Raw genomic sequence first — 224,110 nt, forward strand, 5'->3', positions numbered from 1 at the left:
CCGAGGACATCAACAATCTCAGTTATGCGCTGATGCTCAAGGAGGCTCGCGACCAGGTACTGCTGCCGCGGCTGGACGCGCTGATCGGACAGTTGCGCGCCCTGGCACATGCGCATGCCGCCCTGCCGATGATGTCGCGCACCCACGGCCAACCCGCCACGCCGACCACTCTGGGCAAGGAGATCGCCAATTTCACCTTCCGGCTGCGCGAGCAGCGCAACCGCTTTGGCGCGGTTGCCATCGCCGGCAAGATCAACGGTGCGGTGGGTAATTTCAATGCGCACCTGGTCGCCTATGCCCAGACCGACTGGCCGCATCTGGGGCGGTGTTTCGTGGAATCCCTGGATCTGCATTGGAATCCCTACACGACCCAGATCGAACCGCACGACTGGATGGCGGAATACTTCGATGCACTGGCGCGTATCAACACCGTGATGATCGATATGTGCCGCGATCTGTGGAGTTACATTTCCCTCGGCTATTTCCGCCAGCGCACGCTGGCCGGTGAAGTGGGCTCCTCGACGATGCCTCACAAGGTCAACCCTATCGACTTCGAGAACGGCGAAGGCAACCTCGGCCTGTCCAATGCACTGCTGCGCTTCCTGGCGGACAAGCTGCCGGTATCGCGCTGGCAGCGCGACCTGACCGATTCCACCGTGCTGCGTAACGTCGGCGTGGCCGTCAGCCACGCGCTGATCGCCTGGCGCTCCATCGAGCGCGGCCTGGAGCGGATCGATGTGGATGCAGCCTGCCTCGCCGCGGACCTCGAGGCCAACTGGGAACTGCTGGCCGAACCGATCCAGACGGTGATGCGCCGCTACGGAGTCGAAAATGCCTATGAACAGCTCAAAATCCTGACCCGCGGCCAGCGTGTCGATGCCGAGACTCTGCACGGTTTCATCGCCTCCCTGGCGATTCCCGAGCACGCCCGGCGGGATCTGCTTGAACTTTCACCGGCCCGGTACGTTGGGCTTGCAGAACGATTCGCCCGTGAAGTTTAAAGGTAAAAACCCGGGATGAAGTCACAACCCACTGTAAAAGCGGAAGTTATACTAATTGCATGAGTATCAGGCCCGAGCTGACCGTCGCCGCCGTCGTGGAACGCAACGGCCAATTCCTGCTGGTCGAAGAGCGTGTCGGCAATCGCATGGTCTTCAATCAGCCGGCCGGCCATGTGGAGCGGGGGGAAACCTTCCTGAACGCCGTGGTGCGCGAAACGCTCGAGGAAACCGCCTGGGAATTCCACCCCGAGGCGCTCATCGGTATCTACCTGTGGGAACAGCCGGAACGCCAGCGCAGCTTTCTGCGTGCCACGTTCTGCGGGCAGGTGAGCGGCCACGATCCCGCCCGGCCGCTGGATCGAGGCATCGAGCGGGCGGTATGGATGAGCCGCGCGCAGATCGTCCGCCAGGCCACGCGTCTGCGCAGCCCGATGGTGTTGCGCGGCATCGATGATTACCTCGAAGGTACGCGCTACCCCATGGAGATCCTGAAACAGGTGCTCCAGGACGCGCGCGTCCTGAGCACGCGCGAACTGCGCACCTGCGAGCACCCTGCGCTCAACCCGCTGCCCTGACGGGCGTCCTTACATGCCTGCCGCGCACTCATGACCGCTCCGTTGGTGATCGTCGGCATGTCCGGCGGCGTCGATTCCAGCGTCGCTGCCTGGCTATTGCAGCAACAGGGCTATGCGGTCCAGGGGTTGTTCATGAGCAACTGGGACGAGGACGAGGATGGTTACTGCACGGCCGCGCAGGACTTCCAGGATGCCCGCGAGGTATGCGAACGGCTGGGTATCGTGCTGCACAAGGTCAGCTTCGCGGGCGAATACCGCGAACGCGTCTTTGCGCATTTTCTCGCCGAATATCAGGCCGGTCGCACGCCTAATCCGGATGTCTTGTGCAACCGGGAGATCAAGTTCGGCGTGTGCTTCGAGTATGCTCGCCGCCTGGGTGCCGAGCGGGTCGCCACCGGGCATTACGCTCGCGTGGAGCACGTGCCGGCGGGTGTGCGTCTACTCAAGGGCATCGACACCGACAAGGACCAGAGCTATTTCTTGCACGGCATCGACGCCGCCGCGCTGGCGCATACGCTGTTCCCCCTGGGCGGCCTGCGCAAGCGCGAGGTTCGCCGTTTGGCGCTGGAACAGGCGCTGCCGGTCTTCGACAAAAAAGACAGCACCGGCATCTGTTTTATCGGTGAGCGGCCCTTCGCCGAGTTTCTGCAACGCTACCTGCCAGCCCAGCCAGGGGAAATCCGCACGCTTGACGGCCGCCGGCTCGGCGAGCATCGCGGCCTGATGTATTACACCCTCGGCCAGCGCCAGGGCCTGCGCATCGGGGGACGCCGCGATGCCGGGGAATTGCCTTGGTATGTCGCGGCCAAGGATGTGGCCGGCAACGTGCTGATCGTCGTACAGGGGCATGATCATCCCGCCTTGCTATGCAGCGAGGCGCGGGTCGCCCGGCTGACCTGGATCGCCGGGGCAGCGCCGGCCGAGCGTTTTCGCTGCGGCGTCAAGGTGCGCTACCGGCAGCCGGATCAGCCCTGCACGGTGGAAATCGCACCAAACGGCGGCGCATATATCGCTTTCGATATGCCGCAGCGCGCGGTAACTCCCGGACAATATGCGGTTTTTTATGATGCAGACGTATGTCTGGGGGGCGGCGTGATCGAATCTGCCGGCCCATGCGCCGGCCAAGGACCGGGGACGCGCCAGGGCCTGCCTGAGGGGGCTTTTGCATGCCACCCCTGAACTGAGCCGCCGAAGCCGCTATAATCCGCGCCGCTTTAGTACACTGGTTAGTACATTGGGCCCGCCGAAGGCAACCTGGCGCTGCGCCCCCTAATTTCCTCTCGGAGGACGCATGAAAGACTCGTTCAAGGCGCGCACGACGCTCGCTTGCGGCAGCGGCAACCTGGAAATCTTCAGTCTGACCGCATTGCAGGACCGCAATGTCGGCCGCCTGCCTTTTTCGCTGAAGATCCTGCTCGAGAACCTGCTGCGCTTCGAGGACGGCGTCAATGTTACACGCGCCGATATCGAGGCCCTGCTGAGCTGGGATCCCAAGGCGGCGCCCGCCTACGAAATTTCATTCTCTCCCAGCCGGGTGATCATGCAGGACTTCACCGGCGTGCCGGCCGTGGTCGACCTGGCCGCGATGCGCGAGGCCATGACCCGGCTCGGTGGTAATCCCGATGAAATCAATCCTCTGTCGCCCGCCGAACTGGTCATCGATCATTCAGTACAAGTCGACGTCTATGGCACACCGGACTCGCTGGCCAAAAACAACGCCATCGAATTCGAGCGCAATGCCGAGCGTTACTCCTTCCTGCGCTGGGGCCAGGGCGCTTTCAGCAATTTCAAGGTCGTTCCGCCGAACACGGGTATCGTGCACCAGGTCAATATCGAGCATCTGGCGCGGGTGGTGTTCGATGTCGATAAGAACGGCACCCGCCGGGCCTATCCCGATACCTTGGTCGGCACCGATTCGCACACCACGATGGTCAATGGCCTGGGCGTGCTGGGCTGGGGTGTGGGAGGCATCGAGGCCGAGGCAGTCATGCTGGGCCAGCCCATCACGATGCTCATTCCGCATGTGATCGGCGTCAAACTCACCGGCAGCCTGCCCGCCGGCACGACGGCGACCGACCTGGTGCTCACCGTGACCGAAATGCTGCGCAAGAAGGGTGTGGTCGACAAGTTCGTGGAATTCTTCGGCGACGGCTTGGCGAGCCTGCCTCTGGCCGATCGCGCCACGATCGCCAACATGTCGCCCGAATTCGGCAGTACCTGCGCCATTTTCCCGATCGACAACGAAACTCTGCGCTATCTGGAATTGACCGGCCGCGGCGCCGAGCACATCGCGCTGGTGAAGGCTTATGCGCAACATCAGGGCTTGTGGCGCGAGAATGGCCAGCCGCAGGCGGACTATACCGACGTGGTGGAGCTGAACCTGGATTCCGTCGAGTCTTCGCTGGCGGGTCCGAAGCGTCCGCAGGACCGCGTACCGCTGCGCACCGCAAAACCGATCTATCAGGCCGCACATGCGAAGATGGCCCAGGAGCGCAGCGCGAAGAACCCTGCCGCCACCGGCCAGGCCACCGTGAAAGGCGGACAGCCCTTCGAAGTGAAGGACGGCGCCGTACTGATCGCGGCGATCACAAGTTGTACAAACACGTCGAATCCGGCGGTGTTGGTCGCTGCCGGGCTGCTGGCGCGCAATGCACGCCGCCTGGGTCTGACGAGCAAGCCCTGGGTGAAAACCAGCATTGCGCCGGGATCGCGCGTAGTGACCGACTATCTGGAGAAGGCCGGCCTCACCGGGGATCTCGAGGCACTGGGCTTCTACACCGTCGGCTACGGCTGTACCACTTGCATCGGCAATTCCGGTCCGCTCAAGCCGGAGATCAGCGAGGCCGTGCGGACCGCCGACCTCATCGCCTGCTCTGTGCTCTCGGGCAACCGCAACTTCGAAGGCCGCGTGCATCCGGAAGTGAAAATGAACTTCCTGGCTTCCCCGCCCCTGGTCGTCGCCTACGCGCTCGCCGGAACCCTCGAGTTGGACCTGACTCGCGAGCCGCTGGGCACCGGCAAGGACGGCAAGCCGGTCTATCTCAAGGACATCTGGCCGACGCAGGCGGAAATCCAGGAGGTGATCGCCAAATCGCTCGATGCAGCCATGTTCAAGCGCGGCTATTCGAGCGTGTTCGCAGGTGACGAACACTGGAACTCGATCAAGGTGCCGGCTGGCAAGATTTACGCCTGGGATGAAGCCTCGACCTACGTCAAGAATCCACCCTACTTCGTCGGCATGACCATGAAACCCGACCCGGTAGCGGACATCCGCAATGCGCGGGCGCTGGCTCTCCTGGGCGATTCGGTCACGACCGACCACATCTCGCCGGCGGGCAATATCGCCAAGACCAGCCCGGCGGCGCAATACCTGATGTCCCTGGGCGTACAGCCCAAGGACTTCAATTCCTACGGCTCGCGCCGCGGCAATCACGAAGTCATGATGCGCGGTACTTTCGCGAATATTCGTCTGCGCAACGAACTGGCCCCGGGAACCGAAGGGGGTATCACGGTGCATGTGCCCAGCGGCGAGCAGATGAGCATCTATGACGCCGCCATGCGCTACCGGCAGGAAGGCACGCCGCTGGTGATCCTGGCCGGCAAGGAATATGGCACGGGCTCCTCGCGCGACTGGGCCGCCAAGGGCACGATGCTGCTGGGCGTGAAGGCCGTCATCGCCGAAAGCTTCGAACGCATCCATCGCTCCAATCTGATCGGCATGGGTGTACTGCCGCTGCAGTTCAAGGATGGCCAGAGTGCGCAATCGCTCGGCCTTACCGGCAAGGAAACCTTCGAGATCATCGGCCTCAACGCGGGTGCCGCGAAGAAGGTGACCGTGGTTGCAACGCCTGCATCGGGTGCTGCGATCAAATTCGAAGTGCTAGTGCGTATCGATACGCCCAAGGAACGCGAATACTTCCAGCACGGCGGCATTCTGCACTACGTGCTGCGCCAACTCGCCTCCTCCACCAAGGCCGCCTGAGCCGGCGGCGTGAGATCCGGCGTCGGCGGGAACGCCGCCGCCGGATTTTCGACTGTTCAGCGTCGGCGCCTTTTTTTGTTTCAGCATGACTCCAGCCCGGTAGTTCGCTGGACTGCGCCACAGCTCGATACAGCAGGTTTATCAATAGCTTACGCGCGTCCATCATATGCCGGTGCTTTCTGAAACTTGACCCGGTTTTCCCTCGCGCCGCTCCTATCTGGCTCTTGGAATCCGGGTCGTTCCAAGGAGTCATCATGGCAAAGATCAAGCTCACCAAGACCGCCGTGGAGTCGGCGCAACCCCAGGCCAAGGATGTCGAACTGCGGGATACCGTGGTGCCCGGCTTCCTGTGCAAGATTACCCCGACGGGCCGCCGGGTGTTCATGCTCCAGTACCGCACAAACTCCGGCCAACCCCGCAAGCCCTCGCTGGGGTTGTACGGGGAACTGACCGTCGAGCAGGCGCGTGTCAGGGCGCAGGACTGGCTGGCCGAGGTTCGCCGGGGCGGCGACCCCGGCGGCGCCAAGGCCGAGGCGCGCAAGGCGCCCACGATGGCCGAGTTGTGCAAGAAGTTCATGGAGGACTACTCCAAGAAGCGCAACAAGCCCAGCACGCAGGAAGGCTATCAGGGCGTCATCGACCGCAACATCATCCCGCTGCTGGGCCGCAAGAAGGTGCAGGACGTGAAGCGGCCCGACATTGCCGGGCTGATGGAGAAGCTGGCCTACAAGCCGACCGAGGCGAACAAGACCTTCGGTGTGCTACGCAAGATGTTCAACCTAGCCGAAGTGTGGGGCTTCCGCCCGGACGGCACGAATCCGTGCCGCCACGTCCCGATGTACCCGCCGGGCAAGGAAACTCGGCTCATCGTGGACGAGGAACTGGTGCGGATCTTCCGCCATCTGGAGAAGCTGGAGGCGGAAGGGCTGGAGAACTACGTCATTCCGCTGGCGATCCGGCTGCAATTCGAGTTTGCCGCCCGGCGCTCCGAAATCTGCCCGCTCGAATGGAGCTGGCTGGACTTCGAGAACCGGCGCGTGGTGTGGCCCGACAGCAAGGTCGGCGGCATTTCCAAGCCCATGAGCGAGGAAGCCTATCGGCTACTTTCGACGGCGCCACGCCGGGAGGGCTGCCCCTATGTCCTGCCGTCGCCGAACGACCCGGCAAAGCACCTGACCTTTGGCGAGCACTATGGCGGCTGGTGCCGGGCGCTCAAGGCCGCCGGCGTCCCGCACGTCGGCACGCACGGCATCCGCCATCGCTCGACCACCGACATTGCCAATTCCGGCGTGCCGACCAAAGTGGGCATGAAGCTGACGGGCCACAAGACCGTGGCGATGTTCATGCACTATGTTCACACCGAGGACAAGCCGGTGCGTGAAGCGGCCGAACTGGTAGCGAGCCGGCGGCAGGCCATCACGGGCGCGCGGCAACCCCAGGAGGCCGTGGCATGAACAGAAAGACGCTTACGGCGGCGGGGAAATCCCCCGCCGCCTTGCCGGCCGGCTATGCCGGCATTCACGGCGGCATCGTGGAAGTGCTCGATGCTGCGCGCCGCGCGACAGCACGCAGCGTCAATGCGCTGATGACGGCCAGCTATTGGGAGATTGGTCGGCGCATCGTGGAGGCCGAGCAGCAGGGAAAGCGGCGTGCGGGGTATGGCGAGCAGTTGATCGAACGGCTGTCTGCTGACCTGACTGCGCAGTTCGGGCGCGGGTTCAGCCGCCCGAACTTGCAGCAGATGCGATCGTTTTTCCTGACCTGGCCAATTCGCCAGACAGTGTCTAGCGAATCTTCCCCTGCGCCGATGCAAGGGCGCTCCCTGCTGGTGCCGGGGCGTCCTTGGCGGCTGGACGAACTGGCCCACGTCTTCCCGCTGCCGTGGTCGGCCTATGTGCGGCTGCTAATGGTCAAGGACGACCATGCCCGCCAGTTCTACGAGGCCGAAGCCCTGCGCGGCGGCTGGAGCGTGCGCCAACTCGACCGGCAGATCGGCAGCCAGTTCTACGAACGCACGGCGCTGTCGAAGAACAAGGCGGCGATGCTGGTCAAGGGCGCCGTGCCGACGCCGGCCGATGCCGTCACCGCCGATGACGCGATCAAAGACCCGTATGTGCTGGAGTTCCTCAACCTCAAGGACGAGTATTCCGAATCCGACCTCGAACAAGCCTTGATCCGGCGGCTCGAAGATTTCCTGCTGGAGCTGGGCGATGGCTTCACCTTCGTTGGGCGGCAGCGTCGCTTGCGCATCGACCAGACTTGGTATCGCGTCGATCTGCTGTTCTTCCATCGCAAGTTGCGTTGCCTGGTCATCATCGACTTGAAGCTCGGTGCGCTGACGCATGCCGATGTGGGCCAAATGCACTTGTATTGCAACTACGCGAAGGAGCATTGGACGTTTGCCGAGGAAAACCCGCCCGTGGGCCTGATCCTCTGCGCCGACAAGGGACATGCGCTGGCGCGGTACGCGCTGGAAGGCTTGCCTACGAAGGGCATGGCGGCGAACTACCGGATGGTGCTGCCGGATGCCGAAGTGCTGCAAAAGGAACTGGAGAACACGCGGCGGCTGATCGAGTCTCGCGTGACGGTGCTTCCCAAGAAGCGCAAGCGATAACCGGGCGTCCCGGCGTACCGCCGTCGGGTTCTCGGGCTGCGCCCCGCGCCTCGTACCGAGTCGCGGCCATCCGGCTTTGACCCCTGACGCCTCCGGCCCTGTCGGGCCTGCGCGCTCCGCTTGCCGCAAAAGCCGAGTGTGTGCAGTGGGCGGGTGTGGTCGGTCTTGCTGTTCCCTTCACCGTATCACGGCGTTCTCGCCGTCAAGGGCGGCGCGCGCCATGCGCGCTTGCGTCCTGGCGGCCGTCTTCGACCCCTGACTGCTTGCGCTGCGCCGTGCTGGCCACGGTTCCGGGCAATTCCGCCCGAGCAACCGGAGCACGATCATGTCGCAACTGTCCTTTTCCTCGTTCGATTCCTCGCTGATGGTGCGTGACGCACAGGGCCGCTACCTGTTGGCGACCACCGACCAGATTCTGGAGGCCGCTCGCCAGGCCATCGAGCACAAGATGCAGCGCAGTGCGTCGTTCAGTTCGCCGGCGGCGGTCAAGGAATACCTGCGCGCCAAGCTGGCCGGCTTCGAGCATGAGGTGTTCGCTGTGCTGTTCCTCGATACGCAGCATCGCCTGATCGAGTACGTCGAGATGTTCCGCGGCACGATCGACAGCGCATCGGTGTATCCGCGCGAAGTGGTCAAGCAGGCACTGCGGCTCAATGCGGCGGCAGTCATCATTTCGCACAACCACCCGAGCGGGAATCCGGAGCCGAGCAGAGCCGACAAGGTGCTGACCCAGCGGCTCAAGGAAGCACTGGCGCTGGTGGATGTCCGCACGCTGGATCACATCATCGTGGCGGGTAGCTCCACCACGTCGTTTGCCGAACGCGGCCTGATCTGACCGATGGGGCTTCGGCCCCCTTTTGCTGCGGCCGGTGGCGCAACTCCGGTCCTCGCGGGCCTGCGCGAGCTGCGCACTTGCCGAAAGCCGGGGTGCATGGAGGTGCGAGGGAGGCGGTCTTGCTGTTCCCTTCATCGTGCCACGGCGTTCTCGCCGTCAAGGGCAGCGCGTGCTTGCACGCTTGCGGCCTGCGGCCGTCGTTGACCCCTGACTGCTTGCGCGCGCCGTGCCCCGGAGGGGTCGGGCAATTCCGCCCGGCAACCTTTCAGGAGTTCACCATGAACAACGCACTCATCACCGACGAGCAGCGCGTCGTGCTGCTGGCCAACGGCCGCGAATCCTTGGAGAACCCGGACTTCGATCCGGCCCCCGTGGTCAAGCTGTTCACGCCGGACGCTGGCGCGACCTGGCTGCTGACCGAGATTGATCCCGATGACCACGACCACGCCTTTGGTCTTTGCGACCTGGGCCTGGGTGCGCCGGAAATCGGCTGGGTCAGCCTGGGCGAGCTGGCGACGGTGCGCGGCGGGCTGGGCCTGCCGGTCGAGCGCGACCTGTCGTTCCGCGCCGAGAAGCGGTTGAGTGCCTACGCGCGCGATGCGCGGCTGGCCAGGCGGATCGTTGTCTGACCCGGCCCTTGGAGCGCCGCAAGGCGCTCCTTGCGCTTTCTCAACCATCGAAGGAGATCAATGTCATGAGCAGCCATCACGACTACATCATCGAAATCACGGCGCAGCACGATGCACTCAAGCCGTTCGCGCCGGAGAACGGCCAGCCCTTGCGCTTCAAGATCAGCGACGCGGTGATCTTCACCAACGAATACGGCGCGCATTTCCGGTGCCGCGTCACCGGGCTCTACCGGCCCACCGGACTTTCTGGCATGTACGCCCGCGGTGCGCGCTACCTGCTGGACTCGTCATCGCCTTGGATGCCGGTTGCGGAATCCAGCCTGCGTCCTGACGACCCGGCGTGATGCCTACGCGCCCCTGATGGGGCGCTGCGCGCTTCGCTTGCCTCCAGGGGAAAGCCCTGCGGGCTATCCCGGCCGCGCGGTGCTTGGCGCCTCTGCAAAGCCTGCCGCCCCGACTGCGCCGGCGTGGCCCTCACGCAGCTCTGCTCGTGCGTCGATAGATGACACCCCAAGCCAGGCCCAGCACGGCCGCAACCAACGACCCCAGCAGCACGCCGAGTTTGGCTGCGCCCAGCATGGCTTCATCAGTGAAGGCAAGCATGGCGATGAAGATGGACATGGTGAAGCCGATTCCGGCCAGCAGGCCGATCAGGCAGATGCCGCCCCAGGAAACGCCGGGCGGCAGACGGCACCAACCCAGCCGAACCGCGATCCAGCTCACCCCTACCATGCCCAGCGGCTTGCCAGCCACCAGCGCCAACGCAACGCCACCCATGACCCACTGCGGACCTGCGGCGGACAGATCAATGCCACCCAGGTTGACTCCGGCGTTGGCCAGAGCGAACAGCGGCATGATCCCGAAGGCCACCCAAGGATGCAGCGCCATCTGCACCCGAACCACGGGCGGCAGCAACTCCCGCTGCGCCAGCCGAAGCTGCTTGAGTGGCACGGCCATGTGATGCGCGTCCCTGGCGGCGCTGTCGTCATGGTCACGCAGCTTCTCGGCTGCGCGCATCACCATGTCCAAAGGGCTTTCGCGCATGCGCAGCGGAATCACCGGAGTCATCATGCCGAGCACGACGCCCGCCAGCGTCGGGTGTGCGCCGGTCATCAGCAGGCCGATCCAGGTAATGGCGCTGGGAAGCACATAGGCATAGGCCGAACCAATGCCGAGCCGGTGGAACCCGAGCACCATCAGGATGCCGAGGCCCGCGACGATGAAGCCGTGGTAGTCGAGTCCGCCTGAATAGAACAGCGCAATGATGAGCACGGCGATGATGTCGTCGATGATCGCCACCGCCAACAGGAAAACGCGCACATTGGCAGGGATCGAGCGGCCTAGCAGCGCCAGCACGCCCACGGCAAAGGCAATGTCCGTGGCGGTTGGCACGGCCCAGCCGTGTTGACGCACCGGGTCAGTGTTCAAGCTCAAGTATATGAGCGCGGGCACGGCCACGCCGCCCACCGCGGCCATGATCGGCAGGCTCGCCTGCCTCATATCGCTCAACGCGCCTTCGTGTATTTCACGGCGGATTTCCATGCCGACGACCAAGAAAAAGATGGTCATCAAGGCATCGTTTATCCAGAAATGCAGGGATTGCGAAAACACGTAGCTGCCGATACCGATCGACAGCGGCGAATGCCAGAGCGCGTGATAGCTATGTGCGAGCGGTGAGTTGGCCCAGATCAGTGCAGTAGCTGCCGCAATCAGCAGCACGATGCCGCTGGCGGCCTCGATATGAAGGAAGCGTTCGAGGGTGGCGAAAGCGCGTTCGGCCAAGAGTTGGGCGCGCGGCAGATCCTGCCGCGAGGTGTGGCGGTGCATGGTCGTGGAAACTCCGCGTGGCGGCCCGACCAGCGCATGAACCTGTTCCGCTGCGATATGCAGCTAACACCTGCGCTCTATTTTACAGGATGAGATCGGGAAGATCGACCACATTGAAGTTCAGGGCGTCCCCGGCCAAGAAGCATGGCCGGTCGCGCTGTTGTGCTGCGCATCGAGCCTCGCTGCGCGAGTCTCGCCCCTGACGGGCTTCCATCGTTCCCTCGCTCCGCTCGGCTGACGCCTCCGGCCCGGATTTCTCGATCCGGGCCTGCGCGCTTCGCTTGCCGTGCGGTCGGCGCAAAGAGGCGGCCGTTGCCTTGTCCAGCCGTCTCCCCTGACTTCATCACCTTGTCCGCGACTGTAGCCCGCGCCCGTGTGCCGTCAAGGCGCGCAGGGCCGTGTCCTCGGCTGCGCCTGCGGGCCGCACCAACCCTGCGCTTGCCTCCTTGACGGCACCCGTCCGCGCGCTCCTGACCGTCGCGGGCGATGAACTCAGGAAAGACGGTGGCAACAGGGCCAACCGGGTTCCTCGTGCCGACCGCACCGAACAGCCGAAAGGCTGGGCTCCGAATCTAGGAATCCGGTGTGCGGTGTGAACAGCAAACCCTTTTTCCTTTGTCAGGAGAAATGCCATGCAACTCGCATCCCGCTTCGCTTCCCGTTCCCCGGTGCTGCGTTCGGAACGTCCCTTGTCCGATGACCAAATCCGGGCCGTGGCCCCGTCCATCTTCGCGGACGCCCCGCACGAAAGCCGCTCCGAGCGGTACAGCTACATCCCCACCGCTACGGTGTTGCAGGAACTGCGCGGGGAAGGCTTCGAGCCTTTCATGGTGACGCAAACCCGCGTGCGCCACGACGACCGCCGCGACTACACCAAGCACATGATCCGGCTGCGCCACGCCAGCCAGATCAACGGCCGCGAGGCCAACGAAATCATCCTGCTGAACTCCCATGACGGCACCAGCAGCTATCAGATGCTGGCCGGGATGTTCCGCTTCGTTTGCAGCAATGGCCTTGTCTGCGGCGACACCGTGGCGGACGTGCGCGTGCCCCACAAAGGCGACGTAGCCGCCCACGTCATCGAAGGCGCTTACGAAGTCCTGCACGGTTTCGACCGGGCGCAGGAATCCCGCGATGCCATGCGCGCAATCACGCTGGACGCCGGGGAATCGGAAGTGTTCGCCCGCGCTGCGCTCGCGTTGAAGTACGACGAAGACTGATCTTGCCTCGATTCGACGTACACCACCTATGCAGCCCTGAGACTGGATTCAGCAGCAGCCGGCGTCTGATAGCCGATCGATGAATGCATTCGTTGCAGATTGTAGAAGCCTTCTATCCAGTTGACGAGGTCGAGTCGAGCTTGGGCTCGCGTTTCGTAACGCAGTTGATAGACGCGCTCAACTTTCAACGTCTTGAAGAAACTTTCAATTGGGGAGTTGTCCCAGCAGTTCGCACGCCGACTCATCGACTGAACCATTCGGAAGTCCTTGATCATGTTGCGATATCGGTCGCTTGCGTACGGGCTGCCGCGATCGGTATGCATGATCAGATCCCCCGCCGGTTTGCGACGCCAATACGCCGAGCGCAGAGCGCTGCACACCAGGTCGGCATTGATGCGATCGCTCATTGAGCAGCCCACGATGCGCCGGCTGCTCAGATCCATCACCGCAGCCAAGTACAGCCAGCCCTCGCCGGTCGCAACGAACGTGATGTCGGCCACCCACGCCTGGTTGACCGACCAGCCATCGAATCGACGCTCCAGAACGTTGGCCGCGATCGGCTTGCGATGATTCGAGTCGGTCGTTACACGGTAGGCACGCTTGTAGACCGGCCGTAGACCCTGGCGGTGCAGGCTCTTGCGCACCCGTTCGTGGCCAACCGTGAGCCCCTGGCTGCGCAGGCCTTCTACGATCCGCGGACGCCCGTAGCTGCGTCCGCTAGCCGCATGCATCGCCGCCACTCGTGCGTCGAGCGCCGCATTGGCCAGTGTACGTTCGCTCGGCGGGCGGCCACGCCATTGGCAGTAGCCCGAGCGCGAGACGGCGAGCAGCCGGCACAATCGGCTCACACTGTACTGGTCGCGATGTGCTTCGATCCAGGCGTACCTCACCGCGATTCCCTTGCGAAATACGCCGCCGCTTTTTTTACGATCTCAAGATCTAACTTGGCGTTCGCCAGTTCGCGACGCAACCGGGTGTTCTCAATCTCCAACTCCGACACGGGCCGCTTTACCGGCGCTGCCCCAGGCTCGCCAAGCGTCCCCGCCTTGCTGCGGCGAACCCAGTTCGTTACCGTGGACTGCGGAATCCCTAAGCGCTTGGCTGCAGGATTACCTCCGATCGACGCCGCAAGTCGCACCGCTTCGATCTTGAACTCATCCGTATACTGCCGGTTCGACGTGTACTCTTTCTTGCCCATTTCGTTCTCCCGTTCATCAGAAAATACCAATAATCTGATGTACGTGAAACCGAGGCAGCGTCAGACAAGCCCGCGCCCATCACGGAATCGCAAATCCTGATGCCGCGCCGCCATGACGACGACCGCCGCGACTTGTGGAGTGTGTTCAACCGCACGCAGGAGAACTTGACCAAAGGCGGCCTGTCCGCCCGTGCCGCGAATGGCCGCCGCCAGACCACCCGGCCCGTGCAGGGCATCGACCAAAGCGTGCGCCTGAATCGCGCCCTGTGGCTGCTGGCCGATGGCCTGCGTCAGCTCAAAGCCTGATTCCCCACGCGGCAGGGGCAGGCAGCAGCCCTTGCCGCTTCTCTCGCTGCTGCATCCCAACCGCTAGGAGAAATCACCATGAACGCCGTACTCAAAACCGAAGCCGTCGCCATCGAAGCCGCCGCACCGCTGGAAGTGGCCGACCCGACCAAGAACCTGATCCTGGTTCCCCTCTCGCAGTTGCTGCCGCGCCGTTCCAAGCGCAACGTCCGCACGACCCCGCGCCAGTCCATCCCCGAACTGGCCGCGAGCATCGCCCGCATCGGCCTGCTGCAAAACCTGATCGTCATCCTCGCCGCCGATGGCGAGCAATACGAAGTCGTCGCAGGCGACCGCCGCCTGACCGCCTTGAAGCTGCTGGCGAAGAAGAAGCGCATCCCCGCCGACTACGAAGTGCCGTGCCTGCTGGTGCCCGATGCCTCGGCCCGCACCGTCAGCCTCGCGGAGAACGTGCAACGCGAGAACATGCACCCCGCCGACCAGTTCGCGGCCTTCGCCGCGCTGGTCAAGGAAGGCCGACCCATCGAGGACATTGCCGCCGACTTCGGCGTGTCCCCGCTGGTGGTGCAGCGCCGCTTGAAGCTGGCGAACGTCTCGCCGCGCCTGATGGCCGACTACCGGGCCGGTGGCGTGACGCTGGAACAGTTGATGGCCCTGACCATCACTGACGACCACGCCGCGCAGGAAGCCGCGTTCTATGGTGCGCCGGAATGGCAGCGCAGCCCGTCCAAGCTGCGCGAGCGCCTGACCGAACGCGAAATCGACGCCGCGCACGCGCTGGTGCGCTTCGTCGGACTGGACACCTACCGGCAGGCAGGCGGCGGTATCCGCCGCGACCTGTTCGCCGAAGGCGATGCCGGAACCTACCTCACCGATACCGGAGTGCTGGAAACGCTGGTGCGCGACAAGCTGGCAACGCTGGCCGAGGACGTGCGCGCCGAGGGATGGGCGTGGGTGGAGGCCGTGCCGCATTTGGCCTACGAGGAACGGCAGGCGTTCCAGAACGCCCCGCGCCACCGCCGCGAGCCGACCACCCGCGAGGCCCGCCGCATCGCCGCGCTGGAAACCCGCCTCGAAAAGATCGACGCCGAACTGGAAGAAGCCTGCGACGCCGAGGACGAGGCCAAGGCCGAGAAACTGGAACAGCGGCGCGATCAGGTGGTCGGGGAACTGCAAGACGCGGAGGACGCCTTGCAAGGCTATGCGCCAGAGGTGCGCGACGTGGCCGGCTCCATCGTCACCATCGACCGCAACGGCGAGGCCGTCATTCATCGCGGCCTGCTGCGCGAAGCCGAGGCCAAGGCGCTGCGCACGCTCGACAAGCTGCGACGCGGTTTCGGCAGCACCGAAGGCGAAGCCGCCAACGACGAGCACGAGGACGACGACGCGCCCAAGGCGGCAAGCCTGTCCGACCGACTGGCGCAGCGGTTGAGCGCCCACCGCACGGCGGCGCTGCAAATCGAAGTCGCCCGGCATCCGCACGTCGCGCTGGCCGCGCTGGTGCATGGCATGGTGCAAACCGTCTTGCAGCCCGACGCCTACGGCGATGGCCTGCCGCTGGGCGTGCGCCTCACGGTGCAAGACCGGCTGGAAGGCATGGCCCCGGACTGGCCGGAATCGCCTGCCACCGTGGCACTGCGCGAACTGCAACAGGTGGCAGGTGTTGCCTTGCCGGAGGACAGCGCCGAACTGTTCGCCGTGCTGCTGGCGAAGCCGCAAGACGAACTGGTGCGCCTGCTGGCGGTATGCGTGGCCGCAACGGTGGACGTGGTGACGCCCCGCGCCACGACGCACCAGCGCGGCGAGGAACTGGCGCAGGCCGTGGGCCTCGACATGGCCGCATGGTGGAAGCCAACCGCAGAGGGCTACTTCAAGCACGTTTCCAAGGCCGCGATTCTGGATGCCGTGGGCGCGTTTGCGCCGGAATCCGTCACCCGGCTGGCGAAGCTCAAGAAGGCCGACATTGCCAGCGAAGCCGAGCGGCTGGCGGATGGCACGGGCTGGATGCCCGCCATCTTCAAGGCCGCAGGCCCGCAGGAGGCCGCGCAGGAAGAAGGCCCGGAGCAGGACGCCCCGGAGGATGCCGACGCCGTGACGGATGAACCCGCCGAGGCGCTGGCCGCTTGACCCGCGCCGAAGGCAAGCGCCCCGGCCTCGACTGGGGCGCTTCGCTGGAAGGAGAGCAGCCCATGACCCGCACCACGACCAGCCGCCCACGCATGGCGGCGACCTACGCCCCCGGCACGGTACGCGCCCGCCGCTGGCACGGCGAAGGCGACGTGCGCGGCTATCGTCCGTCCTCGGGCTGGATGGCCTGCGCCGACCTCACCGACATTCACCCCATCACGGGCCGCGCCTTGCCGCGTGCCGTGTGGTGGCTTATCGAAACGAAGGAATAACCGCGATCGACACCGCGCCCAGGCCGTGCCGTCCTTGGCGCGGTGTACGCAAAAATCCGGGCGCGGCAGTGGCCGCGCCCGGTGTTCAAGCCCAACTGCGAAATCGGAACGCCCGCAGTACGCAGGAATGACCAGCAGTTTTCGGCCTGCCGCGTGCATGGCCCGCAGTTTGAGCAGCGCCCATTTCATCAGAGGCATATTCGCGCTCCCTGCTTGGAAATCTGGAACGGCCTGGGCGTGTCGGCGCGATGCGCCGCCGGGCATTCGGGCTGCGCCCCGTGCCGTCTTTGCCGTCACGGCCATTCGGCTTCAATCCCTCACGCCTTCGCGCCTGCGGCGCTGCGCGCTGCGCTTGCCTCCGGGGGAAAGCCCTGCGGGCTATCCCCGCCGCGCGATGCTTGGCACCCCTCGATGCGGCCGAACCGGCTGCGCCGGATCGGCCCGCCGCGATGGACGGGGCGCTGTGCTGCTGGCGCAGCACGTCACGCGCGCCTACGGCGCGTCGCGCTCCTCCAAGACGGCCTCCAGTTCCTGGCGCACTTGCGCCAGAAGTTGCTCGGTCTTGCGCGAGCTGTCACCGGCATAGGCCAGCGTCAGCAGCGTGAGCGGATGCACTTCCATGACCTCGCACAGCTCGGTCAGCTTGTGCATCGTCGGGCTTTTCAAGTCGCGTTCCAGCGAACTCATATAGGTGCGGCTGGACACGTCGGAGAATGCTTCCTGGCTCAAGCCGCGCGCTTTCCTGACCGTCCGTATTGCCGCCGCCAATGAGGGTTTCGCTGCCATCCGATGGTTTCCGTAAAAACCAAGATGACAGTCGATTGCGACCTATAGGGCTACAATCTATAGTGTTCATTCCGGCGAACCGACCCGCTTTCGTGCTTTTACGGAAACCAGCATTGGCGGATTCCGACAGAATCGGGGAACCGCATTCGTGTCTTTCCTGGCCCTCACAGTTCCGCTTCTGCGTTTCCGTGCATGTACGGATTCGACGGCTTGCGTATCCGTGCTTCCGGGCGAAAGCGTGGATGCGGCTTGGCGGTTCTGCGCTTTGACTGAAAAGCGTGTCCGTGCATCCTCGGATGTGTGGGGTCCCCGACTATGACTCAGCCACTGACCACTCCCGAGGAGCGCGCGCAACTGCTCGCCAACGGTGCGGCGCGCGCCGTTGGCCGAAGCATCGACCCTATGCCGGTGGTGCGGCTGTTCACACCGGACGCGCACGCGACCTGGCTGCTGGCCGCACTCGACCCGACCGATGGCGACACGGCCTGGGGGCTGATCGACCTCGGCATCGGTATGCCTGCGTTGGGAACGATCAAGCTGTCCGACCTGGCAAGCATCCTCGGGCCGCGGCGGCGCCCCGTTCTGCGCGACTTGCATTTTCGCGCCTCGCGGCCGCTATCGGAGTACGTCCAGCTCGCGCAGCGCGATGGTTCCATCCCCGACTGACCGGCGCATTGTGTCTTTTTCGGTCTGAACCAAGACGGTTGCGGTCTGAATAGTCACTCATGCACCGAGGGAGTGCGTCCCTGACCGAAAGGGACATGATGCTCGGCGCGGCTTGCGGCAGGGTGCGCAGTGCTGCGCACCATTTCCGGGCCGCGCGGCCGTCGCACTCGGACAATCCGCGCAAGGCTTCGGAGTCATTCCGTCTTGACACCGACCGTTGTGGCTTGAAATTAACCGCCCTCGATGACGCTTTGATGTCGTGATGCCATAGCCCTACTGCGTTCGATGCCCGTGGCGACGTTCCAACAGGGAAGGAGTCCACGTCATGGCTGACCGAAGCGCCGAGCATTGGTATCCCACAGCCGCATATCTGTATGTTCTGCATCTCGATGGGCCTGCTCTGGCCTGGGAATATCTCCGAAGAAATCCCGACTACCGGCGCGACTGGCTGCGCCGTCGCCGCCGTCCGGAAGCGGCACATGGCTGGGGCCTGCGCCTGCTGGAAGACCCGGCCTTGGATGCGCGCGATGCACATCCAGCTTGGTTCCCCGACCATGACGCCGTGCTCCAGCTCTACCCGGATGCCGACCCACCGCCGGATGCCCACGCCTTCGAGTTCTGGCGTGTCCCTGGCTGGAAACACCTGATCCATGACGGTAGGCGCTTGGCGCTGGTGGCGCGCTGGCCCGGCTGCTGCGCCCGGCTCGTACTGGCGCCGGGCCTGGCCGATGGCATGGCCTATCTCTACACCGTCCGCGCCTGCTCGGCACCCTGCGCACGCTACCGTGCATTCGCGGCAGAGCTAGACAAGCTGACGATGGCGGCCGTGGCCGCGCCGAGGGCGGCAGCGCGATCCCGGCCCACTCCCGCTGCATTGCTGGAACTGCACACCTTGCAGGCGCTCGACGCGACCCTCGCGGGCGCGTCCTTGCGCGAAACAGCCGTTGGGCTGTTTGGCACCGACGCCGTGGCCGACGGTTGGCACGCAGACGGCGGCTTGCGCTCGCGCGTGCGCCGCCTGGTGCAGCGTGGCCAATCGCTGATGCGCGGCGGCTACCGCCGCCTTGCACAGCTTGAATGAGCTGGGGAGGGTCGTATTGCCCGCCCTGCAAAACGACCCTCTGCACAACGCATCGCTATCTTGAGACTGCCTCCATCCGGCCGCGCTGGTGCTGCCGGCGTTCCTGTCCGATGGAGGTTCATCCGATGCGTCCCTCTCCTTTGCGGCCTGCTGCCGCTGCCGTTGCCACACCCTCGCAGCCCCAACGCTATTTGACCAATGACGAAGCCGCCGAGTATCTGCGGCTGTCACCGCGCACGCTGGAGAAACAGCGCGTGATCGGCGGCGGGCCGAAGTTCAGGAAATTCGGCCGGCGCGTCATGTACGCCGTGGCCGACCTCGATGCCTGGGCCGCCGACCGCAGCTTCGAGACGACTTCCGATCCCGAATACGCCGAGCACCACTCGGCCGACAGCCGTGCGCGCTGATCGGCGGCGCGCGGCAGGCCATCGCCATGTCCAGCACCGCGCTGCCGTCCCGGCAGCGGCCGTTGCAGGAGCGCGAACAGCTCGACCTGTTCCGCGCCTTGCCCGGCGACATGGCGCCGCGCGACAGCCAGGATTTGATGGCCTATCCATTCTTCTCGCTCGGCAAGTCCAAGCGGGTCAAGCCCATCGACTTCCGTGCGGGCAACATCACGATCCGCGTGGAAGGCACGAAGGAGCACGGCATCGCCACGATTTGGGATGCGGACGTGCTGATATGGGCGGCCTCGCAGATCGTGGAAGCGAAGGACGCGGGCCTGTGGCCGTCGCGGCTGATGCGCGCCACGCCCTACGAGATCCTGCGCTTCATCGGGCGCGGCAAGTCGCTGCGCGACTACCAGCGCCTCAAGGCCGCGCTCGACCGGCTGCAATCGACCACCGTGGCCACGTCCATCCGCGAGACGACCGGGCGACGCTTACACCGCTTCTCGTGGATCAACGAATGGAAGGAACTGGCCGATGCCAACGGCACGCCGCTGGGCATCGAGCTGATCCTGCCGGACTGGTTCTATGCCGGCGTGCTCGACGCCGCCCTGGTGCTGACCATCGACCCGGCGTATTTCCGGCTGACCGGCGGCATCGAGCGGTGGCTGTACCGCCTGGTGCGCAAGCACGGCGGCAAGCAGGAACACGGCTGGCAGTTCGACTTTCGCTACCTGCACCAGAAATCGGGCAGTACCGCGAAGCCCTACGACTTCGCCTGCGACCTGCGCGCGCTGGTCGCGCGGCAGTCGCTGCCCGGCTACGTCCTGGGCATCGAGCGGATGCCGGACAACGGCATGGAGCTGCTGACCTTCCGGCCCGTGCCGCATACGGCACGGGGATAACTCCGGGAGAGCCTGTGGATGGGGTCGTGCTATCAGGCGTGCGGGGTATCGTGCTATCAGGCGTGGGACTATCGTGCTATCAGGCGTGCCGATCGGCCGCAAACCCGCGCCAGCACTGGGTTTCCGCGTCCTCTAACTTCCCTAACTTCATTTCTCTAACTTTTAGTAGGGAAACGCCGCTGCGGTGGACAACCACCACGCGGCCACAAACGCAGCAGCCAAAGCCCGGCTTTCCAGCATGGAGGGCCAGGCCATGATCGTCGCTCTGCTCAACCAGAAAGGCGGCGTAGGCAAGACCACGCTCGCCACGCACATCGCCGGCGAGCTGGCGATGCGCGGCCAGCACGTCGTGCTGCTGGACGCCGACCCGCAGGGTTCATCGCTGGACTGGACACAGCGCAGAAGCCAGCAAGGCTTGCCACGGCTGTTCAGCGCCGTGGGCCTGGCTCGCGAAACGCTGCATCAGGAAGCGCCAGAACTCGCCAGGAGGGCCGATCACGTCGTCATCGACGGGCCGCCGCGCATCGCCGCCTTGGCGCGCTCCGCGCTGCTGGCGGCCGAGCGCGTGCTGATCCCGGTGCAGCCCAGCCCCTACGACCTGTGGGCCAGTGCCGAGATGGTGGCGCTGATCCGCGAGGCGCAAGTCTTTCGGCCTGCGCTGCGCGCGGCCTTCGTCGTCAACCGGCGCGTGAGCACTACCGTGATCGGGCGCGAAGCGCGCCAGGCGCTCGCCGACCAGCCGCTTCCTGCGCTGCGCGCGGAAGTGCATCAGCGCATCGTGTTCGCCGACAGCGTGGCCGCTGGGCGGCTGGCACGCGAGACGGCGCCGGACAGCGCGGCCGCCCGCGAAATCACCGCACTGGTGGACGAACTGCTGCGGTGGCCGACATGACAGCGAAGCCACCAGTACGCGTCAAGCGCGTCGGCATCGGCGCGCGTCCGCCCGAGAATCCGCACGCCGAGGCGTGGATTCGCCAGGGCGACGCCGAGGCGCTGGGCAAGGGCGACCTCTACACCGCTCGCCTGACCCTCGACGTGACGCCCGCGCTACGCGCTCGCATCAAGATCGCCGCCTTCGGTCAAGGCGTGACCGTGGCCGACCTGCTGCGCGGCCTGCTGGAGCGGGAGTTTCCTGAACACCGCAGGGAGAACACGCCATGACTGCATCCGCTTCGCCTGTCGCTGGCGCGGCCACGGCCGCGCTCGCAGCACCTTCCGGCCAGCCAGCCAGCGCACCGCTGACGCGCGTGGCGCTGGCCTACATCGAACCGCGCTTCAAGCTCTACCTGCGCTTCGGCGAACCCGCGCGCACGCTCCAGCTCGACCGCTGGCGGCGCTGCGCGGTGTTCATGCCGGGCGCCGTGTTCTGCCGCATCCGCTGGCAGTCCAACGACTACGGCACCGTGCGCTGGCAGCTCATGGTCATGCAGGCTTGCACGCCGCTCGATGCGGCGCAGCGCATCCCCGGCGTGCAGCCAGGCGCACGCCTGCTGCTGTACGCCGAGGGCGAGAACGCAGTGCGCGCCGTGCTGGAACGCATCGACGCCATCGAGGCGCTGGACATCGCGCCCGGCAGCGCCTCGCCCGCGTACTGGCGCACGCTCGCAAATCGGCTCGCCGCGCGCTTGCCGCTGCCCGAATACACCGCCGAGCAGCACGCCGCCTGGCTGACCGGGAGGGCGCTGCCATGACTGCCACTTGTGCCGCCAACACCGCGCCGCATCCCCGTTCGCGCCTGCGCGCTCGCATCGTACTTGCGGGCCTATCCGCCTGCGGCCTCGCTGCGCTGGCCTGGGCATCCTTCGTGCATCCGCTGCCGCGCCTGATCTACAACCCGTCCGACAGCGTGGCGGTCGGCTGGTATCGCGTCGATCCGCTGGGCCACGGTGCCGGCCCGCTGCCACGTCCATTGTCCGTGGGCAGCATCGTACTGACCACGCTGCCGCCAGACGCCGCCGCGCTGGCCGCGCAGCGCGGCTACCTGCCGGCGCGCGTGCCGCTGCTCAAGCGCGTGGGCGCCATCGCACCGCAGGAGGTGTGCATCTCTGGTCGCATCGTCCGCATCGACGGCGTGCCTTCGGCCGCCGTGCTGCCTGCTGATCGCTGGGGCCGGCCGCTGCCATCCTGGCAGCAATGCCGTCACCTCGAACCCGGCGAACTGTTCCTGCTCAGTACGACCAACCCGGCGTCGTTCGACAGCCGGTATTTCGGGCCGGTCAGCGTATCCGCCGTGATCGGTGTCGCGCATCCGGTCTGGCTGGAGTCCCGCCCATGATGGCCGCCGATTCGCTGCACGTTGCCGTGCATCTCATCGTGCCATCGGGCGTGCCGATCCGGTGGCTTTCCGCATGTCGTTGCGCGTGCAGTGCGAGCGCATCCGCGCTGCACTTCGCGCTGCCTTCCCATGTGCAGGCGTCTTGCCTCGAACGCGCCCGACCTGTGGCCGTCGCCGCGTTCGCCGGCGCGCTGGCTGCTCACGCAGCAGCGCCGCCGGGCCGCCGCTGCCCGGAGCGCCAGCGAGGGGCAAAGGCGGAAGGCAAGACAAAAGGACGCGGCACCGGGCCGCGTCGAAAGCCAGTCTGCACGTGGGGTTGGCGCGGCACGGAGCGGCTTCGCCGCCGTGCCGCGTGTGGCGCGAGGCCCGCGCCAATGCAGGCATGTCCGCGTGCTTCGCACGACAGGACACGCCCCAGCTTGCAGGGAGCGCAGCCATGAGCGACCGCCGCAACGACGACTTCCGCGTGCGCCCCAGCGCCCCGAAGAACCGGGGCAAGGGCCAGGGGCAGAGCTTTGTTTCCAAGGTGCTCAAGCAGGCGGGCAAGGCCAGCAGCGGCAAGTCCACGGTGCGCCGTCCGGCATCGGCGCGTGGCACCGGCCAACGCCCCGGCTCGCGCCTGGGGCGCGGCCACACGGCGGCGCGCTTCGCGGGCGCGAAGCTGACGCCCCTGTCGCGGCGCGTGACCATCAAGACGCTGCTGGTGAACCATCAGCGGGCCAGCCCGCAATCGCTCGCCAAGCACCTGCGCTACATCGAGCGCGACGGCGAGCCGGGTCAAGCCTACGGGCCTCAGACCGACGCCGCCGACCTCGACGCCTTCAAGGAACGCTGCGCCGACGATCGGCACCATTTCCGCTTCATCCTCTCGCCCGAAGATGGCGCGGAGCTGGAAGACCTGCGCACCTATACGCGGCACCTCATGGGGCGCATGGAGGCCGACCTTGGGACGGGCCTCGATTGGGTGGCCGTGAACCACTGGAACACCGACAACCCGCACACGCACATCGTCGTGCGCGGGCGCGACGACACGGGCAAAGACCTCATCATCGCGGGCGACTACATCGCCGACGGCTTCCGCCACCGGGCCGCCGAACTGACGACCGAATGGCTGGGGCCGCGCACCGAGCTGGAGATCCAGCAGACCTTGAGGCGCGAGGTGGAACAGGAGCGATGGACGAGCCTGGATCGCACCCTCAAACGTGAGATAGGCGAGGCTGGCAGCGATGGCCTGGTGCATGTCGAACGGCTCAACGAACCCCGCTTGCAACGCCAGCGCCTGCTGCTGATCGGCCGCCTGCAACGCTTGCAGCGGCTGGGCCTGGCCGACGAGACGCAGCCCGGCACCTGGGCCGTCCATGCCGATGCCGAGAAGACCCTGCGCGCCCTGGGCGAGCGCGGCGACATCATCCGCACCATGCAGCGGGCCATGCGCGGCGAGCCGCGCGAGCTGGCGGTGTTCGAGCCTGGCGACGACGGCCGAACCATTCTCGGCCGCGTGGCCGCAAAGGGGTTGGCCGACGAGCTGCGCGACCGAGGCTATCTGGTCATCGACGGCGTGGACGGCAAGGCGCACTACGTCGCGCTCAACGCCCGCGACGAGCTGGCGAATTATCCGACCGGAGCCGTGGTGGAAGTGAAGGGATCGGCCGACGTGCGCGCGGCTGACAGGAACATCGCTGCGCTGGCGAGCGATGGCCTGTACCGCACCGACCATCACCTGGCCGTGGCACAGGGCCAGGCCGCCCCCGCCCCCGGCCGCGACCCGCAGGAGGTCGTTGCCGCCCACGTCCGCCGGTTGGAGGCCCTGCGCCGAGCGGGCATCGTGGAGCGCGTGGCCGATGGGCTATGGAAGGTGCCGCGCGACCTGCCCGAGCAGGGCCGCCGCTACGACGCGCAGCGCCTGGGCGGCGTGGCCGTGGAGCTGAAATCGCACCTGCCCATCGAGCGGCAGGCGCGCATGATCGGTGCCACCTGGCTCGACCAGCAGTTGATCGGTGGCGGCTCGGGCCTGGGCGACCTGGGCTTTGGCAGCGAAGCCAGGCAGGCCATACAGCAGCGCGCCGACTTCCTGGCCGAACAGGGGCTGGCCGAGCGGCGCGGGCAGCGTGTGATCCTGGCGCGCAACCTGCTGGGCACGCTGCGCAACCGGGAACTGGCGCAGGCAGCGAAGGACATTGCCGCTGAAACCGGCCTGGAGCATCGGCCCGTGGCGGACGGGCAGCGTGTGTCCGGTATCTATCGGCGAAGCGTCATGCTCGCCAGCGGGCGCTACGCGATGCTGGACGACGGCATGGGATTCGCGCTGGTGCCGTGGAAACCCGTAATCGAGCAGCGGCTGGGACAGCAGCTCGCCGCGACCCTACACAGGGGATCGATCTCCTGGGAACTCGGAATTCGTCGAGGCATGTCGGTTGGGTAGAGGCTGGTCTTCGCCAGCAGGCGTAGCTATTCATCCCGCCCAACACTTGTCAGCGGCTTCCGTAGAATTTTTCCACGAACGAGTGTCGGAAACTCTGGTGGCAGGCTAGGCAGCTTTGCTGGGTTTTGGAGAAAGCTTCGATGACTGCGTGGCCGTCATTCCGCTGTGCAGCCTGGCCCATGGCGGTCGCGGCGTCATGCACCTGTCCGTCAAGGCCACGAAACTTGCCGGCATCCGAGCCGAGCCACGTAAGGATGCGCACCTTTTCCGACATGGGCGGTTCGGCATGCTTGGCGATCCTTGGTGCCAACTCGGCAACCATCGCCCAGTCTTCCTTGGAAATCGCACCAGTGACGGCTTGCATATCTTGGCCCAGTTTTTCCATCACAGTGCGAAGAGCCATTGGCTTTGCGATCTCTACGGACTGCGCACCAATTCCCGTGGCGGTGGTTGCCAAGGCTACGGAAAAGGCGATCGTGAAAAACGGACGAGGGTTCAAGAGGTAGCTCATGAGTTCCTCCATTGAGGTGATTGATAAAGGGTTCTGCCGACGAGCGCATGGTTGTGGGCACCCTCAAAACTCCAGGCTCAGCGCAATCGATCCGAATGCGTGGTGGCCTGTCTGCTGATCGAACTCGCGGGTTCTCCAGACGCGCATCACGGCAAGCCGCAGGCCACGCCCGGCAACAAGCCATTGGCTGCTGATGCCGATGGCCGCTTGCGCGACCCAGGGCCGCCGGCTGACGTGGTGGCTGTGCCGAAACATGTTTCCGTCGAGCGAAAAATCCCATGCGACGGCTTTGGCCTCCAGATTCAGGAAGACATGCGCCCCAGGTTTCGGCGCCTGAACCGATTGCGGCGTTGTTGTGCGCAAAGCGGCCACGCCTGAGGGCGGACGATTCTCCGCGCCAGGGCGAATCGGATAGCTGCCGAAATCGTTCGGTATGTTCCAGCCCGCGCGAAACTCCACACCGGTACTGGCGGCGGTTTCGATGTTTCCGACACGCAGGGCATAGCTGCCGATCACGTCGCCGCCCCACCCGGGACGGACGGCGCCTTCCGTATATGGCTTGTACTTGCGTTCCATGGCCATCTGAAACGCCGGCTCGTTGCGCAACTGGTTGTCCCAGCCGCGAAAGCGCTCGATGTCGCGTACCCGGTGCACAAGGTTCTGGGACCGCTCAGCCAGCGACCAGGGGCCGATCACGCCCAGGGTCAGCTCACGCACGTCAAGCATTTCGTAATTCGCGGCTTGTGGGTGGACACGGCGATTCCACGCCAGACCCAGGTAGAGCAAACCGGCATACGGCCGGTCGCCTGGTATCAGATCGCTACGCGCTTTGTCCTCGGGGGTGTACATGGACTGACCAAAGCGAACGACGACGTTTTGCGATGCCGACTGGGCGCCGGAGTCGCGCCAGAACTCGGGATCGACCCAGCCGATGAAACGGGCATACCAACCAATCGGCTGGGGCAGACATTCCGGGCGGAGTGCGCCTTGCAGATCGCGTGAAACCACGGTGAGCGCCACACCGTTGGTGTAATTGCGATCGGTGCCGGTGAACAAGTCGTTCTCCAGCCGCAGGGTGCCACCCCGCCAGCGCAGGGACTGTTCCGGCAAGCAGGAGGAGGAATCGACAGGAAGCGAGAAGTCGGAACCAAGAGCAGAAATCGGGCTGAACAATGCACCCGCAATCAACAAGGTGGCGCACTGTATCGGCTGCACCTTGGTGCCGCGCAGGCTCCAGTGATGCCGGTCGATGCACATCATGTTGACGCATCACCTGCCGCCCTGTTGACATAAAAGCGTTCGAGGGCACTGACGATTTCCTCGGCTTCATCCACGCAGGTGAACAAGTCGAGATCGGATGGGGAGACATAGCCTTCGTCGAGCAGAAGATCGAAATCAACCACGCGATGCCAGAACGCACGACCGACCAGAACCACCGGAATCCGTTGCATCTTTCCGGTCTGGATCAGCGTCAGCACCTCGAACAGCTCATCAAGCGTTCCATAGCCGCCGGGGAAGGCCACCAGCCCCTTGGCGCGCATCAGGAAGTACATCTTGCGCAGCGCGAAATAGTGGAAGCGGAACGCCAGTTCCGGACACATGTAGGGGTTGGGTGCCTGCTCGTGCGGCAGCGTGATGTTCAGTCCGATCGAGCGCGCGCCGACTTCGAAGGCCCCGCGATTGGCGGCCTCCATGATGCCGGGGCCACCCCCGGTGACGACGACGAAATCACGGCGGCTCTGCTGCTGAAAGCGGCTCGAAATCAGGCTCGCGAAGCGCTGCGCTTGCTCATAGTGACGTGCCTGTTCGACCCGGCGGCGGGCTCGGGCAAGCTCTTGCTTCAGCCCGGCTTTCTCTGGAGTGGCGAGCATCGCCTGTTCAAGCGCGCCAAGGCGGGCAGCTGCCGTTTCGGCATCGCTCACGCGTGCGCTGCCGAAGACCACTACCGTCGAGCGAATGCCTTGCTCGTGCAGGATACACTCGGGCTTGAGCAGTTCGAGTTGTAGTCGCAGCGGCCGCAGTTCGTCCTGGCCAAGCAGCTCGATGTCCTCGTAAGCGAGGCGGTACGTTGGCGACTCGCGGATGGCGCGCAGGCGTTCATCGAGATGTTCAGTGGGCTTCATCATTCGTGCGCCAGAAAGTCCGGCCAGCGCAGCGAATGACCATGGCCGGGCACCGTGACCTGCCAGCCGAGCTGCTGTTGCAAGAGTTCGGCGAACGCCAGCGCGGCGGACTCTTCCCCATGCACCACGAAGGTTTGGGCCGGGGGTTGAGCAAAACCCCGAGCCCAATCCAGCAGCGCCTTCTGGTCGGCGTGTGCCGAGAGGCCGTCCACGCTGTGTATCGCCGCGCGTACCGGGATGTCCTCGCCGAAGATGCGTACACGTTCGGCGCCCTCGATCAGGCGCCGGCCAAGCGTCCCCTGCGCCTGGAAACCGGGAAACAGGATGCTGCATTCACGGCGTGGCAAGTTGTGGCGCAGGTGGTGTCGGATACGTCCCGCATCACACATGCCGCTGGCAGAAATGATGATGGCCCCGGAACGAATCCGGTTCAGCGCCATGGACTCCTCGGCACTTTCCGTGAAGCGCAGATATGGGAGATTCTCGCCACGCGCGCGCCACCCGGCCAGACGCTTTGCCTGTTCATCGAACAGATCAAGATGCTCACGCGTGATGCGCGTGGCTTCCGTGGCCATCGGTGAATCCACGAACACAGTTGGTTGGCGCAGCCGCCCCTCGCAGGTGAGACGATGCAGGTGGTAGAGCACCTCCTGGGTTCGGCCGACCGCAAAGGCCGGCACGATGACGTTGCCGCCGCGCTCGAACAGGGTTTTCTCGACGATATCGATCATGTCCGCTTCGGTTGCCGAAAAATCCTTGTGCTGCCGATTTCCGTAGGTGGATTCGATGACGAGGATGTCTGCATCCTCGATCAGCGTCGGGTCGCGCAGGATGGGGCGCCCCGGCTGGCCAAGGTCGCCGCTGAACACGAGCTTCGTGGGGTAACCGTACTCGGTGACCCAGACCTCCACGATGGCTGATCCGAGGATGTGTCCGGCATCACGAAAGCGGGCACGCACCCCGACGCGGGGTGCGAACTCCCGGTCGTATTCGATGCCTCGTGCTCGCTGCAGGCATTCACGTGCATCCTGCAGGGTATACAGGGGTGGCAGCACGGTCTGCTTTTTGAGGCGCCTGGCAACCCGCTTCGCATCGCTTTCCTGGATGTGAGCACTGTCGGGCAGCATCACCCCGAGCAGATCGACCGTGGCTGGCGTGGCGTAGATGGGCCCCTTGAATCCTGCGCGCGTGAGTTTGGGCAATAGCCCACTGTGGTCGATATGGGCATGGGTCAGAAGTACGAAATCGATGGACGCCGGATCGAACGGGAACGGCTCGTGATTGCGTGCCGCCGCCGTTCGTCCGCCCTGAACCATGCCGCAATCCACCAGGAAGCGTACGTTGAGCGCTTCCACCAGGAAACACGACCCGGTGACTTCACGCGCTGCACCCAGAAAACTCAGCTTCATGGGACGTTCAATCCGGCTTTTTGTTTTGCACCGGGCAGGTGCTTTGGCCAAGCAGGCGATAGCCTGGGCAGCGACCAGACAAACCTGTGATGAGAGGCATGAATCCAATGAGTCCCAGCCAACGCCAGGATGAATCCAGCCACAGCGGGAGGCTGAGCAGAATCAGTCCGACGACGATGCGGACAATGCGATCGAGACTTCCGACGTTGATTTGCATGACGATCTCCTTGTGTTGAGTCAGCGGCTTGAGAACGCGACAGGGACGGCAGCGCCCCGCAGCGGATGCGTTGCGGTCGATGCAGTCGTGGATACGTCCCAGCCACCGCCAAGGGCCTTGTACAGCGCCACCAATTGCACAGCGGCGTTGGTATGTGCCCGCGCGGCTGCGATTTCGGCCTCGTGCAGGCTGCGCTGGGCAACCAGCAGTTCAACCAGTGCAATGTCGCCCGCCGCGTAGCGCGTCTTGGCGTGGCCGTGGCTTGTGCGCGCGGCATCCAGTGCCATGCCACGGCGTTCCAGTGTGTCCAGCCCACCGTGGTAGTCGCCCAGCGCACGCTCGGCATCGCCCAGCGCGGCCAGCACCGCCTGCTCATAGGCCAGCGCGGCCTGTTGCTCGGCCGCCTCGCGTGCCCGAATCTCGGCGCGCACACGGCCACCGTCGAACAGACGCCAGGAGATCAGCGGCAGGATGGAAAAACGTGAGCTGGATGCATCGAACCAATCGCCCGTACTGAGCGCCTGGAACCCGCCGCCGATACCGATGGAGAGTTTGGGAAACAACTCGGCCGTGGCCACGCCGATGTCCGCGGAACTCGCCGCCAGGCGACGTTCCGCAGCCAGCACATCAGGGCGGCGGCGCAGCATATCTGCGCGCTCGCCCACCGGCAGCGCCCGCAGCGTGCTCGTCGTCAAAGGACCATCAAGCAATGCCAGCTCTCGCTCCGGCGGTGCGCCCAGCAACACGCCCAGGCTGAGCACTGCGGCGCGCTGGCGCGTCTGGATATCCGGGATGAGCGCGTTGACCGCGGCCCATTGTGCGTAGGCTGCCTCCACGTCGGCGGCCGATGCATCGCCCAGCGCATGTCGCAGGCGCACCAGCTCCAGGGTCTGCTGCAATGTGGATAGCGTGGCTTCTTGCGCGTGCAGCTCGTCTCTCGCGCCGACGGCGGTGAACCAGGTGCGCGCGACCTCGGCCACGATGCGCATGCGCACGCCCTGTGCCTCGGCTTCGGTCGCTTGCAGGCGAGCGCTCGCACCTTCCAGGGCCCGTCGCCTGGCACCGAACAGATCGACTTCCCAGGCCGCATCGAAGCCTGTGTCGTAGATGGTCTGCGTGGCATCCAGGCCAGGGATTTTTCCGACGGGCAAGGGGCCGTTCTTGCTTTGGCCGCGCCGGTTGACGCTGGCGCCTACGCTCACTCCCGGCAAGGCCTCGCCGGCCACGCGGTCGCGCAGGGCACGCGCCTCGTCGATGCGCGCTGCGGCCTGGCGCAGATCCAGGTTCTGTGCCAACGCGGTGGCCATCAGACGATCGAGGACTGGATCGTCCAGTGCAGACCACCAGTGGCTCAGGTCGGCGACCTCGCCTGCGCTTGCCAGCGGCAGTGTCCAGCCGCTGTCGGCATCGACCGGTGCCGGTCCCCGATAGTCGGGGCCGACCGTGGCGCAGGCCGTGAGCAGACTCGCTGCGGACACCAATGCCAGCGGGCGCAGCCACGATGGCGGCAGGATAAATCCGCTGGTCCGAGGGCGATGGAAGTGTCGCATGACAAGACTCCTTGAAGCAGGCGAAGGGATGCGCTCGCTCAGCGCATCTGGAACAGCTCGTGGTGAAAGCGCCGCCGCACCGGGAAACCGTGCGCGGCGAAATCGCGCCGCAATGCATCGGCAAACCCGACGGGACCGCAGAACCAGATGCTCGCCTCGCGCCAGTCGGGCACCTCGTCGCGGATGCGCTGGCCGGTTAGACGCCCGTGCTGCGCGTCGATGAAGACATGCAGACGCACGTCGGCGGCGCTGGCGTCGGCGGCCAGGCGTGCCAGGGCGTCGTGATCTACGTCGGCGGTGCTGTGAAACAGGTCGATGCGCTGGCCCGGCGGCAGGCTTGGGTGTTCGCCCTCGGCCTGCTGCCTCATGTAGTCAAGGCGGCTGATGAAGGGGGTGATGCCGATGCCGGCCCCTACCCAGATCTGGCGCGCACCGCCGCCGTCGAAGGTGAAGCAGCCGTAAGGGCCTTCGACCTTCAGGGCCTGCCCAACATGCAGCCGCTCGCGCAGGCGGCGCGTGTGGTCGCCCAGACCCTTGATAACGGCCGTCAATTGCGGGCGCTCGGGGTTCCAGGCCGAGGCGATGGTGTAGGGGTGGGCGCCTTCGCTGCGGTCGGACGTGGCAAAGGCAAACTGGCCCGGCTTGTGTCCCGGCCAGTCCGGGATGTCGGCCGTGATTTCAAGCGCATCCACGCCTTCGTAGTAGCGCAGCGCGGCGATCTTCGCCATGATCTTCTGACCTGCGCCGACGCGGCGCAGCAGCACGATGACCGCCGCTGCCGTGCCTGCGGCAAGCAGGGCCGCCGTCAGCCAGCCGACGGGCTCGCTCCAATAGGCAAACTCCATCAGCACCACGCTGTGGAACACCAGCACCAGATAGACGATGGCCAGCAGACGGTGACTCTTGTAGAACCAGTGGTAAGGAAAGAAGCGGATCAGCGCCAACGCAATCAAGGCGACAGCGGCGTAAAACGCCCATTCGCCCATGCCTTCCGCCAGGTGGCGCTGCGTGCGCAACCACGCCTCCAGGGTCATGTCGAGCCCCGCCTGTCCTTGTCCGCCTTCTGTGCTCTTGCGCGCAGGCCGCTCCAGCAGTCCCCAGCCCACGGCCCATTTCGGTGCGTTGACCCACAACCAATGCAGGATGGAAAAGATCAGCGCATTGATGCCCAGCCATTTGTGCAGGCGGTACATCTTGTCCAGTCCGCCCAACCACCGCTCGGGCCAGCGCGGGCGCAGGGCCAACAGCATGGCCACGCTCATGCTGCCCATGGCGATCAGCCCGGTGTACTGGCGCATGGTGGCGCGCCACGCGAACACCGTGGTCGCTTCATAAAAATGGGGCTCGGCCGCCACCCACAACAAGGTCAGGACGATGAAGCCGGCCCAGAAAGTGCGCTGGATGTTTTGCGTGGGCGAACCCGGAAAGGTTTGGAATGGATGGCACGGAGCAAAGGCGCCGCTGCGCCGTGATGGCAGCGCCTGGAGCCTGATTGGCTTCATTGCAGCCGCCCCCGAACAAAGAACGTGGCCATCGTCAGCGTGGCGAGGGCAATGACCGCCAGCGGCCACAGGCTGGCGAGGATGTCGCTGGGAGGCATGGCCTTGAGAAAGCTGCCTTCGACGATGACGAGGAAGTGGGTCAGCGGAATGGCCTGGGCCAGCCATTGCAGAACGACGGGCATGTTTTCCACCGGCGTCGCAAAGCCGGACATCAGTACTGCCGGCACGCCAATGGCGAACGCACCCAGGATGGCCTGCTGCTGGGTCATGCTGACAGCGGAAATCATCAAACCGATGCCCACTACCGACAGGATGAACAGCACCAGGCTGGCGAGCAGAAGTGCGAACGAGCCAGCGAATGGAATGCCGAACAGGAACACGCCTGCGCCGATCATGAACAAGCCCAGCATCGTGCCGATCGCCAGCGCCGGCAGCGACTTGGAAATGATGATCTCCGGCGTCGAGGTGGGCGACACCAGTAACTGGTCGAAGGTGCCGAGTTCGCGTTCGCGTGCAATCGACAGGGAGGTGATGAGCAGCGCGCTGAACAGCGCGAGGATGCCGGTCAGGCCCGGCACGATGAACCAGCGGTAGACCAGGTTCGGGTTGAACCAGTGGCGCACGACCACGGGTGTTGGTGCCTGCGCGTCAGGCACGACTTCGGCGCCGACGTCAGCGGCGATGGTCGATAGGTACGCGACGGTGATCTGGCCCGAGTTGCTGCGCCTGCCATCGACCAGAACCTGGGCGCGGCCGCTGTCACCGGCTGCAATGGTGCGCGAGAAATCCACGGGAATGGAAAGCGCCGCGATTACCTCACCACGGTCGATCAGGTCGTGCAGCTTGCGTTGGCTGTCCACACGGCGCACATGGGTGATGAATTCGGCGCTGTCCAGGCGCTGCACCAGTTCGTGCGACCAACGGCCCGCGTCCTGGTTGTAGATGGCGATATCGACGTTGCGCACTTCGAGTGTCGCGGCAAAAGCGAACACGAGCAGTTGCAGGATGGGAGGCACGAACACCACCATGCGGCTGCGCGGGTCGCGCAGGACACTGAGGACTTCCTTGATGAACTGGGCGCGCAGGCGGCCGAACGAGAATGCGAAGCTCAACATGGCCTCACTCCAGGTTCTTGCGCGTGGAGCGCTTGGCGATCATGAAAAACAGCGCCCCGATCACCGCCATGGCCGCCAGGTTGGGCAGGAACACCGCCCAGATGTCACCCGCCAGGAACACCGTCTTCAGCGAGTCCACGAAGTAGCGCGCCGGAACCACCCAGGTGATGGCCCGAATCGGTGCGGGCATCGCGTCGATCTCGTACAGAAAGCCCGACAGCATGAAAGCCGGCAGGAATCCCGTGAACAGCGCGATCTGCGCTGCCAGAAACTGATTGCGCGCCAGTGACGAGATCAGCAAGCCCTGGCCCAGCGCCGGCACCATGAACACCGCTGACAAGATCAGCAGCGCCGCCAGAGAGCCACGCATCGGGACGCCGAACACAAATACGGCCAGCGCCGCCGCGCCCAGCGTGGACAGCATGCCCAGCACAAAATACGGCAGCAGCTTGCCGATCAGGATTTCGGCCACCGAGGCGGGTGTGGAAAGCACGGCCTCCATGGTGCCGCGCTCCCATTCGCGTGCCACCACCAGCGCGGTCAGCATAGTGCCGATGATGGTCATGACGATGGCGATGGCGCCGGGGATCAGTGCTCGACGGCTTTCCAGCTCGGGGTTGAACCAGTAGCGCGGCTCCAGAACGACGGCTTGTGCGGGTACGTCCAGTCCGGCGCGCCAGGACTGGACAACGCCGCGGGCATAGTTTTCGACGTAATTGGCGGTGTTGGGGTAAGAGCCATCAGTGATGATCTGCACCAGTGGTTCGTTGCCGCGCCGTGCCAGGCGTTGCTCGAAGTCCTGCGGAATCACCACATAGCCACGCAGCTCGCCTGACACCAGCTTGTCGGCCACCTCACGCCGGTCACGGACGAAGTGCGCATCCAGAAACCGTGTACCGGAAAAGGCCGCCGCAAGCTCTTGCGCCGCGGCACCGCGCGACTCCAGCACCACGCCGACACGAACCTCCTTGGCGTCCAGCGAGACCGCATAGGCGAACAACAGCAGCAACACCACCGGCAGCACGAACGCGATCAGCAGCGTCGAAGGGTCGCGCAGTGCTTGGTAACTTTCCTTGGTGACCAAAGCGGCCAGGCGCCGCAGGTCAAAGCGGCGCAAGCCAGTCTGCATCGGGCCATCAGCGTCCCTGTGCGGTGTAACGACATTCATGCGGCGGCCTCCATTTCTCGGTCGGCGGACTCGACCAGGTGAATGAAGGCGTCTTCCATCGTCGGGTCGGGGCGTTCCGGGCTGATGGCCATACGTTTGAGCGCATCAGGCGTATCCAGCGCGATCAGGCGAGCGCGCGAGAGCATGGCGACGCGATCGCAGTATTCGGCTTCATCCATGAAGTGGGTGGTGACCATGATGGTCACGCCCTTGCGCGCCAGGCCGTTGATGTGCGTCCAGAATTCGCGCCGGGTGATCGGGTCCACGCCTGAAGTGGGTTCATCCAGGAACAGCACGGGCGGGCGGTGCATGAGCGAGCAGGCCAGCACCAGACGCTGCTTGTGCCCCAGCGGCAAGGAATCGGGCGTGGCACCGAGCCAGTCGGCGAGATCGAAGGTTGCGATCATTTCCTCGATGCGCTCGTGCCGCGTGCTGCCTTCCAGCCCGTAGACGCCGGCGGAAAATTCCAGGTTTTGCCGTACCGAGAGCAGACCGTAGAGCGAGAACTTCTGCGCCATGTAGCCGAGCCGGCTCTTGGCCACGCCGGTGGCTCGGCGCAGATCGTGCCCCACTACGTGCGCTTCGCCCGCAGTCGGCTTGAGCAGGCCACACAGCATCTTGAAGGTGGTGGATTTGCCAGCGCCATTGGGGCCGAGCAGACCGAAGATTTCGCCCTTTTGCACCTCGAAGCTGACGTTGTCGGTGGCAGTGAACTCGCCAAAGCGCTTGGTGAGATTCCGGCAGGAAACGGCAACGTCGGAATCCAGCTCGACCGGTGGCAGGCGCTCGGCGAGTTGCGATGTCCCGCCAGGACCGCCGCCGAGCAGGTCGATGAAGGCGTCCTCGAATCGCGCGGGCACCGCTGCCAGCCGCACCCGTGCCTGATCGGCCAGCGCCTGAATGGGCTGCGCCTGTGCGCCCTCGCGCAGCACCACGCGCACCCCCGCGCCCTGAATCACGCCATCGCTCACGCTGGGCAGATCGAGCGCCTCGGTCAGGACCGCCCGACGCTCTGTGCCGACATCTTCGAGGCGAAAACTGCGACCTTCGAGCTGCGCGGTCAGTTCCTGCGGTGGGCCATCGAACAGGAGCTGTCCCTGGTTCAGCAGCAAGACACTCTCGCAGCGCTCGGCCTCGTCAAGATAGGCAGTGGACCAGACCACAGCCATGCCCTCATCGGTCAGCGCCTGCACCATGCGCCACAAATCCTGACGGCTGACCGGGTCCACACCCACGCCGGGTTCGTCCAGCAGCAGCACCTTGGGCCGGGCCATCAGCGCGCAGGCAAGACCCAGCTTCTGCTTCATGCCGCCGGAGAGCTTGCCGGCGAGGCGCTTGGTGAAGGGGCCGAGTCGTGTGAAGTCCAGCAGTTCGGCAAACAGAGCGGCGTTGCGGTCCGCGTCTATGCCACGCAACTGCGCATACAGGCGCATGTTCTCCATCACCGACAGGTCTTCGTACAGACCGAAGCGTTGCGGCATGTAGCCGCTGGCGACGTGAATGGCGTCGTTGTCCTTGACCACATCGAAGCCGGCCAGGGTGACGTGACCGGCGTTGGGAGCCAGCAGGCCGGTAAGGATGCGCATCAGCGTCGTCTTGCCGGCGCCGTCCGGACCGACCAGACCCGTCAGCCGCCCGTAGTGGATGTGCGCGCTCAGGTTCCGCAGAGCCTGTACCTTGTCGAAATGCTTGTCCACGCCTTCGATGGCGACGGCGACATCGGCGGTCATGCCGTTCGGCGTGGGGGCGATGCCGGCGTTCGCGGGCATCTCAGCGTTCCCCGGTGCGTCCGGTAGAGCCGGGTTGGGCATCGACCGCGATCGTCACCGGCATGCCCTGGCGCAGGGCACCGTCGCTGTCGGCTTCGTCGATGACGATGCGCAGCCGGTACACGAGGTCGGTGCGCAAGTCCGTCGTTTCCACGGTCTTGGGCGTGAACTCGGCGCGCGGCGAGATGAAACCCACCTGGCCGCGATAGATCTTTTCCCCGGAGTCACTTTCGACGCGAACCGCGGTGCCGGGTGCGATGCGGCCCAGATCCTGCTCGCCCACGTAGGCGCGCACGTACACAGGCTTGTCCAGGCTCAGGCTGTAGACCGCGCTCTGGCTCGCGACCATGCTGCCGGGTTCACGCACCCGCGCGATGATGGTTCCATCGCTGGGCGCCATCAGTTCGGTGTCTGCGAGGGACGTGGAGGCTTGTGATGCGGCTGCCTGGGCAGCCGCAAGGCGCGCCTCGGCCGCGGCAATGTCTTCCTTGCGGAAGCCTTCGGATGCTTGCGACAGAGCGGCCTTGGCTGATTCGACGCTCGCAGCGGCCTGATCCCTTGCGGTGCGGGCGGCATCGACCGTGCGCTGGCTGCTGGCACCCGATGCAAGCAGGCCGCTCTGGCGCTGAAAGTTGCGCTCGGCCTCGGTGGCGAGCGCCTGGGCCTGTCTGAGCGCCTCGCGCGCCTGGGTGATTTCCTGCGGCCGCAGGCCACGGCGCAACTTGTTCAACTCTGCCTGAGCCACTTGAGCCTGGGCCTGCGCTGCCGCGAGAGCTTCCCGATACGGCTGCGCGTCAAGCGTCGCCAGGAGCGCGCCGGCGCTGACGGCGTCACCCTCGTCGAACGCCATTTGCAGCACCCGGCCGGGCTGGCGGAAGGCCAGTTGCACCTCGCGAATGTCGACGTTTCCGTACAAGTACAGCGGACTGCCATCAACACTTGGACGCTGCATCCAGAAGTAGCCGAAGCCGCTGGCTATCGCGACGAACGCGGCAACGACAAGCGCACGCTTGGATTTGTTGGAAAGGCCGTTGAACTTCATTGCCCGGCCTCCAAGTCGCGGATACCACGAAGGTAAATGGCAAACACACCTGGTGCGTCGCGACGGATGCGCGCTACATCGCTGTCCAACAGCGACTGCATCACTAACCCCTGAATGGAGCCGATGAAGAGGACAGCGGCTGCATCCAGGTCCAGTTCGGCATCCAGTTCGCCCCGCGTCTTGCCGGCTTCGAGCAGGCGACGCAACCGCTCGCCATAGTGATGAATTAAGGTCTGCACCATTCGCTTGGGCAGGGTCTCTCCCGGCCGCTGCAATTCGCCGAAGAGCATCCTCGGCACACCCGGATGGTCGGACACGAAGTCGATGTGCGTCATGAAGACCGCCTCAAGGGCGGCGATCGGAGACGCCACGCCTTCTGCCGCCTTGTCCACCCGAGCCAGCAGACGTTCCGTGACCCAGGACATCACCGCCTGCAGGATGGCGTCCTTGGTCGGGAAGTGACGAAACAAAGCCCCTTGGGTCAGCCCCATGCGCTGGGCGATGGCCGTGGTCGTGATGTCGCTGGGGTTCTGCTCGGCTGCCAGATTGACCACTGCCTCGACTGTGGCCGCGCGCCGCTCATCGGCCGGCAGATGCTTGGGGTGTCCGCTCATTGCTTGCACTTCCGAAAGTAAGTAATCTATTACTATCTTATCATTGCACAGACTTGCCGCAAGAGGGGAAGTGCGAAAAGGAGACCGCGATGGACAACAGAACCGTTATCTCTGATGGCTGGCAACAGCCGACTTCGGGCGGACGCAAGCGTTGCCCTCCGCGCCTCATTGGCAGCAGGGAGCCGGCACACCCCAAGTGTGGCGGGATGTAAATGGAACTGCGCCATCTTCGGTGCTTCGTTGCTGTTGCCGAAGAACTCCACTTCGCGCGTGCCGCCGAGCGGCTGCATATCGAGCAGTCGCCCTTGTCGCGGGCCATCAAGGAGCTGGAAGAAGAACTGGGCGCGGTGCTATTTGTTCGTACCACGCGCAGTACGCGACTGACCCGCACCGGCACGCTGTTTTTGGAGCACGTGCGTCGTGTCTTTGCGGCCTTGGAACAGGCGCGCGAAAGTGTGAAAGCCGCAGCGAATGGCTTTCATGGGCAACTGCGCGTGGCCTTATCCGACGGTATCACCCCATCGCGTCTTCCTGCTTTGCTTGCCCTCTGCCGACAGGAAGAACCCGAGGTAGAAATCCGGTTCTTCGAGGTGCCACTATCGCAACAGATCAAGGGTCTGCATGACGATCTGTACGACGTGGGGTTTGCGCAATCCGAAGACGTGGGCGATGGCATCGTCACCATTCCCGCCTGGACCGATGCGCTCATGGTGGCGGTGCCCGCGCGACATACGTTGCTTGCCCAAAAGCGCATTTCCCTGGAAGAGCTTCTGCGCTATCCCTTGGTGTTGTGTGATCCACAAGTCTGCGAGGGCCATGCAAGACACGTGGAGCGCATCTTGCGTCGCGTGGACATGGAGCCATTGGTTATCGAACGCGTGGCTTCCTGCGACCTCATGATGGTCCTGGTGTCGGCTGGGTACGCACTCGGCCTGGCAGGTGCCGCGCACATTGCCTCCAGCCGAGAATCTGGCGTGGTGGCTCGTCCGTTGGCATCGCGTGTACCGCCACTGACGACCTACTTGTTGCGCCTCGATGGCAACCCATCCGATGAACTGGCGCGGTTCATTGAGCGAGTGCAGGCCATCGACTCACCTGAAACCCCCAAGCCGATGCGGGGCCGCAACTCTGATCCTCCGGAGGAACTGATGCCATGAAAAAGATCATCCTGTCCTTGCTCTTGGCCGCATTGACCGCATGTGGCCAATCCGAGGCACCTCAGAAGGCCACCGAATCGGAATCAAGCATTCCGACGGTGGAACAACTGGCAGCCAATCCCGAACGGCTCAAGGAACTGCGAAAGCAATGCAAGACCGACCGCTCCAAGCTGGGCGATGTGCTGTGCAACCGGGTCGCCGAAGCCACGCGCAAGCGGTTCTATGGCGACGGCGAAACCCCCTATACACCGCCGAAGGAGTCGCCAAAGTTCTGATTGTTGGCCGCTCGCCGATTCGCCTTCACTTTTTTTCTCGACACGCCGCAATGCGCCCGCGCTTGCGGCGTTTTTATTTGGCTCGCCACCGCACTCATTCTTTCTTTTTCCTCGACCTTTCTGCTCTAAACGGTCTTTGACCGGCACTGGCCCGGCACCGATCCTGACGCCTGCGGCACGCCCTTGTGCCGCTTCTTCCATGAGGAATCAGCGCAGGAGAAATCGGAGGCCAGGTCATGCAAGGGACGAACGTGCTGTTCGGTCAGATCGCCGTGGTATTCGGCATCGTGATCGCCGGCGTGTGGGGCGCCACACAATGGACAGCAGCCGCCCTTGGTTATCAAGTACGCCTTGGCTCTCCCTGGTTCGATCTTCTTGGCACGCCGATCTACCACCCGTGGAAGCTGTTTGAGTGGTGGTTCTCTTACGGCGCCTATACCCCGCAAGTCTTCGACACCGGCGGAGCCATCGCCGGTGGCAGTGGCATGGTCGCCGTGGTCGTCGCCATTGCCATGTCGGTCTGGCGCTCGCGGCAGGCACGCCTGGTCACAACCTACGGCTCGGCCCGTTGGGCGAACGCACAGGACATTCGCAAGACTGGCCTCACGCAGCCGGTCGGCGTGTTCCTCGGCCAGCACGATCGCCAGTACCTGCGACATGAAGGCCCGGAACACGTCCTGACCTTCGCGCCCACGCGCTCGGGCAAGGGTGTCGGCCTGGTGGTGCCCACCTTGTTGAGCTGGCCGGCATCGGCGGTCATCCACGACATCAAGGGCGAGAACTGGCAGATCACCGCCGGCTGGCGCAGCCGATTCAGCCACTGCCTGCTGTTCAACCCGACCGATGCGAAGTCGGCGGCCTACAACCCGCTGCTGGAAGTGCGGCGCGGCGCGCATGAAGTGCGCGACGTGCAGAACATCGCGGACATTCTGGTCGATCCCGAAGGCGCGCTGGAGAAGCGCAACCATTGGGAGAAGACCAGCCACGCGCTGCTGGTCGGGGCCATCCTGCATGTGCTCTACGCGGCAGAGGACAAGACGCTGCGCGGCGTCGCCAACTTCCTCTCCGACCCGGCCAGTCCGTTCGAGCTGACCTTGCATCGGATGATGACCACGCCCCACCTGGGCGGTGGGCCGCATCCTGTCGTCGCTTCGGCGGCGCGCGAAGTGCTCAACAAGTCGGACAACGAGCGTTCCGGCGTGTTGAGCACCGCCATGTCATTCCTCGGCCTGTACCGCGATCCCACGGTGGCCGAAGTTACTTCGCGCTGCGACTGGCGCATCGCCGACCTGATCGCTGCGGAACATCCGGTGTCGCTGTATCTGGTGGTGCCGCCTTCGGACATTTCGCGGACGAAGCCCCTCATTCGTCTGATCCTCAACCAGATCGGGCGGCGCCTGACCGAATCGCTCGATGGCTCCGACGGCATCCAGCGCCGCCACAAGCTGCTGCTGATGCTCGATGAGTTCCCGGCGCTGGGGCGCCTGGACTTCTTCGAGACGGCGCTTGCCTTCATGGCCGGCTACGGCATCCGCAGCTTCCTCATCGCGCAGTCGCTCAACCAGATCGACAAGGCGTATGGGCAGAACCATTCCATCCTCGACAACTGCCACGTCCGCGTGACGTTTGCGACGAACGACGAACGCACGGCCAAACGCATTTCCGAAACGCTCGGCACCGCCACCGAATTGCGTGCGCAGCGCAACTATGCGGGCCACCGGCTCGCACCGTGGCTCGGGCATCTGATGGTGTCGCGCCAGGAGACGGCCCGCCCGCTGCTGACGCCGGGCGAGGTGATGCAGCTTCCGCCTGACGAGGCGGTGGTGATGGTGTCCAGCGTCGCGCCAATCAAGGCCAAGAAGCTGCGCTACTACGCGGACGCCAATTTCAAGCGCCGCGTGCTGCCGCCGCCCGCGCTTGCGGGCGGCCAGTACGCCGACGCGCCGCCGTTGCGCCCGGACGACTGGAGCGGGCTGGCGATTCCGCCAACTCCTGCCGCACCGGCTATCGCATCCGCCGATGGCTTGGGGAGCTTGACCGCCGACGACGGCGGCCCGCGCCGTCAACCCGAGCTTTCCGAAACCGTCGCTTACGCACCCGAGTTGGCCGCGCCCGCAGCCGATCTCGCGCTGCTCGATGACTACGACGACCTGCCGCTTCCCCTTCCTCGCCAGCTTGATCCAGCCATGCAGCGCACGGCCCGGCTGGCTTCCCTCGACCCCAACGACGGAATCGAGCTATGAGCCACTACCGCCTGAACCTCTTTATCCAGCCCGAGCACGCCAAGCGGCTCGATGAACTGGCCGCCAAGAAAGGCGTGTCCAAGTCGTCCATCGTCGCGGCGGCACTCGCATCGTGGCTGTCGCCCGATGCCGCCGACCAGCGCGAGGCGGCCATCGCCAAGCGGCTTGATCGGCTGTCGCGACAGGCGGAGCGCATGGAGCGCGACCAGAACATCGCCATCGAAACGCTGGCGATGTTCATCCGCTACTACCTGACCGTCAGCACGTCAGTTCCCGAAGCGCACCAAGACGCGGCCCGCGCCCATGGCAAGGCGCGCTTCGAGCAGTTCGTAGAGCAGCTTGGCCGCCACCTGATGCGCGGGCGCAGCCTGGTGCGCGACGTGGTGGAAGAACTGCATCCCGACCCGGTACGGATGGAGGACGCAGCGGCAGCCGCCGAAGCGCGGGAGCGTGCGTCATGAGCGCCATTCCCCAATCCATGAGCGCCACGTCGCTCGACCGGCGCATCCAGATGCTGCGCACGGCAATGGGGCCGCTGATCGCCACCGCGCTCGAAGACCCCGACGTGGTGGAAATCATGCTCAACCCCGATCGCACCCTTTGGGTAGATCGCCTGTCGTCGGGCCGCGCGCCTATGGGCGTGGAAATTCCTGAGGCCGATGGCGAGCGAATCATTCGCCTGGTCGCTGCCCATGTCGGCGCGGAGGTGCATCGCGGCCAGCCCCTGCTATCGGCCGAGCTGCCCGAAACCGGCGAACGCTTCGAGGGCATCTTGCCGCCCGCCGCGCCGGGGCCGGCCTTTGCGCTGCGCAAGCGCGCCATCGGCGTGATTCCGCTGGAGCGGTATGTCGTGGAGGGAATGATGACCGCCGCCCAGGCCGGCTTTCTGGTGCGCGCCGTGCGCGAGCGCCAGAACATCCTGATCGCCGGGGCCACCAGCAGCGGCAAGACCACGCTCGCCAATGCCTTGCTCGCCGAGATCGCCGCCACCGGCGACCGCGTGCTGGTGCTCGAAGACACGGTGGAGCTGCAATGCGCAGCCCGCGACCACGTTCCGCTGCGCACGCGCGCCGGCGTGGTGTCCATGACCGAACTGGTGCGCTCATCCATGCGCCTGCGGCCTGATCGCGTCGTCGTCGGCGAGGTGCGCGGCGCCGAGGCGCTGGATCTCATCAAAGTATGGGGCACCGGCCATCCGGGCGGCATCGCCACGATCCACGCCGGCTCCGCGCTCGGCGCACTGCTGCGCCTGGAGCAACTGATTCTCGAAGTGGCGGTGAACCCGCCCCGTGCGTTGATCGCCGAGGCGGTCAACGTGGTGATCCACATCGCCGGACGCGGACGCAAGCGCCGCATCGAGAGCATCGCCCGCGTCGTGGGTTTCGACGGCGTGGGCTACCGATTGGCGGATGCGCTGGAGACGCCGTTTCCCGAGCTGCCGCTATTTCCCGAAGCCGCACCTGCTGCGGCGATTTCCCCGTCCCCTGACCAACTTGGAGAACTGCCATGACGCAGATGATCGTTCCTATTTTCCGTTTCTCTGCAAATCCGGCTTTGCGCCTCGCACGGCTGCACCGCCTGGCCCGCCCTGCGGCCCAAGGGCTGATGCTGGCCGCGCTGCTGCTGTTCCTGGCTGGAACCGCGCAGGCCGCCGGCTCCTCGATGCCGTGGGAAGGCCCGTTGCAATCCATCCTCGAATCCATCCAAGGGCCGGTGGCGCGCATCGTGGCCGTCATCATCATCATCGCCACGGGCCTCGCACTCGCGTTCGGCGACACGTCGGGCGGCTTCCGCAAGCTGATCCAGATCGTGTTCGGCTTGAGCATCGCCTTCGCTGCGTCCTCATTCTTCCTGTCGTTCTTCAGCTTCTCCGGCGGGGCTGTCGTATGAACGCAGCCAACGAGGGAGCGCCGCGCTTCGCGCTCGGTTTCGAGGTGCCGCTGCATCGCTCGCTCACCGAGCCGATCTTGCTGGGCGGCGCACCGCGCACCGTGGCGATTGCTAACGGCACGCTGGCCGCCGCCGTCGGGCTGGGCCTGCAACTGTTGATTCCGGGCGTGGTGCTCTGGATCGTCGGCCATTCGCTGGCGGTATGGGGTGCGCGCGTCGATCCGCAGTTCATGGCCGTGTTCGCCCGGCACATCAAGCACCGCCCGCTACTGGACGTGTGAGGGGATGCCGCCGTGCTGAACCTCGCCGAATACCGCCAGCGGCCCGCGCTGCTCGCCGACTGGCTGCCCTGGGCCGGGCTAGTCGCGCCGGGCGTGGTGCTGAACAAGGACGGCTCGTTTCAACGATCGTTCCAGTTCCGCGGCCCCGACTTGGACAGTGCGACGCAGGGCGAATTGATCGCCACGGCGGCGCGGCAGAACAACGCGCTTCGCCGCACCGGCTCTGGCTGGGCCTTCTATATCGACGCCGAGCGGATGCGGGCATCGCGCTATCCGCAGTCCTCGTTTCCCGAGCCGCTGTCGTGGCTGGTGGACGAGGAACGACGTGCGGCGTTCGAGGAGTCGGACAGCCACTTCGAGAGCATCTACCACTTCACGCTGCAATACCTGCCGCCGGAGGAATCGCGCGCCCGAGCCGCCAAGATGCTCTACGAGAACACGCCGACGAATGGCGTGGACTGGCGCGAGCGGCTGCAATCCTTCGTTGCGGAAACGGATCGGGTCTTTGACCTGCTCGATGGCGTCATGCCGGAAATCGCCTGGCTGGACGACAGCCAGACGCTGACCTATCTGCACTCGACCATCTCGACGCGACGCTATCGCGTGGGCGTGCCCGAAGTGCCGTTCCACATCGACGCGCTGCTGACCGACTCGCCGCTGGTCGGTGGCCTGGCCCCCATGCTGGGCGACAGGCACCTGCGCGTGGTGTCGGTGCGCGGATTCCCGACCTCGACCTGGCCGGGGATTCTGGACGACCTCAACCGCTTGGGATTTGGGTATCGCTGGAGTACGCGCTTTCTGTGCCTCGACAAATCCGAGGCGGAACGGGAATTGGGGCGCTTGCGCCGCCAGTGGTTCGCCAAGCGCAAGAACGTCATCGCGCTGCTGCGCGAGACGATCTTCCAACAGGAGTCGCCGCTGGTGGACACGGATGCCTCGAACAAGGCGACCGATGCCGACGCCGCCTTGCAGGAGCTGGGCAGCGATCAAGTCGCCTTCGGCTACCTGACGGCGACTGTCACCGTCATGGACGAGGACGCCGGCGCAGCCGACGAGAAGCTACGCATGGTGGAGCGTGTGATTCAAGGCCGGGGCTTCGTGACGATTCCCGAAACGCTTAACGCCGTGGATGCCTGGCTGTCCTCGCTCCCCGGCAACGCCTACGCCAATGTGCGCCAGCCCATCGTCTCGACGCTGAACCTGGCACACATGATGCCGGTGTCGGCGGTATGGGCTGGTCCCGAGCGAAATGCCCACCTCGACGGCCCGCCGCTGATCGTCACCCGCACCGATGGCGCGACGCCGTTCCGGCTGGTGACGCACATCGGCGACGTGGGGCACACGCTGGTCGCCGGGCCAACCGGCATGGGCAAGTCGGTCTTGCTCGCCACGCTGGCGATGCAGTTCCGCCGCTACCCCGGCTCGCGCATCTTCGCGTTCGATATGGGGCGTTCCATGCGCGCCACCATCCTCGGGCTGGGCGGCGAGCACTACGACCTGGGCACGGACGGAGAAATCGCCTTTCAGCCCTTGGCTCGCATCGACCGCGAGGGCTACCGCACCTGGGCCGCCGAATGGATCGAAGGCCGCTTGTTGCACGAAGGCGTGGCCATCGGCCCGGACGAGAAGGCCGCCATCTGGTCGGCGCTCGGCAGCCTCGCCGGTGCGCCGGTCGAGCAGCGCACGATGACGGGCTTGTCGGTGCTGCTGCAATCGAATGCGCTGCGCCAGGCGCTCGCGCCCTATGTGTTGGGCGGTGCCCACGGCAAGCTGCTAGACGCCGACCACGACCGGCTGGGCACGGCCGACGTGCAGTGCTTCGAGATGGAAGAACTGATGGCAAGCCCCGCCGCCGTGCGGTCGGTGCTCGGCTATCTGTTCGCGCGCTTTGACGAGCGTTTCGACGGCGCACCGACCCTGCTGATTCTCGATGAATCCTGGTTGTTCCTGGACGACCCGATGTTTGCCGCACGCATCCGGCAATGGCTCAAGACGCTGCGCAAAAAGAACGTCAGCGTCGTCTTCGCCACGCAGAGCCTGGCGGACATTCAGAACTCCAGCATTGCGTCCGCAATCATCGAAAGCTGCGCCACTCGCATCTTCCTGCCCAACCCGCAGGCGACCGAGCAGCAGATTCGCACGATTTACGAGGGCTTCGGCCTGAACTCGCGGCAGATCGAGATCGTCGCCACCGCGCAGCCCAAGCGCGACTACTACTACCAATCCCGCCTCGGCAACCGCCTGTTCGACCTCGACCTGGGGCCGATGACGCTGGCCTTCGCGGGTGCTTCCACGCCGCAAGACCAGCGCGACATAGACCGCGTGCTGCTGGACGCCGGCGCACCCGGATTCGCGGGCGCGTGGCTGCGCCATCGCGGCCTCGAGTGGGCGGCCGACCTGCTGCCCTCGTTCCCCGGCCTTGCGCCGGGTTCCCTCAGTACCACCAACCACCCATTGGAGAACCAGCCATGAAGATCCGTGCGCTTTCCATTTCGCTCGCCGCCGCGCTGTCGGTATCGCTGCTGGCCGTGCAGCCCGCATCCGCCATCACGGTGTTCGATCCGTCCAACTTCGTGCAGAACACGCTGACCGCGATCCGCACGCTGGAGCAGATCAACAACCAGATCCAGCAGCTTCAGAGCGAAGCGCAGATGCTGATGAACCAGGCGCGCAACCTGGCCAGCCTGCCGTCCAGCGTGGTGGGCCAGTTGCGCACCAACCTGGCGACGACCGAGCGGCTGATCGCCCAGGCGAAGGGCTTGGCCTACGACGTGACGAATCTGGATCAGGAGTTTGCGCGCCTGTACCCCGAGCAGTACGCCGCCACCGTCAGCGGCGACCAGATGTACCGCGACACGCAGGAGCGTTGGAAGAACACGCTCAACGGCTTGCAAACCACCATGCAGATGCAGGCGCAGGTGTCGCAGAACCTGGGCGAAGACGAAAGCGTGCTGGCCGACCTCGTGGGCAAGAGCCAGTCGGCCGAAGGCGCGCTGCAAGCGATGCAGGCCATGAACCAGTTGCTCGCCTTGCAGGCCAAGCAGTCGATCCAGTCGCAGCGGCTTCAGATCACGCAAGACCGGGCGGCTTCGCTGGAGCTGGCGCGGCAGGCGGCGGCCACCGAGCGCGCCCGCGAAGTGCGGCGACGCTTCCTCGGGGAAGGCACGCCGTACACGCCGCAGTCCGTCAACTTCTACCGCGACTGACGGGGGCCGACATGCGATGCGTCCTCGTCCTTGGTGCCGTGCTGCTGGCCGCCTGCGGCGAGCAGCCGGCCGACGACCTCGCCGATGCTCTGGCCGCCGACCCTGGGCGGCTCAAGGCATTGCGCGCGCAATGCGCGGCCCATCCACAACAGGTCATGCAGGCCACGGGCGAGGACGCTTGCCGCGCTGCCGCCGAAGCCTTCCGGCGGCGCTTCTTTTCCGGCGAAGCTGGGCCGGACGAATACCGGACGCTGGCCGATCTGCCGCCGATTCCGGCGAGCTTCGACACGCCCGCCGATGACGCGCCGGAAGGCGATGCGCCGCTCGCCGCTGCGGAGAGAACGCCATGAATGACGTGACGGTCATCGACCGCTTCCTCGATACCTTCTCGCGTTACATCGACTCGGGTTTCGGGCTGCTGCAAGGCGAAGTGGCGTTCCTGACCGCCACGCTGATCGTCATCGACATGACCATCGCGGGCCTGTATTGGGCCATGAGCCACGCCACCGGCCAGGGCGAGGACGTGATCGCCAAGCTGCTGCGCAAGGTGCTCTACGTCGGTGCTTTCGCCTACATCATCGGCAACTTCAACTGGCTGGCCGGCATCGTGTTTCGCTCGTTCGCCGGGCTGGGCATCACCGCCACCGGCTCGGCCATCACGATGGAGAACTTCTTGCAGCCGGGCCGGCTCGCCAAGACCGGCATCGACGCCGGGGCGCCGATCCTGGAGCAGATCGGCGACCTTGCCGGCTTCCCCGAGGTGTTCGTTAACCTCGACCCGATCGTGGTGCTGTTCCTCGCCTGGCTGGTGGTGATCCTGTGCTTCTTCGTGCTGGCAGTGCAGCTTTTCATCACGCTGATCGAGTTCAAGCTGACCACGCTCGCGGGCTTCGTCCTGATTCCGTTCGCGCTGTGGAACAAGACGAGCTTCCTGGCGGAGAAGGTGCTGGGCAATGTGGTGTCGTCGGGCATCAAGGTCTTGGTGCTGGCCGTGATTGTCGGCATCGGTTCGGGCCTGTTCGCGCAGTTTCAGGTGCATCCCGCCGAACCGTCCATCGACCACGCGCTGGTCGTGATGCTGGCCTCGCTCGCGCTGCTGGCGCTGGGCATCTTTGGCCCCGGCATCGCCACGGGCCTCGTGTCCGGTGCGCCGCAGCTTGGCGCGGGTGCGATGGCGGGTGCCGCCATCGGTGCGGCCGGGACGGCGGTGGCTATCGGCGCAGCGGCTACGGGCGTCGGTGGTGCTGTCGCTGCTGGTGCGCGCATGGCCCCGGCAGCCGCCAAGCTGGCCGGAACTGGCGCGCGCGCCGCCACGTCGGCGGCCAGCAGCGCGAAGTCGGCCTTCCAGGCCGGTTCCGCTGCTGCGGGTGGCGGTGCCAAGGGCGCGATGGCGGGGCTGGGCAACGTCGCCAAGACCGGCGCGCAGACCGCCGGACGCGCTGCTGCATCGCGTGCTTCTGCCGCTGGGCAGCGCATGGCCGCGCCGTTCCGGGAGGGCTGGAACGGCGACGCTGGCGCTGGAACTGGTGCATCTGGGCAGTCCGCCGCAGTCGAAGCCGCGGCCGTCGCGGCCAACGCACAACCCGCCTGGGCCAAGCGCCTGCATCGCAGGCAGCAACTCACCCATGCCGCGACCACCACCGCCCACACGCTGCGTGGGGGCGATGGCGGCGGTTCGGGCCAAGGCCCGAGCCTGCGCGGCACCGATGACTGATGCGACTCATAAGGAGAACTGACCATGCGATTCAAGAAGCCGCAGGTGCGCTATGCCGACACGCCGCAGCCTGCCACGCCGTATCAATCCGCCGCGCAGGTGTGGGACGAGCGCATCGGCTCGGCCCGCGTGCAGGCGAAGAACTGGCGATTGATGGCCTTCGGCTGCCTCACGCTTGCGCTGCTGATGGCGGGTGGTCTGGTGTGGCGCTCGGCGCAGTCCATCGTCACGCCCTACGTCATCGAGGTCGATCAATCCGGGCAGGTGCGCGCCGTGGGCGAAGCCGCCACGCCGTACCGGCCCGCCGATGCGCAGATCGCGCATCACCTGGCGCGCTTTATCGGGATGGTGCGCTCACTGTCCATCGACCCCATCGTGGTGCGGCAGAACTGGCTGGATGCTTACGACTACACCACGGACAAGGGCGCGGCGCTGCTCAACGACTACGCCAGCAAGAACGACCCGTTCGCGCGCATCGGCAGGGAGTCGGTGACGGTGCAGATCACCAGCGTTGTCCGCGCCAGCGATACATCTTTCAACGTGCGCTGGACGGAACAGCGGTTCGTCAACGGCGCACCCGCCGGCACCGAACGCTGGAACGCCGTGCTGTCCACCGTCCTGCAAACCCCGCGCACCGAACAGCGCCTGCGCAAGAACCCGTTGGGCATCTACGTCAACGGCCTGTCGTGGAGCCGTGAACTGGATTCTTCCGAAGGAGCAAAGCCATGAACCTGCCTTTTCGCTTTTACGCTTTCGTGCTGACCGTGGCGGCCCTCTCGGGCTGCGCCACGCAGGGCAAGCCGCCGCCGGTGATTTCGCTCGATGAGCCGGTGCAGGCGCAGCCGCTGCCGGAGCCACCCGCGCCGGTGGAAGTGGTCGCGGTGCCCGAACCGCTGGCATTGCCTGCGCAGTTGAAGCCGTTGCCCGAGGCGGATGTGGCCCCGGCTGCACCGGAGCCTGCCGACGAAAAGGTGCGCGTGTCTCGCGCCAACGCCGAGGCGCGCATCGCGCCCACGCGCGAGGGCTACGTCAATGCGATTCAGGTGTGGCCCTTCACCGATGGCGCGCTTTATCAGGTCTATGCCGCGCCGGGGCGCGTGACCGTGGTTTCCTTGCAGCCGGGCGAGGATCTGGTAACGGTGGCCGCAGGCGATACCGTGCGCTGGATCGTCGGCGACACGTCCAGCGGTAGCGGCGATGCGCTGCGCGTCAACGTGCTGGTGAAGCCCATCCGTTCGGGCCTCAAGACAAACCTGGTCATCACCACCAGCCGCAGAACGTACCTGCTGGAACTGACTTCCACGGAAAAGGCGTGGATGGCGTCGGTGTCCTGGGATTACCCGAAAGACCGGATGCTGGCCTTGCAACGCCAGTCGCAGGCGGCCAACGCCGCAGCGCCAGTCGATACCGGCCTGTCGCTGGAGAAGATCCGCTTCCGCTACGCAGTCAGTGGCAGCAATCCGCCGTGGAAGCCGCTGCGTGCCTTCGACGACGGCGAGAAGGTCTATATCCAGTTCCCGCCCGGCATCGCGCAAGGCGAGCTGCCACCGCTGTTCGTGATCGGCGCGCAGGGCGACGGGCAACTGGTGAACTACCGCTTCCGCCCGCCGTACTACATCGTGGATCGGCTGTTCGGCGCTGCCGAACTGCGCCTGGGTGATGATGGCGGCGACGTGGTGCGTATCGAACGCACGGATGGCGTGGCGCGGAGGAACTGACCATGAGCCAGGACGACACTCCCGACCTTGCCACGCCGCAGGCGGGCAAGGTCGCGCCCGAGGCGGTGGCGCTGCGCGCCCCGCCGCGTGCTGTGACCCGGTTGAACCGGCGCACGCTGGCTGTCCTCGTCGGCGGTCTGTCGGTCGCCGTGCTCGGGGCCACCATCTGGTCGTTGCAACCGCAGCGGCGCGGCGCGGGCGAGCAGACCGAGCTTTACAACGTCGACCGCGTGAGCAAGTCCGAAGGGCTGGACGGCTTGCCGGCCGACTACTCGAAGCTGCCGCCAAAGGTGCCCGAGCTGGGGCCGCCGTTGCCCGGTGATCTTGGCCCGGCCATCGTGAACTCGCAGCAGCCGGTGACAGCCGCCTACGCGGCCCCCGGCCATGACCCGAACGATGCGCTGCGCAAGGAGGCCGAAGCGGCGGCGGCCTCATCGGTGTTCTTCCGTTCAGGTGGCCAAGGTCAAGCCGCCGGCACGGTGGCGCAAGCTGCGCCGGGTGCTCCTGGTGCTGCCAGTGCGCTCGCGGCTTTCGACCCACTCGCCGCCGGGCCAGCCTCGGCGGCGGCCCAGCCGACCGACCCGACCGCCGTGCAGAACGGGCAAGGCCAGAAAGAGGCGTTCCTGAAAAGCGGCTCTACGGAAACCCGCAATTCCGGCCACCTGCAACTGCCGGCCTCGCCGTATCAGGTGATGGCCAGCACGGTGATTCCGGCAGCCTTGGTTACGGGCATCAACTCCGACCTGCCGGGCGACATTGTCGCTATGGTGACGGAGACTGTCTTTGACTCAGCCACTGGCACGATTCTGTTGATCCCGCAGGGATCGCGCATCATGGGCAAGCACAACAGCCGGGTTAGCTACGGGCAGAGCCGTGTGCAGGTCGTGTGGAATCGGATCATCCTGCCCGATGCGTCATCACTGACCATCGATAACCTTGTCGGGACTGACCCGGCCGGCTATGCCGGCCTGGAGGATGGCGTCGATTGGCACTGGGATCGGGTTTTCGCGGGCGCCGTGCTGACGACACTGCTGGGCGTAGGTGCCGAACTGGCCGCGCCGGAGAACCGCCAGGACAGCAACCGCATCGTCATTGCCGGGCGCGACGGAGTGCAGGACACGGTGAACCAGGTCGGGCAGGAGGTGACGAGGCGCAATCTCAACATCCAGCCGACTTTGACGGCGCGGCCGGGCTTGCCGGTGAGGATCATCGTCAACCGTGATTTGGTGCTGCGGCCGTACCAACCACTTTTCTTCAACCGGGGGGCTTCACGATGACGACGCGCAAGCTGCGGCTCGGGCCGCTGCCGAAAATGGAATCCACGAAGCTGGCCTTTGCTTGCCCGGCCAGCCTGAAAACCAAGCTCGACCAGTACGCCGCGCTGCACGCGCAGACCTATGGCGAAGTGGTCGATGCGGCGACACTGATCCCGCACATGCTGGAAGCCTTCATGGCCGGAGATCGGGGGTTCAGGAAGGGAAGCGCAGGCAAGACCGTGGCTCCCAAGCCAGGCTGACCGTGTATTCAGCTCGGCGAATTGCCAAAACGACTGCCCAAGTCGATCAACAGGTTATTATCACTCATCGTAGTGGGAAGAGTCAGGCATGCCTCGACGCCTGAATCCTGTCCGGGCCTCGGCGACTTCAGGACCAGCGCACTGCCGATGCGCTGGGCAATCGCATGAACGATCGCCAGCCCAAGACCACTGCCATCCCTGAGCTTTCCCGCGCGCTCGAATCGGTCCGCCAACCGGGCAAGGGTTTCGTTCGGCACGACAGGCCCATCGTTGGCGACCGTCAGTACGCCGTCGCTGGCCAGCGAAACATGGATGGGCGTGCCGTCCGCGCCATGGCGCAGGGCGTTTTCGACGAGGTTGCGATAGAGGATCGAGAACACGTCGGGATCGAGATCCGACATCAGAGGATCGGTCGGCAGCGACAGGGAGATTCGATCCGCGCCCGCCGTGCGAGACAACTCGTCGGTCAGGATGCGCGCGACGGGCCGCAGATCCGAGACGTGTTCCAGGCGCAGCCGTCCGCCTTCGGCCCGTGCCAATTGCATCAAGCGTTCGGAGAGTCGCGTCAGGCGCTTGAGTGTCGCTTCGATATCGGACGCGCGGGCCTTTGTCGCCGGCTCGCCCGTCTCTGCCTGCAAGCGCTGGGCCTGCGCGATGGCACCCGCCAGCGGCGTGCGCAGTTCATGGGCGGCATTGGCAGCGAAGCTGCGCTCGGCCTCGAAGGCGGCGCCGAGTCGCCCGAGCAAGCCATTGAGGGTGTCGGCCACCGGCGCGACCTCTGCCGGCAGTTCATCCGCCGGGACCAGCGACAGATCGCGTACCCCACGTGCCGCCAGCCGTTCACGAAAGCGCCGCAAGGGAGCCAGGGTCGTACGCACGGTCAGCACGATGGCCAGCAGCGCAATGGGCAGAAAAATCAACAAGGGCAGAACCAAACCCATCTGGATTTCACGCGCCACGACCATGCGATGCGCTAGCGGTTCGGCGACAGTGAGCCGGATAGAGCCTTGCAGTGTCTCTTCGCTGTAGAAGCGGTGGGTTGTGGACTGACTGAATCCGATGCCACTCCAATGAGGGAAGACCACCGGGTTGGCGTCGTGCGAAAGCAGCAGGATGCGTCCTTGGGCATCGCGCACGGCATAGGTGAGCAGTTCGTTGTGCTCGCGGATTTCGGCCAGGCGCTGGGTCACCCCTTCTTCCTCACGCCCAAGGACGTCCGCGACGGCCAGCGGCAGGATTCGCTGCGCCGTTTCCTGGAGGGCCGAGTCAAATACTTCCTCGATGGCATTGCGCGCCAGGACCGCCGTCACCGAAGCGGCACCGATCCAGAGCCCCGTCAGCAGGACTCCCAGCGAAAGCCCCAAGCGCCGCTGCAGGCTTGCGGGCATCCTCATGCCTGCCCCAACCGATAGCCTAGTCCGCGTTCGGTCACGATGATCTCGGCGCCCAGTTTCTTGCGCAGGCGGCTGACATGCACCTCGATGGCGTTGCTCTCCACTTCGGCATCGAAGGCATAAAGCTTTTCCTCCAGTTGCGCTTTCGAGAGCAACTGGCCGGGTCGGGACAGGAATGCCTCGAACAACGCCCATTCGCGCGCCGTCAGCGGCACCAGGCGGCCGTCACGGCGGATGCTGCGCGCGGCCAGATCGATCTGGAGTGGTCCATGGATGACGATGGGATTGGGGTTGCCGCTGTATCGACGTGCAACCGATCCGATGCGCGCCGACAACTCGGCCAGATCAAAGGGCTTCACGAGATAGTCGTCGGCACCGGCATTCAGTCCCTCGATCCGGTCTGACACCTGATCGAGGGCCGTCAGGATGATGACCGGCGTGGCCGCGCCCCGCGCGCGCAGGCGTCGCAGGAAGGGAGTGCCCCGGCCATCGGGCAACATCAGGTCCAGCAGGACGAGGTCGTAAGGCACGCCCGCGATCGCATGGTCCGCGGCATCGAGGCGACGCACCCAATCCACGGAATGACCATCGCTCGCGATCTGGTCGCGCACGGCTGCGCCCAGCACGTCATCGTCTTCAATCAGCAGGACACGCATTGAACCTTTCCTCTATGGGCCAACGCAACGGCATACCTGACGGCAACCTGAAGCAATTTTCGCTCAGGGCTCAGGCTGCGGTCACGTTGGCAGAGCATCCTCAAGCCATCAAGGATAAAGGAGCTCACCATGAAAACATTCCTGCCGATTGCCGTAGTGATCGCGCTGACCGCCTCTGGCGCCGCGCTGGCTGACGACGATTGCCACCGTCCCATGGCCGAATGGCAGTCCCGCGAAACCGTTACGGCCCGTGCAACCGAACTGGGCATCACGACAGAGCGCCTGCGCATCGACGATGGCTGCTACGAAGTCCGTGGCCGGGACGGTGACGGCAACCAGATTCGTTTGAAGATCGACCCGGCGTCGCTCGCGGTCCAGAAACTGGAGGTCCGCTTCCGCTCTGGCGCCGACTCGTCGCGCTACCTGCCTGCTGGGCGAGGTCAAGCGGCCAAGACGGGTAAGCCCTCTGATGACAAATCGCGGCGCCCGCCCGCCCCGGCGGCGCCGGAGGGCACGCGCTAAGGAGTGCGCCATGTACCTGACGGGACCGATATTGGCCACCCTGGCCGTTCTGTACGCGGCCATGCTCGGTGCACAGACTTATGCGCCCTATGGTGCGGACGTCGCAATAGGCATTGCACTGGGCGCGGCATCCATTACTGCCATGAGTCTGGCCTTGGTCTTGTCCGCCCGCCCGCGTTGGGCCGAACCCCTGTTTGGGGGGCTCGATCGGATGTATGAGGTTCACAAATGGCTGGGAATTGCCGCACTGGCCCTGATGATCGGGCACAACACCTTCGAGCCCGAGCTAGAAGGTGTCGTGCGCGAAACGCGACTGGGGGAATTTGCTTCGGACGTCGGTGAAGTCGCATTCAATGGCCTCATCGGGCTGATCCTGATCAGTTGGATCAAGCGGATTCCCTTCACTCGACTGGAGTTGCCCTGGCCGATCTGGCGCTTCACTCACCGCTTCACAGGGCTTCTGTTTGCCGTCGCCGCATTCCACCAGCTTGCCATCGATCAGCCTGCCGGCCTGGATGGCACGCTGGGCCTGTACCTGAACGCCTTGAGCCTGGCAGGGTTGGCGGCTTGGCTGTTCATGCAGTTCGTCGCACCGTACCTGCGTCCGCGTGCATTTGTGCTGGAGAACATCGACCAGCACGGAACGGTCGCGGAAATGACGCTGCGCCCAGAAGGGCGAGCCCTGCGCTGGCGGCCGGGTCAGTTCGCCTTCCTGTCGGCCTCCGATGTGGGGATGGCCGAGGCTCATCCCTTCACCATAGCAAGTGCACCGAGTGCGGACGGTCGCCTCCGCTTCGCCATCAAATCCCTGGGCAACTGGACCCGGCGTCTGCCCGAACGTCTGTCACCCGGTAAGCGCCTGCGGGTCGAGGGGCCTTATGGTCGGTTCGTTTTCCGCAGGCGCGTGCGGCGCCAGGTATGGCTGGCCGGCGGCATCGGCATCACACCTTTCCTGGCCTGGGCCGAGGCATTGACCGATGCCGATCAGCAGGAGATCGCTCTGGTCTGGGTGGTGACGACGCGACCCGAAGCTTTCGCCGCAGAGCGCTTGGCGACCATTGCCGCACGCCATCCTGGCCTGACGGTGCATGTCATGGCCAGCGCCGAAGACGGGTGCTTGACAGCGCAACGGCTAATCCAGTTGGTGCCCTTCCCGCTGTGCGAATCGGAGCTGTTTTATTGCGGACCGGCTGGCCTGCGTGATGCGGTCGTGTCGGGACTCCAGGCGACGGGGCAGCGCCCGCGTCGCGTTCATCACGAGGTGTTCGCGCTGCGCTAGAGGCGCCCGCACCTCCACGAACGACATCGTTCTACTTGCGAAGGAATCATCATGAAAAAGCTCGTCTCTTGCCTGGCCCTGTCCGCAGCCATGGCGCTGCCCAACCTGGCTGCGGCACGTCCGGTCACCTTGACCACCACGCTCAAGAACTATGGAGGCAATGGCGCCTATCTAGCGCTGTACCTGACCGATGCAAACGGCGCCTATGTGCGCACACTGTGGGTCGCGGGTGAGAAATCGAAGTATTACAAGCACCTGCCGGACTGGTATCGCGCGACCGGCGGCAACCGCTCGCAGATCGATGGCATCACCGGTGCCAGCGTGGGCGCAGGCCGCAGCCTGAAGGTGACGGTGGACCTGGCCGATGCCCTGTTCGATGCGGGCTACAAGCTGAACGTGGATGCCGCCGTAGAGGATATGCAGGACAGTCCACGTGACGTTTCGGTGCCACTGACGACCGCCGGGGCTGGCAAGCCCGTCGCCGGGCGGCGCTATGTCGCCGGCTTCAGCTACGGCCTCTGATCCTGATCGGAAGCTGCCGCGATGATGCGTATCCTGCACCGCTGGCTGGGCCTCGTACTGGCCGTCCTGCTGTTTGTCACGGCGCTGAGCGGCGCGGCACTCTCGCTCTTTCCGGCGCTGGAGAGCGCTCGAAGCTTGCAACCCGATGTCACGCTGACAGTGGCCGATCTGGCCGCGCGGGTGCAAGCGGCTCATCCCGGCCTGGAACAGATCAAGCGCGCACCCTCGGGGCAGATCAGTGCGTGGTGGTTCGATGGCGACCAGCCCGGTTCGGCCGTGATCGACCCGGCCACAGGCCGCGATGTGGCCAGCGCCGACCCGAATCCGCTGCGGCGCTGGCTCACCAATTTGCATCGCTCGCTGCTCTTGGGCGACACCGGCCGCATGATCGTCGCGGCGGGCGCACTGGCGATGCTGCTGCTGGCCATTTCCGGCGTGGTGCTGGTGGTCCGTCGCCTGGGAGGCTGGCGACACTGGTTGGCACGCCTGCGCGGCCCGCTCGCAGGACGCCTGCATACCGATATCGCGCGTGTGGCGGTGCTCGGGCTCGCGCTGTCCGCCATGACCGCACTGTGGATGTCGGCCGAAACCTTCGAGATCGTCACGATCGATGCCGCCAGCCTGGAAACGCCTGCCACGGTCAGCGGCCAGACCGGCCTGGCGCTGGCCGAGATGCAAGCCCTGCGCGCTGTGCCGGCGGCCGAACTGCGCGAACTGAGCTTTCCCGCACCAGACGATCCACAAGACATGTTCACCCTCAGGACCGACCGGGGCATGGGGTATGTGGATCAGGGAACCGGCACCCTGCTGGGCTGGCAGGACCTGAGCCTCGGGCAACGCGCGTCGGAGACGATCTACATGCTGCACACCGGGCAGGGCGCTGCCGTGCTCGGGCTGTTCCTAGGCGTGATGGCGCTGGGGGTGCCGGTACTGGCCGTGACGGGGGTACTGGTGTGGCTGCCGGGATGGCGCAACCGCCCCCAGCTCACAGGCAACGCACCGGCCGCGCAGGCCGACACCATCGTGCTGGTGGGCTCCGAGGGCGGCAGCACCTGGGGTTTTGCCGCGACGCTGGCCCGCGCCTTGCGTGATGCAGGGCAATCGGTACACGTGGCCCCCATGACAGCCTTCCAGCCCGCACGCTATCGCCGGGCGCGGCGCTTCCTGATTCTCGCCGCCACCTATGGCGAGGGCGATGCCCCAGCCTCGGCCAAGGGCTTTCTCGCTCGGCTCCAGACCCTGGAGACCGTGCCCACCGCTCCGCTGGCGGTACTGGGTTTCGGCGATCGCAGCTTCCCGGCCTTCTGCGCATTCGCCCGCGCTGTGGACAACGCCGCCCGGAACAAGGGCTGGCCTGCCCTGATGGCCTTCGACACTATCGACCGCCAGTCGCCGCAGGACTTTGCCCGCTGGGGCCGAATACTGGGCCAGGCGCTTGGCATCGAACTGGAACTCGTCCACCAACCGGATCTTCCGGCCACCCAGACGCTGACCTTGCTGGAGCGCCATGACTACGGCGCGGCGGTGCAGGCGCCGATGTCGATCCTGCGCTTCGCGCTGCCCAAGGCTTCGCTCTGGCAGCGCCTGGCAGGCCAGCGCTTCACGCAATTCGAGCCAGGCGACTTGCTGGGCATCGTGCCCGAAGGCTCGGCGGTTCCTCGCCTGTATTCCCTGGCATCGGGATCACGGGACGGTTTCATCGAAATCGTCGTGCACCGGCATGTCGGCGGCCTGACCTCGGGCCAACTGACTCAATTGGAGCCCGGCCAGACGGCCCAGGGGTTCTTGCGGCGTCATCCGGGCTTCCATGCGGGCCGCGACCGGACGCCTCTGATCCTGATCGGAGCAGGCACCGGGGTGGGGCCACTGGCAGGTTTCATCCGCAACAACAAGTCACACCGCCCCGTTCATCTGTTCTTCGGACTGCGCCAACCCGACAGCGATTTTCTCTATCGCAATGAGCTGTCGGACTGGCAGGCCGATGGCAAGCTGGCTCACCTGTCCATCGCAGTCTCGCGCGGGGAGCGGCCGCAGTACGTGCAGGACGCCCTGCGACAGCAAGCGCCACGGATCACGGCTGCCATCAGCCAGGGCGCCAGGATCATGGTGTGCGGAGGGCGGGACATGGCGCGCGGTGTGGCCGATGCACTGACCGACATCCTGAAGCCAACCGGGTTGACGCCTGCAATGCTCAAGGTCGGGGACCGCTATGTCGAAGACATCTACTGAACTGATCCGCCATGCGCTGAACGGCTCGACCATGGGCACGCGCTGGTCCGCCCTGTTTTTCGCCGCGCCGGGATTCGACACTGGCCCGGTGCAGGCAGCCTTGCAGCAGGCAACCGACGAGGTGGATACGCAGATGTCCACCTGGAACCCGGACAGCGACCTGATGCGCCTGAACCGGACGCCGGTGGGCACATCAGCCGTGGTGCCGGACGACCTCGCCCGCGTGCTGGCCTTGGGCCTGGCCATCGGGCGCGCTTCCGGCGGAGCCTTCAATATCGGTATGGGCGATGCCGTGCAAGCCTGGGGCTTCGGCCCGCAAGCCGCCAATGAAGAAGGCATACGCCGCGCCTTGGCCGCACCCCGACGCGCCGCCCACCAGGTGCTGGAACTGACGGGCAACCAGGTGCGCAAACGGGAAGCCATCGTGCTTGACCTGAATGGCATCGCCAAGGGATACGGGGTGGACCGGCTGGCGCAAACCCTACGCAGCTTCGGCATCACCGCAGGACTGGTCGGCATCGACGGCGAGATGCGCGCACTGGGCCTGCGGCCCGATGGCGAGGCATGGACCATTGCGGTCGAAGCGCCCGACCCAGACAGCCGCGCGCCGCATTCGATCCTGTGCCTACACGATGGCGCTGTCGCCACCTCCGGCGACTACCGGCACGGCGTGACGGTACAGGGACGCCGCTTGTCGCACACGATGGACCCGCAGCGAGGCGCGCCGCTGCTGTCTTCGCCAGCATCGGTCACCGTGCTTGCTCCGACCTGCGCAGAAGCCGACGCTTGGGCCACGGCCCTCATGGTGGCCGGCCCCGAAGCCGGCACGGCACTCGCCACGCGACAGGGACTGAGCGTGTTGTTCCTGATGCGGGATGGCAGGGGCGGGCTACTGTCAAAAGGATGCGGATTGTTCCAGGCTGGGGACCGAAGTCGGCGAACTGCACAATCCATTCGATGCTGAAACCGACGAGCTACGAATGCGGATTCGTGGGCTATGATGATGCGGCAGGCTCGTCGTTCCTCAGCAATCCAACACGACGCAGTGCGATGTATCCTTCTCTCCCGACGCTCCTATGTAGCTCCTAGCCTACGAAGCCGCAGTTCTGCAAAGCGGCCTTGAAAAGAGCTAACCTGCTGTCCCATATGCGGTTTCAAGCCCTGCGTGATCTGCACGAAGGACTTGACACCGGAACTTTTTTGTCTCGCCGCGGCGGGTGCGACGGTGTCACCGAGCGGCCTTGCAAGCGTATCGGCAGCGCTGGCGCCTCGGGTTCATCTTCCACCGACCATTGTTCCTTGAATGCCTGCAATGCTTCGTTCTGCACCGCTGCATGGCGGTTGGACAGCATGAGCGATGCCGGCGCACACACGCGTGCCCGGATCAATCCCAGGTCTTCGGCGGCATCAAACAGGCTCGGATACCAGCTTTGCCAGGCAGGCAGCAGCAAATCCACCTTTTCACGCAGACTCAGGCGCGCAAAAATCTCCGGCTCCAAGGTGTCGGGAACGATGCTCATCGGTATGTTGTAGCACGATCTATCCGGCGTTCGCAGCCTTGAAGAGGCGACAGTGCATTTTCACCTCTACCGGCCGTTGTCTCCAGACCGGCAAGCCCGCGGCGGCATTACTCCGCCGTTCCGGAAAACCGGGCCGCACGCAAAGTCATGCAAGCATCCACGAAGGCACATCCTTCCAGGCGCGCGACAGCTCACGATCGAGTTGGCGGTACGCCGGTTCATAGCTCGCCACCAGCGACCAGAAGTGCCGGGAATGATTCATGAAGCGGGTATGACACAGCTCATGAATGAACAGGTAACGCAGCACCGCAGGCGAGGTGAACATCAAACACACATTCAGGCTGATGGTGCCGCTGGCCGAACAGCTTCCCCAGCGGGTGCGCTGCCGACGAATTTGGACGCGGCGAAAGGGCAATTCGCATTGCTGCGCCACGGCACGCAGAGAGCGGCTGAATTCGATTTCCGCCAGCGAGACCAGCCAGCGCCGTAACGCCCCGGCTACGGCACGCTCATCCTGCACCGCTCCTTGCACCAACAAGGTATCCGCCACACCCGTGAGAACGCGTACGGATGCGGATGTCCGACGATAGTCGACGTCATATTGCCGGGCAATCGCCGGAAGAGAAATCAGCGCCGGGCGCGGCTCCTGCGACGGTCGTGCGACAGTCGAGAAATCTTCGATACGCCGTTGGATCCATTGCCGGTGCAGGTCCACGAAGCGCTGAACGGCAACCGCCGAGACGCCTTGCGGCACGACCACTTCCACCCGCCCGCCAGGAAATACGCGCACCGAAAGGCGGCGTGCTCTGCGGCTCACCCGCACCGTCCACGGCTCCATGGCTTCCGGCGATTCGAACAATGACAGCTGGCTGGACATGCCGGGGCCTATTTCCAGAAGCACGTTTCCATACGCCGAGTCTGCCCGGTGTGTCATGCAGCCTCACCCTTGAACTACAATTCATGGACAAACGATAGCATAGGCCCTCGCTTCCCTTGCCGCACCGTATCCCGCCAGACCACTGTCAACCTGCCCGCTCCGAACTGTTCGACATCGGCATCAATCTCGCACACGACAGCTTCGATCATGATCGAAGCGAGGTGATCCAGCGCGCTGCCGCCGCCGGCGTTACGCGTCTGTTGGTAACCGGCAGTTCGCTGCAAAGCACGCGCGATGCCATCGAACTGGTGCGCCGTGATCCAGTGCGACTGCGCTGTACTGCCGGCGTCCATCCGCATCACGCCGTCACGCTCGATGATGATGCGTTTGCGCAGCTGGAAAGCCTCGCGGCCGCACCCGAGGTGGCCGCGGTCGGCGAATGCGGACTGGACTACTATCGTAATTTCTCGCCACCGGCCGCACAGATCGAAGCCTTCAGGCGCCAGCTCGACTTGGCTGCGCGCCTGGGCAAGCCGCTTTTCCTGCATCAACGCGATGCGCATGACGATTTTCTGGCTCTCCTGCGCGAATATCGTCCCCGGCTGAGTGGCGGCGTCGCGCATTGTTTCACGGCCGGCCTGGAGGAAGCGCAGGCGTACCTCGATCTCGGCCTGCATATCGGCATCACCGGCTGGATCTGCGACGAGCGCCGCGGGATGCACTTGCGAGACGTCGTACGCCACATTCCCGACGAGCGGCTGTTGATCGAAACCGATGCACCTTATCTACTGCCGCGGGATCTACAGCCACGACCAAAAAGCCGGCGCAACGAGCCGTGCTATCTGCCTCAGGTTCTTGCCGCGGTCGCCTCGGCCCGTGCCCAGTCCGCAGAGGAACTCGCGTCGATCACGACGCGCAACGCATTGAGACTGTTCGAATGGGTCGATCGACCCACGGAGGTGGAAGAATGAATACCGGCGGCGAAACAGGCATCGATGCGCAGCGGCTGATGCGATATGTCGAGGCTGCATGGGACGAATCGGTCCTGCCGGCCTTGTGCGAATACATCCGTATTCCCAATAAATCGGCAAACTTCGATCCCGACTGGGAGCGGCACGGCCACATGGACCGCGCCGCGGAACTGCTGCGCGGCTGGTGCGCGGCGCAGGCCTTGCCGGGCATGCAGGTGGAAATCATGCGCCTGCCGGGACGCAGCCCCCTGCTGTTCGTGGAAGTGCCCGCCAGCGCGGGAGCCGGGACAGACGCGGCGGCATCCGGATGCGTGCTCATGTATGGGCATATGGACAAGCAACCGGAGTTCACCGGGTGGCATGAGGGACTGGCTCCCTGGACGCCGGTGATTCGCGACGGACGGCTGTACGGCCGTGGTGGCGCCGATGACGGTTACGCGGTGTTCGGCTGCCTGACGGCACTGCGTGCCCTGGCCGAGCAGGGTATCGCGTATGCCCGTTGTGTCATCATCATCGAAGCCAGCGAGGAAAGCGGCAGCCCGGACCTGCCCGTCTACATCGATGCCTTGCATGAGCGCATCGGCGCGGTGTCGCTGGTCGTCTGCCTGGATGCGGAATGCGGCAACTACGAGCAGTTCTGGTGCACGACCTCGCTGCGCGGCAATCTCATCGGCACGCTGCGGGTCGAGATATTGAGCGAGGGGGTGCACTCGGGCATGGCCAGCGGCATCGTACCCTCCAGTTTTCGCATCATCCGCTCGCTGCTGGAGCGTATCGAGAACGCGCAGACCGGCCGGTTGATCGATGCTCTGTACGTCGCCATTCCCGAGGAGCGGCGCAGGCAGGCACAGGCCGCGGCCAAGGTGCTGGGAACACAGGTTTACGACAAGCTGCCGCTGGTGGAAAACATGCAGCCGGTCAGCGACGATCCTGCCGAGTTGTTGCTGAACAGCACCTGGCGCCCGACGCTGTCCACCATCGGCGCGGCAGGGCTCCCTTCGTTGCAGGATGCCGGCAATGTATTGCGTCCCGGCACCAGCCTGAAACTTTCGTTTCGCCTGCCTCCCGGCGTCAATCCACAAGTTGCCGCACGGGCGATTGCACAGACCCTGGAACACGATCCGCCCTGCGGCGCCGATGTACGCTTCGAGTCTGAGCCGGCGACCGGCGGATGGGATGCGCCGGCCAGCGCTCCTTGGCTGGCGAACGCGATACAAGGCGCCTCGCAAGCCTACTTCGGCAAGGACGCGATGTACATGGGTGTCGGCGGCAGCATTCCCTTCATGGGCATGCTGAGCGAACGCTATCCGGGCACTCAGTTCCTGGTGACGGGGGTGCTCGGCCCGCATGCCAATGCTCATGGGCCGAACGAATTCCTGGAAATCGCCACGGGCAAGAAAGTCACGGCCTGCGTCGCCCATGTCGTGGCGGCACACGCGCGAGCCGCCTGAGCGAAGATCGGCCCGGTGCCGGCAGTAATCCGGGTGTCTGGCGTGGCTCAAAAGCTGGATGTGGCTCGGACGCCGGATATGGCTCAGGCGCCGGGCATGGCCTGGAGCGATCAGGTCGCGAGCGGATTCGGCTCGGCGTGCTTCTTCACGTTCGCCCAGACATCGCCGAAGGCTGCGGTGATATTGCCACGAGTCCGGTCGACGGCAGGAAATTCTGCAATGAGGTCATCGATGCGCAATACATTGCGAGGCCGGCCCTTCGGAAATTCGCTGCGGGTGGTAAAGATCAGCCGGCCTTCGACCGGCACCTCACCCGTCAGCAGGCGCACCGCGGCCACGCGGTCGTATAAGGCATGTTGCGGATTGGCAAAGGTATAACGGCGCTTTCTGCCGATTGCGGTCCATTCGATCATTTGATCGCCGCCGAAAATCGCTCCGGGCAGATCCAGCAATTCGGCGACCAGCACGCCGCGTTGTGTCAACAACAAATAAGGAACATGAATCTGCCCGTCCATTCCGTTGGGAATCAGCACGTCCTTCAATATCTCGTAGGCAATTTGCGCAATCGCTACGTCGATGGCCTGGCGCGCGCGCCAGGCACGCAGCAGCAGACATGCCCACACGGCAGCGGCGACCAGGACCAGGAGAACGCCGGCGATCCAGGCCCAGCCTAGAAGATGTTCCGGTAGCGACAACATCAGACTTGCTGCATCTGCGTACGCAGCGCCTGTAAGGTCGGTTGCAGCTCCATTTCCTGGCGTGGCAGGGCCAGCAGACGCGCCAGGCTGGACGGAACCGGCACCTCGCGTCCGGCATGCGGCTCCACGATATCGTTGAACTTGGCTGGATGGGCAGTCGCGACGATCACCCAATGGCCGCGTGCGCCGCGAGATATCAGGCGGCGGAACACCTCGGCCGCGGTCGCGGAATGCGGGCACCACAGCTGGTTCAGCTCGTGCGCATCACGACGAATCGTGCTGCGAATCTCGGTATCGTCCACGCTGAATGCGCTGACCTGGCCTTGCAACGTCTCGAAGTCGGCGTGCAAATGGCGCAGGCGTTCCATGTTGCTTGGGTTGCCCACGTCCATTGCCGAGGCCAGCGTCGGCACGCTGGCGCGCGGTTGCCATTCGCCGCTGTGCAGGTACTCGGTGATGGTCTGGTTGGCGTTGGTGGCCAAAACGATCTCGCCGATCGGCAGGCCCACGTGGCGCGCCCACAGACAGGCAAGTGCATTGCCCAGATTACCGGTCGGGATGATGAAATTGGCGCGCTGGCCGGTTTGACGCCATACCTCCAGACCCGCCTTGGCGTAATAGGTCATCTGCGGCAGCAGGCGGCCGATATTGATACTGTTGGCGGAGGACAGCTGGTGAGTCTGGGCCAGGGAAGGATCTTGAAAGGCCTCCTTGACCATGCGCTGGCAGTCATCGAATGTGCCGTGCACTGCGAAGGTACGCACATTGCCGCCCCAACAGGCCAGTTGCTGCGCCTGCCGCTCCGACACCAACCCCTTGGGATACAAAACGACGACATCGACCCAGGGTCTGTCGTGGAAGGCGGCCGCGACCGCCCCGCCGGTATCGCCGGAGGTCGCCACCAGAATCGTCAGTTTACGCGGCGCCTCCTTGCGGATGCGCTGCAGGCAGGCCGCGAGAAAACGTGCGCCGATATCCTTGAATGCGCAAGTAGGCCCATGAAACAGCTCCAGCACCGAGGCGGGCGCCGGGGCGCCTTCCAGAGGCAGCAGCGGCACGGGAAAATCGAAAGCTTCCCGGCAGATCACCGACAATTCATCCGCCAGGGAATCATCCTCGGCAAACGGAGCAAGCAGCAGTGGTCCGATGCCCGCGATTTCACTCTCGCCCTCGAAGTTGCTGTTGAGGAAGCGGGGAAAACGCTCCGGCACATACAGGCCGCCATCCGGGGCGATGCCGCGTGCAATGGCCTCGCTGAGCGTCAATTTCTGCGTCTCGTCGCGCGTGCTTATGTACTGCATGGTCTATTGCGCTCCGAGCGATCACGTGGCATCGATCACACGGGCACCGATCGGCTCGAGCGTGGAAACCCACGCATCGCATTCCAACCCATGCGCGGCGAACCCGGCGACCATGGCATCGCGCACCCCGTGCGCCTGCGGCTCCTCGCACCAGGCGAAGACCGTGGGGCCGGCCCCGGAGATCGAGCAGCCCAGCGCACCCTGCGCCATTGCGCCGTCCTTGACCGCCTGAAACCCGGGAATCAACGCCTTGCGCTGCGGCTCGACGATGACGTCTTCGAGCGACGCGCGGATCAATTGCAGATCATCCGTGAAACAGCCTGTCAAGAATCCAGCCAGATTCGCCGATTGCCAGATGACGTCCGACAGATCGATGGAACGTTTCAGGAGCTGTCGCGCCTCGCGGGTGGCCAGCATCATATGCGGATGCACCAGCACACAGCGTACGCTTGGCGGCACCGGAATCTGTTTGACGTAGGGATCATCGACGCCGACGGTCAGCACCAGTCCGCCGAACAGCGAGGGCGCGATGTTGTCCACGTGCACCGTTCCGCTGGCCACCTGCTCGCCCTTCATCGCAAATTTAAGCAATTCGATCTTGCTCAAGGGCCGGGGCAGCAATGCATCCATGGCGACCACCGCCGCCACCGCAGAGGCCGCCGAGCCGCCCAGACCGGAGCCCAGCGGGATGCCCTTCTCGATGCTCAATTCGATACCGAAATCCACCTCCAATTCGCGCACCATGCTCAATACGCCCATGCCGGCCGTATTGTTCTCCGGCGCAGTCGGCAGCTCGGTGGCGACGCCGTGAATGGCCGTGATGCGAACGCCGGGCTCCTGCGTGCGTCGGGCCGTGACCCGGTCGCCGATCGCCTGGAAACTATGACCCAGCACATCGAAGCCGACGGCCACGTTGCCGACGCTTGCCGGCGCAAATACTGTTGCTGATTGCTTCATGCTTAGAGCTTCGCGCCAAGATAGGCGCATACGCGCAGGAGATCGGCGAAAACGCCGCCGGCCGTGACATCAGGCCCGGCACCGGGTCCCTGAACGATCAGCGGATTCTGGTTGTAGCGCTGTGTAACGAAGCGCACGACATTATCGGTCAGATTGATGTTCGCGAAGGTGTGCGAACGCTCGAGTTCCACCAGACCCACCGAGGCGCTGCTGCTTGCCGCATCGATCGCACCGACATAGCGCAGTACGCGTCCACGAGCCTGCGCCGCGCGCAGGCGCTCGGCGATGGGCGCATCGAATTCGGGCAGGCGGTCCAGAAATTCCTGGGGCGCACAGGAGGTCAATGCCTCGGGCACCAGACCTTCGAGCTGTACATCCTGCATCTCCAGCCGCAGCCCCATTTCACGCGCCAATATGATGATCTTGCGGGCAAAATCGATGCCCGAAAGATCATCGCGGGGATCCGGCTCGGTGTAGCCCTTCGCTCGGGCCGTATGCAGCACCTGCGAGAAGGGTTGCGAGCCGTCCCAGACGTTGAACAAATACGATAACGTCCCCGACAGAATACCCTCGATGCGCTGGATCCGGTCACCCGTCCCATGCAGATCGCGCAGGGTCTGGACGATCGGCAGTCCGGCACCGACCGTCGCCTCATACATGTAATGGGTATTGCCCTGCCGGCTCGCTTCCTGCAAGCGCAGGTAGAACGGCAGATCCGCACTGTTCGCCTTTTTGTTCGGCGTCACGACGTGAATGCCGCCGGCCAGCCAGGCCGGATAATGTTGCGCCACCTCCAAGCTGGAAGTGCAGTCGATGATGATCGCATGAGGAAGATGATCGGCATTCACATGCTGCACGAAACGCGCCATATCCGCCGGCTCCTGGTGCGCACCGAAGGCATCGCGCCAGCGCCCCAGGGGAATCTCGTGCCCGGCCAGGTGCATGCGGCTGGAGCCCATGATGCCGCGCACGCGCAAGTCGACTTTCAATTCACGCGAGAGCCGTTCGACCTGCGAGGCGAACTGATCGAGCAGCACGCCGCCGACCAGCCCGGGTCCGATCAGACCGATCGAGATCGTATGCGGAGAAAGATAAAAACTCGAATGTACCGAGCGTAGAGCTCGTGCCGAATGCTTACCGTCGATCACCGCGGAAATATTGCGTTCGGAAGCACCCTGGGCGATGGCACGCACGCTGACCGCCGCTGCCCCCAGTGCGCCGAACACCTTGGCTGCCGCGCCATGCGAGCCGGCCATGCCATCGCCGACCACCGCCAGGATGCTGCAGTTGTCTTCCACTTCGACGCTTTGGATATGCCCGTCCTGCAGTTCCCGCTCGAATGCCTGACGCACCACCGTTTCCGCACGGACTGACTCGGCTTCCGGGATGGCGAAACAGATGGAATGCTCGGAACTGCCCTGGGAAATCAAGATCACCGAGATGCCATGATCACGCAATGCGCCGAACAGCCGATGCGCGGTGCCGGGCACGCCGATCATGCCGGCCCCCTCCAGATTGACCAATGCAACCCGGTCGATACAGGTAATGCCCTTTACCGCAAGTTGCGAGCTGGGGTTGGCGCATATCAACGTACCGGGCTTCTCGGGCGCGAAACTATTGCGTATCCAGATCGGGATACCCTTACGCACCGCGGGCGCCATCGTCTGGGGATGAATTACCTTGGCGCCGAAATAGGCCAGCTCCATCGCTTCGCTATAGGACAGCGAATCGATGACTTTCGCCTCCGGCACCAGACGCGGATCTGCGCTGAGCACCCCGTCCACATCCGTCCAGATATGGATCTGTTCCGCATTCAGCAGCGCACCGAAAATCGATCCGGAAAAATCGCTGCCGTTGCGCCCGAGCGTGGTCTGCAATCCCTTGGGATCGCGGGCGATGAAGCCGGTGATGATCAAGGTTGCCGGACCGCTGGGCACCAGGCGGTCCATGTTCTCCTGAGACTCGGTCCAGCGTACGCCTGGTCCCAGCGAACCCCATTCCACTACGACGACCTCGCGTGCATCGACCCACTGCACCTGTCCCGGCCGTCGGCCACGATGGCGCAGGTAGGCGCTGAACAAGCGGGTGGACCAGATCTCTCCATAGCCGGCAACCAGATCACGGACCATCTGCGAGGAAAACCGGATCAGCGAGATCGTATGCAGGATGCTGGCGATGTCCCGGCAGTCCTGGGTCAGTAGCGACATGAACTCCTGCCGCGCTTCCTCGGGCAGCAGCGTGTCGGCGATCGTTTCGTGGCGCCGACGCAGTTCCTCGATACGCCCGGTGACATCCTCGCGGCGTTCGGCAGCTGCCACCACCCCCAGCAGAGTATCCGTCACGCCGCGACAGGCCGATAAGACGATACCCATGCGGGGATGCGGATCCTGCTCCAGGATCCTGGCCACACGCTCCATGCAAACCGCATCGGCGACGCTGGAACCGCCGAATTTATGTACGCGCCACCGCTCCACGTAATGAATCTCTCGTTATCTGATCGATCGATGCCCAACGCTCACAAGCGATCCGTCCCGTGCAACGGCCACAGGGGCGCACCCATGAGTGGGCGATACAGTTCGGAATCACGCTGACGCTGAGAGGGCGACACTCTACTGGCAGGCCATCGGGCCGGCAAGCCGGCTGTCGAGGCTAGCCCGAGCTATCCAGCCGACCGAAGGCGAGCAAGCTGGTATCGCAGTCTTCTCCGGCGGCAAGCGGAAACCCGGGACGGGCGAAACACACCGTCTCGCCGGGATCGAGGTCGGCTTCGACGGCTGCTCTTTCGTTATGATAAATCACCCGCGCGGGCCCGACCTGGATCAAATCACGATGCCGCAGCACCCGGCGCAGGATCCGGCGCGAATTCACCAGCAGCCCGTTCGTGCTACCGAGATCCAGCAGCAGATCCTGACCCTTGTCACGTACGATCAGTGCGTGATAACGGCTGACGAACACCGAATCGATGCGTATGTCGGCATCTTCACCACGACCGATCAGCAACCGGTCCGCGCCTAGAACGACCTCCTGGCTGGAGATGCCCTGCATCGTGATCAGCAGTTTGGCGACCGATGCCATCGGTGCCGCTGCAGCCCAGTCTGCGGAGACCAGCAACCTGCCAGGCAAGACTTCAGCTTCGATTGCGCCGGCGGCAGGAGCCTCGGACAACCGGCGGCGATGCTGCCAACCGAGCTCCTCGATGGCGGCATCCAGCGCTGCGGCCGTCACCTGCGTCTGGCTCCGGCTGGCCGCCCAGGCCAGCGAGCGCTCACTGATGCGATTGATACGTGCCGGCACGCCGCCGCTGCAGGCATGGATCTGCGGCATCAAGGTATGCGGCATGAGTGCGTCGGCATCGGCGGCGCCCGCGGCGCGCAGGCGGTGCGCCACGTAGGCGGCTGTCTGGTCTTCGCTCAAAAGTCCGAGCGCGAATCGCGATACGCTTGCATCCACGAGTTGCGCCATACGCGGCGAACCCAGTACCAGGTTCAGGGAAGGCTGCCCCAGCAACAGAATCTTCAGCGCCGCTCGTGCGCCATCCGCTTCCAGGGCGGCAAGAAAGCGCAGTTCCTCCAACACCGAGGGATGCATGGCCTGGGGATTCTCGATGATCAGCAGGCATAAGCGTCCGTTGTCGGCATGATGAGTGATGAAGCGCTCCAGCAGCCGCCGCCGATCGCTCTTGTCATCGTCATCCAAGGCGAAGCCGAACTGGCGCAGGATATCCAGCAGGAATTCGCGTGGTCCGTTGTGCTCGTGCTGCACGGCAGCCGCGATGATGCGCTCGTCCAGGCTCTTGAGCAGCCGGCGAATCAGATAGCTCTTGCCGCAGCCGTGTTCAGCGGTCACCACGCCCAGGCGTGCCCGGGTCCACAGGGTATGCCCCATGAACTCCAGTGCGCGTAGATGCTGATCGGCGGGAAAAAAGAAAGCTTCTTCGGCGGTGTCGGCAAAGGGCTCGGCCACCAGTCCGAAATCGTGACCGGAATGATCCGAAGACGGAGAACCGAGAGTCTCACTCATACCAGAAAATATTAATTACTGCTAATAAACTTATGAAAAATAAGGATCATTATCTATTCTAACAGAATACGGGTTTTGCCGAGAGGACAATAAAGCCTGGTTCGCCTCAACACAAGCGGCGAACCAGCCGATGACCGGAGCGCCTGAGGGTGGTCGAGATCTCGAAACCGCTGGCCGGTGCGTTGCGGAATACATCAGGGTTCTGCCGCGGCGCGAGGCCCAGCCGAGGATAAGGCGGACCAGGCTGCCTGCCGCGAGTTCCGCGCCCACCACCATCACTGGTGGTTCGACCACGCCGGCGCCGCGCAATGCGGCACGCTCAGTCTAGCCGACCCAGTGTTCCGAACCTATCGTTGGTACCATCGAATTACGTGCTTCGCCATCCGAAACAGGAGCATCCCATGAAAAAAGTCCTTGCGACCTTCAGTGCGCCGCGTCCGCACTGGGTGGGTGATGGCTTTCCGGTGCGTTCGCTGTTTTCCCATCACAGCCACGGCCGCCAGCTGAGTCCATTTTTGCTGCTCGACTATGCCGGGCCGGCTCGCTTCGAGCCTGCCACACGACCGCGCGGCGTCGGCCAGCACCCGCACCGTGGGTTCGAGACGGTCACCATCGTTTACGAAGGCGAGGTCGAGCACCGCGATTCCACCGGCGCCGGCGGGCGTATCGGTCCCGGCGACGTGCAATGGATGACGGCTGCCTCGGGCATCCTGCACGAGGAATTCCATTCCGATGCCTTCACCCGCAACGGCGGTACCCTCGAGATGGTACAGCTATGGGTGAACCTGCCGGCCCGCGACAAGATGGGGCCGCCGGGTTACCAGGCGCTGCTGGATACCGACATCCCTGCGGTACCTCTGGCCGGTGGCGCCGGACGAGTGCGGGTCATCGCCGGTCGCTACGAGGGTCAAAGCGGGCCGGCACGCACCTTCACGCCCCTGAACGTCTGGGATATACGTCTGAACCAGGGCCAGCGTACACGCTTCCAACTGCCTGAAGGCCACACCAGTGCCATCGTGCTGCTGCGCGGCACACTCGAGGTCAATGGCCGCGACACCATGCGCGATGCCGATCTGGTCTTGCTCGAGCGGGCCGGCAGCGAAGTGCTGCTGGAAGCCGACAGCGATGCCGCCTTGCTGCTGCTCAGCGGCGAGCCGATCGATGAGCCCATCGTCGGCTACGGCCCTTTCGTCATGAACAGCAGTGAGGAAATCAACGCGGCGATCGATGATTTCAACAGCGGTCGCTTCGGGCGCATGCCTCACTCATCTGCATCCACGTCCATAAAGGAGGCCTCGCCTTGAAACCCAGACTTCATGTCATCACTGCCAGCACGCGCCCTGGGCGCGTGGGACCGGCGGTCGCCCACTGGTTCCTGGACTTTGCCCGCAGCCACGGTCACTTCGACGTGCATGCGGTGGATCTGGCCGAACTCGACCTGCCCATCTACAACGAATCCCACCACCCGGCCACGCAGGAATACGAGCATGCGCATACCAGGGAATGGTCCGGCAGCGTCGCGGCTGCCGACGCCTTCGTGTTCGTCACCCCGGAATACAACTTCAATCCGCCGCCCTCACTGGTGAATGCGCTTAACTACGTCTACCGCGAGTGGAACTACAAGGCCTGCGGTTTTGTCAGCTACGGCGGTGTCTCCGGCGGCCTGCGCGCGGTGCAGATGGCCAAGCAACTGGTCACCACGCTGAAGATGATGCCGATGGTGGAAAGCGTCGCGGTGCCGATGGTGGCGCAGTCGCTGGATGAGCAGGGGAACTTCGTATCCAACCGGCTGATCGATCACTCCGCACAGCAAATGCTCGACGAACTCGCCAAGTGGACTTGCGCGCTCATGCCCCTGCACCGGCCTGTATCGAATTAGCTCCAGCATCGAGGAAGTCAGGGGAGCCGACAATGTACAATTTTATGGTGGGTCGGGAGGGGATCGAACCCTCGACCAACAGATTGTAAAGACGACCTTTTTGCGCATTGCAACTCAGCGGTACGCACGGCACGGTTTTGTAAGTTATCGATTTCAGATGCTTACCGGGCGCCGTCGCGTTCGTCGTGATGCGTGCCGGTGCGTGCGGTGGAGTTAGTCACTGCACCGAATTTGCACGAAATCGGCGCCAAGGGATTTTTTTGGCCTGGGTTTTCTTACTCGGTGCCACCGAGAACCGTATGCATTACGGCATGCGTTTCACTACCAGTGCTCAAGCATTCGTACTGCATACGTTTTTGATGCTCTTGGGTGAGCATGATTTCGTGCAATTTCGTGCAATCGCTAGTGGACGGCCAAGAACTCGTCTCAACTGTGGGGGAAATACCGTTGGATACGTCTGTTGCGTGCTCTGCCGGTCAAGCACCGGTTGCGTCCCGGCTGGCAAGATCGCGAAGTTTTTTGATCCGTATCGGCTGACGGTTCGGGAAACGGGCAACGAGATCCAGTTCCCCACCCATCGCCTCGACATATTCCTTGAGCGTTGACAGCAGCATATCCGAACGCTGCTCGTAGCGGGATACCGTGTCCTGACCGACGCCCAGCGTCTTGGCGATTTCTACCTGAGTACGATTCATCGCCTTGCGCAAATCCTGCAGGGACAGTTCTTCGGCGATCAATTCGGCCGCCCGCATCTTGACCGCTGCCCGTCGGTGGGCAGGTAGCTGAGCGATCTTCCGGCTGAGTGTGCGTCCCATGTTTGTTACCCCCTGAGTCGTTTGCTGGAAGCGATCCGCGCAAGATGCGCATCGAACCGCTGATCGGCCGTGGTGATGAGCCGCCTGTAAAACCGTCTCTCGCTGCCGCCTGATTTGTCGCCGCCAACCAGCAGGATTGCCTGGCGCCGGGGGTCGAGGGCAAAAGCGATTCGCCATACTCCGCCATCGGCATCGAAACGCAATTCTTTCATGTTCGCGTGTCTGGAACCGTGCAGGGTATCTACCCGTGGCCGCTTCGCTTGCGGCCCAAACCGCTCAATGACCCGGGCTTGTGCCAGCAGTTCGTCCTGCACGGTCGCCGGGAACATGTCGAATTCGGTCTCGAATTCATCGGCGAACTTCACGGTCCATGTCATGGCTGAATTATGGACTTCAATACATATGGCGTCAACGCCATACCAGTTCCTGCAAACTCGGTGCCCGGCCGTGGTCGCTATTCGCCGGGGACCGTCATCGCGCCCCAGATCGCCCGCACGTGGCGTGGGACGCGGCGTTACGGATCAGGTTCGAGACTTTTACCGGGCCGTCAAACAAGGGTCGACCGGTCCCGATTCGCCCGGAGGAGCGTTGCAGCGGGCTCAAAGCCCCACAAACACTCGAGCGCTATGACCACGAATTACCGGTGGTGGATCCGGCAAAAGCGCTCGAATTGCCAGAAGGCAAGAAGTCGAAGCTCGTAAACCATTGATTTTATGGTGGGTCGGGAGGGGATCGAACCCTCGACCAACGGATTAAAAGTCCGATGCTCTACCACTGAGCTACCGACCCCTGGGAAGGGCGCGCATGATACCGAAGCGCGCCGCATAGTTCACCGAAAATATGATGTGGGATCCGTGGCCCCGGCAGTACGAAAACCCTCGCGCCGCAACCGGCAGGCATCGCAGGCGCCGCAGGCGCGGCCCTGCTCGTCCGCCTGGTAGCAGGATACCGTCAGGCCGTAATCCACTCCCAGCTCCAGGCCACGCCGGATGATCTGGGCCTTGGTCAGATCCATCAGCGGCGTTTCGATCCTGAAGGTCATGATCCCTTCCACCGCTGCCTTGGTGGCCAGATTGGCGAGCCGCTCGAAGGCGGCAATGAATGCCGGGCGGCAATCCGGATAGCCGGAATAGTCGATCGCGTTCACACCGATGTAGATGCGCGGCGCACCCAGCACTTCGGCCCAGCCCAACGCAAAGGACAACATCACCGTATTGCGCGCCGGTACATAGGTGACCGGAATCCCCGCCTGTGGTGTTTCCGGTATTGCAATGCTCGCATCGGTCAGCGCCGAACCACCGATACCGCTCAAATCGATACGCAGGCAGCGGTGTTCGACCGTTCCCAGAGACTGCGCCACACGCGCAGCCGCCTCGAGTTCGGCGCGATGGCGCTGGCCGTAATCTACGCTGAGCGCATAACACTGCCGGCCTTCATGGCGCGCGATGGCCAGGACCGTGGCCGAATCCAGGCCGCCGGACAACAACACCACAGCACGCGCATCGGATCTGCTCATCATCGACCGGGCGTATCGCCCCAAAGATACTTGTGCAACTGTACCTGCAAACGCACCGGCAGGCGCGCATCCAGGATCCATTGCGCCAATTCGCCCGCCTCCACCTGGCCACTGCTGGGACTGAACAGCACCATACAGCGCTCCTGCAAATGCCGGGTACGCACCTGCTCACACGCCCATTCGAAGTCGGCACGATTACAAATCACGAACTTGATCTGCTCCTCGGGCCGCAGCAGTGCCAGGTTCTCGTAGCGGTTGCGTGCAACCTCGCCGCTACCGGGCGTCTTTATATCCACGACACGCACGACACGAGGATCGACCGTCGACACATCCATGGCACCACTGGTCTCCAAGGACACTTGATGACCGGCATCGCACAGGCGTTGCAGCAGCACAAGGCAACCCTTCTGTGCCAACGGCTCACCGCCCGTCACACAGACATGACGGGTATCGAACGATGCCACCTTTTCGAGCACTGCCTCGATCCGGAACCACTCACCGCCATGAAAGGCATAGGCGGTATCGCAGTAGCTGCATCGCAATGGACAACCGGTGAGCCGCACGAACACGGTCGGCCAGCCGACGCTATCGGCCTCTCCCTGTATCGACAGGAAAATCTCCGTGAGCCTGACACGCGTGGCGGCCTTCCCAGCGAAGCTCGAGGAGCCCGATGAAATCGCCATATCGTCGGAAAGGGCGCCGAGCGGCACCGCCTAGCGCCCCTCCCCGTCCATCTTGGCCAGGCGCTGATTGGCAAGGCGGGCGGCGGTCGTGTCGCCGAAGCGCTGTACGACCTGGCCGAGCGCGGCGCGCGCCTCGTTCCAATTTTTCAGCTCGTAGGCGCAGTAGCCGATTTTCAACAGCGCATCGGGTGTCTTGCGCGAATTCGGATAATCATCGAGTACCTTGTGGAAGTTGCGCATGGCCTCGGTGTATTGCTTGGTCACGTAATGTGCCTCGCCCAGCCAGTACTGAGCATTGTCCGCCAGGGCGCTGTCCGGAAAGGTCTTCAGAAACTGTCCAAAGCCGCGGATCGCCTCCGGATACTTGCCGTCCTTCAACAGATCGAACGCAGCCTGGTAGTTCGCCCGATCATCGCCTTGCGGTACGGGCAGCCCGGAAGCGCTCGTTCTGCCACCGGCCGCACCGGCGTTCACTCCCTCGAGCCGGGCAAGGCGCCGATCGACATCGCCGTACATTTCGCGCTGCTGTTCCTGGGTCTTGCCGAGTTCGTGCTGCAGCTCGTCCAACCGGCCTCGCAGAACGCGCGCCTCATCCTGAGCAGCGGCGATTCGCTGCGACAGGTCCAGCAGACTCTGGTTCGTCAACACGCGCTCGATACGCAGCAGACGCCCGTCGAGTTCCGTGAGCTTCTGCACCACCGGATCTTCTTCGGGAGGGGTAGCCACGCATCCCGCCAACCAGACACACGCGGCGGTGGCGACCAGGGATCGACTCAAACTCATCGGTGCATTCCTCTGCTCGGTCCCGTTGCCATCCATCCGCTCGCCGCCCCTCTATCGCCCGTAGATCAGTTCGACGCGACGATTCTTGGCATAGGCCGACTCATCGCTGCCCAGGACCGCAGGGCGTTCCTCGCCATAGCTGACCGTGGTGATCTGGGCATCCGTCACCCCCTGCAGCATCAAGGCACGGCGCACCGTCTGCGCGCGGCGCTCACCCAGGCCGATGTTGTATTCACGCGAGCCGCGCTCGTCGGAGTGGCCCTCCAGACGCACCGTACGATTGCCGTTCCCGTTGAGAAATTTGGCATGCGCGGCAATGATGGGCACAAACTCCGCACGAATCTCCGCGCGGTCATAGTCGAAGTAAACGATCGAGCCTGCTTCCATGGCTTGCTGCAGTGCCGCCTGTTCCGCACTCAGCGTACCGACCTCGCTGTCGGAGCCGCGGCCGATCTGCGTGCCGGTATCCTCGCTGATCGGCGTGCTGCCGGTGTCGGGCAAAATCTGGGGCTTCTTCGGACAGCCCGCCAGCGCCAATGCGCCCACCACGATCAACATCGCCTGCGCAATACGCATTCAATTTCTCCTGCTATGCCAAGTCTGGGGAACGTTCGGATAAGCCGCGCCCGCTGGACCGCCGATTCCCCGGCGAAACATCCTGCAGGACCACGAAATTCTGCCATAGCCAGGCCGGCGGGACCATGCATGCCAAGGCCGGATCACGCACTTGCATCAGCGCCCCGGCGGATAGGGCGACCAGACCGGCTCACGCACCTCGCCACTGCTGGCTGCCAGGCGCTGCTGTACGCGTCCGTCGACCGAGACCATCGCCAATACGCCACGGCCACGATCCTGAGTCGCGTAGATCAGTGCGGCTCCGTTTGGAGCAAAGCTGGGACTTTCGTCCTGCCGGCCCTGGGTCAACACCCGTACGGCCCGCGTTGCCAGGTCGATGACGGCGATGCGGTAGGCGCCGCGATCAAGGTGTACGACGGCCAATTGCTTACCGTCCGGCGACAGCCGCGGACGGGCATTGTAGCTGCCCTCGAAGCTCAGGCGAGTCGCTCTATTCGGCTGCGCCACCTCCACTTCATAGATCTGCGGACCGCCGGCGCGATCCGACATGAAATACAGTTTACGCCCATCCGCCGACCAGGCCGGCTCGGTATCGATGCCCGGATCGAAGCTCATACGTGTCAGCAGCTGGCTGGCGAGATTCAAGGTATACACGTCCACGTCGCCATCCTTGCGCGACAAGGTCAGGGCGAGCGTCGTGCCATCGGGCGACCAGGCCGGCGCGCCGTTGATGCCGGAACGCGCCGAAACACGGCGGCGTTCTCCGGTACGCACGGTCTGTACATAGATCGCCGAAGCCTTGTTCTCGAAGGAGACATACGCCAGGCTCTGGCCATCGGGCGACCAGGCTGGCGACATCAACGGCTCGCTGGAACTGGCGATCACCTGAGGATTCCCGCCATCGGCGTCCGCGACGATCAACTGATAACGCTGCCGGGGCGGCGTACCCTCCACGCTGATGAAAGCGATGCGCGTCGAGAAGGCTCCACGAATACCGGTCAGCTGCTCGAAAATGAGATCGGCAATACGGTGCGACAGGGCACGCAGGGAATTCGCCGCCGCCGTCAGCCGCTGGCCGGAGAGACGCTGGCCGGTCAGCACGTTATATAACTCGAATTCCGCCGCATAGCGGCCTTCGCCCTCGCCCGGCAGCGGTGCGAGCTTGCCGACCGCGATGAAATCGCTCTTGAGATAGCGCCAGTCCTGGAAACGGATCTGCTCTCCGGAAGTCGGCCGGTCGATCATGTCCTGGCGCTCCAGGGGCGCGAAACGCCCGCTGCGCTGCAGATCGGCGGCCACTACTTCGGCGACATCGAACGGCGCCGCTCCCGCGGATTCCCAGCCGAAAGGAACAATGGCGATCGGTACTGCATCTGCCTGGCCGCGGGTGATCTCCACGACCAGCTGCGCATGGGCCACGCCCGCCGCCAGCATCAGAATACAGGCCAGCAGCCAATTGTCTCGTCTTGCCGCCGCCGAACCGCGGTCTGCCCGAAGACCTGCCTTCATTCCATCTCTCCCGTCGCTGAGGGTGTATCGCCGGTCAGGTTCAATTCAATCCTGCGGTTCGAACACCAGATTCAGATTTCGTTCGAACAATCGAGCATCCGGCGGCGGCGGCAGCGGCGAAGCGCGCATGACAGCCGTCTCGATCGACTGTTTCACCGCCGTATCGCCGTTGCACTCGCCGATACGCACCGACAATACGGTACCGCCGGGCGCCTGCGCCACATGCACCACGCACCTCAGTCCGGGCCGGGCCGAGGGAGGGCGATTCCAGTGGCGTTCGATGCGCTGTTTGATCAGCGCGGCATATTCGCTGCCCGCGCCGGAATCCAGTGCCTGCATGCGCCCTTCTTCCTCCTCCAACTGGCGGCGCAACTCCGCCTCCCGGGCCGCCTGCGCACGCGCCTCTTCGGCAGCTTTGCGGCGTTGCGCCTGCTCCTCCTGCCGGCGCTTGATCTCTTCCGCCCGCCGGCGCTCCAGCTCTTGCGCCTGGCGCTTGGTCTCCTCGAGGCGTTTACGTTCGGCCTCCTGGCGTTCGCGCAACTGCTGCTCTTGTGCCTGGCGCCGCTGCTCCTGGCGTTCGCGCTGCTGCTGCATCCGGCGCCGCTCCTCGCGTTCGCGCTCCGCGGCCAGGCGCCGTTGTTCCGCGGCAGCCGCCAGCTCGCGCTCCTGCACCCGCTCCAGCACGGATCGATCGACCACGATCGCCTGGATGGCCAATTGCACCGGCGCGGGCTTGCTCGGCATCGCCATCATGCTCAGTGCGAACAGGCCTGCAAACAGGGCATGCAGCAATGCTGCTGCGATCAGATAGGCCCAGTGCTGGCGCACGAACTCCGGCATCGCGGCGCGGGGTCCTTCAGCGCTTGCGGCGATCGCGGGTCTCGGCCGGATCGGTGATGAACCCGACCTTCTCCGCACCCGATTCCTGCAGCAGCACCATGCCGGCGACGACCTCCCCATAGGGTACGGCGCGGTCCGCCTTGACCAACACCGGAGTTTTCGGCTCCCGGCGGATAACCGCCGAGACGCGCTGCACCACGGTCTCGGCATCCAACGCGGATTCCTGGTTGTCGCCGATATTCAGATACAGCCCGCCCTGAGCATCCACGCTCAGGATCAAAGGATCATGATCGCGCAACACGTCCGCGGGCAGCGGCTCGGCGCCCGCCTTGGGCAGATCCACCTTGATACCCTGGGTCAGCAGCGGCGCGGTGACCATGAAGATGATCAGCAGCACCAGCATCACATCGATGTAGGGAACCACGTTGATCTCGGCCATCAAGCGCCGTCCGCGTCTGGCCGGCGTCATGCACGCGCCTCCACGCCGCCCGTCCCCAGGGCATGAGCGCCTGCCGGGGCGATGTTCTGCTGGGCGCCCTGATTGGCGGCCTGATTGGCGGCCTGGGCGGGGCGGGGCGCCGTGGCATGGCGTTGCAGGATGCTCAACAGCTCCTCGACGAAGGTGTCATAGCGCAGCTCGATGCGGCTGACCTGATCGGCATACCGGTTGTAGGCGATGACCGCGGGAATCGCGGCAAACAAGCCCATGGCGGTTGCAATCAGGGCCTCGGCGATGCCGGGCGCGACCATCGCCAGGGTTGCCTGCTGGACGTTTCCCAGTCCATGGAAAGCATTCATGATGCCCCATACCGTGCCGAACAGGCCCACATAGGGGCTGGTCGAACCGATCGTGGCGAGCATCGACAGACTGTTCTCGAGGCGATCGCTTTCCTTGAGCAGCGCCACACGCATACCGCGCCGGGAACCCTCGATGAGCTGCGCCGAGGCGATGTTGCCTTGTTGGCGCAGGCGTGAAAATTCGCGAAAGCCGGATTCGAAAATGCTTTCCATGCCCTTGGTGAGCCGCCGGTCCTGTTCGATCGCGCGATACATGGCGGTAAGATCGCCGCCGGACCAGAACATTTCCTCGAAGCGGTCCGCTTCGTTGCGAGCCTGGCGCAGTTCGGCGCGCTTGCGCAGCATGATCGCCCAGGATGCGACGGAGGCCATCAGCAGGATCACCAGCACGATCTGCACGATGAAACTGGCATGGATCACTAGTTCCCAGGGATTCAGGCCTTCCGTCATCATTCATTCGACTCCCGCTAAGTTGAATCTCGAGGCCAGCTGCGGCGGCAAGGGCCGCGGCCGCAAGGTCTGCACATCCAGGCAGGCGATGCGTACGTCTCCGTCCAGCAGCAACTCGCCGTGCGGCCCCTCGCGATGGATCTCCTGCTTCAGCGTCAAACTGGCGCGTGCCGTCGCGACCACCGCGCAACTCACCTGCAGCACATCATCGAAACGCGCCGGTTTGCGAAAGCGTGTCTGCAACTCGACAACGGCAAAGATCAATCCATGCTGCTCCTTGAGCGGCAATTGATCGATGCCCGCGGCGCGCAGCCATTCCGTGCGCGCCCGTTCCATGAACTTCATATAGTTGGCGTAGTAGACGATGCCGCCGAGATCGACGTCCTCGTAATACACACGCACCGGCCAGACAAATACGGGATTCATCCGCGGAACAATTCCCCGTTCGTACCGGAACGCTCCGGCAGTTTCAGCCCAAAGTGGACATATGCATTACGAGTCGCGACCCGCCCGCGCGCAGTACGCATGAGGAAGCCCTGCTGGATCAAATAGGGTTCGATCACATCCTCGATCGTACCGCGCTCCTCGCCCAGCGCCGCTGCCAGACTTTCCACACCCACCGGGCCGCCGTCGAACTTCTCGATGATGGTCAGCAGCATCTTGCGGTCCATGATATCCAGACCCAAGGGATCCACGTCCAGTAGATCCAGCGCCGCCTGCGACACCTCATCGGTGATCCGTCCGTTGGCCTTCACCTCCGCATAGTCTCGCACCCGCCGCAGCAAGCGATTGGCGATGCGCGGAGTACCGCGCGAGCGCTGCGCAATGCGCAAGGCGCCGCCGGCATCGGCCGCAACACCCAGGATCGCCGCCGAGCGCGTCACGATCCGCTGCAGATCCGCCGTATCGTAAAACTCCAGGCGCTGCACGATGCCGAAGCGATCGCGCAGCGGCGAGGTCAGCAGACCGGCGCGTGTCGTCGCACCGATCAAGGTAAACGGCGGCAGATCCAGCTTGATCGAGCGTGCGCCGGGTCCTTCACCGATCATGATGTCGAGTTGGAAATCCTCCATGGCCGGATACAGGATTTCCTCCACTGCCGGGCTGAGACGATGAATCTCATCGACGAACAGCACGTCGTTGGGCTGCAGGTTGGTCAGCAGCGCCGCCAGGTCGCCGGCGCGTTCGATCACCGGCCCGGAGGTCTGGCGCAGGCTCACGCCGAGTTCGTTGGCGATAATGTTCGCCAAGGTCGTCTTGCCCAGACCCGGCGGGCCGAAAACCAGGACATGATCCAGAGCCTCACGGCGTCTGCGGGCGGCCTCGATAAAGATTTCCATCTGAAGCTTCACGGCGGACTGCCCGACATAGTCCGCCAGCCGCTTGGGACGCACGGCGCGATCGAATGCCTCGTCATCCCCCTGGGTCCCCGCGGCAATGATGCGCTCCTGCTCCGTCATGGCGTCATTCACCGCGCGGCGGCCGCTTGCAGCGCGTGCCGGATGATTTCTTCGGTCGTCTGCACCGAGGGTTCGACCGTCTTCAGCAGCCGCAGCACCTCGGCCGGCTTGTAGCCCAGCGCGACCAGCGCGCTATAGGCTTCCGCCTGCGCCGCCGCCGGTGCCTCCGGCGCGCCGGACCGCAGCGCACCGGAGGCAAATTCGCCGAAACCCTTGACGCGATCGCGCATCTCGATCAGCAGGCGCTCGGCCGTCTTGCGGCCGACACCCGGGGTGCGCACCAGCGCATCGGCATCTTGCATCTCGATACACATCAGAAAGCTCTCGACGCTCATCCCCGATAACAAGGTCAATGCCAGTCGGGGACCGACGCCCGACACCTTCAGCAACTCCCGGAACAGTCGGCGCTCGCGCTCACTGCCGAATCCATACAGCATGTGCGCATCCTCGCGCACGACCAGATGAGTGAACAGGCTGACCTCGCTGCCCGTCGCAGGCAGCGTATAGAAGGTGGACATGGGCGCTTCCAGTTCGTAGCCCACGCCGCCGACGTCGATGAGCAACTGCGGCGGATGCTTGGCGCCCAGCCGCCCGCGCAGAAAGCCGATCATGACGACGCTCCTGCGGCGACCGAAGCCAGCCCCAACAACCGGCGCGAATGCGCGTGACACAAGGCGATGGCCAGCGCATCGGCGGCATCCTCGGCGAGCGGCGCCGTAAGGCTCAGCAGCCGCCTGACCATCAGTTCGACCTGTGCCTTCTGTGCGGCTCCGGTCCCCACGACCGCCAGCTTCACCTCGCGCGGCGCATATTCGAAGACCTTCGGGCGCAGCTCGAAGGTCGCGCTGAGCGCCGCCCCGCGCGCCTGCCCCAGCTTCAGGGCGCTGTCGGCATTTCGATGCATGAATACCCGCTCGATCGCCACTTCATCCGGATGGTGTTCCCGGGCCAGCTGTGCGACCCCGGTAAAGATTTCCCGCAAGCGTTCGGCCAGGCAGCTTCCCTGGGTACGGATGACGCCGGCGGCAAGGTAGGCCGCCTGGTGATGCTCGATTTGCACGATCGCGTAGCCGGTACGCAGCGAACCGGGATCCAGGCCCAGGATACGCGCGCATCCCGGCAGGGCCGTCTGCGGCGACGCTACCAATGCCGCAAGATTCCGGGGCCGCCTGAGTCTGCGCAAGAATTCCTCCGTCCATTGTCACTCGAGTCTGGATCGAGTTTTCGCACCCCGGCAGCCGGGGCCGGCTTCTGGGTGATGATCGAGTGCCGCTATGATACGGCAACCACTCCCGGCGAACACGCCGATCGCTACCGGCTCCGAACATCATGTCCGTTCACGAAACTTCCGAACCAGCAAGTCTTGCGATGCCGGAAACGCCGCGACCGTCATCGATTCGGAACGACCCGCCCGAGGCAGGTATCGTTGCGCAACGGTCCGGCCTGGAAAATGTCCCGGCACAGGTGCGCCGTTGGCTGGCCGGCCTGACACTGACGCCGGATGGCGACGGGGTGCGCGAGCGCGTGCTTTCGATCCTCGCGATCGTGGCGCCCTTGACGAACGACCTCGATATTCTGACGGGTACCGCCCTGTATGTGCTGCTGGCATCGCGGGCACTGCCCGCGCCGCAGGCCGTGCAGGCCGCGGAACCCGCCGCCAGCCGCATCGCCACCGAGCTGCAAAGAATGGGCTCGCTCGACATCGCACTCGGCATTGCTCCCCCAGTGAAGGCCGCTGTGACATCGACCGGGCAGGAGCAGATCACGGCAGGAAAAGCCGCGGGCGGGAATGCCGTGCGCACCGGTCCGGCCGGTATGTCCGAATCGCTGTCGCGGCAACAGGCCGAAGCGCTGCGCAAAATGCTGCTCGCCATCGTTACCGATCCGCGTCTGGTATTGATCAGGCTGGCCATGCAGCTGTATCAGCTGCGCATGGCCAAGGATGCCTCCGAGGCTGAACGCCGACGCCTCGCGCATGAGACACGCCACATCTATGCGCCGCTCGCCAATCGCCTGGGCGTGTGGCAGCTGAAATGGGAACTCGAGGATTGGAGCTTCCGCTATCTCGACCCGGAGAACTACAAACGTGTCGCCGGATGGCTGGCCGCCAAGCGCACCGATCGAGAACACTACATCGATGAAGTGGTCGCGCGAATCCGTACCGAGCTGGAGCGGGCCCACATCAAGGCCGAGGTGGCCGGTCGTCCAAAGCATATCTACAGCATCTGGCGCAAGATGCAGCGCAAGACTCTGGCCTTCGATCAGCTCTATGATCTTCGCGCCCTGCGCGTGATCGTCGATACGGTAGCGGACTGCTATGCCGCATTGGGCATCGTGCATGGGCTGTGGCCCTATATTCCGGGTGAATTCGACGATTACATCGCCACCCCGAAAGATAATTTGTATCGCTCGCTGCACACGGCCGTGATCGGCCCCGGCAAGCTGCCGATGGAAATTCAGATCCGCACGCGCGAGATGCATGAGCATGCCGAGTTGGGAGTCGCCGCGCACTGGCGCTACAAGGAAGGCGGACGAGCCAATCCGGCGTACGAACAAAAAATCGTCTGGCTGCGCCAGATCCTCGAGCCCGGCGAGCGAGACCAGGAGAGTGAAACCGACTTCCTGGAGCGCGTACGCTCGGAGGTGTTCGAGGACCGCGTCTATACGCTTTCGCCGCGCGGCGAAGTCATCGATCTGCCGCGCGGTGCCACACCGCTGGACTTTGCCTACCTGGTGCATACCGATCTGGGGCATCGCTGCCGAGGTGCCAAGGTAAACGGCCGCATGGTGCCCCTGACCCATCCCTTGTCGAACGGCGATCAGGTCGAGATCATCACCGGCAAGCAGCTCAGCCCCAGCCGCGACTGGCTGGTGCCCTCCCTGGGCTACCTGGTCTCCCCGCGCAATCGCAGCAAGGTGCGCAGCTGGTTTCGCAAGCTCGACGAAGACCAGAACCGGCAGCAAGGCAAGCTCATCCTGGAACGCGAACTGCAGCGCCTGGCAATACACAGCGTCACGCTGCCGGAGTTGATCGGCGAATTCAACGTTGCGAATGCCGAGCAGCTGTACCTGGCCATCGGACAGGGTGAAATCAATGTGGCGCAGATCACCGGGGCGATTCAGCGCCGCGCCAAGCCACAGGAACTACCCTCGGCCGTACCACGGCACCCCATCGCCCTGCCCAAACAGACCGACGGCATCATGATCGAGGGCATCGGCGACCTGCTGTCCAGCGTTGCGCGTTGCTGTGCGCCCGTGCCGCCGGAACCAATCGGCGGCTACATCACGCTCGGGCGCGGCGTGAGCATCCATCGCGATAACTGCACCAACTTCCGACGCATGGCGAACGAACATCCCGAGCGCATCATCGCAGTGGAATGGGGCGCCGCAGGCGAGCGCTCTTTCGCAGTCGACGTGCACGTTCGCGCCTTCGATCGCCGCGGACTGGTGCGCGACATCAGCGCCGTGCTGGCCGACTCGCGCGTGAACATCCATTCGATGAACACCGTCACCCGCGAACGCGACGGCATCGCCGATATCAATTTGCGCATCACCGTGCGGGATCTGGAGGAACTATCGCAACTGCTGGCACGCGTGCAGGCTGTGCCGAACGTGCTAAGCGCGCGCCGCAAGGCTTCGTAGAACAACCGCATACCGCCCTACCCGGTGGACGACCCGGCAGCCTCGCCTGGCTGCGCGCCGCGGATGCTCTATCCTCGAACTATCGACCGGCCGAACTATCGATTGGGAAAATCGATTGCGATCTTGTCGGCGCTGAGCGCCGCTTCATGCAGAGCTTCCGATAAGGTCGGATGCGCGTGCATCGTACGCTGCAGATCCTCGGTGCTCGCCGAGTACTCCAATGCCAGCACCGCCTCGGCGATCAACTCGCCGGCCATGGGACCGATGATGTGCACGCCCAGGATCTCATCGTCGTCCCGGGCCGAAATGAGCTTACAAAAGCCCACTCCCGCCTCCATCGCCCGCGCACGGCCGCTGGCCATGAAAGGGAAGGACCCGACCTTGTAAGGGCGGCCGCTGCGCTTGACCTCCTCCTCCGTCCGACCGACCCAGGCGATTTCCGGCGTGGAATAGATGACCGATGGGATGGTCTTGTAATTCACTTCGGCCACCTTGCCGGCGATCAAATCGGCGACCATCACGCCTTCTTCCTTGCCCTTGTGCGCCAGCATGGGCCCGCGCACCAGGTCACCGACGGCCCAGATACCCGGCGCGCCGGTGCGGCACTCGTCATCGACCTCGACGCAGCCGCGTTCATCCAGCCGCACGCCGCTGCCTTCCTCGAACAGATCCTGCGAGTAAGGACGCCGGCCGATGGCCACGACGACCTTGTCCACAATGACGCTTTGTTCGCCCTTGGCGTCGGTGTACTGCAGCGTTATGCCCTGTGCCGATTGCTGTGCGCCGCCGACCTTGGCACCGAGGCGGATATCCAGGCCAAGCTTCTTGAAATGCTTGAGCGCCTCCTTGGACACCGCACCGTCCGTCATCGGCAGAAAGCTGTCCAGCGCCTCCAGCACGACCACTTCCGAACCCAGGCGCCGCCATACGCTGCCCAGTTCCAGGCCGATGACGCCCGCGCCGATGACGCCCAGGCGTACCGGCACCTGGTCGAACTCCAGCGCTCCCCAGGAATCCACGATCCGCTTGCCGTCGAACGGCAGGCTCTTCAGCGGCGTAGGCTGCGATCCCGCAGCCAGTACGACATGCCTGGCACTCAAGATTTCCTGCTTGCCGTCCTTGCCGGTGAACTCCACGCGATTGCCGCTCAATAACTTACCATGGCCTTGCAGCGCCGTGACGCCCGCGCCTTTCAGCAAGGCGGCAATACCCAAGGTCGACTGCTTGACGATCTGCGCACGCCGCTTCTGCATGGCGGCCAGATCCACATCGATCTTGCCCACCTTGATGCCATGGACCGCGAATTCGTGCTGCGCCCGATGCACCAGTTCCGAGGACTCCAGCATCACCTTGGAGGGAATACAGCCGGCGTTCAAACAGGTTCCGCCGAACGCATACGAACCATCCTTGTTGCGCCATTCATCGATACAAGCCACTTTCAGCTTGTGCTGGCCGGCGCGAATGGCGCAGGGATATCCGGCGGGACCGCCGCCGATCACGATGACGTCATATTCGGACATGGATACTCCAGGATCTGGGTGCGTTCAGCGATTCGATGCAAACACGCGCTCGGCTCGCCCGAGAACCGGCGGAGCACCGCCGGATGCGCATTCGGTCCGTCCTCTCCGGTTACATTTGCAGCAACAGCCGGGCCGGATCTTCCAATGCTTCCTTGACCGCCACCAGGAACTGCACCGATTCGCGGCCATCGACGATACGATGGTCGTAAGTCAGCGCCAGATACATCATCGGCCGGACCTTGACCTTGCCGTTGATCACCACCGGACGCTCCTGGATCTTGTGCATCCCCAGGATCGCCACCTGCGGCGGATTCAGGATCGGCGTCGACAATAGCGATCCGAACACGCCGCCGTTGGTGAGCGTGAAGGTGCCGCCGGTCAGCTCTTCCAGGGTAATCGAGCCGCTGCGCGCCTTTTGTGCAAAGGTTCCGACCGCCGTCTCGATCTGCGCAAAACTCAGGCTTTCCGCATTGCGCATCACCGGCACCACCAGGCCGCGATCGGTGGAGACCGCCACGCCGATGTCATAGTACTCGTGATACACGATATCGTTGCCGTCGATCGATGCATTCACAGCCGGGAAGCGCCGCAGCGCCTCGATGCAGGCCTTCACGAAAAACGACATGAAGCCCAGCTTCACGCCATGAGTGTTCTCGAACTTGTCCTTGTACCGGGACCGGAGTGCATTCACGGCCGTGAGGTCGATCTCGTTGAACGTGGTCAGCATGGCTGCGGTGGACTGCGCCTGGACCAGGCGCTCGGCGATGCGGGCCCGCATGCGGGTCATCGGCACACGCTGCTCGCCGCGCGCGCCGCCGAGCGGCAACTGTACGGCCGGGGCCGGGGCACTGGCCGGTGATGTCGGGCTGCTCACCCCCGGCACCACGGCAGGCTTGTTCGCCAAGTGCTGCATCACATCGCTTTTGCTGATGCGGCCGTCGCGGCCGCTGCCGGCGATCTGCTCCGCATCCAGGCCATGTTCCTGAACCATGCGTTTCGCTGCCGGGGCCAGCTTCGCCACGGCTGCCGCAGGAGTTTCCCCGGCGGTCATCTTCGGTGCGGCCGCCGTCTTGGTCGCCGCCGGTTCACCGCTCGCACCCGTCTCGCCGGCCGCGCCTGCCTCGATGATGGCCAGTAGCTGGCCGCTGGTGACGATGGCGCCGTTCTCCACCTTGAACTCCTTGATCACGCCCGCCACGGGCGAGGGCACCTCCAGCACGACCTTGTCGGTTTCGAGATCGACCAGATTTTCATCGCGGCCGACCGCTTCCCCCGGCAGCTTGTGCCAGGCGATCAGCGTTGCATCGGTGACGGATTCTGGCAGTTGCGGAACTCTGACTTCAGTGCTCATTCTGGGGTCCTGGTCGCTCTGGGGTCCGGCTAAACGTCTGAGGCTGCTTTCTTGGCGTTGGGGCGCAGGCGGGTGGTCTGGCGCAGCGAGGCTTCGGTGCGAGTCGCACGCAAGGCCGCATCGACCAGGTTGCGCTGCTGGCGGGTATGCAACTGCGGGATACCCGTGGCCGGTGCCGCGGCCGGCGCACGCCCCGCGTACAGCAGCGTATGCTCGGGCGACAACGGTTCCTGCAGACGGTGCCGAATCTGGTACCAACCGCCCTGATTCTGCGGTTCCTCCTGACACCAGACGATCTCTCGCGCCGCCGAATACTTGCGAATGATGGCCGCATACTGCTCGCTGGGGAACGGATACAATTGCTCGATGCGCACGATGGCGCAATGAGTCAGCGCATCGGCACGGCGCGATTCCAGCAGATCGAAGTACACCTTGCCGGAGCAGAACACGATGCGCTTGACCTTTGCGGGCTGGAGGTCATCCACTTCATCGATGACGTCACGGAAACTTCCGTGCGTCAAATCCTCCAGTGAGGACACCGACAGCTTATGACGCAGCAGACTCTTGGGTGTCATGACGATGAGCGGCTTGCGGAAGCCGTGCTTCATCTGACGGCGCAGCATATGAAACATCTGCGCCGGCGTCGAAGGCACGCAGACCTGCATGTTCTGTTCGGCGCACAATTGCAGAAAGCGTTCCAGACGAGCCGAGGAATGTTCCGGCCCCTGGCCTTCATAGCCATGCGGCAGCAATAGCGTCAGGCCGCACAAGCGACCCCATTTGGCCTCGCCCGAACTGATGAACTGATCGATGATGACCTGGGCGCCATTGGCAAAGTCGCCGAATTGTCCTTCCCATAAGGTCAGGCAGTTCGGTTCCGTGGTCGAGAACCCATATTCGAAGCCCATGACGGCTTCTTCCGAAAGCAGCGAATCGATGACCGTGAAGCGCGGCTGTCCGGCCATCAGGTTTTCGAGCGGCACATAGGTTGCGCCGCTGGTCTGATCGTGCCATACGGCATGACGATGAAAGAATGTGCCTCGGCCGCTGTCCTGGCCCGTGAGGCGCACCTCGAAGCCTTCGGTCAGCAGCGTGGCGTAAGCCAGCGTCTCGGCAAAACCCCAGTCCAGCGGCAGCTGGCCGGCGGTCATTTTCTCGCGATCCTGCACCACCCGCGCCACCTGCCGGTGCAGCGTGAAATTCGAGGGGAAACTGATGAGTTTGCCGGCCAGCTCGCGCAGCTGTTCGATGCGCACGCCGGTCGGCACCACTTCGTCTAGATCGACGTCGTGGTATTTCGACCAGTCGGCGGTATGCTGGTTGCCGATGAGGCCCAGCGAATGCTTCGCCTGGGAAACACCCTCGTCCATATCACGGCGATAGCGCTCCACCATGGCGTCGGCCTCCGCCATCGTGACGACATTCTCGCCCACCAGTTTGTCGGCATAGATCTGCCTCGGCGTGTGCTGCTGGCGGATCGTCCGGTACATCACAGGCTGGGTGGCTGCCGGCTCATCCGCTTCGTTGTGCCCCAGCCGGCGATAACACACCAGATCGATGACCACATCCTTGCGGAAGGTCATGCGATAGTCCAACGCCAGGCGCGTCACCAGCAACACGGCCTCCACATCGTCGCCGTTCACATGGAAAATCGGCGCCTCGATCATCTTGGCCACGTCGCTGCAGTACAGCGTCGAGCGCGCATCGCGCGGATCGGAGATCGTGAAGCCGACCTGGTTATTGATGATGACGTGCACCGTGCCGCCGGTGTAAAAACCGCGCGCCTGCGACATCTGCAGCGTCTCCATGACCACGCCCTGCCCCGCGAACGCTGCATCGCCGTGGATCAGTATCGGCATGACCTTCACGCCCGCCGCATCGTTGCGCCGCTGCTGGCGGGCGCGCACCGAACCCTGTACGACGGTATTGACGACCTCCAGATGCGAGGGATTGAAGGCAAGCGCCACATGCACATTGCCGGCAGGCGTCTGGATGTCGGTGGAGAAACCCTTGTGATATTTGACGTCGCCCGAACCCTGCATGTGGTTGACGTCGTAGTGGCCCTCGAACTCCGAGAACAGTTGCTGCGGCGACTTGCCGAGCACATTGACGAGTACGTTCAAGCGGCCGCGATGAGCCATGCCGATGACGATTTCCTCGATGCTGCGCTGACCGCCCTCCTGGATCAAATCATCGAGCAGCGGAATCAGCGCATCGCCGCCTTCCAGGGAAAAACGCTTCTGCGCCGGATAACGGGTTGCGAGGTAGCGTTCCAGGCCTTCGGCGGCGGTCAAGTGACGCAGACAGGTCCTGCGCTCCTCGGTCGAAAGACCGCCTCGGATACGCCGTTGCTGGAACTGGTCCTGAAGCCACAGCCGCTCCTTGGAACTGGATACGTGCGCAAATTCCGCCCCGATGGGGCCGCAATAGATATGCTTCAGCTGCGCCACGATATCGCGCAGCGCCATGCGCGGAACAATCGCTTCGGTGCGGCTACCGGTGTAGAACTCGGTGGCCATGTCGGCTTCGCTCAAGCCGAAATGATCCAATTCGAGCACTTGCGGCACCGGGCGATTCGTCAGACCCAACGGATCGATATTCGCGATCAGATGGCCTCGATTGGCGTATACCTGTACCAGACGGGACACCGCACCCTGCTTCGCCGAGGCATCCCCGAAGGGCGCTGCGCCAGTTGGAAGCGCGCCGGAGCGGGTGCGCCGCGCCAAAGCCTCACGGATGGGGCCATGGGCGATATCGACCCTTGCCTCGCTACCCGTTGCACCTGCCGATCCGGCGCCGTTCAGGCTGCCGAAATAGTCGCGCCAGGACGGTTCGACCGAGCCGGGATCGAGCAGATACCGTTCATACAGGGATTCGACATAAGGGGCGTTGCCAGCCCCGAGAGGCGTAGAGGCGAGCAAAGCTCGCAAAGAGTCGCTCATTGCGCTCGCAGATTCCTGTGCGGACGAGGGAAGAACGCGATACCGCCAGTCCCCCAGTGGACCAGCTTATGTGATCCAGTAGTGTAGCCGAAGCACGGCGCGGAACAAAAAAGTCGCGCCCAGGCGCGAAACAGTTCACATCCGGCACGCTGCGAAAGGACACAGCGAACGGTTCATTCCGGCCCGAAAGCAGGCCGCTCGCCTCCGTGAGGGCGCCTGCCGGGCGCGGTTTCGCGGGCATCAACACGAGGACAGACGCCACATCTGCGTCAGCCGCGCGTTTGACCAAGACCTTCTTCGATGCGGCGCACGACCGCCATCAACTTCGGACGTACGTCGTTCAGCAAATATTCCCTGGACACCTTGAACGCCGGTGCACCGGCGTTGATGGACATCGGCGGCAGGCCATTGCCCGGCCTGAAGCCCATTGCGATGCCATTGACGTCGCTTTGCCAATCACCGAAGGAGCCGCATACGCCCAGTTCCCGGCAGATCGCCAGCGACTTCTCGATGCCCGCCTTGAGCGTCGGCCAGGCCGCATGATCCAGTTCCCTGATCTGGTCCAGCAGATCGATGCGTTCCGCCTCGCTGCACACCGACAGGTAACCCCGGCCGATGGCCGAGGTCGCCAGCGGCAAGCGCATGCCGACATCCAGATTCAACGCCAGCACCGCATTGCTCTTGCAGACCTCCACATACACCATGCTCAGGCGCTGACGCGTACCGAGCGCGACCAGCGTACCCGTGGCATCCGCGAGCTCCTGCATCAGCGGACGCGCCAGGTCGCGTACTTCGAATCTTCCCAACGCGGCGCTGCCTAGCGCCAAAGCCGCCGTGCCCAGGCGATACTTGCCGAACTCCTTTACATAGTGCAAATAGCCGAGCTTTGTCAGCGTATAGGTCAGCCGCGACACCGTCGATTTCGGCAACGCACAGCGCTCCGAGATTTCCTGGTTGCCCAACAGCCAGACACCATCTCGATAGCAGGCCAGCACCTCCAGGCCGCGCGACAGCGCAGTGACGAAATGCCGATCCGCCTTGCCGGTGGACTTGCCGGTGGATATGCGCTCCGCGTCCTGCGATGCCTCGCCGGACGGTTGCGGCGAGTCGATACCCGTTGCTCGCGTCATCTGCGGATGCTCAAAACCATATGGAATCTACCGGTAAGGTAAGATCACCCGAATCGAAGTGCGGTAGGTTGTTGGAGAATTGCCTCGGCAGCCGCATGATTCTGCTTTGCAGGCTGATATTCCGCAGAAAACTATCACAATTGCCATAGAGATTGCGAATTCTGCGGCTTGTAGACGTCATCTGAAACACCCTATCATCGTCTACGCGACAGTCGGATCTGCTAGGAAGACCTAAGCTCTGCATAGCAGAATTTACAATCTTGATCGAAGCGCCTGGGGTTTTCATGGACCTGAACTTCACTCCCGAGCAGCAGGCTTTTCGCGATGAAGTTCGTCGCTTCCTGAACGACCGGTTGCCCGGTGACATCAGCCGCAGGGTCAAGAACGGCCAGCCGCTCGAGCCGCAGGACTACACGCGCTGGCAAAAAATTCTTTTCGAGCAAGGCTGGGGCGCTCCGGGGTGGCCCGCTAAATTCGGCGGTCCGGGATGGGGACCGGTCGAAATGCATATTTTCGACGAAGAAGCGGCGATGGCGGGTGCGCCGCGCACGATTCCCTTCGGCCTGCAAATGGTAGGACCGGTGATCATGAGGTTCGGCACACCGGCCCAACAGGAGCGTTTTCTGCCGCGCATCCTCAAAGCCGAGGACTGGTGGTGCCAGGGCTATTCGGAACCCGGCGCCGGCTCCGATCTGGCTTCGCTCAAGACACGTGCCGAGCGCCACGGCGATCATTATACCGTCAACGGCCAGAAAACCTGGAATACGCTCGGTCAACACGCCGACTGGATCTTTTGCCTGGTGCGCACCGATCCGCAGGCGCCCAAACAGCAACAGGGCATTTCGTTCCTGCTGATCGACATGAAGACACCGGGCATCACCGTGCGACCGATCATTACCCTGGACGGCGCGCACGAAGTAAACGAAATATGGTTCGAGAACGTGATCGTGCCGGCGGAAAATTTGGTCGGCGAAGAAAATAAAGGCTGGACCTACGCGAAGTTCCTGCTGGGACATGAACGCACCAGCATCGCCGGCGTCGGCATCAGCAAACGCGAGCTCAAACGCCTCAAGCAGATCGCCGGACGCGAGATCAAGAACGACCGTCCGCTGATCGAGGATCCCTTGTTCGCCGCACGCATTGCACAGGTAGAAATCGATCTCATGGCCTTGGAGGTCACGAACCTGCGCGCCTTGTCGGCCGAATCCCGAAATCAGGCACCAGGACCGGAGGCCTCGGTGCTCAAGATCAAGGCCACCGAGATCCAGCAGGCGATCAGCGAACTGATGATGTATGCCGTCGGCCCCTACGCCTTGCCCTTCGAGCGTCAATCGCCCGAGGAAGGCGCACTCAGCAGTATCGCCGGACCGCCTTACGCGGCTCCGCTCGCCGCCGCCTATTGCAACCTGCGCAAGGTCACCATCTACGGCGGTTCGAACGAGATCCAGCGCAATATCATAGCGCAGATGATCCTGGGACTATGAGCACTAACGAGTAATCAACGCCGGTGTAGTCAACCCCGGACGGGAACCACAGCCCATGGATTTCAACTTCAACGAAGAACAGCAACTGCTGGCGGACACCCTGCGCCGGTTCGTGCGCGAGAGCTACAGCTTCGAAACCCGGCGCGGCATCCTGGCATCACCGCGGGGCTGGAGCCGCCAGATCTGGCAGCGGCTGGCGGAGCTCGGCATCACTGCACTGGCCATTCCGGAACGCTACGGCGGCCTGAGTACCGGCGCCGCAGCCAGCGCGGTCGATGTCATGCTGGCCATGAACGCCCTCGGCGAGGGGTTGGTACTGGAACCCTATCTGGCCACGGCAGTCATCGTCCCCGGCCTACTGACGCATCTCGGCGACGAGAACGCATCGGCCGAATTACTGCCGGCCATCGCCGCCGGCGAGCGAATCATCGTCCTGGCGCATCAGGAATCCGGCACACGCGGCGAACTCGACCGGGTCGCCACTCGCGCGAAAACCGGTGACGGATACTATATTCTGGACGGACATAAAAGTGTCATCATGCACGGCGACACCGCCGACGAATGGCTGATCTCGGCGCGTAGCGCCGGCGAGGATGATGCGCGTAGCGTCGGCGGGGATCGCAGCGAAAACGGCATCAGCATATTTCGCGTCGACCCTGAAACGCCCGGCGTGAAACTGACCGGCTATCGAACCCTTGACGGTCAACGCGCCGCCGATATCGAGCTGAAGCACGTAAAGATTCCGGCGCACCGACGGGTGGGCGCCGAAGGCCAGGCGTTCGCGGCCATCGAGGCTGCGCACGAGCTGGGCATCAGCGCACTTTGCGCCGAGGCGGTCGGCATCATGAAGGCGCTCGTCGCCGCGACCGTGGACTATACCCGCAACCGGAAACAGTTCGGCGTGGCCATCGCCTCCTTCCAGGTGCTGCAGCATCGAATGGCCGACATGTTCCTGCATAGCGAGCAGGCGTTATCGATGAGCTATCTGGCGGCGATCCGGTGCACCGACGCGGATAGCGGCGAACGCCGCCGCGCCCTGTCCGCCGCCAAAGCCCTCATCGGTCAGGCCGGCCGATACATCGGCCAGCAGGCCATCCAGCTGCACGGCGGCATGGGCATGACCGATGAATTGATCATCGGTCACTATTTCAAGCGTCTGACCGCGATCGATCTGAGCTTCGGCGACACCGACTATCACATCCAGCGTTTCATCCAGGCCGGTTCCAGCTGAATCCCCACACTGCGGCGGCGGCGAATGCCGCCGCATGCCGATTCAGTCTTCAGGCCTGTCTTCAGATCTTTTGCTCCTGATGTTCGCCGGATGGCCGGCCTCCCGAGCGGCGTTCATTCACCTCGCGAATCGTATCCAGCGCCAGGGCGGAATGGGCATAGGCGCCACCCGCACGCATTTCGGCTGCAACCCAGATGGCCTCGATAATCTCCTGCTCTGTAGCGCCATCGCGCAGAGCCGCCTTCGTATGACCGCGAATGCAATACGGACATTGCGTGACGTGCGCCACCGCGACGGCGATCAGCTGCTTGGTCTTGGCAGGCAGCGCGCCAGCCTTGAAGACCTGTTCGCTGAAGGCGGTAAAGGCATCATGGATATGCGGTGCAAGATTCTTGCGTACCGCGGCCAGCTCGGGCGTCGCGTGTGGAAAAAGATCGTGAGGCATGAAGACGTTCCTCCTGGTGCGGGATACATGACTTGGGCAGGATGCATCGCGGCATCCAGGCAGCATGCATCATGCCTCTGAACCAGGATCGATGACATCCGGTAAATCACCGGGATACTCGCCGTCCTTCCAGCCCGAGACGCTCGGCAATGCAGTGGCTTGGGACCGGTTGCGCCAGCGGCATGCAAGGCTCAGGATGCTGACCAGGCAACCCTTGCACCATCGACTTGCACCATCGCTGAGACTTTCCCATGAATGCGCCTCCCGCTCATGCCTCCAGTATCGCTCCGGAAGACACCGCCGCCGAGTTGGTCGGGCACTGGATCGACGGCAGGGCAATAAGTGGCGCCGGCCGGCGCCACCCCGTCTATGATCCGGCCACCGGCAAGATGACGCGCCATGTGGCGCTGGGCGATGTGCAGGAGGTGACCCAGGCAGTTGCCAGTGCGAAGCGTGCCTGGCCGGACTGGGCCGACACGCCGGCAGTACGCCGGGCACGCGTCCTGGCAAACTTTCTTGCCCTCTTGAATCAGCATCGCGACGAGTTGGCCGCCATCATCACCAGCGAGCATGGCAAGATCTTCAGCGATGCCCAAGGCGAGATCACACGAGGCATCGAGATCGTCGAGTTCACCTGTGGAATTCCGCAACTGCTCAAGGGCGATTTCAGCGACCAGGTGTCCACGGGTATGGACAATTGGACACTGCGCCAGCCGCTCGGCGTAGTGGCGGGTATCAGCCCCTTCAACTTTCCATGCATGGTGCCTTGCTGGATGTTCCCTGTCGCGATCGCCTGCGGCAATACGTTCATCCTCAAGCCCAGCGAGCGCGATCCTTCCGCCGCACTGTTCATGGCGCAGCTGCTCACGCGCGCCGGCTTGCCGGACGGCGTCTTCAACGTGATCCAGGGGGACAAGGCCGCGGTAGATGCATTGCTGGAGCATCCCGATGTCAAGGCGCTCAGCTTCGTAGGTTCCACGCCGATTGCGCATCATCTGTATCAGCGCGGCGCATCTCTCGGCAAACGCGTCCAGGCCTTGGGCGGCGCCAAGAATCACATGGTCATAATGCCCGATGCCGACTTGGCGGCGGCCGTGGACGCCCTGATGGGCGCCGCCTACGGTTCCGCCGGCGAGCGCTGTATGGCGATCTCCGTAGCCGTGCTGGTGGGCGAGGTGGCCGATAAGCTCATGCCGATTCTGGCCGAGCGCACCCGGGAATTGAAGGTCGGAAACGGCATGGATGCACAAGCCCAGATGGGGCCGGTCGTCACACTGCAGGCGTTGGAGCGGATTCGCAGCTATATCGACGCTGGCGTACGCAGCGGTGCGAAGCTGCTGGTGGATGGACGCGTCGACCCGCATACCGGCGAACCGTTCAGCGTTCCCGGACATGAAAACGGCTTCTGGATCGGCGGCAGCTTATTCGATCATGTCACGCCGGAAATGCAGATCTATAAGGAAGAGATCTTCGGACCCGTACTGGCCTGCGTTCGTGTAAGGAATTTCGCAGCTGCGCTGGAACTGGTGAACGCTCACGAATTCGGCAACGGCGTCGCCTGCTATACCCGCGATGGCCGCATTGCGCGCGAATTCGCCCGCCGCGTCGAGGTCGGGATGGTCGGCATCAATGTACCCATTCCGGTGCCCATGGCATGGCACGGCTTCGGCGGTTGGAAAAAGAGCCTGTTCGGCGACATGCACGCCTACGGAGAGGAAGGTATACGCTTCTATACCCGGCAAAAATCCGTCATGCAGCGCTGGCCCGGAAGCATCGACAAGGACACCGGCACCGATGCGGGATTCGTGATGCCGACTGCTCGATAGAACGACGCGGCCGATGCGTACAACAGATTTCATGCGCCCCGGGCAGGAATCGAACCTGCGACCTGTCGCTTAGGAGGCGACCGCTCTATCCACTGGGCTACCGGGGCATGCCGGGCGGATTGTAGCAGCGCGAACCGGGATCTGCATGATCGCCCCGGACATGCCGGCCAGCAGCATGGGTAAATTATCCGGGGTCGGACTGATCGCTGTCGTCCATCCGTTGATCACGGCCTATGCTTGACGCTAGGAAATCAGCTTGGCATCCATAGTGATCTTGGCCTTCAACAGTTTCGACACCGGACAGCCGGTCTTGGCCTTGTCGGCGATTTCCAGAAACTTCGCCTGGTCCGCACCGGGAATCCGCGCAACCACGTCCAAATGACTCGCGGTGATCGTGAATCCGCCATCGATCTGCTCCAATGACACAGCTGCGCGTGTCTCGATGCTCTCGGCCGTCAGGCCCGCCTCGCCCAGCATCAGCGACAATGCCATCGAGAAACACCCGGCGTGAGCCGCGCCGATCAGTTCTTCCGGATTCGTGCCCTTGCCGTCCTCGAAGCGATCCTTGAAACCATACGGCGCCTTATTCAATACGCCTGTTTCGGTCGAGATCGTGCCGCCGCCGTCCTTGAATCCACCTTTCCATACAGCCGATGCATTCTTGATCATTTCAGCTCCTGAGTCGGATAAAACACATATGCCGGTAGGATCGCCTGGCTGCGATCACTATTACCAGGCCTGGGGTAGCCTACGCAGAGTTCCCTGTGCAGACATCGATCGACGATTGCACCGGCATCATCTGTGCGCACGCGCGGCAAGGTAATCGCGCAGCACCAGCGCTCCGTTGTGTTCGACATCCCGGGCGCTGTACAGCAGGGTAACCGTACCGTGGCGGCCTGCCTCCAACAGCGGTTTCCATGCATCCTGGTTGGCGTCCAATTCGTGCCGGTAACGTTGCATGAACGGCTCCCAGCGCTCGACACGATGCCCGAACCATTGGCGCAACTGCGTACTGGGAGCCACTTCCTTGATCCATGCATCCTGCGCCAGCGCCTCCTTCTTGATACCGCGCGGCCACAGCCGCTCTACCAGAAAGCGTTGTCCATCGCTTCGCGTTCGCGGCTCATAAACTCGTTTGATCCTGAACATGGCTCCCCGCAGCTGCGTCCATCCATAACATGACGGCTGCGCAAGACGGCTGCAAGCCGGAATATTGCGCATTGCCAGTCGTCTCGGGAGCGATGCATGCTTGTCGATCGCGACTTCCAAGCTCCGGGAACGTGCAGAGACGGGACAGCAACAAACCACCAGGCGGTCTGCCGTACCGCCACTGCCCCGCCCGAACAGCAGCGGCACGGCGCACGGGCCGCTCAGGCGCCGTGCAGTGACTTGACGTATTCGGCGACCGCCTGCAGTTGTTCGGGCTGAATCGTCGGCCAAGGAGCCATCAGAGGTGAACCGCCATGCTTCGCGGCGCCGTCGTGCACGATGGCCTTGATATCCTCGATGTCGCCCTTCGTACCATTACCATTGACATCGTACTTGAATGCGCCGACCGAGAAATTCGCCGGCTTCGGATTCAGGGCAGCCGCAGCCGGGCCATCGCCCTTGCCCTTGAGTCCATGACAGGTCACGCAGTACGCCTTGAATACCTTCTCACCCGCCGCGGTGCTGCTTGCTGACTGAGTGGCGGAAACCTCGGCCGCCGGGGCGGCCGCATCATCCGTCGTCTCAGTTGCGGTGGCCTCGGGTCCAGTTGCCTCAGATGCCGTCGCCTGCGGTGTATCCGCCGGCTCCAGCGACGCAGCGCCGGGCGGCACGCTTGCCGTCTGATCGGTGGCGGCAGATTCCTTTTTTGCACAACCCGGCGCAACGAGCAGTGCGGCCAGCATAGCCGGCAGCATCGCACCCGCCATGCCACGCCTCATAATGTCAAATTTCATAATGCCAAATTTCATAGCTTGCTCCCTGACTTTAGAAATATCGTGCACGAAGGGGAAATCCCCAATGTGCTGTACAGAAGTTTTCCCCAGAACCGGCCTGCTGTACAGGGCGGAATGAACATCACTCAAGGAAGTCCATGCCGGCGTCCACTGCGGTAAAGATCGGCGGCGGCCTCCCGGTGACCGAGGCAATATGCGGCCGCCGGCGGCGCGTCTATACTGCACCACACCATGGAATCAATTGCATGACTCGCTCGGTTCTCGGAATCCTTGGAGGATCCGGTGTCTATGATCTGCCTGGCCTCGAGCAATTGCGCGAGCAGCGGCTATCGACGCCTTGGGGCGAACCCTCGGACCTGCTGCGATTCGGACGTATCGGTACAACCGACGTGGTATTTCTCTCCCGGCATGGCCCAGGACATCGTATTGCGCCTTCCGGCGTGAATTATCGTGCGAATATCGATGCGCTCAAGCGCGCCGGCGTTACGGATCTCGTCTCGCTCACCGCCTGTGGTTCATACCGCGAAGAACTGCCGCCCGGCAGCTTTGTGCTGGTGGACGATTTCATCGATCGGACCTTCGGGCGCGAAAACTCGTTTTTCGGCAACGGCTGCGTTGCGCACATTCCCTTTGCTCATCCCATCGGCCCGCGCCTGCAGGAGCGGATCGCGCTGGCCGCCCAGGCGGAAGACATCATGGTCCATCGCGGCGGCATCTGCGTGTGCATGGAAGGACCGCAGTTCTCGACGCTCGCCGAGTCGAACTTTTACAAGGCAATGGGCTGCGACGTCGTCAACATGACCTCCATGCCCGAAGCCAAGCTTGCGCGCGAGGCGGAGATCACCTATGCCGTGATCGCCATGGTCACCGACTATGACTGCTGGCATCCGGAGCACGAGAAAGTCGACGTGGCGGCGGTGGTGCGCGCCATGCAGGCCAATCGCAGCCGTGCCCAGCGGCTCATCATGCGGCTCGCGGCTGATTTCCCCGAAGTGCACGAATCCTGCCCTGCGGGTTCCGATCGCGCACTTGACGACGCCATAGTCACTGCGCCCGAAGCGCGCGATCCCGATCTGCTCGCCAGGCTCGATGCCGTGGCGGGACGCGTACTGCGGCCTGGATCCAAGGATCTGTCGTGATCGATCTCAAGAACGCCATCCGCACCATCCCGGATTACCCGAAGCCCGGCGTTCAATTCCGCGACATCACCACGCTCCTCGGTGATGCGCGCACCTTCCGCCGCGCAGTGGATGAACTCGTGCAGCCCTGGGCCGGGTTAAAAATCGACAAGATCGCGGGCATCGAGGCGCGTGGCTTCATTATAGGCGGTGCAGTGGCCCACCAGCTTTCGACCGGCTTCATACCCATCCGCAAGAAAGGCAAGCTCCCGCACCAGACGGTGCGCGTGACCTACTCGCTCGAGTACGGCCTGGACGAAATGGAGATGCACAGTGACGCGGTGCTGGCCGGCGAGCGCGTGATTCTGGTCGACGACCTCATAGCCACAGGTGGCACCGCCACGGCTGCGGTGAAACTGCTGCGCAGCATCGGCGCAGAGGTGCTCGCCGCCTGTTTCATCGTCGACCTGCCGGCGCTCGGCGGCGTGCAGCGCCTGCGTGACATGGGAGTACCGGTACGCACCCTGGTCGGCTTCGAGGGGCACTGAGCCTCCCATGCGGATCGCCGGTCGGCACTATCGCACCATTGCGCTCGCGGCGGACGGCTGCTCGGTCGAGATCATCGATCAGACGCTGCTACCCTTCACCTTTAAGCTACGGCGCCTACAGAGTCTGGAGGATGCCGCACAGGCCATCTGCGAAATGACTGTGCGCGGCGCGCCGCTGATCGGTGTTACGGCTGCCTACGGAGTGGCGCTTGCGATGCGCACCGATCCGGGAAACGCCTCGCTGCGCCGGGCGATGACGACGCTCGGAGCCACGCGGCCCACGGCCGTCAATCTGCACTGGGCACTCGCTCGCATGAGTGAAACACTGCAGCCGCTCGCTCCGGGTGCGCGCGCCGCGCAGGCATACGCTGAGGCGTGGGCCATCGCCGAGGAGGATGTGCGTTGTTGCGAAATGATCGGCCGGCATGGCTTAAAGCTGCTGCAGGCACTCGCCGCACGTTCACCGGGCCGGCGCTTGAATGTACTCACACATTGCAATGCCGGCTGGCTCGCCTGCGTAGACTGGGGCACTGCCCTCGCCCCTATCTATGCCGCACACGAGGATGGTCTGCCCGTGCACGTGTACGTCGATGAGACAAGGCCGCGCAACCAGGGAGCGGCTCTCACCGCCTTCGAACTCGGAGCCCACGGCATACCGTACACGCTGATCGTCGACAACGCCGGGGGACATCTCATGCAGCAAGGTCAGATCGATGTCTGCCTCGTCGGCAGTGATCGAGCCACCGCCGGAGGTGACATAGCGAACAAGATCGGCACCTATCTCAAGGCACTTGCGGCACGCGACAATGATGTGCCCTTCTATGTCGCCCTGCCTTTCTCGAGCATCGACTGGAGCATAAACGACGGGCTTGCACAAATTCCCATCGAAAATCGCCCGGCACGGGAAGTCACGCATCTAGCGGGTCTGGACGAGCGCGGCCGCAGAATCGAGGTACGCATCGCGCCTACCGATGCGACTGCAGCAAATCCTGCTTTCGATGTAACGCCGGCGCGCCTGATCACCGGCATTATTACCGAACGAGGCGTGGCAGCGGCGGATTACGCCGGTCTTGCGGCACTTTATCCGGAGCGCAGCGAGGCGCGGCGGGCTGGCGCATGACGATTACCAGAGGTGAGGAGCTGCGCACGGCGATCTGCGCGGGCGCTCGGTCGTTGTACGCCGCCGGGCTCGCACCCGGCAAATCAGGAAACGTCTCGGCACGCCTGGGTGACGGCCTTCTGATTACGCCCTCCGGGGTGCCTTATCCGGCGATGCAGCCGGAAGACATCGTCGAACTCGATGGCGCCGGCAGCGTACGTGCCGGACGATACCGGCCTTCCACCGAGTTACCGCTGCACCAGGCGATCTATGCAGCGCACCCGACAGTACAAGCGATCGTGCACACCCACAGTCCGCATGCCACGGCGCTGTCGTGCGCACGGCGCAGCCTGCCGGCCTTTCACTACATGATCGCGGTAGCTGGCGGCTCCGAAGTACGATGCGCAGACTATGCTACCTTCGGCTCGGAGCAGCTCGCAGCATACGCGCTAGGAGCGCTCGAGGATCGCAAGGCCGTGCTTCTTGCCAATCACGGCGTCGTCGGCGTCGGCGAAGACCTCGAGGAAGCCCTGAATATCGCTGTCGAAATCGAGAATCTGGCGCGCCAGTATCTGCTTTTGCTGGCCGCCCATCTTGAACCCATCGTGCTCGACACCGCCGAGATGCAACGGGTCCATGCGCAATTCGCGGACTATGGATACACACGATAAGCATGCTGCCGGTATCGCCCGGAGAGGTTGAGATCAGCATGCCAGGCTTTATCGAATGGAGGAACGCATGAACGAGCCGCTCGATGGCAGCGCCTTATCCCAGTATTTTCTTTTGCCGACTGACGCCAGCGAAGCACCTGTCACGGGTATTTGGGCTGAGCGACGCCGACTGGCGAGCATCATGCGCACCGTCATCGAACATTTGACGGTTGCGGATACGCCGGAAAGCGAACTGCGCGAGGCTGCCGATACGCTTCAGCACTTGGCAGCGCAACTTGGCGCTCATCCGCGACGGCGCAAGCGGGACGACATCGCCGATACCGCGACACCAATGGACAAGCACGCTCTGATCGACTTCAGTCCGCTGATCGGCCTATCCAATCCCATCTCGCCGCCGCTCGAACTCACCTTGGACGGCAACACGCTGCGGGGACGACTGCGCTTCGGTACTGCTTACGAGGGTCCACCAGGTTGTGCACACGGCGGCTGCATCGCGGCGGTATTCGATGAGTTGCTCGGCTACGCCCAGTCGCTCACGTCGCTGCCGGGCATGACGGGAACCCTCACCATCCGCTACCGCGTACCGACCCCACTACACACCGAACTCCACTGCGAAGCGCGCGTGCAGCGCATCTCGGGACGCAAGATATTCTGCGTGGGTCGGTTATATGCCGGCGAGACCCTGTGCGCCGAGGCGGACGGAGTCTTTCTAGCCTCGCGCTGAACCGGTGCCATTGTCGCCTGATTCGCGCGGCTTACCGCCACTTTTAGCCGGTACAGCCCATGATCGGCCGACGCCGATGCCGCCATACCGGGCCAGCAGATATGCTCGATCGCCTGCCTGCCTGCACTACAGGGCGTCCCATTCCGGCGTACCCGCCAGTGCCGGCGGATACGTCACATCGGTAAACACTGCAAGCCTGAAGCGAGTGAAATTCAGAAACGAAATCGTCCGACCGAAAACGGTCGGCGGTGTGATTGGTGGAGCCGAGCGGGATCGAACCGCTGACCTTCTCATTGCGAACGAGACGCTCTCCCAGCTGAGCTACGGCCCCACCGAAGGAAGGGATGAATTGTAGCATCGCCCCCCGGGCTGGCAAGACGCTCCGCAAAAATTTCGGCAAAGGCCGCTATCCGCCATGTGCCGAGTCGACGCCCTCAGTACTGCAGCCGCACGACCTTGGTTTTCGAGATCTGCGGCACGAAGACGACGAACATGGCGTTGTATTCATCGTCGCTCAGCGATAGCTTCTCGCCACTCAAGGCCTCGATCAACTGCGGTACTGTATCGGTACTCCCCACGACCAGCACGTACTCGCCGCGATGCTCGTGCTTGATTCGGCGTGCCAGCTCGTCCCAAATCGGCGATGGCACCAAATTGACCGGTAACCCCAAGGCTTCGGAAAGCGGCGTCGCCGTCTGATGCGTGCGGCGATACTCGGAGGCAAAAATCGCATCAATGCCGCGCACCGGCCGGGCGTGGGCCAACATCTTCGCCAGGCGGATCGCACGCTCTCGTCCCTGCTGGCTGAGCGGAGGATCCGGATCGGCGCTCCGCTCGATCTCCGCATGCCTGACGACAAACACGACTGTCGTCGCTCGCGCATCGAACAGCCATGCCGCGGCCATGACAAGCATGATCAAAAGAAGGACCGGCAGCACCAGGGGGAAAAAGAACGGCCTGCGGCGCAGCTTGTCGAGGTCGCGTTGCATCCATTCATGATAAACACTCGCGCCGGGAACGACTACCGCCGCGCATCCTCTCGTCGATACGACTCGAATCATCCCCCATAACAGCTCCTGCAAGATGGGCCCTGCAAGGCCCTTCTCCCCATTACGGGGTACTATCTCCCGTCAAGCTTGAACGAGCCGCGGCCGAAGAGGCCGCACAGGAGACAACACTGTGGAATTTTCGGGACGTATCGTGATGATCGGCTGCGGCAGCATCGGCCAGGCAATTCTGCCACTGCTACATCGGCACCTGACACTTGGGCCGGGCCAGATCGTCGTCTTGTCCGCCGATGAGGCAGGCCGATGCATCGCTCAGGAGAATGGTGCGAATTTCATACACGCGCACCTGAAACCACGCAGCTTCCGCCGCATTCTCGGGGAACATATCCGTCCCGGAGACCTGTTGCTCAACCTGTCGGTCGATGTTTCCAGCCTGGACCTAGTCAGATATGCCAGTGAGAACGGTGCTCTTTATGTTGATACATCAATAGAACCCTGGCCTGGGGTGTTCGACAACCCCATGCTGGATCTGCGTCAGCGGACCAATTTCATGATCCGCGAACGCGCATTGCAGCTGTCGCGGGAACTAGGCCGCGACGCACCGACAGCCGTCGTCGATCATGGCGCAAACCCCGGCCTGGTCTCCCATTTCGTCAAGAAGGCCATGCTCGATCTCAAGGCCGCGCTGGGCAACCCGCGAGGCACGCCGACTTGCCCCGAGGAATGGGCACTGCTCTCCCAGGAACTGGGCATCAACTTGATCCAGATCTCGGAGCGTGATACCCAAGCCAGCGACCGGCCCAAACGTCCCGGGGAATTCGTCAATACCTGGTCGGTCGACGGTCTGGTGGACGAGGCGATGCAGCCTTCGGAGATCTCCTTGGGTACGGCGGAAAAACGCCGTCCCAAGGCCGCACAATTCCACCGGCGCGGCTCAGGTACGATGTACCTGAATCGTCCGGGAGCGGCCACCTTCGCCCGTAGTTGGACTCCCTCCAGCGGCGGTTTTCAGGGTGTACTGATGACGCATGACGAAGTCTTTTCGATCGCCGACCTGCTGTCATTACGCGACGGTGCCGATTTCAAATATCGCCCGACCGTCATGTATGTCTACCATCCCTGCGACGACGCCGTGCTGTCGATGCTGGAGTTGGAAGGCAGCGGCTGGCAGCCGCAGCAGCACAAACGGCGCCTAGGACCAGACATCGTCACCGGGATGGATGAATTGGGCGTCCTGCTGGCAGGTCATGCTCGCAACGCCTACTGGTACGGCTCCCAGTTGACCATCGAGGAGGCGCGCCGGCACGTCCCCTATGCCAATGCCACCAGCATCCAGGTCGTTGCCGGAGCGCTGACCGGGATCATGTGGGCAATCCACAATCCGCGCCGCGGGCTGGTGGAGCCCGATGACATGGACTACGAATTTTGCATGGCAGTGGCGACTCCTTACCTCGGACGGATGGTCGGCGAATTCACCGACTGGACGCCGCTGCAGGGCCGCGGCGAACTGTTCGAAGAAATGTTGGATGTCGATCGACCCTGGCAGTTGGAGAATGCGCGCGCGCGCCAATGGCGCGGCTGAACGTCGCTCGCTATCCTTTAAGACCCGTTTTTCGCGCCCTGTCCTTTGCGCCGCCTTGGATACCGGCAGCCGGCCCCGGAAAGGCACAGGCGGCGATGCTGGTTTTATCCAATTCCGCCAGGAAAGCCTGATAAGCGGCAGCAAGCCGGGGCCGAAGGCGGCAATGAGGCGTAAGAACGCAAGCACCACCATCGGCGCGGAAGCATTCCGTGAGCGCATAGCGCTGTTCCAGATAGCGTACGACTTCACCCAGCATAATGGTGTCTGCCGGGCGCGCAAGCCGCATACCGCCGCCGGCACCACGCTGGGTCAGGATAAAACCGCCACGCGCCAGATCCCGCACCACCTTGGCAAGGTGGTTGTATGGAATCCGGAATTGCTGGGCAATACCCGAGGTCGTCAGAGGCTCATCCGGTGTATCGGCGAGCCGCATCAGGACGCGTAATCCGTAATCGGTGAAGGCCGCTAGGCGCATGAGGCTCCTTAAATTGGTATTTACAATGCATATTCTCGGTCCTAAACTAGTATTGTAAATACCTTTACTGGATTCAGCTGTCTATTTGTTCCCGGTTCACCTGACCTATCGAACGTAATGTTTCATGACGAAAAAGCGCCGGCAGTTCGAAGCATGCTGCCTCGCGGCTGATCGGTTACGCATGGTGACGGTGCCGCCTGTCGTTGCGGCCTGAAACGGCCGCAACGACTTTTTTCCTTGCTTGCCAGCCTGGAGTTCCGACGATGGCCATTCAAAATACAGAGGCATTGCGCACACGTACCGTTGGCAACATTGCTGCCACACTGCCCGGCGCTACCGCGGTCTTTCGCAAGTTCAGAATCGACTTTTGCTGCAGCGGCGAACTCACGCTCGAAGACGCTGCGCGACGGGGCGGTCTCGAGCTCAGCGAAGTGGAGCAGGCATTGGAGACGCTAAGCGTCGATCCTGGAACAGGCGCCGTACCGACCGGCATGAGCAGTGACGAACTGATCGATCACATTCAAACTCATTATCATGAAGCGTATCGCCGCGTTCTACCTGAGTTGATCGCGCTGTCGCGCAAGGTGGAAACCGTGCATCGAGGCCATCCACGGGCACCGGCAGGGCTTGCCGATGTATTGCAGCAGATAGAGGGCGAGCTGCGGCAGCATATCGTCAAGGAAGAGACGGTGCTGTTTCCGGCGATACGCCAGTCGACGAACAGCGGGATCGGCGCCGCAATCGGTGAGTTGCGTCACGACCATGAGAGCCACGGCACGCTGGTGCATCGACTGGAGAACGTTACCGACAACTTCACGCTGCCTGCAGAGGCCTGTCGTTCCTGGCAGGCGCTTTATGTCGGTGCCGCCAGGCTCGCCGAAGACTTGACGGAGCACATCCACCTGGAAAACAACATCTTGTTCCCACGCTTCGCGACAATGGAGAGCAGAGTCTGATGAGTACGCAATCCAGAATGAATGTCGCCAAGCTCGCTCCAGAGCTTTTTCATGCCGTCGTTGAGCTTGAAGATGCCGTAAGAAAATCGGGCTTCGATGCCCAGTTGCTGCATCTGGTTCGGCTGCGCGCCTCGCAAATCAATGGATGTACCTACTGCGTCGACCTTCACGTCAAGGAGTCTTTGGCCGACGAAGTAAATCCAATGATACTGCACCATGTGGCGGTTTGGCGCGAATCCTCTCTTTTCGACGACAGGACTCGAGCCGCCCTGGAATGGACCGAGAGCGTCACGCTGGTAGCCCAAACCGGCATTCCGGACGCTGCATTTGCAGCGGTACGAGCCGTTTTCTCGGAGGCCGAGATCGCCCAGCTCACCATCGCCATCAGCATGATCAACGTCTGGAACAGAATTGCCGTGAGTTCGCGCCAGCAACATCCGGTGCCGAGCAAACCAGCAGCCAAGGCCAGACCGGCCTGAGGGATCGCGACGACTCTGGTTTGATGACTCTGGCAAGAGTACCAGGTGGCCTGAATGGCGGAGACGGTGAGATTCTAACTCACAGACCCTGTAAAGGGTCGCCTGTTTTCAAGGGCTGTACCTATTGGGCCACGCTCCAATACGGCGAATACAGCGCCACAATCGGTTCAACCAGCTCCAGGTTGCACCCATACCGGGACTCGGAAGTTTCGACTTCCAAGCATCCGGGTACGTGTCGCCTACAGTTCTCGCCTTCGGCTCTGCCATTCCAGTCTCTGGAGCACGTTTGCCAATTTACGTATTGTACGTATAATACGGTGATTCTCCTACAGAGGAATTTAGACATGGCTCAAGCAAGCGCTCTGGAGTTTCAGCGCCGCTTTGGCGAATTCCAGCACCAGGCCCAACGGGAACCCGTGGAAATCACACGGCACGGCCGCCGGGAATTCGTGCTCATGTCGGCCGACCACTACGATTGGCTGGTCGCGGCCGCCAAGCGCACCCACCACGCCTCCGAATCACCGAATGTCGTACTCAACGCCATCGAACGAGCGGAGATGGCCCCTCAGCACGCGACGCTTGACGAACTACTGAAATAATCGCTGCCGCAATGACCATTCCCGAACCCTCCCCGGGACTGGTGGTTCGCTACGACTACCTGTGGTCCCGAGAAGCGGCAGCAGGACGCATACAAGGAAAGGAGCGCCCCGCCTGCCTCGTCGTGGCGAGCGACAGTGATACGAAACCGCGCTTCGTGGTTCTGCTGCCGATCACACACTCACCGCCTCTTGGAGATACCGTAGCCGTTGAGATTCCGGCGAAGGTCCGGAAGGCCATCGGCTTGGACGATGCGCCAAGCTGGATCGTAGTCTCGGAGTACAACGTCGATGAGTGGCCCAATGCCGGCCTGGCGCCACTACCCGGCAGGCCCGACCTCTACGCGTACGGATTCATTCCTCCGGGTCTGTTCGCGACGATTAAGGCCCGGCTGGTGGCCTTGGCGCGAGAGAAGAAGAGCGAAGCAGTGAACCGCACCTGACAAGTGAGGGGCTGAACGGCGGCCAGGCACGCATCAGAACCCGAACTGCCCGATCCGGCAGATGTCACCCACCGATACAGACCGCGCATACCGTTGACCTCCGATGGTCGGTACGGGCTCACGTCATGAGCACACTGAGCGACTCAAAACGATAAGTAATAGTTGCTGGGCCGACTGTATGGGGATAGCCACATGCGCGCATACTGCAATGAGCGCGCGGGAATAGAGCTTGATGAGCTAGCCAGTCGAACTATCGTTGGGTTTATCGGTGGCGTAGAGGTTGCTGTCGAATTCGGCAACCGCGCATTCCATACGCTCCATTTGCTTCTGCATTATTCGCATGAAGATATCGATGTCGCCGCCCACATTAAGTTCTCGACGTAATTCCACCAGCAAACGAATCTGTAGCTCACTTAGGGTTTTTATTTCTGGCATCAGATCCTTCATATACTGGCGGTGAAGGGCATTCATTTGATCCCAGAACGCAGAGCGCTCGTCCGCCGCTTCCTTCGATACCTTGCTCGCAAATTCAAATGAGCGATTAAACCGTTCGAACTGCGCGGAATTTCGCTGTCCAGATTCGTTGAACTTCGACATCAGAGCGAGTACGCGTTTTATCTCCGATTGCGCGTTCTCATACTGAGCGTTGCTGAGATTAATGTCGGTGCGTAGATTGTGCATCGGCATCACTTTCGCTATCAGCTTTATCTGCAACTCGCCATACGCCGAGATAACATCGCTAACTAGCTGCACTGTCCCCTGGCTAACGACAAGCTGTAATTGCGCACCCGCCGCCAGCAAGTTCCGAATGGGCAATTCAGCGTCTGGCTTGCTGAAATCCGCTTGAGGCAAGGCGCCGAAATACGCGAGTCCGCGGACATTGGCGTCTACGGCTTTCAGATACAACTCTCGGCGCAGGGCGAGCAACCGCTCCTTCGCTTTCTCCGCTGTGCAGGATTTCCTGTGATTGGACCCCCCTGATTTCCTAGGAATGGGACCACCTGATTTCCTGGGAATGGACCCACCCAATTTCCTCGGAATGGGACCACCGGCCGGAGCCGCTTTTGGAGCCCGGCGGCACGCGTTGTTGCGTGCCGCCGCGGCCTCAGGAGCGAAACGGCGATGTCAACCCAGACGATATCCTTTTCGGGGGTAGCCCCGAGCCCCACCCCGGCGCTCGATCGTGGCGCCAGCGCCTTCTACGGCGAGCGTCGTTCCGCAATTCACACCCCAGACGCGGGCTTCGGCCCGCTCACACAGCCCAGTCCGCTTATCGTCGTGCATTTGTTCGCACGGGGAGAGTTGGGTGGCGCGGAGGGAATTGACGGTGCAGAGATATGAAGAAATCAAACGACGGCTCGCCGAGGGTCGCAGCGTGCGCGAGATCGCGAGCGCATTGCGTTGTTCACGCCGCCTGGTGCGCGAGATCCGCGATGGCGTGCGCGTGACGCATGCTATCGCAGCGAGTCCGGATCCGTTGTGGATGTCGCAGCTGGACTGGCCGGTGATCATTCACGATCTGGGACTCGGTCATCCGCTGAAGTTCATCTGGGAGGAAAAAGCGCAGACGCTGACGACGTACTCGAACTTCTGGAAGCAGTTCTATCGCAAGTTCCCGCAGTGTCGTGACGCCAGCGTCACCGCACGGACGTTCGAGCCCGCCGAGCGGGTTGAAGTCGATTACGCTGGCGAGCCGATCGAGTGGTACGAGATCAAGACCGGCGAGATCCACAAAGCCTACGTGTTCGTGTCCGGCTTGGGCTTCAGCCAATTGCTGTTCGCCTGGGCGGCGCAGGACATGAAGAGTCGCAACTGGATCGCCAGCCATCGACGCATGTACGCCTATTACGGCGGCGTACCTCACGTCACGGTGCCCGATTGTTTGCGGCAAGGCGTCGTCAAGTGTCACTTGTACGATCCCGATCTGAATGAAGATTACGCGCACATGGCCGCGCACTTCTCAACCGCGATTGTTCCAGCGCGCGTCAGAAAGCCGAAGGACAAGGCGATCGTCGAGGGACTCGTAAAAATCCTCGGTCGCTACTTTCGCTTCCGCTTTCGTCACTCGCGATTTACCTCCATTGCCGAGATCAATCGAGCACTCATGGTATGCCTCGAGCGGATCAATGACCAGCAGCACCGTCGTTTTGGCGTCTCACGTCGCGAGCGCTTCGAGACCATCGAGAAGGCCGCACTGAAGGCATTGCCGACCACCGAGTACGATGATGGCGAGTGGAAGGAGGCGAAACTCCATCCCGATTGCTTTCTTGCCGTGGAAGGCGATTACTACAGCGCGCCGCACATCCATCGTCATAAAACGCTACGAATCAAGCTTACCGACAATCAGGTCGAGATCTTCCTGAACTTGGAACGTCTGGCGGTCCATCCACGCTGCCGCATGAAAACCGGCCAACGCATCAAGATCAAGGAACACTTCCCGCCGAACTCCGATGCCTATTACGAGGCGACACCGCAGCGGTTGCTATCACAGTCGCGTTTTATCCACGCCGATCTCAACGCGCTCTTCGTCGAATTGTTCAACGAAGACGTCTTTGCGCATATCCGTCGCGCCATGGGCTTGGTCTCGGCTTGTACCAAAGAGATCAACCTCGTCGGTCACGAACTCGCCAGCGTACGCATCGCCGCGGCGATTGCCGCCATGCGCCGCTATAACCGGATCCGCGTTCCTTACTTCAAGGACTTGCTCGCTCAGGCGCGTAAACAATCGATGAATCCTCAGGCCGAGCGCGACATCGTGCGCAAGCCCGGCAATCCCATGCTCCGGTACGTCAGTGGTGCGGCGCTGCAGACCGCCGACGAACCTTCCCTCTCTTGTACTGCGGCCCAGGAGAATCTACCCCTATGAGTATTGCTATCGTGAAGAATCAGCTGGCTGAAATGAAACTGCTCGGCATGCTCGGCGTGTTGGAGAATGCGCTCGCCCAAGCCGCCCGCGATCAGCTCAGTGGCGGCGAACTGCTCAATCAGTTGGTGCAAGCGGAAGTTGATTACCGCCGGAAGCGAAAAACCGCCAATCGCATCAAAGCCGCCAGGTTCCGTGATCGTCCGGCCTTCGAAGACTTCGACTTCACCGCGAAACGTTCGATCACCCGCACCCAGATCAAAGAGATCTACAGCCTCGACTGGCTCGAGGACGCGCGGCCACTGATGCTCATTGGGCCGACCGGCGTCGGGAAGACCTTCATCGCACAGGCTGTCGGACTGCACGCCTGCGCCAACGGAAAATCCGTCATGTTCACCAGCATCACCAAGTGGCTCGAGAATCTCAATCTCGCACGCTCCAGCGGCACGTATCTTCGCTATCGTGACAAGCTCGCCAAGTTCGATCTAATCATCTTCGATGAGATGGGCAGTCGCAAACTGACCGCCACTGAGGCTCAGGACCTATGCGAGATCCTGGAAGAGCGATCGATCAGCAAGTCCGTCGTGTTCACCTCCCAGTTGCCGCTGGCTCACTGGAGCGAGGTGATCGCCGATACCGTGATCGCCGATGCTATCCTCGATCGACTGCAGCACTGCGCGCTCACCATCGGGCTCACCGGCGAGAGCTATCGCGGTGTCAAAGCCAAGAAACTTGCTTCGCGCAAAAAGGACGCGTAAAAGTCCTCGCCAGCGGCTCCGCCGGCAACCCATCCAAGGTGGGTCCAATCAGAGGAAATCGGCCGGGTCCAATGCACGAAATCCTGCAGCTGTGTCGTGATCGAGTTGAAGTTTGAGACGCCTCGTTGCGCCGATGTTGGTGGCGACGGCACCCACAATGGTGCCCAATAGGGCGATACCTGCGACGACTATTCCGGACCAAATTGCAGGCAAACCCAGAAGCGTTTCGGTGGCAGCAGGTTCAGCCATTTCTTATTTCCTTTGGGCTAAAGTTTTTCGTGTTCTTGGGTTGGCGGTGGGGGTGGGATTCGAACCCACGGAAGACGTTGAATCTTCGGTAGTTTTCAAGACTACTGCCTTAAACCACTCGGCCACCCCACCACAGCTATATCCTTGTTTTCAAGAATCCCAATCCACCCACAGACGCATCGTACCACCACGCAAGTGCATGAATCGCGTGAGTGCCAAAGCGTGTGAAAACGCCGTGAAAACTAGGCTTTCAGGCCCGGGTGCAACTCCCGTTGCAACCGCGCTGGCATGGGGCCTCGCCCTGGGCCTCAAGCCGGCCCGGAGGGCATCGTCTCAGGGGCTCCGGAGAGCGTTTTCCGGGAGGCCTAGCCCCGGGCCCCTGATGTGGCTAGGGGCTGGGAGGCTCCGTGACGATCCGGGCCGGCGAGGGTAGCCCCGGGAGCCGGGCACGAAAAAGGCCGGCCCCGTCCACCAGAGCCGGCCTTCGTGAACGCCGCACCTACTCGCGGCTCGCCCGCATCGGGTCGGTGGGGACGACGTTGCCGCTCCCGCACCTCGGGCACTCGAAGATCTCGCCCGGCGTGAACGTCTCGCTCGACCGCAAGCACCGCCGCTCGCAGTACCAGCACCGCAGCTCGATGCGAAACACGGGCACGCTCGCGAAGTTCACTGCGCCCCGTATCGTGATGCTCTCCGCGCTGATGCCCTCGATGACCTCGATGAGGGTGTTGCCCTGAGAGTCGCGCAGCGTGACGCAGCCGTTGCGCAACTCCGAGCGAGTGAGGTCGGCCGAGACCTTCGTGCGGCGGAAGTATTCGAGCGCCGCCACCTCGATCCGACCGAGCCTCACAGCGGAGCCCTCAGCGTGAAGATCGGGAGGCGCTGCGCCAGCCGCTCGATCAGGTCGGCGGCCATGCGGTAGCGTTGCGCGTTGGCCGGCAGCCCGGCGTCCTCGCTCAACTGCGCCGCCTCGTGCAGCAGGGCCGCCATCGCCTGCGCCTCGCAGAACAGACGCGCGGCGCTCATGACCGCCTCCCTGCCGCACGCAGTGAATACCGCCCGCGGCTGTACGTCGCGTTGATCAAGCCGGCGCTGATGGCGCGGTTGATGGGGTCGTAGCCGAGCGCGTTGTTTCGCCCACTCGCCGCTGCCGGATGCAGGCGGACCGCGACGAAGCGCTTCGTGCATCCGGGATGAGCTGCGACGATCCCGACTGCGCGCGCCATCTGATAGCCGACGCGGGCGCTCATGACGCCTTCACCTTCTTCGCCGCGATCCAGTTGACGTAGCCCACGGTCGGCTCGCCGCCGCACGCCTTCTTCACGCGCTCGACGATCTTCTCGACGGGGACCTTCTTGGCCAGCAGGCTTCGGATCAACGCGGCCTGGGACTGGTTCTGCTTCGCCTTCATGGTGGATACCTCTCCGATGGAGGCCGGGGACCTTCCCCGACCATGAGGCTCAACAGTGCTGCGCGTCACAGCCCGAAGTACAACAGTTTTTGTAATTCTGTGAAAATGTGTAGACTCGCCGACGGTATCAACCTAACTCGGAGGCGGCGACAATGGCGAAGCGACCTGGGTCCTACGCGGACGTGCTCGGACGGCTGGACCGGATGAGCGAGGCGGAGCTGCTAGCGGCGATCGAGGGCGAGCTGAACGCGGACTCGCCGCGAGCCGAGATGCTCATGCGGTTGGTCGGCCGCTTCAACCGGGCGCGGGGCGGCAGGTTCAAGGCCGGCGTCATGGGGCTGCTCGGGAAGAAGGGCCGCAGGACGCTGGCGGGATTGCTCTGATGAAGGTTGCCGTGCTGCGCGACTCCCGGCACGGCGTCGGGTTCAAGGAGATCAGGCCGGGAGAAGAGGAAATGACGCCCCGGCCTTTTCGTCGCTGCCCGCCCTCGTCAGGGCGAATCCCGTCAGGTGCCCGTCAGGTCCACCTTCACCACGCCGCCGGTGTCGTAGACGGCCAGGCCGCCGCGCATCTCGGCGAGCAACGTCACCAGGTTCTTGATGAAGTTGTCCCGGTCCTCGCTGCTCACCGCGGTCGTCACCGACTGTCGATCCAGTAGCGTGATGCGCCGCGTGTCGAGGATCAGCGCCGTGCCCTCCGCGAGCCCGGCCGCCCGCGCGACAGGCAGACGCCAGACGCTCGGCGCGGCGGGGTTGCCCCATCCGCCCGCGACGTACTGGCCGTCGCCCGAGTCGGCGCGCTCCGTCTCGAAGTCGCTCCAGTCCAGCGGGTTGAGCACGACCGCCTGCGCCACGTACCCCGTCGCCCACATCGCGGCGATGGCCTCGCTCAGGCGATCCACCGGGTGCGACTTCGTGTGCGCGAACACGCTCGCCTGCGGCACCAGCCCGTGGATCTTGTCCGTCGTGCCGTTGCCGTTGATGAGCAGGTCCTCGTACTTGGCCATCACGTCGATGTTCAGGATGCCGCTCAGGATGTTCGACAACTGCGTGTTGTCGGCCAGCACCTGTCGGCTCGCGTGGGTCCAGTGCGCGACGGTGGCGATCTTCGTCGTGACGAGGTTCGCGTCGAACTCCGTCTCGTTCTTCTGGTCGCCCTCGCTCTGCTGCACGCCGACGTTCGGCGTCCTCGTGAGCTGAACATACTCGTAGCTTTCGCCGCCGACCGGGGTCGAGGGCAGCAGGTCCACCAGCGTCAGCGGCGCGACGGCCGGGCCGACGGTGGGACCGCGCTGCGGCTGCGTCGGGAAGCCGTTGGAGCCGCCGCCCTCCGGCAGGTTGACCAGCGCCTTCAGCCGCTTGATCGACATGCCCTTGAGGGCGAAGCTCGCCAGCTTGGAATCGCCGTCGTGCATCGCCTTCACGCGGGTGGCGAACTCGCCGTCGAACGGGTTGGCGATGCCCGGCGCAGAGAGCCTGCGCCCCGTGCCGCCGTCCGCGACGATCTGTTCGAGCGCGTCGAGGCGTCCCTTGATCCCGGCGATGAAATTCTCGTCCGTGATACCGGCCGCTTTCAGCTTCGCGGCCAGCGCCTCCTTGACGGCTTCGATGAACTTCTTGCGTTCTTCGTCGTTCATGATGTGTGTCTCCAGAAACGGTGTTGATGATTCGAGTGATCACCGATTCGGGAAGCCGGCGTCGCGCAGGCTGGTGCGGCGGGTCGTATCCACAACATCACGCAGGGACGACGGGAGGATTGTCCGGCGGGGGATGGTTCGATGTACACCGCTCACGCTCATTTCCGTGTTCTCCACTGCGCGCCTCGCTTCCTGCGCGCGGCCCGCCGCCTCTCGTTGATCTTCTCGCGGTTCTCGGCGTAGTACGCCCGGCCGTACTTGGTCATGTAGTCTGGGTGCGAGGCGCGACGCGCCCGAGCCTTCGCAAGCTCGCTCTCGCGGTTCTTCGCGTACCATGCTTTCGCATAGCGTTTTCGCTTTGGCTTGTTCTTCTCGCGCCATTCCTTCTGCGCAACGGCGATCTTTGCGCGATGCTGCACGCGGTACGTCTTCTTCTGCGCGAGGCGCTTCTTCACAGCCACCATTGTCGTGACGCCCATTCGATGAGTTGCCTGATCCGGCGACGGATGCGCGCGATCATTGTAGGAACCTCTTGCGCATCTCCTCGTCGCGATCGAGGGAGCGCAGCGCCTTCATCACGCCGACGATCCGGGTCCGGTCGATTCCGGCGTGGTCCATCAGCCGCCCGAAGTCTTCGACCGGCAGGCTCAACACGCGGTCGAAGCGGTCGCCGAAGTACGCATACGAGAGCCGCTTGATCGTGTCGAGAATCCCGACCGCCGTCTCGCCATCAACGCCGGCCACGTCCATCAAGCGTCGAAGCTCGCCGCGCGGGAGCGCCATGAACTTCTGGAAGTGCAGTCCGAAGTACGCCCACGCGATCCGCTCGATCGCGTCGAAGTCAGGCCGCTGTTCGTCGTTCGTCGTCGTCATCGTCGTTCACTCCTTCTCAAATTACGTTGCGCACTTTTGCCCGCCGTCGTTCACGGTGCCGCGATCCGCGTGCGGACGGATCGAACGTCGAGCATCGAAAATCGTTTTTGCCATAGATCCCTCGTCAAAATTGACCTGGGGACGCGGTGTCGAGACATCGACGCTTTGGCTTTTCAGGCACCCCTAGGGGCCGAAGGCAACGATGTAAAGTTGTTGCGCTCATCGCTTCGCCCTTCGCTGCGCGTTGCGCCGAGCCTTGAGGCGGTCCTTGTTCTTCAGGTAGTACTCGCGGCTCTTCCGCTTCCGTTCGTCCTCGGCCGCCTCGACCGTCTCCGCTTCCGCCGCCTCTTTCGTCTCCTTCACCCGACCGCTCAGCGCCATGTACGCATCGACGTAATCGCCGGCACGCTCGATGTCCTTGCGCAATGCGCTTAGCCTCTCATCCTTGAAGCGCACGCCCTTGAGCGCGTAGGCGCTGTGCCACACGCCGTCCTCCTGCCAGCGACACGTACAGGCCACGATGCCGTGGTCCTGCTCCAAAGCTGCGAGGAAGGGAACAGGGTCGAGCCTGCGGTGCTTCACGTCGCGCACCTCGCACCAGAGGACGTAAGCCTTGTGCATGGCACCGATGGACACGTGATCCGATGCGCTGAGCACGCAGCACTCGTCGAGGAACTTGCGGACGTGATCGATGGCGGGATGCTGTGCGCGCGATGTCATGACAGCGCCGCTCCGCCGAGGCCGGAAACCGGCAACTGCATCACTGCATCATCAGCATCATTTTCCCTAATAGAGCAGAATTTAGGGCTATGGCAGTTTGGGCTGTAATAGGGAAAATGATGCATGATGCTGCTGTGATGCAGCCGGCCTAATTGCGCTGTGTCGAGGTTCATTTCGCCTCCTTCGGCCTGACGTACACACGCGCGGAAGGCGATTTTTTCCGCCATCCGAGCGCCCTGAAGATCTTTCCGACCCGACCCGCGTTGAACTGCGTGAGCTTCTCCGCCCCGACGCCAAGCTCCTTGAGCGCCTCTCCGGGGAGCAGCTCGTCCCTGTCCTTCAGGCTTCCGGTCTTGAGCATCACGGACAGCTCGTCGTGCCACGGGTCTCTGAGCCTGCGACCCTCCGCCTGCTTGGCCGCGAGCGATTCGAGTTCGGAGTCCAGGTGCCAGCGTTCGCCTTGCTTGTAGCGCGCGTGCGCTTCGGCCCAGAGCTGATCGCGGTCGCGCGTCAGGCGCACGAGGTTCACGCCGCCGCACCTGACAGGCCAGAAGCGCCTGTTGCCGGTGATCTTGCCTCGATTCGACGTACACCACCTATGCAGCCCTGAGACTGGATTCAGCAGCAGCCGGCGTCTGATAGCCGATCGATGAATGCATTCGTTGCAGATTGTAGAAGCCTTCTATCCAGTTGACGAGGTCGAGTCGAGCTTGGGCTCGCGTTTCGTAACGCAGTTGATAGACGCGCTCAACTTTCAACGTCTTGAAGAAACTTTCAATTGGGGAGTTGTCCCAGCAGTTCGCACGCCGACTCATCGACTGAACCATTCGGAAGTCCTTGATCATGTTGCGATATCGGTCGCTTGCGTACGGGCTGCCGCGATCGGTATGCATGATCAGATCCCCCGCCGGTTTGCGACGCCAATACGCCGAGCGCAGAGCGCTGCACACCAGGTCGGCATTGATGCGATCGCTCATTGAGCAGCCCACGATGCGCCGGCTGCTCAGATCCATCACCGCAGCCAAGTACAGCCAGCCCTCGCCGGTCGCAACGAACGTGATGTCGGCCACCCACGCCTGGTTGACCGACCAGCCATCGAATCGACGCTCCAGAACGTTGGCCGCGATCGGCTTGCGATGATTCGAGTCGGTCGTTACACGGTAGGCACGCTTGTAGACCGGCCGTAGACCCTGGCGGTGCAGGCTCTTGCGCACCCGTTCGTGGCCAACCGTGAGCCCCTGGCTGCGCAGGCCTTCTACGATCCGCGGACGCCCGTAGCTGCGTCCGCTAGCCGCATGCATCGCCGCCACTCGTGCGTCGAGCGCCGCATTGGCCAGTGTACGTTCGCTCGGCGGGCGGCCACGCCATTGGCAGTAGCCCGAGCGCGAGACGGCGAGCAGCCGGCACAATCGGCTCACACTGTACTGGTCGCGATGTGCTTCGATCCAGGCGTACCTCACCGCGATTCCCTTGCGAAATACGCCGCCGCTTTTTTTACGATCTCAAGATCTAACTTGGCGTTCGCCAGTTCGCGACGCAACCGGGTGTTCTCAATCTCCAACTCCGACACGGGCCGCTTTACCGGCGCTGCCCCAGGCTCGCCAAGCGTCCCCGCCTTGCTGCGGCGAACCCAGTTCGTTACCGTGGACTGCGGAATCCCTAAGCGCTTGGCTGCAGGATTACCTCCGATCGACGCCGCAAGTCGCACCGCTTCGATCTTGAACTCATCCGTATACTGCCGGTTCGACGTGTACTCTTTCTTGCCCATTTCGTTCTCCCGTTCATCAGAAAATACCAATAATCTGATGTACGTGAAACCGAGGCAGCGTCACCGGTGTCGTCGATCAGGTATTGGTCCTCGTTGGTCGTGCCGGCGAACACGCACTGTCGCGGGTACTCGATCTCGAACCTGCCGAACGCTGGCCGGAACCGTTCGACCCGGCGTGTGATGAACGCCTTGACTGTTTCGATCTCGCTCTTTCTGAACTGCGCCAGCTCGGGAAGCTCGATGATCCACTTCCCCCTGATGTGGTCGGCGGCGTCCTTGCTCGACAGGTCGCCGGGAAGCGAGTCGGAGAAGTGCTCGTCTCCGGCGAGCGCACGCAGCGCGCTACTTTTCTTCTTGCCTTGCCCGCCTTCGAGCACCAGCGCGTAGTCGGCCTGGCATCCCGGCTCGATGACCCGAGCTATCGCCGCGATCATCCACTTCGCCCCGACCGCCCGCAGGTACGCCTCGGGCGCACCCTTCGCCTGAAGGTACGTGGTCAGCCAGTCGTCTAGCCTCGGCTTGCCGTCCCACTCCAACCGCTTCAGGTAGTCGCGGATCGGGTGGAACGACCAGCGCGAGCGGGCCCATGTGCCCAGCGCCCCGTCCACCTTGTCGCGCCCGATGCGCGGCATGTAGTGGCGCTGCACGTACTGCTGCATGGCGACCGAGTCCTCGTCGCGCCACTGTCGCGGGTACTCGTCGCTAGCGACTACGGCGGTGTCGCCGGGCACCGGGCGCACGAGCACGCGGCGCATGCTCAGTTCGTCATAGCGGACCATGCCGGCGAGCGACGAGTCGTGCTCCACGATCAGGCGCACGTTCTCCTCGTCGGCGATGATCGATCCGCCGTCGCCGCGCCGTAGCTGCGACCTCACGGCTCCCTGCGGGAACTTCACCTTCGCGCTGGCTAACATCCTCGGGATGTTGCCGAGCGTCTTTTCCCAACTGCTCTTGCGTTTCGGGTTGTCCTGCCCCTCGCTCTCGAACATCAGCGCGCGCAGCCGGCGCAGGGCGTCCTTCTCCAGCTCGCCGTTGCAGATCGCCCGCGCGGTTAGCTGCACCATCGGTCCGTGAAAGCTCTCGCCGCTCTTGATGAGCCGTTCCAGCTCCCCGTCGCTGGCGCGCTGGATGATCGCCTTCGGTTCGTCGCTATCGTCGTCGTCCGTTTCGAGGTCGCCTTGCGCAGCGCCCAAGGCTTCCGCGATCTCATCGATGCCGAACCTGTTGCCGGTCCACTCGACCATGTGAACGCCGAAGGGCTCGCCGTGCTCGCGCTTGTTGTTCACGCCGCAGTGGATGCGGGCGTACCTGGCCGCGTTGTTGCCGCTCTTGTCGCCGAGCCCCAGGGCTACGACCTTCTCCAACACGGGTCGGACCTGCGCGGCCGTGGCCCCTTCCGTCAGGAAGTACCACCACTGATAGTTGCCTTCGCTGGTCTGGACGCGCGCCGTGGGCTTGCCTAGCGTCCTGAACAGCTTTGCCGCATCGCCCTTGGTGGTCGGATCATCGACCACGATGGCGACGCACGCGATCATGTTCTCGATGGTCCTGCCCTTGGCTTTCGGCGGGAACGCGGCTGTCGAGACGTAGTGGTTCAGGCGCGGCGAGAACTCGCGGTCATCGTCCACGCGGATGGCGCGCCCCTGCCACGACGGGTCGTCGGCGTCGGGGAACGAGGTGATCCACGCCCGCGCTTCGCCCCCGACAGGTCCGACCAGCTCGCGCAGGAACTCCATCGGCGAGATGACCTTGCCGGCCTTGCTCATCGCGCATCGAACCACTTGATCAAGATCCGGTGCCTCTCGATCCTGATCGTGAGTCGTGCGCCGCACTCGCCGCATTGGAGGTGCGCGCCAGACAGGATTCCGGCGTCGTTTTCAGAGTCCGATTCCTTGACCGCAAACGCCTGGTGCTTCTTCACGTCGGTCGAGCCGCACGTCGGGCACAGCAGCGGGACCACCGTTCGCCCCTCCGCCGGCTCCACGAATCTGATCGCTGTATTATCTGCTCCGCTCACTTCTGTTCTCCCCGGATGGTTGTGGGCGCTTCATCAGTTCGATGTCTTCGGGTTCCGGCGTTGTCGCGTCGGGACCCGTTTCTTTTTGGGCGCACAGCCGCTCGATCTTCTCGAACCGCTCGCGCATCCAGTCGGGAAGGTCGGCCATGAACTCGGGATCTCGCGCCAGCCGTTTAGCCTCGCGAATCTCTGCCTGCCGTAGCTGTCTGAGGGCGTCGTGATCACGCTCGACTCTTGGCGTCGGAGTGGCGAGCGCCTTGCGTCCCTCGCAGGTCCGCGCAAGCCTGTTGACGCGGGCGTGCATCGCGCGAACCTGCCATGCCAACTGCGCCGCGATGAGGACTCTCACTCTCGGCCGAAAGTCGTGCAGGTCGTCGAGCATGTTGAACATCGTCGTCGGGTCGATGATGGCGCACCGACCGTAGATGAACGCCCACTCGCCTTCGTTGTGAAGCACGGTCCTGTGCTCTTCTTCGATCTGGTCTTCGGCCCATGCGTACTGTTCTTTCTCGCCCGCGCGGTCCTTGCGCTGGTGACACTTCGCGCAGGCCCACACGGTCCACTCGCCGCCAGCACTGGCCGGGACAGGGAAGTGATCGCGCTCGAATCCCGCGTCGTCGGAGTAAGGCGCATCGCAGTAGAAGCAGCACCCGTCGCTCGGCGGCTTGAACCTGCGAACGCATTCAAGGATGTCCACGATGATCACGCCGCAGGCTCGTCAACGGTGGCCTTGCGCGCCTCGTTCGCGGCGACCTTGAAGTTCTGCACGCGCTCGGCCTTGCTCTTGACCCACCTGATGTAGGGATCGGCGAACACGACCAGCTCGCGGCCGACGCGCGAGACCGCGCCGCAGCTCATCAGCTCCTTGCGGTAGACGCGCAGCACGCGGCGGGCGCGAAGGGAGTCGTTGGGATATACGTCGTCTGGCCAGTCGGCCAGCGACCACGATCTGAACTTGTTCTCGCTCATCTGTGCGCTCCGGTATCCGGGACGCACAGTTATTTATACTGACGTGAGCGGGTTTGGAATCAACCAGCCAGTTGATGCAGGGATCAACTAGGGAGTTGATGCGTCGGGATCAGCCAGTTGCCCGGTCGTCGCGGCGCGGACGAGCGCGATGAACTCTAGCCGCGTGGCTACTCCGAACTCGGCGCGCAGCATCCTGAGAACCTCACCGTACTTCTTCTCGTACTTCCATAGCGCCTGCGTCGAAACGTCGAGGATCTCGATCATCTCTTTCCTCGTGCCCGGTGAGCGCCCTTGCATGATGAGCGCCTGCGCGTCCTTCTTCGGCATCGTCAAGAACTCCGCGACGAAGTAGCGTTGCGGCGTGATACGCTTATCGGATACCGCTGCGACCAGTCCGCCGTTGTCCTCGGTGAACTTTTTCACCGCTGCGGAGATGAGCGCGGATGCGAGTACGCCGTTCGCGAGGGTCGTGTCGTAGAGACCTCTCGGGATCGTCAGGCCCATCGAAGTCATGAACTCGTGCAGGGCGTCGGTGCGTTTCATCGCTTCAACTTCCCTTCGAGTTTGGAGTGGGCCGCGAGCGGCGCGCCCTGCACGAGGTGCGCGTAGCGCATCGTCACGCTCGGGCTCTTGTGGCCGAGCACGCTGCCGATCTCAAGCAGCGACGCCCCGCCTTGCGCGAGGTAGCTGGCGCAGGTGTGCCGCAGGTCGTGGAACCGGAAGTTCTTGAGACTGATCCTCGACATCAGCGCCTTCCACGTGTGAGCGAGGTAGCTGTCCGAGTACGGGAACACGCGCTCGCCGGGATCGTGCTTTCGACCTAGCGCCTTCAGCGCCCGCACCGCCGGCCCCGGCAGGTGTACCGCCCGTGGAGTCCCGTTCTTGGTCTCAAGGACGACGATGCGTTGCCCTTCGAGGTCCACGTCCTTCCAGCACAGGCGCAGCAGCTCGCCGCGTCTGACGCCCGTGCCTAGCGCGACGAGCACGGCGGCGTTGAACCACGCAGGCTCTTTCGACACCGCGTTGAGAACCTTCTTCAGCTCGTCGTCGTCGAGGAACCGCGCACGCCCCGGCGGCTCGGTCAGCATCACCTTGCCGGGCCATGCGCTCTCGTTGGCGATGAGCCCGGCGTGTCGCCCCCAGTTCCAGCACGCGCGCATCGCGGAGAGGTGACGGTTCACCGTGGCCGGAGCGCGCCCCGGCAGCAGGCGGTCCCGCGCATCGCGAACCTTCGTCACGCCGAAGCCCATCACGCGCTCGTTGCCGTACTCGTTCATCCACCACGAGATGAGAAGTTCCAGGCCGTCGTAGCTCTTCAAGCCGAGCGTCTTGGGATCGTTCAGGAAGTTCTCGCACAGCGTGCGGATCGTCATGCGGGTGGTGTCCTCCCGACCGGCTCCGCGATCCCTCTGGCGCTTCAGCTCCGCCTCTGTCGATGCAGCCCAGACCTTGGCCTCCTTCTCGTCGCGGAATGCCTTGCTGACAGGTTTGAAACCCTTGATCCGGACGAGGGCGACGACGCTGAGCGATCCGTCGTCGAGGCGGCGCTTCTGGAACGATGGCACGTTTGACTCCACAGGTGGCGCGTAGGAGCACGCAGGAGCCAATCTACTGCGAAACTGGCACCCCAGTGAAACCGGGAGTGCAACTACGGCGAGTGTGGCTGGCGGAGAGGGTGGGATTCGAACCCACGTAACCCTTTGAAGGTTAAACGGTTTTCAAGACCGTCGCATTCAACCGCTCTGCCACCTCTCCGCACTCAAACTCAAGTTTTCAAGACAGGTGCCTTAAACCACTCGGCCACATCTCCGTTTCAGACTCGCTGAACCTTCTACAGCAGCGCTGCATTCTAGCGGGAAACCGCTGCCTGCGACGCAGGCTTTATCATGCCTGCGGTGTTTTTGGCCTACCACTGCGAATTGCTGCAGCGATCAACACAAAACCACACACCGGTCAGCTCCTATTGTTAATATGCAGCCGATTTGCCTGACAGTCGAGATAACTTGGCAACTTATATCTCGATCCACGGTCGAATCCTGCTAAATCAGGGCCCGGGCCGCTTGCCTGGGAACGTATGGCCCGACTGACCGTCATCGGAGATTGAATGCATGCAGTCTTATCCCAGTAACATCGCCGGTTCCTCCGTAAGCGCACAGGCGCTTGCCGCAAACAAGGTTCTGCGCAGCACTTACCTGCTATTGGGCGCGACTCTTGCCTTCAGTGCCCTGATGGCGGGCGTGGCGATGGCCTTGAACATTCCTCATTTTGGCCTGGTGACCCTGGTGGGCTATTTCGGCCTGCTGTTCGCCGTCCACAAGACTCAGAACAGCGCCTGGGGTCTGCTTTGGGTGTTTGCCCTGACAGGTTTCATGGGGCTCACCCTGGGCCCGATCCTGAATGCCTATCTGCAGTTCCTGCCCAATGGCTCACAGATCATCATGACGGCCTTCGGCACCACTGCGATTTCGTTCCTGGGCCTATCGGCCTATGCCGTCAAGAGCCAGCGTGATTTCAGCTTCATGGGCGGCTTCCTGGTGGTCGGGGCAATCGGTGCTTTCGCCCTGGGCCTGGTCGCGTATTTCTTCAATCTGCCCAACGTCGCGCTCGTGGTGTCGGGTCTGTTCCTGGTCGTCAGCGCCGGTCTGATCCTGTTTCAGACCAGCACTATCGTACGTGGCGGCGAACGCAACTACATCATGGCCACCGTCACCTTGTACGTGAGCCTCTACAACATGTTCCTGAGCCTGCTCCATCTGCTGGGTGCCGCCGGGGACGACTGACCCGAGCCGCCGACGGCGAGGCGCTTCTATAACGAAGCGAGGGATCGAAAAGGGCGCTGCCGATGCAGCGCCCTTTTTCATTAGCCGGTCGCACCCGTACCGAGCAAGGCCAGGACACGGTTACGCTGCATGCCCTGCAGCGCGGGCGCAAGGACCGACAGCGCCGGCTCTCCTGCATCGATGCCTTGCAGACCACCGCGCATCGGCGCTCTGAAGGTGGCGAGCGATGCTTGCGGATTGGAAGCTTCGCTTCCGAGTGCCGCGCAGTCTGATGCGGGCGAAGCCGCGGCACGGCTCAAGACGGCGCGTTCGGCGGCTCTGCGCGAGCCGGCGGATCGTGCCGGATCCACCAGAGCCAGTTGCAGGGATATTGCGTGCTCCCAGACTAGATTTTGTCGAATAACGATAGCCTGCTGACCTGGGCATAGGCCTTCTGAGTCGCCTCGATCGCCGTCGCATAGCCATTCATCTTGACTGCTGCGTCAGCATAGTCCAATTGACCGATCAGCGACGCGCCTGCTGGTAATTCTCGATCACCACAACCAGCGCCCGTCCTGCCGCCACGCCCGAACCATTGAGCGTGTGCAGTACTTCAGGCTTGCCGGTCTCGGGATTACGCCAGCGCGCCTTTTCAACGTGGCACCTCTTCGGGCAGTCGACTGTCCGGGTCATACACAGATGCGATGAAGCCAGCCCGTTCGGCCAGTTCCGGAAACAGCACCAGGCAGATTCCCTCCGAGTTGAGAGCCGAGCGGTAAAGAATCCCCGGATGACCGGCCTCGCGCACGAGATCGCCGATGACCCAGCTCGGTGGTTCGATTTCGTCGAGGAAGGCCATACCTTTCCAGTTGCAGTACGCCTCGCCCCAGATCTCGCTCCAGTGCTCGGCATCATATCCGCCGGTGAAATCGACCACTTTGTTCGCTGTTACCAGAAAGGAGGCAATCGTCGCCGGCGGTAGCAAAGGCGACTCGGCCTGGTACTCGCGCAAAGCGACCTCTGTGCTAGCGGCAAGATAGCGAGCCTCGACGCCCGGGCGGTTGAAGCGACCGCCGCGGATCGCGGCGCCGGTGCCGCTTTCGGGCCTGTGCGCCCACCGCGGCGGGAACGCGCGGTAGTAGATCGAGCCGGGGCGGAGATCGACCAGGATCATCCGGTCGAGCCGCCACCGACGGACAACAGGTAAGACATGACCGCCTCGGCCTTGCCCGTGGACACCAGTTGTTCGGCAGTGCGGTGCTCGAATTCGGGGATAGGGGTGTTGCGATACCAGTAGATCGCGCGCGTACGCTCACCGCTGACCTCGGTAGCGGCGGACAGCACCCGCAACGTGTCGCGCATGTACTGCTGCAGCTTTGCGTTGGTTGGGGCGTCGGCCACGGTGGTGCGATGGACGCGGGCGAGTTGAGCCAGTTCCTGCTGACGCAGGTGCAGCGCTTCGGCGAAGCGGTCCGGGGCGATCAGCGGTAGGCCCGGCACGCGCAGTCCCTCAGTGAAGGCCTGGAAATCATGGTGGGCGGCCATGGTGGGGTCTCCTAAATAGATACCACCAGTCTATGGCGCTTTTATGTCGGTTTCAAGTTTGTTGTATGCTGCTGGATCCAGAGGCCAGTATTACAACCCATAAATAACGAAGCATGAAAAAGATGCCTGTGCTCCGACCAGATACGTGAGTGCGGCCAGATTGCCCGATGCCAGGTACCTCGATCCGTCAGTTAGGGATAGCAACTCATCATTGGGCATCCTTTCCATACGTCGCCAATGGCTGCGGCCTGACCTCGAAGCGTCCATTCTTGACAACTCGGCACCGAACCAGGAACCACCACCATGCGGAGCCTGCGCGACGATTCTCACCAGCGTTGAGCATCTGCAGCGAAACATGGTTGTTGGGCGGTCCATAGTTGACTTGCCCACTCTCGTACGTACCTGTAAGCGGATACTCATCGCAATCGCCACTGACACCGCCGCGCGCAGCACGGTAAGCTTCTCGCGCCCCTCTGCCGCATTCCAACACTGCACCCAGCCAGCGCGAGCCCGATATGGGTTCCGATATGGGCTGTAACTTCCTGTGTTGATCCCAGACCGGCGAGCGATCCCGGATAATAGATGGGACAGGCGCCAGTGGAAGCCGGTGTTGTAGTAACGACGAGAAAGACTGGAACGATTTGCGCGCCGCGCACCCGCTACGGCCGGATGACCTCCACGCCGCCCATGTAGGGCCGCAGCACCTGCGGCACCGTCACGCTGCCGTCGGCCTGCTGGTAGTTCTCGATCACGGCGACCAGCGCCCGTCCTGCCGCCACGCCCGAACCATTGAGCGTGTGCAGCACTTCAGGCTTGCCGGTCTCGGGATTACGCCAGCGCGCCTGCATGCGTCGCGCCTGGAAGGCCGCGAAGTTGGAGCAGGAAGAAATCTCCCGATACTTGCCCTGGCCCGGCAGCCACACTTCCAGATCATAGGTTTTGGCCGATCCGAAACCTATGTCGCCGGCACACAAGGCGACCACGCGATACGGCAGGTCCAGGCGCTGCAATACCTGCTCGGCATTGCGCGTCAGGAGCTCATGTTCGGCAGGGGAGTCCTGCGGGCGCACCAAATGCACCAGCTCCACTTTCTCGAACTGGTGCTGGCGGATCAGGCCGCGCGTGTCCTTGCCGTGCGAGCCTGCCTCGGAACGGAAGCATGGTGTATGGGCCACGAAACGCAGCGGCAATGCCGCGGCCTCCACGATCGATTCGCGCACCAGGTTGGTGACGGGCACTTCCGCGGTGGGAATCAAATACAGGCGTGTGTCGCCCTCGAGCGCGAACAGGTCGGCCTCGAACTTCGGCAGCTGACCCGTGCCCTGCATGGCCTGCGCATTGACTAGGTAGGGCACATAGACTTCGCGATAGCCGTGCTCGCCGGTATGCAGATCCAGCATGAACTGGATCAGCGCCCGTTGCAGCCGTGCCAGCGGGCCGCTGAGCACGCTGAAGCGCGCGCCGGAGATCCGGCCCGCCGTCGTGAAATCCATCTGTTGCAGTGCCTCCCCGAGGGCGACGTGATCGCACGGTTCGAAATCGAACCGGCGAGGCTCGCCCCAGCGGCGGATCTCGACGTTCGCCGTCTCATCCCGCCCCTCCGGCACGTCGGCGCTCAACAGGTTGGGCAGTCCGAGCAGAAGTTGATCGAGCTCGGCCTGCACCGTATTCAACTCCACCTCGGCCTGGCCGAGCTGTACCCCCAGATCCTCCACCTGCTTCAGCAGCGGTGCGATGTCCTGGCCCTGAGCCTTCGCCTTGCCGACGGTCTTGGCATGGACATTGCGCTCATTGCGCAGCTCATCACAGCGCACCTGCCATTTCTTGCGCGACTCCTCCAGCGTGCGCAGGCGCTCCTGGTCGAGCTGGAAACCGCGGCGTGCGAGATTCGCGGCCACGGCGGCGGGATCGGAGCGAAGCAGTTTGGGATCGAGCATGACGATGGGAACCGGTGATTCGGACAGGAGAACCGGCGCAGTGCGCCGAATCGACTTGAAGGACGGCGAGCTATCTGCGGGGCGCCACAAGCGGGTTACCGATAGTGTAGAGATCTGTACCGGCGGCGCAAAGCCGGTTGTCTTTCAGCCGTCCGTACGCAACGGGTTGGACGCGCCGGCAACTCGCGTGAAAGGTTTTACCCCGGTCCGCGCGCCTGTCCTTCTGCTCCTTGCTCCTTGCTCCTTGCTCCTTGCTCCTTGCTCCGCGCCTCACTTGGCCTTGCGGCGTGCCAGGGCCTCGGCGATCTTGATTTCCAGACCGCGTGGCACGGGCCGGTAATACCGGCGCTGCGGGAAGCCCTCGGGAAAATAATTCTCGCCGGCTGCATAGCCCTCCGGCTCGTGGTGAGCGTAGCGATAACCCTTGCCGTAACCGAGTTCCTTCATCAGCCGGGTAGGCGCGTTACGCAGATGCATCGGCACCTCCAGCGAACCCAGCGTGCGGGCATCGGCCATCGCCTCGCCATAGGCCACATAGACGGCGTTGCTTTTGGCGGCGCAAGCCATGAAAACCACCGCCTGCGCGATGGCCAGTTCCCCTTCCGGCGAGCCCAGGCGCTCATATACCTCACTGGCTTCCAGCGCCAGGGTCAGCGCCCGCGGGTCGGCATTGCCGATATCCTCGCTGGCCATGCGCAGCACGCGGCGCGCGAGATAACGTGGATCACAGCCGCCATCGAGCATTCGGCACAGCCAGTACAAGGCGGCATCCGGATCCGAGCCGCGCACCGACTTGTGCAGCGCCGAGATCTGGTCATAAAAGGCTTCGCCCTGCTTGTCGAAGCGGCGCAGTCCACCCATGGCCACCTCATTGGCGATCGCCTCGGTGAGGCGCGGCGGCTCGCTGCCATCAGCCAGGTCCAGCGCCAGTTCGAGCATATTCAAGGCGCGGCGCGCATCGCCATCCGCGGCGCGGGCGATCAAGCTCAGCGCCGCATCCTCGTCGCACGCTTGCCGTGCCAGGTGATGCAGCGCACGTTCCAGCACCCGGCGCAGATCCGGCTCCGTCAAGGCACGCAGCACATACACTCGTGCGCGCGACAGCAAGGCGTTGTTGAGTTCGAAGGACGGGTTCTCGGTGGTCGCACCGATGAATATCAGGGTGCCGTCCTCCACCCAGGGCAGGAAGGCATCCTGCTGCGCCTTGTTGAAACGATGTACCTCGTCCAGGAACAGAACGGTACGGCGCGCCGCTTGCTGACGCGAAGTGCGGGCGCTTTCGGCCGCCGCGCGAATATCCTTCACACCCGCCATGACCGCCGACAAGGCGATGAATTGCGCATCGCAGGACTGCGCCACCAGCCGCGCCAGCGTAGTCTTGCCCGTGCCCGGCGGTCCCCACAGGATCATCGAATGCAGCGGTCCTCCCTCGAGCATACGCCGCAGCGGCTTGCCGGAACCGAACAGATGTTCCTGGCCGATGAAGTCATCCAGCACGTCCGGGCGCATGCGATCGGCCAGCGGCCGCCCATCCTCCTGACGGCTTATATCCTGGCGCTCTCCCGGCATGCTCACGATCGCCGCTTCGCGCCTGTCAGTTTCGCGAGAGACGCGCTCCAATCCTCCACCTGCTGCGCCCATCCGCCCAACCACAGCCAAGCAAGCCCCAGACCCACCGCGATGCCGCCGCCGTTTGCCAGCACATCCCGCAAATCCGCCTCGCGCCCGAAGCTCATCGCCCCCTGCGCAAACTCGATGCCCACCCCTAGCAACAACAGGCCGATGGCGATCAGCCAATAACGCGACCGTGGGTAAATGCCGGCAAACCACAGCGCCAGCAACGCATATGCCGTACCGTGCTGGAACTTGTCATTGAGGCCGGTGGCCGGCAGCTTTTGACCCGGCATCAGGCTCAGGGCCACGACCACCAGGATCATGAGCCAACCCAGCACGAGCCAGGTACGGGGATGTCGCAGCAATAACCGCATCGATGATACCTGCTGGATCCGCCCGCCCGGGCTCGAGGGATCCGGATTTGTCGCCTTCGGCGTTCGCCCCGGCGCCGGAGCGTTACTCTCGGGAAACGGCGGCATCGCCGATGATGTCGGCACCCGGAGGGATGGTAAAGGTAAACCGTGACGGATCCTGGGGCGGGTTGCGCTCCAGCCCGCTGAACTCCAGGCGAGTGACCTGGCCTAGTTTGTCCGCCAGCTCCATGTATCTCAACGAGTCGGCCTGGAAACCTAGCCGAACCCATTTGAAGTCGGTGTCGGCGCGCTTGGGCTCCATGCGCACCCACTGCAGCACCGCACCAGAGGCTCCAGGGACCACACTGCCGGCAACCGTCTCATGACCGACCTGCGTAACCGTGAAATTATCTTCCAGCCTCCCTTCGCCGCCCAGCAGCATGGCCGGTGTCGCCGACAAGGTGTCGTCCAGCGCCCGCACCGTCACCTGTTCAAGATCCGCGTCATACAGCCAGATACGCGTGCCGTCGGCGACAATGAGCTGGCTGTGCGGCTCGAGGTAATCCCAGCGGAACCGGTTCGGCCGACGAATGGACAGGCGCCCGCTGGATTCGTCCACGATCTGCCCGGTACGATCCATGAGCGTCTGGCTGAAGCGAGCCTCCAGCCCTTGCAGTCCGCCGAGGAAGCGTTCCACACGCTCGCGTCCGGCTGCCAGATCGCCGGGTGTCCCGACAGCCGGCGTCGCCGCGGCCTGCACGGCCGGCAAGACTGGAATGCACGCCAGCACGCAGGCCAACGTCCATCCCCACCCGACCGATGCGCGTGCCGATGCGCCTGATCTCGGGACGGACACTACGGGCAGCAAGGACATCGCATTCAATCTCCGGCGGGCGGCGGCGCCAGCACTTCGCGTGAACCGTTGGATTGCAGCGGCCCCACCAGGCCTGCCGCTTCCATCGTCTCGATCATGCGCGCGGCACGGTTGTAGCCGATCTTCAGACGCCGTTGCACACCCGAGATCGAAGCGCGGCGGCTTTCGATGACGATCCGCACAGCCTGGTCATACAGGGGATCCTGCTCGCCGTCCTGGCCGTCCTCGGTCCCTTCCCCGCCCTCGCCCGGCAGGCCAGGAATGGGTCCGCTCGGCCCCTCCAGGATCTCGCTGACATAGTTAGGCTCCGCACCTTTCAGGCTGCCCACGACACGATGCACCTCCTGATCGGAAACGAACGCGCCGTGCACACGCACCGGCACCGAGGTGCCGGGCTGCAGGAACAGCATGTCGCCATGGCCCAGCAGCTGCTCCGCACCCATCTGATCCAGGATCGTGCGCGAATCCACTTTCGCGGACACCTGGAACGCAATGCGGGTCGGGATATTGGCCTTGATCAGGCCGGTGATCACATCCACCGAGGGCCGCTGCGTCGCCAGGATCAAATGGATGCCCGAGGCGCGCGCCTTCTGCGCCAGCCGCGCGATCAGCTCCTCCACCTTCTTGCCGACGATCATCATCATGTCGGCCAGCTCATCCACGATTACCACGATGAACGGCAACGGCTCCAGGAACGGCGCATCCTGCGCATCCGCATCGGGACCCAGCATCTTCATCAACAGCGGATCACGTATCGGCTGGCCACCTTCGCGAGCTTCCCGAATCTTGCGATTGAAGCCGGCGAGATTGCGCACGCCCAGGGCAGCCATGAGCTGGTAGCGCCGCTCCATTTCAGCCACGCACCAGCGTAATGCATTCGCCGCCTCCTTCATGTCCGTCACGACCGGCGCCAGCAGATGCGGAATACCCTCGTACACCGACAACTCCAGCATCTTCGGATCGATCATGATCATGCGCACATGATCAGCGCTGGATTTGTAGAGCAGCGACAGGATCATGGCGTTCACCGCGGTGGACTTGCCCGAGCCCGTGGTGCCGCCGACCAGTAGATGGGGCATGCGGGCCAGATCGGCCACGACCGGCGCACCGCTGATGTCCTTGCCCAGCACCAGCGCCAGGGAGGAATTCATATCGTCATAGGCCTTGGATTTGACGATCTCGCCCAGGGTGACGATTTCCCGTTTTTCATTGGGAATTTCCAGTCCGACCGTGGATTTGCCCGGGATCACTTCCACGATGCGCACGCTGATCGCCGACAAGGCCCGCGCCAGATCCTTCGCCAGATTGCTGATCTGACTCACCTTGATGCCGGGCGCAGGATTCAGTTCGAAGCGCGTAATCACCGGGCCGGGATGGACGGCGACCACCTCGGCCTCGACGCCGAAATCGCGCAGCTTGAGTTCGACCAGCCGCGACATCGCTTCCAGCGCCTCCGCAGAGTAGCCCTCGGCCCGCACCGGCGGATCGTCCAGCAAGGATAGCGGCGGCAGTTCCTTGGATGCGGACGGTTCGAACATGGCCACCTGGCGTTCCTTCTCGACCCGTTCGCTCTTCTCGACCTTGCGCACCACCGTCTCGATCTTGGGCGGCGGGCGATTCTCGACGCGCTTGCGTTCTTCGCGGACGGCCTCGGCGCGCGCTTCCTTCACTTCGCGCCCGGCGCGAATCTCGCGGGCATTCATGATCCACCGCGACAGCCGCTCCAGGCTGCTCAGTACGGCACGGCCGGTTCGATCCATCACTTCGATCCAGGACAGGCCGGCGAACAAGGAGACACCGGCCAGCCACAGCGCCAGCAGCAGCAGGGTCGCCCCCAGAAAACTCAACCCTGCCGCCAAGCCATTGCCGACCAGCGAGCCCAGCACCCCCCCGGCGGAATCCGGATAGCTGGATATCATGAAATGCAGACTTGCCAGGCCGCAGGTCGTCACCAGAGTCAGCAGGAAACCCACACCCCGGAATACCAGGGTGGCACGCGACGGTGCCGGCCCGGTGCTGTCGCGCTCCTGATACAGCAGCCAGCCCGTCGAGGCGATCATGAGCGGGAACAGGAAGGCCGCAACGCCGAACAGCAGCACCAGCAAACCCGCCAGATGCGCGCCGAAGGGACCGATGACATTGGAGATCGGGCCCGGCTCGCCGGTGGTCGCAAAGGAGGGATCATGCCGATCGTAGGTCACCAGCGCCGCCAGCACGATCAGCGCCAGTGCACCGAACACCCACAACGCCCCTTCGCGCAAGGATCGCACGACCGCCGCTCCCAGTCCCATGCCTCCGCGTGCCTGCGCCGTACTTCCCAAAATTAACTCACCTCAAAAGTCAGTTGTAATCAATTGATATACAATTGAACATTTCCAAGCTTAACAAATCACATTCCGGTGCGCGCGGCAGCGGAGCGGATCTCAGGCGCAACTCTACTCAGGCGCAACTCTGGAAAACATCGTCCAGACTCGCCGATGCGGGTCCGGCAGCGCAATGCCCCAACCAGGCTGCGTCGAAAATCCGGATTCAGGGCTTGCAGCAGCGGTCACCTGCCCGGATATTTCCCTGCCGCGGCCCGTCCTAACTTTTCATCGAGGTCAATCATACATGAGCACCCCCCGACACTCCCGGCTGCTGATCCTGGGCTCCGGACCTGCGGGCTATGCGGCAGCGGTGTACGCCGCACGCGCAAATCGTCGTCCCGTGCTGATCACTGGCATGGAGCAAGGCGGCCAACTCATGACCACGGTGGAGGTGGACAATTGGCCAGGCGATCCGCACGGCCTGACTGGACCGCTGCTGATGGAACGCATGCGCAAGCACGCCGAGCGCTTTGATACCGAGATCGTCGATGACCATATCGGCAAGGTGGATCTGTCACGGCGTCCCTTCCATCTGGAGGGCGACCGCGGCGCCTACACCTGCGAGGCGCTGATCATCGCCACGGGCGCCACGGCGAAGTATCTCGGTCTGCCGTCCGAGCAGGAATATCGAGGACGCGGAGTATCCGCATGCGCGACCTGTGATGGTTTTTTCTTTCGCAACCAGAGCGTGGCAGTGATCGGCGGCGGCAATACCGCGGTCGAGGAAGCCCTCTACCTGTCGAACATTGCCGCGCACGTCACCCTGATCCATCGCCGCGATACGCTGCGTGCGGAAAAAATCCTTCAGGATCAGCTGTTCGAGCGTGAACGCGAAGGCAGAATGAGCGTGATATGGAATCATGTCGTCGACGAGGTGATAGGTGATGACAGCGGCGTCACGGGCCTGCGCATCGCTTCAGTCGCCGAAGAGCCGGCCGCGGGCGAATCCGGAGCGAGTAGCGGGCACCGGCGCGTCCTGCCGGTCACCGGTGTCTTCATCGCCGTGGGACATGCGCCCAATACGCAGTTGTTCGCCGGGCAGCTGGAAATGCAAGGCGGATACCTGATCGTGAACTCCGGTCTGAACGGCAATGCCACCCAAACCAGCGTGCCGGGGGTATTTGCCGCCGGCGATGTCGCCGATCATGTCTATCGCCAGGCGATCACTTCGGCCGGCAGCGGCTGCATGGCGGCGCTGGATGCCGATAAATATCTGGATACGATCGACGCGCTCGCTGCACGCTGAAGACGCGGCGATGCGCCTGTAGACTGCGGACGCGAATACACGCTCAACCGCCACTCGACAGCCTGCCCCATCCATGCAAGCCGCTACCGCCGTGCGGGTGCTGTCCTCCATACAGGATATCCCGGCATCGCAATGGAACGCTCTGGTGCCGGATGGTCACCCGTTCATGCGCCACGAATTCCTGCAGGCGCTGGAATTGGAGGGCTGTGTCGGTCAAGGTACGACTTGGAAACCGGAACATTTGCTGCTGCACGATGCCCGGGGCCGGCCCGAGGCGGCTCTGCCTCTGTATCGCAAACACGATTCCTGGGGCGAATTCGTGTTCGACTGGAGCTGGGCCAAGGCCTATGCGCAGGCCGGACTCAGGTACTATCCTAAACTGGTCAGCATGGCGCCCTTCACGCCCGCCAGTGGACCGCGCCTGCTGCTGGCGCGGGGCAGCACCTCAGCCGCCAGTCTGTGCGCCCGCCTGTGCGAGGCGCTGATCGTCCATGCACGGCGGGAGCAGCTGTCCTCGGCACATCTGCTGTTTCTTGACGAAACCGATCGTGCGGCACTGCAGGAGTATTCGGCGCAAGGATCCGCCGAGCGCACCTCCCCGGGCGATCCCGGGGCGGCGCATGGCGCGCTGTTGTGGCGCAAGGATTGCCAATTCCACTGGTTCAACCGCGATTACGCGGACTTCGATGCCTACCTGACCAGCTTCCGCGCGGAAAAACGTAAAAAAGCCCTGCGTGAACGTCGGCGTATTCGCGAGGCGGGTATCACATTCCAGACTCTGGCCGGCGAGCAAATGGACGACGTCTCGTGGGACATCGTATTTGCCTTCTCGGCGGCAACGTTCGCGTCGCGCGGCCATGAGCATTATCTCAATGCCGCCTTTTTCCGGCGCGTCGCGCGCGCCTTGCCGGGTGCCGTCATGGTCAAACTGGCCTGTCACCGGGGAACGCCGATCGCAGCCGCCATCTTTTTCCGCAGCGCCGATACGCTTTACGGACGCTACTGGGGCGCCGCACAGGATTTCCATAGCCTGCATTTCGAAACCTGCTACTACCAGGGCATCGAGTACTGTATCCAGCATGGATTGGCGCGCTTCGAGCCAGGGACCCAGGGGGAACACAAGGTGCCGCGCGGTTTCGAGCCGACCGCGACCTGGTCGGCCCACTGGATCGCCGAACGGCGTTTTTACCATGCCATCGATAATTATCTTGACGCCGAGCGCACCGCCGTTGATCAATACATCCGCCAGGTTGAGGAACATCTGCCGTTCCGCCGCGATACAGAGATGCGCCCCGCCGATCCCATGATCGGTCCGGGGGCCGATGACAGGGTCGGGCACGAAGCGGGGCGTGGGACCGATCGTACCGGTGATCGCAATGATCGCGAGCGGTAAACCTCTGACAAGGATCCAAGCGAGAATGTGCTATGAAAGGTTCGATCGTCTGGCTGTCGGAACACGATTCTCCGGATGCCTTCCCCGCCGTGGATCAGGCGCTGCGCGAGCCGGATGGCCTGCTGGCCGCCGGCGGCGACCTGTCGCCGGCACGGCTCATCGCTGCCTACCGGCGAGGCATCTTCCCCTGGTATTCACGCGGGCAACCCATCCTGTGGTGGAGTCCCGATCCACGCGCGGTGCTGACTCCCTCGCAACTGAAGATTTCACGCAGCCTGTGGAAATCCATTCGCAACCGCGGCTACGTGACCCGCATGGACACGGCCTTCCGTGAAGTGATCCGCAACTGCAGCAGTACGCAGTTGCGCCCCGGCGGCACCTGGTTGTCGCCGCAGATGCGGGCGGCCTATCTAAGGCTGCACAAGCTGGGACTGGCGCATTCGGTGGAAACCTGGCGGCAGGACCGCCTGGTGGGCGGGCTGTACGGCGTGGCGATCGGCCGGGTATTTTTTGGCGAATCCATGTTCAGTATCGAACGCGATGCCTCCAAGGTGGCCTTGAAACAGCTGTGCGACGAACTGCTCGCCCGGGGTTTTCGCATGATCGACTGTCAAATGGCGACACCGCATCTGCTGAGCATGGGCGCCCAGCTGATTCCGCGGGCGGAATTCATCACTCTGTTGCGCAGCCATGTCGGTGACGAGCCTGCTCCGGCACGGCCGCTGCAACTCGATGCGGCCGCCTGCGAAGCAGCCGTGTCGCTGGCGCCACAAGCTGTTCGAACGGTCTGGGCACAGGACTTCGGCGTGCTGCATTCCCGGCATTAAGATGCTTTAACATTGCAATGCTTCATGCCTTTATGCACAATTCGCGCGCTTTCCGGCGACACGCCGGGCAATTCTCAGAGAGTGCATGTCGAAAGAGGACGCCATTCAGATGGAAGGCCGTGTCGTCGACACCCTTCCCAACACGACTTTTCGTGTCCAGCTCACGAACGGCCACGTCGTGATTGCGCATATTTCAGGAAAAATGCGCAAAAATTATATTCGTATCCTGACCGGCGACCAGGTCACCGTCGAGCTGACTCCCTATGACCTGACCAAAGGCCGTATCGTATATCGCGGACGCTGAGCGCCGCCCCATCCGCCCTGGCGTCCGCTCTTACCTCCCCTGACCGACGGGGGCTGTCTTCCCAGGATCTTCTGCGGCCCCAGACCCTCAGCTGCCTTCCAGCAAAGGCTGTTCAGTGTCGGCGCGGACATCGACGCTCAACGCATCGTCGGACCCCAAGGTAACGAAGGCGTGCCCGCCTCCCGCCAGGCGTCCGAACAATAGTTCTTCCGCCAGCGGTCGCTTGATCGCTTCCTGGATGACGCGCGCCATGGGCCGTGCGCCCATCCTGGGATCGTAACCTTTGCGGGCCAGCCATTCGCGTGCAGCGTCATCGACGTGGAGTTGCACCCCCTTGTGTTCGAGCTGCGCCTCGACTTCCACCAGCAGCTTGTCGACGACGCGCTGAATCGTGTGCCTATCGAGCCCGTCGAACTGGATGATGCCATCCAGGCGATTGCGAAACTCCGGTGAAAACAGCCGCTTGATCGCCTCCATGGCGTCGGTGGCATGGTCCTGCTGCATGAAGCCGATCGAGGGCCGGTTCATTTCGAAGGCACCGGCGTTGGTGGTCATGACGATGACCACGTGACGGAAATCCGCCTTGCGGCCGTTATTGTCGGTCAAGGTGCCATGATCCATCACCTGCAGCAGCAGGTTGAACACGTCGGGATGCGCTTTTTCGACCTCGTCGAGCAATAAAACGCAGTGAGGATGTTTGTTGACGGCTTCGGTGAGCAGCCCCCCCTGATCGAAGCCGACATATCCCGGCGGCGCGCCGATCAGGCGCGAGACCGTATGGCGCTCCATGTATTCGGACATGTCGAACCGGATCAGCTCGACACCCAGGGCGATGGCGAGTTGGCGCGTGACTTCGGTCTTGCCGACCCCGGTGGGTCCGGCGAACAGGAACGAGCCGACCGGCTTGCGCTCGTCGCCCAGGCCGGAGCGCGACATCTTGATGGCGGCAGCCAGCGACTCGATCGCCGGATCCTGGCCATAGATGACCAGCTTGAGATTACGCTCCAAGTTGCGCAGCACGTCCCTGTCGGAGGTCGAGACGTTCTTGGGTGGAATACGCGCAATCCGTGCAACCACATCCTCGATCATCGGTGTGGTCACTGTGGTTTCACGCTGGTCCTCGGGCTTCAGGCGCAGGCGCGCCCCCGCCTCGTCGATGACGTCGATCGCCTTGTCGGGCAATTGGCGATCGTTGATGTGGCGTGCGGCAAGCTCGGCGGCGGCACTGAGGGCGTCATCGTCGTAGCGGATGCCATGATGCTCCTCGAAACGTGAGCGCAGACCCTTGAGGATCTCCACGGTCTCGGGAACCGTCGGCTCGACGATGTCGATCTTCTGAAAACGCCGGGCGAGCGCATGATCCTTCTCGAAGATGCCGCGATACTCGCTGTAGGTGGTCGAACCGATACAGCGCAACTCGCCGTTGGCCAGCGCCGGCTTGATCAGGTTGGAAGCGTCCATGACGCCGCCGGATGCCGCACCCGCGCCGATCACGGTGTGGATCTCGTCGATGAACAGGATCGCCCCGGACTGCTTTTTCAGTTCGTTCAGCACGCCCTTGAGACGTTTCTCGAAGTCGCCGCGATATTTCGTGCCGGCGATCAACGCACCCAGATCCAGTGCATAGACGGTGCAGTCGGCGAGCACATCGGGCACCTTGTCCTCGACGATCAAGCGTGCCAAACCTTCTACCAGGGCAGTCTTGCCGACGCCGGCCTCACCGACATACAGCGGATTGTTCTTGCGCCGACGGCACAGAATCTCCACCGTCCGCTCGATTTCCAGACGCCGGCCGATGAGTGGGTCGATGCGCCCTTCCATCGCCTGTTTGTTGAGATTGGTAGTGAACTTCTCCAGCATCGTGCCGCCATCCGCTTCACCCGCCCGCTCCTCGGCGCCGGACCCGGTATCGTCCTTCTCGGTGCGGTCCTCGGCGACCTTTGATAACCCGTGCGAAATGAAATTGACCACATCGAGACGTGCAACATCCTGCATCGACAACAAATAGGCGGCATGCGAATGTTTTTCGCTGAAGATCGCCACCAGTACGTTAGCCGCCGTAACCTCCTTCTTGCCGCTGGACTGCACGTGGAATACCGCGCGCTGCAGCACCCGCTGGAAACCCAGGGTCGGCTGCACCTCCCGGTCGTCCTCGTCCTTCAGGCGCGGGGTTGTCTGATCGATGAAATCCTTGAGGTCATTGCGCAGCCGAACGACGTCCGCACCGCAGGCACGCAGGATCTCGCGTACCTTCGGCGTATCCACGATCGCAAGCAGCAGGTGTTCCACGGTCATGAACTCATGCCGCGCTTCACGCGCCGCCTGGAATGCCTCGTTGAGGCAGATTTCAAGTTCGCTGCTTAACACTTTGCTACAGTCTCAATCTCCAAGGATCCCAGGTCTAACGCTCTCAGGCCTCTTCCATCGTGCACAATAGTGGATGTTGATGCTGACGGGCATACGCGGTCACCTGCGCCACCTTGGTCTCGGCGATTTCGTAGGTAAACACCCCGCAGACGCCCTTGCCCCGAGTATGGACCTCCAGCATGACGCGTGTCGCGGTCGTGCGACCCATGCCGAAGATATGCTCGAGGATGTCCACGACAAACTCCATGGGTGTGAAGTCGTCGTTCAGAAGAATGACCTGATAGAGCGGCGGCTGCTTGAGCCTGGGCTCAGCTTCTTCTGCCACCAGCTCCCGGTCATGCCGTGTACGCTCTTCAGCCATCGACGCGATGCTCAACTCTTTGGACTCTTTATAGGGTGGAAGGCGCGACAATACAAGGCACCCTCCCGGGCGCTGCCGGGCAACAGAAGTTTCATCAATGAGAACAGTCTCTTGTGACAAACTCGAAACACTCCTTATGATGGGGATCCCAGGACGAGGAACCCAGCTCATCTTTTCCATGAATACAGCAGCCGGTCCCGCCGCCACCGCTCCTCCTGTCGCCGGCCTGCCGCCCATGGGACCGCGAGCGTCATGACTTCGCTGGCCGTCAGCCTGCGCGAGCTACAGTCGTTTCCGGCACGCCAATGGCTGGGTCGCGCCGCCATGCATCTGCCCCGGATCCTTGCTGCCGTGCTGATGGTTGCGATTGCCTGGCAGTTGGTGAATCTTCTCTGGCTGCTGCTGGAGCCCAGTCCGGCGCAGGACCCGGGCCCCATACATCCCGCGCCCGGACAGGCTTTTCAGATCCATAAAGGTATCGATGTGCAGTCGATCGCCGATGCCCACCTGTTCGGCGTGCCCCAAACTCCCTCAGGCGCTGCCGAGCCGGCGCCGCAAACCAGGATGAACCTGGCGCTCTCGGCCGTGTTCGCCGGTAACGATCCGCGCAAGGGTTTTGCCATCATCGGGGAGTCCGCCCAATCCGGGAAAGTCTATGCAACGGGCGCTGCGATACGTCCCCGTACCCGCCTGCACGAGGTGTACGCCGATCGGGTGATCCTGGACAACGCCGGCAAGCTCGAAGCCCTGCTGCTGCCCAAGCTCGGCAGCTCGAGTGTCGCCATCAGCCGGATACCGCCCCCGGCGAATGCGCCACGGCAGTTCGCCGAAAGCCTGCGCGAAATCGCCCAGAACAATCCCGGCGCGCTTGCGGAAATCGTGCGCGCGCAACCGGTATTCGCCGGCGGCGTGCAGCGCGGATTTCGTGTATATCCGGGACGCAATCGCCAGCAGTTTGCACAGTCCGGCCTGCGGCCCGGGGATCTGGTCATCGCCATCAACGGCACCCCGCTGGACGATCCGCAGCGCGGCCGGGAGATTTTCGACACGCTGGCCAGTTCCGGCCAAGCCAGCCTGACCGTGGAGCGCAACGGCCAAAGTCATGAGCTGACGCTCAACACAGCGCAGATCACGCTGCCCAGCGCGGATCTCGCCGGCTCGAATTCTGGCGCTCCCTCGGCAAACGAGACCGCCGATGCAGCACCGCCATGACGACGATGCGGATAAATCCGCTCGGTACCGCGGCCCCGGCGATGAATCCAAGGTGGAGCGGAACAATGATTCATAAGGACCGTCCATGACGATCTCCAAGAACGACACCGCCGACTCCGTCGGAGCGTACCGGACCGTCCGGCGCCGCATGCTGTCCCGGGCCGGCGCGCTCATCCTGGCCATGTGCATCCCGTTCGTCTCGGCCCAGCAGCCGTCGGGTTCGCAGATGACGATCACACCGGCATTTCGCGACACGAATCTGACCGAGATCATCGATGCGGTCAGCCAGATCACCGGCAAGACTTTCATCATCGATCCGCGGGTGCGCGCCCAGGTCACGATCCTTTCATCCACCCCGATGTCGCCGGAGGCGTTCTACGAAGCATTCCTGTCCATTCTGCAGGTGCATGGCTTCGTCGCGGTGGCCAGCGGCAACGGCGTGGTCAAGATCATTCCCGACGCAAACGCTCGCCAGATGCCGGCAAACGATCTGCCCGGTCGCGTCAGCGCCAGCTCGGATGAACTGGTCACCCAGGTCATCACGGTCCGCAATATCAACGCCGCGGCCCTGGTCCCGGTCCTGCGTCCCCTGGTGCCGCAGTATGGCCACCTGGTGGCCTATCCGGCATCGAACATGCTGATCATTTCCGATCGCGCCAACAACGTGAATCGCATGATGCGCATCATCCAGCGCCTGGATCAGGGTGGGGACGAGGAGATCGACATCATTCGTCTGGAACATGCCACCGCCGGGGAAATCGTACGAGTCGTCAACAATCTGTTCAGCGGACCGGCGGCTCAGGGCGAGGCGCCGCGCAGCGCCGCCAAACTAGTCGCCGATGATCGTACCAACAGCGTGCTGCTCTCCGGCGAGAAAGCCCAGCGCCTGCGCCTGAAGGCGCTGGTGACGCATTTGGATACCCCGCTGGAAACCGGCGGCGATACCCAGGTACGCTATCTCAACTACTCCGATGCCGAACAGATCGCCGGCAAGCTCAAGGAGCAGATCATCGGCGCCGCTCCCGGCGCCGCCGGCGCGCCGGCGGCCGGAGCGACCGATCGCAACGCCATCATCTGGGCGGACAAGCAGACCAACGCGCTGATCGTCACCGCGCCGCCCAAGGTCATGCGGCAGGTCATGACGATCGTGGACAAGCTCGACATTCGCCGCGCGCAGGTTCTGGTCGAAGCCATCCTGGTCGAAGTATCCACAAGCAAGGCGGCGGAACTCGGCGTTAATTGGGCCGTGGTCAATACCGATTCGGATGGCACGGTGCCGATCGGTACGTTCAACCAGCCGGTCGGCAACGCCAGCATCGGCAGCATCGCCGCAGCGATCCGCGATTCCGACTCGCTGGCGAACTCGGGGCTACCCTTGGGCCTGACGCTGGGTGCCGGCCGATTCCTGGATTCCGGAACCAATTTTGCGGTAATCCTGCGCGCACTGCGCGGCGATACGGCCTCCAACATTCTGCAAACCCCGTCGATCATCACCCTGGACAACGAAGAGGCCGAAATCAAAGTGGCACAGGAAGTGCCGTTCCTGACAGGTTCGTTCACGAACACCGGCGCCAATCAAGGCTCGGTCAACCCGTTCCAGACCATTCAGCGCGAGGAAGTCGGTACGATCCTGAAGATCACCCCGCAGATCAACGAAGGCGATTCGGTGCGGCTCAAGATCGAACAGGAGGATTCCAGTGTCGCCCAGGGCGTACAAGGCGCCGTCGATCTGATCACCAACAAGCGCACCATCAGCACTTCCGTAATGGTCGAGGATGGCGGCATCATTGTGCTGGGCGGACTGATCAGCGACACGGTGCGCGAAGGCGAAAGCCGCGTGCCCGTTCTCGGCTCGATTCCGCTGCTTGGAGAGCTGTTCAAGACGCGCAACAGCGCCAAGGAAAAACGCAACTTGATGGTCTTCATACGGCCGACCATCCTGCGCGACGGCATCTCCGCGGCCATCGAGACCAATGCCAAATACAATGTAATACGCGATCGGCAGATGCAACGCCGCAACGGCCGCGTACCCCTGATGCCCGGTGAACATCAGCCGTTACTGCCGCCGATCGAGGATCTGTCGAAGTACGCCGATCCCACCGCCGGCACCGGATCGCCCGTGCCAGGCACGAATCCACAGGAGCAGGATGCACCGGCCGCGAACAGCTCTTCGCCAAGTTCCCCATGAGCGCGCCCGCCGACTCGGTGCCCCCTAAGCCGCCCATGCCGGCAGGTTCCGATCCACAGGATCTTCTCCCGGCGCGCGCCGCTGCCGGCCTCATGCTCTCTTTTGCGTTCTGCAAGCGCCATGGGGTGCTGGTGCAGCAGGCGGGAGCGCAGGCGGCGGAAGCCGTCTATCGCGCCGGCGCGCATCCCGCCAGCATCGCCGAGGTGCGCCGTGTCCTGGGTCTGCCGCTGCGGCTGCGGCGCGTCGACTCGGACAGCTTCGATCGACTGCTCATACAACACTACGAGGACAGCACCAACGTCGCCAAGCGGATGGCCGATGACATGGACGAGGATACCGATCTGGCTCATCTTGCACAGGATCTGCCGGAGCCTTCGGATCTGCTCGAAAGCGACGATCAGGCACCGATCATCAAATTGATCAATGCGATCCTGACTCAGGCGGTCAAGGATAACGCCTCCGACATTCATATCGAGCCGTTCGAGAACCGCCTGGTCGTGCGATTCCGGGTCGACGGCGTATTGCGTGAAATGCTGCAGTCGCGCCGCGCCGTCGCACCGCTGGTGGTGTCGCGCATCAAGGTCATGTCCAAACTCGATATCGCCGAGAAGCGCCTGCCGCAGGATGGACGCATCTCGCTGCGTGTCGCCGGCCGCGCGGTCGACGTGCGCGTCTCCACGATCCCGGCCGGCCACGGTGAGCGCGTCGTGCTGCGCCTGCTGGATAAGCAGGCCGGGCGGCTGGATCTGAACTCGCTGGGCATGGACCCTCGCACCCAGAATCTCATGGACGAACTGATCCACAAGCCGCACGGCATCATCCTGGTCACCGGTCCGACCGGTTCCGGCAAGACCACGACCTTGTACGCGGCGCTGGAACGCATCAACGACAACACACGCAATATCATGACGGTCGAGGATCCGATCGAGTATTACATCGACGGCATCGGCCAGACGCAGGTGAACACCAAGGTGGAAATGACCTTCGCCCGCGGCCTGCGCGCGATCCTGCGCCAGGATCCGGACGTGGTGATGGTGGGTGAAATCCGCGATCTGGAGACGGCGCATATTGCGGTGCAGGCATCACTCACCGGACACCTGGTGCTGTCCACCTTGCATACCAATACGGCTGTGGGCGCCGTGACGCGGCTGCGGGACATGGGCGTGGAGCCCTTCCTGCTGTCCTCCAGCCTGATCGGCGTGCTCGCGCAACGCCTGGTGCGGGTGCTCAACCCGGCGACCAAGGCAGCCTACACCGCAGGCGAGTATGAGCGACGCCTGCTGAACATTCCGGCCGATGCGCCCCCGCCGACCCTGTATCGTCCCGGCAACGACGGCAGTCTGGGATTCAAGGGGCGTACCGGCATCCATGAACTGGTACTCGTGGACGATGCGATGCGCACCATGATCCACGACGGCGCCGGTGAGCAGGAACTGGAACGCCATGCCCGCACGCTGACTCCGAGCATCCGCGATGACGGCCGCCACAAAATCCTCGACGGCATCACGACGATCGACGAAATCCTGCGAGTCACCCGGGAAGACTGAGGATGAGCGCGTTCGAGTACATCGCCGTGGATTCCGGCGGGCGCGAATGCAGAGGCGTAATGGAAGGCGATACGGCTCGCCAGGTACGCCAGCAGCTGCGCGATCGGAATCTCCTACCGGTGTCGGTCAACGAAATTTCGGAGCATCAGGCCCGGCAGCGCAACCGCTTCACGTTCGCGCCACGCCGCCGCAGCGCCTCGGCCGCGGACCTGGCGCTGCTCACCCGCCAGATCGCCACTCTGGTGCGTTCGGGACTGCCCCTGGAAGAGGCGCTGCAGGCCGTGTCCGAGCAAACGGAAAAACCGCATGTGCGCAGCATCGTCATGGGCGTACGCGCCAAGGTGATGGAAGGCCATACCCTGGCCGACGGCCTGGCGGATTTTCCGGCCGCCTTTCCGGAGCTGTACCGGGCGACCGTGGCGGCCGGCGAGCAGTCCGGACACCTGGACACCGTCCTGGAGCGCCTGGCCGACTATACCGAAACCCGTGAGCAGCTGCGCAGCCGTACCTTGTCCGCAATGCTGTACCCGGTACTGCTGTTCTTCGTCTGCATCTCGATCGTGGCCCTGCTGCTGACCTTCGTCGTACCCAAGATCGTCAAGCAGTTCGAAACCTCCAAGGCGGAGCTGCCGATACTCACCCGCGGCCTGATCTCGATTTCCGACTTCCTGCGTGACTGGGGCCTGCTGCTGCTGGTGATCCTGGGACTGGCGGGCTACCTGTTCGTGCGCTGGTTGCGCGACCCGGCGGCGAAACGCCGCTTCCATGCGTTCATGCTGCGGCTGCCGCTGATCGGCAAGCTGGTTCGGGGCAACAACACGGCGCGCTTCGCACGGACATTCTCCACTCTGACCTCCAGCGCGGTGCCGGTGCTGGAGGCCATGCGCATTTCCGGGGAAGTGGTGACGAACCTGCCGATGCGCGATGCCGTGCAGGAGGCCGCCGCACGGGTCAGGGAAGGCGCATCGATCGGCCGTTCGCTGGGCGCCACGAAAATCTTCCCGCCCATGATGATTCATCTCATCGCCAGCGGCGAGACCAGCGGCGATCTGGAGATCATGCTGGACCGTGCCGCGACCAATCAGGAGCGCGAAATGGACGCCATTTTAGGCGCCGTCGTCGGCCTTCTGGGACCGCTGATGATTCTGCTGATGGGCGGTCTGGTATTGCTCATCGTACTCGCCATGCTACTGCCGATATTCCAGCTCAATCAGCTCATCGTCTAAGCACATTGCAAGACACTCTTGCGATGCGGCGCGCTTCCTTTTATATACTCGCGCGACGGTCCATCCGTATTGCCCAGGCGCAGTGATGAGCGAAAAGCCGGAAGAAGATTTCGACGACGACGATGACGAGGGCTCGGGAGATACCGACGAACTCGACGTCGACTATTTGATCGCCGATCTCGATAAGCGTAAGCGCAATGCGCCGAAAACCGGCGAGCCGGCCTGGCGACGCCTGGAGCGTATTCGCGAGGAACGCCAGACCGCCGAACAGCTGTCCGATTTCGACGACTATGAAATAGGGGACGACGAGGCCGGTATCGGTACGAAACGCTCGAAGCGCAAAGGCAAGTGACGCCGGCCGCCGGCGGATCGGGCTGGGTCGGGCTGGGCGGATCGCCGGACTGTACGAGGAGTCTCCCCGCCGCGCGTAAATGTCGGGGCCGGGGCGGCTTGCGCAACATGTATCGCGCAGTCATGCAGGCGCAGCGCTCAATGAGGACGAAAATCGATCCTCTGGCCGCTGGGTACGCAGAAAATATCGATGGGGCTGGAACGTCCGCGCAGAATCAGCGCGGGCAGCGACAAAGCTGCGATATCCAGGCCCTGTTCCTCCAATGAGTGCTTCACGGCATCGGAAAACAGCATTTCCCCTGCCCTCGCCCGCTGACCGAGCCGCGAGGCGACATTCACCGTATCACCGATGATGGTGTAGTTCATATAGGATGGTGAGCCGACATTGCCGGCGATGACTTCGCCGACATTGATGCCGATCCCCAGCCCGGTCTCGACTTGATGACGCTCACGCCAGCGCCGAGCGAGCGTGGAAAACTCTACCAGCATCAGTCGTGCGGCCTGAACGGCGCGCCTGGCTCCATCGTCCTGCTCGACCGGCACGCCGAAGCCGACCATCAGGCTATCGCCGGCCATACTGAACACCGTGCCATCGAAACGGAAAGTGATGTCCGTCAGCAGTGCGAAGAACTCGTTGAGCAGTTCGACGACTTCAGCGGGATTCAGCCGCTCGGAGAGGGCCGTGAAGCCGCGCATATCCGCAAACATGACCGCCGCTTGCACCCGGGTGTGCGTACCGCCGAAGAAGGAATCGCGCAGCTCCGGGCTGGCAAGGATCCGATCGGCAAGCTTCGGCGAAATATAACGCCTGAATGCGTCGCGGATCGCCTCACGTCGCCGTACTTCCTCGGCAAGCTGTTCCGCCGCAAGCTGGCGCCGTGCCGCACTGATGCGCAGCATGGAGCGCACCCGGATCAAAAACTCCTCGCGCCGCACCTGGTGAGTCAAAAAATCGTCGACACCCGCCTCGAATGCGGCCAGACGCTGCTTGCCCGATCGTGCCAGACCCAGCAAAGGCAGCGACACCGTGGCCGGATTCGTCTTGAGCACGCCGCAAAGCTGAGTCATCACCTGCAGGTTGCTATCCGCGTCCATCACGATGATGTCCGGAGCACGGCACGCCACGCCGGCGAGCGCCTCCAACGGCGGCACGACGGCCTCGATCGCGATGTCGGTACCATCGATGAATCGTTCGAGCCAGGCGCGGCAGGCGCCGCCGCTGCTGACGAGCAAGGCTCTGAAGACAGCCGACATGTGTCCCCTTATCGGCCGGCGCGTCAGCCGGCGCCGGCATCGTTGCTGATTCTTGATATAGTCGATTCGACGACTGGGCCGATGAATCGCGCCGGCGGCAACGCCGCCGGCGACTGATTTGTGGATCCTACCAGTTTGTACGACATTCGCCACATGCACGCCGGATGTGCACGATGCGGCACAGACAGACGGCCGGCGGCAGACACCCTGGACGACTGGGCCAACGAGGCTGGAGACGATCTCAGCTGGCAGCGATCTCGATACGCCTCGGCTGCGCCTTCGCTTGCTTGGGAATCGTCACTTCCACGATGCCATTACGGCTGGTGGCGCTGACGGCGGTCGCATCGACGGTATCGGGCAGCGTGAAACGCCTATGGAAGCGTCCCTGCGGCCGTTCGGTACGGCTGCGCTCCACCTCCTTTGCGAGGATCTCCTTGCTGCGCTCACCGCTCACGGACAGGATACCTTGATCGAGCGTGATATCGATTGCCGCGGCATCCACGCCCGGCACATCGAGCTTCAGCACGTAGCGATCGGTATATTCATATACATCCGCGAGCGGCATCCAGTCCGCGGTGACCGCGGAACTCGGGTCGGCGCCGGTGAACTCGCGCTGCAACTCCTGGTCGAACAATCGGGTGAGCTGGCCATGCAATTGATTGATCATGCCCCAGGGTTCATAACGTACAAGACTCATGTCATTCACCTCCATGCAGGGATCGGTTTTTGCGCTGCACGGCGAGAATCAGCTCGATCATCGCCTGCTGCCATGAATCACTACGTAGGGTGAAGAGCAGCATTTTCAAGAGGCTGCCGCTGTCGCGATGCCGGCGCCGATCCGATGGGCGGCATCTCGCCGGCGCTCCGGTACACTGCACCCCGGCTCGGATCAGCCATGACACCAATGACACCTGGATCTCATGATGTCCATACGTTTTATATCCACCTCATCGCCACGGAAGCCTTGCCGTGCGAGGCTATTTCACGGGATATCTTCCTGCGCGGCGCTCTTGTGCATGGCGATTTACATGATTCTGCCGCAGGCCGCGGCCGCCGAACGGGAATATTACGCTGCCGAGTACCGGGCGCGGATCGTACCGGAATCCGGCAGGATCGAGGTCGAGCTGAATTTGCGCGGTGAACATCTTCCCAGCCGCATCGTGATGAATATCGATTCCGGACGATACCGGAATTTCAAGGCCACGGATCCGCTGAAAATCGGCGAGGCCGAGGTTACCTGGCGTCCCCGCGGCAAGAAGTCACGCCTGCGCTACGAATTCATCGTCGATCACAAACGCTCATCCAAGGGATACGATTCCCTGATGACGGACAGCTGGGCAATCTTTCGCGCCGATAAACTGGTGCCTCGCGCCAAGGTCACCGCTCGCAAAGAACTGTACTCGCGCGCCGCCATCGAATTCCTGGTGCCGGAGAACTGGTCGGTGATCACTCCGTATGCGCCCGTCAGCCCGCAGCGCTACGAGTTCGACGATCCGGCCCGTCGCTTCGATCGGCCCTTGGGTTGGATGCTGGTCGGCAAGATCGGCAGCCGCGGCGAATACATCGGCGATACGCATGTCATCGTCGCGGCACCGGTCGGCGAAAGCGCGCGACGCCAGGACATGCTGGCATTCCTGAACTGGAACCTGCCCCATCTGCTGGATATATTCAGCGGGTTTCCGCGGCGGGTGCTGATCGTCACTGCGGGCGATCCCATGTGGCGCGGAGGATTGTCGGGACCGGCCTCGATGTATGTGCATGCCCGCCTGCCGCTGATCAGCGAAAACCGTACCAGCACCCCGCTGCATGAACTGATGCATATCGCGCTGGGCATCCGCTCGGATCATGAAAGCGATTGGATCGTCGAGGGCATGGCGGAGTTCTATTCACTGGAAATCCTGCGCCGCTCGGGTGGCATCAGCGAACGGCGCCATGAGCAGGCCTTGCAGGCGCTGCAAAACGTGGCGCAGCACTCATCATCCCTGTTCACGGACAATTCCAGCGGACCGACGACCGCACGCGCAGTGCTGGTCATGCACGCACTCGATACCGAGATTCGCCAGGCCACGCACAACGAGAAGAGCCTGGACGATGTCGCGCGCCGGCTCGCCGAGGAGCGCGGTACGATCACTCTGGTACGCATGCAGGCAACAGCCGAGGCAGTGGCGGGCGGGCGGTTGCGATCGCTCGAACGTCAGCGGCTCATGCAACCCCCTGGCGGCCGGTGAGATTCACCATCTCGGTGATCTGCAACGCCGTCTGCAGGGCTCGCAGACCATCCTCGCCGCTCACCAGGGGTGCAGTCCCCTCGAGTACGCTACGCAGGAAAGCTTCGATCTCCGCTTGCAGCGCATCGCCTTGATCGAAGGATTGTTCCTCGATGGATACCTGGGCCGGCGAGTCGACCGGCGCGGCATCCTTCTTGCGGATCACGGTGAGGATTTTCTGCTGCATATCCACCGACAGATAGGCGTCGTCCTGGAAAATGCGGATCTTGCGTTCCTGCTTGAGGCTGATGCGGCTGGCCGTAGTGTTCGCAACGCACCCTCCCTGGAATCTCAAGCGCGCGTTCACGATATCGATCTCTCCCGAAAAAACGCTGGCGCCGACGGCATCGATGCTTTCGATGGGAGTACCGACCAGGTCCTGGATCAGATCGATGTCATGGATCATCAGGTCGAGCACGACACTCACATCGGTACCACGCTGCTTGAACGGGGCCAGGCGATGGGATTCGACGAAGCGCGGCGCCGTCAAGCGATCGGCGGCGGCCACGATCGCCGGATTGAAGCGCTCCAGATGCCCCACCTGCAAAACTCGGCCATGCGCACGCGCGGTATCCACCAGCGCCTGCGCTTCCTGAAGCGTCGTGGCAATGGGCTTCTCGACCAGCACATGGATGCCCGCCTCGAGCAGCGCACAACCGATTGAATGATGCATCGGCGTCGGCACGACCAGACTGACCGCGTCGACCTGACCGTACAACTCGCGATAATCCGTGAAGCCCGGCACTCCCAACTCGGCGCCCACTCGCGCGGCAGCCTGCGCATCCGTATCCACGACCGCAACCAGGGAGGACCGGCACGACCTGGCGTACTTCTGCGCATGAAAACGTCCCAGGTAGCCGACACCGACGACCGCCGTCCGCACCGGTGATCCAGACGAGCTGCGTGCGCCTGCTGCCGAATCTTCTGTTTCAGAAATCATCCTGGCTCGTCCTCTTGTCACGGGAATGCGATGATAGCGGGCCTGAATCGCCGACGCGCCAGCTTGCGCGAACACCCGACAAGAGGATTCATGAACCGTTCTGCAGCCGATCCAGTGAAACCATCCAAGGAATATTCCCACCGCTCCGGCCGGCTGCGTTTTGAAGTAACGTATGCCGCGGTACTACTGGCCTTCGGCGTGTTCGTACTGCCGGCACTGATCTATGGCGTAGGAGTCACCCTGCTCGGCCCATACGGCGCGGAGGGCGGCGAGGCGGGGTGGGGCCGATTCTACGGCGATTTCTTCGCGAATCTGGCCGGCCCCTCGATCCAGGCCTGGGCCATCGCGACCGGTCCCCTGCTGCTGATCACGATGATACGAGGGATGTTTCTGGGTATGAATCGGGGAAAGGCGGCAGACTCCGAGCCGGATGACGCCGGCCGGCCGACCGGCACCCGCCCGCGGCGCCGTACGGGGCGGATCGAGCCTCGCATCGATGCGGACTGAACCTCATGTGATGACTGTCACATTCATACCGATTAGACACCGTCCGAAGTACCCTGAAGCCGGAACGCAGTGTAGTCTGCGCTGTCATAAGTACTGAGAGCCTGTTGATTCTCTGTATATTTCAGGAAACACCTATGTGGTTCTATAAGTTGTTTCGCCGCAACAAGGATAATGAGTATGAGCCTGCCGCACATGCGCCGCCGATGGTGCATGTGAAAAATATGAACGGCCAGGCTGCTGCCGCTCCGAAAGCGACTTCCACGACACCGGCCTCGAAGCCAAAATCCGATTACGGATTCGATCCCTACAATAGCGGCGCGTTCAAGAAACATAACGCATGGGAGCGTGTCAGCCGGCGCTGAGCCGCCGGCAGCGGGCTTCGCGCGAACCTGCCCGGATTCTCGTCTTGCATCCTTGCACCGAGAGTCATTGCGGCCAGTACGACAGCGCGATGCCCGTCACCATCAACCACATCGCCACCTGCGCCGCCCAGCGCCAGGGCAGTTCTTTCAGCATTGCGTACAGGCTGGCGCCGGCGGCCAACGCCAGCAGCGAAAACAAGCCGGCAGCGCGCATCAAGACGGGTAGTTCCGCGCTCATTTGCGGCTGTTCCCGCTGCAATACCAGGAAAATGATCAGCACGCCGGTCAGGCCGAACGTGATGGCCACCGCGGAACCGAACACGATCGCATTGAGTACCTGTATGGGCCGCATCGGTTTTCAGTTCCCGCCTTGAACATGCGCCGCAAAGCGCCCATATGTCCCAAGGCGGCGCCGATTTTCATGACGGCATCCGACCTGCGTCCCGGCGGCCGGCGCAAGCGGATCGGCACGACGCATTCGACAAAGCATCCGGCAGCAATGGACAATGGTTCGGGCCGGGCCGGATCTCCCCGTCGGGGCTCGCCAGATTGAGGAAGTGAAGCAGTGTATCAGCCGCAATCGCACCAACCCTCCCATGCCGCCACGGGCGGCACCATGCCCGAGCGGCAGCGGCGCTGGACCCTGGCGTTGAGTCTACCGGCATTGTTGCTCGCCTGCGCGCTGCTCGCCGGCACCGCGCAGGCGCCCGTCGCCCAAGCAGTCGCCACCATCTCCGCCGGCACCGCGCAGGATCTGGCCCCCACCGAGCGCCAGCGCCGGGTCAGCAAACTGGTCAGTAGTGTCATCGAACGCGCCCATTACCGCCAGTCGCCGATCAATGATCCGGTATCCTCCCTGGTGCTGGATCGCTACATCGAGCAACTCGATGGCTCGCGCAGCTATTTCCTGGCGAGCGACATCGCGGAGTTCGAGCGCTTCCGCTACCAACTCGACGATGCTGTCATGGCGGGCCGCCTCGAGCCGGTATTCACCATCTTCAATCGCTTCCAGCAAAGAAATCGCGAGCGCATCGCCTACGCGATGCGGTTGTTGAAGCAGGAACCGGATTTTTCAGTGGATGAATCCTTCGAGTTCGACCGTAGCAAGGCGCCCTGGGCCAAGACGCCGGAGGAAATCGACGAAATCTGGCGCCAGCGTGTCAAGAATGATGCACTGTCCCTGCTGCTGACAGACAAGACCTGGACGGAAGCCGGCGACATCCTGCAAAAGCGCTACGAGCGCGTGCTCAAGCGTACCGAGCAGGTAACCAGCGACGATATCTTCGAAATCTTCATGAATGCGTTCGCGCACGTGTTCGATCCGCATTCCAGCTACTTCTCGCCGCGCAATTCCGAGGAATATCGCATCCAGATGAGCCTGTCCTACGAAGGCATCGGAGCCTCGCTGCAGCTCATCGACGATTACGTCACCGTCCTGAACGTACTGCCCGGCGGCCCGGCCGCCATCAACGGCACGCTTGGCGCCAATGATCGCATCATCGCGGTCGGCGAAGGCCGCAGCGGTAAATTCGTCGATGTCGTGGGCTGGCGCTTGGACGATGTGGTTCAGCTGATTCGCGGCAAGATCGGCACCAGCGTGCGGCTGCAGATCCTGCCCGCCGGCGCGGCGCCCGGATCCCGGGAAAAAACCCTCGAACTGATCCGCAACAAGGTCACCCTGGAAGCACAAGCGGCCAAGAAGGAAGTCCGCAAGGTGACGCGCGACGACCGCGAATTCAGCGTGGGCATCATTAACGTACCGAGTTTCTATCAGGATTTCGAGGCGAAATCCTCGGGTGTGGAGGACTATCGCAGCACCACCCGCGATGTACGCCGGCTGATCGATGAGCTCAAGCAGCAGGATCATATCGACGCCCTGGTCATGGATCTGCGCGGTAACGGCGGCGGTCATCTTACCGAGGCGACAGCACTGTCGGGCCTGTTCGTACCCGGCGGTCCCATCGTCCAATTACGCGAAACCGGCGGGCGGGTGGAAGTGCTCGACGATCCGGAACCGACGATCGCCTGGGACGGTCCGCTGATCGTACTGGTGGATCGTTTCAGCGCCTCGGCCTCCGAGATCTTCGCCGCGGCGGTCCAGGACTATGGCCGCGGCATCGTCGTCGGACAGCAGACCTACGGCAAGGGTTCGGTACAGAATCTATATCCGTTGGACCGCTATGCCCTGAGCCCCGATCCGGGCCCAGGTTTCGGCCAGTTGACCGTGACCATCGGCAAGTATTATCGCGTCACGGGCGAGAGCACCCAGCACCGGGGCGTGCAACCGGACATTACGATGCCGAGCGCGATCAGCACGGATGACGTGGGCGAGAGCACCCGCGACAGCGCTTTGCCGTGGGATCGTATCCGCCCGGTCGATTTCAGTCACGAAACACGGTTGAGCCAGGCCATCGCACAGCTTGAGAACGCGCACGCCCAGCGCATCGCGAGCGATCCTGATTTCCGCATGCTGCTCGGGGAACTGGATTCCTTCGGCAGGATTCGCTCGCAAAAAACGGTTTCCCTGAATCTGAAAACTCGCACCATCGAGCGCGAGCAGCTGGAAAAGGACCGTCTCACCCGCGAGAACAGGCGGCGCGTCGCTCTGGGTCTGGCACCTTTGGCCAGCCTGGCGGATGCGGACAAGAACGCCGAGCCGCCGGATGCCGTGCTGGCCGAGACCACCCAGATCGCTGCCGATCTCAGCAGCCTCAATACCTTGTATCTGTCGCGGTTGAAATCGGAAGTGCGGTCGCCGGCCAGACCCTGAACGATGCCGGCGAGCCGCTGTCGCGGGAGTTCACCATTCCCGCGACAGCACGTTCATTGCAACAACGATCGATACAGATCCCAGTAGTCGTCCACCAGTACGTTCACACCGGCGCGATTCGCAGTCTCCAGCCCGGAAACCGGCGAGGACGGCGGTGGCAGGGTTCCTATCGAATCGGTGAGCGGCACGGTATCGGCGTCGCTTCGGTAGCTGGCGGCGGCACGCAGCGCATCGGTGCGCTCCTTCAGGCCCGCCAGTTCCTCGCTGTCCTCCTGCAACTGCGCGAAGGCATCACGCAACAACGCCATGATCCGCGTGCACTCCTCCGGTCCGCCGTACCTGACGTCGAGCAGGCGCTTGGTCGCGGTCTCCTTCGCCAGCATCGCCAGCCCGTGTCCGGACAGTGAGACTGTAAGCTGTTGCGCATAGGCGATCACTGCGGTGTTCACGATACGCCGCCCATCGACCGAAACACCTTCGAAATCCGGCGGCGGCATCGCTTCCAGAGCGGCGCGATCGTCGCTTAGATCGGTCACCTCCGTGACCGCCGCATCCCATGGCGCCCGCTCCTTTTCCATCTCTTCCGACAGTTCACGACGGCGGGCATAGTTCCAGAAGCCACGCATCCTGGCGAGCTTGGCCTCCATCAGCTTCAGCTGCGCTTCCAGCATGCTCGCCCGCGCGCGCGCCTCCTGGATACGCCGATCGAAATCGGCAAGCTGTTGGCGGCGCGCCTGATCGAATTCGATCAGTGCCCGATGGCGTTCCCGATCCGCCTGTTGCTGGTGCAGCTGCCGCGCAAAACGCGCAAGCCTGGCGGAAGCGTGACGCCACAATGCCCGCAGCTGAAAATAAACCAGGGCATGCAGCGCGACTTCCGGCCTGCCCAGGTATTCTTCCAGCACCCTGGTGTGTTCGAGCGCACGCGCCGTCGCGGTTTCCTGGGCGCGCAGGTGCTCCTGCAAGGCACGCCGCTCATCCTGCAGACGAACCAGCTCCTGCTTGATTTCAGCTCGGTTCCAATACAGCTGCAGCAGCTGTTCATGCGACTCCTGCGGCTGGGTCCCTGACAGAAGCCGGCGAATCATACTCAGCCGAGTAAAAATGCTCATATTCGAGCGGCGCAAGATCAGCGCAGTGGGGAGCCTGCAAATCGATGACCGCGCTCGACGCAGTACTCGAGCCACTTATTGAGCATGATGTTGCGCATCCAGCGCTCATCCATGTCCCGCGCCAGCCGCGAGCGGATCGACTCGAGCAGGCCATGACGATGCCATCGCACGCAGGATTGCGCTTCCGCGAGGCGGGCATCATGATAGATGCGAATGCGCACATCGGGATCGGCCGCCGGTCCAGCTTCGTCTTCGAAAATATACGTCAGCCGCAAGGTCGTGGTGTAACGGCTGCGATCTTCCAGTGCAAGATGCAAAGGACAATCACCCTCCACCCGCGAGACCTGCGGCTCGCAAACGCTATGCAGCTGCGGCGCCAGCCACGACAAGCGGATATGATTGCTTTCGTACAAGGTCATCAAGCTGACGAAGCTGCGCGAGCGGGCCTGCCAGCTCACAGGACAGTTCGTATCGGTTTCGAAGGCATCTACCAGCATGGCTCGAATATAGCACAGCCTTTTTTAGCCTCACCCCTGATCGATGAGACCTGTATCACGGGCGTAAACGACGCTCCAGACCGGTCTTGTCGAGAATGCGGCTTGCGATCTCCTCGATCGAGCATTCGGTGGTATCGATGAACGGAATATTATAGCGTCGGAACAATGCTCCCGCAGCGCGCAGTTCGTATTCCACTTGCGACGGCGATGCATATCTGCTGTTGGGCCGGCGCTCATTACGAATCTGCTGCAGACGCTCGGGCGTAATCGTCAAGCCGTATAATTTACGCTGGAATTTCGTCAACGTCTGCGGCAACCGCCCGGTCTCGAACTCCTCATCGGCGAACGGATAATTCGCAGCGAAAATGCCGTATTGCAAGGCCATGTACAGGCAGGTCGGGGTCTTGCCCGTGCGCGATACACCCACCACGATAACGTCCGCACGATCGTAATCATGAACGACCGCACCATCGTCGTTCGCCAGCGCGAAGTTTGTCGCATTGATGCGCATGGTATAGGCGCCGAGATCGGCGATACCATGAGCCTTGCCCTGCGTGCGGGAGGATTTCACTTGCAGCTCCCGCTCCAGCGGCTCCAGGAAGGCATCGAAAAAATCCAGGAACAGGCCGTTGGCGCGCCTGATGATTTCCCGCATGTCCTCCTGCACCAGGGTACTGAAGATGACAGGCCGCAGCGCCTCGGCTTCCGCAGTGGCATTGATCCGGCGGACGGCCTCCTGCGCCTTATCGATGGTGGAAATAAACGGCAGAGTGATCTGCCTGAATGCCTGCCCGTCAAACTGCGTCAGCAGGCTGTGACCCATCGTTTCCGCTGTCACGCCGGTCTGATCGGATACAAAAAATACCGTTCGTCTGTCCATTTGTCTGCTCTTATCTGCCCCGTCCATGGCGGCCGCGGAGCGAAATCGTCTCCGTCAGCCATCATGACGAATGTGCAAGGAATGCTACGCAAGGCTCGGGATGCCCAGTGTTCCATCCGGGCCGCACTTCGAGCAAGGTTCCAGCAGCGATTTTCGGATAAAGAGTCTCGTTCCAGGAGCGTCTTGCGGAATTGCAGCCGGTACCCGGCAACAAAAATCCCGGCAGGACCTCGAACAGCCGATATGATCTCGAGCAAAGCCGGATAAGGTTTCCGGGATCCGCAGCCTGACGGGGCTCGCCGGCGGAAAACCAGCCGATAAGCCCGCCAGGCCGAAATCCTGCTAACGGGCTTGCGTAGGTTGTTCTCTCGTGACCGGGTGCGGGACAATGCGCTCCTCGGAAGCCCCTCGGGCCGGCAGCCCGCATGGCCTCCGGGTGGGTCGGTCTGCATATGAACAAGGTGCAGACGAACAAAAAGGCCGAGGCGGACGGCGCCTGCCGCTGGGCACGCCGCGAGCCCGAGCCGGAGTACAGGCCGGAGTACAGGCCGGAGAACGGACCAAGAGGATTTGCATTGAGCGCTTATACCGTAGCCTTCGCGAAACTCGGCCGCCACGACGTCGATATCGTGGGCGGCAAGAATTCCTCCCTGGGAGAAATGATCAGTCATCTGGCGAAGCTCGGCGTGAGCGTCCCCGATGGCTTCGCGACCACCGCACAGGCCTACCGCGACTTCCTGAAGCACGATGGGCTCGCCGAACGTATCTCCAAAACGCTGGCCTCGCTGGACGTGGACGATGTCGAAAAACTGACCGAGACCGGCGCAAAAATCCGCAACTGGATCTTGTCGACGCCCTTTCCCGAAAAACTCCAAAAGGAAATCCTCGAATCCTTCGAGCGTATGAGTAACGGCCGCGACATTGCCGTGGCTGTTCGCTCCTCCGCCACCGCGGAAGATCTCCCGGACGCCTCCTTCGCCGGCCAGCAGGAAACGTTTCTGAACGTACGCGGACGCGAGGCACTGCTGAAATGCGTACACGAGGTATTCGCTTCCCTGTTCAACGATCGCGCCATCGCCTATCGCGTTCACCAAGGCTTCGATCACGACCAGGTCGCGCTATCCGCAGGCATTCAATACATGGTGCGTTCCGACATCGGCACCAGCGGCGTCATGTTCACGCTCGATACCGACTCAGGCTTTCGCAACGTGGTTTTCATCACGGCCTCCTACGGTCTGGGTGAAACGATCGTGCAGGGTGCGGTGAACCCCGACGAATTCTATGTCTACAAACCCGCTCTGCGCGCCGGAAATGCAGCGATTCTGCGCCGTACCCTCGGCGCCAAGGCCATCAAGATGATCTATGGCGATGGCGATGGCGATGGCGATGGCGATGCCGAGAATGCGCGCGTCGCCACCGTGGAGGTACCGGCTGAGGACCGTTACCGTTTCTCCCTGTCGGATGAAGACGTCCTGGAGCTGTCGCGCCAGGCGCTGATCATCGAGGATCACTATGGCTGTCCGATGGACATCGAATGGGGCAAGGACGGCGAAACCGGTAAAATCTATGTTTTGCAGGCGCGCCCGGAAACCGTGCAAAGCCGTCAGGGCCGCGTCGTGCAGCGCTACTCGCTCAAGAGCCGCTCTGCGGTGCTTGCCAGCGGTCGCTCGATCGGTCAGCGCATCGGCGCCGGTCCGGCACGCATCATTCGTGACGTGAAGGAAATGACTCGCGTACAAAGCGGCGACGTGCTGGTCGCCGATATGACCGATCCGGACTGGGAGCCGGTCATGAAGCGCGCTGCTGCGATCGTCACGAACCGCGGCGGACGGACCTGTCATGCCGCAATCATCGCGCGGGAACTCGGCATTCCGGCGGTCGTCGGCTGCGGCAATGCAACCGAGATGATCCAGGAAGGTGCGCCGATCACCGTGTCCTGCGCCGAAGGCGACACCGGCTACGTCTACGACGGCGCCCTGCCCTTCGAGCAAAAAAATATCGAACTCGACGCCCTGCCGCCGATCGCCACCAAGATCATGATGAATGTCGGCAATCCCGACCGCGCGTTCGATTTCGCCGGCATCCCCAACAAGGGTGTGGGACTGGCTCGGCTCGAATTCATCATCAATCGCATGATCGGCGTGCATCCGCGCGCGCTGCTCGAATTCGACACCCTGGCGCCGGAGTTGCAGCAGACGATCCGGCGTCAGATGAACGGCTACGCGGATCCCGTGAGCTTCTACATCGACAAGTTATGCGAAGGTATCGGCACGATCGCCGCGGCATTCGCCCCCGAACCGGTCATCGTCCGCCTGTCGGATTTCAAGTCGAACGAGTACGCCAACCTGATCGCCGGCGAGCAGTACGAACCCCATGAAGAAAATCCCATGCTCGGCTTCCGCGGCGCCTCGCGCTATATCGACGAGACCTTCCGGCCCTGCTTCGAACTTGAATGCCGTGCACTCAAATATGTACGCGAGCAGATGGGACTGACGAATGTGCAGGTCATGGTGCCCTTCGTGCGCACCGTGAAGGAAGCCGAACAAGTCACGGCGTTGCTGGCTGAAAACGGACTGAAACGCGGCGAAAACGGCCTGAAAGTCATCATGATGTGCGAACTGCCGACCAATGCCCTGCTTGCCGATCGCTACCTCGAGTTCTTCGACGGCATGTCGATCGGTTCGAACGACATGACACAGCTCACCCTCGGCCTGGACCGCGATTCGGGAGTGATCGCCCGGCTTTTCGATGAACGCGACGAAGCGGTCAAGATGCTGCTGAAAATGGCCATCGACGCCTGCCGCAAGGCAGGGAAATACATCGGCATCTGCGGCCAGGGACCTTCGGATCACCCCGATCTGGCGCGCTGGCTGACAGAACAGGGTATCGAGAGCATCTCCCTGAACCCCGACACCGTGGTGGAAACCTGGCTGTTCCTGGCGGGCAGGCAGGTGCAGTAATATTCTGTCCCTCGAACGAACGCCGAATCGTTGCGCAGTCCCATGAGCGGATCGCGAGCGCGCAGGCGGGCATCGAAATCGCGCTTGGAATCGCTGGTGAAATGACTGTCGCGATCGACTCGCGGTTGCGCTCGCATGCCGGAGAATGAGGTTTCATTACACCCGCAGAAAGGTCGCCCGATAGTACGCCAGTTCCCGGATCGAGTCGCGGATATCGTCCAGCGCGAGATGGGTCGCGTTTTTTCGGAAACCGCTGTAGATATCGGGCGCCCAGCGGCGCACCAGTTCCTTCAGGGTGCTTACATCGAGATTGCGATAATGGAAATAGCGTTCCAGTGTCGGCATCTCGCGCGCCATGAACCGCCGGTCCTGGCAGACGCTGTTGCCGCACATCGGCGAGACGCCCGCGTCGACCCACCGGCTCAGGAAGGCCAGAGTCTGGCGCTCGGCTTCCTGCACGGTGATCGTACTGGCGCGCACGCGCGCGGCCAGCCCTGAACCGCCATGCTGATTGCGGTTCCAGTCGTCCATGCCATCCAGCACCGCATCGCTTTGGTGGATCGCCAGCACCGGCCCCTCCTGCAGCGTCTCCAGGTGCTTGTCGGTCACGATCGTGGCGATCTCGATGATATGGTCGGTGTCGGTATTCAGACCCGTCATCTCCAAATCGATCCAGATGAGGCGGGTCGGGTCTCGGTCGATCACTGTTGCGCTGCCTGTATACCGTCGTTGCAGCATCATAACAGCTGCGGCTAAAGTGACCTTCCCTCAGAGTATGTCTGCATGCATTGGTTCACCATCCTGTTCATATTCCTGCTGGTCGGCGCCACCTTCATCCGCAGCTGGCTGAACCAGCGCCAGATCACGGCGGTGCGCCGGCACCGCCGTCAAGTGCCGACGGTCTTTGCCGGCCAGATCGATCTACAGGCACACCAGAAGGCTGCGGATTACACGATGGCGCGCGCCCGCGTGGATCGCTGGGACACCCTGCTGGATACGGCCGTTGTCCTGCTGCTGACGGTGGGTGGCGGCATCCGGATGATCGATCAGGCCTGGTCGTCAGCCGGTCTGGCGCCGCAGTGGCACGGCACGCTGGTCGTCATCTCGACGATCATGCTGGCCTCGCTGGTAAGCCTGCCGCTGTCCATATGGCGCACCTTCGGTATCGAGGCTCTCTTCGGCTTCAACCGGACCACGCCCGGGCTGTATGTGGCAGACCTGGCTAAAACCCTGGTGCTGAGTCTGCTGCTGGGCGGCGCGCTGGTACTGGCGGTGCTGTATCTGATGCAACAGGCCGGTGTATTGTGGTGGTTATACGCCTGGATCGTCTGGGTGGGATTCACGGTACTCATGACCTGGGCCTGGCCGACCTTGATCGCGCCGCTGTTCAATACTTTCACGCCGCTGGCGGACGAGGCACTGCGCGAACGTACAGAAGCCCTGCTGACCCGTTGCGGCTTCGCCTCCAAGGGCATCTTCGTAATGGACGGATCACGCCGCTCGGCGCATGGTAATGCCTACTTCACCGGGGTCGGACGCAACAAGCGCATCGTCTTTTTCGACACCCTGGTGGAACGCTTGCAGGCACCGGAAGTGGAAGCCGTACTGGCACATGAACTAGGGCATTTTCGCCTGCATCATGTGCGCCGGCGATTGATCCTATCCCTATTGGCCGGCCTGGGCGGACTGGGCCTGCTGGGGGTGCTGGCCCGCTGGCCGGATTTCTATGGCGCGTTTGGTGTCGCGCCCTCCGCTCATGCCGCGCTGTTGTTGTTTATGTTCGTACTGCCCGCGTTCACGTTCTTCCTGACGCCGCTGGGTGCCCGGTGGTCACGCCGGCACGAGTTCGAGGCTGACGAGTTTGCATCCCGCCATGCGGATCCGCGCCGCTTGATCGACGCCCTGGTGAAACTCTATCGCGACAACGCCACCACGCTCACCCCCGACCGGCTACACTCCGCCTTTTACGACTCTCATCCGCCTGCACTGGCACGTATCGCACGTCTGCAACAGTTGGCCGATGGAGCCTGAGCCGCCATCCATGCAGCACACTCCAGGGCGCGAAGATACCTCGGTGCCACTGACCGGGCGCATCGTGGAATCCTTCGGCCGCCGCGTGCTGGTGGAGATCGCGCCGGAGGAGCGATTGCCGGCGGAACTATTCGGCAAACGCCTGAGCTGCGTTTGCGGCGACGAAGTCACGATCCGGCCCGCGCCGGCCGGTACCGCGGATGCCGCGCGCGTCATTGCCGTCGCTCCGCGGCGCAGCCGCTTCGCGCGCACCGACAGCCGAGGCCGTACGGAAGTCCTGGCGGCAAATCTTTCGTTGCTGGCTGTGGTGGTTGCTCCTGAACCTGCATCCGATCCCTATATCACGGACCGCTACCTGGCCGGCGCAGCACTGGCGGGGATCCGTAGTATTCTGATCGTCAACAAATTCGATCTCGACACGGCGACGGCACCGGCATTCCAGACCTGCATCGCCGAATACCGCGACGCCGGCTATCCGGTCATGCTGCTGTCGGCCGCACGGGCACAAGGTATCGAGCCGCTGCAAGCGGCCCTCAGGGGAGAAACCGCCATGCTGGTGGGCCAGTCCGGTGTCGGCAAGACGACACTCACCAACCTGCTGGCGCCGCAATCCATGCGCTCGATCCGTACGCTTTCGCCATCTACGGGAGAAGGTCGCCATACCAGTGTCTCGACAGCCTTGTTTCGCCTTCCCGGCGGAGGTGAGCTGATCGATTCACCCGGCGTGCGCGATTACGCTCCACCCATGATCGAGGATGCAATGGTTCAAGTGGGTTGGCCGGAATTCCTGACGCTGGCGCCCCAATGCCGATTCAACGACTGTCTGCATCTGCGTGAGCCTGGCTGCGCCGTCGTTGCCGCACTGGCCACCGGACAGCTTTCCGCACGACGCTATGACGGCTACAAGCGCCTATTGAACATCATGCGGGGACTGGCGCCCGGATATGAGCGGCGGCGGTGAGCGGCAGAACTGCGGCTCGTCTGAAACAGCAACCAGCATCCAACTGACCGACACCGGCAAACCGACAGGGATGTCGCGAATGCCGGTGTTGCAGGAGCCTTCACCGGCCCAGCGTGTGCCGGCCTGCAAGCGCATGCGCCAACGTGCCACCATCGACATACTCGAGCTCACCGCCCACCGGCACACCATGTGCGATGCGACTGGGCTTGACCTGGTGGCGCAAGGCCAATTCGGCGATGACATGAGCGGTTGCATCGCCTTCGACCGTGGCATTCGTCGCCAGGATGACTTCCTGGATATCGCCTTGGGCGAACAGCGCCTCGAGCTGCGCAAAACCCAGCTCATCCGGTCCGATACCATCCAGCGGCGACAGATGCCCCATCAACACGAAATAGGTGCCGCGATAACTCCCCGACTGCTCGATCGCGGCCACGTCGGCTGGCGATTCCACGACGCATAAGGTCGACGCATCACGCGAATTCGATGCACAGATCGGACACATCTGCGCCTGCGCGAACATGCGGCAGCGCCGGCATCGGCCGATGCCGCCAACCGCTTGACGCAGCGAATCGGCCAGCAGCACGGCACCGTCACGGTCTTTTTCCAGCAGATGAAACGCCATGCGCTGCGCGGATTTCGGCCCTACACCGGGCAGGCAGCGCAGCGCTTCGATCAGGCGCAGCAGCGCAGGCGGATAGATCATGATCCGACTGGAGACAAAGTGCGACTTAGAACGGCAGTTTCATGCCTGGCGGCAGATTCATGCCGCCCATTACGCTGGACATTCTTTCCTGCGTCGTACGGTCGATCTTCTGCACCGCATCGTTGATCGCGGCGGCGATCAGATCTTCCAGCATCTCCTTATCATCGGCGCCGAGGATCGAGGCGTCCAGTGCGACGCGGCGCACTTCGTGCTTGCCCGTCATCGTGACCTTGGCCATGCCGCCGCCGGCCTCGCCGGTCACCTCGATCGCCGCGATTTCCGCCTGCGCCCGCTGCATGTTCGATTGCAGCTGCTGCGCCTGTTTCATGAGATTGCCAATATTGCCTTTCATAGCGACTCCGACATCGATCAAGTCAGAAAACCAAGGAAAACGATTCAATCCGCCGGGCCGATCGACTCCGGATTGACGCTTGCACCGAACATGTCCTGCATCGCCTGCACGTTCGGATCGTTCTGGATGGAAGCTCGTGCAGCCTGCAGGCGGTCATCGGCTGCGATCCGCTGACGATTCGCCGGCGTATTCTTCGCTTCGGTGGATACCGTGAACTCCAGGCGCACTTTCTCGCCTAGATGGTCACACATCGCCTGGGTCAATTTTTCCTCCAGCGCGGCGGTCCGAAACAATTCTCCGTTCGCATCGAGCAGCAGCTTGACCGTATTGCCATCCCGCCCGGTCAAGATGCAATGCGCAGCCAACTGCGTGACCGGACCACGCAGATTCATGGCCGCGATCATGCGCGTCCAGTCACCCATCCCGCCTGGATCACCATGCCCCTGCGCCGTTCCCCGGTCCGCATCCCGGCCTGGATCCGCGGTGAGATGTGTATTCGCGCTCGCCGGCTGCCCGGAAGCAGCAGCCATGGCAGTGCCGCCTGCCGCAGGCGCCGCGCCGCGGGCGCGGACGGCAGGCGTCGCCGCCGAAACCCTGGAAGATGCCGCCCCGGCGGTCTGCTCCCCGGTAGCTCGTTCCCCGGCTACGCCGAAGGCCAGCATGCGCAGCAAGGTCATCTCGAAGCCCGCTCTCGTATCCGGTGCGAGCTCCAGGTCGCGGCGTCCCAGGATCGCGAACTGGTAAAACAATTGCGCATCTTCCGGCGACAGCGCTGCAGCAAGCCGCCGGTAGATCTCCTGGTCCTCCGCTTCATCGAGCTGCAGATCCGGTACGGCCTGCAGCAGCGCCAGCTTCTGCAGCAGCGCCGCCAGCTCTGCCAGCACTTCTCCATAGTCCGGTGCCTGTTCGTCGAGTTCGGATACACAGTCCAGCACCCGGCGTGCATCCCGCGCCACCAGTGCATCGACCAGCGTAAACACCTGGGCGCGGTCCAGGGTACCGAGGATCTTACGGGTATCCGCAGCCGTCAACGTGCCGCCGCAGAACGCGATAACCTGATCGAGCAGGCTCAACGCGTCGCGCATACTGCCTTGTGCCGCACGCGCCACCAAGCGTAGCGCCTCGGGCTCGAATTCGATGTTCTCGGCCTGAACTATTTCGGTGAGCCGATTGAACACCATCCCCGGCGTGAAACGCTTGAGACTGAACTGCAGGCAGCGCGACAGCACCGTCACGGGCAGCTTCTGCGGATCGGTCGTCGCCAGCAAGAACTTCACATGCGGTGGAGGTTCTTCCAGCGTCTTCAACAAGGCATTGAAGGAATGCGTCGAAAGCATGTGGACTTCATCGATCAGGTAGACCTTGTAGCGTCCACGCGCAGGCGCGTACTGCACATTATCCAGCAACTCTCGCGTGTCATCGACCTTGGTCCGCGAGGCCGCATCCACTTCGATCAAGTCTACGAAGCGTCCTTCATCGATTTCCCGGCAGGCGCTGCACTGGCCGCAGGGCGTGGGCGTCACACCGGTTTCGCAGTTCAGCGATTTCGCCAGAATACGTGCAATCGTGGTCTTACCGACGCCTCGGGTGCCGGTGAACAGGAAGGCATGGTGCACACGGCCGGTTTGCAGCGCATTGACCAGCGCACGCATCACGTGCTCCTGCCCGGCCAGTTCCTCGAAATTGCGCGGCCGCCATTTACGGGCCAGTGCGAGATAGGACATGTGGAACGCTGTCAGTCCTGGACTTGGTGAACGATCGCCGGCCACTTTACACGACTTGGCCACTTCCTCGAGGAACCCGGTAACGAACCCGTCCGCACCCGGCAGTGTCTTTGCAAGCCATCGCGGATGAACCGTCTCCTACGCCGCAGATCCGCTGCATGACCCAGGGCAACGCATCTCCCGATCGATTCAGCTACGGATTCGGGAGGCGGCCCGCGCCGGCACCTCTCCGGCGCCCGATATCACCGTTACCGTTGCTCCCTTCCGGGCCTGGCGGGATTCGCGGCTGATCGTCGCGGAGAAACCGGCGCGAGCCACCATTGAACCGTACCGCTGCAACCTTTGCGCCGTCCCGTGCCGGGTTGCGGCGCCCAGGACCGGCCGATATTCCGGATCCGGTCGTACGTGGCAGCTTGAGTACGAACGGGCTGCGTTCGAAACAAAGTTGATAATGATAGCAGAGGGATGACCGTTACGCGTAAGACCTCGCCGGTAGGTCACCCGGGAATCCTGGCAACCGGCATCGCGCAAACCTCCTCGACATACATCTACCCCCGGCCGCGATAGGCTGGCACACCCTGCTCCGGAATCCACAGATCAGCCGGCGGGCGGCCGGTCTGCCAGAAGACATCGATGGGAATACCTCCACGGGGGTACCAATAACCGCCGATGCGCAGCCAGCGTGGCCTCAAAAATCCTGCAAGGCGAACGGCGACTGCAATCGTACAGTCCTCATGGAAGGTGCCGTGATTGCGAAAGGAACCCAGGTACAGCTTCAGGGATTTGCTTTCGACCAGCCAGCTGCGTGGCACATAGTCGATCACCAGATGCGCAAAATCAGGCTGACCGGTGACCGGGCACAAAGACGTGAACTCCGGCGCCGTGAAGCGCGCCAGATAAAGCTTCGTCGGATGTGGATTGGGCACCCGTTCCAGTTCTGCTTCATCGGGGGAGGCGGGCCAGGGCACGCTGCGCCCCAGTTGTGCCGGGATGGTTGTGCGAGTTCGGTCCGGGTCCGCCGGACGAGGCTTGCGGCCTTTTGCAGCCACGGCGACACGGCGTGGCGGGGAGGTTCCTGAACTGCGTGGCGTGCGCACGGCCATCTACAAAATCTCCGCAGCGTAATCCGCCAGGCGGGAACGCTCACCGCGCATCAGCGTGATATGCCCCGAATGCGGCCAGTCGCGAAAGCGGTTGACCACATAGGTCAGGCCCGAAGTGGTCTCCGTCAGGTAGGGCGTGTCGATCTGCGCAATATTGCCCAGGCAGATCAGCTTCGTGCCCGGACCGGCGCGAGTCACCAGCGCCTTCATCTGCTTGGGCGTAAGATTCTGTGCCTCATCCAGGATCAGGAATCGGTTCAGGAAGGTACGCCCGCGCATGAAGTTCAGGGAGCGAATCTTGATCCGGTTGCGCAACAGATCGTTGGTCGCCGCACGCCCCCAGCTGCCGCCTTCCTGGCTCTGGGTGAGCACCTCCAGATTATCCATCAACGCCCCCATCCAGGGTTCCATTTTCTCCTCTTCCGTGCCGGGCAGGAAACCGATGTCCTCACCCAGTGGAATCGTCACGCGAGTCATGATGATTTCGCTGTAGCGGTTGTTCTCCAGCGTCTGCACCAGCCCCGCCGCCAAGGTCAGCAGGGTCTTGCCGGTGCCTGCCGGACCCAGAATCGTGACAAAATCGATCTGCGGATCCATCAGCAGGTTCAACGCGAAATTCTGTTCGCGGTTGCGGGCGTTGATACCCCAGATGCCGTGGCGTTCGCTGCGATAATCACGCACCAGCTCGAGAACGCACTCATTGCCGTCGATACGCTTCACTTGAGCTTCCAGACCGTCCGGCTCGTTCTGGAACACGAACTGGTTCACGTGCCAGTCACGCGTCATCGGGCCATGTACACGGTAATAGGTACGCGCCTGCTCCTGCCAGGACTGCATATTCTTGCCATGTTTTTCCCAGAAATCATCCGCCAGCGCCTGCGTGCCGCTGTACAGCAGGTCCGCATCCTCGATCGTCTTGTCGCTGAAGTAGTCTTCCGCATGCACGCCGATGATCGTGGCCTTGATACGCAGATTGATGTCCTTGGAAACGAGCGTGACACGCGCGTCGGCAAACTCGCGCTGCAGTGCGAGCGTCTGCCCCAGGATGGCGTTGTCGGCGCCATGCCCCGGCAGCGTGTCGGGCAGGCCGCTGTCCAGTACCTTCGTTTGAAAAAACAACCGTCCGCCTGCCTGCCGTTGGCCGCCGTTTCCATATCGTCCCGAAGGCAGCGTCAGGCCGCGATCGATCTGCCCCTTGGTGGCATTCGCTATCAGCTCGTCCAGAAACCGGCTGACCTGGCGCACGTTGCGCGCAGCCTCCGACAGACCCTTTTTGCCCGAATCCAGTTCTTCGAGCACGATCATGGGAATGTATATATCGTGCTCATCGAAGCGAAAAATTGCTGTCGGATCGTGCATCAACACATTGGTGTCGAGTACGAAGATCCGGCGACGGGAGCGCCCACGCGGCACGGAACGTTGAGACTTGGTTTCGAGGGAATGGCCGGCTTTGGGCATGTGCTCAAAGCTCCTGGGCGGCGGCCAGCACTTCTTCCGCGTGCCCCGGAATCTTGACCTTGCGCCATTCCCGGCGAAGCACGCCGCCGGCGTCGATCAGGAAGGTACTGCGCTCCACCCCCAGGAATCTGCGTCCATACATGCTTTTCTCTTTGATCACCTCGAAGCCTTCACACAGCGAACGATCCTCATCGGCCAACAGTTCGAACGGCAGAGACAGCTTGGCCTTGAACTTTTCATGTGAGGCCAAGGTATCGGGCGATACGCCGAGGATGACCGTGTTCGAACGCTTGAAGGCCGGATACAGATCACGAAAGGCTTCTGCCTCCTTCGTGCATCCGGAAGTGTTGTCACGCGGATAGAAATAGATGACCAGCTTGTTGCCAGCCGCCTGCGCCGGCTTCCAGATCCCGCCACCTGTCATCGGACGGGAAAAAGCCGGTATTTTCTTGCCAAGGGAGATTTTCCTGACTGTCATAGGGGACATCGCTGCCAGGTCATTTTTACGATCGGCCGTCGTCGGCACATGCTCTTCAAGCCTTGACGGGCTCCAGGATGGCATCGAGATTCAATTGATCACACAGATCCATGAACTCCTCGCGCAGCGCGGAAATATGGATCTTGGCCGGGATATGCACGAGCATTTGCACCGAAAACATCGGGGCGCCGGTATGTGCGGCAGAATAACTTCGCGTACTGAGTTCGGCGATGTCGATGCCGCGTGAACTGAAAAAACCCGCCAGGTTATACACGATTCCCGTCTGATCCAGGCAGACGATATCCACCGAATAGGTCACCACATCCTTGCGCTGGGCGCGCTGTTCGGTGCGCCGCAGACTGATCGTGATACCGCTGGCTTCGCTCAGACGCTTGAGTTCGGTCTCCAACTTCGCCAGCGTATGCCAGTTGCCGGAGACCAGCAGCAGCATTGCGAACTCGCTGCCGAGTGCGCTCATGCGGCTGTCGATAATATTGCCGGAACACTCGGAAACGACCCGGCTGAGATCGTACACCAGTCCGGTGCGGTCGCTGCCGAGCGCGGAAATGACTATAAGCTGCATCGCAAAAATAGCTACCAGGAACAAGCCGATAGTCTACAGGCTCGACCCGATACTTAAAATGCACATTCTTGCACCGCAGGATCGCTGTACCAGCCATGCGGTCATACGCCGGGCGCCGGATCCCTGCACCAGCCATGCGCCAGCCAGCAGCCCGGACCAGCAGGCGGTACGCGCGGCGCGCGCTTGGACCGCCCATCCTCGGGCGGACATACGCCCCCGGACGGCAGACGCGGCATGGGCCGTTGCACCGACGAGCTTGCGTCCTGCCGCGTGCGGCCAGTAGGATTCTCCCCACTCCCACGTGAAGGATCTCCATGTTCAGCGGCAGCATAGTAGCGATCGTTACACCGATGCGAACGGACGGCTCGGTCGATGACGACGCGCTGGATCGTCTGGTCGATTTTCATGTCGACAACGGCACCAACGGCATCGTCGCCGTCGGCACCACCGGAGAATCCCCGACCTTGAGTGTCGAGGAGCACATCGGCGTGATACGCCGGATCGTCCTGCGCGCCGCCAAACGCCTGCCGGTGATCGCCGGCACCGGAGCGAACTCCACGAGCGAAGCCATCGAGCTGACCGAACTGGCCAAGGAGGCAGGGGCGGATGCCTGCCTGCTGGTGACTCCCTACTACAATAAGCCCACCCAGGAAGGCCTGTACCAGCACTATCGCAAGATCGCAGAAACCGTCGACATCCCCCTGGTGCTCTATAACGTTCCCAGCCGGACCTGCTGCGATATCAAGCCGGAAACCGTCGAACGCCTGGCTGCCATCCCCAACATCGTCGGACTGAAGGAAGCCCCGACATTGGAGCGCAATCGCGAATTGCTGGCCAGAGTCGGCGGGCGGATCGCATTGTTCAGCGGCGATGACCCGGTCGCCTGCGAGAGCATCCTGGCAGGTTACCAGGGGGTCATTTCCGTGACGGCCAATGTGGCTCCGCGGCAGGTGCGTGCAGTCGTCGATGCGGCTCTGGCAGGCCGGCGCGAGGAAGCCCGCAGGCTGGATGCCGGCCTGCAACAGCTGCATAAGGCTCTATTCGTCGAAACCAACCCGATCCCGGTCAAATGGGCCGCCGCCCGCCTAGGACTGATCCCCGACGGCATCCGTCTGCCTCTGGTGGCACTATCGCGCCAGCACTATGAAACGGTCATCGACGGACTGCGCTCCGCCGGTATCGCATTTGCCTGAGAACAGTTGCCCCTGAGAACGCCTACCTGGGAGCGGTTGCCTGGGAGCGTTTGTCTGGAAGCCGCTGCCCGGAAGCGTTTGCTTGGAAGCCGCTCGACCTGTAACCTTCGCGCCCGTGAATAGCATCGACCCTGCGCAGGGCCGGTGCATCGGAGAGGTGGCCGAGTGGTCGAAGGCGCTGGACTGGAATTCCAGTAACATCTTCACGGGTGTTCGTGGGTTCGAATCCCACCCTCTCCGCCACTTCAGGGCACTGAGTTTACGCCACTTCCCGCCACGAGCGTCTGTAGCAGCCGGGACTTCGACCCCATGATGCGAACCTCGCCCTCCGCGACCTCGACGCGCTGCGCGAGCGCGCGAAGGTGGTCGCGGCGATAGTCGCCGCCTTCCAGCCGGATACGGGCGCGGGCGGTCGCAGCGAACTTGCGCAGCATTTCAGGCGTGACGGCCTTCTGGCCGGTGTTCTGGAGCATGGCCTGCGCTCGCTCGGCGTCGACGGTGCGATAGCCGATAGGAGGAAGCGAACCGTTCCAGAAGCCTTGCCGCGCATTCTCCTTCAAGGCGCGCATGACGTGCTTGGCGTTCTCCTTGGACTGGTATTCATCGAACAGCGCCATGATCTGCCGCATCATGACGTACATGGGGTCATCCCCCATTTCCTGTGGATCGAAACCAGCTTCACGCCGTTCTTCGCCAGCTTGCGGACATAGAACTCCAGCTCGAAGTGATCGCGGAAGAAGCGGCTGAACGAATGAACCACCACCACGTCGAAGGGCACGGGCTTGCTGGTTCCGGTTTCGATCATGCGCTGGAACTCGGGGCGGCGGTCATTGGTCGCCGATGCGCCAGGTTCGATGAAGGTTTCGACCAATTGCAGCCCGCGCGCCTCGCAATAGGCTTCGCCCTGCCGCTTCTGGTCGGGAATGGAAACATCATGCTCTCGGCCTGCCGCGCCGTCGAAACGCGCAGGTAGAGGGCGGCGCGCAGGGGCACGGTCATGGCAATGTCTCCTTCTCAATTCTGGCTCGGCCCGAACCATCGAGCCGCATGGCCGCGCTCAAGCGGCGTTCTGCAAGGGGCGCGCGCGCTCAACCCGCTCGCGCTCCCTGGGCGTGTTCATCACCTCCCAAAGATCGCTGCGCCGCTGCACGTTGAGCCAGAAGTCCGGGCTGTTGCCGAACACGCGGGCGAGGATCAGCGCCGTCGCCGCCGTCACGTTCCTGCGGTTGCCGCATAGCTCGTTGACGTGCTTGCGCTGGACGCCCATCGCCTCGGCGAGCGCGCCCTGGGTCAGCCCCATCGGCCGCATGAATTCTTCGGTCAGTATCTCGCCGACAGTCGCCGGCTTACGCTTGGTGGTCAGCATGGTTGCCTCGCTTTCATCGGTAGCTGTGATCGTCCAGATAAATCCCGTCTGCCTCGCCGCGTTCACCATCCCAGCGGAAGATCAACCGCCATTGCTGGTTGACGCGGATCGAATGGAAACCTGCGAGATTGCCGCGCAGCCTCTCGAAGTGATTGCTGGGCGGTACGCGCAAGTCCTGATCGGTCACGGCGTCGTCAATCATCTGGAGCTTGCGGAACAAGCGGGCTTCAAGATCGGATGGGATGTTGCGGGAACGAACATCATCCACAAAGAAAGCCCGAAGCCAGCCGTCCCGAAAGCCTACGATCACAGGTTTACTCCGATATTGTGCATATGTACCACTCTATAACTCATATTGCAATGGGGAAATGACTCAGGCGCCGGAGCCAAACAATTCATCGAACAGGTCGCCGAACCATCGCTCGAACACCTCGATCTCAGCTTGTGTGACCGGAACGGGATCGGGCCAGTCGTCGGTGATGGTCCATGTGCTGAGGTCGTGCTTGGGCGGCCTGCCGGGGAATGGCCACGGATATGTCAACACCGATTGAAAATTGACCCACTATGGGCATAAACCACCGAAGTAAAAGTGACCCATCTGGGTGCTTGTGAGTTAGTCCTGTTTCATCTTCACTGGCTTGAAGTTACCCCCCTTCGGCGTCCGACTGGTTGACACTGTTTTTAGCATTGACGCAGGTTGGGAAAGGCACAGGAGGAAGACAGCCGAGGTAGTTGAGCAAGGGACAGAAGTCGGAATTGCGACGGATGTTGCCGGCTACGAATCGCTCTGAAGCAAGACCGTCGGCGGAGCTCAGAATCACACAAACCAGGCTGTATAATCGCGGACGAAAGCCGGGGAGTCGGGAGCGCAATGCTTGGAGAAGGATGCGGCAGACGGATAAATTAGATTCGGTGAACAAGGATATTTTGCCAATGAGCACTGTACAGCACGATCTTGCGCTGACCATTCCTGCTGCCGTTGCACGTGCGGCGCGCCTGTTCGGTGAGGCCAGCGCGCTCGAGGACGGGAATTGCCGGATGAGCTTCCACGAACTCGAGCGCGAATGCCTGCGGGCTGCCGCTGCCTTCCTGGCTTGCGGGCTGCGCAAGGGTGATCGAGTCGCGGTCTGGGCGCCGAATAGCGCCGAGTGGATCGTGGCAGCGATCGGCGCGCAGACGGCCGGCGGCGTGATCGTACCGCTCAACACCCGTCTGCGCGGCAAGGAGGCGGGCTACATTCTGCGGCGCAGCCAGGCGCGGATCCTGCTCACGGTCGGAGAGTTTCTCGGCGTGCGTTATCCGGAACTGCTCGCCAACGAACAACTGCCCGGCATCGAACACACCGTCCTACTTGCAGGTAGCGCACCGGGCAGCAAATCCTGGAATGATTTCCTCATGCGCGGCGCACATATTCCCGACGCTCAGGTACTCGGCGCGCGCGACGCCGTCAGACCGGAGGATCTCTCGGATCTGCTGTTCACCTCCGGCACCACTGGTGAGCCGAAGGGCGTCATGAGTGCGCACGGTCCGACGGTGCGAACTTTCGCGGCGTGGTGCGACACCGTGGGTCTGCGTGCCGGCGACCGCTATATGATCGTCAACCCCTTCTTTCATTCCTTCGGTTACAAATCGGGCTGGCTCGCCTGTCTCCTGCGCGGTGCCACCATGCTACCCGTGGCGGTGTTCGATGCCGGCGAAGTCATGCAGCGTATCGTTACGGACCGCGTGAGTGTGCTGCCCGGAGCGCCGACCCTGTTCCAATCGATGCTGGCACACGAATCCTGCGGCAAGATCGATCTATCCTCGCTGCGCTTGTCGGTGACGGGAGCGGCCACCGTACCGCCCATCCTCATTGAACGCATGCGTAAAGTTTTGGGCTTTCAGACCGTGCTCACCGCCTATGGACTCACCGAGGCCCCGGTAGTCACCATCTGTCCGCCGGGCACCAGCGACGAACTTGTGGCGCAGAGTTGCGGTAAACCGATTCCCGGGATCGAACTGCAGTGCGTGGACGATGACGGGCGCGCAGTGCCGGTTGGGGAGCCGGGTGAAGTGCTGGTACGCGGCTTCAACGTGATGCGCGGCTACTTTGAAGACCCGGCAGCTACACGCGAGGCGATCGATGCGCAGGGCTGGCTGCACACGGGCGATATCGGCATGCTCGATGAGGCGGGCTTCCTGCGTATCACGGATCGTAAGAAGGATCTGTTCATCGTCGGCGGCTTCAACTGCTACCCGGCCGAGATCGAGAAAATCCTGAGCGAGCACCCGGCCATTGCACAGGCCGCCGTCATCGGCGTACCCGATGAGCGCATGGGTGAGGTCGGCAAGACCTTCGTTGTACTACGCAGCGGTGCGCAGCTCGACACGGCGGCGCTCATCGGCTGGTGCCGCGAGAATATGGCGAACTACAAGGTGCCGCGTCAGGTCGAATTCGTTACTGCCCTGCCGACCAACGCGGCAGGCAAGGTGCAGAAATTCCAGCTGCTTGCTACATGAGTCCCGCGGTCAGCCCGCCATCGGCCAGGAAGGCGCTACCGGTACTGTAGGAGGATTCCTCGGAAGCCAGGTAAAGTACTAGACCCGCAATTTCCTCGGGTTGACCCCAGCGCTTCATCGGGACGCCAGGCTCGTGGGCAGTAGCAGTTGCAATGTCACTCGTGCCGTGCGCTTCGGCCACCAGCGAAGTAGCGATCGGTCCCGGATGCACGGAATTCACGCGGATGCGGTACTTGGCCAACTCGATGGCGGCGGTCCTGGTCATGCCGGTCACGGCAAACTTGCTGGCGCAGTAGGCCAGTCCATTCCTCATGCCCTCCAGCCCCTGGACGGAGGAGATATTGACGATTGCACCACCGCCTACTTCGCGCATGGGTGCGATACAACTGCGCATGCCGAGAAAGACACCGATCTGATTCGTGCGGATCACCTCCATGTAGGCCTGCATCGACAGCGACTCGATCGGCTCCGTGCGAAAAATACCGGCGTTGTTGACAAGTATGGTAGGCGCGCCGAAACGCCGATGCGTCAACTCGAGTACTGCAGCCCATTCAGCCTCCTCACCTACATCGAGGTGGGTATAGGCGGCCTGGGAGCCGAGCTCCGCGGCAAGTGCGCTGCCGAGTTCATCACGCATATCGGTGAGCATCACGGCGGCGCCTTCCTGCACGAACAACCGCGCGACGCTGGCCCCGATACCGCGCACCGCTCCCGTGACGATTGCAATTTTTCCTTCCAGCCTGCGCATGGGTTTCTACCAAAAATGATTGCTTCAGACGTACGGAATCGTTTTAGAGGCGTGGGAAGCGCCGGCGTACGCTTCCCACAGCCCCCCGGTTCACTCCCGGCGGTGAACTATGCACCGCCGCCGGCGCGCACCTTCTCCTCGATGCGACGTCCGATATCGGCATCGATGCTCTTCCAATAAGCGAAGGCACGCCCAAGCACGGGCTCACGGACCCCGCCGAGCAGGCTGCCCGCCACCTGATCGACAAGCTTGGTCCGCTGATCCTCGTTGAACACTTCGCGCACCAGGATGCCCGCCTGGGTGAAATCGTCGTCCTCGGCATGAAGGGTGTAGGCGCTGCGCACCATGTCGCCATCCACTTCCCAACCCTCGGCAGCCGGTCCCGTCTCGTCGGCCCAGCTGCGTCCGCCGCTGTTGGGGGCATACACCGGTGCGTTGCCGCTGTGTTCGTACGCCATCTGACCGTCGAACATGTAGGTGTTGACCGGGACTTTGGGGCGGTTGACGGGCAGCTGATGGAAATTGGTGCCGATACGGTTGCGCTGCGCGTCGTTATAGGCAAAGGCACGCCCCAGAAGCATCTTGTCGGGCGACAGACCGATGCCGGGGACAGTGTTGCCGGGAGAGAATGCCGCCTGCTCGATCTGCGCAAAGAAGTTTTCCGGATTGCGATTCAAGGTCATCGTACCGACCTTGATCAGCGGATAGTCCTTGTGCGGCCAGGTCTTGGTCAGATCGAACGGATTGTATCGATAGGTCTTGGCATCCGCATACGGCATGACCTGGACCGATAGCACCCAGGCCGGATGCTCGCCGCGCGCGATGGCATCGAACAAATCGCGACGATGGAAATCAGCATCGGCACCGGCCATGGCGGCCGCCTCGGCATTGCTGAAGAAGGCCATGCCCTGACAAGTATGGAAATGATACTTCACCCAGAATTTATCGCCCTTGGCGTTGATCCACATATAGGTATGCGAACCATAGCCATTCATATTCCGCCAGGTGCGCGGCAGGCCGCGCTCACCCATCAAATAGGTCACCTGGTGGGCAGTCTCCGGGTTGCTGGTCCAGAAGTCCCACTGCATATGGTTGTCGCGCAAGCCCGAGTCAGGCAGCCGCTTCTGACTGCGGATGAAGTGCGGAAACTTGATCGGATCACGAATAAAGAAAACCGGCGTGTTGTTACCGACCAGATCGTAATTGCCCTCATCGGTGTAGAACTTCAGCGAAAAGCCGCGCACATCGCGCCAGGTATCGGGGCTGCCGGCCTCGCCGGCCACCGTCGAGAACCGTGCCAGCACATCGGTGACGGCACCCTTGCGGAACAAGGCTGCCTTAGTGAAACGGGATACGTCCTCGGTCACTTTGAAGTTTCCGAACGCACCCGAGCCCTTCGCATGGGGTTGACGCTCGGGCACCTTCTCCCGATTGAAGTGCGCCATTTGCTCTAGAAAATGCACATCGTGCAGCAGGATGGGACCATTGGCACCCACCGTCAGCGAGTTACGGTCGCTTGGCGCCGGCGCGCCGGAGCCCATCGTGGAACCGCCCGCATTTTTGTTCGATCCAGACATGTTAGGTCTCCTCACGTGGTTTTGAACCGATGCCGCAGGCTTATAGCAGGATGACATGACATTCGGGAGGTCTGCGGCGGCCCGCGAGATACGATCGCACGCAGCTCCGCATAAAAACGCCTTGCAGCGATAGATAAGGGGATACCGAAGGCGTCACCGGATCAAGTATATTTCAGGGTTCGACGCGCCGGCCGCCATCCGAATCCGGACCCGGACCCGCGTCCGCATCCCCGCTCCTTATCGGTGGCGAAAAGGACTTCCATGAGAACCGTTACTGCTCTTCGTCATGTCCACTTCGAGGATCTCGGCAGCCTCGCCGCGCCGCTGCGCGCGCGCGGCGCCACCATCCGCTATGTCGAGGCCCCGGTCGAGGATCTGGCCGCGCTCGATGCCGAAGCACCTGATCTTCTCATCGTCCTGGGCGGCCCCATCGGTGCCTTCGACGAAGCGCTCTACCCCTTTCTGGCGACGGAGCTGGACGTCGTGCGCCGCCGCTTGGCATCGGGCCGGCCGATTCTGGGCATCTGCCTGGGCGCGCAATTGATGGCACGCGCGCTGGGCGCCGAGGTTCGTGCCCTGGGCGTGAAGGAAATTGGCTTCGCCCCACTGAAGCTGACCGCCGAAGGTTGGCGATCCCCGCTGGCATCCCTCGACGATACGCCTGTCCTGCATTGGCATGGCGATCAGTTCGACATTCCAGCCGGAGCAACATGGTTGGCCAGCACCGTCATCGGCCGAAATCAGGCATTCGCCGCGGGCCGCAACGCGCTGGGCCTGCAGTTTCACCTGGAAGCGGAAGCCGGACGGATGGAACGCTGGCTGGTGGGCCATGCCGCCGAACTTTTTCAGGCCGGCATCGATCCGCGAAACCTGCGCGAGCAGGCTCGGCAACATGGCCCTCATCTGACCTCAGTTGCGCAAGACGTCATGAACGCCTGGCTGGATAATCTCCTGCCATGACTCGAAGCATCACCGGTTACGCAGTGGCATGTATACGATGACAAAGGTGCGGTTTTATGCATACTCGCCACCCGATGCTGCGGCAAGCAGGCTGCGGTTGTACGACGACCCGATGAAGTGACATGGCACACCGTACCCGGCGGACGCGCGGCGTCCGCATCCTGATTGCGCTCCTGCTGGTACCGGCGCTGGCCTGCGGGATCGATCTCTCCGCCGAACGGACGCACGAACTGGTGCGCATGGTGCGTCAGGACTGCGGCGCCTGCCATGGATTCACCCTCAAAGGCGGACTCGGACCGCCGCTGCTGCCCGAATCCCTGCGCGATAAATCCGTACAGTTCCTCCGGTATACTGTGCTGTTCGGGCGGCCCGGTACGCCGATGCCGCCTTGGAATGCCTTTCTGACCGAAGCCGAAGCCGACTGGATCGTGCGCCAGCTCATGACCGGATTCCCCGAAGAGAGTCGCTGATGCGCCCCTTGTTTCCACTGCTGGTTGCCCTGTTACTGTCCGCCTGCTCCACTGCCGCCCTGCGCGGCACGGGGGATCTCGGCATCGTCATCGAGCGCGGTAGCGGCAGCGTTGCCGTGATCGATACGACTGCGCGCAGCGTCCTCGGCCGGGTCGAGGGATTGGGGGACCTCTCACATGCCTCGGCCGTATACTCGCGCGACGGCCGTTACGCCTACGTCTTCGGCCGCGATGGCGGTTTGACCAAGGTGGATCTGCTGGAACGCCGCATCGTCCGGCGCATCATGCAGGCCGGTAATTCCATCGGGGGCTCGATCTCCCAGGACGGCCGCCTCGTCATCGCCCAGAACTACGAGCCCGGCGGCATCAAGGTGTTCGATGCCGACACCCTCGACCTCCTGGCCGACCTCCCCGCCGCCTATGGAGACGGCAAGCAGTTCTCCAAGGTCGTGGGCCTGGCCGATATGCCGGGCAACAAGTTCGTCTATGCACTGTTTGATGCCGGCGAGATCTGGATCGTCGATCTGACGAAGCCGCGCGAGCCGGAAGTGACGAAATTTCGTGATATCGGCCGCCAACCCTACGATGGCCTGATCACGCCGGACGGGCGCCATTATCTGGCCGGGCTCTTCGGTGAGGATGGCGTGGCGCTACTCGATCTGTGGCGTCCGGAGCTGGGTGTGAAGAAGATCCTCACCGACTACGGCAAGGGCACAGAGAAGCTGCCGGTATTCAAGATGCCGCACCTGCGCGGCTGGTCGGTGGCCGGCGGGCGTGCCTACTTGCCTGCCATCGGCAGACACGAGGTGCTGGTGGTCGATACCGCCACCTGGCAGGAGGTCGGCCGCATTCCGGTGAAGGGCCAGCCGGTGTTCGTCATGGCACGTCCCGACGGACGCCAGGTTTGGGTGAACTTCGCCTTTCCCGACTATAGCCAGGTGCAGATCATCGATACGCTGACGCAGCAGGTCGTGCATACACTTGCGCCCGGCAAGGCTGTGCTGCATATGGAATTTACGCCACGCGGTGAACAGGTATGGATTTCAGCACGCGACGATGACCGGGTGGTGGTGTTCGACACGACCAGCTTCGCCCGGCTCACCGAGCTGCCGGCGCTGAATCCCTCCGGTATTTTTTTCACCTCCCGCGCGGCGCGCATCGGTTTCTAGGCGCCGATGGACCCGCTCGATTTTCGCCTGATCAACGAATTCCAGCGCAACTTTCCATTGGATCCGGCGCCCTTCGCCGGGATTGCGCGGTGCCTGGACACCGGGGAAGAAACGGTGCTCACCGCGCTGCGTCGGCTCCATGCCGCAGGTATCGTCAGCCGCGTCGGCGCGGTGTTCGCGCCGCGCCGCCTCGGTGCCAGCACGCTGGCGGCGATGATCGTGCCCGCGCGGCGGCTGGAGGAGATCGCTGCCAGCATCAGTGCGCGGCCCGAGGTCAATCACAATTACGAGCGGGAGCACCGCTACAACCTGTGGTTCGTTGTCAATGCCCGCGACGAGACACAACTGGCCGGCGTGCTGGCGGCCATCGAGCGTGATACCGGCTGCCGGGTCATCTCGCTGCCGCTTGAGCATGAGTTCTATATCGATCTTGGCTTCGATCTGGCCGGAGCACGCAAGGTGCCGCATGCCGGACGCCGCATCGAAGCCACCGATCTGCACACCCTGACCGCGGCAGAGCACCGGCTGATGGGCGTGCTGCAGCATGGCATCGAACTGGTGCCGCAGCCCTTTGCCCGGCTCGGCGCGCAGGCGGGCATGGACGAGCAGGCGGTAATCGCCACCCTCGAGCACTGGCGCCGCGACGGCCTCCTCAAGCGATTCGGCATCGTCGTTCGCCATCACGAGCTCGGCTACACGGCTAACGCGATGGTGGTGTGGGATCTGCCGGACGCGGAGGCGAACCGCGCCGGCAGCCTGCTCGCCGCCGCGCCGGAGGTGACGCTGTGCTATAAGCGCCGCCGCCACCTGCCGCAATGGCCCTACAACCTGTTCTGCATGATCCATGGCCGCGACCGCAACGTCGTCGAGCGCGCCGTGGAGGATCTGCGTCGGCGGCTCGACCTCGAGCGTTATCCGCACGCCGTCTTGTTTTCCCGTCTACGCTTCAAGCAGCGCGGCGCCCGTTATGTCGCCGGAGCCACTACTCATGAATGACATGGATGAGACCGATCGGCGCATCATCAACGCTCTGCAGGGAGGCTTTCCGATTTGCGAGGCACCTTACCGGGAGGCCGCGTCGGCGCTCGAGCTGACCGAGGTCGATCTGATAACGCGCCTCCAGCGCATGCTCGAGACGCGGATCCTGACGCGCTTTGGCCCGATGTATCATGCCGAGCGGATGGGCGGCGCCCTGGTGCTGGCCGCACTCGCCGTACCGGAGGCCGACTATGAACATGTGGCCGGGCAAGTGAACGCCCTCCCCGAGGTGGCGCACAACTACCGGCGCGAGCATACCCTCAATATGTGGTTCGTTCTGGCCACCGAAATTCCGGCCGGCATTCCCGCTGCGATCGACAAGATCGAGGCTGCAACAGGACTGAAGGTCCATGCCTTTCCGAAGTTGAAAGAGTATTTCGTGGGAATGAATCTGGCCGCCTGATGGAAACCTCGACACTGGATGCCGAAGACCATCGCCTGATCGTAGCGACCCAGGGCGGCTTACCGCTGGTGCCGCGGCCCTACCACGCGCTCGCGGCGCAACTCGGCCTAACGCCAGAGGATGTGATGGCACGTCTCACCCGCCTGCTGGCGGCCGGCGTCATCCGCCGCATCGGTGCCGTCCCCAACCACTACGCCCTGGGCTACAGCGCCAACGGCATGAGTGTGTGGGACGTCGCGGATGAATGCATCGACTCGCTCGGCGAAGCCATCGGCCGGCTACCCTTCGTCACCCACTGCTACCATCGCCCGCGCGCCCTGCCGCTGTGGCCCTACAACCTGTTCGCCATGGTGCACGGCAAAAGCCGCGACGAGGTCGAGGCGCAGATGAAACAGATCGCGATGCTGCTCGGTACGAGCTGCCGCGCCCACGACGTGCTCTACAGCAGCCGTATTCTCAAGAAGACCGGCCTGCGCATCGGCAATTGATCATGTTCAGAATCTCGCAATACATGCAGGAACTCGCACATCCCACGCCGCTCGGCCCGACGCGCGGGCCGCCGGGTCCGGTGGTGATCTGGAACCTGATCCGCCGCTGCAACCTCACCTGCAAGCACTGCTACTCGATCTCCGCCGACAAGGACTTCGAGGGAGAGCTCTCCACGCAGGAGGTCTATGCCGTGATGGACGACCTGAAGCGCTTCGGTGTGCCGGTACTGATCCTCTCCGGCGGCGAGCCGCTGCTGCGTGCCGATATCTTCGATATCGCGCGGCGCGCCAGGGACATGGGCTTCTATATCGGCCTGTCCTCCAACGGCACGCTGATCGACGCAGCCAATATCGAACGTATCGCCGAGGCCGACTTCAACTACGTCGGCGTGAGTCTCGACGGCATCGGGGAAACCCACGACAAGTTTCGCCGCATGCAAGGTGCCTTCGAGAAGTCGCTGGCCGGCATCCGTCTTTGTCGCGATGCGGGCTTGAAGATCGGTGTGCGCTTCACCATGACCCAGGGCAACGCCCATGATCTGCCCAATCTGCTCGCCCTCGTCGAGCACGAGGGCATCGACCGCTTCTACTTCTCCCACCTCAACTATGCCGGCCGCGGCAACAGGAACCGCAAGGAGGACGCTAACCACCTGCTGACACGTCAGGCCATGGAACTGCTGTTCGATACCTGCTGGGACTATCGGCGCCGCGGCCTGGACAAGGAATTCACCACCGGCAACAACGATGCCGACGGCGTGTACTTCCTGTTCTGGGTGGCAAAGCGCTTTCCCGATCGTGTCGCACACCTCCGCGCCAAGCTTGCGCAGTGGGGCGGAAACTCCTCGGGAGTGAACGTCGCCAACATCGATAACCTCGGCAACGTGCACCCCGACACCATGTGGTGGCACCACACGATCGGCAACGTGCGCGAGCGGTCATTCTCGCAGATCTGGACGGATGTCTCCGACCCGATCATGGCCGGCCTCAAGGCCAGGCCGCGCAAGGTCGGCGGCCGCTGTGGCGCCTGCGCCTACTTCGATATCTGCAATGGCAACACCCGCGTACGCGCCCAGCAGCTCACGGGCGATCCATGGTCGGAAGATCCGGGCTGCTACCTCAGCAACGATGAAATCGGACTGAAATGAAAGACGGCATTCATCATGGCCCTTGCGGCAGCCTCCTCGCGCTGGCCCGTGTCGCGTGTTTCATACTCTGTGCGTTGCCAGTGACCCAGGCCTTTCCCGACGCGGCGCAGCCGGCCGCCAAGCTGTATCGCAGCTACTGCGCCGAGTGCCACGGCGCGGACCGCTTCGGCCTGATGGGACCAGCACTGCTGCCGGAGAATCTCTCGCGCCTGAGTCGCAATGCCGCCGCGGCAATGATCCGCGACGGGCGGCCCACCGCGCAAATGCCGCCCTTCGGGGACGTGCTCGAGCCCGAGGAGATCGGGCAGCTCACCGACTACCTGTATACCGCGATTCCCATGCCGCAGTGGGGCGAGAAAGAGATCCGTGCCTCGCGCACCGTGCATCATGCACCCGGCACATTACCCGACGAGCCGCAGTTCTCCACCGATCCGATGAATCTCTTCATCGTGGTCGAGGGCGGAGATCACCACGTCACCATTCTCGACGGCGACAAGCTTGAGCCGATTCACCGGTTTCCCTCGCGCTTCGCCCTGCATGGCGGACCGAAATTCACGCCGGACGGACGCTATGTCTTCTTTGCCTCGCGCGATGGCTGGATCTCCAAGTTTGATCTCTGGAATCTGAAGCTGGTGGCCGAAGTACGCGCCGGCATCAATACGCGCAACGCTGCCGTCTCCGGCGATGGCAAGTACCTTGCCGTCGCCAACTATCTGCCGCATACCCTCGTCATCCTCGACGCCGATCTCAATCCGGTCAAAGTGCATATCGTGCGCGACAAGGACGGCAGACATACCTCGCGCGTCTCCGCCGTCTACGACGCTTTCCCGCGCAGCAGCTTCGTAGCTGCGCTCAAGGACGTCAAGGAAGTCTGGGAGCTGAGCTACGACCCACAGGCGCCGGAGATTCCCACCGGCATGACGCATGACTTCCGATACCGCGAAGGTGCCTTCATCCCCGGCTTCCTCAACCCGCGGCGCACCGACCTCAACGACTACCTCGATGATTTCTTCTTCACCCAGGACTACGACCAAATCATGGGCACCTCCCAGGGCGGCAAAGGACAGGTGGTGCACCTGGACGGGCGCCGCAGCGTTGCCACGCTCGACCTGCCGGGCATGCCGCACCTGGGTTCCGGCATCACTTGGACCTGGCAGGGCCGCCGCATCATGGCGACGCCCAACCTGAAGGAAGGTGTGGTCAGTGTCATCGATATGCAGAACTGGAAGACCATCAAGCAGATCGGCACGCCCGGCCCCGGCTTCTTCATGCGCAGCCACGAGAACTCACGCTACGCCTGGGTGGACTCCATGATGAGCCGTGAGCACAAGGACACGCTGACGGTGATCGACAAGGAAACGCTGGAAGTCGCCGCTCGGCTCACACCCGTGCCGGGCAAGACGCTGACTCACATCGAATTCACCCGCGACGGTAAATATGCCCTGGCCAGCCTGTGGGAGGACGACGGCGCGATCATCGTCTTCGACGCCTCAACGCTGAAAGAAGTCAAGCGCATCCCGGCGAAGAAGCCGGTCGGCAAATACAACGTCTGGAACAAGATCACCCGTTCCGAGGGCACCAGCCACTGATCCTGGCCGCCAACGCCGCGTTATCCAGCGCCTGCTCCGGCTTGAACCACTGCAGCTTGTCGTGCAGCTTCACCACCTCGCCGACGATGATCAGCGTGGGCGGCCGCACCTGTGCCTCGCTGGCACGCGCAGGCAAGGTCTCCAGGGTGCCGGTGATCACACGCTGGCGATAAGTGGTGCCCTGCTGCACGATGGCGGCCGGCCAGTCTGCCGGCAGGCCGTGGGCTATCAACTGACGGCAGAGCAAGGGCAGGCCGAGCAGACCCATGTAGACCACCACCGTCTGGCCGGGGCGTGCCAGTGCCGGCCAGTCCAGATCCATGCTGCCGTCCTTGAGATGTCCAGTGACGAAGACACAGGCGTGGGAATAATCGCGGTGAGTCAGCGGAATACCCGCATAGGAAGCCACTCCTGCAGCCGCCGTGACGCCCGGCACGACTTCGAAGCGTACGCCGTGAGCGGTCAGGGTCTCGATCTCCTCGCCCCCGCGGCCAAAAATGAAAGGATCGCCTCCTTTCAGGCGCAGCACACGCTTGCCCTCCCGAGCGAGCTTCACCAGCAGCTCGTTGATCTCTTCCTGGCGCAGCGTGTGTTTGTCGCGCTGTTTTCCCACATAGATGCGCTGGGCGTCGCGCCGGCATAAATCCACGATGGCCGCTGTGACCAGGTGGTCGTGCACCACGACGTCCGCCTGCTGCATGAGCCGCAATGCTCGGAAGGTGAGCAGATCGGGGTTGCCGGGACCGGCGCCTACCAGATAGACCTCCCCGCGCGGCTGCTGGTCCTGCGCGCCGGCCAGTTCGCGCTCCAGCCAGGCCTGAGCCTCCTTTTCCTTGCCCGCCAGCACCATATCGGCAAAAGGCCCCTGCAGGGCGTGTTCCCAGAAGATGCGCCGCTGCGCCAGGTGAGTGAACCGCTCGCCGAGCTGACTACGGAAACGCCCTGCCATCGCTGCCAGCCGCCCGTAGGCGGCAGGAATCAGTGTCTCGAGTCGTGCCCGCATCAACCGCGCCAGAACCGGTGAGGTTCCGCCCGTGGAAATCGCCACCACCAGCGGCGAACGATCCACGATGGAAGGGAAGATGAAGGAGCACAGGTCCGGCGCATCGACGACATTCACCGGGATGCCGCGAGCCTTGGCGGCACGATAGACCGATTCGTTGACGGCCCGCTCGTCGGTGGCAGCAACCACCGCCAGGGCGCCGGCCAGATGCGTCTCGGCGAACAGAGCAGCAATGTGCTCGATACGGCCGGCCGATTTTTCCCGAGTGAGGGTTTCACCCAGTCCCGGGGACACCACCGTCACCTGCGCACCGCATTCATGCAGTACGCCGACCTTGCGGGCGGCTACGGTGCCGCCGCCGACGACCAGGCAGCGCTCGCCGCGAATCTTGAGGAAGATGGGGAGAAAATCCATTGCGCATTATACCCATGACTCCAGCCCCGCTCTGCACGGAGCCGAAGCCGCGGGAGTCTGCTCATCGCCCGGAAAGTGTTTCGATCATCCTGCCGCCGGATCATTCCGCGCGGCCACCGGGCTTCAGCCGCGGCGATGCACATCGATACCCGCACGGTCTTGTGAAGCAGCTGTCTGCAAACCGGCGGCACATCCCTTGCAACTGCGGCAACCGCTGTTTTCGGCGTTGACCGCCAAGTCGGCCAGCCAGGCGCTGCATGAGGGGACGAGGATCATCATTCGGGCGATCAACCAGCGGCGCAACATCCGCGGCATGAGCTGCCATGCGGCATACCCGGCGGCGGCGGCAACGATCAGCGAGACAAGCAGGTGCTGCATGATTCAAGCTCCCGTGAATGCAAGCGCGATGCGATAGGTCAGGAACGACGCCAGGTAGGCGAGCGCAAACAAGTAGCCCGCCATCAGCAAGGGATAGCGAATCGAGTTGGTTTCCCGCTTCACGATCGACAAGGTCGAAATACACTGTGGCGCAAACACGTACCACGCGAGCAGGGAATAGGCCGTTGCCGCCGACCAACTCGCTGCGATCATGGGCGTGAGCTGCTCCGCCACGTTGTCACCGGTGGCCGACAATGCGTAGACCGTGCCCAGCGCACTGACTGCGACTTCACGCGCGGCGAAGCCCGGCACCAGCGCGATCGAAATCTGCCAGTTGAAGCCGATCGGTGCCAGCACCGTCTCCAATGCGCGTCCAAGCATCCCCGCGAGGCTGTATTGGATCGCCGCTCCGGTGGCCTCGGGCGGCGGTGCCGGATACGAGGCGAGAAACCAGAGCAGGATCGACAGTGACAGGATGATGGTGCCGACGCGCATCAGGAAGATTTTCGCGCGCTCCAGCAGTCCGATGAACAGGTTGCGCAGATTGGGCCAGCGGTACGATGGCAGCTCCATCATCAGCGGGTGCAGCAGCGTGCGCCCCGAGCTGACCTTGAGGACCCAGGCCACCGCCATCGCGCTGACGATCCCTGCAAGGTACAGCGTAAACAGCACGACGCCCTGCAGATTGAGAAATCCCATCACCTTTCGCTGTGGAATGAAGGCGCCGATGATCAATGCATAGACAGGCAGGCGTGCAGAGCAGGTCGTCAGGGGTGCGATCATGATCGTGGTGAGCCGATCGCGCCAATTGCCGATATGACGCGTGGCCATGATTCCCGGCACCGCACAGGCGAAACTGGACAGCAGCGGAATGAAGGAGCGGCCAGACAATCCCACGGTGCCCATGACGCGATCCAGCATGAAAGCGGCGCGCGGCAGATAGCCCGAGTCCTCCAGGGCGAGAATGAACATGAACAGGATCAGGATCTGCGGCAGGAAAATCAGCACGCTCCCCACCCCGGCGACGATTCCATCGACCAGCAGGCTGCGCAGGATGCCGTCCGGCATCCATGCATTGAGCAATGCGCCCGTCATCTCTATACCCGCCTCGATCCAGCCCATCGGCAGCTGCGCCCAGGCGAACACCGACTGGAACATCAGGAACAAAGTCGCAGCAAGGATCGCGAAACCCCAGACCGGATGCATCACGATGCGGTCCAGTGCGTCGTCCACGCGCATGCCGCTCGCCGGTTCGCGCACCGCGGCGGCAAGGATGCGCCGGACCTCACGCTGCGTCTCCGCCACGCCGGCCACATCCGAGGCGGTCCATGCTCGAGCGGCGATCGGCCGGTCGGAAAGATGTTCCTGGATCAGGCGCACCAGATCATCTGCCCCGCCCCGCCGCACGGCGACGGTCCGCACCACTGGAATGCCGAGTTCCCTCTCGAGCGCGTCGATATCGATTTCCACGCCGCGACGCCGGGCCACATCGGTCATGTTCAGCGCCAGAACCGTCGGCAGGCCCAGCCGCTTCACTTCCACGACCAGACGCAGATTAAGACGCAGATTGGTCGCGTCGGTGACACATATCAGCAAATCCGGCCGCGGTTCGTCGAGCTTGCCAAGGATGGCATCGCGCGTGATGACCTCGTCCTGACTCAGCGGGTTCAGGCTATAGGCGCCCGGCAGATCCACGACCCGGACGCGCTGCCCCTGCGGCGTATCGAGCAGGCCTTCCTTGCGCTCCACGGTGACACCGGCGTAGTTGGCAACCTTCTGCCGGCTTCCCGTCAGTAGGTTGAACAGCGCGGTCTTGCCGCAGTTGGGATTGCCCAGCAACGCGACACGAAGTCCCGTCTGAATCGGAGCGCTCATGAACGGATATCGGTTTCAGGTGCGAGCGCAACCAGCACATGGTCGGCTTCGAAACGACGCAGTGCAAAAGTGGTATTGCCGACACGCACGGCGATCGGTTCGCGCCCCGGATGCCCTTGGGCCACCACCCGCAGGAACTCTCCTGCGACGAAACCGAGTTCCACCAATCGCAACCCTATATTCCCATCCTCGTTCGCGAAGATTCCGCAACGGACCTCGCGGACGACGACCCTCTGGCCTACCTCGACATTACCGAGCGGAAAGGTGCAGCCATCCGTCTCGCCGAGGACGGACTCATCATTGCCAAGGTAGCGGCTCATTTGGAGTGGATGACCTGATTCATAATGAGAAACGTTCTCAATTATGATTCTTTTTCAAGCCGCTTGCACCTGCGGCTGCATCCCCGCCCTGCCCCCTGGGATTCCGGCCCCAGGGATCGACCCAGCAAGGGGGTTCTACCGGCGACCGGCAAGATCAGAGCAAGAGCAAGACAAAATCAGGCGAAGGCCGGACCGATACCGGGAGCCGCATGCGGCGAGCGGCCAGCGGCGAGCGGCCAGGTATAACCGGGCCAGATAAAGAACGGGGGTTGATCGAGAACCTGGGGCAGGAGAGATAAAGTCGGGGCGCAAGCGCGGTCATCACCCAGGTCAGGCCGCCCCTCCCTTGCGGGCGGCCGATGCCGCTGGTCACGCTCCAAAGGGTCCGCTGCCGGGCGTCGGAGCCGACAGCCGGGGTCCGATCGGAAGCCGGGACTCGGAGTGGACGCCGGCGCTTGCGCATACCGGCGTCCTGCCGGCCGATTCAGTCCTCCAACAGACTACGCAGCATCCAGGCGGTTTTTTCGTGTACTTCCAGACGCTGGGTCAGCAGATCGGCCGTGGGCTGATCGTTCGCCTCATCGACGATCGGAAACAGCTTGCGCGCGGTGCGTGCCGTGGCCTCCTGGGCTGCAACCAGGTGGCGCACCATGTCGGCCGCTTGCGGGACACCCTCGACTTCCTTGATCGAAGTCATCTTGGCGAAGGTATGGTAGGTGCCTGGCGCGGGATGGCCGAGCGCCCGGATACGCTCGGCGATCAAGTCCAGCGCATTCCACTGTTCCGTGTACTGACCCATGAACATCTGGTGCAGGCTGTTGAACATCGGACCCGTAACATTCCAGTGGAAGTTATGCGTCATCAGGTACAGGGTATAGCTGTCGGCCAGCAGCGCCGAGAGGCCATGTACAATCTTTTCCCGATCGGAACCCTTGATGCCGATGTCGATAGCCGGCGCTTTCTTAGTCTTGGTTGCCATGCAAGCCCTCGGGCAAAGCCCTGGTGATTGAATCCGTGGATGAATGCAACGGTCGCCTCGCGAAGCAGAGGATTATTGCCTGCTTGCCGATCCGATACCAGCGTCCACCATGACATCCGCAGATTACGCGGACCAACGGCCTGGCCGGCACCCCCATTAAAATCACTATGCTTCGAAAACACTCCCTGTACTTTCCGAAGTCCGGGTATGTTGAAACGCTCATCCAGGCATTCAGGTTCCAATGCCCACCATCTTCCCCCCAGCTCGAGCGCCCGTACTTTGTGCTCGCAATCGGCTCAGAGCGCACTCAAATACCCGAGAAAATCGCCGGATCCGGCTACTGAAACAGCCCCTTTGATTTTCCGTGACGCAGGACGCCGACGACCACCCCCTCGATTACCAACGACTGTTCCTTGAGATCGACGCGGATCGGCTCGAACTCTTCGTTCTCCGGCAACAGCCACACGATCTTGCCTTCGTGCTTGTAGCGCTTGACCGTGACCTCGTCATCGAGGCGGGCAACGATCACCTGCCGGTTGCGCACCTCGGGCGTGCGATGCACGGCGACCAGGTCGCCATCGAGGATGCCGATATCCTTCATGCTCATGCCCTTGACCTTGAGCAGATAGTCCGCGTGCGGCTGGAAGATCTTCGGATCGATCTGGTAGCGGTCCTCGATGTGCTCCTGCGCCAGTATCGGTCGACCGGCCGCAACCCGGCCGATCAGCGGCAGACCCAACTGCTCGCGCAGCGAATCCTTGAGCTGGATTCCGCGGGAGGTACTCGGGATGAGATCGATCACTCCCTTGCGCTGCAGGGCACGCAGATGTTCCTCGGCCGCGTTGGGCGACTTGAAACCGAACGCCTCGGCGATCTCCGCTCTGGTCGGCGGCATGCCGGAATCGTTGATCGTTTCCCGAATCAATTTGAGTATTTCGCGCTGTCGTGGCGTCAGTTCGGACATGCGTTTCGGTCCTGTATGGATGGCCAGCGACTATATTTATATACAGGTAAACGAGCGAAAGCAACCCTCGTCGAGGCCCCGCCCGGATGAATGCACCAGGCCGAATCCACTTCGAGCGGCAGGCCTGCCGGCCAAGGGCGGTCAAGCTCATCGCCCGATTCTCTTGCCGGCGCGAAGACACCAAGCGCGCAACGTTGTGAACCTCGTCACATTCGCAGTCTACTGACACCATCGCAGGTGCATTACGCTGGTTTGACAGAACATCGACACCTCGACCGCCCGTCCTCCAGGACCCGCCGTTGATCGGATGCCGCTCGACGACAAACACGAGCTCCTTAATAGTCCGTGCCATGCGAAAAACCCGACACAAGCGCTCAAGGCCCACCCGCGCCGCCGGCTTCACGCTGCTGGAGCTCATGGTGGCCATTACCGTCCTGGCTGTCCTGTTGGGTATAGGCGTCCCCGCATTCACACAGATAATCCGTAACAACCAGATCGCTGCACAGACCAACGAATTTGTTACAGCGCTAACGATCGCTCGGAGCGAAGCGTTAAAGCGAGGACTCCCGGTAAGTCTCTGTGTGTCGAACAGCGCACAGAACGCCTGCGAGGAAGATGCGGAAAACTGGAATTCAGGCTGGATCGCATTCATAGACCCGACGAACCCCGGAACGCTGGATGCTGGTGAAGATATCATCCAAGTGTGGCCAGCCATCAGCCACGGCTTGAATCTACTACTCGATACTGACAGCGTCTTCATTCGCTATCTACCAGGAGGCGCATCCGATGCAGCAGGCCTGCTGACTTTTGAACTCAGCAGGCCAGGATGTACTGGCAATAATGCGCGTCAGATCGAAATCTCACAGACCGGTCGTATCGGCTCGAAGAAAATCGGGTGTTCGTAATGGCTAAGCGACGACATGTACTTCCGAGGGCGAAACACCGCAGCTACGGTACTACCCTGATCGAGGTTCTTGTAACTCTCGTTGTAATCTCTGTAGGGCTATTGGGTATCGCAGGGCTGCAATTGGTTAGCTTACGCAACAACAAAGACGCAACCATCCGTACTCAGGCAAGTGTTTTAGCTGCTGACATTGCCGATCGCATGCGTGCTAACCGCACGGCTGCCTTGAATGACCAATATAACCTGGAGATCGACACTAGTCCCGGAACGGGTACGACCATTCCTGAAGACGACCTGACCGCATGGCGCACTACACTGGCTCAGCAACTTCCGAATGGCACTGGAAGCGTTGATCGCATCACCGGTAATGTCTTCACAATCACTATCCAATGGAGAGAGCGCGGCGATGCTGATCCCGTCGAGTTCCAAACGAGTACGGAGATCTGATATGCAGCAGATCCGCCGCCCCCGCTATCAGCGCGAACTCGGCTTCGGCTTGATCGAGATCATGATCGGTATGTTACTTGGTCTTTTGATCATGGGTGGCGTTCTGTCCATGTTCACAAGCTCCAGAAAAACTTATGAATCGACCGATCAACTTTCTCGCGTACAGGAAAATGGCCGTTATGCACTGAACCAAATCGTGCATGATCTACGGTCTGCAGGCTATATCGGCTGCGCTCGCGGCGTCGTGAATGCCAGCACGACTTTGAACGAAGCCCATATTCTTTGGAATATGGCTGTACCTGTGCAAGGTTTCGATTGGATGTCTACTGGAAACTGGGCTCCTGCACTAGGCACAGATATTGATGCGGTCACGCCTAATCGTCTCAATGAAAGTGACATTCTCGTTGTTAGAGCACCGCGCCGAGGTGCCTTACCGGTAAGATTAACGAGCAGCATGGCTACGGCAACCGACGACCTAGCTGTAACAACCGTCTCCCCTGCACCCTTGTCAGCGGGCGATGTAGCCATGATTGCCGATTGCGAAGGCCGAGCTTTCTTTCAGGTTGCTTCTTATGACAGTGGACTAATCACCCGTGAAGCTGGTGGCACCTGGCTAAACTCGACTGTCGATCTAAGTTATCCGTTTCGAGAAAACGCAGAAATTATACCGTTTGATACCACTATTTATTTCATCGCTGACAGCAATTTCGGCACCGGGCCAGCTCTGTGGCGCCGCGTCAGTAGCACCTCGGCTGCGGAAGAGCTTGCAGAAGGCGTACAGCGAATCGAAGTGCGTTTCGGCGAGGATACCAACGGTGACCGGCGCGTCGACCGATACTCGATCGCTAACGATGTAAGCTCCTGGGAGGATGTGATCAGCGTAAATATCGCGCTCCTCGTACGCTCCACCAACGAGTATGGCACCGATGTCGATGCTCGCACCTATGACATGCTCGGAACGCCAGTAGGTCCTTTCAATGATCGTCGCATGCGCGAGCTATTTGTTACGACAGTCACGCTACGAAACAAGGCTCTATAAAGATGAATCGCTCGACGATATTGTCTACATCACCTACCTCGCAGCAAGGAACTGTGCTGGTCGTCAGCTTGCTCGTGCTCCTGGTGATGACGATTCTTGCCCTCAGCGCCAGTCAGGCAACCCGCATGCAAGAACGCATGGCTGGTGCTACACGAGATATGGACGTTGCATTTCAGGCATCAGAAGCTGGACTACGTAATTCGGAAGAAATGCTCGATCAGCTAAGCGTGCAACCCGACCCGTGCTCATCTCCAGGCTGTCAGGTCTATCAGATCGACGTACTACCAGCAGATCTTCGTTATCTGGACAAGAACTGGTGGGATTCGCATGGGCGTATCTTCATGGAAGGTGAAGATAATCTCGATATAGTCCACGAGCAGCCGCAAGCAGTCGTCGAGGAATTAGCCTTTGTACCCGATAGCCTGACCGTCGGCCAGGGAGCCCCAACCGGCAAGACTTATTATCGCGTTACATCACGCGGCTTTGGCGCTACGGACAAGGCGGAATCTGTCCTTCAAAGCACTTACACCCGCCGATTCCAGTAATCCAGAACAGTCATCTCCAGGACTCGAACATGTTTAAGGTTCAGCTCAAGCGAATGATTAAGAAAGCAGGATGGGCAACCGTAGCCACCGGGACTGTACTGCTGTCAGGAATCTCGGTGGGTGCGCCGCTAGCGTTACAAGATGTGCCGATTTTCTTGCCGCAGAGCGTTCCTCCGCTCAACATGATCGTGCTAGGGCGTGACCACAAACTATATTACGAAGCATATAACGATGCGTCAGATCTAGACGGCGATGGAGTGCTGGACATTCGATACAAACCCTCGATCGACTACTACGGCTATTTCGACTCTTATAAGTGCTATGACTACGCAAGTGATATTTTTGAACCGCGGAGCTTTACATCAAACAAGCAGTGCTCAGGTCAGTGGAGTGGCGATTTTCTTAACTATCTAACGACCTCTCGTATTGACGCGCTACGCAAAGTACTCTACGGCGGATTTCGTTCGACGGATACTTCAAGCGACACAATTCTGGAGCGCAGCCATATCCCCCAGGATGCTCACAGCTGGGGTAAGGAGTACACCAGCATTGCTGTCGATGGCTATGATATTCGAAACTACACGCCACTCGACTTACCGACTTCTAGCAGACGGCATCTATTCGCCAACACTACAATACTGAACGACTCACAACAACGACCTCGTCTGCGCTACCTTCTCAACCAAACGGTACGCATCTGGAACTGGGTCAGTATCGAACAGCCTGTCGCCGGCAATGCAATCGTCACCGGCGTGAACTCTAATGATGGCAAAGAAATTCGTACATCCGTAAGCCCGACCGAACGCACTGTACGTGTCCGCGTATGCGTAGCTAATCTGCTTGAGGAAAACTGCCGTCAGTATGCTAATGGAAATTATAAGCCGATCGGTCTGTTACAAGAATTCGGAGAAAACGACTCGATGTACTTCGGCCTGCTCACTGGTTCCTACGACAATAACCTGCGGGGCGGCGTACTCAGAAAAAACATTCAATCCATCTCCGATGAAATCAAAGCCAACGATGGCACCTTTATCACAACCGGATCGTCCGGCATTATTCGCAGCATAAATCAATTACGGATCACACAATTCACACAAGGCGACTATACCTATTCTCCCGGCTGGCCAAATGCATGGATTACTACTCGCCCGCCGAACAACGGAGAAGTACAGGACTGGGGTAATCCAGTCGCTGAAATGATGTATGAGTCTTTTCGCTATTTCGCAGGTCGTACGTCCGCCATATTTCCGGTAGCGACCAATGGTACCGACAAGGCTCTCGGCTTACCGGTAGTCAGTTGGATCAATCCATACAATAACCCGAATGCGAATCAGTACTCCTGCGCCAAACCATTCCAGACAGTAGTCAGCGACATCAATCCCTCGTATGACACCGATGAGATTCCGGGCACAGCATTTCCCAATGCTCTTTACCCAACCCCCAGTGATGACGTTGGCGGACTGCATGCTGCCAACCTCGGGCAGACGATCTGGAATCAGGAATACGGTGGACCGCAAAATATATTTATCGGCCAATCTGGCGCCAATACCGACGGCGCACCGACCCCAAAAATCGTTAGTAGCTTTGGCAATATTCGCGGACTCGCTCCTGAAGAACCTACTAAACTTGGCGGATACTACTCTGCAAGTGTGGCCTATCATGGCCGCACTACAAATCTCGGCACGTTAAATTCATCCGCTGGAGATCAGAACGTTAACACTTTTGCAGTGGCATTGGCTTCGCCATTGCCACGCATCGAGATTCCGACCAACAACGGAACGATCACATTGGTGCCCTTCGCTAAATCAGTAGACGATCTAGGGATCGATAGAACTCAAGGTAGATTCCAGCCAACGAATCAGATCGTCGATTTCTATGTGGAGTCACTCACGCCTACCAGCGGTCGATTTCGTGTCAACTTCGAAGACGTCGAGCAAGGCGCAGATCATGATATGGATGCCATTGCCGTCTACGACTATGTAGTGAACGGTGATGGGACCGTGACGGTAACGGTGACCTCTGAATATGCCGCGGGTGGAATCATTCAGCATATGGGATACATCATTTCCGGTACCACGGCTGATGGAACGTATCTCGTCGTACGCGACGTAGACACCGCTGCGGGGAACGATGTGGACTACTTTCTAGATACGCCCCCTGCTTTCACAGGAACGCCCCCTGCCCCAAGTAGCGGAACCGGGCGCTGGAATGACGGACAGGCGCTTCCGCTTAACAACGCACGCACATTCACCTCAGGCTCATCGGCAGCCGCGACGCTACTTAAGGATCCTTTATGGTACGCCGCCAAGTGGGGTGGCTTCGATGAGTCACACCTGGCCGCAGGCGACCGGACGCACATACCCGACGAACCGTCCAAATGGGATGCGGACGGCGACGGCGTTCCGGATAATTATTTCCTGGTCACTAACGCTCTAAAACTGAGCGAGCAATTGCGCAAGGCATTCCAGGACATCATGAGACGCGCAACCTCTGCCTCTGCGGCGTCGATCAACAGTGGATCGATCAGCAGTGACACTCGTGCCTATCAAGCTCTATTCAATACCGGCGAATGGACCGGCGAACTGCTGTCGTATCGCCTCAGCGAGGAAACGGGTGAGTTGATTATGCCGGCGCAGTGGCGAGCGTCACAGAATCTTCCCGAGCAGAATAGCCGTCGCATCATTACAGCGAATTCCGATGGCAGCGCCACAGCGTTCCGCTGGAATTCACTCGATACCACACGCCAAAATCAACTGAATTCTGATGCAACCATCGGCCAAAATCTCGTGGCATACCTGCGTGGTAGCGGCACCTTGGAAGGCACCGGTGCCAGTCAATTCCGGGCGCGCACCAGCAAACTCGGCGACATCGTCTCCTCTGCTCCCATCTTCGTAGGGCGTCCACCGTTCAATTACCGGGACTCGCTGGAAAGCGCACCGTATTCCGCCTTCCGTACCGCATTATCGACCAGTCCGACTGCACGCCGACACATGGTTTATGTCGGGGCCAACGACGGCATGCTGCATGCCTTCGATGCTACTACCGGCATAGAGCGCTTTGCGTTCATCCCAAGTCCGGTGTTCGCAAACTTGCCACTACTTGCGCAACAGAACTATAGCCATCGCTTTTATGTGGATGGTTCACCCAATATGGGTGATGTATTTTTCGACGGTCAGTGGCGAACCGTACTCGTCGGCGGCCTCAATAAAGGCGGACAGGGGATCTACGCTCTGGATATCACTAATCCAGACAGTATTTCTGAAGCCACACCGGAAAGTCTTTTGCTGTGGGAATTTACAGATGAAGACGACGCAGATCTAGGCTACACCTATAGTCAACCAGCTATCGTTAAAGTTCGTGCAGGGGCTAATACTTGGCGGTGGGTCGCTATATTCGGCAACGGCTACAACAATACGACCTCCGATGCGCATACCAGTACGACTGGTCAGGCGGCGCTATATATCGTCGATATCGAGACCGGAGCTCTTATAAAAAAGATCAATACTAACGTCGGTACCAGCCAGGATCCGACTGGCGCCAACAGACCGAACGGCCTGGCCACTCCTGCTGCGGTAGATCTCAATGGCGACTCTATCGTCGACTATATTTATGCAGGCGATTTGTTCGGCAATCTATGGAAGTTCGACCTCACCAACATCGACGAGAATAATTGGGCTATCCCATACGGCACAATCTCTGCACCAGAGCCGCTGTACATCGCCGGCTACGATGCCAACAAGGATGGCGATTTGGCCGATGCCGGCGAGTACACTCAGCCGATCACCGTACGCCCCGAAGTTGCTCGTGGTCCGCACGGTATCGGTATGATGGTACTGTTCGGCACCGGTAAATTCTTCGAGCACGAAGACAAGGAACTCACGCCCGAACGACGTCAGACTTTCTATGGCATCATCGATCGCAACTCAGGGACGTCGACTGATCTAATCAGGGGGCGTAACACCCTGCTCGAGCAAGAGATCATCGCTGAAGGACAGCTCGACATCGATGGTGAATCGATCGACTATCGTCTCACGTCGGACAGTCAACTTCTGACGCATCGCGGTTGGTATTTGGACCTGGTGTCACCAATCAACGGCTATCAGGCCGAAAAACAGGTCTCCAATCCCGTGGTTCGCGATGGTCGGATCATCTTCACCACCATGATCCCAGATCCCGACCCTTGCGCGTTCGGCGGCGGCGGCTGGCTGATGGAGCTGGATCTGCTAAACGGCAGTCGTTTGAATTTCCCGCCATTCGACCTCAACCGCGATGGCCTATTCGATGAACAGGACATGATCGAGCATGACGGCGTACTGATACCACCATCCGGTATCGGCTCCACCGAGGGCATCATCCAGCAGCCGGCGATCATCGATGCACGAGAGGTTCAGTATAAGTACACCCCGGGAACCAGCGGCAATATTCAAGTGACCGTGGAAAATCCGGGTGCGGGTGGCCACGGTCGCCAATCGTGGCGTCAAATTCGCTGAGACGAGTAGATAGTAACTATGAACAGGATCTCTGGTATCACACTGATCGAGCTACTAATCGTCATTGTCGTCATTGGCATCCTGGCAGCCATCGCCTATCCGAGCTATCAGCAGCAGGTCCGGCGATCCAATCGTGCCGAGGGTAAAATCGCCTTGGAACAAACAGCGCAAGCGTTGGAAAAGTGTTTTACGCGCTATCTGAGTTACAACAGTGCCGACTGTGCCGCTGCTAACCAATTTGACGATGGCGGCAGTTTCGATACGCCGAACGGTCGCTACCGGGTGACGGCGACGCTTGAAAGCACGACATTTACCCTGCAGGCGCCCCCCCTTGCCAGTCAACTTGACGATGCCAGATGTATGAGTTTTGTTTTGAATGAAACCGGGCAGCGCACGATCGCTGGAGGCAGCGGTACAGCGACTGAGTGTTGGTGAAAACGGCCCCGATGATTTAGGGTAACCTCTAAATTGAGCAGGCTGCCCATACTCGGCTGCTGGCGCTGACATCGCATTGCCATGTCCAGCTGCATGACGGGGCTGCGGCGATGTCGTCATTGTCAATCCAGGATGATCCTTATCCACTCATGACCGAACCACCCGCTCCTCTACTGTCGCCGTCCAGCTACGCATCGCAACATAAGCTTTATCGCTACGTGGCAATCTTGTATTCTGGGACTTCGGCTCGCGCCCGGAAGCTTTCATAAAAAAGAAGTTTTTGTGGTGATATCCACGGGGCCGTCCTATGAGTCCCGCGGATTGAGAGGCGAGTGAAATTTAGTCGCTCTGGTCCTTTTTTATTCGACCCATAAAGGGGAAAGAAATCATGAAGAAAGCCATCTCCACCGCGCTGAAGGCGGGCGTTGCTGCCGCAGTACTCGTTGCGGCCAGCGGTTGCGTCTCTCAGGCGACCATCGATGAAATCCGGGCCACTGCCGACAAGGCCGTGCAGGATGCGGCGGCGGCGAAGGCTGCGGCTGATTCCGCCGCCAGCTCCGCTCAGTCCGCTCGTTCGGCTGCCGACAGCGCGCAGAGCGCTGCCAACCAGGCGCTGTCCGCCGCCCAGGCCAGCCAGGCCTGCTGCGATGCGACGAACGAGAAGATCGACCGCATGTTCAAGAAGTCCGTATCGAAGTAATTCGAACGGCTTTTGGCCTGAACACGAACGCCGTGGCCTTCAGCCACGGCGTTTTCGTTTCAGGCGCTCACGCACATTCTATATTTCACGGCGTTCGTGCGTCCTGCACGTGGATTCCGGCATTCGGAACTTATAAATAATAATCCATTCAATTAGTTATTATTAATACCTAAAAACAGATATAGATTCTGACAGGCGGGAGGTCGGCGGCTTCACTCGCTCGTTATCGCAGGCCGAAGAAACGGACCCCACGGTTTCGGCCATGGACCAACTCGGTGTAGATAGATGACTTCTGCCGCAGGGTCCGCGCGCGCAGTCTATGGAAACTTCATGCGCACGACTACTCCCCCTACGTCATCCTGCGTCGGCGTTCCCCGGGCCGATATCTCCAGGGCTGGCGGGGAGTAAGCGGACGGTTTACGAGCCGCCTTACTCCGCCTCGATATCGTTCCAAACCCGCGTCGTCATGGCGTGCAGCACGACCGGCTCGGGTACACCGGTCGCCGCGATGAACTGCTTTTCCGCCTTGGCCCAGTCGATGACCACGCTGCGATCCTGGGTAGCCGAAACCAACATGCGGGTAATATTCGTCAGGCTGTGGACCCCTGGATCCTGCGTACCCTCCAATGGGGTATGCACTTCCATGTAGAGCTCATCGCCACGCCAGCCCATCTTGAGCGGCTGATCGATCATGCGCACCTGGGTATTTACCGGGACCAGTTTGTAGAGTTCCTCGATGTCCTCGGGAAACAGCCGGATGCAGCCATGTGTAACTTGCATGCCCACGCCGGCCGGACGGTTCGTACCATGAATGAGGTAGGCGCCGCCAGGAATTCCCAGGCGCATGGCGTAATTACCCAGTGGATTATCCGGTCCCGGTGGAACGACTCGAGGCAGCGGTCTGCCTTCGGCGGCATGCTCGCGCCGCACCGATTCGGGCGGATACCAGGCCGGCCGCTCGCGCTTTTGTACGATCCGAGTCTCGCCCAGAGGTGTTTTCCAGTCCATCTTGCCGATGCTGATCGGATAGGTCTTCACGACCGGCGCTTCACCGCTGCGCACCGGAGGATAATAATAAAGACGATGCTCGGCCAGGCTTACCACGACTCCGGTACGCGGTCCGTCCGGAAGAATATAGCGTGACGGAATCAGCACCCGCTGCCCCTCGCCCGGCAGCCAGGGATCGACACCTGGATTCGCGGCGACGATTTCCTCGTAACCCACCCCATGCAGGCGTCCGATGTCGAGCAAGGTATCCTCATGACGAGCGGTGACATAGTGGGTATCACCGATGATCGTGTCCCCGTCTGCCGGAATCGCATAAGTCGCAGCCGGCGATGGCGCGGCGCACAACACCAGCAACCAGCCTGCGATCAGCACCTGTGCCCGCAGTCTGTTCACGCTCAGCACCTGCGAATCGCCTTGAAAAAACAGTATGGGGAAAACGACATGATATCTGGGACGGCGCTCGGGCCGGCATTGTGGACGGAGCGCCAGGACACGGACCGTGCGAGCCATGGCATAAAAAACCTCATGGACGCAGTCTAGCAGCTACCCCCGGCGGCATGCGTAACCTCGGTGGTATGCGGCTCCGAAGCCGGCAGCAGCGGAGAAATATGTTCCGAAACATGGGCCAGCTGTTCGCGTAGCATCTGGCCGATGCGTGTCGGCACGCCCTTTTGCGCCTCCGCCAGCCCGACTCCGATGGCATTGCCGAACGACAGCACATCGGCGCTGCCATGGCTTTTGACCACCACTCCGTTCAATCCGACCATGCTCGCCCCGTTATAGGTGCGTGGATCGAACTCCCGGCGCAGTGAGCGCAGCGCCGGCCAGGAAGCGATCGCGCCAAGGTAACGCAAAGGATTGGCGGTGTATTGTTCCTTGATGGCGCCCACCAGCATGTTGGCCAAGCCTTCTATGGCCTTGAGCGCTACGTTACCCGTGAAACCATCGGTCACGACCACGTCGGCCTCACCGGAGAAAATATCGTTGCCTTCGACAAAGCCCACGTAATTGAGCTGGCTGGCCGACAACAGACGTGCGGCTTCCTGCACGACGCCGTCGCCCTTGGTCTCCTCTTCGCCGATATTGAGTATGCCGATGCGCGGCTGCGCGATACCCGCCATATCGCCGGCGACAACTGCCCCCATCACGGCGAACTGAAACAAATGCTGGGCGCTGCACTGGGCATTTGCACCCAAGTCCAGCATATGGGTATATCCATGACGGGCGCGTATGCGCGAGATGATCGCCGGCCGATCGATACCGTCGATCGTTTTGAGCACGAAACGGCCGGTCGCCATCAGCGCGCCGGTATTGCCGGCGCTGACACAGGCATCGGCTTCGCCGCTCTTGACCAGATCCAGCGCCACACGCATCGAAGAATCCTTCTTTTTGCGCAAGGCATCCTGGGGCCGCTCGTCCATGGAGACCACTTGGGTCACTTCCCGCAGGAGCAGCCGACTGCCGAACGAGGCGCTCGATCGGCCCAGCGCAGCACGAGTCGGCTCACTCAGACCGACGAGCACGATGTGCAGGTCGGCATGCCGGCGCAACGCATCGAGTACCGCGGGTACGGTGACGGAAGGGCCATGATCGCCCCCCATGACATCGACGGCGATCGTGATCGGTCGGTGATTAGTCAAGAAAGTATCGGTAAAGCGCCGGACGTGAACACAAAGGCAGGCGATACCGCGACCGGTGCAACGCCCTGACCTCAGGCACGGAACCTTGGCAGAGGGTCACTCTGCGTCGGGTTTCTCGCGGATCTCAATGACTTTCTTGCCGCGATAAAAACCATCCGGCGTAATACGATGACGCAGGTGGGTCTCGCCCGAGGTCGGATCGACCGACAGCGCCGGACGCGCCAACCCGTCATGCGAACGATGCATACCACGCTTGGAAGGCGTCTTCCTGCTTTTTTGAACTGCCATGATTCATGATCTCCGCTAAATAGACCGGTCAAATATTTCGTCCGCCGCCGCGGTGCGGCGCATGGCCGCACGTCATTGCCGGCGAAGCAAATCCCGTAAATTATGAAACGGCATCTGGGTTTCCCCGGGTGCCTCATCTTGCGGCAATACCGCAACCAGCGGCATACCGCCGGCTGAGACGCAATCCTCGTGCTCATGCATGGGTACGAGCGGCAGCGCCAGCAGCATCTGCTCCTCGACCAGCCAGCGCAGATCTAATCGAGCAGGATCCGATATGACCGGCTCATAGCCGCCCGGCTCTTGATCGAACTCCTCTTGGAGCACCATCACTTTCAACGGTTCATCCACCTCGAGCGTCACGGGCCGCATGCAGCGTTGACAGATCAGCTCCAAGCGGCCGCATACCGCACCATCGATGACCGGACGCCCATCGAACAGCGCAAACTGAAACCAAGCCTCGACCTGCGAGCCGATCGGCAAGCCGGCCTCGCTCAGACGAGGCAGTTCGGCGCCAGAAAACCGCCGCGAAATCCGGCTTTCCGCTCGCGCATGAGCGCCCGCGTCCACGAACGCGTCACGAGGGACATCGGCAGCGGCAGACGAGGGACGCAGCATGGGGCGCGTATACTAGCGGCGACCCCGATGGGTGTCAAAAGAATAAATGACCTAAACGTTTGTTTTTCTAAGGGATGATCCAAGCTGGAGGCCCTCGTTGAATCCAAGTGACGATCCCGTGCCCGGCGCTCCGCGCCTGATCCTGGCCTCTACATCACCCTACCGGCGCCAGTTGCTGGAGCGTCTTGGCCTGCCCTTCGCCACCCGCCGCCCCGATGTCGATGAATCCGCCCGTCCCGGCGAGGATGCAGCGACGCTCACCGGCCGGTTGGCGCAAGCCAAGGCCGAAGCTGTCGCGCAAAGGCAGCCCGACAGTATCGTTGTCGGCTCGGATCAGCTGGCGACCTGCGCCGGACGGATACTTGGCAAACCCGGCTCCGAGGGGCGCGCCATAGAACAATTGCGCTCGCTGAGCGGCACGCGCGTCATCTTCCACACCGCGGTGCACGTAATGCACAGCGGTTCGCCACGAGAGCAACCGGCGCAAGGACAGTGGCGGGCCGGACCGGCCGAAACCCACATGGACACGACCATAGTCCATTTCCGCTCCCTGAGCGACGAGGAGATCCGGCGCTATGTCGCGCGCGAGCACCCCCTGGACTGCGCCGGCGGATTCAAGGCGGAAGGACTCGGTATCAGCCTGTTCGAGCGCATCGAATCACAGGACCCCACGGGCTTGATCGGACTGCCATTGATCTGGCTGGCCGGCGCGTTACGCCGGCAAGGCTTCATACTGCCCTGACACTGGCACTGGCACTGGCACTGGCACCGCCCACTCTCATTGCTCCCGGCTCCCGGCTTCTCGGTGCCGGTCCGTAAGCGCCGATCAGTTCCACCCTGGGCCGTCTCACCGCCGTGCATTCCAATCGCACGGCGGTGAGACGGCCCAGGGTGGAACCGCAACGTCCGAACGGTCCGAACCGCAGTCTCGGAGCGACCGAGCCGGAGTCACGGCTGCGCAGCCTCCCGCGGACAATCAGCCCTGCGCCAGCCGGTCCAGGACCGACTGCAACTCCGGCGGCAAGGCGGCAGTGATCGTGAACGGCACAGCCGCACCCGCTCGGGTGAAGCTGAGCGAATGCGCATGCAGAAACATGCGCTGCAAACCCGCAGCCCGAATCTTCGCATCCAGGTCGCGTTCGCAGTATTTTTCATCCCCTGCGATAGGGTGGCCCGCATGTGCGGCATGCACCCGGATCTGATGGGTCCGCCCGGTTCCCAGGGAGACATCCAGCAAGGTTGCCGCTTTGCCGAAATGCCGCAGCGGCTCGAATCGCGTCGAGGCCTCACGCCCCGCCGCATGCACACGCACCACACGTTCTCCACCCTGACGCTGATGAGTCATGAGGGGCAGGTCGATCGTTTTCGCGCCGAATGGCCAGCGGCCCACGACCAGTGCCAGGTAGCGCTTTTCCATGCGCCGTTCGCGCAACAACGCGTGCAGCTCACGCAGCGCGGCACGGCGCTTGGCGACCAGCAGACAACCGCTGGTCTCGCGATCCAGCCGATGCACCAGTTCCAGCTCCGTAAGTTGTGGATACGCAGCTCGCAGCGCTTCGATGACGCCGAAATTCAGACCGCTGCCGCCATGCACCGCCACGCCGGCGGGCTTGTTCAGTACGATCAGATCGCGATCCTCGTAGATCACCGCCCCGGTAACGAATTCCCGCAGGGCGCGCGAAGGTGTCTTGGGTACATCCTGCTGCGCGGCGGAGGCGCTGCGCTGCAGCGGCGGCAGGCGGATGCGGTCACCTGCCGCCAGGCGCTGTGAGGCGGCAGCACGCTTGCCGTTGATCCGGACTTCGCCCCGGCGCAGGATTCGATACAGCCGGCTGCGCGGCACATCCTTGAGGATGCGGGCCAGGAAATTATCGATGCGCTGTCCTGCCTCTCCCTCGCCGGCCTCCACGTAAGCCACCTTCGATGCCGCCGGCATCTCGCGCCCGCCTGCCGAGCCGGCGCTCGGTGGACCGGCAATCTTCGTATCGGCCACCACGCCGGCCGATTCAGGCACATGAGCGCGGCGCGCGGTACGCGGCGCCGGCCGGGCGGCACCGGCCGGACGGCCCAGGGAGGACGAACGTGAGGAGATGCTCGCAGGCGCCTTTCGGGGGCCGCGCGGGCGAGAAAAGTTCGGCATGCGGGTATCGTCTTGGAATCGAACGTAAGCTATTGATTGACCATTGAGGGAATCCATCTGCCCTGATATATTACCCGCTGCTTTCCAGCTGTCGCGCCGCACCGTGGACTCGAAGTCCGGTACAGCACGCAGCTCATCCGTGGCGTCTCGGACCGGACTCTCGAGAGGATCGATCCACAGGCGCTGCATCTTAGTTGGTTCCACTCGAACCTGCCTCGCCAAGTATTTTCTCGACGGCCTGTGCCCGGTCCGACCCATCGGACCGCCCCGTGCCACCGGCATCGCAGCGATGCCTTGGTCGTGAAACGACGCGGTAGCAGGCTTGCGTAGAATCATCGCTCGGCCGCGCAAGCGGTCACGCCGCGACCTGCAACTCGGGATCCGGGTGACCGTGGAACGTACAGAGCGGGCTCAACCACGTAATCAGATAAGAATACGCGGACCAACAGACGGGCTCGGGGGGTTCGACCGACCAGCATCCCCAACCCTCACCGTCCGCAGAGGCAAACATCGGATGAATTCATTCCCCGATTCCGACTTACCTGTTCCGCTGGCTCCCCTCGTGCATGATTTCGCGGCCCCTGAATATTCAGAAGGGTCTCATGAAGCGAATGCTCGTCAATGCAACTCAGGAAGAGGAGTTGCGCGTCGCACTGGTTGATGGACAAAAAATCTACGATCTCGACGTCGAAATACCTTCCCGCAGTCAAAAGAAAGCCAATATCTACAAGGGACGTATCACCCGCATAGAACCCAGCCTCGAAGCCTGTTTCATCGAATATGGATCTGAACGTCACGGCTTTTTGCCGCTGAAGGAAATCTCTCGCGAATACTTCAAGGACGGCCAGTCGCCGGGAGGCAAAGCCAACATCCGCGAGTTGCTGGACGAAGGCCAGGAGCTCATCGTCCAGGTCGAGAAGGAGGAACGCGGCAACAAGGGCGCCGCGCTTACCACCTTCATCAGCCTGGCCGGACGCTTCCTGGTCCTCATGCCCAACAACGCGCGCGCCGGCGGTGTATCCCGCCGCATCGAAGGCGAGGATCGCGAACAGCTGCGCGAGGCACTGGATCGCGTACAGATCCCCGACGGAATGGGCGCCATCGTCCGCACCGCGGGCGTGGGCCGCTCGGCCGAAGAGCTGCAATGGGACCTCGACAATCTAAAGGAGGTCTGGAACGCGATTGCCCAGGCCGCCCAGGATCGTCCCGCGCCCTTTCTGATCTACCAGGAGTCCAAGGCGATCATCCGCGCAATGCGCGACTATCTGGCCGACGATATCGGTGAGATCCTGATCGATCACCAGGAAGTGTTTTCCGAGGCGCAGCAGTACATGCAGCGCTTCATGCCGGCGGGTCTGCGTAAACTGAAATTCTACGAAGACAGCGTGCCGCTGTTCACCCGCTTCCAGATCGAGAACCAGATCGAATCGGCGCACGCCCACAAGGTCAACCTGCCTTCCGGCGGCTCGATCGTTATCGATCCCACCGAGGCCCTGGTATCGATCGACATCAACTCCGCGCGCGCCACTCGCGGCACCGATATCGAAACCACAGCGCTGAACACCAACCTGGAAGCTGCCGACGAGATCGCTCGCCAGCTTCGGCTGCGCGATCTTGGCGGCCTGATCGTCATCGACTTCATCGACATGGAGTCCCAGAAAAACCAGCGCGCGGTCGAGGATCGTCTGCGCGAAGCCGTCAAGCAGGATCGTGCCCGCATCCAGATCGGGCGCATTTCACGTTTCGGCCTCCTGGAACTGTCGCGCCAGCGCCTGCGCCCTTCCATCGGCGAATCCGCCAGTATCGCCTGTCCACGCTGCAACGGCATGGGTTCGATCCGCAGCGTCGACTCCCTCGCACTGGCTCTGCTGCGCCTGATCGGCGAGGAAGCCCGCAAGGATCGTACGGTCAAGGTCATCGCGCAGCTGCCGGTGGAGGTGGCGACCTATCTGATGAATGAAAAACGGGAATGGCTCGCCAACATCGAGGCCTCCTGCCGGACACGCATCGTGCTGGTGCCCAACAAGTACATGGAGACCCCCGCCTACGACATTCGGCGCGTGCGTGACGATGAGGCGCAATTGACCGAAAACAGCATGGTCAGCCACCAGATTCCGGTCGCACCGCTGCCATCCCTGGATGATACCCGGCGCAATGGAGGCGCCGTGGCACCCACACCGGTGGTCGTCGCCTCCGGCGTGCCGAGCACCCCGCCACCGGCCACGATCGCGCGCGAAGCCGAGGCGGAACGCGCTGCGGCTACGCCGGTGCAGGTCGGCATTTTTGTGAAATTCTGGCGTCTGCTCTTCGGGGGAATCGGACAACAGCCGGCACCTTCCGCCTCGCAACGCGAATCCGGCTCACGCTCGTCCGGATCGCGGCATGGGCGCTCGGAAGGCCGATATGGCCGCGATCGAGATCGTCAAGACCGGGGCCGGCATGGCCGCGATCGGGACCGTAGCCGCGCCGACTCCAAGGATCGAGCCTCGCCGGAGGCTCGTCGTGACGGTCAGCGCCCAGACCGCAAATCCCGCGATCAAGCGCCGCAAGCGGCGGCACGCGGCCAGGGTCAGCGCAATCGTTCTTCGGCCGAAACGATGCCTCGGCAGAGCATTGCATCCACCGCGATTGCACCTGCCGTTGGCAGCATAGCCGCGGCGCCGAATGCATCGGCAAGTACTCCGGCGGACACCTCGCAGGCCGGACCGGCGACGGCGCCGGTCAACGATGCGCGCGGCGAGCGTGGGGAACGCAGTACGCGCTCCCGGCGCGGCCGGCGGCGGCGCGGCGGACGGGGACGCGGCGAGGATGCAGCCGCCGTGGAGGGATCCGAAACTTCCGCAGTGGTGGACGGCGAAACTGCAGCTACGCCGCAAGCATCTCGGGAACCGCAGCCCCGCGTGCAAGCAGCTCGCGAGGCGCGATCCCATGAGCCGCTTCCGGCGCTGCCCGCCGCGTCGAGCGGCGCCGGTCCGGTGCCCCAACCGGCCGCACCGCAGCCGATACGCGATGCAGCAGCACCGGCATCCTTGCCTGCCACGGTACCCGAGCCTTCACCTGCTCCGGCATCCGCACCCTCACCCGTGCGGCCTGCCTCGTCCCCTTCATCCGGGTCAAGCTCAGCCGAGTCGGACTCGGGCCGGACGGCAGCGGCACCCGGAGATGCGCGATCGTTTACGGTCTGGTCATCGGAGCCGCCGAGCAGCAGCAGTTCATGGGGCAGCGCGCCCGGCAGCGTCCGGCGCCAGGATTGAATTCCGGGGCTGGATCTCAGGACTGAATCTATGCGTACTTCGGTCCGGAGACCGAGGTACGCATTTCCACCGGGATCGGCGCCTGCAGCTACCGGATCGCTCCCTGCCCGGCCGATCCGGAATACGCATCTTCACCGGCTGCAGCAGCCACTGCGGACCGGAGCCGGCAGCGAGCCCGGGCGATCATCCGTGGCCGCGGCTCAACAGGTCCTGCAGCAGTCCTTCTGCCGCTTCTTCCAGCAAATCCAGCACCTCCTCGAACCCCTGCGCACCGCCGTAATAGGGATCGGGAACATGGCGCGCGAATGCTGTCGGTGCAAATTCCATCATCAGGCGGATCCGCTGCAAGGATGCTGCCGGTGCGCGGGCGCGCAATGCCCGAAGATTCTCCTCGTCCATCGCCAGGATCAGGTCATAGTAGAAAAAATCCTCGTCCCGCACGCTACGGGCGCGCAGCGCCGACAGATCGATCCCGCGCCGCAGGGCCGCCGCGATACTGCGTCGGTCGGGGGGACTGCCGATGTGATAGTCGTGGGTACCCGCCGAATCGATCTCGACACGCAGTTGCGGCGCACGCGTGCCCAGTACATGACGAAACACGCCCTCGGCACTGGGCGAGCGGCATATATTTCCCATGCAAACGAACAGGATTTTCATCGACGCTCCAGCTGAAAACATCCTGCTGCCAGGATGTCATGATCTCGCTATTTCATCTCGATCCGGGCACGTAGGCGTTCCAGATCGGCCTGGGTATCGATTCCAACAGGCGGCGGCGTACAGGCCATCCCCACCAATAACCGCATACCCCCCTGCAGGGCACGCAACTGCTCCAACTGCTCCGCCTGTTCAAGCTCGCCGGGAGGCAACCCGGTCAAGCGACGCAGCGCCGCCACACGATAAGCGTAGATGCCCAAGTGACGCTGCGCGCCCGTGAAGCGGCCTGGCAGCGCAGCACCACCGGCCTGCGGCACGACACTCTCTCGATACCACGGGATCGGCGCGCGGCTGAAATACAAAGCGGCGCCATCGTCCGCCGTGACGACCTTGACCACATTCGGATTCAGGAATTCATCAAGATGTTCGATGGGTGTGCACAGGGTCGCGATGTCCGCCCGGGCGTCGCTTGCCAGCAGCGCGGCCACCTGGTCGACGAGCACCGGCGGCAGCAACGGCTCATCGCCTTGTATATTCACCACGATCGTATGCGAATCCCAGCCTCGCACTGCCGCGACTTCGGCGATCCGATCGGTACCGGATGGATGATCGCCGCGCGTCATGACTGCGAGGGACCGCCCGGGACTGCGCGGATCCACGGCAGCCGCGGCGATACGCACATCGTCCGTGGCAACCAGCACCTCCCGCGCCCCGCTGCGCAAGGCCGCCTCGATCACCCATTGGATCATCGGTCGCCCACCCAGCTCCAGCAGCGGCTTGGCGGGCAGCCGCGTCGATGCATATCGCGCGGGAATGACCACATTGAATGCCATCAATCGCTGCGGCGCTCTGCCGCCTCCCGGGCATCGTTCCGGCGCATCGGCTTCCAGGGCTGCGGCACGTCAATCCTTGAGCAAAGGATCCAGAGGCTCCAGCATCTGCGCCTCATCCTCGAGCATCACCGGAATGCCGTCGCGCACCGGAAACGCCAGGCGATCGGCACGGCATACCAGGACTTGCCGCGCCTTGACATATTGCAAAGGTCCCTTGCACAGCGGACAGGCGAGAATGTCGAGCAGCTTGGTGTCCATCGGATCTCCGTAAATCGGCCGTTCGGGTGAAAGCGCAGACGGCGCCTTATGGGCCCACGACCTGATCGAGTATCGTCGATACGATCCGGGCACTCTGCTCTTCCAGGTCGATGTCCATGCGCACCGCCCAGTGACGCCGGTCCGCAATCGAGGTGCATTTTACCGCATCCTTCTCGGTCATCAGCACCGGATACCCGTCGGTAAAGTCGATATCCGCCCGTTCGATAGGAGCATGATCGGGCAGCGCATGCGGCAGCACATCCAGCCGGCAAGCCGCCAATGCGCGAAAGAAAGCCTGTGGATGGCCGATGCCGGCCAGCGCATGCACCGGCGCACCACGAAAAGCCGTCAGCGCGCGCCGCTCTCCCGTTGCGATACATACGGCGTCCACCAGATACGCATCGGCGCGTATCGCCGGAGAAATCTGCGGCCCGCCGGCCGGGCGGGTTCCCTCTGCGCGGCTCTGCGGCCGCTCCCCGGCGCGATGCATCAGCACGATGAGATCCGCCCGCGACAATCGGCGCTGCGGTTCGCGCAACGGTCCCGCCGGCAACAGATACCCATTACCCAGGCCGCGGCGCGCATCGATCACCACGATCTCCAGGTCTCGTGCCAGGCGATAATGCTGCAGTCCGTCGTCGGACAGGACGATATGCGCGCCGCGCTCGATGGCATGCTGCGCGGCGGCGACACGGTCCGGTCCCGCCACGACGATCGCCCCGGTGCGCCTGGCCAGTAACACCGCCTCGTCACCCACCTCCTCCCAGGCACCATCGTCAGCCACCTCGCGCGGCCAATGCGCCGAACGCCCGCCATAGCCGCGCAATACGATGCCCACGCGCACGCCGCGCGATTGCAGCGCTTGCGCCAGCCAAATCGTGAACGGCGTCTTGCCCGTTCCGCCGACGGTGAGGTTGCCGATCACGATCACCGGCCGCGCTAGACGATGACTGCGCAACAAGCCACAGCGATATGCCTCACGCCGTAGCGCCACGACCAGGCCAAACAGCCCCGCCGCCGGCAGCATCAGCCAGGACAACCAGCGCCGCTGCCGGTCATACCATAGACGTTGAAAAAAACGGTCCGCGGAACTGCTCACGCCGTAAACTGCATCCGGTGCAGCGCCGCGTACCGTCCACCACTCGCCATCAGTTCCGCATGCGTGCCGGTTTCCACCACGACACCCGCATCCATTACCATGATGCGATCGGCCTTCTCCACCGTCGAGAGACGATGAGCGATGACCAGGGTGGTGCGATCGTGCATCAGGCCATCCAGCGCTGCCTGGATGATACGTTCGGACTGACTGTCGAGCGCGGAGGTCGCCTCATCGAGGATGAGGATGGGCGCATTCTTGAGCAGTGCGCGCGCGATCGAGATGCGTTGACGCTGGCCGCCCGACAACAGCACCCCGCGATCGCCCACGACGGTATCCAACCCGGCAGGCAACTCGCGCACGAACTCCATCACGTGCGCCGTTTCCGCCGCCGCCTCGATCGCCTCCGGCGCCACCTCGCGGCCGAAAGAAATGTTCGCGCGTATCGTATCGTTGAACAGGACCACGTCCTGGCTGACCAGCGCAATCTGGTCGCGCAGACAGCGCAGATTATATTCACGCACGTCGACACCGTCGACGCGCACCGCGCCTGTATTCACGTCGTAGAAACGCGGCAGCAGGTTCACTAGCGTGGATTTGCCGCTACCCGAACGCCCGACGATCGCCAGCGTTTCTCCCGCGCGGACCTGCAATGAAATATCGCGCAGCGTCTCACCCTGTCCCGTCGGATAGGTAAAAGACACGGCGTCGAACTGGATGTCGCCGCGCACCCGCTCGATCATTCGCGTGCCGCCTGCGGGCTCGACCGGTTCATCCAGCATCTCGAAGATGCTTTGTCCCGCCGCGATACCCTGTTGCAACGGGCCCGAGACACTCACCAGGCTGCGCAGCGGCTGCGCGATATTGACCAGCGCCACCAGGAACGCCAGCAGATCGCCCATGCTCATGCGCCCATGAATGGCATCCGAGATGGCGATCGACAGCACCAGAGCCGCACCGATCGCCGTCACCATCTGCACCACCGGGTTGGATAACCCCTTGGTCAGCACCAGGCGCATGTGGGAGCGCCGGTTGTGCTCGTTGACCGACTCGAACTGCCGATTCTGATAGTCCTGCGCGTTATAGACCTTGATGACGCGCGGCGCCTCGAATGTCTCCTTGGCGACTCGGGTGATATCGCCCATCGAATCCTGGATACGTCGGCTGTAGCGGCGAAACTTGCGATTGATGATGGTCACCAGCCAGGCGACCAGCGGCCCCATCGTCAAGGCAATGAACGTCAGGCGTGTATTGATCACGAACAGCGCAACGATGGAACCGACGATCGTCAGGCTTTCCCGCAGCATGACCATCACCGAATCCGTAGTCGCCTGACCGACCTGTTCGGTATTGTAGGTCAGCCGGGAGAGCAGTACGCCGCTGGCGCTGCGATCGAAATAACCGATCGGCAGCGCCACGATACGCTCGAAAATCTGACTGCGCAGGCGCTTGACGATATGACGCCCGATATGCCCCATGGCATAGGTTTGGGTGAAATCCCCCAGACCGCGCAACAGGAACAGTCCGATCAGCGCCAGCGGCAACCAGAGGATCGTGCGGGCGTCGCGGTTCTCGAACGTACCGTCACCGAAGAATTTCGCGAAGGCCGCAAAACTCACCATGCTCGCGGAAAATGTCACCGCACCAAGCATCCCGAGCACAAACATGCCGCGATGCGGCTGCAGATAGCGCAGCAAGCGTCGATAAGTCTGCCAGCCGTCGTTCATGATACCCCGAGGATGTACGGGTTCAGCTGCCGCAGCGGACGGGATGGCACCGGCCGGATCGGCTGGCATGGCGCGCTCCGCGGCTGCCGGGCGTACATGGATGATTCAGATTCCGGCCTGCGTCGCCGCGTCATTCGCTGACAGTCGCAATACTGATGTTGCGCAATCCCAGCCGCCCGACGACATCCATCGCAGTCACCACCGATTGGTGCGTGGCGCGCGCATCGGCGCGGATCGTCACCGGCAATTCGCGCGATTCGCCCACGAGTTTGGCCACTGCGGCCGACAGGGTAGCTGCGCTGGTATTGATCAGCACCCGGCCATTGACCCGGTACTCGCCACCGGCGGTCACGGCGATCTCGATCGGATCCTGCTGCTGAGCCGCCAAAGGTTCGGCGCCTGCCTGGGGCAATTGCAGCCGGAGGCGGCCTTCATCCACGAACGTGGTCGAGATCATGAAAAAGATCAGCAGCAACAAAACGACATCGACCAGCGATATCAGGCTCAACTCCGGCTCTTCATGCGTACGTCGCCGCAGATTCATGACGCCCTCTGGAGGGCGACCGCCGCGCCCTGCTCATCCATGGCCTGCACCAGCTTGATCGCTTCCTTTTCCATTTGTACGACCAGCCCATCGACCCGGCCGCGCAAATACTTGTAGCCGATGAGCGCCGGGATGGCGACGGTCAGTCCGGCGGCCGTCGTGATCAACGCCTCGGCGATGCCGCCGGCCAGCAGCGTGGGATTGCCGACTCCCGCCGTCGTGATGACATTGAACGCGCGGATCATTCCCATCACGGTACCCAATAGTCCCATCAGCGGAGAGATTGCCGCGATCGTACCCAACGCACCGATGAAGCGATCCAGCTCATGGACGACATGACGGCCGGTGTCCTCGATGCTCTCCTTGATGACCGAGCGATCACGATGCCGGTTGGCCAGGCCCGCTGCGAGGATCCTGCCCAACGGCGAATTCTGCTGAAGCGCGGCGATGTGCTTGTCCTGGATCTGGCGCTGTTCCACCCAGCGCCAGACTTTCTCCGTGAGCTCCGCCGGCAGCACCCGCTTGGGCTGCAAGGTCCACAGACGCTCCAAAAAAATAGCGGCGGCGATGATGGAAGCGAGAATGATCGGCCCCATCATCAGGCCGCCGGCTTTCACGAGTTCAAACATGGCATGGCGAGTGGCGTCGTTTGCCGCATACTAGCAGCTTTCATCGGCGGCCCTGTAGGGAACCTCTGATGCCGAGGCGGGACCCGCACCATCCTCGCAGATGCCGCCTATTTTCAATCGCACGATCTACTCCATGCCGCGACGTTTCTTCAAACCCATCAGCCGGAAACGGCGCGAATTGATGTCGCGGTGGTATATGCGCCCGTTCCGCCTGGTACTGGAGCACCCCGCCTACTGGAGCCTGAACCGCCGCAGTGTCACGCGCGCCTTCGCGCTCGGCCTGTTCATTGCCTTCATTCCCCTGCCGGTGCACATCATCCTGAGCATCGGCCTGGCGCTGCTGCTGCGGCTGAATCTGCCGGCGGCATTGTTCGGTACCTTTCTGACCAACCCGGTCACGACCGTGCCGCTGTATGTAGCCGCCTACTGGCTCGGCTGTCAGCTGCTGGACCTGCCGGTCGGCACCATGGCGTTCGAAATGAGCTGGGAATGGGTGACCACCGCGCTGTTGCCGGTGTGGAAGCCCTTCCTGCTGGGTTGCCTGGTGCTCGGAACATTCAGTGCCGTACTGGGCTACATCCTGGTCGGTGGCGCCTGGTATCTCGGCCTGGTGCTGCGTTACCGCCGGCGTAAAGGCCAGCCGCCCAATCGGCCGCCCGTCCCCTGAGTGGGTGCTGCGGCGGGCGGATGCTCCTGCCGATGCGCTGAATCCTGCCGGCACTCAGACCAGGATGCCGTCGCTCAAGGTCAGCGTCCGGTGCATCCGCGCAGCCAGTTCCGGGGCATGCGTCACGATGATCAGTGCAGTGCCGAGCTCGCGATTGAGCTCCAGCATCAGATCGAATACCTGCCGAGCATTGACACCGTCGAGGTTACCCGTCGGCTCATCGGCCAGCACGATGGCCGGGCGGGTGACCAGGGCCCGCGCCACGGCCGCCCGCTGGCGTTCCCCGCCGGACAGCTGTCCAGGACGATGATCCAGTCTGGCACCCAGTCCGACGCGCTCGAGCAACTCGCGCGCGAGTGCCTGCGCCTCCCGCACCCTGGTGCGACGGATCAGCAGGGGCATCGCCACATTCTCCAGCGCCGTGAACTCCGGCAATAGATGGTGAAACTGGTACACGAAGCCCAGCGCCCGATTACGCAGCGTGCCACGCTCGGCATCCGAGAGACTATTGATGGGCTGGCCGGCGATACTCACGGCACCGGACGTGGGCAGATCCAGCCCACCCAGCAGCTGCAGCAAGGTCGTCTTGCCGGAACCGGACGCCCCGACGATGGCCAGGCGCTCTCCCTTGGCGACCGATACGTCGACGCCTTTGAGAACTTCCACCCGCACATCGCCCTGCTGGAAATGCTTGACCAACCGCTGGCAGGCGAGAACCGGACCGTCTGTCATGTCCAAACACTCGTGTTGCAATCGTAGCGCTCAATCATGCCGCAGGGCTCGCGCCGGCTGGGTACGCGCCGCACGCCAGGAGGGATACAGCGTCGACAGGCAGCACAGCCCAAAGGCCGTCAGACTGATCTTGAGCACATCCCACCATTGCACGCTCGCCGGCAAATCGCTCATGTAATAGACCTTGGCATCCAGAAAATGCGTACCCAGCAGCGCCTCGAGCGCATGGATCAGCGACTCCAGATTGAGTGCGATCAACACCCCCAGCACCACGCCCGCCAGGGTGCCGATGGCGCCGATTGCGGTACCCTGGATCATGAAGATCCTCAGGATGCTGCGCGGCACGGCGCCTAAGGTACGCAGAATGGCAATATCCGCCTGCTTTTCCTTCACCACCATCACCAGTGTGGAAATGATGTTGAAAGCCGCCACCGCCACCACCAGCAGCAGGATCACGAACATGGCGGATTTCGTCAGCTGAATCGAGCGAAAGAAATTCGCATGCCGGCGCGTCCAATCGTCGACGTAATAACCACCGCCTAATTCCAGCGCCAGATTGCGCACGACGCGAGGCGCGCTGAACATATCCTGGAGCTTCAGCCTCAGGCCCGTCACGGCATCATCCATGCGATACAGCTTGGCGGCATCCGCCAGGTGGATATAGGCCAGATTGCGGTCGAACTCATACATGCCCGCGGCAAAGGTGCCGACGACCTTGAAACCGCGCATGCGCGGCATGACGCCGGCCGGTGTCGTCGTGCGCAGCGATGTGACGACGACGACCCGGTCGCCGCGCGAGACCTGCAAGGTCTTCGCCAGTTCCGCGCCCAGCACGATGCCATATTCTCCACCGGCGAGATCGTCGAAGGCGCCGCTGGCCATCAACCCCGCGATCGCCGACACCCTTTCCTCCTCCGCAGGCAGTACGCCGGTGAGGAGCGCGCCGCTGCTGTGCCCGCCGGCAATGAGCAGCGCCTGATCCTCGATATACGGAGCGCAGGCCTGCACCTCGGCATGCTCGGTGATCGAGGCCGCGATGCGGTGCCAGTCTTCCAGGCCCGTGCCGAACGCGCTGATCGAGGCGTGCGAGGTCAGACTCAGGATGCGTCCGCGCAGCTCCTGCTCGAAGCCGTTCATCACCGACAGTACTACGATCAGCACCGCCACGCCGATCGCCACGCCGATCATGGAAATGACCGAAATAAACGATACGAAGCGATTGGCGCGAGTGGAGCGTAAGTAACGGGCGCCGACGAGAAATTCGTAGCTCATTTCCAGCTCATTCGTAGCGAAGCGCCTCCGCCGGTGCGGTGGCGGCGCCGCGCAGCGCCGGGTAGATGGTCGCCAGCACCGTGAGCGCCAGCGCCGTCAGGGTGATGCCCGCCACCTGCGGCCAGCGGACCTCGGCAGGCACCTCGCTGATGACGAAGACCGTAGGATCGAACACATGCACGCCGAACAGTCCCTCCAGGAACGGCACGATCGTACCCACGTTCAAGGCCAGCACCAGTCCCAGCGCCGCGCCCAGCAGCGTCCCGAACCAGCCGATGACCATACCCTGGGTCATGAACACCGCCACGATCGAGCGCGGCGCAATGCCGACTGTGCGCAGGATTGCGATATCCGTGCGTTTTTCGTTCACGACCATGACCAGGGCAGCGACGATGTTGAACGCCGCCACCGCCACGATCAACAGCAGGATCAGTGCCATCATGGTCTTCTCGATGCGGACAGCGCGGAAATAGCTGGCGTTCTCGACCGACCAGTCGCTGAAATGATATGGCCCGTCCGTAAAATCCGCTCTATCACGGACTTGCGATCCGCCCTGCCGGACCCGTGCGGCCAACGCGTCATCGGCCGCAGCAGGAGCAGCGATCGCATCCGCCGCCACCGCGGCATGTATCTGCGTATTGGGCGCTGTGGCGCGCATTTGTGCATTAAGCGCCGCGGCAATTTCCGGCGCGCGCAGCGGCGCGGCGAAAATGTCGGCAAACTTCAGGCGTAACCCCCCGGGAGCATCCCCCGAACCGGCCAGCGCTTCAGCATCCCGCAAATGGATCAATGCCAAGGCATTGTCGTGCTCCTGCGCGCCGGCTTCGAAAATCCCGGCGACGATGAACGCCTGGATGCGCGGGCGCAGATCGATACCGGCGATGGAGCCCTCTGCGGATGCCTCGCGCGTCGGCACCAGCACGGTGATTTCGTCCCCGGGACGCACGTTCAATGCCCAAGCCAGCCCCGCACCGAGCATGATGGATTGCATTCCCGGCTGCAGATCGCTGAGCGCGCCGCTGGTCAGATAGGCATCGACATCCGACACCTGAGTTTCGAGGCTGGGCTCGATTCCGCGGATCTGCGCGGCGCGCAGATCGTTCCCGCGGCCGACCATGCCTTGCAATTCAAGAAAGGGTGCAACTCCGTTCACACCCGGCATCTGGCGGATCCGCTCTGCCAATGATTGCCATTCCCGCATATAGCGCGGCTCGGCCGTCACCGTGGCGTGCGCAGCAAGATTCAGCAGGCGCGTCCGCAGCTCTCCCTCCAATCCGTTCATGACCGACAGGACGGTGATCAAGGCGGCCACACCGATGCAGATCCCGAGCATCGATGTCCAACTGATGAAAGAAACGAAAAACCCGCGGCTACGGCTGCGTACGTAGCGCAGCCCGATGAACAGGGGCAAGGGGTGGAACATAAGGCCGGCAAGGCTACCGAGGCCGCCCGTGAATGTGAACTTAAAAATGTGACCCGTGACAACAAATCGAGGCGCCGGACTTGGCCCTCATGCAAGGCCTGCTATAGAGTCGAGTGCATGGAACCCGTTTTCCGCAGAGGATGAGCCATGAAGTTTCCGACGCTCCGCACCCCCCGCCAGTTATTGCTCATCCTGGCTTCGCTGACATTAGGCGCCCCGGTCCTGACTCAGGCGGATGAACTGACGATGCCGCAGGCCGAATCAGCATCGCAGCTCGAACCGGCGTCGCGAATCAGTATCGATCATCCCCGCCGCGGCATGTCCATGCAAAAAGTGGAATCCTTGTTCGGTGCGCCCGTCAAGCGCCTGCCGGCCGTCGGCCAGCCGCCCATCAGCCGCTGGGAATATCAGGGGTTCGTGGTCTATTTCGAGCACGATCGGGTTCTGCACTCGGTCATCAAGGGCTGAAGAGCGATGCGGCGCCCTGCCGCATCTCATCGACATTGATCCGGTTTTTCGCTTCAACCGTTGCAGCCGTCTCGGCTTGTAACCCTCTGTATTGCCAGGATGTCCGCCTGCACCTTTCCGCATCCTCGTTTTCCTAGGTAGAGCACGAAGCCCCCGAACTGCTACTCTGCCGATCTCATCGGGGACGCCTCGGCGCCGTCCCGAGTGTGTTGTTGTATTGCCGCCTTGACCCGCCCATGACCGAGATCCATCCCGCCCTGCCGCTGCACGAGCCCATACTGCCCAGCAAAGCCCGACCGCGAGTGCGCTGGGGAGGGTTATACGGCTCGGCCGGTTCGCTGTGGCTCGCCGAAGCGGCGCGCATCGCTTCCGGACCGATCCTGCTGATCGTCGCCGATACGCGCCAGGCGGGACGCATGGAAGAGGAATTGCGTTTCTTTCGCCGGGCCGGCTTGTGCGTCGAAACCTTTCCGGCCTGGGAAACGCTGCCCTACGATCTGTTTTCGCCGCATCCCGACATTGTCTCGCAACGCCTGCGCCTGCTCTCGACCCTGCCGCAACTGACCAAGGGCATTGTCATCGTCGATATCGAAACCTTGCTGCAGCGCCTGCCGCCGCAGTCCTACATCGACGCGCATGCCTTCGACTTGAAGCTAGGCGAGACATTCGATCCCGGCGCATTCCGCGAACGCTTGAGCCGTGCCGGCTATACCGCCGCCGCCCAGGTGATGGCGCCCGGCGAGTTCGCGGTACGCGGCTCCATCATCGATCTGTTCCCGATGGGCAGCACGATGCCCTACCGGATCGACCTGTTCGATGAGGAGATCGAAACCATCCGGGTCTTCGATCCGGAAACACAGCGATCCGACCAGCAGGTGCAGGCGCTACGCCTGCTGCCGGCCCGTGAATTCCCGCTTACCGCCTCCGGCATCCAGTCCTTCAAGCGTCGCTTTCGCATCCGTTTTCCCGGTGATCTGACCCGCATGCCGGTCTATCGCGACATCGCCGAAGGAGCGCCTCCGGCCGGTATCGAATATTACCTGCCGCTATTCTTCGACGACACTTCGACACTTCTGGACCATCTGCCCGGCAATACCCTGGTGGCTGCGGAGACGGCGCTGGATGAACTTGCCGTTCCGATCTTCGCCGAGATCGAAGGCCGTCATGCCCAGCGCGCCCACGATGCGGCAAGGCCGATCCTGAGGCCCGATGAAGTCTTCATGCCGCCCGCGGAATGCATCCGGCGGCTGGCGGCTTTTCGTCGCATCGAACTGTCGGATGCGGCACCCGAGGTACCCGAGGCACCCGAGGCATCGGAGGCATCGCTGCCCCGGCAGGATTTCGCCACCCGTCCGCCGCCGAACCTGCGCATCGACGCGCGCCGTGAGGAACCGGCACAGGCGCTGATCGAATTCCTGTCGGACTTCAACGGTCATGTCTTGATCGCCGCGGAATCCGCAGGCCGGCGGGAAATGCTGCTGGACATCCTGCAGCAGCGGAATCTGCGCCCCGTGCCCGTGGACGACTGGTCCGGGTTTATCGCCGGCCAGGCGCCGTTGGCCATCACCGTTTCCGCCCTCGCTACCGGACTGGTGCTGAGTGATCCGGCCATCGCGCTGATCGCCGAAGAACAATTGTTTGGCGAGCGTGTGCGGCAGGAGCGGCGCCGACGTCGTCCGGAGCGCGATCCCGAAAAAATCATTCGCGATTTAAGCGCGCTGCTGCCCGGGGCACCCGTCGTACACGAGGAATATGGAGTAGGCCGCTTCATCGGCCTCACCACACTGGAGGCCGGTGGCCTGACCAGCGAATACCTGGTGGTGGAATACGCCGAGGGCGACAAGCTCTATGTGCCCGTCCAGGCGCTCGACCGAGTCAGCCGCTACAGCGGTGCGCCGGCCGAAGCCGCGCCGCTGCACAAGCTCGGCGGCGAGGCCTGGGAAAAAGCTAAAAGGAAAGCCGCACAGCGTATTCGCGACACGGCGGCCGAACTGCTCGATCTGTATTCCCGCCGCGAGGCGCGCCAGGGTGAGCGGCTGACGGCGAATGAGGCTGAGCTGCGGGCGTTCGAAGCCGCCTTTGCGTTCGAGGAGACGCCCGATCAGGCGCAGGCGATAGCACAAGTGATCGCCGATCTCGGCGGTTCCCGTCCGATGGACCGGGTCGTGTGCGGCGATGTCGGCTTCGGCAAGACCGAGGTGGCGCTGCGCGCCGCTTTCATCGCCGTACAAGCCGGTAAACAAGTGGCGGTACTGGTACCCACCACCCTGCTCGCCCAGCAGCACTACCAGAGCTTCGCCGATCGTTTCGCCGACTGGCCCGTCAAGGTCGAGTCATTGTCGCGTTTTCGCACTGCCCGTGAGCTCGAGCAGTGTCTGCAGAATCTCGAGTCGGGACGGGCCGACATCGTCGTCGGTACGCATCGACTGTTGCAAAGCAACGTCAAGTTCAAGCGCCTGGGTCTGGTGATCATCGATGAAGAACATCGCTTCGGCGTCAAGGACAAGGAACGTATGAAGCAACTGCGCGCGCAGGTGGATGTACTGACGCTCACCGCCACGCCGATACCGCGCACCTTGAATATGGCGATGGGCGGACTGCGCGAACTGTCACTGATCACCACTCCGCCCGTGGCGCGGCTATCGATCAAGACCTTCGTATCGCAATGGGATGCCGCCACGATTCGTGAAGCCTGTCTGCGCGAAATCCGCCGCGGCGGACAGATCTATTTCGTTCACAACAGCGTCGAGACGATCGAGAAAACCGCGCGCTCCCTTGCCGAACTGGTGCCGGAAGCCCGCATCGCGATCGGTCACGGCCAGATGCGTGAGCGTGAACTCGAACAGGTCATGCTCGACTTCTATCATCAGCGCTGCAATCTACTGGTATGCACCACGATCGTCGAAAGCGGCATCGACGTGCCCACCGCCAACACGATCATCATTGATCGCGCCGACAAGTTCGGCCTCGCGCAACTGCACCAGCTGCGCGGCCGTGTCGGCCGCTCGCACCACCAGGCGTATGCCTACCTGATGACGCCGCCGCACAATCTCATGACCGCCGATGCGCACAAGCGCCTGGAAGCCATCGAATCCCTGGAAGATCTCGGTGCCGGCTTCACTCTGGCCACGCATGACCTGGAAATCCGCGGCGCCGGCGAACTGCTCGGCGAGGAACAAAGCGGCCAGATCCAGGAAATCGGCTATGCCCTGTACATGGAAATGCTGGAACGCGCCGTGAGCGCCCTGAAGGAAGGCAAAGTTCCCCAGCTCGACCAGCCCATGCACCAGGGACCGGAAGTCGATCTGCACGTGCCGGCGCTGCTGCCGCACGATTATTTGCCCGATGTCCATTTACGCCTGGTGCTGTACAAGCGCATCGCGGCCGCCGCCACGGCCGAGGAACTGCGCGAACTTCAGGTCGAAATGATCGATCGCTTCGGCCTGCTGCCCGGCGCCGCGAAGAATCTGTTCCGGATCGCCGGCTTCAAGCAGGCGGCACGGGCGCTCGGTCTGCGCAAGATCGATATCGGCCCGGGCGGCGGCAGCGTCACGTTCGAACACGAAACCCGGGTGGATCCCGCCACCCTTATCCGTTACGTCCAGCAGCATGCCCGCACCCACCGCCTGGAAGGCGGCGTCAGGCTGCGCTTCACACTGCCTTTGGAGAAAGAAGAGCAGCGATTCGCCCTGACCGAGACACTGCTCGTGGAACTGGGCAAACTGCCTCCTGCGCAGCAGCCCGCGCAAACGACTGACACACAACCCGCAAAAAGCAGCCGCCGAGGCGCTCGGCGTTGATTTTGTCATTCACAGACTGCCGAGCTGCCCGATCGCCGGCCGACCGCACGAACGGCGATGAAAAATTCCTTAGACGTTAGAATCCACGCATGAGTACGCTGGCCACGATGAAGCCGATCGCGCGACGGATGATGCAGGTGGCAGTCCTGCTGGTGCAGGGGCTGCTGGTGCTGGGCGCCGGTTCGGGCCCGGCGCGTGCGCAGCAAGCGGAACTGCAGTCCTATGATGTCGAACTGATCATCTTCAGGACGCTGTCCTCGGACGCCACGGCGGAGGACGGACCCCGGGAAGCGGATACCGGGCCGGCCTTCTTGCTGCCCGACGAGGAACACTCGCCCTTCGATACCGGGCCCGCCGATAGCGGATCGTCCGATACCGGGTCGTCCGATACCGGCGCCCGCACGCTCTCACCCGCCGCCGAGAATTTCCCCGCGCTCCCGGCATCGCGCTATCAGCTCACCGCCATCGCCGACACCCTGCGCCGCAGCCGCAATTACCGTCCCCTGGCTCATTTCGGCTGGACGCAGCCCGGCTACCCGCGTCATGCAGCCAGATTCCTGTCCATCGACTCGAAGGTACCCGCCGGCAGCGGGCTGAGCGGCCGGATCGCCCTGACGCGCGGGCGCTATCTGCACCTCACACTCGATCTCGTCCTGGAGACGGCGACCTCCCCAGGCCATCCCGTGGCGCACTACCGGTTGCAGCAGAGCCGCCGCATGCGCAGCAACGAACGCCACTACATCGATCATCCGAATTTCGGTGTCATCGCCCTGATCACCCCGTCCGGCGAGTGACGTGCCAGGCGACGAATTAGACCAATAAGGGCAATAAATGATAATATGTGCGACAAATGAATGAATTTGTACGACAATCTGCTACTCATTCACGAAGTAAGGCTCCTGTGTCCGGACGTATCAACGCCCGCCTGTCCCGGCCTTTGGCCGAATTCGTAAGCCGCATGGTCGGTGAAACGGGCCTTTATGAAACTCCCAGCGAATACATCCGGGACCTGATCCGTCGCGACATGGAACGACGCGAGGGCCAGTTCCTGCAGGACACCATCCTCACCGGCTACCGCGATCTCGCTGCTGGCCGCATATTCGAGTCGAGCGGCGACTTCAAAGCCGACATGGCCGTGCTCGATCAGAAAGAAACCAACGGTTGGCAATGACTGAACCCGTTGCGCGTTTTTTCCTGGCGCGCCGGGCCGCCCTTGATCTGCGATCTATTCACACACATTCACGCCATGAATGGGGCGAGGACATCGCCGACCTGACGCCTGCGTTCCTTGCCGAAGTCGAAAAATTGAAGCGTAGCGTGTGATTCCGCCGGTGTCATCGCCCTGATCACCCCGTCCGGCGAGTGACGTGCCAGGCGACGCGTTAGTCGTCGGCCTCTCCGACCACCCGGTTCTTTCCCTGGCCCTTGGCACTGCGCAAGGCCGCCAAGGCGGCCTCGTAGAGGCGTTCATGTCCCCCGTTGCGCGCCGGCACACACGACACGACCCCGGCGCTGGCCGTGACGAAACGTGACACGGCCGAACGCGGATGATGCACGCCCAGCTCCCGCACCCGGGCAATGACCGTCTCCGCCATCGCCTTCGCCTGTGGCAGTTCCAACCCCGTCGCCAATACCGCAATCTGATCGTCGCCGAAACGGCCGCACAAATCGCTGGCTCGCCGGAAGCATCCGCCGATCGCCCGGGCGATCCGCTTGAACGACTGCTCCGCCCCGGATCCGCCGAACACTTCCTTGTACTGCGAATAACAATCCAGATCGAACAACAGCAGGCTGAGGCGCCGGGACTCACGCTGTGCCATGCCCCATTCGCGTTTCACCTGATCGTCGAAATAGGACCGGCGCAGCAGTCCCGTCAGCTTGTCGTCGCGCACATATGCCAGCATGGACTGAGTGCTCATCGCAGGGTCGCGCGCCTCCTGAGGATCGACGCGGCTGTCGATGCGGCTGCGATCGGTGTATTCGTGGTGGAAACTGACGAAATGGGTCACCTCTCCCCGGGCATCGCGCATCGGCGACAGCGTCACCTGGTGCCAGAACAAGGTTCCGTCCTGACGGCAGGTGCGCAGCAAGGCACGGCAGGAAACGCCTTCGTGCAAGGCGCAGCGGAGTTTTTTCAACCCGTCCTGTAACTCCGACGCCGGCAGACGCATTTGTTCGTGTTCCAGTAGTTCCTGTCCAAGCA

Annotated in this window: 222 protein-coding genes, 7 tRNA genes, 1 other RNA gene and 3 pseudogenes (2 of these 233 only partly in view); 106 read left to right on the plus strand and 127 right to left on the minus strand. The window is 62.9% G+C overall.

What is annotated here, in order from left to right; translation table 11 throughout:
* The 9 genes from purB to ACG33_RS08235 form a co-directional block, all read left to right on the plus strand.
* Positions 1 to 1,001 carry the 3' portion of an adenylosuccinate lyase gene (gene purB / locus ACG33_RS08195; RefSeq protein WP_066920260.1) on the plus strand. It extends 367 nt beyond the left edge of the window, so only the last 1,001 of its 1,368 coding nucleotides appear in the window; the start codon falls outside the window, past its left edge; the stop codon is at positions 999 to 1,001.
* Positions 1,002 to 1,060: 59 nt separating this feature from the next.
* Positions 1,061 to 1,576 (plus strand): NUDIX hydrolase, encoded by a 516-nt coding sequence (locus ACG33_RS08200; RefSeq protein WP_083536609.1) that lies wholly within the window; start codon positions 1,061 to 1,063, stop codon positions 1,574 to 1,576.
* A 30-nt stretch (positions 1,577 to 1,606) separates the two neighbouring features.
* Entirely contained in the window at positions 1,607 to 2,755 is a 1,149-nt protein-coding gene (gene mnmA / locus ACG33_RS08205) for a tRNA 2-thiouridine(34) synthase MnmA (RefSeq protein WP_083536611.1), read from the plus strand.
* Positions 2,756 to 2,867: 112 nt separating this feature from the next.
* Positions 2,868 to 5,558, plus strand: a complete 2,691-nt coding sequence (gene acnA / locus ACG33_RS08210) for an aconitate hydratase AcnA (protein ID WP_066920262.1) — start codon at positions 2,868 to 2,870, stop codon at positions 5,556 to 5,558.
* A gap of 254 nt (positions 5,559 to 5,812) precedes the next feature.
* Positions 5,813 to 7,012 carry a tyrosine-type recombinase/integrase gene (locus ACG33_RS08215; protein ID WP_066920264.1) on the plus strand — a complete coding sequence of 400 codons (1,200 nt, stop codon included), beginning with the start codon at positions 5,813 to 5,815 and terminating at the stop codon, positions 7,010 to 7,012.
* Positions 7,009 to 8,172 carry a PDDEXK nuclease domain-containing protein gene (locus ACG33_RS08220; RefSeq protein WP_066920266.1) on the plus strand — a complete coding sequence of 388 codons (1,164 nt, stop codon included), beginning with the start codon at positions 7,009 to 7,011 and terminating at the stop codon, positions 8,170 to 8,172. The genes ACG33_RS08215 and ACG33_RS08220 overlap by 4 nt, the downstream gene beginning before the upstream one ends.
* A 325-nt stretch (positions 8,173 to 8,497) precedes the next feature.
* A complete protein-coding gene (gene radC, locus ACG33_RS08225; RefSeq protein ID WP_066920268.1) occupies positions 8,498 to 9,007 on the plus strand; it encodes a RadC family protein in 510 nt (169 codons plus the stop codon).
* A 278-nt stretch (positions 9,008 to 9,285) separates the two neighbouring features.
* Positions 9,286 to 9,636 (plus strand): DUF2958 domain-containing protein, encoded by a 351-nt coding sequence (locus ACG33_RS08230; RefSeq protein ID WP_066920270.1) that lies wholly within the window; start codon positions 9,286 to 9,288, stop codon positions 9,634 to 9,636.
* Positions 9,637 to 9,701: 65 nt separating this feature from the next.
* On the plus strand, positions 9,702 to 9,980 hold the full coding sequence (locus tag ACG33_RS08235) for a hypothetical protein (RefSeq protein WP_066923049.1): 279 nt from the start codon (positions 9,702 to 9,704) through the stop codon (positions 9,978 to 9,980).
* A gap of 130 nt (positions 9,981 to 10,110) precedes the next feature.
* Here ACG33_RS08235 and nhaA read toward each other — a convergent pair whose 3' ends face one another.
* Positions 10,111 to 11,463: a Na+/H+ antiporter NhaA gene (gene nhaA, locus ACG33_RS08240; protein ID WP_066920272.1), complete on the minus strand. Its 1,353-nt coding sequence runs from the start codon at positions 11,461 to 11,463 to the stop codon at positions 10,111 to 10,113.
* A 632-nt stretch (positions 11,464 to 12,095) separates the two neighbouring features.
* Between nhaA and ACG33_RS08245 the strand changes: the two are divergent.
* Positions 12,096 to 12,680 (plus strand): annotated as a pseudogene (locus ACG33_RS08245) (DUF932 domain-containing protein); the annotation flags it as partial.
* A gap of 29 nt (positions 12,681 to 12,709) precedes the next feature.
* On the opposite strand, the gene ACG33_RS08250 reads toward ACG33_RS08245, so the two are convergent.
* Positions 12,710 to 13,881 (minus strand): IS3 family transposase gene (locus ACG33_RS08250; protein ID WP_157071718.1). Its coding sequence is split into 2 segments (ribosomal slippage): positions 12,710 to 13,599 and positions 13,599 to 13,881, totalling 1,173 coding nucleotides; the frame shifts between segments, so codons are not numbered across the junction.
* A gap of 63 nt (positions 13,882 to 13,944) precedes the next feature.
* Between ACG33_RS08250 and ACG33_RS08260 the strand changes: the two are divergent.
* From ACG33_RS08260 to ACG33_RS08270, 3 genes and pseudogenes are all read left to right on the plus strand, one after another.
* Positions 13,945 to 14,187 (plus strand): annotated as a pseudogene (locus ACG33_RS08260) (DUF932 domain-containing protein); the annotation flags it as partial.
* Positions 14,188 to 14,265: 78 nt separating this feature from the next.
* Entirely contained in the window at positions 14,266 to 16,314 is a 2,049-nt protein-coding gene (locus tag ACG33_RS08265) for a ParB/RepB/Spo0J family partition protein (RefSeq protein WP_066920278.1), read from the plus strand.
* Between the two features lie 62 nt (positions 16,315 to 16,376).
* A complete protein-coding gene (locus tag ACG33_RS08270; RefSeq protein ID WP_066923053.1) occupies positions 16,377 to 16,586 on the plus strand; it encodes a hypothetical protein in 210 nt (69 codons plus the stop codon).
* Between the two features lie 492 nt (positions 16,587 to 17,078).
* On the opposite strand, the gene ACG33_RS08275 is transcribed toward ACG33_RS08270, so the two are convergent.
* Positions 17,079 to 17,372, minus strand: coding sequence for a helix-turn-helix domain-containing protein (locus ACG33_RS08275; RefSeq protein ID WP_066920280.1), 294 nt, complete (start codon positions 17,370 to 17,372; stop codon positions 17,079 to 17,081).
* A 315-nt stretch (positions 17,373 to 17,687) separates the two neighbouring features.
* Between ACG33_RS08275 and ACG33_RS08280 the strand changes: the two genes are divergently transcribed.
* The 9 genes from ACG33_RS08280 to ACG33_RS08320 all read left to right on the plus strand — a co-directional run bounded on the left by ACG33_RS08280 (position 17,688) and on the right by ACG33_RS08320 (position 25,107).
* Positions 17,688 to 18,038, plus strand: a complete 351-nt coding sequence (locus ACG33_RS08280) for a DUF2958 domain-containing protein (protein ID WP_066920282.1) — start codon at positions 17,688 to 17,690, stop codon at positions 18,036 to 18,038.
* A gap of 325 nt (positions 18,039 to 18,363) precedes the next feature.
* A complete protein-coding gene (locus ACG33_RS08285; protein ID WP_066920284.1) occupies positions 18,364 to 19,119 on the plus strand; it encodes a DUF2285 domain-containing protein in 756 nt (251 codons plus the stop codon).
* Positions 19,120 to 19,244: 125 nt separating this feature from the next.
* Positions 19,245 to 19,526 carry a helix-turn-helix transcriptional regulator gene (locus tag ACG33_RS08290; protein ID WP_066923057.1) on the plus strand — a complete coding sequence of 94 codons (282 nt, stop codon included), beginning with the start codon at positions 19,245 to 19,247 and terminating at the stop codon, positions 19,524 to 19,526.
* A gap of 26 nt (positions 19,527 to 19,552) precedes the next feature.
* Entirely contained in the window at positions 19,553 to 20,410 is an 858-nt protein-coding gene (locus ACG33_RS08295; protein WP_066920286.1) for a replication initiator protein A, read from the plus strand.
* A 253-nt stretch (positions 20,411 to 20,663) separates the two neighbouring features.
* On the plus strand, positions 20,664 to 21,302 hold the full coding sequence (gene parA, locus ACG33_RS08300) for a ParA family partition ATPase (RefSeq protein ID WP_066923059.1): 639 nt from the start codon (positions 20,664 to 20,666) through the stop codon (positions 21,300 to 21,302).
* Complete coding sequence (locus ACG33_RS08305; RefSeq protein ID WP_066923062.1) at positions 21,299 to 21,571, plus strand: chromosome partitioning protein ParB; 273 nt, start codon at positions 21,299 to 21,301, stop codon at positions 21,569 to 21,571. The genes parA and ACG33_RS08305 overlap by 4 nt, the downstream gene beginning before the upstream one ends.
* On the plus strand, positions 21,568 to 22,101 hold the full coding sequence (locus tag ACG33_RS08310) for a DUF2840 domain-containing protein (RefSeq protein ID WP_066920288.1): 534 nt from the start codon (positions 21,568 to 21,570) through the stop codon (positions 22,099 to 22,101). Before ACG33_RS08305 ends, ACG33_RS08310 begins: the two co-directional genes overlap by 4 nt.
* A complete protein-coding gene (locus ACG33_RS08315) occupies positions 22,098 to 22,685 on the plus strand; it encodes a S26 family signal peptidase (protein ID WP_066920290.1) in 588 nt (195 codons plus the stop codon). The genes ACG33_RS08310 and ACG33_RS08315 overlap by 4 nt, the downstream gene beginning before the upstream one ends.
* A 436-nt stretch (positions 22,686 to 23,121) precedes the next feature.
* Positions 23,122 to 25,107: a relaxase/mobilization nuclease domain-containing protein gene (locus ACG33_RS08320; RefSeq protein ID WP_066920292.1), complete on the plus strand. Its 1,986-nt coding sequence runs from the start codon at positions 23,122 to 23,124 to the stop codon at positions 25,105 to 25,107.
* Positions 25,108 to 25,156: 49 nt separating this feature from the next.
* Here ACG33_RS08320 and ACG33_RS08325 read toward each other — a convergent pair whose 3' ends face one another.
* From ACG33_RS08325 to ACG33_RS08380, 12 genes are all read right to left on the minus strand, one after another.
* Positions 25,157 to 25,618, minus strand: a complete 462-nt coding sequence (locus ACG33_RS08325; protein ID WP_237392591.1) for a cytochrome c — start codon at positions 25,616 to 25,618, stop codon at positions 25,157 to 25,159.
* Positions 25,619 to 25,681: 63 nt separating this feature from the next.
* Positions 25,682 to 26,878, minus strand: a complete 1,197-nt coding sequence (locus ACG33_RS08330) for a lipid A deacylase LpxR family protein (protein ID WP_066920297.1) — start codon at positions 26,876 to 26,878, stop codon at positions 25,682 to 25,684.
* On the minus strand, positions 26,875 to 27,741 hold the full coding sequence (locus ACG33_RS08335) for an LOG family protein (protein WP_066923064.1): 867 nt from the start codon (positions 27,739 to 27,741) through the stop codon (positions 26,875 to 26,877). The genes ACG33_RS08330 and ACG33_RS08335 overlap by 4 nt, the downstream gene beginning before the upstream one ends.
* A complete protein-coding gene (locus tag ACG33_RS08340; RefSeq protein WP_066920299.1) occupies positions 27,741 to 29,150 on the minus strand; it encodes an MBL fold metallo-hydrolase RNA specificity domain-containing protein in 1,410 nt (469 codons plus the stop codon). Before ACG33_RS08340 ends, ACG33_RS08335 begins: the two co-directional genes overlap by 1 nt.
* 7 nt (positions 29,151 to 29,157) lie before the next feature.
* Positions 29,158 to 29,367 carry a YgaP family membrane protein gene (locus tag ACG33_RS08345; RefSeq protein ID WP_066920301.1) on the minus strand — a complete coding sequence of 70 codons (210 nt, stop codon included), beginning with the start codon at positions 29,365 to 29,367 and terminating at the stop codon, positions 29,158 to 29,160.
* Between the two features lie 20 nt (positions 29,368 to 29,387).
* The gene (locus ACG33_RS08350; protein WP_066920303.1) at positions 29,388 to 30,917 is read right to left on the minus strand and encodes an efflux transporter outer membrane subunit; all 1,530 of its coding nucleotides are present in this window, start codon (positions 30,915 to 30,917) and stop codon (positions 29,388 to 29,390) included.
* Between the two features lie 38 nt (positions 30,918 to 30,955).
* Positions 30,956 to 32,419 (minus strand): ferredoxin reductase family protein, encoded by a 1,464-nt coding sequence (locus ACG33_RS08355; RefSeq protein WP_083536619.1) that lies wholly within the window; start codon positions 32,417 to 32,419, stop codon positions 30,956 to 30,958.
* Positions 32,416 to 33,534 (minus strand): ABC transporter permease, encoded by a 1,119-nt coding sequence (locus tag ACG33_RS08360; RefSeq protein ID WP_066920305.1) that lies wholly within the window; start codon positions 33,532 to 33,534, stop codon positions 32,416 to 32,418. The genes ACG33_RS08355 and ACG33_RS08360 overlap by 4 nt, the downstream gene beginning before the upstream one ends.
* A gap of 4 nt (positions 33,535 to 33,538) precedes the next feature.
* Positions 33,539 to 34,702: an ABC transporter permease gene (locus ACG33_RS08365; RefSeq protein WP_066920307.1), complete on the minus strand. Its 1,164-nt coding sequence runs from the start codon at positions 34,700 to 34,702 to the stop codon at positions 33,539 to 33,541.
* Positions 34,699 to 36,471, minus strand: a complete 1,773-nt coding sequence (locus ACG33_RS08370) for an ATP-binding cassette domain-containing protein (protein WP_066920309.1) — start codon at positions 36,469 to 36,471, stop codon at positions 34,699 to 34,701. Before ACG33_RS08370 ends, ACG33_RS08365 begins: the two co-directional genes overlap by 4 nt.
* A gap of 1 nt (position 36,472) precedes the next feature.
* Complete coding sequence (hlyD, locus tag ACG33_RS08375) at positions 36,473 to 37,513, minus strand: secretion protein HlyD (protein WP_066920311.1); 1,041 nt, start codon at positions 37,511 to 37,513, stop codon at positions 36,473 to 36,475.
* Complete coding sequence (locus tag ACG33_RS08380) at positions 37,510 to 38,127, minus strand: TetR/AcrR family transcriptional regulator (protein WP_066920313.1); 618 nt, start codon at positions 38,125 to 38,127, stop codon at positions 37,510 to 37,512. Before ACG33_RS08380 ends, hlyD begins: the two co-directional genes overlap by 4 nt.
* Before the next feature lie 212 nt (positions 38,128 to 38,339).
* On the opposite strand from ACG33_RS08380, the gene ACG33_RS08385 reads away from it, so the two are divergent.
* From ACG33_RS08385 to ACG33_RS08455, 15 genes are all read left to right on the plus strand, one after another.
* Positions 38,340 to 39,284: a LysR family transcriptional regulator gene (locus ACG33_RS08385; RefSeq protein ID WP_066920315.1), complete on the plus strand. Its 945-nt coding sequence runs from the start codon at positions 38,340 to 38,342 to the stop codon at positions 39,282 to 39,284.
* Positions 39,281 to 39,559 (plus strand): EexN family lipoprotein, encoded by a 279-nt coding sequence (locus tag ACG33_RS08390; protein WP_066920317.1) that lies wholly within the window; start codon positions 39,281 to 39,283, stop codon positions 39,557 to 39,559. Before ACG33_RS08385 ends, ACG33_RS08390 begins: the two co-directional genes overlap by 4 nt.
* 236 nt (positions 39,560 to 39,795) lie before the next feature.
* Positions 39,796 to 41,802 (plus strand): conjugal transfer protein TraG, encoded by a 2,007-nt coding sequence (locus tag ACG33_RS08395; RefSeq protein ID WP_066920319.1) that lies wholly within the window; start codon positions 39,796 to 39,798, stop codon positions 41,800 to 41,802.
* On the plus strand, positions 41,799 to 42,263 hold the full coding sequence (locus ACG33_RS08400; protein WP_066920322.1) for a ribbon-helix-helix protein, CopG family: 465 nt from the start codon (positions 41,799 to 41,801) through the stop codon (positions 42,261 to 42,263). Before ACG33_RS08395 ends, ACG33_RS08400 begins: the two co-directional genes overlap by 4 nt.
* Entirely contained in the window at positions 42,260 to 43,312 is a 1,053-nt protein-coding gene (trbB, locus tag ACG33_RS08405) for a P-type conjugative transfer ATPase TrbB (protein WP_066920323.1), read from the plus strand. Before ACG33_RS08400 ends, trbB begins: the two co-directional genes overlap by 4 nt.
* Entirely contained in the window at positions 43,309 to 43,692 is a 384-nt protein-coding gene (locus tag ACG33_RS08410; RefSeq protein WP_066920325.1) for a TrbC/VirB2 family protein, read from the plus strand. The genes trbB and ACG33_RS08410 overlap by 4 nt, the downstream gene beginning before the upstream one ends.
* A complete protein-coding gene (locus tag ACG33_RS08415; protein WP_066920327.1) occupies positions 43,689 to 43,973 on the plus strand; it encodes a VirB3 family type IV secretion system protein in 285 nt (94 codons plus the stop codon). The genes ACG33_RS08410 and ACG33_RS08415 overlap by 4 nt, the downstream gene beginning before the upstream one ends.
* 12 nt (positions 43,974 to 43,985) lie before the next feature.
* Complete coding sequence (gene trbE, locus ACG33_RS08420) at positions 43,986 to 46,445, plus strand: conjugal transfer protein TrbE (RefSeq protein WP_066920329.1); 2,460 nt, start codon at positions 43,986 to 43,988, stop codon at positions 46,443 to 46,445.
* Positions 46,442 to 47,179: a P-type conjugative transfer protein TrbJ gene (gene trbJ, locus ACG33_RS08425; protein WP_066920331.1), complete on the plus strand. Its 738-nt coding sequence runs from the start codon at positions 46,442 to 46,444 to the stop codon at positions 47,177 to 47,179. The genes trbE and trbJ overlap by 4 nt, the downstream gene beginning before the upstream one ends.
* An 11-nt stretch (positions 47,180 to 47,190) precedes the next feature.
* A complete protein-coding gene (locus ACG33_RS08430; RefSeq protein ID WP_066920333.1) occupies positions 47,191 to 47,529 on the plus strand; it encodes a hypothetical protein in 339 nt (112 codons plus the stop codon).
* Complete coding sequence (trbL, locus tag ACG33_RS08435) at positions 47,526 to 48,893, plus strand: P-type conjugative transfer protein TrbL (protein ID WP_066920335.1); 1,368 nt, start codon at positions 47,526 to 47,528, stop codon at positions 48,891 to 48,893. The genes ACG33_RS08430 and trbL overlap by 4 nt, the downstream gene beginning before the upstream one ends.
* A gap of 24 nt (positions 48,894 to 48,917) precedes the next feature.
* Positions 48,918 to 49,622, plus strand: a complete 705-nt coding sequence (trbF, locus tag ACG33_RS08440; protein WP_066920337.1) for a conjugal transfer protein TrbF — start codon at positions 48,918 to 48,920, stop codon at positions 49,620 to 49,622.
* Positions 49,619 to 50,611, plus strand: a complete 993-nt coding sequence (gene trbG / locus ACG33_RS08445; protein ID WP_066920339.1) for a P-type conjugative transfer protein TrbG — start codon at positions 49,619 to 49,621, stop codon at positions 50,609 to 50,611. Before trbF ends, trbG begins: the two co-directional genes overlap by 4 nt.
* Positions 50,612 to 50,613: 2 nt before the next feature.
* Positions 50,614 to 51,888 (plus strand): TrbI/VirB10 family protein, encoded by a 1,275-nt coding sequence (locus ACG33_RS08450; protein WP_066920341.1) that lies wholly within the window; start codon positions 50,614 to 50,616, stop codon positions 51,886 to 51,888.
* Entirely contained in the window at positions 51,885 to 52,127 is a 243-nt protein-coding gene (locus tag ACG33_RS08455; RefSeq protein WP_066920343.1) for a DUF2274 domain-containing protein, read from the plus strand. The genes ACG33_RS08450 and ACG33_RS08455 overlap by 4 nt, the downstream gene beginning before the upstream one ends.
* 8 nt (positions 52,128 to 52,135) lie before the next feature.
* Here the strand turns inward: ACG33_RS08455 and ACG33_RS08460 are convergent, their stop codons facing one another.
* Both ACG33_RS08460 and ACG33_RS08465 read right to left on the minus strand, forming a co-directional pair.
* Entirely contained in the window at positions 52,136 to 53,521 is a 1,386-nt protein-coding gene (locus ACG33_RS08460) for an ATP-binding protein (protein WP_066920345.1), read from the minus strand.
* Complete coding sequence (locus ACG33_RS08465; RefSeq protein WP_066920347.1) at positions 53,518 to 54,177, minus strand: response regulator transcription factor; 660 nt, start codon at positions 54,175 to 54,177, stop codon at positions 53,518 to 53,520. The genes ACG33_RS08460 and ACG33_RS08465 overlap by 4 nt, the downstream gene beginning before the upstream one ends.
* 129 nt (positions 54,178 to 54,306) lie before the next feature.
* Between ACG33_RS08465 and ACG33_RS08470 the strand changes: the two genes are divergently transcribed.
* From ACG33_RS08470 to ACG33_RS08490, 5 genes are read left to right on the plus strand one after another with little or no spacing between them, the layout of a single operon-like run.
* Positions 54,307 to 54,699: a PepSY domain-containing protein gene (locus ACG33_RS08470; RefSeq protein WP_083536621.1), complete on the plus strand. Its 393-nt coding sequence runs from the start codon at positions 54,307 to 54,309 to the stop codon at positions 54,697 to 54,699.
* A 10-nt stretch (positions 54,700 to 54,709) separates the two neighbouring features.
* Positions 54,710 to 55,978, plus strand: a complete 1,269-nt coding sequence (locus ACG33_RS08475; protein ID WP_066920349.1) for a ferredoxin reductase family protein — start codon at positions 54,710 to 54,712, stop codon at positions 55,976 to 55,978.
* Positions 55,979 to 56,029: 51 nt separating this feature from the next.
* Positions 56,030 to 56,500: a DUF2271 domain-containing protein gene (locus ACG33_RS08480; RefSeq protein WP_066920351.1), complete on the plus strand. Its 471-nt coding sequence runs from the start codon at positions 56,030 to 56,032 to the stop codon at positions 56,498 to 56,500.
* Between the two features lie 21 nt (positions 56,501 to 56,521).
* Positions 56,522 to 58,729 carry a PepSY domain-containing protein gene (locus ACG33_RS08485; protein WP_066920353.1) on the plus strand — a complete coding sequence of 736 codons (2,208 nt, stop codon included), beginning with the start codon at positions 56,522 to 56,524 and terminating at the stop codon, positions 58,727 to 58,729.
* Entirely contained in the window at positions 58,710 to 59,693 is a 984-nt protein-coding gene (locus ACG33_RS08490) for an FAD:protein FMN transferase (protein WP_066920355.1), read from the plus strand. Before ACG33_RS08485 ends, ACG33_RS08490 begins: the two co-directional genes overlap by 20 nt.
* 190 nt (positions 59,694 to 59,883) lie before the next feature.
* Here the strand turns inward: ACG33_RS08490 and ACG33_RS08495 are convergent, their stop codons facing one another.
* Positions 59,884 to 60,249, minus strand: a complete 366-nt coding sequence (locus ACG33_RS08495) for a hypothetical protein (protein WP_066920357.1) — start codon at positions 60,247 to 60,249, stop codon at positions 59,884 to 59,886.
* 145 nt (positions 60,250 to 60,394) lie between these two features.
* A complete protein-coding gene (locus ACG33_RS08500) occupies positions 60,395 to 61,183 on the minus strand; it encodes a M48 family metallopeptidase (protein WP_083536622.1) in 789 nt (262 codons plus the stop codon).
* Positions 61,184 to 61,242: 59 nt separating this feature from the next.
* Between ACG33_RS08500 and ACG33_RS08505 the strand changes: the two genes are divergently transcribed.
* Both ACG33_RS08505 and ACG33_RS08510 read left to right on the plus strand, forming a co-directional pair.
* Positions 61,243 to 62,097 (plus strand): TatD family hydrolase, encoded by an 855-nt coding sequence (locus tag ACG33_RS08505; RefSeq protein WP_237392594.1) that lies wholly within the window; start codon positions 61,243 to 61,245, stop codon positions 62,095 to 62,097.
* Positions 62,094 to 63,548: a M20/M25/M40 family metallo-hydrolase gene (locus tag ACG33_RS08510; RefSeq protein WP_237392595.1), complete on the plus strand. Its 1,455-nt coding sequence runs from the start codon at positions 62,094 to 62,096 to the stop codon at positions 63,546 to 63,548. The genes ACG33_RS08505 and ACG33_RS08510 overlap by 4 nt, the downstream gene beginning before the upstream one ends.
* A gap of 110 nt (positions 63,549 to 63,658) precedes the next feature.
* Here the strand turns inward: ACG33_RS08510 and ACG33_RS08515 are convergent, their stop codons facing one another.
* The 5 genes from ACG33_RS08515 to ACG33_RS08535 all read right to left on the minus strand — a co-directional run bounded on the left by ACG33_RS08515 (position 63,659) and on the right by ACG33_RS08535 (position 70,524).
* On the minus strand, positions 63,659 to 64,246 hold the full coding sequence (locus ACG33_RS08515; protein WP_066920362.1) for a nuclease-related domain-containing protein: 588 nt from the start codon (positions 64,244 to 64,246) through the stop codon (positions 63,659 to 63,661).
* Positions 64,246 to 65,547 carry a threonine synthase gene (gene thrC / locus ACG33_RS08520; protein WP_066920364.1) on the minus strand — a complete coding sequence of 434 codons (1,302 nt, stop codon included), beginning with the start codon at positions 65,545 to 65,547 and terminating at the stop codon, positions 64,246 to 64,248. Before thrC ends, ACG33_RS08515 begins: the two co-directional genes overlap by 1 nt.
* A gap of 21 nt (positions 65,548 to 65,568) precedes the next feature.
* A complete protein-coding gene (locus tag ACG33_RS08525; RefSeq protein WP_066920366.1) occupies positions 65,569 to 66,504 on the minus strand; it encodes a homoserine kinase in 936 nt (311 codons plus the stop codon).
* A 2-nt stretch (positions 66,505 to 66,506) separates the two neighbouring features.
* The gene (gene thrA / locus ACG33_RS08530; protein ID WP_210398978.1) at positions 66,507 to 68,978 is read right to left on the minus strand and encodes a bifunctional aspartate kinase/homoserine dehydrogenase I; all 2,472 of its coding nucleotides are present in this window, start codon (positions 68,976 to 68,978) and stop codon (positions 66,507 to 66,509) included.
* A gap of 175 nt (positions 68,979 to 69,153) precedes the next feature.
* A complete protein-coding gene (locus ACG33_RS08535) occupies positions 69,154 to 70,524 on the minus strand; it encodes an AAA family ATPase (protein WP_066920370.1) in 1,371 nt (456 codons plus the stop codon).
* A 401-nt stretch (positions 70,525 to 70,925) separates the two neighbouring features.
* Here ACG33_RS08535 and ACG33_RS08540 point away from each other — a divergent pair, with 401 nt between their 5' ends.
* Positions 70,926 to 71,828, plus strand: coding sequence for a pirin family protein (locus ACG33_RS08540; protein ID WP_066920373.1), 903 nt, complete (start codon positions 70,926 to 70,928; stop codon positions 71,826 to 71,828).
* Positions 71,825 to 72,403 carry an NADPH-dependent FMN reductase gene (locus tag ACG33_RS08545; RefSeq protein ID WP_066920375.1) on the plus strand — a complete coding sequence of 193 codons (579 nt, stop codon included), beginning with the start codon at positions 71,825 to 71,827 and terminating at the stop codon, positions 72,401 to 72,403. The genes ACG33_RS08540 and ACG33_RS08545 overlap by 4 nt, the downstream gene beginning before the upstream one ends.
* Positions 72,404 to 72,879: 476 nt before the next feature.
* Here the strand turns inward: ACG33_RS08545 and ACG33_RS08550 are convergent, their stop codons facing one another.
* From ACG33_RS08550 to ruvC, 15 genes are all read right to left on the minus strand, one after another.
* Positions 72,880 to 73,218 (minus strand): helix-turn-helix domain-containing protein, encoded by a 339-nt coding sequence (locus ACG33_RS08550; RefSeq protein WP_066920377.1) that lies wholly within the window; start codon positions 73,216 to 73,218, stop codon positions 72,880 to 72,882.
* Between the two features lie 5 nt (positions 73,219 to 73,223).
* Positions 73,224 to 73,595, minus strand: coding sequence for a type II toxin-antitoxin system RelE/ParE family toxin (locus ACG33_RS08555; protein WP_066920379.1), 372 nt, complete (start codon positions 73,593 to 73,595; stop codon positions 73,224 to 73,226).
* Positions 73,596 to 73,932: 337 nt separating this feature from the next.
* Positions 73,933 to 74,007 (minus strand) — tRNA-Lys (locus tag ACG33_RS08560).
* Positions 74,008 to 74,047: 40 nt separating this feature from the next.
* Entirely contained in the window at positions 74,048 to 74,734 is a 687-nt protein-coding gene (gene queC / locus ACG33_RS08565) for a 7-cyano-7-deazaguanine synthase QueC (RefSeq protein ID WP_066920381.1), read from the minus strand.
* Positions 74,734 to 75,417, minus strand: a complete 684-nt coding sequence (gene queE / locus ACG33_RS08570; RefSeq protein ID WP_066923077.1) for a 7-carboxy-7-deazaguanine synthase QueE — start codon at positions 75,415 to 75,417, stop codon at positions 74,734 to 74,736. The genes queC and queE overlap by 1 nt, the downstream gene beginning before the upstream one ends.
* A gap of 30 nt (positions 75,418 to 75,447) precedes the next feature.
* Complete coding sequence (gene ybgF / locus ACG33_RS08575) at positions 75,448 to 76,200, minus strand: tol-pal system protein YbgF (RefSeq protein WP_168160051.1); 753 nt, start codon at positions 76,198 to 76,200, stop codon at positions 75,448 to 75,450.
* 51 nt (positions 76,201 to 76,251) lie between these two features.
* The gene (pal, locus tag ACG33_RS08580; protein ID WP_066920385.1) at positions 76,252 to 76,776 is read right to left on the minus strand and encodes a peptidoglycan-associated lipoprotein Pal; all 525 of its coding nucleotides are present in this window, start codon (positions 76,774 to 76,776) and stop codon (positions 76,252 to 76,254) included.
* A 156-nt stretch (positions 76,777 to 76,932) separates the two neighbouring features.
* Positions 76,933 to 78,285: a Tol-Pal system beta propeller repeat protein TolB gene (gene tolB / locus ACG33_RS08585; RefSeq protein ID WP_066920387.1), complete on the minus strand. Its 1,353-nt coding sequence runs from the start codon at positions 78,283 to 78,285 to the stop codon at positions 76,933 to 76,935.
* A 45-nt stretch (positions 78,286 to 78,330) separates the two neighbouring features.
* A complete protein-coding gene (tolA, locus tag ACG33_RS08590) occupies positions 78,331 to 79,125 on the minus strand; it encodes a cell envelope integrity protein TolA (protein WP_066920388.1) in 795 nt (264 codons plus the stop codon).
* A gap of 16 nt (positions 79,126 to 79,141) precedes the next feature.
* Complete coding sequence (gene tolR / locus ACG33_RS08595) at positions 79,142 to 79,594, minus strand: protein TolR (RefSeq protein WP_066920390.1); 453 nt, start codon at positions 79,592 to 79,594, stop codon at positions 79,142 to 79,144.
* Positions 79,591 to 80,376, minus strand: a complete 786-nt coding sequence (gene tolQ / locus ACG33_RS08600; protein WP_237392597.1) for a protein TolQ — start codon at positions 80,374 to 80,376, stop codon at positions 79,591 to 79,593. The genes tolR and tolQ overlap by 4 nt, the downstream gene beginning before the upstream one ends.
* A complete protein-coding gene (gene ybgC, locus ACG33_RS08605; protein WP_066920392.1) occupies positions 80,377 to 80,799 on the minus strand; it encodes a tol-pal system-associated acyl-CoA thioesterase in 423 nt (140 codons plus the stop codon).
* On the minus strand, positions 80,796 to 81,833 hold the full coding sequence (gene ruvB, locus ACG33_RS08610; protein WP_066923079.1) for a Holliday junction branch migration DNA helicase RuvB: 1,038 nt from the start codon (positions 81,831 to 81,833) through the stop codon (positions 80,796 to 80,798). The genes ybgC and ruvB overlap by 4 nt, the downstream gene beginning before the upstream one ends.
* Positions 81,834 to 81,841: 8 nt before the next feature.
* Positions 81,842 to 82,444, minus strand: a complete 603-nt coding sequence (gene ruvA, locus ACG33_RS08615; protein WP_066920394.1) for a Holliday junction branch migration protein RuvA — start codon at positions 82,442 to 82,444, stop codon at positions 81,842 to 81,844.
* The gene (gene ruvC, locus ACG33_RS08620) at positions 82,441 to 82,956 is read right to left on the minus strand and encodes a crossover junction endodeoxyribonuclease RuvC (RefSeq protein WP_066923082.1); all 516 of its coding nucleotides are present in this window, start codon (positions 82,954 to 82,956) and stop codon (positions 82,441 to 82,443) included. The genes ruvA and ruvC overlap by 4 nt, the downstream gene beginning before the upstream one ends.
* A 206-nt stretch (positions 82,957 to 83,162) precedes the next feature.
* On the opposite strand from ruvC, the gene ACG33_RS08625 reads away from it, so the two are divergent.
* On the plus strand, positions 83,163 to 85,475 hold the full coding sequence (locus ACG33_RS08625) for a RelA/SpoT family protein (RefSeq protein WP_083536624.1): 2,313 nt from the start codon (positions 83,163 to 83,165) through the stop codon (positions 85,473 to 85,475).
* A gap of 95 nt (positions 85,476 to 85,570) precedes the next feature.
* On the opposite strand, the gene lpdA is transcribed toward ACG33_RS08625, so the two are convergent.
* The 4 genes from lpdA to ACG33_RS08645 all read right to left on the minus strand — a co-directional run bounded on the left by lpdA (position 85,571) and on the right by ACG33_RS08645 (position 92,418).
* On the minus strand, positions 85,571 to 86,995 hold the full coding sequence (lpdA, locus tag ACG33_RS08630) for a dihydrolipoyl dehydrogenase (protein WP_066920399.1): 1,425 nt from the start codon (positions 86,993 to 86,995) through the stop codon (positions 85,571 to 85,573).
* Between the two features lie 109 nt (positions 86,996 to 87,104).
* The gene (odhB, locus tag ACG33_RS08635; RefSeq protein WP_066920401.1) at positions 87,105 to 88,346 is read right to left on the minus strand and encodes a 2-oxoglutarate dehydrogenase complex dihydrolipoyllysine-residue succinyltransferase; all 1,242 of its coding nucleotides are present in this window, start codon (positions 88,344 to 88,346) and stop codon (positions 87,105 to 87,107) included.
* Between the two features lie 29 nt (positions 88,347 to 88,375).
* The gene (locus ACG33_RS08640) at positions 88,376 to 91,288 is read right to left on the minus strand and encodes a 2-oxoglutarate dehydrogenase E1 component (protein WP_066920403.1); all 2,913 of its coding nucleotides are present in this window, start codon (positions 91,286 to 91,288) and stop codon (positions 88,376 to 88,378) included.
* A gap of 269 nt (positions 91,289 to 91,557) precedes the next feature.
* Positions 91,558 to 92,418 carry an IclR family transcriptional regulator gene (locus tag ACG33_RS08645; RefSeq protein ID WP_083536626.1) on the minus strand — a complete coding sequence of 287 codons (861 nt, stop codon included), beginning with the start codon at positions 92,416 to 92,418 and terminating at the stop codon, positions 91,558 to 91,560.
* Between the two features lie 284 nt (positions 92,419 to 92,702).
* On the opposite strand from ACG33_RS08645, the gene ACG33_RS08650 reads away from it, so the two are divergent.
* Positions 92,703 to 93,902 carry an acyl-CoA dehydrogenase family protein gene (locus tag ACG33_RS08650; protein ID WP_066920405.1) on the plus strand — a complete coding sequence of 400 codons (1,200 nt, stop codon included), beginning with the start codon at positions 92,703 to 92,705 and terminating at the stop codon, positions 93,900 to 93,902.
* 55 nt (positions 93,903 to 93,957) lie between these two features.
* Positions 93,958 to 95,133 carry an acyl-CoA dehydrogenase family protein gene (locus ACG33_RS08655; protein WP_066920407.1) on the plus strand — a complete coding sequence of 392 codons (1,176 nt, stop codon included), beginning with the start codon at positions 93,958 to 93,960 and terminating at the stop codon, positions 95,131 to 95,133.
* 61 nt (positions 95,134 to 95,194) lie between these two features.
* Here ACG33_RS08655 and ACG33_RS08660 read toward each other — a convergent pair whose 3' ends face one another.
* Complete coding sequence (locus ACG33_RS08660; RefSeq protein WP_066920409.1) at positions 95,195 to 95,578, minus strand: carboxymuconolactone decarboxylase family protein; 384 nt, start codon at positions 95,576 to 95,578, stop codon at positions 95,195 to 95,197.
* A gap of 251 nt (positions 95,579 to 95,829) precedes the next feature.
* On the opposite strand from ACG33_RS08660, the gene ACG33_RS08665 reads away from it, so the two are divergent.
* Complete coding sequence (locus ACG33_RS08665; RefSeq protein WP_066920411.1) at positions 95,830 to 97,404, plus strand: CoA-acylating methylmalonate-semialdehyde dehydrogenase; 1,575 nt, start codon at positions 95,830 to 95,832, stop codon at positions 97,402 to 97,404.
* Positions 97,405 to 97,438: 34 nt separating this feature from the next.
* On the opposite strand, the gene ACG33_RS08670 is transcribed toward ACG33_RS08665, so the two are convergent.
* The 4 genes from ACG33_RS08670 to ACG33_RS08685 form a co-directional block, all read right to left on the minus strand.
* Positions 97,439 to 97,511, minus strand: a tRNA-Arg gene (locus ACG33_RS08670).
* A gap of 136 nt (positions 97,512 to 97,647) precedes the next feature.
* The gene (locus ACG33_RS08675) at positions 97,648 to 98,073 is read right to left on the minus strand and encodes an OsmC family protein (protein WP_066920413.1); all 426 of its coding nucleotides are present in this window, start codon (positions 98,071 to 98,073) and stop codon (positions 97,648 to 97,650) included.
* A gap of 126 nt (positions 98,074 to 98,199) precedes the next feature.
* Positions 98,200 to 98,553, minus strand: coding sequence for a DUF488 domain-containing protein (locus ACG33_RS08680; RefSeq protein ID WP_066923088.1), 354 nt, complete (start codon positions 98,551 to 98,553; stop codon positions 98,200 to 98,202).
* A 221-nt stretch (positions 98,554 to 98,774) separates the two neighbouring features.
* Positions 98,775 to 99,476, minus strand: a complete 702-nt coding sequence (locus ACG33_RS08685; protein ID WP_157071720.1) for a c-type cytochrome — start codon at positions 99,474 to 99,476, stop codon at positions 98,775 to 98,777.
* A gap of 116 nt (positions 99,477 to 99,592) precedes the next feature.
* Here ACG33_RS08685 and ACG33_RS08690 point away from each other — a divergent pair, with 116 nt between their 5' ends.
* The 5 genes from ACG33_RS08690 (at position 99,593) to ACG33_RS08710 (ending at position 103,507) form a co-directional block, all read left to right on the plus strand.
* Entirely contained in the window at positions 99,593 to 100,486 is an 894-nt protein-coding gene (locus ACG33_RS08690; RefSeq protein WP_066923091.1) for an S-methyl-5'-thioadenosine phosphorylase, read from the plus strand.
* Positions 100,483 to 101,013 (plus strand): adenine phosphoribosyltransferase, encoded by a 531-nt coding sequence (locus tag ACG33_RS08695; protein ID WP_210398980.1) that lies wholly within the window; start codon positions 100,483 to 100,485, stop codon positions 101,011 to 101,013. The genes ACG33_RS08690 and ACG33_RS08695 overlap by 4 nt, the downstream gene beginning before the upstream one ends.
* Before the next feature lie 7 nt (positions 101,014 to 101,020).
* Entirely contained in the window at positions 101,021 to 102,133 is a 1,113-nt protein-coding gene (gene mtnA, locus ACG33_RS08700; RefSeq protein WP_066920419.1) for an S-methyl-5-thioribose-1-phosphate isomerase, read from the plus strand.
* Positions 102,130 to 102,783, plus strand: a complete 654-nt coding sequence (locus ACG33_RS08705; RefSeq protein ID WP_066920421.1) for a class II aldolase/adducin family protein — start codon at positions 102,130 to 102,132, stop codon at positions 102,781 to 102,783. The genes mtnA and ACG33_RS08705 overlap by 4 nt, the downstream gene beginning before the upstream one ends.
* Positions 102,784 to 102,850: 67 nt before the next feature.
* The gene (locus tag ACG33_RS08710) at positions 102,851 to 103,507 is read left to right on the plus strand and encodes a PaaI family thioesterase (RefSeq protein WP_168160052.1); all 657 of its coding nucleotides are present in this window, start codon (positions 102,851 to 102,853) and stop codon (positions 103,505 to 103,507) included.
* A gap of 255 nt (positions 103,508 to 103,762) precedes the next feature.
* Here the strand turns inward: ACG33_RS08710 and ACG33_RS08715 are convergent.
* Positions 103,763 to 103,838: transfer RNA gene (locus ACG33_RS08715), tRNA-Ala, on the minus strand.
* Positions 103,839 to 103,941: 103 nt separating this feature from the next.
* A complete protein-coding gene (locus ACG33_RS08720; protein WP_066920425.1) occupies positions 103,942 to 104,496 on the minus strand; it encodes a SixA phosphatase family protein in 555 nt (184 codons plus the stop codon).
* A 190-nt stretch (positions 104,497 to 104,686) separates the two neighbouring features.
* Here ACG33_RS08720 and ACG33_RS08725 point away from each other — a divergent pair, with 190 nt between their 5' ends.
* Positions 104,687 to 106,096 (plus strand): saccharopine dehydrogenase C-terminal domain-containing protein, encoded by a 1,410-nt coding sequence (locus ACG33_RS08725; protein ID WP_210398981.1) that lies wholly within the window; start codon positions 104,687 to 104,689, stop codon positions 106,094 to 106,096.
* 10 nt (positions 106,097 to 106,106) lie between these two features.
* Here the strand turns inward: ACG33_RS08725 and ACG33_RS17050 are convergent, their stop codons facing one another.
* Positions 106,107 to 106,571, minus strand: coding sequence for an RrF2 family transcriptional regulator (locus tag ACG33_RS17050; RefSeq protein ID WP_066920429.1), 465 nt, complete (start codon positions 106,569 to 106,571; stop codon positions 106,107 to 106,109).
* 263 nt (positions 106,572 to 106,834) lie between these two features.
* On the opposite strand from ACG33_RS17050, the gene ric reads away from it, so the two are divergent.
* Both ric and ACG33_RS08740 read left to right on the plus strand, forming a co-directional pair.
* A complete protein-coding gene (gene ric, locus ACG33_RS08735) occupies positions 106,835 to 107,527 on the plus strand; it encodes an iron-sulfur cluster repair di-iron protein (RefSeq protein WP_066920430.1) in 693 nt (230 codons plus the stop codon).
* Positions 107,527 to 108,006, plus strand: coding sequence for a carboxymuconolactone decarboxylase family protein (locus ACG33_RS08740; RefSeq protein WP_066920432.1), 480 nt, complete (start codon positions 107,527 to 107,529; stop codon positions 108,004 to 108,006). The genes ric and ACG33_RS08740 overlap by 1 nt, the downstream gene beginning before the upstream one ends.
* 55 nt (positions 108,007 to 108,061) lie before the next feature.
* Here ACG33_RS08740 and ACG33_RS16100 read toward each other — a convergent pair.
* Positions 108,062 to 108,144, minus strand: a tRNA-OTHER gene (locus ACG33_RS16100).
* Between the two features lie 206 nt (positions 108,145 to 108,350).
* Between ACG33_RS16100 and ACG33_RS08745 the strand changes: the two genes are divergently transcribed.
* Together ACG33_RS08745 and ACG33_RS08750 are read left to right on the plus strand one after the other, a co-directional pair.
* Positions 108,351 to 108,605 carry a type II toxin-antitoxin system prevent-host-death family antitoxin gene (locus ACG33_RS08745; protein WP_066920434.1) on the plus strand — a complete coding sequence of 85 codons (255 nt, stop codon included), beginning with the start codon at positions 108,351 to 108,353 and terminating at the stop codon, positions 108,603 to 108,605.
* 11 nt (positions 108,606 to 108,616) lie between these two features.
* On the plus strand, positions 108,617 to 109,045 hold the full coding sequence (locus tag ACG33_RS08750; RefSeq protein WP_066920436.1) for a hypothetical protein: 429 nt from the start codon (positions 108,617 to 108,619) through the stop codon (positions 109,043 to 109,045).
* A 237-nt stretch (positions 109,046 to 109,282) separates the two neighbouring features.
* On the opposite strand, the gene ACG33_RS08755 is transcribed toward ACG33_RS08750, so the two are convergent.
* Positions 109,283 to 109,972, minus strand: a complete 690-nt coding sequence (locus ACG33_RS08755) for a hypothetical protein (protein WP_066920438.1) — start codon at positions 109,970 to 109,972, stop codon at positions 109,283 to 109,285.
* A gap of 400 nt (positions 109,973 to 110,372) precedes the next feature.
* Between ACG33_RS08755 and istA the strand changes: the two genes are divergently transcribed.
* Entirely contained in the window at positions 110,373 to 111,911 is a 1,539-nt protein-coding gene (gene istA / locus ACG33_RS08760) for an IS21 family transposase (protein ID WP_066920024.1), read from the plus strand.
* Positions 111,908 to 112,666: an IS21-like element helper ATPase IstB gene (gene istB, locus ACG33_RS08765; RefSeq protein ID WP_066920027.1), complete on the plus strand. Its 759-nt coding sequence runs from the start codon at positions 111,908 to 111,910 to the stop codon at positions 112,664 to 112,666. The genes istA and istB overlap by 4 nt, the downstream gene beginning before the upstream one ends.
* 48 nt (positions 112,667 to 112,714) lie before the next feature.
* Here the strand turns inward: istB and ACG33_RS08770 are convergent, their stop codons facing one another.
* The 6 genes from ACG33_RS08770 to ACG33_RS16105 all read right to left on the minus strand — a co-directional run bounded on the left by ACG33_RS08770 (position 112,715) and on the right by ACG33_RS16105 (position 114,326).
* The gene (locus ACG33_RS08770) at positions 112,715 to 112,915 is read right to left on the minus strand and encodes a hypothetical protein (protein WP_066920440.1); all 201 of its coding nucleotides are present in this window, start codon (positions 112,913 to 112,915) and stop codon (positions 112,715 to 112,717) included.
* Positions 112,916 to 112,956: 41 nt separating this feature from the next.
* A tRNA-Ser gene (locus ACG33_RS08775) sits at positions 112,957 to 113,047 on the minus strand.
* A 367-nt stretch (positions 113,048 to 113,414) separates the two neighbouring features.
* Entirely contained in the window at positions 113,415 to 113,765 is a 351-nt protein-coding gene (locus ACG33_RS08780) for a hypothetical protein (protein ID WP_066920442.1), read from the minus strand.
* A complete protein-coding gene (locus ACG33_RS08785) occupies positions 113,762 to 113,941 on the minus strand; it encodes a hypothetical protein (RefSeq protein ID WP_066920444.1) in 180 nt (59 codons plus the stop codon). The genes ACG33_RS08780 and ACG33_RS08785 overlap by 4 nt, the downstream gene beginning before the upstream one ends.
* Positions 113,938 to 114,165 carry a hypothetical protein gene (locus ACG33_RS08790; protein WP_066920447.1) on the minus strand — a complete coding sequence of 76 codons (228 nt, stop codon included), beginning with the start codon at positions 114,163 to 114,165 and terminating at the stop codon, positions 113,938 to 113,940. Before ACG33_RS08790 ends, ACG33_RS08785 begins: the two co-directional genes overlap by 4 nt.
* Positions 114,162 to 114,326, minus strand: a complete 165-nt coding sequence (locus ACG33_RS16105; RefSeq protein ID WP_157071722.1) for a hypothetical protein — start codon at positions 114,324 to 114,326, stop codon at positions 114,162 to 114,164. The genes ACG33_RS08790 and ACG33_RS16105 overlap by 4 nt, the downstream gene beginning before the upstream one ends.
* A 152-nt stretch (positions 114,327 to 114,478) precedes the next feature.
* Here ACG33_RS16105 and ACG33_RS08795 point away from each other — a divergent pair, with 152 nt between their 5' ends.
* Entirely contained in the window at positions 114,479 to 114,709 is a 231-nt protein-coding gene (locus ACG33_RS08795) for a hypothetical protein (protein ID WP_066920449.1), read from the plus strand.
* A 122-nt stretch (positions 114,710 to 114,831) separates the two neighbouring features.
* On the opposite strand, the gene ACG33_RS08800 is transcribed toward ACG33_RS08795, so the two are convergent.
* From ACG33_RS08800 to ACG33_RS08860, 14 genes are all read right to left on the minus strand, one after another.
* A complete protein-coding gene (locus ACG33_RS08800; RefSeq protein WP_066920451.1) occupies positions 114,832 to 115,962 on the minus strand; it encodes a phage major capsid protein in 1,131 nt (376 codons plus the stop codon).
* 158 nt (positions 115,963 to 116,120) lie between these two features.
* A complete protein-coding gene (locus ACG33_RS08805; protein ID WP_066920453.1) occupies positions 116,121 to 116,441 on the minus strand; it encodes a hypothetical protein in 321 nt (106 codons plus the stop codon).
* Between the two features lie 37 nt (positions 116,442 to 116,478).
* Positions 116,479 to 116,835 carry a hypothetical protein gene (locus ACG33_RS08810; protein ID WP_066920455.1) on the minus strand — a complete coding sequence of 119 codons (357 nt, stop codon included), beginning with the start codon at positions 116,833 to 116,835 and terminating at the stop codon, positions 116,479 to 116,481.
* A gap of 219 nt (positions 116,836 to 117,054) precedes the next feature.
* Entirely contained in the window at positions 117,055 to 117,555 is a 501-nt protein-coding gene (locus ACG33_RS08815; protein WP_066920457.1) for a primase-like DNA-binding domain-containing protein, read from the minus strand.
* Positions 117,552 to 117,728, minus strand: a complete 177-nt coding sequence (locus ACG33_RS16110) for a hypothetical protein (RefSeq protein ID WP_157071723.1) — start codon at positions 117,726 to 117,728, stop codon at positions 117,552 to 117,554. Before ACG33_RS16110 ends, ACG33_RS08815 begins: the two co-directional genes overlap by 4 nt.
* Positions 117,725 to 118,084, minus strand: coding sequence for a VapE domain-containing protein (locus tag ACG33_RS08820; RefSeq protein WP_066920459.1), 360 nt, complete (start codon positions 118,082 to 118,084; stop codon positions 117,725 to 117,727). The genes ACG33_RS16110 and ACG33_RS08820 overlap by 4 nt, the downstream gene beginning before the upstream one ends.
* Positions 118,085 to 118,151: 67 nt before the next feature.
* Positions 118,152 to 119,323, minus strand: a protein-coding gene (locus tag ACG33_RS08825) for an IS3 family transposase (protein ID WP_157071718.1) whose coding sequence is annotated in 2 segments (ribosomal slippage) — positions 118,152 to 119,041 and positions 119,041 to 119,323 — 1,173 coding nt in all. Because the reading frame shifts where the segments join, the coding sequence is not laid out codon by codon here.
* Positions 119,215 to 121,089: a VapE domain-containing protein gene (locus ACG33_RS08830; RefSeq protein WP_066920461.1), complete on the minus strand. Its 1,875-nt coding sequence runs from the start codon at positions 121,087 to 121,089 to the stop codon at positions 119,215 to 119,217. Before ACG33_RS08830 ends, ACG33_RS08825 begins: the two co-directional genes overlap by 109 nt.
* Entirely contained in the window at positions 121,086 to 121,283 is a 198-nt protein-coding gene (locus ACG33_RS16520) for a hypothetical protein (RefSeq protein WP_210398982.1), read from the minus strand. Before ACG33_RS16520 ends, ACG33_RS08830 begins: the two co-directional genes overlap by 4 nt.
* 40 nt (positions 121,284 to 121,323) lie before the next feature.
* Positions 121,324 to 122,046 (minus strand): HNH endonuclease, encoded by a 723-nt coding sequence (locus ACG33_RS08840; RefSeq protein ID WP_157071725.1) that lies wholly within the window; start codon positions 122,044 to 122,046, stop codon positions 121,324 to 121,326.
* On the minus strand, positions 122,043 to 122,309 hold the full coding sequence (locus ACG33_RS08845) for a hypothetical protein (protein ID WP_157071726.1): 267 nt from the start codon (positions 122,307 to 122,309) through the stop codon (positions 122,043 to 122,045). The genes ACG33_RS08840 and ACG33_RS08845 overlap by 4 nt, the downstream gene beginning before the upstream one ends.
* Before the next feature lie 87 nt (positions 122,310 to 122,396).
* Complete coding sequence (locus tag ACG33_RS08850) at positions 122,397 to 122,852, minus strand: hypothetical protein (protein ID WP_066920469.1); 456 nt, start codon at positions 122,850 to 122,852, stop codon at positions 122,397 to 122,399.
* Entirely contained in the window at positions 122,849 to 123,874 is a 1,026-nt protein-coding gene (locus ACG33_RS08855; protein ID WP_157071727.1) for a tyrosine-type recombinase/integrase, read from the minus strand. Before ACG33_RS08855 ends, ACG33_RS08850 begins: the two co-directional genes overlap by 4 nt.
* A gap of 99 nt (positions 123,875 to 123,973) precedes the next feature.
* Positions 123,974 to 124,064: transfer RNA gene (locus tag ACG33_RS08860), tRNA-Ser, on the minus strand.
* A 353-nt stretch (positions 124,065 to 124,417) separates the two neighbouring features.
* On the opposite strand from ACG33_RS08860, the gene ACG33_RS08865 reads away from it, so the two are divergent.
* The gene (locus ACG33_RS08865; RefSeq protein WP_066920473.1) at positions 124,418 to 125,089 is read left to right on the plus strand and encodes a Bax inhibitor-1/YccA family protein; all 672 of its coding nucleotides are present in this window, start codon (positions 124,418 to 124,420) and stop codon (positions 125,087 to 125,089) included.
* Between the two features lie 80 nt (positions 125,090 to 125,169).
* Here the strand turns inward: ACG33_RS08865 and ACG33_RS16525 are convergent, their stop codons facing one another.
* The 8 genes from ACG33_RS16525 to ACG33_RS08905 form a co-directional block, all read right to left on the minus strand.
* The gene (locus ACG33_RS16525) at positions 125,170 to 125,439 is read right to left on the minus strand and encodes a hypothetical protein (protein WP_066920476.1); all 270 of its coding nucleotides are present in this window, start codon (positions 125,437 to 125,439) and stop codon (positions 125,170 to 125,172) included.
* A gap of 281 nt (positions 125,440 to 125,720) precedes the next feature.
* Positions 125,721 to 126,242: an RES family NAD+ phosphorylase gene (locus ACG33_RS08875; RefSeq protein ID WP_066920477.1), complete on the minus strand. Its 522-nt coding sequence runs from the start codon at positions 126,240 to 126,242 to the stop codon at positions 125,721 to 125,723.
* The gene (locus ACG33_RS08880; RefSeq protein WP_066920480.1) at positions 126,239 to 126,613 is read right to left on the minus strand and encodes an antitoxin Xre-like helix-turn-helix domain-containing protein; all 375 of its coding nucleotides are present in this window, start codon (positions 126,611 to 126,613) and stop codon (positions 126,239 to 126,241) included. The genes ACG33_RS08875 and ACG33_RS08880 overlap by 4 nt, the downstream gene beginning before the upstream one ends.
* Before the next feature lie 659 nt (positions 126,614 to 127,272).
* A complete protein-coding gene (serS, locus tag ACG33_RS08885; RefSeq protein WP_066920482.1) occupies positions 127,273 to 128,550 on the minus strand; it encodes a serine--tRNA ligase in 1,278 nt (425 codons plus the stop codon).
* Between the two features lie 270 nt (positions 128,551 to 128,820).
* Positions 128,821 to 130,119 carry a replication-associated recombination protein A gene (locus ACG33_RS08890; RefSeq protein ID WP_066920484.1) on the minus strand — a complete coding sequence of 433 codons (1,299 nt, stop codon included), beginning with the start codon at positions 130,117 to 130,119 and terminating at the stop codon, positions 128,821 to 128,823.
* A gap of 2 nt (positions 130,120 to 130,121) precedes the next feature.
* Positions 130,122 to 130,538, minus strand: coding sequence for a VanZ family protein (locus tag ACG33_RS08895; protein WP_066920486.1), 417 nt, complete (start codon positions 130,536 to 130,538; stop codon positions 130,122 to 130,124).
* Positions 130,539 to 130,620: 82 nt separating this feature from the next.
* On the minus strand, positions 130,621 to 131,391 hold the full coding sequence (gene lolA, locus ACG33_RS08900) for an outer membrane lipoprotein chaperone LolA (RefSeq protein WP_083536633.1): 771 nt from the start codon (positions 131,389 to 131,391) through the stop codon (positions 130,621 to 130,623).
* A gap of 5 nt (positions 131,392 to 131,396) precedes the next feature.
* Complete coding sequence (locus tag ACG33_RS08905) at positions 131,397 to 133,682, minus strand: DNA translocase FtsK (protein WP_066920490.1); 2,286 nt, start codon at positions 133,680 to 133,682, stop codon at positions 131,397 to 131,399.
* 319 nt (positions 133,683 to 134,001) lie between these two features.
* Here ACG33_RS08905 and trxB point away from each other — a divergent pair, with 319 nt between their 5' ends.
* The 4 genes from trxB (at position 134,002) to infA (ending at position 137,527) form a co-directional block, all read left to right on the plus strand.
* Positions 134,002 to 135,003 (plus strand): thioredoxin-disulfide reductase, encoded by a 1,002-nt coding sequence (trxB, locus tag ACG33_RS08910; RefSeq protein ID WP_066920492.1) that lies wholly within the window; start codon positions 134,002 to 134,004, stop codon positions 135,001 to 135,003.
* Between the two features lie 73 nt (positions 135,004 to 135,076).
* Positions 135,077 to 136,396 carry a GNAT family N-acetyltransferase gene (locus tag ACG33_RS08915; protein ID WP_066920494.1) on the plus strand — a complete coding sequence of 440 codons (1,320 nt, stop codon included), beginning with the start codon at positions 135,077 to 135,079 and terminating at the stop codon, positions 136,394 to 136,396.
* Between the two features lie 32 nt (positions 136,397 to 136,428).
* Positions 136,429 to 137,223, plus strand: a complete 795-nt coding sequence (aat, locus tag ACG33_RS08920) for a leucyl/phenylalanyl-tRNA--protein transferase (RefSeq protein WP_083536635.1) — start codon at positions 136,429 to 136,431, stop codon at positions 137,221 to 137,223.
* 85 nt (positions 137,224 to 137,308) lie between these two features.
* Positions 137,309 to 137,527: a translation initiation factor IF-1 gene (gene infA, locus ACG33_RS08925; RefSeq protein WP_066920496.1), complete on the plus strand. Its 219-nt coding sequence runs from the start codon at positions 137,309 to 137,311 to the stop codon at positions 137,525 to 137,527.
* 87 nt (positions 137,528 to 137,614) lie between these two features.
* Here the strand turns inward: infA and clpA are convergent, their stop codons facing one another.
* Positions 137,615 to 139,894: an ATP-dependent Clp protease ATP-binding subunit ClpA gene (clpA, locus tag ACG33_RS08930; RefSeq protein WP_066920498.1), complete on the minus strand. Its 2,280-nt coding sequence runs from the start codon at positions 139,892 to 139,894 to the stop codon at positions 137,615 to 137,617.
* A gap of 43 nt (positions 139,895 to 139,937) precedes the next feature.
* Positions 139,938 to 140,255 (minus strand): ATP-dependent Clp protease adapter ClpS, encoded by a 318-nt coding sequence (gene clpS, locus ACG33_RS08935; protein WP_066920500.1) that lies wholly within the window; start codon positions 140,253 to 140,255, stop codon positions 139,938 to 139,940.
* Positions 140,256 to 140,507: 252 nt separating this feature from the next.
* Here clpS and gspC point away from each other — a divergent pair, with 252 nt between their 5' ends.
* From gspC to ACG33_RS08960, 5 genes are all read left to right on the plus strand, one after another.
* A complete protein-coding gene (gene gspC / locus ACG33_RS08940) occupies positions 140,508 to 141,467 on the plus strand; it encodes a type II secretion system protein GspC (protein ID WP_066920501.1) in 960 nt (319 codons plus the stop codon).
* A gap of 85 nt (positions 141,468 to 141,552) precedes the next feature.
* Entirely contained in the window at positions 141,553 to 143,655 is a 2,103-nt protein-coding gene (gene gspD, locus ACG33_RS08945) for a type II secretion system secretin GspD (protein WP_066920503.1), read from the plus strand.
* Positions 143,656 to 143,690: 35 nt separating this feature from the next.
* Positions 143,691 to 145,202 (plus strand): type II secretion system ATPase GspE, encoded by a 1,512-nt coding sequence (gene gspE / locus ACG33_RS08950; protein WP_407696495.1) that lies wholly within the window; start codon positions 143,691 to 143,693, stop codon positions 145,200 to 145,202.
* A gap of 2 nt (positions 145,203 to 145,204) precedes the next feature.
* Positions 145,205 to 146,428: a type II secretion system inner membrane protein GspF gene (gspF, locus tag ACG33_RS08955; protein ID WP_066920507.1), complete on the plus strand. Its 1,224-nt coding sequence runs from the start codon at positions 145,205 to 145,207 to the stop codon at positions 146,426 to 146,428.
* An 85-nt stretch (positions 146,429 to 146,513) separates the two neighbouring features.
* Positions 146,514 to 146,780: a hypothetical protein gene (locus ACG33_RS08960; RefSeq protein WP_066920509.1), complete on the plus strand. Its 267-nt coding sequence runs from the start codon at positions 146,514 to 146,516 to the stop codon at positions 146,778 to 146,780.
* Positions 146,781 to 146,917: 137 nt separating this feature from the next.
* Here the strand turns inward: ACG33_RS08960 and ACG33_RS08965 are convergent, their stop codons facing one another.
* Positions 146,918 to 148,033, minus strand: a complete 1,116-nt coding sequence (locus ACG33_RS08965) for an adenylate/guanylate cyclase domain-containing protein (RefSeq protein ID WP_157071729.1) — start codon at positions 148,031 to 148,033, stop codon at positions 146,918 to 146,920.
* Between the two features lie 241 nt (positions 148,034 to 148,274).
* Positions 148,275 to 148,730, minus strand: a complete 456-nt coding sequence (locus tag ACG33_RS08970) for an Hsp20/alpha crystallin family protein (protein WP_066920513.1) — start codon at positions 148,728 to 148,730, stop codon at positions 148,275 to 148,277.
* A gap of 319 nt (positions 148,731 to 149,049) precedes the next feature.
* On the opposite strand from ACG33_RS08970, the gene ACG33_RS08975 reads away from it, so the two are divergent.
* Positions 149,050 to 150,261, plus strand: a complete 1,212-nt coding sequence (locus ACG33_RS08975) for a hypothetical protein (RefSeq protein WP_066920516.1) — start codon at positions 149,050 to 149,052, stop codon at positions 150,259 to 150,261.
* Here the strand turns inward: ACG33_RS08975 and ACG33_RS08980 are convergent.
* A complete protein-coding gene (locus ACG33_RS08980; RefSeq protein WP_066920518.1) occupies positions 150,236 to 151,240 on the minus strand; it encodes a Gfo/Idh/MocA family protein in 1,005 nt (334 codons plus the stop codon). The genes ACG33_RS08975 and ACG33_RS08980 overlap by 26 nt on opposite strands.
* Positions 151,241 to 151,330: 90 nt before the next feature.
* On the opposite strand from ACG33_RS08980, the gene ACG33_RS08985 reads away from it, so the two are divergent.
* Positions 151,331 to 151,747 carry a hypothetical protein gene (locus ACG33_RS08985; protein WP_157071730.1) on the plus strand — a complete coding sequence of 139 codons (417 nt, stop codon included), beginning with the start codon at positions 151,331 to 151,333 and terminating at the stop codon, positions 151,745 to 151,747.
* 134 nt (positions 151,748 to 151,881) lie between these two features.
* Positions 151,882 to 152,109, plus strand: coding sequence for a hypothetical protein (locus ACG33_RS08990; RefSeq protein WP_066920521.1), 228 nt, complete (start codon positions 151,882 to 151,884; stop codon positions 152,107 to 152,109).
* A gap of 64 nt (positions 152,110 to 152,173) precedes the next feature.
* Here the strand turns inward: ACG33_RS08990 and ACG33_RS08995 are convergent, their stop codons facing one another.
* On the minus strand, positions 152,174 to 152,461 hold the full coding sequence (locus tag ACG33_RS08995) for a hypothetical protein (RefSeq protein WP_066920523.1): 288 nt from the start codon (positions 152,459 to 152,461) through the stop codon (positions 152,174 to 152,176).
* Between the two features lie 213 nt (positions 152,462 to 152,674).
* Between ACG33_RS08995 and ACG33_RS09000 the strand changes: the two genes are divergently transcribed.
* A complete protein-coding gene (locus ACG33_RS09000; protein ID WP_066920525.1) occupies positions 152,675 to 154,879 on the plus strand; it encodes a carboxy terminal-processing peptidase in 2,205 nt (734 codons plus the stop codon).
* Positions 154,880 to 154,932: 53 nt separating this feature from the next.
* On the opposite strand, the gene ACG33_RS09005 is transcribed toward ACG33_RS09000, so the two are convergent.
* Genes ACG33_RS09005 through ppsR form a run of 3 tightly spaced genes read right to left on the minus strand, consistent with a single transcriptional unit; the run spans position 154,933 to position 157,368 of the window.
* Entirely contained in the window at positions 154,933 to 155,967 is a 1,035-nt protein-coding gene (locus ACG33_RS09005; protein WP_066920527.1) for a hypothetical protein, read from the minus strand.
* Between the two features lie 41 nt (positions 155,968 to 156,008).
* Positions 156,009 to 156,488, minus strand: a complete 480-nt coding sequence (locus ACG33_RS09010) for a DUF1249 domain-containing protein (RefSeq protein ID WP_066920530.1) — start codon at positions 156,486 to 156,488, stop codon at positions 156,009 to 156,011.
* Positions 156,489 to 156,543: 55 nt separating this feature from the next.
* On the minus strand, positions 156,544 to 157,368 hold the full coding sequence (gene ppsR / locus ACG33_RS09015; protein WP_066920532.1) for a posphoenolpyruvate synthetase regulatory kinase/phosphorylase PpsR: 825 nt from the start codon (positions 157,366 to 157,368) through the stop codon (positions 156,544 to 156,546).
* Between the two features lie 575 nt (positions 157,369 to 157,943).
* Between ppsR and ppsA the strand changes: the two genes are divergently transcribed.
* The gene (gene ppsA, locus ACG33_RS09020; protein WP_066923094.1) at positions 157,944 to 160,328 is read left to right on the plus strand and encodes a phosphoenolpyruvate synthase; all 2,385 of its coding nucleotides are present in this window, start codon (positions 157,944 to 157,946) and stop codon (positions 160,326 to 160,328) included.
* A gap of 156 nt (positions 160,329 to 160,484) precedes the next feature.
* On the opposite strand, the gene orn is transcribed toward ppsA, so the two are convergent.
* Positions 160,485 to 160,988: an oligoribonuclease gene (orn, locus tag ACG33_RS09025; RefSeq protein ID WP_237392722.1), complete on the minus strand. Its 504-nt coding sequence runs from the start codon at positions 160,986 to 160,988 to the stop codon at positions 160,485 to 160,487.
* 123 nt (positions 160,989 to 161,111) lie between these two features.
* Here orn and ACG33_RS09030 point away from each other — a divergent pair, with 123 nt between their 5' ends.
* Together ACG33_RS09030 and rsgA are read left to right on the plus strand one after the other, a co-directional pair.
* Entirely contained in the window at positions 161,112 to 162,359 is a 1,248-nt protein-coding gene (locus tag ACG33_RS09030; protein ID WP_066920534.1) for a M48 family metallopeptidase, read from the plus strand.
* A 10-nt stretch (positions 162,360 to 162,369) separates the two neighbouring features.
* On the plus strand, positions 162,370 to 163,320 hold the full coding sequence (rsgA, locus tag ACG33_RS09035; RefSeq protein WP_168160053.1) for a ribosome small subunit-dependent GTPase A: 951 nt from the start codon (positions 162,370 to 162,372) through the stop codon (positions 163,318 to 163,320).
* Positions 163,321 to 163,420: 100 nt separating this feature from the next.
* Here the strand turns inward: rsgA and recR are convergent, their stop codons facing one another.
* The 8 genes from recR to ACG33_RS09075 all read right to left on the minus strand — a co-directional run bounded on the left by recR (position 163,421) and on the right by ACG33_RS09075 (position 169,745).
* On the minus strand, positions 163,421 to 164,023 hold the full coding sequence (gene recR / locus ACG33_RS09040) for a recombination mediator RecR (RefSeq protein ID WP_066920538.1): 603 nt from the start codon (positions 164,021 to 164,023) through the stop codon (positions 163,421 to 163,423).
* Positions 164,024 to 164,048: 25 nt separating this feature from the next.
* The gene (locus ACG33_RS09045) at positions 164,049 to 164,375 is read right to left on the minus strand and encodes a YbaB/EbfC family nucleoid-associated protein (protein WP_066923100.1); all 327 of its coding nucleotides are present in this window, start codon (positions 164,373 to 164,375) and stop codon (positions 164,049 to 164,051) included.
* Between the two features lie 44 nt (positions 164,376 to 164,419).
* Positions 164,420 to 166,099, minus strand: a complete 1,680-nt coding sequence (dnaX, locus tag ACG33_RS09050) for a DNA polymerase III subunit gamma/tau (RefSeq protein WP_066920540.1) — start codon at positions 166,097 to 166,099, stop codon at positions 164,420 to 164,422.
* A gap of 213 nt (positions 166,100 to 166,312) precedes the next feature.
* An RNA gene (gene ffs, locus ACG33_RS09055) (signal recognition particle sRNA small type) lies at positions 166,313 to 166,409 on the minus strand.
* Between the two features lie 238 nt (positions 166,410 to 166,647).
* Entirely contained in the window at positions 166,648 to 167,202 is a 555-nt protein-coding gene (gene queF / locus ACG33_RS09060) for a preQ(1) synthase (protein ID WP_083536637.1), read from the minus strand.
* Positions 167,203 to 168,561: a PhoH family protein gene (locus ACG33_RS09065; RefSeq protein WP_066923105.1), complete on the minus strand. Its 1,359-nt coding sequence runs from the start codon at positions 168,559 to 168,561 to the stop codon at positions 167,203 to 167,205. It lies immediately after the preceding gene.
* Positions 168,562 to 168,664: 103 nt separating this feature from the next.
* A complete protein-coding gene (locus tag ACG33_RS09070) occupies positions 168,665 to 169,147 on the minus strand; it encodes a peroxiredoxin (protein ID WP_237392601.1) in 483 nt (160 codons plus the stop codon).
* A gap of 46 nt (positions 169,148 to 169,193) precedes the next feature.
* Positions 169,194 to 169,745 carry a glycine cleavage system protein R gene (locus ACG33_RS09075; protein WP_210398983.1) on the minus strand — a complete coding sequence of 184 codons (552 nt, stop codon included), beginning with the start codon at positions 169,743 to 169,745 and terminating at the stop codon, positions 169,194 to 169,196.
* Between the two features lie 290 nt (positions 169,746 to 170,035).
* Here ACG33_RS09075 and dapA point away from each other — a divergent pair, with 290 nt between their 5' ends.
* Positions 170,036 to 170,914, plus strand: a complete 879-nt coding sequence (gene dapA, locus ACG33_RS09080) for a 4-hydroxy-tetrahydrodipicolinate synthase (protein ID WP_066920546.1) — start codon at positions 170,036 to 170,038, stop codon at positions 170,912 to 170,914.
* Positions 170,915 to 171,065: 151 nt separating this feature from the next.
* Positions 171,066 to 171,157 (plus strand) — tRNA-Ser (locus tag ACG33_RS09085).
* A gap of 230 nt (positions 171,158 to 171,387) precedes the next feature.
* On the opposite strand, the pseudogene ACG33_RS16535 reads toward ACG33_RS09085, so the two are convergent.
* The 4 genes and pseudogenes from ACG33_RS16535 to ACG33_RS16120 all read right to left on the minus strand — a co-directional run.
* Positions 171,388 to 171,913: pseudogene (locus ACG33_RS16535) on the minus strand (recombinase family protein); the annotation flags it as partial.
* Between the two features lie 58 nt (positions 171,914 to 171,971).
* Entirely contained in the window at positions 171,972 to 172,280 is a 309-nt protein-coding gene (locus tag ACG33_RS09095) for a HigA family addiction module antitoxin (protein WP_066920548.1), read from the minus strand.
* 13 nt (positions 172,281 to 172,293) lie between these two features.
* Entirely contained in the window at positions 172,294 to 172,590 is a 297-nt protein-coding gene (locus tag ACG33_RS09100) for a type II toxin-antitoxin system RelE/ParE family toxin (protein ID WP_066920550.1), read from the minus strand.
* A 63-nt stretch (positions 172,591 to 172,653) separates the two neighbouring features.
* Positions 172,654 to 172,824 carry a hypothetical protein gene (locus ACG33_RS16120; protein ID WP_157071733.1) on the minus strand — a complete coding sequence of 57 codons (171 nt, stop codon included), beginning with the start codon at positions 172,822 to 172,824 and terminating at the stop codon, positions 172,654 to 172,656.
* A 389-nt stretch (positions 172,825 to 173,213) separates the two neighbouring features.
* Here ACG33_RS16120 and ACG33_RS09105 point away from each other — a divergent pair, with 389 nt between their 5' ends.
* Positions 173,214 to 174,779, plus strand: coding sequence for a FadD3 family acyl-CoA ligase (locus tag ACG33_RS09105; protein WP_066920552.1), 1,566 nt, complete (start codon positions 173,214 to 173,216; stop codon positions 174,777 to 174,779).
* Here the strand turns inward: ACG33_RS09105 and ACG33_RS09110 are convergent.
* Positions 174,772 to 175,527 carry a glucose 1-dehydrogenase gene (locus ACG33_RS09110; protein ID WP_066920554.1) on the minus strand — a complete coding sequence of 252 codons (756 nt, stop codon included), beginning with the start codon at positions 175,525 to 175,527 and terminating at the stop codon, positions 174,772 to 174,774. The genes ACG33_RS09105 and ACG33_RS09110 overlap by 8 nt on opposite strands.
* Before the next feature lie 107 nt (positions 175,528 to 175,634).
* Positions 175,635 to 177,104: a catalase gene (locus tag ACG33_RS09115; protein ID WP_066920556.1), complete on the minus strand. Its 1,470-nt coding sequence runs from the start codon at positions 177,102 to 177,104 to the stop codon at positions 175,635 to 175,637.
* Positions 177,105 to 177,365: 261 nt separating this feature from the next.
* Here ACG33_RS09115 and ACG33_RS09120 point away from each other — a divergent pair, with 261 nt between their 5' ends.
* From ACG33_RS09120 to ACG33_RS09155, 8 genes are all read left to right on the plus strand, one after another.
* On the plus strand, positions 177,366 to 178,064 hold the full coding sequence (locus tag ACG33_RS09120; protein WP_066920558.1) for a glutamine amidotransferase: 699 nt from the start codon (positions 177,366 to 177,368) through the stop codon (positions 178,062 to 178,064).
* 122 nt (positions 178,065 to 178,186) lie between these two features.
* Positions 178,187 to 178,534: a c-type cytochrome gene (locus tag ACG33_RS09125; protein WP_083536641.1), complete on the plus strand. Its 348-nt coding sequence runs from the start codon at positions 178,187 to 178,189 to the stop codon at positions 178,532 to 178,534.
* On the plus strand, positions 178,534 to 179,703 hold the full coding sequence (locus ACG33_RS09130) for a cytochrome D1 domain-containing protein (RefSeq protein WP_083536642.1): 1,170 nt from the start codon (positions 178,534 to 178,536) through the stop codon (positions 179,701 to 179,703). The genes ACG33_RS09125 and ACG33_RS09130 overlap by 1 nt, the downstream gene beginning before the upstream one ends.
* 6 nt (positions 179,704 to 179,709) lie before the next feature.
* Positions 179,710 to 180,699, plus strand: a complete 990-nt coding sequence (ahbB, locus tag ACG33_RS09135) for a siroheme decarboxylase subunit beta (protein ID WP_066920563.1) — start codon at positions 179,710 to 179,712, stop codon at positions 180,697 to 180,699.
* Between the two features lies 1 nt (position 180,700).
* A complete protein-coding gene (locus ACG33_RS09140) occupies positions 180,701 to 181,144 on the plus strand; it encodes an Lrp/AsnC family transcriptional regulator (RefSeq protein WP_066920565.1) in 444 nt (147 codons plus the stop codon).
* A complete protein-coding gene (gene ahbB / locus ACG33_RS09145; RefSeq protein ID WP_066920567.1) occupies positions 181,144 to 181,632 on the plus strand; it encodes a siroheme decarboxylase subunit beta in 489 nt (162 codons plus the stop codon). Before ACG33_RS09140 ends, ahbB (ACG33_RS09145) begins: the two co-directional genes overlap by 1 nt.
* A 2-nt stretch (positions 181,633 to 181,634) precedes the next feature.
* Positions 181,635 to 182,777 (plus strand): heme d1 biosynthesis radical SAM protein NirJ, encoded by a 1,143-nt coding sequence (gene nirJ, locus ACG33_RS09150; RefSeq protein WP_066920569.1) that lies wholly within the window; start codon positions 181,635 to 181,637, stop codon positions 182,775 to 182,777.
* A complete protein-coding gene (locus ACG33_RS09155; RefSeq protein ID WP_083536645.1) occupies positions 182,774 to 184,366 on the plus strand; it encodes a nitrite reductase in 1,593 nt (530 codons plus the stop codon). The genes nirJ and ACG33_RS09155 overlap by 4 nt, the downstream gene beginning before the upstream one ends.
* Here the strand turns inward: ACG33_RS09155 and cysG are convergent.
* The 6 genes from cysG to lexA all read right to left on the minus strand — a co-directional run bounded on the left by cysG (position 184,338) and on the right by lexA (position 190,299).
* The gene (gene cysG, locus ACG33_RS09160) at positions 184,338 to 185,783 is read right to left on the minus strand and encodes a siroheme synthase CysG (protein ID WP_066920572.1); all 1,446 of its coding nucleotides are present in this window, start codon (positions 185,781 to 185,783) and stop codon (positions 184,338 to 184,340) included. The two genes, ACG33_RS09155 and cysG, sit on opposite strands and share 29 nt — an antisense overlap.
* A 123-nt stretch (positions 185,784 to 185,906) precedes the next feature.
* Positions 185,907 to 186,161, minus strand: a complete 255-nt coding sequence (locus ACG33_RS09165) for a hypothetical protein (protein WP_066920573.1) — start codon at positions 186,159 to 186,161, stop codon at positions 185,907 to 185,909.
* 3 nt (positions 186,162 to 186,164) lie between these two features.
* A complete protein-coding gene (gene feoB, locus ACG33_RS09170; RefSeq protein ID WP_066920575.1) occupies positions 186,165 to 188,036 on the minus strand; it encodes a ferrous iron transporter B in 1,872 nt (623 codons plus the stop codon).
* Positions 188,033 to 188,356: a FeoA family protein gene (locus ACG33_RS09175; RefSeq protein ID WP_066920577.1), complete on the minus strand. Its 324-nt coding sequence runs from the start codon at positions 188,354 to 188,356 to the stop codon at positions 188,033 to 188,035. The genes feoB and ACG33_RS09175 overlap by 4 nt, the downstream gene beginning before the upstream one ends.
* 484 nt (positions 188,357 to 188,840) lie before the next feature.
* Positions 188,841 to 189,335 carry a Dps family protein gene (locus ACG33_RS09180; protein WP_066920579.1) on the minus strand — a complete coding sequence of 165 codons (495 nt, stop codon included), beginning with the start codon at positions 189,333 to 189,335 and terminating at the stop codon, positions 188,841 to 188,843.
* Positions 189,336 to 189,672: 337 nt separating this feature from the next.
* Complete coding sequence (gene lexA / locus ACG33_RS09185; protein WP_066920581.1) at positions 189,673 to 190,299, minus strand: transcriptional repressor LexA; 627 nt, start codon at positions 190,297 to 190,299, stop codon at positions 189,673 to 189,675.
* Between the two features lie 350 nt (positions 190,300 to 190,649).
* Between lexA and ACG33_RS09190 the strand changes: the two genes are divergently transcribed.
* From ACG33_RS09190 to ACG33_RS09220, 7 genes are all read left to right on the plus strand, one after another.
* A complete protein-coding gene (locus tag ACG33_RS09190) occupies positions 190,650 to 191,204 on the plus strand; it encodes a GspH/FimT family pseudopilin (protein WP_157071857.1) in 555 nt (184 codons plus the stop codon).
* Positions 191,204 to 191,650: a type IV pilus modification protein PilV gene (gene pilV, locus ACG33_RS09195; RefSeq protein WP_066920585.1), complete on the plus strand. Its 447-nt coding sequence runs from the start codon at positions 191,204 to 191,206 to the stop codon at positions 191,648 to 191,650. Before ACG33_RS09190 ends, pilV begins: the two co-directional genes overlap by 1 nt.
* Position 191,651: 1 nt before the next feature.
* Positions 191,652 to 192,689, plus strand: coding sequence for a PilW family protein (locus ACG33_RS09200; protein WP_066920587.1), 1,038 nt, complete (start codon positions 191,652 to 191,654; stop codon positions 192,687 to 192,689).
* A gap of 2 nt (positions 192,690 to 192,691) precedes the next feature.
* Entirely contained in the window at positions 192,692 to 193,234 is a 543-nt protein-coding gene (locus ACG33_RS09205) for a pilus assembly PilX family protein (RefSeq protein ID WP_083536650.1), read from the plus strand.
* Between the two features lie 29 nt (positions 193,235 to 193,263).
* On the plus strand, positions 193,264 to 197,724 hold the full coding sequence (locus ACG33_RS09210) for a pilus assembly protein (protein ID WP_066920591.1): 4,461 nt from the start codon (positions 193,264 to 193,266) through the stop codon (positions 197,722 to 197,724).
* Between the two features lie 18 nt (positions 197,725 to 197,742).
* Positions 197,743 to 198,159 (plus strand): type IV pilin protein, encoded by a 417-nt coding sequence (locus ACG33_RS09215; RefSeq protein WP_066920593.1) that lies wholly within the window; start codon positions 197,743 to 197,745, stop codon positions 198,157 to 198,159.
* Positions 198,160 to 198,547: 388 nt separating this feature from the next.
* Positions 198,548 to 198,859, plus strand: coding sequence for an alanine-zipper protein (locus ACG33_RS09220; RefSeq protein ID WP_066920595.1), 312 nt, complete (start codon positions 198,548 to 198,550; stop codon positions 198,857 to 198,859).
* A gap of 429 nt (positions 198,860 to 199,288) precedes the next feature.
* Here the strand turns inward: ACG33_RS09220 and ACG33_RS09225 are convergent, their stop codons facing one another.
* The 4 genes from ACG33_RS09225 to ACG33_RS09240 form a co-directional block, all read right to left on the minus strand.
* Entirely contained in the window at positions 199,289 to 200,377 is a 1,089-nt protein-coding gene (locus ACG33_RS09225; protein ID WP_066920597.1) for a L,D-transpeptidase family protein, read from the minus strand.
* Between the two features lie 26 nt (positions 200,378 to 200,403).
* Positions 200,404 to 201,468, minus strand: coding sequence for a phosphate acyltransferase PlsX (gene plsX / locus ACG33_RS09230; protein WP_066920599.1), 1,065 nt, complete (start codon positions 201,466 to 201,468; stop codon positions 200,404 to 200,406).
* A gap of 135 nt (positions 201,469 to 201,603) precedes the next feature.
* Positions 201,604 to 201,795: a 50S ribosomal protein L32 gene (gene rpmF / locus ACG33_RS09235; protein ID WP_066920601.1), complete on the minus strand. Its 192-nt coding sequence runs from the start codon at positions 201,793 to 201,795 to the stop codon at positions 201,604 to 201,606.
* A gap of 72 nt (positions 201,796 to 201,867) precedes the next feature.
* Positions 201,868 to 202,410 (minus strand): YceD family protein, encoded by a 543-nt coding sequence (locus ACG33_RS09240; protein WP_066920603.1) that lies wholly within the window; start codon positions 202,408 to 202,410, stop codon positions 201,868 to 201,870.
* Between the two features lie 97 nt (positions 202,411 to 202,507).
* Between ACG33_RS09240 and ACG33_RS09245 the strand changes: the two genes are divergently transcribed.
* Entirely contained in the window at positions 202,508 to 203,152 is a 645-nt protein-coding gene (locus tag ACG33_RS09245) for a Maf family protein (protein WP_237392603.1), read from the plus strand.
* Between the two features lie 234 nt (positions 203,153 to 203,386).
* On the opposite strand, the gene ACG33_RS09250 is transcribed toward ACG33_RS09245, so the two are convergent.
* On the minus strand, positions 203,387 to 204,550 hold the full coding sequence (locus ACG33_RS09250) for an RluA family pseudouridine synthase (protein ID WP_210398986.1): 1,164 nt from the start codon (positions 204,548 to 204,550) through the stop codon (positions 203,387 to 203,389).
* A 602-nt stretch (positions 204,551 to 205,152) separates the two neighbouring features.
* On the opposite strand from ACG33_RS09250, the gene ACG33_RS09255 reads away from it, so the two are divergent.
* Positions 205,153 to 207,804: an Rne/Rng family ribonuclease gene (locus ACG33_RS09255; protein ID WP_168160054.1), complete on the plus strand. Its 2,652-nt coding sequence runs from the start codon at positions 205,153 to 205,155 to the stop codon at positions 207,802 to 207,804.
* Between the two features lie 183 nt (positions 207,805 to 207,987).
* Here ACG33_RS09255 and ACG33_RS09260 read toward each other — a convergent pair whose 3' ends face one another.
* The 7 genes from ACG33_RS09260 to ACG33_RS09290 form a co-directional block, all read right to left on the minus strand.
* On the minus strand, positions 207,988 to 208,461 hold the full coding sequence (locus ACG33_RS09260; RefSeq protein ID WP_066920607.1) for a low molecular weight protein-tyrosine-phosphatase: 474 nt from the start codon (positions 208,459 to 208,461) through the stop codon (positions 207,988 to 207,990).
* Between the two features lie 47 nt (positions 208,462 to 208,508).
* The gene (kdsB, locus tag ACG33_RS09265) at positions 208,509 to 209,291 is read right to left on the minus strand and encodes a 3-deoxy-manno-octulosonate cytidylyltransferase (protein WP_066920609.1); all 783 of its coding nucleotides are present in this window, start codon (positions 209,289 to 209,291) and stop codon (positions 208,509 to 208,511) included.
* Between the two features lie 69 nt (positions 209,292 to 209,360).
* The gene (locus ACG33_RS09270) at positions 209,361 to 209,549 is read right to left on the minus strand and encodes a Trm112 family protein (RefSeq protein WP_066920611.1); all 189 of its coding nucleotides are present in this window, start codon (positions 209,547 to 209,549) and stop codon (positions 209,361 to 209,363) included.
* A gap of 46 nt (positions 209,550 to 209,595) precedes the next feature.
* Positions 209,596 to 210,648 (minus strand): tetraacyldisaccharide 4'-kinase, encoded by a 1,053-nt coding sequence (lpxK, locus tag ACG33_RS09275; RefSeq protein WP_066920612.1) that lies wholly within the window; start codon positions 210,646 to 210,648, stop codon positions 209,596 to 209,598.
* Entirely contained in the window at positions 210,645 to 212,441 is a 1,797-nt protein-coding gene (gene msbA / locus ACG33_RS09280) for a lipid A export permease/ATP-binding protein MsbA (protein WP_157071734.1), read from the minus strand. Before msbA ends, lpxK begins: the two co-directional genes overlap by 4 nt.
* A 61-nt stretch (positions 212,442 to 212,502) precedes the next feature.
* Positions 212,503 to 212,916: an ExbD/TolR family protein gene (locus tag ACG33_RS09285; RefSeq protein WP_066920614.1), complete on the minus strand. Its 414-nt coding sequence runs from the start codon at positions 212,914 to 212,916 to the stop codon at positions 212,503 to 212,505.
* Positions 212,913 to 213,545, minus strand: a complete 633-nt coding sequence (locus tag ACG33_RS09290; RefSeq protein WP_066920616.1) for a MotA/TolQ/ExbB proton channel family protein — start codon at positions 213,543 to 213,545, stop codon at positions 212,913 to 212,915. The genes ACG33_RS09285 and ACG33_RS09290 overlap by 4 nt, the downstream gene beginning before the upstream one ends.
* 133 nt (positions 213,546 to 213,678) lie before the next feature.
* On the opposite strand from ACG33_RS09290, the gene ACG33_RS09295 reads away from it, so the two are divergent.
* Positions 213,679 to 214,212 (plus strand): DUF2062 domain-containing protein, encoded by a 534-nt coding sequence (locus ACG33_RS09295; protein WP_168160055.1) that lies wholly within the window; start codon positions 213,679 to 213,681, stop codon positions 214,210 to 214,212.
* Positions 214,213 to 214,266: 54 nt separating this feature from the next.
* Here ACG33_RS09295 and lolD read toward each other — a convergent pair whose 3' ends face one another.
* From lolD to ACG33_RS09310, 3 genes are read right to left on the minus strand one after another with little or no spacing between them, the layout of a single operon-like run.
* The gene (lolD, locus tag ACG33_RS09300) at positions 214,267 to 214,944 is read right to left on the minus strand and encodes a lipoprotein-releasing ABC transporter ATP-binding protein LolD (RefSeq protein ID WP_066920620.1); all 678 of its coding nucleotides are present in this window, start codon (positions 214,942 to 214,944) and stop codon (positions 214,267 to 214,269) included.
* Between the two features lie 30 nt (positions 214,945 to 214,974).
* Positions 214,975 to 216,216, minus strand: coding sequence for a lipoprotein-releasing ABC transporter permease subunit (locus tag ACG33_RS09305; RefSeq protein WP_066920622.1), 1,242 nt, complete (start codon positions 216,214 to 216,216; stop codon positions 214,975 to 214,977).
* 7 nt (positions 216,217 to 216,223) lie between these two features.
* Positions 216,224 to 217,639, minus strand: a complete 1,416-nt coding sequence (locus tag ACG33_RS09310; protein ID WP_066920624.1) for an ABC transporter permease — start codon at positions 217,637 to 217,639, stop codon at positions 216,224 to 216,226.
* Positions 217,640 to 217,786: 147 nt separating this feature from the next.
* On the opposite strand from ACG33_RS09310, the gene ACG33_RS09315 reads away from it, so the two are divergent.
* From ACG33_RS09315 to ACG33_RS16125, 5 genes are all read left to right on the plus strand, one after another.
* Positions 217,787 to 218,107 carry a hypothetical protein gene (locus ACG33_RS09315; RefSeq protein WP_066920626.1) on the plus strand — a complete coding sequence of 107 codons (321 nt, stop codon included), beginning with the start codon at positions 217,787 to 217,789 and terminating at the stop codon, positions 218,105 to 218,107.
* 236 nt (positions 218,108 to 218,343) lie between these two features.
* The gene (gene mfd / locus ACG33_RS09320) at positions 218,344 to 221,907 is read left to right on the plus strand and encodes a transcription-repair coupling factor (protein ID WP_083536654.1); all 3,564 of its coding nucleotides are present in this window, start codon (positions 218,344 to 218,346) and stop codon (positions 221,905 to 221,907) included.
* Positions 221,908 to 221,996: 89 nt separating this feature from the next.
* Positions 221,997 to 222,701, plus strand: coding sequence for a CsiV family protein (locus ACG33_RS09325; protein WP_066920628.1), 705 nt, complete (start codon positions 221,997 to 221,999; stop codon positions 222,699 to 222,701).
* Positions 222,702 to 222,757: 56 nt separating this feature from the next.
* Positions 222,758 to 223,078 (plus strand): ribbon-helix-helix domain-containing protein, encoded by a 321-nt coding sequence (locus ACG33_RS09330; protein WP_210398987.1) that lies wholly within the window; start codon positions 222,758 to 222,760, stop codon positions 223,076 to 223,078.
* Positions 223,075 to 223,230 carry a hypothetical protein gene (locus ACG33_RS16125; protein WP_157071735.1) on the plus strand — a complete coding sequence of 52 codons (156 nt, stop codon included), beginning with the start codon at positions 223,075 to 223,077 and terminating at the stop codon, positions 223,228 to 223,230. Before ACG33_RS09330 ends, ACG33_RS16125 begins: the two co-directional genes overlap by 4 nt.
* A gap of 59 nt (positions 223,231 to 223,289) precedes the next feature.
* Here ACG33_RS16125 and ACG33_RS09335 read toward each other — a convergent pair whose 3' ends face one another.
* A protein-coding gene (locus ACG33_RS09335; RefSeq protein ID WP_066920632.1) for a diguanylate cyclase domain-containing protein crosses the window boundary here: on the minus strand, positions 223,290 to 224,110 show its 3' portion. The gene runs 163 nt beyond the window's last position; the window shows 821 of its 984 coding nt (coding positions 164-984); the start codon falls outside the window, past its right edge; it ends in the stop codon at positions 223,290 to 223,292.

The sequence above is a fragment of the Steroidobacter denitrificans genome (assembly GCF_001579945.1).
Lineage (GTDB): Bacteria > Pseudomonadota > Gammaproteobacteria > Steroidobacterales > Steroidobacteraceae > Steroidobacter > Steroidobacter denitrificans.

Excerpts from the sequence above, each read along its gene's own strand:
- ACG33_RS08200 (WP_083536609.1), top strand. The coding sequence starts at position 1,061 with ATGAGTATCAGGCCCGAGCTGACCGTCGCCGCCGTCGTGGAACGCAAC.
- mnmA (WP_083536611.1), top strand. The coding sequence starts at position 1,607 with ATGACCGCTCCGTTGGTGATCGTCGGCATGTCCGGCGGCGTCGATTCC.
- acnA (WP_066920262.1), top strand. The coding sequence starts at position 2,868 with ATGAAAGACTCGTTCAAGGCGCGCACGACGCTCGCTTGCGGCAGCGGC.
- ACG33_RS08215 (WP_066920264.1), top strand. The coding sequence starts at position 5,813 with ATGGCAAAGATCAAGCTCACCAAGACCGCCGTGGAGTCGGCGCAACCC.
- ACG33_RS08220 (WP_066920266.1), top strand. The coding sequence starts at position 7,009 with ATGAACAGAAAGACGCTTACGGCGGCGGGGAAATCCCCCGCCGCCTTG.
- radC (WP_066920268.1), top strand. The coding sequence starts at position 8,498 with ATGTCGCAACTGTCCTTTTCCTCGTTCGATTCCTCGCTGATGGTGCGT.
- ACG33_RS08230 (WP_066920270.1), top strand. The coding sequence starts at position 9,286 with ATGAACAACGCACTCATCACCGACGAGCAGCGCGTCGTGCTGCTGGCC.
- ACG33_RS08235 (WP_066923049.1), top strand. The coding sequence starts at position 9,702 with ATGAGCAGCCATCACGACTACATCATCGAAATCACGGCGCAGCACGAT.
- nhaA (WP_066920272.1), bottom strand. The coding sequence starts at position 11,463 with ATGCACCGCCACACCTCGCGGCAGGATCTGCCGCGCGCCCAACTCTTG.
- ACG33_RS08265 (WP_066920278.1), top strand. The coding sequence starts at position 14,266 with ATGAACGCCGTACTCAAAACCGAAGCCGTCGCCATCGAAGCCGCCGCA.
- ACG33_RS08270 (WP_066923053.1), top strand. The coding sequence starts at position 16,377 with ATGACCCGCACCACGACCAGCCGCCCACGCATGGCGGCGACCTACGCC.
- ACG33_RS08275 (WP_066920280.1), bottom strand. The coding sequence starts at position 17,372 with ATGGCAGCGAAACCCTCATTGGCGGCGGCAATACGGACGGTCAGGAAA.
- ACG33_RS08280 (WP_066920282.1), top strand. The coding sequence starts at position 17,688 with ATGACTCAGCCACTGACCACTCCCGAGGAGCGCGCGCAACTGCTCGCC.
- ACG33_RS08285 (WP_066920284.1), top strand. The coding sequence starts at position 18,364 with ATGGCTGACCGAAGCGCCGAGCATTGGTATCCCACAGCCGCATATCTG.
- ACG33_RS08290 (WP_066923057.1), top strand. The coding sequence starts at position 19,245 with ATGCGTCCCTCTCCTTTGCGGCCTGCTGCCGCTGCCGTTGCCACACCC.
- ACG33_RS08295 (WP_066920286.1), top strand. The coding sequence starts at position 19,553 with ATGTCCAGCACCGCGCTGCCGTCCCGGCAGCGGCCGTTGCAGGAGCGC.
- parA (WP_066923059.1), top strand. The coding sequence starts at position 20,664 with ATGATCGTCGCTCTGCTCAACCAGAAAGGCGGCGTAGGCAAGACCACG.
- ACG33_RS08305 (WP_066923062.1), top strand. The coding sequence starts at position 21,299 with ATGACAGCGAAGCCACCAGTACGCGTCAAGCGCGTCGGCATCGGCGCG.
- ACG33_RS08310 (WP_066920288.1), top strand. The coding sequence starts at position 21,568 with ATGACTGCATCCGCTTCGCCTGTCGCTGGCGCGGCCACGGCCGCGCTC.
- ACG33_RS08315 (WP_066920290.1), top strand. The coding sequence starts at position 22,098 with ATGACTGCCACTTGTGCCGCCAACACCGCGCCGCATCCCCGTTCGCGC.
- ACG33_RS08320 (WP_066920292.1), top strand. The coding sequence starts at position 23,122 with ATGAGCGACCGCCGCAACGACGACTTCCGCGTGCGCCCCAGCGCCCCG.
- ACG33_RS08325 (WP_237392591.1), bottom strand. The coding sequence starts at position 25,618 with ATGAGCTACCTCTTGAACCCTCGTCCGTTTTTCACGATCGCCTTTTCC.
- ACG33_RS08330 (WP_066920297.1), bottom strand. The coding sequence starts at position 26,878 with ATGATGTGCATCGACCGGCATCACTGGAGCCTGCGCGGCACCAAGGTG.
- ACG33_RS08335 (WP_066923064.1), bottom strand. The coding sequence starts at position 27,741 with ATGAAGCCCACTGAACATCTCGATGAACGCCTGCGCGCCATCCGCGAG.
- ACG33_RS08340 (WP_066920299.1), bottom strand. The coding sequence starts at position 29,150 with ATGAAGCTGAGTTTTCTGGGTGCAGCGCGTGAAGTCACCGGGTCGTGT.
- ACG33_RS08345 (WP_066920301.1), bottom strand. The coding sequence starts at position 29,367 with ATGCAAATCAACGTCGGAAGTCTCGATCGCATTGTCCGCATCGTCGTC.
- ACG33_RS08350 (WP_066920303.1), bottom strand. The coding sequence starts at position 30,917 with ATGCGACACTTCCATCGCCCTCGGACCAGCGGATTTATCCTGCCGCCA.
- ACG33_RS08355 (WP_083536619.1), bottom strand. The coding sequence starts at position 32,419 with ATGAAGCCAATCAGGCTCCAGGCGCTGCCATCACGGCGCAGCGGCGCC.
- ACG33_RS08360 (WP_066920305.1), bottom strand. The coding sequence starts at position 33,534 with ATGTTGAGCTTCGCATTCTCGTTCGGCCGCCTGCGCGCCCAGTTCATC.
- ACG33_RS08365 (WP_066920307.1), bottom strand. The coding sequence starts at position 34,702 with ATGAATGTCGTTACACCGCACAGGGACGCTGATGGCCCGATGCAGACT.
- ACG33_RS08370 (WP_066920309.1), bottom strand. The coding sequence starts at position 36,471 with ATGCCCGCGAACGCCGGCATCGCCCCCACGCCGAACGGCATGACCGCC.
- hlyD (WP_066920311.1), bottom strand. The coding sequence starts at position 37,513 with ATGAAGTTCAACGGCCTTTCCAACAAATCCAAGCGTGCGCTTGTCGTT.
- ACG33_RS08380 (WP_066920313.1), bottom strand. The coding sequence starts at position 38,127 with ATGAGCGGACACCCCAAGCATCTGCCGGCCGATGAGCGGCGCGCGGCC.
- ACG33_RS08385 (WP_066920315.1), top strand. The coding sequence starts at position 38,340 with ATGGAACTGCGCCATCTTCGGTGCTTCGTTGCTGTTGCCGAAGAACTC.
- ACG33_RS08390 (WP_066920317.1), top strand. The coding sequence starts at position 39,281 with ATGAAAAAGATCATCCTGTCCTTGCTCTTGGCCGCATTGACCGCATGT.
- ACG33_RS08395 (WP_066920319.1), top strand. The coding sequence starts at position 39,796 with ATGCAAGGGACGAACGTGCTGTTCGGTCAGATCGCCGTGGTATTCGGC.
- ACG33_RS08400 (WP_066920322.1), top strand. The coding sequence starts at position 41,799 with ATGAGCCACTACCGCCTGAACCTCTTTATCCAGCCCGAGCACGCCAAG.
- trbB (WP_066920323.1), top strand. The coding sequence starts at position 42,260 with ATGAGCGCCATTCCCCAATCCATGAGCGCCACGTCGCTCGACCGGCGC.
- ACG33_RS08410 (WP_066920325.1), top strand. The coding sequence starts at position 43,309 with ATGACGCAGATGATCGTTCCTATTTTCCGTTTCTCTGCAAATCCGGCT.
- ACG33_RS08415 (WP_066920327.1), top strand. The coding sequence starts at position 43,689 with ATGAACGCAGCCAACGAGGGAGCGCCGCGCTTCGCGCTCGGTTTCGAG.
- trbJ (WP_066920331.1), top strand. The coding sequence starts at position 46,442 with ATGAAGATCCGTGCGCTTTCCATTTCGCTCGCCGCCGCGCTGTCGGTA.
- ACG33_RS08430 (WP_066920333.1), top strand. The coding sequence starts at position 47,191 with ATGCGATGCGTCCTCGTCCTTGGTGCCGTGCTGCTGGCCGCCTGCGGC.
- trbL (WP_066920335.1), top strand. The coding sequence starts at position 47,526 with ATGAATGACGTGACGGTCATCGACCGCTTCCTCGATACCTTCTCGCGT.
- trbF (WP_066920337.1), top strand. The coding sequence starts at position 48,918 with ATGCGATTCAAGAAGCCGCAGGTGCGCTATGCCGACACGCCGCAGCCT.
- trbG (WP_066920339.1), top strand. The coding sequence starts at position 49,619 with ATGAACCTGCCTTTTCGCTTTTACGCTTTCGTGCTGACCGTGGCGGCC.
- ACG33_RS08450 (WP_066920341.1), top strand. The coding sequence starts at position 50,614 with ATGAGCCAGGACGACACTCCCGACCTTGCCACGCCGCAGGCGGGCAAG.
- ACG33_RS08455 (WP_066920343.1), top strand. The coding sequence starts at position 51,885 with ATGACGACGCGCAAGCTGCGGCTCGGGCCGCTGCCGAAAATGGAATCC.
- ACG33_RS08460 (WP_066920345.1), bottom strand. The coding sequence starts at position 53,521 with ATGAGGATGCCCGCAAGCCTGCAGCGGCGCTTGGGGCTTTCGCTGGGA.
- ACG33_RS08465 (WP_066920347.1), bottom strand. The coding sequence starts at position 54,177 with ATGCGTGTCCTGCTGATTGAAGACGATGACGTGCTGGGCGCAGCCGTG.
- ACG33_RS08470 (WP_083536621.1), top strand. The coding sequence starts at position 54,307 with ATGAAAACATTCCTGCCGATTGCCGTAGTGATCGCGCTGACCGCCTCT.
- ACG33_RS08475 (WP_066920349.1), top strand. The coding sequence starts at position 54,710 with ATGTACCTGACGGGACCGATATTGGCCACCCTGGCCGTTCTGTACGCG.
- ACG33_RS08480 (WP_066920351.1), top strand. The coding sequence starts at position 56,030 with ATGAAAAAGCTCGTCTCTTGCCTGGCCCTGTCCGCAGCCATGGCGCTG.
- ACG33_RS08485 (WP_066920353.1), top strand. The coding sequence starts at position 56,522 with ATGATGCGTATCCTGCACCGCTGGCTGGGCCTCGTACTGGCCGTCCTG.
- ACG33_RS08490 (WP_066920355.1), top strand. The coding sequence starts at position 58,710 with ATGTCGAAGACATCTACTGAACTGATCCGCCATGCGCTGAACGGCTCG.
- ACG33_RS08495 (WP_066920357.1), bottom strand. The coding sequence starts at position 60,249 with ATGAGCATCGTTCCCGACACCTTGGAGCCGGAGATTTTTGCGCGCCTG.
- ACG33_RS08500 (WP_083536622.1), bottom strand. The coding sequence starts at position 61,183 with ATGACACACCGGGCAGACTCGGCGTATGGAAACGTGCTTCTGGAAATA.
- ACG33_RS08510 (WP_237392595.1), top strand. The coding sequence starts at position 62,094 with ATGAATACCGGCGGCGAAACAGGCATCGATGCGCAGCGGCTGATGCGA.
- ACG33_RS08515 (WP_066920362.1), bottom strand. The coding sequence starts at position 64,246 with ATGTTGTCGCTACCGGAACATCTTCTAGGCTGGGCCTGGATCGCCGGC.
- thrC (WP_066920364.1), bottom strand. The coding sequence starts at position 65,547 with ATGCAGTACATAAGCACGCGCGACGAGACGCAGAAATTGACGCTCAGC.
- ACG33_RS08525 (WP_066920366.1), bottom strand. The coding sequence starts at position 66,504 with ATGAAGCAATCAGCAACAGTATTTGCGCCGGCAAGCGTCGGCAACGTG.
- ACG33_RS08535 (WP_066920370.1), bottom strand. The coding sequence starts at position 70,524 with ATGAGTGAGACTCTCGGTTCTCCGTCTTCGGATCATTCCGGTCACGAT.
- ACG33_RS08540 (WP_066920373.1), top strand. The coding sequence starts at position 70,926 with ATGAAAAAAGTCCTTGCGACCTTCAGTGCGCCGCGTCCGCACTGGGTG.
- ACG33_RS08550 (WP_066920377.1), bottom strand. The coding sequence starts at position 73,218 with ATGGGACGCACACTCAGCCGGAAGATCGCTCAGCTACCTGCCCACCGA.
- ACG33_RS08555 (WP_066920379.1), bottom strand. The coding sequence starts at position 73,595 with ATGACATGGACCGTGAAGTTCGCCGATGAATTCGAGACCGAATTCGAC.
- queC (WP_066920381.1), bottom strand. The coding sequence starts at position 74,734 with ATGAGCAGATCCGATGCGCGTGCTGTGGTGTTGTTGTCCGGCGGCCTG.
- queE (WP_066923077.1), bottom strand. The coding sequence starts at position 75,417 with ATGGCGATTTCATCGGGCTCCTCGAGCTTCGCTGGGAAGGCCGCCACG.
- ybgF (WP_168160051.1), bottom strand. The coding sequence starts at position 76,200 with ATGAGTTTGAGTCGATCCCTGGTCGCCACCGCCGCGTGTGTCTGGTTG.
- pal (WP_066920385.1), bottom strand. The coding sequence starts at position 76,776 with ATGCGTATTGCGCAGGCGATGTTGATCGTGGTGGGCGCATTGGCGCTG.
- tolB (WP_066920387.1), bottom strand. The coding sequence starts at position 78,285 with ATGAAGGCAGGTCTTCGGGCAGACCGCGGTTCGGCGGCGGCAAGACGA.
- tolA (WP_066920388.1), bottom strand. The coding sequence starts at position 79,125 with ATGCCGGAGTTCGTGCGCCAGCACTGGGCCTATCTGATCGCAGCAGCA.
- tolR (WP_066920390.1), bottom strand. The coding sequence starts at position 79,594 with ATGACGCCGGCCAGACGCGGACGGCGCTTGATGGCCGAGATCAACGTG.
- tolQ (WP_237392597.1), bottom strand. The coding sequence starts at position 80,376 with ATGATGACGGAAGGCCTGAATCCCTGGGAACTAGTGATCCATGCCAGT.
- ybgC (WP_066920392.1), bottom strand. The coding sequence starts at position 80,799 with ATGAATCCCGTATTTGTCTGGCCGGTGCGTGTGTATTACGAGGACGTC.
- ruvB (WP_066923079.1), bottom strand. The coding sequence starts at position 81,833 with ATGACGGAGCAGGAGCGCATCATTGCCGCGGGGACCCAGGGGGATGAC.
- ruvA (WP_066920394.1), bottom strand. The coding sequence starts at position 82,444 with ATGATCGGCTTTCTGCGCGGGCGGCTGGGCGCCAAGCATCCGCCGCAG.
- ACG33_RS08625 (WP_083536624.1), top strand. The coding sequence starts at position 83,163 with ATGTCCGTTCACGAAACTTCCGAACCAGCAAGTCTTGCGATGCCGGAA.
- lpdA (WP_066920399.1), bottom strand. The coding sequence starts at position 86,995 with ATGTCCGAATATGACGTCATCGTGATCGGCGGCGGTCCCGCCGGATAT.
- odhB (WP_066920401.1), bottom strand. The coding sequence starts at position 88,346 with ATGAGCACTGAAGTCAGAGTTCCGCAACTGCCAGAATCCGTCACCGAT.
- ACG33_RS08640 (WP_066920403.1), bottom strand. The coding sequence starts at position 91,288 with ATGAGCGACTCTTTGCGAGCTTTGCTCGCCTCTACGCCTCTCGGGGCT.
- ACG33_RS08645 (WP_083536626.1), bottom strand. The coding sequence starts at position 92,418 with ATGACGCGAGCAACGGGTATCGACTCGCCGCAACCGTCCGGCGAGGCA.
- ACG33_RS08650 (WP_066920405.1), top strand. The coding sequence starts at position 92,703 with ATGGACCTGAACTTCACTCCCGAGCAGCAGGCTTTTCGCGATGAAGTT.
- ACG33_RS08655 (WP_066920407.1), top strand. The coding sequence starts at position 93,958 with ATGGATTTCAACTTCAACGAAGAACAGCAACTGCTGGCGGACACCCTG.
- ACG33_RS08660 (WP_066920409.1), bottom strand. The coding sequence starts at position 95,578 with ATGCCTCACGATCTTTTTCCACACGCGACGCCCGAGCTGGCCGCGGTA.
- ACG33_RS08665 (WP_066920411.1), top strand. The coding sequence starts at position 95,830 with ATGAATGCGCCTCCCGCTCATGCCTCCAGTATCGCTCCGGAAGACACC.
- ACG33_RS08675 (WP_066920413.1), bottom strand. The coding sequence starts at position 98,073 with ATGATCAAGAATGCATCGGCTGTATGGAAAGGTGGATTCAAGGACGGC.
- ACG33_RS08680 (WP_066923088.1), bottom strand. The coding sequence starts at position 98,553 with ATGTTCAGGATCAAACGAGTTTATGAGCCGCGAACGCGAAGCGATGGA.
- ACG33_RS08690 (WP_066923091.1), top strand. The coding sequence starts at position 99,593 with ATGACTCGCTCGGTTCTCGGAATCCTTGGAGGATCCGGTGTCTATGAT.
- mtnA (WP_066920419.1), top strand. The coding sequence starts at position 101,021 with ATGCGGATCGCCGGTCGGCACTATCGCACCATTGCGCTCGCGGCGGAC.
- ACG33_RS08705 (WP_066920421.1), top strand. The coding sequence starts at position 102,130 with ATGACGATTACCAGAGGTGAGGAGCTGCGCACGGCGATCTGCGCGGGC.
- ACG33_RS08710 (WP_168160052.1), top strand. The coding sequence starts at position 102,851 with ATGAACGAGCCGCTCGATGGCAGCGCCTTATCCCAGTATTTTCTTTTG.
- ACG33_RS08720 (WP_066920425.1), bottom strand. The coding sequence starts at position 104,496 with ATGCAACGCGACCTCGACAAGCTGCGCCGCAGGCCGTTCTTTTTCCCC.
- ACG33_RS17050 (WP_066920429.1), bottom strand. The coding sequence starts at position 106,571 with ATGCGCCTAGCGGCCTTCACCGATTACGGATTACGCGTCCTGATGCGG.
- ric (WP_066920430.1), top strand. The coding sequence starts at position 106,835 with ATGGCCATTCAAAATACAGAGGCATTGCGCACACGTACCGTTGGCAAC.
- ACG33_RS08740 (WP_066920432.1), top strand. The coding sequence starts at position 107,527 with ATGAGTACGCAATCCAGAATGAATGTCGCCAAGCTCGCTCCAGAGCTT.
- ACG33_RS08745 (WP_066920434.1), top strand. The coding sequence starts at position 108,351 with ATGGCTCAAGCAAGCGCTCTGGAGTTTCAGCGCCGCTTTGGCGAATTC.
- ACG33_RS08750 (WP_066920436.1), top strand. The coding sequence starts at position 108,617 with ATGACCATTCCCGAACCCTCCCCGGGACTGGTGGTTCGCTACGACTAC.
- istB (WP_066920027.1), top strand. The coding sequence starts at position 111,908 with ATGAGTATTGCTATCGTGAAGAATCAGCTGGCTGAAATGAAACTGCTC.
- ACG33_RS08770 (WP_066920440.1), bottom strand. The coding sequence starts at position 112,915 with ATGGCTGAACCTGCTGCCACCGAAACGCTTCTGGGTTTGCCTGCAATT.
- ACG33_RS08785 (WP_066920444.1), bottom strand. The coding sequence starts at position 113,941 with ATGAGCGCCGCGCGTCTGTTCTGCGAGGCGCAGGCGATGGCGGCCCTG.
- ACG33_RS08790 (WP_066920447.1), bottom strand. The coding sequence starts at position 114,165 with ATGAGCGCCCGCGTCGGCTATCAGATGGCGCGCGCAGTCGGGATCGTC.
- ACG33_RS16105 (WP_157071722.1), bottom strand. The coding sequence starts at position 114,326 with ATGAAGGCGAAGCAGAACCAGTCCCAGGCCGCGTTGATCCGAAGCCTG.
- ACG33_RS08795 (WP_066920449.1), top strand. The coding sequence starts at position 114,479 with ATGGCGAAGCGACCTGGGTCCTACGCGGACGTGCTCGGACGGCTGGAC.
- ACG33_RS08800 (WP_066920451.1), bottom strand. The coding sequence starts at position 115,962 with ATGAACGACGAAGAACGCAAGAAGTTCATCGAAGCCGTCAAGGAGGCG.
- ACG33_RS08805 (WP_066920453.1), bottom strand. The coding sequence starts at position 116,441 with ATGGGCGTCACGACAATGGTGGCTGTGAAGAAGCGCCTCGCGCAGAAG.
- ACG33_RS08810 (WP_066920455.1), bottom strand. The coding sequence starts at position 116,835 with ATGACGACGACGAACGACGAACAGCGGCCTGACTTCGACGCGATCGAG.
- ACG33_RS08815 (WP_066920457.1), bottom strand. The coding sequence starts at position 117,555 with ATGACATCGCGCGCACAGCATCCCGCCATCGATCACGTCCGCAAGTTC.
- ACG33_RS16110 (WP_157071723.1), bottom strand. The coding sequence starts at position 117,728 with ATGAACCTCGACACAGCGCAATTAGGCCGGCTGCATCACAGCAGCATC.
- ACG33_RS08830 (WP_066920461.1), bottom strand. The coding sequence starts at position 121,089 with ATGAGCAAGGCCGGCAAGGTCATCTCGCCGATGGAGTTCCTGCGCGAG.
- ACG33_RS08845 (WP_157071726.1), bottom strand. The coding sequence starts at position 122,309 with ATGAGCGAGAACAAGTTCAGATCGTGGTCGCTGGCCGACTGGCCAGAC.
- ACG33_RS08850 (WP_066920469.1), bottom strand. The coding sequence starts at position 122,852 with ATGAAACGCACCGACGCCCTGCACGAGTTCATGACTTCGATGGGCCTG.
- ACG33_RS08865 (WP_066920473.1), top strand. The coding sequence starts at position 124,418 with ATGCAGTCTTATCCCAGTAACATCGCCGGTTCCTCCGTAAGCGCACAG.
- ACG33_RS08875 (WP_066920477.1), bottom strand. The coding sequence starts at position 126,242 with ATGATCCTGGTCGATCTCCGCCCCGGCTCGATCTACTACCGCGCGTTC.
- ACG33_RS08880 (WP_066920480.1), bottom strand. The coding sequence starts at position 126,613 with ATGGCCGCCCACCATGATTTCCAGGCCTTCACTGAGGGACTGCGCGTG.
- serS (WP_066920482.1), bottom strand. The coding sequence starts at position 128,550 with ATGCTCGATCCCAAACTGCTTCGCTCCGATCCCGCCGCCGTGGCCGCG.
- ACG33_RS08890 (WP_066920484.1), bottom strand. The coding sequence starts at position 130,119 with ATGCCGGGAGAGCGCCAGGATATAAGCCGTCAGGAGGATGGGCGGCCG.
- ACG33_RS08895 (WP_066920486.1), bottom strand. The coding sequence starts at position 130,538 with ATGCGGTTATTGCTGCGACATCCCCGTACCTGGCTCGTGCTGGGTTGG.
- lolA (WP_083536633.1), bottom strand. The coding sequence starts at position 131,391 with ATGTCCTTGCTGCCCGTAGTGTCCGTCCCGAGATCAGGCGCATCGGCA.
- ACG33_RS08905 (WP_066920490.1), bottom strand. The coding sequence starts at position 133,682 with ATGGGACTGGGAGCGGCGGTCGTGCGATCCTTGCGCGAAGGGGCGTTG.
- trxB (WP_066920492.1), top strand. The coding sequence starts at position 134,002 with ATGAGCACCCCCCGACACTCCCGGCTGCTGATCCTGGGCTCCGGACCT.
- ACG33_RS08915 (WP_066920494.1), top strand. The coding sequence starts at position 135,077 with ATGCAAGCCGCTACCGCCGTGCGGGTGCTGTCCTCCATACAGGATATC.
- aat (WP_083536635.1), top strand. The coding sequence starts at position 136,429 with ATGAAAGGTTCGATCGTCTGGCTGTCGGAACACGATTCTCCGGATGCC.
- infA (WP_066920496.1), top strand. The coding sequence starts at position 137,309 with ATGTCGAAAGAGGACGCCATTCAGATGGAAGGCCGTGTCGTCGACACC.
- clpS (WP_066920500.1), bottom strand. The coding sequence starts at position 140,255 with ATGGCTGAAGAGCGTACACGGCATGACCGGGAGCTGGTGGCAGAAGAA.
- gspC (WP_066920501.1), top strand. The coding sequence starts at position 140,508 with ATGACTTCGCTGGCCGTCAGCCTGCGCGAGCTACAGTCGTTTCCGGCA.
- gspD (WP_066920503.1), top strand. The coding sequence starts at position 141,553 with ATGACGATCTCCAAGAACGACACCGCCGACTCCGTCGGAGCGTACCGG.
- gspE (WP_407696495.1), top strand. The coding sequence starts at position 143,691 with ATGCCGGCAGGTTCCGATCCACAGGATCTTCTCCCGGCGCGCGCCGCT.
- gspF (WP_066920507.1), top strand. The coding sequence starts at position 145,205 with ATGAGCGCGTTCGAGTACATCGCCGTGGATTCCGGCGGGCGCGAATGC.
- ACG33_RS08960 (WP_066920509.1), top strand. The coding sequence starts at position 146,514 with ATGAGCGAAAAGCCGGAAGAAGATTTCGACGACGACGATGACGAGGGC.
- ACG33_RS08965 (WP_157071729.1), bottom strand. The coding sequence starts at position 148,033 with ATGTCGGCTGTCTTCAGAGCCTTGCTCGTCAGCAGCGGCGGCGCCTGC.
- ACG33_RS08970 (WP_066920513.1), bottom strand. The coding sequence starts at position 148,730 with ATGAGTCTTGTACGTTATGAACCCTGGGGCATGATCAATCAATTGCAT.
- ACG33_RS08975 (WP_066920516.1), top strand. The coding sequence starts at position 149,050 with ATGGCGATTTACATGATTCTGCCGCAGGCCGCGGCCGCCGAACGGGAA.
- ACG33_RS08980 (WP_066920518.1), bottom strand. The coding sequence starts at position 151,240 with ATGATTTCTGAAACAGAAGATTCGGCAGCAGGCGCACGCAGCTCGTCT.
- ACG33_RS08985 (WP_157071730.1), top strand. The coding sequence starts at position 151,331 with ATGAACCGTTCTGCAGCCGATCCAGTGAAACCATCCAAGGAATATTCC.
- ACG33_RS08990 (WP_066920521.1), top strand. The coding sequence starts at position 151,882 with ATGTGGTTCTATAAGTTGTTTCGCCGCAACAAGGATAATGAGTATGAG.
- ACG33_RS08995 (WP_066920523.1), bottom strand. The coding sequence starts at position 152,461 with ATGCGGCCCATACAGGTACTCAATGCGATCGTGTTCGGTTCCGCGGTG.
- ACG33_RS09005 (WP_066920527.1), bottom strand. The coding sequence starts at position 155,967 with ATGATTCGCCGGCTTCTGTCAGGGACCCAGCCGCAGGAGTCGCATGAA.
- ACG33_RS09010 (WP_066920530.1), bottom strand. The coding sequence starts at position 156,488 with ATGCTGGTAGATGCCTTCGAAACCGATACGAACTGTCCTGTGAGCTGG.
- ppsR (WP_066920532.1), bottom strand. The coding sequence starts at position 157,368 with ATGGACAGACGAACGGTATTTTTTGTATCCGATCAGACCGGCGTGACA.
- orn (WP_237392722.1), bottom strand. The coding sequence starts at position 160,988 with ATGACGGGTCTGAATACCGACACCGACCATATCATCGAGATCGCCACG.
- ACG33_RS09030 (WP_066920534.1), top strand. The coding sequence starts at position 161,112 with ATGCATTGGTTCACCATCCTGTTCATATTCCTGCTGGTCGGCGCCACC.
- rsgA (WP_168160053.1), top strand. The coding sequence starts at position 162,370 with ATGCAGCACACTCCAGGGCGCGAAGATACCTCGGTGCCACTGACCGGG.
- recR (WP_066920538.1), bottom strand. The coding sequence starts at position 164,023 with ATGATCTATCCGCCTGCGCTGCTGCGCCTGATCGAAGCGCTGCGCTGC.
- ACG33_RS09045 (WP_066923100.1), bottom strand. The coding sequence starts at position 164,375 with ATGAAAGGCAATATTGGCAATCTCATGAAACAGGCGCAGCAGCTGCAA.
- dnaX (WP_066920540.1), bottom strand. The coding sequence starts at position 166,099 with ATGTCCTATCTCGCACTGGCCCGTAAATGGCGGCCGCGCAATTTCGAG.
- queF (WP_083536637.1), bottom strand. The coding sequence starts at position 167,202 with ATGGCCGTGCGCACGCCACGCAGTTCAGGAACCTCCCCGCCACGCCGT.
- ACG33_RS09065 (WP_066923105.1), bottom strand. The coding sequence starts at position 168,561 with ATGCACGATCCGACAGCAATTTTTCGCTTCGATGAGCACGATATATAC.
- ACG33_RS09070 (WP_237392601.1), bottom strand. The coding sequence starts at position 169,147 with ATGTCCCCTATGACAGTCAGGAAAATCTCCCTTGGCAAGAAAATACCG.
- dapA (WP_066920546.1), top strand. The coding sequence starts at position 170,036 with ATGTTCAGCGGCAGCATAGTAGCGATCGTTACACCGATGCGAACGGAC.
- ACG33_RS09095 (WP_066920548.1), bottom strand. The coding sequence starts at position 172,280 with ATGCTGACCACCAAGCGTAAGCCGGCGACTGTCGGCGAGATACTGACC.
- ACG33_RS09105 (WP_066920552.1), top strand. The coding sequence starts at position 173,214 with ATGAGCACTGTACAGCACGATCTTGCGCTGACCATTCCTGCTGCCGTT.
- ACG33_RS09110 (WP_066920554.1), bottom strand. The coding sequence starts at position 175,527 with ATGCGCAGGCTGGAAGGAAAAATTGCAATCGTCACGGGAGCGGTGCGC.
- ACG33_RS09115 (WP_066920556.1), bottom strand. The coding sequence starts at position 177,104 with ATGTCTGGATCGAACAAAAATGCGGGCGGTTCCACGATGGGCTCCGGC.
- ACG33_RS09120 (WP_066920558.1), top strand. The coding sequence starts at position 177,366 with ATGAGAACCGTTACTGCTCTTCGTCATGTCCACTTCGAGGATCTCGGC.
- ACG33_RS09125 (WP_083536641.1), top strand. The coding sequence starts at position 178,187 with ATGGCACACCGTACCCGGCGGACGCGCGGCGTCCGCATCCTGATTGCG.
- ACG33_RS09130 (WP_083536642.1), top strand. The coding sequence starts at position 178,534 with ATGCGCCCCTTGTTTCCACTGCTGGTTGCCCTGTTACTGTCCGCCTGC.
- ahbB (WP_066920563.1), top strand. The coding sequence starts at position 179,710 with ATGGACCCGCTCGATTTTCGCCTGATCAACGAATTCCAGCGCAACTTT.
- ACG33_RS09140 (WP_066920565.1), top strand. The coding sequence starts at position 180,701 with ATGGATGAGACCGATCGGCGCATCATCAACGCTCTGCAGGGAGGCTTT.
- ahbB (WP_066920567.1), top strand. The coding sequence starts at position 181,144 with ATGGAAACCTCGACACTGGATGCCGAAGACCATCGCCTGATCGTAGCG.
- nirJ (WP_066920569.1), top strand. The coding sequence starts at position 181,635 with ATGTTCAGAATCTCGCAATACATGCAGGAACTCGCACATCCCACGCCG.
- ACG33_RS09155 (WP_083536645.1), top strand. The coding sequence starts at position 182,774 with ATGAAAGACGGCATTCATCATGGCCCTTGCGGCAGCCTCCTCGCGCTG.
- cysG (WP_066920572.1), bottom strand. The coding sequence starts at position 185,783 with ATGGATTTTCTCCCCATCTTCCTCAAGATTCGCGGCGAGCGCTGCCTG.
- ACG33_RS09165 (WP_066920573.1), bottom strand. The coding sequence starts at position 186,161 with ATGCAGCACCTGCTTGTCTCGCTGATCGTTGCCGCCGCCGCCGGGTAT.
- feoB (WP_066920575.1), bottom strand. The coding sequence starts at position 188,036 with ATGAGCGCTCCGATTCAGACGGGACTTCGTGTCGCGTTGCTGGGCAAT.
- ACG33_RS09175 (WP_066920577.1), bottom strand. The coding sequence starts at position 188,356 with ATGAGCCGCTACCTTGGCAATGATGAGTCCGTCCTCGGCGAGACGGAT.
- ACG33_RS09180 (WP_066920579.1), bottom strand. The coding sequence starts at position 189,335 with ATGGCAACCAAGACTAAGAAAGCGCCGGCTATCGACATCGGCATCAAG.
- lexA (WP_066920581.1), bottom strand. The coding sequence starts at position 190,299 with ATGTCCGAACTGACGCCACGACAGCGCGAAATACTCAAATTGATTCGG.
- ACG33_RS09190 (WP_157071857.1), top strand. The coding sequence starts at position 190,650 with ATGCGAAAAACCCGACACAAGCGCTCAAGGCCCACCCGCGCCGCCGGC.
- pilV (WP_066920585.1), top strand. The coding sequence starts at position 191,204 with ATGGCTAAGCGACGACATGTACTTCCGAGGGCGAAACACCGCAGCTAC.
- ACG33_RS09200 (WP_066920587.1), top strand. The coding sequence starts at position 191,652 with ATGCAGCAGATCCGCCGCCCCCGCTATCAGCGCGAACTCGGCTTCGGC.
- ACG33_RS09205 (WP_083536650.1), top strand. The coding sequence starts at position 192,692 with ATGAATCGCTCGACGATATTGTCTACATCACCTACCTCGCAGCAAGGA.
- ACG33_RS09210 (WP_066920591.1), top strand. The coding sequence starts at position 193,264 with ATGTTTAAGGTTCAGCTCAAGCGAATGATTAAGAAAGCAGGATGGGCA.
- ACG33_RS09215 (WP_066920593.1), top strand. The coding sequence starts at position 197,743 with ATGAACAGGATCTCTGGTATCACACTGATCGAGCTACTAATCGTCATT.
- ACG33_RS09220 (WP_066920595.1), top strand. The coding sequence starts at position 198,548 with ATGAAGAAAGCCATCTCCACCGCGCTGAAGGCGGGCGTTGCTGCCGCA.
- ACG33_RS09225 (WP_066920597.1), bottom strand. The coding sequence starts at position 200,377 with ATGGCTCGCACGGTCCGTGTCCTGGCGCTCCGTCCACAATGCCGGCCC.
- plsX (WP_066920599.1), bottom strand. The coding sequence starts at position 201,468 with ATGGGGGGCGATCATGGCCCTTCCGTCACCGTACCCGCGGTACTCGAT.
- rpmF (WP_066920601.1), bottom strand. The coding sequence starts at position 201,795 with ATGGCAGTTCAAAAAAGCAGGAAGACGCCTTCCAAGCGTGGTATGCAT.
- ACG33_RS09240 (WP_066920603.1), bottom strand. The coding sequence starts at position 202,410 with ATGCTGCGTCCCTCGTCTGCCGCTGCCGATGTCCCTCGTGACGCGTTC.
- ACG33_RS09250 (WP_210398986.1), bottom strand. The coding sequence starts at position 204,550 with ATGCCGAACTTTTCTCGCCCGCGCGGCCCCCGAAAGGCGCCTGCGAGC.
- ACG33_RS09255 (WP_168160054.1), top strand. The coding sequence starts at position 205,153 with ATGAAGCGAATGCTCGTCAATGCAACTCAGGAAGAGGAGTTGCGCGTC.
- ACG33_RS09260 (WP_066920607.1), bottom strand. The coding sequence starts at position 208,461 with ATGAAAATCCTGTTCGTTTGCATGGGAAATATATGCCGCTCGCCCAGT.
- kdsB (WP_066920609.1), bottom strand. The coding sequence starts at position 209,291 with ATGGCATTCAATGTGGTCATTCCCGCGCGATATGCATCGACGCGGCTG.
- ACG33_RS09270 (WP_066920611.1), bottom strand. The coding sequence starts at position 209,549 with ATGGACACCAAGCTGCTCGACATTCTCGCCTGTCCGCTGTGCAAGGGA.
- msbA (WP_157071734.1), bottom strand. The coding sequence starts at position 212,441 with ATGCCAGCCGATCCGGCCGGTGCCATCCCGTCCGCTGCGGCAGCTGAA.
- ACG33_RS09285 (WP_066920614.1), bottom strand. The coding sequence starts at position 212,916 with ATGAATCTGCGGCGACGTACGCATGAAGAGCCGGAGTTGAGCCTGATA.
- ACG33_RS09290 (WP_066920616.1), bottom strand. The coding sequence starts at position 213,545 with ATGTTTGAACTCGTGAAAGCCGGCGGCCTGATGATGGGGCCGATCATT.
- ACG33_RS09295 (WP_168160055.1), top strand. The coding sequence starts at position 213,679 with ATGCCGCGACGTTTCTTCAAACCCATCAGCCGGAAACGGCGCGAATTG.
- lolD (WP_066920620.1), bottom strand. The coding sequence starts at position 214,944 with ATGACAGACGGTCCGGTTCTCGCCTGCCAGCGGTTGGTCAAGCATTTC.
- ACG33_RS09305 (WP_066920622.1), bottom strand. The coding sequence starts at position 216,216 with ATGAGCTACGAATTTCTCGTCGGCGCCCGTTACTTACGCTCCACTCGC.
- ACG33_RS09310 (WP_066920624.1), bottom strand. The coding sequence starts at position 217,639 with ATGTTCCACCCCTTGCCCCTGTTCATCGGGCTGCGCTACGTACGCAGC.
- ACG33_RS09315 (WP_066920626.1), top strand. The coding sequence starts at position 217,787 with ATGAAGTTTCCGACGCTCCGCACCCCCCGCCAGTTATTGCTCATCCTG.
- mfd (WP_083536654.1), top strand. The coding sequence starts at position 218,344 with ATGACCGAGATCCATCCCGCCCTGCCGCTGCACGAGCCCATACTGCCC.
- ACG33_RS09325 (WP_066920628.1), top strand. The coding sequence starts at position 221,997 with ATGAGTACGCTGGCCACGATGAAGCCGATCGCGCGACGGATGATGCAG.
- ACG33_RS09330 (WP_210398987.1), top strand. The coding sequence starts at position 222,758 with ATGAATGAATTTGTACGACAATCTGCTACTCATTCACGAAGTAAGGCT.
- ACG33_RS16125 (WP_157071735.1), top strand. The coding sequence starts at position 223,075 with ATGACTGAACCCGTTGCGCGTTTTTTCCTGGCGCGCCGGGCCGCCCTT.